The organism is Nonomuraea sp. NPDC050022 (assembly GCF_044460705.1).
Lineage (GTDB): Bacteria > Actinomycetota > Actinomycetes > Streptosporangiales > Streptosporangiaceae > Nonomuraea.
This window is the reverse complement of the sequence record NZ_JBITKE010000012.1, coordinates 171,416-341,717: the sequence shown is the minus strand read 5'-3', so window position 1 is coordinate 341,717 and position 170,302 is coordinate 171,416. Positions and strand designations below refer to the sequence as shown.

141 protein-coding genes and 1 pseudogene (1 of these 142 only partly in view) are annotated in these 170,302 nt (G+C 69.8%); 67 read left to right on the top strand and 75 right to left on the bottom strand.

What is annotated here, in order from left to right; genetic code table 11:
- From iscB to ACIBO2_RS44165, 3 genes are all read left to right on the top strand, one after another.
- On the top strand, nucleotides 1-1,014 hold a 1,014-nt coding region (gene iscB / locus ACIBO2_RS44175; protein ID WP_397304162.1), incomplete at its 5' end, for an RNA-guided endonuclease IscB.
- Nucleotides 1,015-1,101: 87 nt separating this feature from the next.
- Nucleotides 1,102-3,606: a DUF5682 family protein gene (locus ACIBO2_RS44170; protein WP_397304161.1), complete on the top strand. Its 2,505-nt coding sequence runs from the start codon at nucleotides 1,102-1,104 to the stop codon at nucleotides 3,604-3,606.
- An 81-nt stretch (nucleotides 3,607-3,687) separates the two neighbouring features.
- On the top strand, nucleotides 3,688-4,857 hold the full coding sequence (locus tag ACIBO2_RS44165; RefSeq protein ID WP_358556185.1) for a VWA domain-containing protein: 1,170 nt from the start codon (nucleotides 3,688-3,690) through the stop codon (nucleotides 4,855-4,857).
- 68 nt (nucleotides 4,858-4,925) lie between these two features.
- Here the strand turns inward: ACIBO2_RS44165 and ACIBO2_RS44160 are convergent, their stop codons facing one another.
- A complete protein-coding gene (locus ACIBO2_RS44160) occupies nucleotides 4,926-6,371 on the bottom strand; it encodes an MFS transporter (protein ID WP_358556183.1) in 1,446 nt (481 codons plus the stop codon).
- A gap of 100 nt (nucleotides 6,372-6,471) precedes the next feature.
- Here ACIBO2_RS44160 and ACIBO2_RS44155 point away from each other — a divergent pair, with 100 nt between their 5' ends.
- From ACIBO2_RS44155 to ACIBO2_RS44140, 4 genes are all read left to right on the top strand, one after another.
- Complete coding sequence (locus ACIBO2_RS44155) at nucleotides 6,472-7,194, top strand: TetR/AcrR family transcriptional regulator (RefSeq protein ID WP_358556181.1); 723 nt, start codon at nucleotides 6,472-6,474, stop codon at nucleotides 7,192-7,194.
- 112 nt (nucleotides 7,195-7,306) lie between these two features.
- Nucleotides 7,307-8,680, top strand: a complete 1,374-nt coding sequence (locus ACIBO2_RS44150) for an MFS transporter (RefSeq protein ID WP_358556179.1) — start codon at nucleotides 7,307-7,309, stop codon at nucleotides 8,678-8,680.
- A gap of 21 nt (nucleotides 8,681-8,701) precedes the next feature.
- Nucleotides 8,702-9,706, top strand: a complete 1,005-nt coding sequence (locus ACIBO2_RS44145; RefSeq protein WP_358556177.1) for an enolase C-terminal domain-like protein — start codon at nucleotides 8,702-8,704, stop codon at nucleotides 9,704-9,706.
- A 658-nt stretch (nucleotides 9,707-10,364) separates the two neighbouring features.
- Nucleotides 10,365-11,204, top strand: coding sequence for a prephenate dehydratase (locus ACIBO2_RS44140; protein WP_358556175.1), 840 nt, complete (start codon nucleotides 10,365-10,367; stop codon nucleotides 11,202-11,204).
- 173 nt (nucleotides 11,205-11,377) lie between these two features.
- On the opposite strand, the gene ACIBO2_RS44135 is transcribed toward ACIBO2_RS44140, so the two are convergent.
- Nucleotides 11,378-14,452: a CARDB domain-containing protein gene (locus ACIBO2_RS44135; RefSeq protein ID WP_397304160.1), complete on the bottom strand. Its 3,075-nt coding sequence runs from the start codon at nucleotides 14,450-14,452 to the stop codon at nucleotides 11,378-11,380.
- Between the two features lie 145 nt (nucleotides 14,453-14,597).
- On the opposite strand from ACIBO2_RS44135, the gene ACIBO2_RS44130 reads away from it, so the two are divergent.
- A complete protein-coding gene (locus ACIBO2_RS44130; protein WP_358556170.1) occupies nucleotides 14,598-14,849 on the top strand; it encodes an isochorismatase family protein in 252 nt (83 codons plus the stop codon).
- Nucleotides 14,850-14,932: 83 nt separating this feature from the next.
- Here ACIBO2_RS44130 and ACIBO2_RS44125 read toward each other — a convergent pair whose 3' ends face one another.
- The 4 genes from ACIBO2_RS44125 to ACIBO2_RS44110 all read right to left on the bottom strand — a co-directional run bounded on the left by ACIBO2_RS44125 (nucleotide 14,933) and on the right by ACIBO2_RS44110 (nucleotide 18,796).
- Entirely contained in the window at nucleotides 14,933-16,096 is a 1,164-nt protein-coding gene (locus ACIBO2_RS44125) for a hypothetical protein (protein WP_358556167.1), read from the bottom strand.
- On the bottom strand, nucleotides 16,093-16,623 hold the full coding sequence (locus ACIBO2_RS44120) for a SigE family RNA polymerase sigma factor (protein WP_358556164.1): 531 nt from the start codon (nucleotides 16,621-16,623) through the stop codon (nucleotides 16,093-16,095). Before ACIBO2_RS44120 ends, ACIBO2_RS44125 begins: the two co-directional genes overlap by 4 nt.
- An 84-nt stretch (nucleotides 16,624-16,707) precedes the next feature.
- Nucleotides 16,708-17,496 (bottom strand): hypothetical protein, encoded by a 789-nt coding sequence (locus ACIBO2_RS44115; RefSeq protein ID WP_397304159.1) that lies wholly within the window; start codon nucleotides 17,494-17,496, stop codon nucleotides 16,708-16,710.
- A gap of 163 nt (nucleotides 17,497-17,659) precedes the next feature.
- The gene (locus ACIBO2_RS44110) at nucleotides 17,660-18,796 is read right to left on the bottom strand and encodes an ROK family protein (RefSeq protein WP_397304158.1); all 1,137 of its coding nucleotides are present in this window, start codon (nucleotides 18,794-18,796) and stop codon (nucleotides 17,660-17,662) included.
- Between the two features lie 107 nt (nucleotides 18,797-18,903).
- Between ACIBO2_RS44110 and ACIBO2_RS44105 the strand changes: the two genes are divergently transcribed.
- From ACIBO2_RS44105 to ACIBO2_RS44090, 4 genes are read left to right on the top strand one after another with little or no spacing between them, the layout of a single operon-like run.
- The gene (locus ACIBO2_RS44105) at nucleotides 18,904-19,809 is read left to right on the top strand and encodes a glutamate ABC transporter substrate-binding protein (RefSeq protein WP_358556155.1); all 906 of its coding nucleotides are present in this window, start codon (nucleotides 18,904-18,906) and stop codon (nucleotides 19,807-19,809) included.
- Nucleotides 19,809-20,453 (top strand): amino acid ABC transporter permease, encoded by a 645-nt coding sequence (locus ACIBO2_RS44100; RefSeq protein ID WP_358556152.1) that lies wholly within the window; start codon nucleotides 19,809-19,811, stop codon nucleotides 20,451-20,453. The genes ACIBO2_RS44105 and ACIBO2_RS44100 overlap by 1 nt, the downstream gene beginning before the upstream one ends.
- A gap of 17 nt (nucleotides 20,454-20,470) precedes the next feature.
- Nucleotides 20,471-21,310, top strand: coding sequence for an amino acid ABC transporter permease (locus ACIBO2_RS44095; protein ID WP_358556150.1), 840 nt, complete (start codon nucleotides 20,471-20,473; stop codon nucleotides 21,308-21,310).
- Complete coding sequence (locus ACIBO2_RS44090; RefSeq protein WP_358556147.1) at nucleotides 21,303-22,259, top strand: asparaginase; 957 nt, start codon at nucleotides 21,303-21,305, stop codon at nucleotides 22,257-22,259. Before ACIBO2_RS44095 ends, ACIBO2_RS44090 begins: the two co-directional genes overlap by 8 nt.
- On the opposite strand, the gene ACIBO2_RS44085 is transcribed toward ACIBO2_RS44090, so the two are convergent.
- Nucleotides 22,234-23,661: an LCP family protein gene (locus tag ACIBO2_RS44085; protein WP_397304157.1), complete on the bottom strand. Its 1,428-nt coding sequence runs from the start codon at nucleotides 23,659-23,661 to the stop codon at nucleotides 22,234-22,236. The genes ACIBO2_RS44090 and ACIBO2_RS44085 overlap by 26 nt on opposite strands.
- A 141-nt stretch (nucleotides 23,662-23,802) precedes the next feature.
- Between ACIBO2_RS44085 and ACIBO2_RS44080 the strand changes: the two genes are divergently transcribed.
- On the top strand, nucleotides 23,803-24,669 hold the full coding sequence (locus ACIBO2_RS44080) for an enoyl-CoA hydratase-related protein (RefSeq protein ID WP_358556141.1): 867 nt from the start codon (nucleotides 23,803-23,805) through the stop codon (nucleotides 24,667-24,669).
- A gap of 1 nt (nucleotide 24,670) precedes the next feature.
- Complete coding sequence (locus ACIBO2_RS44075; protein WP_358556138.1) at nucleotides 24,671-25,585, top strand: alpha/beta hydrolase; 915 nt, start codon at nucleotides 24,671-24,673, stop codon at nucleotides 25,583-25,585.
- 39 nt (nucleotides 25,586-25,624) lie between these two features.
- Here the strand turns inward: ACIBO2_RS44075 and ACIBO2_RS44070 are convergent, their stop codons facing one another.
- Nucleotides 25,625-27,118, bottom strand: a complete 1,494-nt coding sequence (locus ACIBO2_RS44070) for an alpha/beta hydrolase family protein (RefSeq protein ID WP_397304156.1) — start codon at nucleotides 27,116-27,118, stop codon at nucleotides 25,625-25,627.
- 106 nt (nucleotides 27,119-27,224) lie between these two features.
- Between ACIBO2_RS44070 and ACIBO2_RS44065 the strand changes: the two genes are divergently transcribed.
- The 6 genes from ACIBO2_RS44065 (at nucleotide 27,225) to ACIBO2_RS44040 (ending at nucleotide 34,781) form a co-directional block, all read left to right on the top strand.
- On the top strand, nucleotides 27,225-28,352 hold the full coding sequence (locus tag ACIBO2_RS44065; protein WP_358556132.1) for an exonuclease SbcCD subunit D: 1,128 nt from the start codon (nucleotides 27,225-27,227) through the stop codon (nucleotides 28,350-28,352).
- Nucleotides 28,353-32,351 carry an AAA family ATPase gene (locus ACIBO2_RS44060; protein ID WP_397304155.1) on the top strand — a complete coding sequence of 1,333 codons (3,999 nt, stop codon included), beginning with the start codon at nucleotides 28,353-28,355 and terminating at the stop codon, nucleotides 32,349-32,351.
- Nucleotides 32,352-32,526: 175 nt separating this feature from the next.
- Complete coding sequence (locus tag ACIBO2_RS44055) at nucleotides 32,527-32,982, top strand: transposase (protein WP_358556127.1); 456 nt, start codon at nucleotides 32,527-32,529, stop codon at nucleotides 32,980-32,982.
- 72 nt (nucleotides 32,983-33,054) lie between these two features.
- Nucleotides 33,055-33,276: a Scr1 family TA system antitoxin-like transcriptional regulator gene (locus ACIBO2_RS44050; RefSeq protein WP_397304168.1), complete on the top strand. Its 222-nt coding sequence runs from the start codon at nucleotides 33,055-33,057 to the stop codon at nucleotides 33,274-33,276.
- 193 nt (nucleotides 33,277-33,469) lie between these two features.
- The gene (locus ACIBO2_RS44045; protein ID WP_397304154.1) at nucleotides 33,470-33,751 is read left to right on the top strand and encodes a hypothetical protein; all 282 of its coding nucleotides are present in this window, start codon (nucleotides 33,470-33,472) and stop codon (nucleotides 33,749-33,751) included.
- Between the two features lie 100 nt (nucleotides 33,752-33,851).
- Nucleotides 33,852-34,781, top strand: coding sequence for a dihydrodipicolinate synthase family protein (locus ACIBO2_RS44040; protein WP_397304153.1), 930 nt, complete (start codon nucleotides 33,852-33,854; stop codon nucleotides 34,779-34,781).
- 125 nt (nucleotides 34,782-34,906) lie between these two features.
- On the opposite strand, the gene ACIBO2_RS44035 is transcribed toward ACIBO2_RS44040, so the two are convergent.
- The 6 genes from ACIBO2_RS44035 to ACIBO2_RS44010 all read right to left on the bottom strand — a co-directional run bounded on the left by ACIBO2_RS44035 (nucleotide 34,907) and on the right by ACIBO2_RS44010 (nucleotide 40,553).
- Nucleotides 34,907-35,977, bottom strand: coding sequence for an ABC transporter substrate-binding protein (locus tag ACIBO2_RS44035; protein WP_358556118.1), 1,071 nt, complete (start codon nucleotides 35,975-35,977; stop codon nucleotides 34,907-34,909).
- Nucleotides 35,974-36,501 (bottom strand): SigE family RNA polymerase sigma factor, encoded by a 528-nt coding sequence (locus ACIBO2_RS44030; protein WP_358175735.1) that lies wholly within the window; start codon nucleotides 36,499-36,501, stop codon nucleotides 35,974-35,976. The genes ACIBO2_RS44035 and ACIBO2_RS44030 overlap by 4 nt, the downstream gene beginning before the upstream one ends.
- A 92-nt stretch (nucleotides 36,502-36,593) precedes the next feature.
- The gene (locus ACIBO2_RS44025; RefSeq protein ID WP_397304151.1) at nucleotides 36,594-37,469 is read right to left on the bottom strand and encodes a carbohydrate ABC transporter permease; all 876 of its coding nucleotides are present in this window, start codon (nucleotides 37,467-37,469) and stop codon (nucleotides 36,594-36,596) included.
- Nucleotides 37,466-38,350, bottom strand: a complete 885-nt coding sequence (locus ACIBO2_RS44020; RefSeq protein WP_397304150.1) for a carbohydrate ABC transporter permease — start codon at nucleotides 38,348-38,350, stop codon at nucleotides 37,466-37,468. The genes ACIBO2_RS44025 and ACIBO2_RS44020 overlap by 4 nt, the downstream gene beginning before the upstream one ends.
- A complete protein-coding gene (locus ACIBO2_RS44015; protein WP_358556109.1) occupies nucleotides 38,347-39,651 on the bottom strand; it encodes an extracellular solute-binding protein in 1,305 nt (434 codons plus the stop codon). The genes ACIBO2_RS44020 and ACIBO2_RS44015 overlap by 4 nt, the downstream gene beginning before the upstream one ends.
- Nucleotides 39,648-40,553 (bottom strand): PfkB family carbohydrate kinase, encoded by a 906-nt coding sequence (locus tag ACIBO2_RS44010; RefSeq protein WP_358556106.1) that lies wholly within the window; start codon nucleotides 40,551-40,553, stop codon nucleotides 39,648-39,650. The genes ACIBO2_RS44015 and ACIBO2_RS44010 overlap by 4 nt, the downstream gene beginning before the upstream one ends.
- 161 nt (nucleotides 40,554-40,714) lie before the next feature.
- On the opposite strand from ACIBO2_RS44010, the gene ACIBO2_RS44005 reads away from it, so the two are divergent.
- On the top strand, nucleotides 40,715-41,818 hold the full coding sequence (locus ACIBO2_RS44005) for a LacI family DNA-binding transcriptional regulator (RefSeq protein WP_358556103.1): 1,104 nt from the start codon (nucleotides 40,715-40,717) through the stop codon (nucleotides 41,816-41,818).
- Here ACIBO2_RS44005 and ACIBO2_RS44000 read toward each other — a convergent pair whose 3' ends face one another.
- Nucleotides 41,819-42,565 carry an SDR family oxidoreductase gene (locus ACIBO2_RS44000; RefSeq protein WP_358556100.1) on the bottom strand — a complete coding sequence of 249 codons (747 nt, stop codon included), beginning with the start codon at nucleotides 42,563-42,565 and terminating at the stop codon, nucleotides 41,819-41,821.
- Nucleotides 42,566-42,657: 92 nt separating this feature from the next.
- Between ACIBO2_RS44000 and ACIBO2_RS43995 the strand changes: the two genes are divergently transcribed.
- On the top strand, nucleotides 42,658-43,266 hold the full coding sequence (locus ACIBO2_RS43995; RefSeq protein ID WP_358556097.1) for a TetR/AcrR family transcriptional regulator: 609 nt from the start codon (nucleotides 42,658-42,660) through the stop codon (nucleotides 43,264-43,266).
- A gap of 72 nt (nucleotides 43,267-43,338) precedes the next feature.
- On the opposite strand, the gene ACIBO2_RS43990 is transcribed toward ACIBO2_RS43995, so the two are convergent.
- The 3 genes from ACIBO2_RS43990 to ACIBO2_RS43980 all read right to left on the bottom strand — a co-directional run bounded on the left by ACIBO2_RS43990 (nucleotide 43,339) and on the right by ACIBO2_RS43980 (nucleotide 46,282).
- Entirely contained in the window at nucleotides 43,339-44,772 is a 1,434-nt protein-coding gene (locus ACIBO2_RS43990) for a vanadium-dependent haloperoxidase (RefSeq protein WP_397304149.1), read from the bottom strand.
- 182 nt (nucleotides 44,773-44,954) lie between these two features.
- On the bottom strand, nucleotides 44,955-45,209 hold the full coding sequence (locus ACIBO2_RS43985) for a hypothetical protein (protein ID WP_397304148.1): 255 nt from the start codon (nucleotides 45,207-45,209) through the stop codon (nucleotides 44,955-44,957).
- 71 nt (nucleotides 45,210-45,280) lie between these two features.
- The gene (locus tag ACIBO2_RS43980) at nucleotides 45,281-46,282 is read right to left on the bottom strand and encodes an SIS domain-containing protein (protein ID WP_397304147.1); all 1,002 of its coding nucleotides are present in this window, start codon (nucleotides 46,280-46,282) and stop codon (nucleotides 45,281-45,283) included.
- A 144-nt stretch (nucleotides 46,283-46,426) separates the two neighbouring features.
- Here ACIBO2_RS43980 and ACIBO2_RS43975 point away from each other — a divergent pair, with 144 nt between their 5' ends.
- Nucleotides 46,427-47,716, top strand: a complete 1,290-nt coding sequence (locus tag ACIBO2_RS43975) for an MFS transporter (protein WP_358556088.1) — start codon at nucleotides 46,427-46,429, stop codon at nucleotides 47,714-47,716.
- Nucleotides 47,717-48,354: 638 nt separating this feature from the next.
- On the opposite strand, the gene ACIBO2_RS43970 is transcribed toward ACIBO2_RS43975, so the two are convergent.
- From ACIBO2_RS43970 to ACIBO2_RS43960, 3 genes are all read right to left on the bottom strand, one after another.
- Nucleotides 48,355-49,188, bottom strand: coding sequence for a TauD/TfdA family dioxygenase (locus tag ACIBO2_RS43970; protein ID WP_358556085.1), 834 nt, complete (start codon nucleotides 49,186-49,188; stop codon nucleotides 48,355-48,357).
- 82 nt (nucleotides 49,189-49,270) lie between these two features.
- Nucleotides 49,271-49,711, bottom strand: a complete 441-nt coding sequence (locus ACIBO2_RS43965; RefSeq protein WP_397304146.1) for a GNAT family N-acetyltransferase — start codon at nucleotides 49,709-49,711, stop codon at nucleotides 49,271-49,273.
- Between the two features lie 55 nt (nucleotides 49,712-49,766).
- The gene (locus tag ACIBO2_RS43960; protein ID WP_397304145.1) at nucleotides 49,767-50,981 is read right to left on the bottom strand and encodes a LeuA family protein; all 1,215 of its coding nucleotides are present in this window, start codon (nucleotides 50,979-50,981) and stop codon (nucleotides 49,767-49,769) included.
- 68 nt (nucleotides 50,982-51,049) lie between these two features.
- Between ACIBO2_RS43960 and ACIBO2_RS43955 the strand changes: the two genes are divergently transcribed.
- Complete coding sequence (locus ACIBO2_RS43955) at nucleotides 51,050-52,336, top strand: citrate synthase (protein WP_358556076.1); 1,287 nt, start codon at nucleotides 51,050-51,052, stop codon at nucleotides 52,334-52,336.
- A gap of 99 nt (nucleotides 52,337-52,435) precedes the next feature.
- Here the strand turns inward: ACIBO2_RS43955 and ACIBO2_RS43950 are convergent, their stop codons facing one another.
- The 3 genes from ACIBO2_RS43950 to ACIBO2_RS43940 all read right to left on the bottom strand — a co-directional run bounded on the left by ACIBO2_RS43950 (nucleotide 52,436) and on the right by ACIBO2_RS43940 (nucleotide 59,020).
- Entirely contained in the window at nucleotides 52,436-55,681 is a 3,246-nt protein-coding gene (locus ACIBO2_RS43950) for a chromosome partitioning protein ParA (protein WP_397304144.1), read from the bottom strand.
- Between the two features lie 331 nt (nucleotides 55,682-56,012).
- The gene (locus ACIBO2_RS43945; protein ID WP_397304143.1) at nucleotides 56,013-57,548 is read right to left on the bottom strand and encodes a hypothetical protein; all 1,536 of its coding nucleotides are present in this window, start codon (nucleotides 57,546-57,548) and stop codon (nucleotides 56,013-56,015) included.
- A 272-nt stretch (nucleotides 57,549-57,820) separates the two neighbouring features.
- Nucleotides 57,821-59,020 (bottom strand): hypothetical protein, encoded by a 1,200-nt coding sequence (locus tag ACIBO2_RS43940; protein WP_358556068.1) that lies wholly within the window; start codon nucleotides 59,018-59,020, stop codon nucleotides 57,821-57,823.
- A gap of 162 nt (nucleotides 59,021-59,182) precedes the next feature.
- Between ACIBO2_RS43940 and ACIBO2_RS43935 the strand changes: the two genes are divergently transcribed.
- From ACIBO2_RS43935 to ACIBO2_RS43920, 4 genes are read left to right on the top strand one after another with little or no spacing between them, the layout of a single operon-like run.
- On the top strand, nucleotides 59,183-61,342 hold the full coding sequence (locus tag ACIBO2_RS43935; RefSeq protein ID WP_397304142.1) for a hypothetical protein: 2,160 nt from the start codon (nucleotides 59,183-59,185) through the stop codon (nucleotides 61,340-61,342).
- 15 nt (nucleotides 61,343-61,357) lie between these two features.
- Nucleotides 61,358-62,335: a MoxR family ATPase gene (locus tag ACIBO2_RS43930; RefSeq protein WP_225289611.1), complete on the top strand. Its 978-nt coding sequence runs from the start codon at nucleotides 61,358-61,360 to the stop codon at nucleotides 62,333-62,335.
- Entirely contained in the window at nucleotides 62,336-63,412 is a 1,077-nt protein-coding gene (locus ACIBO2_RS43925) for a DUF58 domain-containing protein (protein ID WP_397304141.1), read from the top strand.
- The gene (locus ACIBO2_RS43920; RefSeq protein WP_397304140.1) at nucleotides 63,409-65,457 is read left to right on the top strand and encodes a DUF3488 and transglutaminase-like domain-containing protein; all 2,049 of its coding nucleotides are present in this window, start codon (nucleotides 63,409-63,411) and stop codon (nucleotides 65,455-65,457) included. The genes ACIBO2_RS43925 and ACIBO2_RS43920 overlap by 4 nt, the downstream gene beginning before the upstream one ends.
- Nucleotides 65,458-65,746: 289 nt before the next feature.
- Here the strand turns inward: ACIBO2_RS43920 and ACIBO2_RS43915 are convergent, their stop codons facing one another.
- From ACIBO2_RS43915 to ACIBO2_RS43900, 4 genes are all read right to left on the bottom strand, one after another.
- On the bottom strand, nucleotides 65,747-65,995 hold the full coding sequence (locus ACIBO2_RS43915) for a hypothetical protein (RefSeq protein ID WP_358556057.1): 249 nt from the start codon (nucleotides 65,993-65,995) through the stop codon (nucleotides 65,747-65,749).
- Nucleotides 65,996-66,009: 14 nt separating this feature from the next.
- Entirely contained in the window at nucleotides 66,010-67,239 is a 1,230-nt protein-coding gene (locus ACIBO2_RS43910) for an RNA-guided endonuclease InsQ/TnpB family protein (protein WP_397304139.1), read from the bottom strand.
- A gap of 304 nt (nucleotides 67,240-67,543) precedes the next feature.
- A complete protein-coding gene (locus ACIBO2_RS43905; protein ID WP_358551229.1) occupies nucleotides 67,544-69,442 on the bottom strand; it encodes a protein kinase in 1,899 nt (632 codons plus the stop codon).
- A 46-nt stretch (nucleotides 69,443-69,488) separates the two neighbouring features.
- On the bottom strand, nucleotides 69,489-70,187 hold the full coding sequence (locus tag ACIBO2_RS43900) for a M50 family metallopeptidase (protein ID WP_358551231.1): 699 nt from the start codon (nucleotides 70,185-70,187) through the stop codon (nucleotides 69,489-69,491).
- 241 nt (nucleotides 70,188-70,428) lie between these two features.
- Here ACIBO2_RS43900 and ACIBO2_RS43895 point away from each other — a divergent pair, with 241 nt between their 5' ends.
- Together ACIBO2_RS43895 and ACIBO2_RS43890 are read left to right on the top strand one after the other, a co-directional pair.
- Nucleotides 70,429-70,905 (top strand): nuclear transport factor 2 family protein, encoded by a 477-nt coding sequence (locus ACIBO2_RS43895; protein ID WP_358551233.1) that lies wholly within the window; start codon nucleotides 70,429-70,431, stop codon nucleotides 70,903-70,905.
- Nucleotides 70,906-70,926: 21 nt separating this feature from the next.
- A complete protein-coding gene (locus ACIBO2_RS43890) occupies nucleotides 70,927-72,048 on the top strand; it encodes a magnesium and cobalt transport protein CorA (protein ID WP_358551235.1) in 1,122 nt (373 codons plus the stop codon).
- Nucleotides 72,049-72,065: 17 nt separating this feature from the next.
- On the opposite strand, the gene gap is transcribed toward ACIBO2_RS43890, so the two are convergent.
- Entirely contained in the window at nucleotides 72,066-73,061 is a 996-nt protein-coding gene (gene gap / locus ACIBO2_RS43885) for a type I glyceraldehyde-3-phosphate dehydrogenase (RefSeq protein WP_397304138.1), read from the bottom strand.
- A 47-nt stretch (nucleotides 73,062-73,108) separates the two neighbouring features.
- On the opposite strand from gap, the gene ACIBO2_RS43880 reads away from it, so the two are divergent.
- Nucleotides 73,109-73,684 (top strand): MarR family winged helix-turn-helix transcriptional regulator, encoded by a 576-nt coding sequence (locus ACIBO2_RS43880; protein WP_397304137.1) that lies wholly within the window; start codon nucleotides 73,109-73,111, stop codon nucleotides 73,682-73,684.
- 154 nt (nucleotides 73,685-73,838) lie between these two features.
- On the opposite strand, the gene ACIBO2_RS43875 is transcribed toward ACIBO2_RS43880, so the two are convergent.
- Genes ACIBO2_RS43875 through ACIBO2_RS43860 form a run of 4 tightly spaced genes read right to left on the bottom strand, consistent with a single transcriptional unit; the run spans nucleotide 73,839 to nucleotide 76,464 of the window.
- The gene (locus tag ACIBO2_RS43875; protein ID WP_397304136.1) at nucleotides 73,839-74,108 is read right to left on the bottom strand and encodes a hypothetical protein; all 270 of its coding nucleotides are present in this window, start codon (nucleotides 74,106-74,108) and stop codon (nucleotides 73,839-73,841) included.
- Between the two features lie 37 nt (nucleotides 74,109-74,145).
- Nucleotides 74,146-74,610, bottom strand: a complete 465-nt coding sequence (locus ACIBO2_RS43870) for a nuclear transport factor 2 family protein (protein ID WP_358551241.1) — start codon at nucleotides 74,608-74,610, stop codon at nucleotides 74,146-74,148.
- A gap of 59 nt (nucleotides 74,611-74,669) precedes the next feature.
- Nucleotides 74,670-75,311: a response regulator transcription factor gene (locus ACIBO2_RS43865; protein WP_358551243.1), complete on the bottom strand. Its 642-nt coding sequence runs from the start codon at nucleotides 75,309-75,311 to the stop codon at nucleotides 74,670-74,672.
- Nucleotides 75,286-76,464, bottom strand: a complete 1,179-nt coding sequence (locus tag ACIBO2_RS43860) for a histidine kinase (protein ID WP_358551245.1) — start codon at nucleotides 76,462-76,464, stop codon at nucleotides 75,286-75,288. Before ACIBO2_RS43860 ends, ACIBO2_RS43865 begins: the two co-directional genes overlap by 26 nt.
- Nucleotides 76,465-76,594: 130 nt before the next feature.
- On the opposite strand from ACIBO2_RS43860, the gene ACIBO2_RS43855 reads away from it, so the two are divergent.
- From ACIBO2_RS43855 to ACIBO2_RS43845, 3 genes are read left to right on the top strand one after another with little or no spacing between them, the layout of a single operon-like run.
- Complete coding sequence (locus tag ACIBO2_RS43855; RefSeq protein ID WP_358551247.1) at nucleotides 76,595-77,308, top strand: ATP-binding cassette domain-containing protein; 714 nt, start codon at nucleotides 76,595-76,597, stop codon at nucleotides 77,306-77,308.
- Nucleotides 77,305-78,039, top strand: a complete 735-nt coding sequence (locus tag ACIBO2_RS43850) for an ABC transporter permease (RefSeq protein ID WP_358551249.1) — start codon at nucleotides 77,305-77,307, stop codon at nucleotides 78,037-78,039. The genes ACIBO2_RS43855 and ACIBO2_RS43850 overlap by 4 nt, the downstream gene beginning before the upstream one ends.
- Before the next feature lies 1 nt (nucleotide 78,040).
- A complete protein-coding gene (locus tag ACIBO2_RS43845) occupies nucleotides 78,041-79,288 on the top strand; it encodes an erythromycin esterase family protein (protein WP_358551250.1) in 1,248 nt (415 codons plus the stop codon).
- Here the strand turns inward: ACIBO2_RS43845 and ACIBO2_RS43840 are convergent, their stop codons facing one another.
- Nucleotides 79,289-80,041, bottom strand: coding sequence for an IclR family transcriptional regulator (locus tag ACIBO2_RS43840; RefSeq protein ID WP_397304135.1), 753 nt, complete (start codon nucleotides 80,039-80,041; stop codon nucleotides 79,289-79,291).
- 47 nt (nucleotides 80,042-80,088) lie between these two features.
- Between ACIBO2_RS43840 and ACIBO2_RS43835 the strand changes: the two genes are divergently transcribed.
- From ACIBO2_RS43835 to ACIBO2_RS43825, 3 genes are read left to right on the top strand one after another with little or no spacing between them, the layout of a single operon-like run.
- Nucleotides 80,089-81,129, top strand: coding sequence for a cupin domain-containing protein (locus ACIBO2_RS43835; protein WP_358551254.1), 1,041 nt, complete (start codon nucleotides 80,089-80,091; stop codon nucleotides 81,127-81,129).
- 40 nt (nucleotides 81,130-81,169) lie between these two features.
- On the top strand, nucleotides 81,170-81,991 hold the full coding sequence (locus ACIBO2_RS43830) for a fumarylacetoacetate hydrolase family protein (RefSeq protein WP_397304134.1): 822 nt from the start codon (nucleotides 81,170-81,172) through the stop codon (nucleotides 81,989-81,991).
- Entirely contained in the window at nucleotides 81,981-82,679 is a 699-nt protein-coding gene (locus tag ACIBO2_RS43825) for a maleylpyruvate isomerase family mycothiol-dependent enzyme (RefSeq protein ID WP_358551258.1), read from the top strand. The genes ACIBO2_RS43830 and ACIBO2_RS43825 overlap by 11 nt, the downstream gene beginning before the upstream one ends.
- Before the next feature lie 24 nt (nucleotides 82,680-82,703).
- On the opposite strand, the gene ACIBO2_RS43820 is transcribed toward ACIBO2_RS43825, so the two are convergent.
- From ACIBO2_RS43820 to ACIBO2_RS43805, 4 genes are all read right to left on the bottom strand, one after another.
- Nucleotides 82,704-84,275: a heparinase II/III family protein gene (locus ACIBO2_RS43820; protein WP_358551260.1), complete on the bottom strand. Its 1,572-nt coding sequence runs from the start codon at nucleotides 84,273-84,275 to the stop codon at nucleotides 82,704-82,706.
- 218 nt (nucleotides 84,276-84,493) lie between these two features.
- Entirely contained in the window at nucleotides 84,494-85,351 is an 858-nt protein-coding gene (locus tag ACIBO2_RS43815) for a hypothetical protein (protein ID WP_358551262.1), read from the bottom strand.
- A complete protein-coding gene (locus tag ACIBO2_RS43810; protein WP_358551264.1) occupies nucleotides 85,344-85,991 on the bottom strand; it encodes an RNA polymerase sigma factor in 648 nt (215 codons plus the stop codon). Before ACIBO2_RS43810 ends, ACIBO2_RS43815 begins: the two co-directional genes overlap by 8 nt.
- A 49-nt stretch (nucleotides 85,992-86,040) precedes the next feature.
- Nucleotides 86,041-87,072: a DUF5937 family protein gene (locus ACIBO2_RS43805; RefSeq protein WP_397304133.1), complete on the bottom strand. Its 1,032-nt coding sequence runs from the start codon at nucleotides 87,070-87,072 to the stop codon at nucleotides 86,041-86,043.
- A gap of 60 nt (nucleotides 87,073-87,132) precedes the next feature.
- On the opposite strand from ACIBO2_RS43805, the gene ACIBO2_RS43800 reads away from it, so the two are divergent.
- The 3 genes and pseudogenes from ACIBO2_RS43800 (at nucleotide 87,133) to ACIBO2_RS43790 (ending at nucleotide 90,139) form a co-directional block, all read left to right on the top strand.
- Entirely contained in the window at nucleotides 87,133-88,350 is a 1,218-nt protein-coding gene (locus tag ACIBO2_RS43800; RefSeq protein WP_397304132.1) for an MFS transporter, read from the top strand.
- 507 nt (nucleotides 88,351-88,857) lie between these two features.
- Nucleotides 88,858-89,436: pseudogene (locus ACIBO2_RS43795) on the top strand (LLM class flavin-dependent oxidoreductase); the annotation flags it as partial.
- A 406-nt stretch (nucleotides 89,437-89,842) separates the two neighbouring features.
- On the top strand, nucleotides 89,843-90,139 hold the full coding sequence (locus tag ACIBO2_RS43790) for an SCP2 sterol-binding domain-containing protein (RefSeq protein ID WP_358551270.1): 297 nt from the start codon (nucleotides 89,843-89,845) through the stop codon (nucleotides 90,137-90,139).
- Between the two features lie 41 nt (nucleotides 90,140-90,180).
- Here the strand turns inward: ACIBO2_RS43790 and ACIBO2_RS43785 are convergent, their stop codons facing one another.
- Nucleotides 90,181-92,400: a thiamine pyrophosphate-dependent enzyme gene (locus ACIBO2_RS43785; protein ID WP_358551272.1), complete on the bottom strand. Its 2,220-nt coding sequence runs from the start codon at nucleotides 92,398-92,400 to the stop codon at nucleotides 90,181-90,183.
- Between the two features lie 198 nt (nucleotides 92,401-92,598).
- Between ACIBO2_RS43785 and ACIBO2_RS43780 the strand changes: the two genes are divergently transcribed.
- Nucleotides 92,599-93,948, top strand: coding sequence for a hypothetical protein (locus ACIBO2_RS43780; protein WP_397304131.1), 1,350 nt, complete (start codon nucleotides 92,599-92,601; stop codon nucleotides 93,946-93,948).
- A 63-nt stretch (nucleotides 93,949-94,011) separates the two neighbouring features.
- On the opposite strand, the gene ACIBO2_RS43775 is transcribed toward ACIBO2_RS43780, so the two are convergent.
- From ACIBO2_RS43775 to ACIBO2_RS43755, 5 genes are all read right to left on the bottom strand, one after another.
- On the bottom strand, nucleotides 94,012-94,449 hold the full coding sequence (locus ACIBO2_RS43775) for a hypothetical protein (RefSeq protein WP_397304130.1): 438 nt from the start codon (nucleotides 94,447-94,449) through the stop codon (nucleotides 94,012-94,014).
- Nucleotides 94,450-94,616: 167 nt separating this feature from the next.
- The gene (locus ACIBO2_RS43770) at nucleotides 94,617-95,471 is read right to left on the bottom strand and encodes an ABC transporter permease (protein WP_358551278.1); all 855 of its coding nucleotides are present in this window, start codon (nucleotides 95,469-95,471) and stop codon (nucleotides 94,617-94,619) included.
- 55 nt (nucleotides 95,472-95,526) lie between these two features.
- Nucleotides 95,527-96,507, bottom strand: a complete 981-nt coding sequence (locus tag ACIBO2_RS43765; RefSeq protein WP_397304129.1) for an ATP-binding cassette domain-containing protein — start codon at nucleotides 96,505-96,507, stop codon at nucleotides 95,527-95,529.
- Between the two features lie 3 nt (nucleotides 96,508-96,510).
- Nucleotides 96,511-96,993 (bottom strand): PadR family transcriptional regulator, encoded by a 483-nt coding sequence (locus ACIBO2_RS43760; RefSeq protein ID WP_358551282.1) that lies wholly within the window; start codon nucleotides 96,991-96,993, stop codon nucleotides 96,511-96,513.
- A gap of 231 nt (nucleotides 96,994-97,224) precedes the next feature.
- On the bottom strand, nucleotides 97,225-97,809 hold the full coding sequence (locus ACIBO2_RS43755; RefSeq protein ID WP_225289634.1) for a TetR/AcrR family transcriptional regulator: 585 nt from the start codon (nucleotides 97,807-97,809) through the stop codon (nucleotides 97,225-97,227).
- A gap of 64 nt (nucleotides 97,810-97,873) precedes the next feature.
- On the opposite strand from ACIBO2_RS43755, the gene ACIBO2_RS43750 reads away from it, so the two are divergent.
- The 4 genes from ACIBO2_RS43750 to ACIBO2_RS43735 are packed head-to-tail and all read left to right on the top strand — an operon-like array spanning nucleotide 97,874 to nucleotide 103,532.
- Complete coding sequence (locus ACIBO2_RS43750) at nucleotides 97,874-99,442, top strand: carboxyl transferase domain-containing protein (protein WP_358551284.1); 1,569 nt, start codon at nucleotides 97,874-97,876, stop codon at nucleotides 99,440-99,442.
- Nucleotides 99,443-99,462: 20 nt separating this feature from the next.
- Entirely contained in the window at nucleotides 99,463-101,478 is a 2,016-nt protein-coding gene (locus ACIBO2_RS43745; RefSeq protein WP_397304167.1) for a biotin carboxylase N-terminal domain-containing protein, read from the top strand.
- Nucleotides 101,478-102,389 (top strand): hydroxymethylglutaryl-CoA lyase, encoded by a 912-nt coding sequence (locus ACIBO2_RS43740; protein WP_357642855.1) that lies wholly within the window; start codon nucleotides 101,478-101,480, stop codon nucleotides 102,387-102,389. The genes ACIBO2_RS43745 and ACIBO2_RS43740 overlap by 1 nt, the downstream gene beginning before the upstream one ends.
- Before the next feature lie 6 nt (nucleotides 102,390-102,395).
- On the top strand, nucleotides 102,396-103,532 hold the full coding sequence (locus ACIBO2_RS43735; RefSeq protein ID WP_397304128.1) for an acyl-CoA dehydrogenase family protein: 1,137 nt from the start codon (nucleotides 102,396-102,398) through the stop codon (nucleotides 103,530-103,532).
- A 5-nt stretch (nucleotides 103,533-103,537) separates the two neighbouring features.
- Here the strand turns inward: ACIBO2_RS43735 and ACIBO2_RS43730 are convergent, their stop codons facing one another.
- From ACIBO2_RS43730 to ACIBO2_RS43715, 4 genes are read right to left on the bottom strand one after another with little or no spacing between them, the layout of a single operon-like run.
- Nucleotides 103,538-104,302, bottom strand: coding sequence for a hypothetical protein (locus tag ACIBO2_RS43730; RefSeq protein ID WP_358551288.1), 765 nt, complete (start codon nucleotides 104,300-104,302; stop codon nucleotides 103,538-103,540).
- Nucleotides 104,299-105,867 (bottom strand): serine/threonine-protein kinase, encoded by a 1,569-nt coding sequence (locus ACIBO2_RS43725; protein ID WP_397304127.1) that lies wholly within the window; start codon nucleotides 105,865-105,867, stop codon nucleotides 104,299-104,301. The genes ACIBO2_RS43730 and ACIBO2_RS43725 overlap by 4 nt, the downstream gene beginning before the upstream one ends.
- Nucleotides 105,868-105,869: 2 nt before the next feature.
- Complete coding sequence (locus ACIBO2_RS43720; RefSeq protein ID WP_397304126.1) at nucleotides 105,870-107,471, bottom strand: serine/threonine-protein kinase; 1,602 nt, start codon at nucleotides 107,469-107,471, stop codon at nucleotides 105,870-105,872.
- A 4-nt stretch (nucleotides 107,472-107,475) separates the two neighbouring features.
- The gene (locus tag ACIBO2_RS43715; RefSeq protein WP_397304125.1) at nucleotides 107,476-109,056 is read right to left on the bottom strand and encodes a serine/threonine-protein kinase; all 1,581 of its coding nucleotides are present in this window, start codon (nucleotides 109,054-109,056) and stop codon (nucleotides 107,476-107,478) included.
- A 90-nt stretch (nucleotides 109,057-109,146) separates the two neighbouring features.
- Here ACIBO2_RS43715 and ACIBO2_RS43710 point away from each other — a divergent pair, with 90 nt between their 5' ends.
- The 4 genes from ACIBO2_RS43710 to ACIBO2_RS43695 all read left to right on the top strand — a co-directional run bounded on the left by ACIBO2_RS43710 (nucleotide 109,147) and on the right by ACIBO2_RS43695 (nucleotide 115,421).
- The gene (locus ACIBO2_RS43710) at nucleotides 109,147-110,058 is read left to right on the top strand and encodes a hypothetical protein (protein WP_358551296.1); all 912 of its coding nucleotides are present in this window, start codon (nucleotides 109,147-109,149) and stop codon (nucleotides 110,056-110,058) included.
- A 109-nt stretch (nucleotides 110,059-110,167) separates the two neighbouring features.
- Nucleotides 110,168-110,602: a GNAT family N-acetyltransferase gene (locus ACIBO2_RS43705; RefSeq protein WP_358551298.1), complete on the top strand. Its 435-nt coding sequence runs from the start codon at nucleotides 110,168-110,170 to the stop codon at nucleotides 110,600-110,602.
- A 206-nt stretch (nucleotides 110,603-110,808) separates the two neighbouring features.
- Nucleotides 110,809-112,419 carry a carboxylesterase/lipase family protein gene (locus ACIBO2_RS43700; protein ID WP_397304124.1) on the top strand — a complete coding sequence of 537 codons (1,611 nt, stop codon included), beginning with the start codon at nucleotides 110,809-110,811 and terminating at the stop codon, nucleotides 112,417-112,419.
- 68 nt (nucleotides 112,420-112,487) lie between these two features.
- A complete protein-coding gene (locus tag ACIBO2_RS43695) occupies nucleotides 112,488-115,421 on the top strand; it encodes an AAA family ATPase (RefSeq protein ID WP_397304123.1) in 2,934 nt (977 codons plus the stop codon).
- Between the two features lie 174 nt (nucleotides 115,422-115,595).
- Here ACIBO2_RS43695 and ACIBO2_RS43690 read toward each other — a convergent pair whose 3' ends face one another.
- The 4 genes from ACIBO2_RS43690 to ACIBO2_RS43675 all read right to left on the bottom strand — a co-directional run bounded on the left by ACIBO2_RS43690 (nucleotide 115,596) and on the right by ACIBO2_RS43675 (nucleotide 121,615).
- The gene (locus ACIBO2_RS43690; RefSeq protein ID WP_397304122.1) at nucleotides 115,596-118,565 is read right to left on the bottom strand and encodes a hypothetical protein; all 2,970 of its coding nucleotides are present in this window, start codon (nucleotides 118,563-118,565) and stop codon (nucleotides 115,596-115,598) included.
- Between the two features lie 83 nt (nucleotides 118,566-118,648).
- The gene (locus ACIBO2_RS43685) at nucleotides 118,649-119,578 is read right to left on the bottom strand and encodes a carbohydrate kinase family protein (RefSeq protein WP_397304121.1); all 930 of its coding nucleotides are present in this window, start codon (nucleotides 119,576-119,578) and stop codon (nucleotides 118,649-118,651) included.
- Complete coding sequence (locus ACIBO2_RS43680; protein WP_397304120.1) at nucleotides 119,575-120,501, bottom strand: pseudouridine-5'-phosphate glycosidase; 927 nt, start codon at nucleotides 120,499-120,501, stop codon at nucleotides 119,575-119,577. The genes ACIBO2_RS43685 and ACIBO2_RS43680 overlap by 4 nt, the downstream gene beginning before the upstream one ends.
- A 100-nt stretch (nucleotides 120,502-120,601) precedes the next feature.
- Nucleotides 120,602-121,615 (bottom strand): YeiH family protein, encoded by a 1,014-nt coding sequence (locus ACIBO2_RS43675; protein ID WP_397304119.1) that lies wholly within the window; start codon nucleotides 121,613-121,615, stop codon nucleotides 120,602-120,604.
- 70 nt (nucleotides 121,616-121,685) lie between these two features.
- Between ACIBO2_RS43675 and ACIBO2_RS43670 the strand changes: the two genes are divergently transcribed.
- From ACIBO2_RS43670 to ACIBO2_RS43655, 4 genes are all read left to right on the top strand, one after another.
- The gene (locus ACIBO2_RS43670) at nucleotides 121,686-122,576 is read left to right on the top strand and encodes a LysR substrate-binding domain-containing protein (RefSeq protein WP_397304118.1); all 891 of its coding nucleotides are present in this window, start codon (nucleotides 121,686-121,688) and stop codon (nucleotides 122,574-122,576) included.
- A 67-nt stretch (nucleotides 122,577-122,643) separates the two neighbouring features.
- Complete coding sequence (locus tag ACIBO2_RS43665) at nucleotides 122,644-123,549, top strand: NAD-dependent epimerase/dehydratase family protein (protein WP_397304117.1); 906 nt, start codon at nucleotides 122,644-122,646, stop codon at nucleotides 123,547-123,549.
- A gap of 35 nt (nucleotides 123,550-123,584) precedes the next feature.
- A complete protein-coding gene (locus ACIBO2_RS43660) occupies nucleotides 123,585-124,430 on the top strand; it encodes an SDR family oxidoreductase (RefSeq protein WP_358551316.1) in 846 nt (281 codons plus the stop codon).
- A 67-nt stretch (nucleotides 124,431-124,497) separates the two neighbouring features.
- A complete protein-coding gene (locus tag ACIBO2_RS43655) occupies nucleotides 124,498-126,000 on the top strand; it encodes a phytoene desaturase family protein (RefSeq protein ID WP_397304116.1) in 1,503 nt (500 codons plus the stop codon).
- On the opposite strand, the gene ACIBO2_RS43650 is transcribed toward ACIBO2_RS43655, so the two are convergent.
- Nucleotides 125,989-126,561, bottom strand: a complete 573-nt coding sequence (locus ACIBO2_RS43650; protein WP_358551320.1) for a helix-turn-helix domain-containing protein — start codon at nucleotides 126,559-126,561, stop codon at nucleotides 125,989-125,991. The two genes, ACIBO2_RS43655 and ACIBO2_RS43650, sit on opposite strands and share 12 nt — an antisense overlap.
- 90 nt (nucleotides 126,562-126,651) lie before the next feature.
- Between ACIBO2_RS43650 and ACIBO2_RS43645 the strand changes: the two genes are divergently transcribed.
- From ACIBO2_RS43645 to ACIBO2_RS43620, 6 genes are all read left to right on the top strand, one after another.
- Nucleotides 126,652-127,851, top strand: coding sequence for a cytochrome P450 (locus ACIBO2_RS43645; protein ID WP_358551322.1), 1,200 nt, complete (start codon nucleotides 126,652-126,654; stop codon nucleotides 127,849-127,851).
- A gap of 73 nt (nucleotides 127,852-127,924) precedes the next feature.
- The gene (locus tag ACIBO2_RS43640) at nucleotides 127,925-128,620 is read left to right on the top strand and encodes a response regulator transcription factor (protein ID WP_225289654.1); all 696 of its coding nucleotides are present in this window, start codon (nucleotides 127,925-127,927) and stop codon (nucleotides 128,618-128,620) included.
- Entirely contained in the window at nucleotides 128,617-129,954 is a 1,338-nt protein-coding gene (locus tag ACIBO2_RS43635) for a HAMP domain-containing sensor histidine kinase (protein WP_358551324.1), read from the top strand. The genes ACIBO2_RS43640 and ACIBO2_RS43635 overlap by 4 nt, the downstream gene beginning before the upstream one ends.
- Before the next feature lie 43 nt (nucleotides 129,955-129,997).
- Complete coding sequence (locus ACIBO2_RS43630; protein ID WP_358551326.1) at nucleotides 129,998-131,167, top strand: bifunctional glycosyltransferase family 2/GtrA family protein; 1,170 nt, start codon at nucleotides 129,998-130,000, stop codon at nucleotides 131,165-131,167.
- Nucleotides 131,168-131,244: 77 nt separating this feature from the next.
- A complete protein-coding gene (locus tag ACIBO2_RS43625) occupies nucleotides 131,245-133,512 on the top strand; it encodes a glycosyltransferase family 39 protein (protein WP_397304115.1) in 2,268 nt (755 codons plus the stop codon).
- Nucleotides 133,513-134,337: 825 nt separating this feature from the next.
- On the top strand, nucleotides 134,338-141,813 hold the full coding sequence (locus ACIBO2_RS43620; RefSeq protein WP_397304114.1) for an RHS repeat-associated core domain-containing protein: 7,476 nt from the start codon (nucleotides 134,338-134,340) through the stop codon (nucleotides 141,811-141,813).
- Between the two features lie 1,384 nt (nucleotides 141,814-143,197).
- Here ACIBO2_RS43620 and ACIBO2_RS43615 read toward each other — a convergent pair.
- Nucleotides 143,198-143,461, bottom strand: a complete 264-nt coding sequence (locus tag ACIBO2_RS43615; protein WP_397304113.1) for a hypothetical protein — start codon at nucleotides 143,459-143,461, stop codon at nucleotides 143,198-143,200.
- Between the two features lie 225 nt (nucleotides 143,462-143,686).
- Between ACIBO2_RS43615 and ACIBO2_RS43610 the strand changes: the two genes are divergently transcribed.
- The gene (locus tag ACIBO2_RS43610; RefSeq protein WP_397304112.1) at nucleotides 143,687-143,848 is read left to right on the top strand and encodes a hypothetical protein; all 162 of its coding nucleotides are present in this window, start codon (nucleotides 143,687-143,689) and stop codon (nucleotides 143,846-143,848) included.
- A gap of 210 nt (nucleotides 143,849-144,058) precedes the next feature.
- Here ACIBO2_RS43610 and ACIBO2_RS43605 read toward each other — a convergent pair whose 3' ends face one another.
- The gene (locus ACIBO2_RS43605) at nucleotides 144,059-144,298 is read right to left on the bottom strand and encodes a GntR family transcriptional regulator (RefSeq protein WP_397304111.1); all 240 of its coding nucleotides are present in this window, start codon (nucleotides 144,296-144,298) and stop codon (nucleotides 144,059-144,061) included.
- 169 nt (nucleotides 144,299-144,467) lie between these two features.
- Here ACIBO2_RS43605 and ACIBO2_RS43600 point away from each other — a divergent pair, with 169 nt between their 5' ends.
- Nucleotides 144,468-144,650, top strand: coding sequence for a hypothetical protein (locus tag ACIBO2_RS43600; protein WP_397304110.1), 183 nt, complete (start codon nucleotides 144,468-144,470; stop codon nucleotides 144,648-144,650).
- A gap of 1,015 nt (nucleotides 144,651-145,665) precedes the next feature.
- Here ACIBO2_RS43600 and ACIBO2_RS43595 read toward each other — a convergent pair.
- The 5 genes from ACIBO2_RS43595 to ACIBO2_RS43575 form a co-directional block, all read right to left on the bottom strand.
- Nucleotides 145,666-145,989 carry a hypothetical protein gene (locus tag ACIBO2_RS43595; protein ID WP_397304109.1) on the bottom strand — a complete coding sequence of 108 codons (324 nt, stop codon included), beginning with the start codon at nucleotides 145,987-145,989 and terminating at the stop codon, nucleotides 145,666-145,668.
- Nucleotides 145,986-146,258, bottom strand: coding sequence for a hypothetical protein (locus tag ACIBO2_RS43590; RefSeq protein WP_397304108.1), 273 nt, complete (start codon nucleotides 146,256-146,258; stop codon nucleotides 145,986-145,988). The genes ACIBO2_RS43595 and ACIBO2_RS43590 overlap by 4 nt, the downstream gene beginning before the upstream one ends.
- Nucleotides 146,259-146,394: 136 nt before the next feature.
- Entirely contained in the window at nucleotides 146,395-146,784 is a 390-nt protein-coding gene (locus ACIBO2_RS43585; RefSeq protein WP_397304107.1) for a hypothetical protein, read from the bottom strand.
- Nucleotides 146,781-148,103 (bottom strand): hypothetical protein, encoded by a 1,323-nt coding sequence (locus ACIBO2_RS43580; protein WP_397304106.1) that lies wholly within the window; start codon nucleotides 148,101-148,103, stop codon nucleotides 146,781-146,783. Before ACIBO2_RS43580 ends, ACIBO2_RS43585 begins: the two co-directional genes overlap by 4 nt.
- Nucleotides 148,100-149,257: a hypothetical protein gene (locus ACIBO2_RS43575; RefSeq protein ID WP_397304105.1), complete on the bottom strand. Its 1,158-nt coding sequence runs from the start codon at nucleotides 149,255-149,257 to the stop codon at nucleotides 148,100-148,102. Before ACIBO2_RS43575 ends, ACIBO2_RS43580 begins: the two co-directional genes overlap by 4 nt.
- Before the next feature lie 283 nt (nucleotides 149,258-149,540).
- Between ACIBO2_RS43575 and ACIBO2_RS43570 the strand changes: the two genes are divergently transcribed.
- Genes ACIBO2_RS43570 through ACIBO2_RS43555 form a run of 4 tightly spaced genes read left to right on the top strand, consistent with a single transcriptional unit; the run spans nucleotide 149,541 to nucleotide 152,990 of the window.
- Complete coding sequence (locus ACIBO2_RS43570; protein ID WP_397304166.1) at nucleotides 149,541-150,356, top strand: ATP-binding cassette domain-containing protein; 816 nt, start codon at nucleotides 149,541-149,543, stop codon at nucleotides 150,354-150,356.
- The gene (locus ACIBO2_RS43565) at nucleotides 150,353-151,336 is read left to right on the top strand and encodes an ABC transporter permease (RefSeq protein WP_397304104.1); all 984 of its coding nucleotides are present in this window, start codon (nucleotides 150,353-150,355) and stop codon (nucleotides 151,334-151,336) included. The genes ACIBO2_RS43570 and ACIBO2_RS43565 overlap by 4 nt, the downstream gene beginning before the upstream one ends.
- Before the next feature lie 43 nt (nucleotides 151,337-151,379).
- Nucleotides 151,380-152,342: an ABC transporter substrate-binding protein gene (locus ACIBO2_RS43560; protein WP_397304103.1), complete on the top strand. Its 963-nt coding sequence runs from the start codon at nucleotides 151,380-151,382 to the stop codon at nucleotides 152,340-152,342.
- A 30-nt stretch (nucleotides 152,343-152,372) separates the two neighbouring features.
- Nucleotides 152,373-152,990, top strand: a complete 618-nt coding sequence (locus ACIBO2_RS43555) for a TetR/AcrR family transcriptional regulator (RefSeq protein WP_358551358.1) — start codon at nucleotides 152,373-152,375, stop codon at nucleotides 152,988-152,990.
- Between the two features lie 34 nt (nucleotides 152,991-153,024).
- On the opposite strand, the gene ACIBO2_RS43550 is transcribed toward ACIBO2_RS43555, so the two are convergent.
- From ACIBO2_RS43550 to ACIBO2_RS43530, 5 genes are all read right to left on the bottom strand, one after another.
- The gene (locus tag ACIBO2_RS43550; RefSeq protein ID WP_358551360.1) at nucleotides 153,025-153,291 is read right to left on the bottom strand and encodes a hypothetical protein; all 267 of its coding nucleotides are present in this window, start codon (nucleotides 153,289-153,291) and stop codon (nucleotides 153,025-153,027) included.
- Between the two features lie 70 nt (nucleotides 153,292-153,361).
- Nucleotides 153,362-154,213: a helix-turn-helix domain-containing protein gene (locus tag ACIBO2_RS43545; RefSeq protein WP_397304102.1), complete on the bottom strand. Its 852-nt coding sequence runs from the start codon at nucleotides 154,211-154,213 to the stop codon at nucleotides 153,362-153,364.
- A gap of 56 nt (nucleotides 154,214-154,269) precedes the next feature.
- The gene (locus ACIBO2_RS43540; protein ID WP_357950999.1) at nucleotides 154,270-154,530 is read right to left on the bottom strand and encodes a hypothetical protein; all 261 of its coding nucleotides are present in this window, start codon (nucleotides 154,528-154,530) and stop codon (nucleotides 154,270-154,272) included.
- Nucleotides 154,531-154,618: 88 nt separating this feature from the next.
- Nucleotides 154,619-155,626: a phosphotransferase family protein gene (locus ACIBO2_RS43535; protein WP_397304101.1), complete on the bottom strand. Its 1,008-nt coding sequence runs from the start codon at nucleotides 155,624-155,626 to the stop codon at nucleotides 154,619-154,621.
- Nucleotides 155,627-155,682: 56 nt separating this feature from the next.
- A complete protein-coding gene (locus tag ACIBO2_RS43530; protein ID WP_397304100.1) occupies nucleotides 155,683-156,489 on the bottom strand; it encodes a GNAT family N-acetyltransferase in 807 nt (268 codons plus the stop codon).
- Between the two features lie 65 nt (nucleotides 156,490-156,554).
- Between ACIBO2_RS43530 and ACIBO2_RS43525 the strand changes: the two genes are divergently transcribed.
- A complete protein-coding gene (locus ACIBO2_RS43525; RefSeq protein ID WP_397304099.1) occupies nucleotides 156,555-157,439 on the top strand; it encodes an ROK family protein in 885 nt (294 codons plus the stop codon).
- Here ACIBO2_RS43525 and ACIBO2_RS43520 read toward each other — a convergent pair.
- The 9 genes from ACIBO2_RS43520 to ACIBO2_RS43480 all read right to left on the bottom strand — a co-directional run bounded on the left by ACIBO2_RS43520 (nucleotide 157,429) and on the right by ACIBO2_RS43480 (nucleotide 169,289).
- Nucleotides 157,429-158,559: a methyltransferase domain-containing protein gene (locus ACIBO2_RS43520; RefSeq protein WP_358551370.1), complete on the bottom strand. Its 1,131-nt coding sequence runs from the start codon at nucleotides 158,557-158,559 to the stop codon at nucleotides 157,429-157,431. The genes ACIBO2_RS43525 and ACIBO2_RS43520 overlap by 11 nt on opposite strands.
- Nucleotides 158,556-158,705 carry a hypothetical protein gene (locus ACIBO2_RS43515; RefSeq protein ID WP_357951012.1) on the bottom strand — a complete coding sequence of 50 codons (150 nt, stop codon included), beginning with the start codon at nucleotides 158,703-158,705 and terminating at the stop codon, nucleotides 158,556-158,558. The genes ACIBO2_RS43520 and ACIBO2_RS43515 overlap by 4 nt, the downstream gene beginning before the upstream one ends.
- 92 nt (nucleotides 158,706-158,797) lie before the next feature.
- Nucleotides 158,798-160,498 (bottom strand): acyclic terpene utilization AtuA family protein, encoded by a 1,701-nt coding sequence (locus ACIBO2_RS43510; protein ID WP_397304098.1) that lies wholly within the window; start codon nucleotides 160,496-160,498, stop codon nucleotides 158,798-158,800.
- Nucleotides 160,495-161,277: an enoyl-CoA hydratase-related protein gene (locus ACIBO2_RS43505; protein ID WP_397304097.1), complete on the bottom strand. Its 783-nt coding sequence runs from the start codon at nucleotides 161,275-161,277 to the stop codon at nucleotides 160,495-160,497. The genes ACIBO2_RS43510 and ACIBO2_RS43505 overlap by 4 nt, the downstream gene beginning before the upstream one ends.
- Nucleotides 161,274-163,142, bottom strand: a complete 1,869-nt coding sequence (locus ACIBO2_RS43500; protein WP_397304096.1) for an acetyl/propionyl/methylcrotonyl-CoA carboxylase subunit alpha — start codon at nucleotides 163,140-163,142, stop codon at nucleotides 161,274-161,276. Before ACIBO2_RS43500 ends, ACIBO2_RS43505 begins: the two co-directional genes overlap by 4 nt.
- Entirely contained in the window at nucleotides 163,139-164,671 is a 1,533-nt protein-coding gene (locus ACIBO2_RS43495) for a carboxyl transferase domain-containing protein (protein ID WP_358551468.1), read from the bottom strand. The genes ACIBO2_RS43500 and ACIBO2_RS43495 overlap by 4 nt, the downstream gene beginning before the upstream one ends.
- A gap of 53 nt (nucleotides 164,672-164,724) precedes the next feature.
- On the bottom strand, nucleotides 164,725-165,357 hold the full coding sequence (locus tag ACIBO2_RS43490) for a TetR/AcrR family transcriptional regulator (protein ID WP_358551378.1): 633 nt from the start codon (nucleotides 165,355-165,357) through the stop codon (nucleotides 164,725-164,727).
- Between the two features lie 88 nt (nucleotides 165,358-165,445).
- Nucleotides 165,446-167,755: a protein kinase gene (locus ACIBO2_RS43485; RefSeq protein ID WP_397304095.1), complete on the bottom strand. Its 2,310-nt coding sequence runs from the start codon at nucleotides 167,753-167,755 to the stop codon at nucleotides 165,446-165,448.
- Nucleotides 167,756-167,927: 172 nt separating this feature from the next.
- Entirely contained in the window at nucleotides 167,928-169,289 is a 1,362-nt protein-coding gene (locus ACIBO2_RS43480; protein WP_358551382.1) for an FAD-linked oxidase C-terminal domain-containing protein, read from the bottom strand.
- Nucleotides 169,290-169,401: 112 nt separating this feature from the next.
- On the opposite strand from ACIBO2_RS43480, the gene ACIBO2_RS43475 reads away from it, so the two are divergent.
- Nucleotides 169,402-169,923, top strand: coding sequence for a hypothetical protein (locus tag ACIBO2_RS43475; protein WP_358551384.1), 522 nt, complete (start codon nucleotides 169,402-169,404; stop codon nucleotides 169,921-169,923).
- A 160-nt stretch (nucleotides 169,924-170,083) separates the two neighbouring features.
- Here ACIBO2_RS43475 and ACIBO2_RS43470 read toward each other — a convergent pair whose 3' ends face one another.
- Nucleotides 170,084-170,302: the 3' end of an aminotransferase class I/II-fold pyridoxal phosphate-dependent enzyme gene (locus ACIBO2_RS43470; RefSeq protein ID WP_358551386.1), read on the bottom strand. Its footprint extends 987 nt past the window's final position; only the last 219 of its 1,206 coding nucleotides appear in the window; its start codon lies off the right edge, out of view; it ends in the stop codon at nucleotides 170,084-170,086.

Sequence of the window (170,302 nt, the reverse complement as noted above, 5' to 3'; positions counted from 1 at the left end):
TCCAACTACCGGCGCAGCAGAAGGTCGCGCAAGCTGCGCTACCGCGCGCCTCGATTCCGCAACCGCACCAGGCCCAAGGGCTGGCTCGCGCCGTCTCTGCGGCACCGCCTGGACACCACCATGTCGTGGCTGGCCCGGCTGAGGCGGTGGGCACCCGTGCGCGCCATCCACGTCGAACGCGTCGCCTTCGACACCCACGCCATCTCGGCGGGCAAGCCCCTGGAAGGCATCGAATACCAGCAGGGCACACTGGCCGGATACGAGGCCCGCCAATACCTGCTGGAGAAATGGGGCCGCACCTGCGCCTACTGCGGCATGGCGGGTACGCCGTTGCAGGTCGAGCACATCCACCCCAAAGCGCGCGGCGGCTCCGACCGGATCTCCAACCTGACGTTGGCGTGCCGGCCGTGCAACCAGGCCAAGAACACCACGCCCGTCGAAGAGTTCCTGCGCAGCAAGCCCGCGCTGCTGGCGCGCATCCTCAAGCAGGCCCAGGCCCCGCTCCGAGACGCCGCAGCGGTCAACGCCACCCGCTGGGCGCTGTGGCGGGCACTGACCGCGACGACTCTGCCCGTGGCCACCGGATCGGGCGGGCGCACCAAATGGAACCGCTCCCGTACGAACGCGCCGAAGTCCCACACCCTGGACGCCCTGCACGTCGGCGAACTCGCGCAGGTGACCGGATGGCCAGACCGCATCCTGGTCGTCAAGGCCACCGGACGCGGCACCTACGGCCGAACCCGCACCGACCGGTACGGGTTCCCCCGTCTGCGACTTCCCCGAATCAAGCACGTCCACGGGTTCGCCACCGGCGACCTCGTTCGCGCCACCCTCGCCAAAGGCAAGCACGCCGGAGTCCACACCGGACGCGTCGCCGTCCGCACCACAGGCTCCTTCAACATCACCACCGCGACCGGCACCCGCCAAGGCATCAACCACAAACACATCCGCCTGCTCCAAAGAGCCGACGGCTACGGCTACACCACGAGTCAGGAGAGCACCATTGAACGGTGAACCTCAGGGCACATTCAGGCCCTTGAGGGCCCTCCCGCTCCCGATTCCTCTCCGGCTCGAACGCCGGGGTATCCACGGGTGGTTCTGATGGCCGTCTCGATCCTGGGTGTCCGGCACCACGGCCCCGGCTCGGCGCGCGCCGTGCGGGCGGAGCTCGAACGCCTCCGTCCCGACCTGATCCTCATTGAGGGACCGCCGGAGGCCGACGCGCTGGTCGCGCTCGCGCCCGAGCTCGAACCGCCGGTCGCGCTGCTCGCACACGTGCCCGGCCAGGCGTCCAGCGCGGCCTTCTGGCCGTTCGCCGGGTTCTCGCCCGAATGGCAGGCCATCCTGTACGGCACGGCGGCCGGCATCCCGGTACGGTTCTGCGACCTCCCGGCCGCCCACAGCCTGGCCGATCCGCCCAGCGCCGAAACCCGCGACGCCGACCCTCCCGACGCTCACAGCCCCGACGCCATCGCTCCTGACACCCCCGGCGCCGTCACTCCCGGCACTTCCGAGGCCGACAGCCCCGACGCCCCTGACGCTGACAGCCCTGGCGCTCGGGCCGCCAACCCTGGGCCCGGCCCTGAAGCGGTCCCCAAGTCTGGGCCCGGCCCTGAAGCGGTCCCCAAGTCTGGGCCCGGCCCTGAAGTGGATCCCAAGCCTGGGCCCGGTTCCGACCCCGAGCGTCTGCGGGTCGATCCCATCGGCACCCTGGCCGCCGCAGCCGGTTACGACGATCCCGAGCGCTGGTGGGAGGACGTCGTCGAGCACCGGGGCGACACCCCGTTCGAGGTGATCGCCGAGGCCATGGCCGCCGTCCGTGAGGGCCACGAGCCCGACGAACGTGAGGCCCGGCGCGAGGCGTACATGCGCAAGACCCTCCGCACCGCCATCAGACAGGGCCACGACCGCATCGCGGTGATCTGCGGCGCCTGGCACGTCCCCGCCCTGACCGCCCCGCTGCCTCCGGCCAAGGCCGACGACGCTCTCCTGCGTGGCCTGCCCAAGGTGAAGGCGCAGCTGACGTGGGTGCCGTGGACGTATGGGCGGCTGGCCTCGTGGAGCGGCTACGGCGCGGGCATCTCCTCGCCCGGCTGGTACCACCACCTGTTCACCGCGCCCGACCGGCCCGTGGAGCGGTGGCTGGCCGGAGCGGCGGCGGTGCTCCGCGACGAAGGGCTCGCGGTGTCGTCCGCGCACGTCATCGAGTCCGTACGCCTCGCGCACAGCCTGGCCACCCTGCGCGGACGCCCGCTGGCCGGGCTCGGCGAAGTCACCGAGGCGGCCAGGGCGGTGCTGTGCGAGGGCGACGACCTGGCGGTGGAGCTGATCCAGCGGCGCCTGGTCGTCGGCGACCGGCTCGGCCATGTCTCCGACGGCACGCCCATGGTGCCGCTCCAGCGCGACCTGCGTGAGCAGCAGCGACGGCTCAAGCTGAAGCCCGAGGCGCTGGACCGCGAGTTCGGGCTCGACCTGCGCAAGCCGCTCGACCTCGACCGCAGCCACCTGCTGCACCGGCTGCGGCTGCTCGACGTGGAGTGGGGGGTGCTCGGGCAGGCCAGGGGCAAGGGGACGTTCAGGGAGACGTGGACGCTGCAGTGGCGGCCGGAGTTCGACCTGGCGCTCGTCGAGGCGGCGGCCCTCGGCATCACGGTCGCCTTCGCCGCTGCCCAGCGGGCCCGCGACCTCGCCTCGGCAGCGTCGGTGACACTGGCCGACCTGAGCGGGCTGGTCGAACGCTGCCTGCTGGCCGACCTGCCGGAGGCGCTGCCCGAGGTCCTGGCCGCCCTCTCGGCCAAGGCCGCGCTCGACACCGACGTCACTCATCTGATGGGCGCGCTGCCCGCGATGGTTCGCGCCCACCGCTACGGCGACGTACGCGGCACCTCGGCCGAGGGCCTGGCGGTGATCGTCCGGTCGATGCTCGACCGCATCTGCGTCGGCCTGCCCGTCGCGGTCACCGGCCTCGACGACGAGGCGGCAGCCGCACTGCTCAGCGGCGTCGACGCCGTACACACTGCCGTCGCACTGATGTCAGAGGAGCCGACCGGCTCACCGCCGGAGGACCCCATCGAGCAGGAGCCGACGGCGCCGACATCCCGTCAGGCGGCGTCGCCGCGTAGTCGGTGGCTGGTCACGTTGCGTGGGATGAGTGACCGCCCCGACCTGCACGGGCTGATCGAGGGACGACTGACCAGGATCCTGCTCGACGCCGGCGAGCTCGACGACGCCGACGATCGGATGTCGCGGGCGATGTCCCGGGGCCACGCGCCCACCAGGGCCGCCTCCTGGATCGAGGGCTTCCTGGGCGGCGGCGGGCTGCTGCTGGTGCACGACCCGAGGCTGCTCGGCCTGGTCGACGCCTGGCTGACCGGGCTGGACGGCGAGCAGTTCGTCGACGTGCTGCCGCTGCTCCGCCGGACGTTCGGGAGCTTCGCCGCACCCGAACGCCGGGCGATCGGCGAGCGTGTCCGATCGGCGGAGCGGTCGGAGGGGCCGGGGCGGGCGGGGGAGCAGGCCGTGGACGAACAGCGGGCGGCGGCGGCCGAGCGAACCGTGCTGGCGATCTTGGGGAGAGCGCGGATCGGCGGGGGGGAGCATGGCTGAGCGTGCCGGTGATCCTGCAGGAGAGAACATGCCCGAGGGCACTGGCGATCTTGAGGAGAGCGCGAATCGGCGGGAGAGAGCATGACTGAGCGTATGGACGAGCGGCTGCGCAGGTGGCGGCTGGTGCTGGGCGGTGGCGACGCCGACGGCATCTGCGCGGGCCGCCAAGCAGGCGCGGGCGGCGGCGGGCTCGAGGGCGCCGACGCGGACATGGATCGGGCCCTGGCCGCCGTGTACGACCGCGACGGCGGCCTAGGCGCCTCGGCGCCCCGGGTGGCGCGGTGGCTGGGCGACATCAGAACCTATTTCCCCTCGACCGTCGTCCAGGTCATGCAGAAGGACGCGATCCAGCGGCTCAACCTCACCAGGCTGCTGCTCGAACCCGAGATGCTGGAGGCCGTAGAGCCCGACGTGCACCTGGTCGGCACGCTGCTGGCGCTCAACCGGGTCATGCCCGACCAGGCGCGCGAGTCGGCCCGCGCGGTGGTGCGCAGGGTCGTGCAGGAGCTCGAACGCAGGCTCGCCCAGAAGACCAGGGCCGCCGTCACCGGCGCGCTCGACCGCTCGGCCAGGACCCACCGGCCCAAGCGGGTGTCCGACATCGACTGGGACCGGACGATCAGGGCGAACCTCAAGAACTACCTGCCCGAGAAGAACACGGTCGTCCCCTCGCGGCTCGTCGGCTACGCGCGCAGGCAGCGGTCCGTGCAGCGCGAGGTGGTGCTCGCGATCGACCAGAGCGGGTCGATGGCGGCCTCGGTGGTCTACTCGAGCGTGTTCGGCGCGGTGCTGGCCTCGATGCGGTCGCTCAAGACGTCGCTGGTGGTGTTCGACACGGCGGTGGTGGACTTGACGGATCAGCTGCATGATCCGGTCGAGCTGCTGTTCGGCACCCAACTGGGCGGCGGTACGGACATCAACCGGGCCATCGCCTACAGCCAGGGTCTCATCACACGGCCCGCCAACTCGATCTTCATCCTCATCAGCGACCTCTACGAGGGCGGCGTGCGGCAGGAGATGCTGCGCAGGGTCGCCGCGATGACCCAGGCGGGCGTCCAGGTGATCGTGCTGCTGGCGCTGTCCGACGAGGGCGCGCCCTTCTACGACCACGAGAACGCCGCCGCGCTGGCCGCGATGGGGGTGCCGGCCTTCGCGTGTACGCCCGACGCGTTCCCGGACCTGATGGCCGCCGCGATCGAACGCCGCGACATCGCCCAGTGGGCCGAACGACATATCGGCATGGGTTCCTGAAACGTGGTGAAAGGGCCGCGACACCAGGTCGCGGCCCTTTAGAGCAGGTGGGTTTCAGAAGCAGGCGGTCAGTGCCCGGGTTGCTCCACACTGGACTTGCGCGGCAGCAGGTACGCCAGCAGGAAGGTCAGCACCAGCAGCCCGATCTCGACCCAGATGGTGACCTGCATCGCCGAGCCGAAGCTCCACTGGCTCTTGAGCAGGTTGAAGAAGAGCGTGCCGAGCAGGGCACTGCCGAGCGCGCCGCCGAGCTGCTGGGTCGCGGTCAGCGTGCCCGACGCCGAGCCGGACTCGTGCGGCTCGACGCCCGAGAGCACGATGTCGAAGAACGGCGCCATGGTCAGGCCCATCCCGATGCCCACGAAGGCCAGGCCGGGGGACAGCTGCCAGGGGCTGACGTCGGTGCCGACCAGGTGGATGGTCAGGCCCAGCACGCCCGCGCCCACGGCCATGACCGCGGTGCCGATCTGCAGCAGGCCGCGGCCGAGCTTCTCCTGCAGGCCCGACATGGCCAGGCCGAAGCCGATCACGCCGCCGATGGCCTGCGGCAGACCGGTGAGGCCGGCCTTGAGCGGGCTGTAGCCGAGCCCGACCTGGGTGTAGAGGGTGAAGACGAGGCTGAGGCCGATCATGCCGGAGAAGAAGGCCAGCCCGGCCACCAGCCCGCCGGTGAAGGCGCGCTTGCGGAACAGGCTCGGCGTGACCAGCGGGTCCTTTCCGGAAGCGGCACGGCGGCTCTCGTACCGGCCGAAGACGGCGAACAACACGATCGAGGCGGCCATCGACACGAACGTCCAGACGGGCCAGTCCAGCTCGCGACCCTGGATGAGCGGGAAGATCAGCAGGAACGCGGCGGCCGAGACCAGCAGCATGCCGACCAGGTCGAGCCGGGTGGCGTTGGAGAGCCTGAACTCCGGCAGGAACCGCATCCCGGCCAGCGCGGCGGCCAGCCCGAGTGGCAGGTTGATCAGGAAGATCATGCGCCAGCCGGTGCCGAACAGGTCGGCGTCGATCAGCCAACCGGCCAGGATCGGGCCGCCCACGGACGAGATCGTCATGACCGGGCCGAACATGCCGAACGCCTTGCCCATCTCCCGCGGCGGGAACATCTCCTTGATCAGGCCGAGCCCCTGCGGCAGCATCACGGCGCCGAACAGGCCCTGCACAACTCGGCCGGCGATCAGCATCTCCGGGTTCGCGGCGATCCCGCACAGTAATGAGGCGGCGGTGAAGCCCAGGGCGCCGATCACGAACATGCGCTTGCGGCCGTAGAGGTCGCCGAGCCGGCCACCGGTGATCAGGCCGACCGCCATGGCCAGCGTGTAACCGGCCACCAGCCACTGCACCAGGCTCGACGAGCCGCCCAGATCCTTCTGGATGGTCGGTGCGGCGATGGAGGTGACCAGCGCGTCCAGCAGGTCCATGACCTCGGCGGCCAGGATGACGAACAGCGCGACCCAGCGCCAGCGGTAGGGCTGGACCTCCGAGTCCGCCTGGGGGGCGGTGACGGTCATGAGGACTCCTTGGTAGAACACCGTTTTTTACTACGAACACTGTTCGCTACGAACACTGTTTTAGTGGCGAACAGCGTTCGTGTCAAGTACAGTGTTCGTCATGGGAAGCAGCGAGAACGTCCCGACCCCGCCGTGGCGCAAGGCGCGTAAGCCGGTTCAGCTCAGGCGGCAGCTGAGCCAGGATCTGATCGTCGAGACGGGATTGCGGATCCTTGACGCCGAGGGCCTCGACGGGCTGAGCATGCGCCGCGTCGCGCAGGAGCTCGACACCGGCCCCGCCTCGCTCTACGCGCACGTCGCCAACAAGGAGGAGCTCCTGGAGCTCATCTATGACCGGGTGCTCGGCGAGATCCACCTGGCCGAACCCGATCCGGCCCGCTGGAAGGAGCAGTTGCGCGAGTACGCGATCGAGTGCCACCGGGTCCTGGGCAGCCACGCCGACGTGGCCAGGGCCGCGCTGGCCAGCATCCCCCTCGGCCCGAACGCGCTGCGGATCGCCGAATACGTCTTCGGCCTGCTGATTGACGCGGGCATGGCGCCGCGTGACGCCTCGCTCGCCGTCGACCGGATCTCCCTCTACATCACCGGCGACGCCTTCGAGGGCTCGCTGCACTTCGGCAGGATGCGGGTCACGGGTCTCGGCCTGGAGGAATACTTCAAGTCGTTCGTCGGCCACATCGAGAGCCACTACCGCGCCCTGCCCGCCGAGCGGTTCCCGCACATCGCCGTGCACGTCGACGATCTGATCGCCGACGACGGGCGGGCGCGCTTCGAGTACGGCCTCGATCTGATGATCGACGGTCTCGCGGCCCGGATGCCTTAGGTTCGCAGGCCCTAAGGTGCCTTAGGCCCGCGGGCCCCGGATTCCCTAAGCCCAAGGGCCTAGGGCTGGCGCCCGATGTGCTGAGCAGGGGGTTCGGCATAGTTTGCCGGACATGACCGCAACTCTTGAAGCACCTCCCGTCAGTGTGGTGTCGGCGAAGTACCGGGCGCTCAGCGTGGGGCTGGTGGCGCTCGTCATGTTGGTGGCGTTCGAGGCGATGGCGGTGGCGACGGCGATGCCCGTCGTGGCGCGCGAGCTCGGCGGCATGCACCTGTACAACCTGGCCTTCAGCGCCACCCTCGCGGCCAGCGTGATCGCCACCGTGCTCGGCGGCAGGTGGAGCGACGTGAAGGGCCCGCTGCCGCCGGTAGCCACTGGCGTGGCGGGCTTCGTGGCGGGGCTGCTGGTGGCCGGGTTCGCGCCGAACATGGAGGTGTTCGTCGCCGGGCGGTTCATCCAGGGGCTCGGCGCGGGCCTGATCCAGGTGGCCCTCTATGTGCTGGTGGCGAGGGTCTATCCGGGTGAGATGCATCCCAGGGTGTTCGCGCTGTTCTCGGCCGCCTGGGTGGTGCCGTCCATGGTCGGCCCGGCCATCGCCGGGTTCGTGGTGGAGAACGCCGACTGGCGGTGGATCTTCCTCGGCGTCTCCCTGATCGTCGTGCCCAGCGCGCTGCTTCTGTGGCGCGGCACCGCCGGCGCGGGCCTGCGCGGCGGCGAGGCCGAGCCCGCCCCCGGCCTTGGGCGCAAGCTGGTCTGGGCCACGCTGACCGCCGTCGCCGCCGCGCTGATCCAGTACGGCAGCGCGCTCCAGCTCCGCGGCCTGCCCCTGCTCGCGGCCGGGATCGTCCTGCTGGCCGTGTCCCTGCCCAGGCTGCTGCCCCGCGGCTCGCTCCGGGCCGCCCGCGGGCTGCCGAGCGCCCCCGTGCTGCGCGGCCTGGCCTACGGCTCGCTGGTGGCGGCCCAGGTTCTCATCCCGCTCATGCTGATCAGCGAGCGTGGCCTGACGCCCACCGGCGCCGGCATCGTCCTGACCGTCGGCGCGCTCGGCTGGTCCACCGGATCCTGGATCAAGGGCCGCGGCGCCATCAGCCACCTGGCCGCGCTGCGCGGTGGCGCCATCATGGTCGCCACCGGCATCGCGCTGATGTCGCTCCTGCTGATCGACTCCGTGCCGATCGCCCTCGCGTACGTGGCCATGGCCATCTCCGGGCTCGGCATCGGCGCGCTGCACCCCACGGTGTCCGTACTGGTGCTGGAGATGTCCGCGCCCGGAGAGGCGGGCCAGAACACCGCGGCCCTCGGCGTCGGCGAGTCCGTGTTCACCGTCGTCGCCGTCGCGATCACCGGAGCCCTGTTCACCGCCACCGGCGAGACCTATCTGGTGGGCCTCGCCTTCACCTTCACCCTCGCCGTACTGGCCGCCGTCATCGCCCCGCGTTTTGCCCAGCACACGAAGGCAGGCACACTGGAAGGAGTCGTTTCTTAGCTTCGTCGCAGAGGGGGGTACATGCCGCGAGTGCGGGAGCTAGAGGTCTTCCGGCTGGTCCTGCCGTATGGCAGGCGGTCGGAGAGCCTGCTCGTCAAGCTCACCGACTACGCCGGCATGACCGGCTGGGGTGAGGCGCTGGATCCCCAGCCCAAGACCTGGGCCCGGCTGGAGGAGTCGCTGGCCGCCCAGCTCATCGGCGTCGACTGGGAGCACCCCGACGCCGTCCTGAGCGGTGACCCGGCCGTCGACATGGCCTGCTGGGACCTGTGGACCAGGATGCGGGGCGTGCCGCTCGCCGAGGCGATCGGCGGCACCCGCACCTCCCTGGTGGCCACCGTCCGGCTCGAACCCGACCCATCACTCGAAAGCCTGGTCTCACGGGTCAACCAACAGGTCTGCGCGGGCTACGGCCACGTGACGCTGGACGTGCGGCCCGGCTGGGACGTCGAGCCGGTGCGGGCCGTACGCCTGGCCTATCCGGCTCTGACGCTGGCCGTCGACGGCGGCTGCGCCTACTCCGAGGGCGGGCAGCTCGCGGCGCTGGACTCGTACGGCATCGAGGTCATCGAACGGCCCTTCCCCGTCGGCGACGTCTACGCGCACGCCTCGCTGCAGGACGAGGTGGCGGCGTCGGTGGCGGTCGAGGTGCGCTCGTCGGCGGAGCTCGACGACTACCTGACCCTGCGGGCCGCGCGGGTGCTGATCCTGCGGCCCACCGCCTTCCCGTCGCTCAGCGAGGCCCGCCGGGCGCACGACCGGGCCGCCGCGGCCGGCTGGGACATCCAGTGCGCGGGCGGACAGGGCGCCGGACTGGCCCGGGCGGCCACGGTGGCGCTGGCCAGCCTGCCGGGATGCACGCTGCCGTGCGACGTGACGCAGCCGCCGCGCAACAACCAGATCGTGACACCGATCGTGGGGGCCAACGGCGGGGTGGTGGCGGTGCCGCTGACGCAGGCGGGGCTGGGGCACGTCATCGACGAGCCCCGGGTACGCCGGATGGCCAAGGACTCGTTTCTCGCGTGACGACTACGCGATCTAACCCCCCTACCTTTATCCCGAAATTTCGCGATAAAGGGGCTTGATGCGGGGGATGTACCGGCGTTAACCAGGTGCTACCTGCCTGATCGTCGGAGCGATGGCTTGGCGGCCTCGGCTCAGATGGAGACACCCACGCCTGCCTCTGGACGATCATCAGCGACTGCGTCGCGTCCTCGACCCGGCGTCTGAGGCGGCCGGCTGGCCTACATCCGGGGCTGGACGAGGATGACCTGCGCGCGCTGATCATCAGGGAGATGAATCTCGTCCCGTCGGCGTCCTGGCAGGTCCGTTGGCTCCTCCGTCTCAATTTCCTTGACCTCGATCGGGAGGCGGAGGGCAAACCGCTGCCACAAAGGGAATGGCTGCGTGTGCACGCCCACCGGATCCGCAGTGACCTCTGGTCGGCGACAGCCGAACTGGTGGGACGCGACGTTCTGGCCCGCGCCACGCGGAGCGTCGGGGCGGTGTTTCCCGGATGGTGTCCTCGCGTCAGTGGGTCTCTGACCGCCTGGGCCTTTCGCATTCAACCAGCTCAGCGCCACAACGAGAATCACGATTCTTCTCGCCGCCAACGACTGTTCCACCAGTATCGACCCCCGGGGAGGCCATGCAGCCGAGCCCGGCTGCATGGGACACTGCTGGGGTGACCGCACGACGTATCGCCTACCAGGGGGAGCCCGGCTCGAACTCCCACTTGGTGTGCAAGCAGCACTACCCCGACTGGCATACGGTGCCGTGCGCGTCCTTCGAGGATGTGTTCGCGGTGGTGGAGAACGGCGAGGCCGAGCTGGCGATGATCCCGATCGACAACTCGATCGCCGGCCGGGTCGCCGACATCCACCACTTCCTGCCGACCTCGGGCCTGCACATCATCGGCGAGCACTTCCTGCGCATCCAGTTCAACCTGATGGCGCCGCCGGGTGCGACCCTGGACACGATCAAGGCCGTGCACAGCCACGTGCATGCCCTCGGCCAGTGCCGCCGGATCATCCGCGAACACGACCTGGTGCCGATGATCGCCGGTGACACCGCCGGCGCCGCGCGCGAGGTGGCCGAGGCGGACGACCCGACCCAGGCGGCGATCGCGCCGCCACTCGCGGCGGAGATCTACGGCCTGCACATCCTCGCCCGCGACGTCGAGGACGAGGAGCACAACACCACCCGGTTCGTGGTGCTCAGCCCCGACTTCGTGCAAGCACCGCGCGGCGAGGGCCCGGTGGTCACCTCGTTCGTCTTCAACGTCCGCAACCTGCCGGCCGCGCTCTACAAGGCGCTCGGCGGGTTCGCGACCAACGGCATCAACATGACCAAGCTGGAGAGCTACATGGTCGGCGGCCACTTCGCGGCCACCCAGTTCCTCGCCGAGGTCGACGGGCACCCCGAGGATCCCGGCCTGAAGAACGCGCTGGAGGAGTTGGCGTTCTTCACCACGGACGTGAAGATCCTCGGGGTCTACCCGGCCGACCAGTTCCGCACCGACTGAGTCTCGAGACGGGCGCCAAGGCGCCACTGTTGGGTCACGGTACTTGCCACCAGGCGAGTACCACCAGATACCACACTCGCGTTGATCGCCAGGGCACTCTGGAGGCTGTTGCGGCCTTGGACGGCCAGCCAGCCGGCATGGCCCGGCCTCGCAGGCCGGGCCATGCCGGTGGATCAGTAGCGTTCGGCGATGCCGGAGTTGATCTCGACAAGCGCCAGCGTGGTGTCGGTGAAGGCGACCACGTTGCTCAGCGGTGGCAGCGGCAGTGTGGCTTGCGCGTGGCGGGCGGCGTCGCCCACGGTCCGCAGGCCCAGCCGCTCGATGGTCACGGTGTAGACGGCCGTCGCGGCGTTGATCCGGCGGTCGGCCAGGTTGAGGTAGGTGGCCAGGAGTTCGGCCTTGAGGGTTCCGGGCTGTAGCAGCGGCAGCCGGAAGGTGTCGTTGACCTCCTGCTGGGTCAGTCGGCCGTCGGCCGGGGAGGTGTCGAAGCGGGTGTCGGTGGCCTGCACCCTGGCCAGCAGTTCGGCCGTGCGCGTCGCCGGGAGGCTCGCCCAGATGGTGGAGATCTGCGGGTTACGGCTGGGTGCCGCCTCGGTGACCGTGGAGGTACTGGAGGCCGAGACCGGGTCGTAGGCGCAGCCGTTGGCGTTGCCGTAGGTGACCTTGGCCTGGCCGGTCAGCCGGGTGCCGCCCTCGGTGAGCAGGCTGGAGCGGGTGGTGAACTCCACGCTCTTGGCGGCGCCGGCGTCCGCCGTGCCCAGGTTCCAGGTCAGGATCCGGCCGTTGACGTTCGTCGGGCGCGGCCCGGTGCCCTGGTCGAGCGCGGTGCTGTAGTAGACGCCCTCGGGGAGCGTGTACTGCAGGGTGACGCCGGTGGCGGTGGCGCTGCCGGTGTTGGCGGCGGTGAGCTTGGTGGTCACCGCCTCGGCCGCGTTCGCCGTCGGGGTGGCGGTGGCCGTCAACGTCAGCTTCGGGGCCTTGATCCGGGTGGTCGCGGAGTCGCTGTTGTTGGCGGTGTCGGTCTCGGGCTCCTCGGCCAGGTTCTTTGCCGTGACGGTGGCCCGGTTGGTGAGGTCGGTCGCGTCGGCCGTGGTGCAGGGCACCAGGTAGGTGAAGGTCTCAGTGTGGGAGGCCTGCGCAGCCAGTTCCGGCAGCGCCCGGTTCACCGCGGTGCCGTCGGGCAGGGTGTCGGTGAGGCTTACCGCGGCGGCGCGGCCCTTGCCGATGTTGCTGGTCTTCACCTGGTAGGTGAGCGTGTCGCCGGGTAGCGCGGTCGCCTTGTCGACGGTTTTGGCGACCGTGACGTCGGGCTCGTAGAAGTTACGCCGCGCCAGCTCCGAGCTGACCACCTGCCGGAACGAGATCTCCGGCCCCGAACCGGTGATGGCCGCGCCCTTGAACTTCAGGCTGGCCCAGTCATCGTGCCCGGTCAGGACCGTCTCCCGCCCGCTGTCGCCGCCACTGGGCGTGGACTGGCAGGTGTTGTCCCCGCCCGCCAGGATGTCGTCGCCTGTCCGGACGTCGTTCGGGTTGACGGTGCTGTTGAGGCCGTTCGTGCCGCCCAGCACGCAGACGTCGTCGTCGGCGTTGATGTCCACGGCCAGGGGCGGTGTCGCCGGGTCGATGATGGGCTGGCCGGCGGTGTCGAAGTTCGCGTTCCAGTTCAGCGGCCCTCGTCCCGGCCCGAACCTCTCGTTGCGCATCGGGTCCAGCCAGCGGGTGAGGTCGGTGCCGTCCTGGATGCCCATCGACTCGTTGAGCGCGGTCCTGTCCAGGTCGGGCAGGTCCTCGCGCGAGTAGTCGAGGCGGCGGGCGGGGTCGCGGCCGGGGGCGATCGGGATGCCGCCCGGGTCGAAGGAGTAGTTCATGACGCTGAGGTAGTTGGGCTTGTGATTGGTGCGGATGCTGCCGCCGTGGGCGAGTCCGAGGGCGTGGCCCAGCTCGTGCATGATCGTGCCCGACTGGTCACGGACCGTGCCGACCCGGGCGTTGTCCCGGCCGGTGCCCGGAGGCAGGACCTGCTCGTCGTCGGGGCGGGGGACGAGGGTCGTGTCGACTTTGCTCTCGCAGTCGCCATTGGTGCCGACGTCGATCTCGTTGGTGCCGAGCAGCACGTCGTCGCCGCCGAGCTTGGTGTCGATGACGCCGTTCGTCCCGGGCGCGACGCACAGGGTGCGCCAGGAGCCGAGCGTGATCAGGAAGTCCTTGTCGTCGTCGCAGCAGACCCCGGACACGCCGGCCGCGTTGGGCTGGTCGTGAGCGGCAATCGCGTAGTGGGCGTAGGGACGCAGCAGCGGGCTGAGATTGGCTGTCCGGAACCTGCGGAAGTCGTTGTCGAGCCCGATTGTGGCCTGTTCGGCGATCGCGTTGCCCTCGATGTAGATGAAGTCCACGCCGACCGGGGTGGGCACCCCCGCGTACCGGCAGGGCCGCACGGGATCGACCGGCGCGTTCGCGAACGCGTTCCTGACCTCGGCGATCGCGGCGGATTTGGGTTTGTGGTTCTCGGCGGGCGAGGTCATGTAGTCGATGGTCACGATGACGCTCTTGCGGCAGGGGTTGATGCCCATCGCCGCCAGGTCGTAGCGCATCGTGCCGTCCGCCTCCCTGATGCCGAACCGCTCGACGACGTCGTAGATGCCGTCCCCGTCGGTGTCGGGAAGGGTGGCGGGATCCACCTTGATGTCGATGCCGATCGTGGCCGCGACGCCGTCGTTGACCTCGGGGAAGTTCGGGTCACCGTCACCGGTGATCCGGCCCTGGCTCGGCGTGATCCCGTCGGCGACGCCGCGCCAGGAGCGTGTGCCGAGGTCGAAGTCCAGGTTCAGCTCGTCGTCCTGGTTGCCGGGGCTGATGTCCATGAGATCGTCGCCGAAGTTGGTGCCGTCGTCGTAGTCCCACAGCCTGATGAGCACCGGCACGGTGAACTTGTCATCGGGTACGGAGATCGTCCTGGTGAAGATCCAGGGGTCGGGGAAGGTGCTGGGGTCGAAGATGTCGTCCTGCACGTACGGCTTGCGCAGGACGGGATCGCCCGGTCCGTCGCCGATGCGGATCTCGGGGAAGTAGTCGCCGTCCCCGCCGTCGTCGTCCGGGTTCTCGTGCTGCTGGACGTGGTTGATGGTCAGCGTGATGGTGACGTCCGTGGCGGCACTGGCCACCGAGACGATCGCCGTGTTGAGCGCGATGAGACAGAGCACGACCAGCGGGATGACAACCAATCGGCTGAAATGTGGTGGATGACGCATGCGCCCAACGATGAGGACCTTGCGGCGGTACAGCATGAGTAGTGGCTACTCAACCGTGCAGGCGGTCAAGAACCGCGGACTCACGGCAGACTAGGCAGGAGCAGAACAGCCTCTCGCCTGGCCGAGCGCATCCGTCGACGAAGTGTTGACAGCGGGCCTCGAGGTACTGCTCCGCGGCCTGGAGATCAAGCGGCTGCTCGTCGCCGGCATCCTGACCAACGTCTGTGTGGAGACCACGGTGCGCTCCGCCGACCAGCGCGGCTTCGACCCGTACGTGGCCAGCGACTGCACGACCGCCTACGGAGAGACGCGTGATGCGGCGCTGGCCGCGATGGACGTTGTGTTCGCCACGGTCGGCAAGTGGCATGAGTTGTTCGACCCGCTGAGCGAGGAGTAGCTCTTTACGGACGATTGCCGCCTGCGCCCGCCTGCCGCTGTACATGCTGGTGGACCTGGGGTTCACCGGCTGCGGGGAGTCGGTCAGAAGCCGGGGATCGACATGTCGCCTGCCCATGCACGATAGGTGTACCTGGCGAGTTCGCGGACCCGGCCGGTGGTGAGGTCGATGCCGTACGTGATGTCTCCCAGGGTGGGCACGTCTTCCGGCGCTTTGCCCCACGCCCCGCGCGCCCGGTCGGCGACGACCACTTCTGTGGTGCTGAGCCAGCCGCCGATTCGCATGGCAGAAAAGTCCTTCGGCGTGTCGCGCAACTCGACCTTGCCCGAGATCTCTCCCGACGGCAGGTAGATGGTGTGAAGGGTGATGTTCAGCCCTCCCGGGCCGCTATGGGCCGTGCCCGCGTCCAGGTAGGCCAGCGTCCGCCCGTCCGGGGACAGTTCGCTGACGTTGACTACCTTGGCATCGGTAGTGAGGGTCTTGACCTTGCCGTCGGCCAGTAAGCCGAGCTGGCGATCCTTCGTCACGACCACCGGGGTGCCGCCGTTGGGCACCCGCTGGATCTGCCAGCCTTGCGGAACTTCCGTCACCTTCCCGGTCTCCACGTCGAGGACCGAGTTCGACCCGCCTGGGCCGTTCATGCCGAGGAAGCGTCCGTCTGGTGAGATCTGCAGCACTCCGCCCGCCTTGACCATGGCCGCTCTGGTGATGGTCTGCGGCGAGAGCCAGATTTGGCCGCTGTCCAGGTCGCGGACCGCGAACCGCTGGTCCTTCTCGCTGTAGTAGGCGATCCGCCGCCCATCGGAGCTGATCTCCAGCGGGGCGGATGTGTTCATGTAGTTCTTGGCGCTCTGCTCGCTGTAGACGCTCACGGCCTCCGGCACCCTGAAACTCTGGCCGGTGCGGGTCACCAGCCGCCACTGGGCGCACGTTCTGTCGCCAAGGGCGGAGGTATTGCGTCCCGGCTCCCATTGCCGCCCGCAGAAGTCGTGGTAGGCGCGACTCGCCGGGGCCACGCCGGAAGCGGGCAGGACGTCCGTCACCTTGGTGCTGATGGTGCCGCCGCCCGGCGAGCCGCCCATCAGGACGGCGCCGGTCAGGGTCAGGGCGAGCAGTGCCGCCGCCGCGCTCGCCAGGGTGACCGTCCTCTGGCGCCGGGTGCCGCGCAGCACCTTTTCGGCCATGTCGGCCGGGCCGTCCGATGCCTGGTCGGCGATCAGCCGGAGCTCGTCGCTGAATCTCGTCATCGGACCGCCTCCTGAGGCTCGACGTCGTGGAGCAGGTAGGCCAGCTCGGGGGCCAGGACGCGCAACCGGCCGAGGGCGTGGCTGGTCTGGCTCTTGACCGTGCCCGCCGAGCAGCCGAGCAGGTCGGCGGTCTCCTCGACGCTGCGATCCTCGTAGAACCGCAGGACCAGGACGGCGCGCTGCCGCCGCGTCAGCCGCATGAGAGCTTCGTGGAGCGCGAGACGGTGCAGGCTCTCGTCGCTCGGATCGCGCCCCGGCCCGGCTTCCAGCGGGTCGGAGCGCGGAGTCTCCACGCGGCCACGAGTGCGCCGATACCAGGAGACGTGCTCGTTGTACAACGCCCTGCGCACGTATGCCTCGGGATTGGCATCGGCGGCCAGCTTGCGCCAGTGCCTGGCCGTCCGCATCAGCACGGTCTGTAATAAGTCCTCGGCCTGCGGGCTGTTGCCGGTGAGCAGGTACGCGGTGCGCATCAGCGCGGGCTGGCGCAGGCGTACGAACTCCCGAAAGCCCTCATATGGGTCCATGAAACTCCCTTCACCCGGTATCAAACGCGGGTGAAGCCGTTCGCGTTGGAACCCTGCCCAGGCCAGTGCGCGAGGAGTAGCGCGTCAGCAGCGGCGGGTCCAGTGCTTGCGGGCCCACACATTGCGGCACTTTCTTGACGGCGTACCGAGATAACCGTCGTCGGTCTTGGTGCAGACGCCGTTCGCCGTTTCTGTGCACTCATTGGTGGCGACGCACTCATTGTTGATGGTCGTGGTGCAGTATTCCTCCTCGTCACCGTCCTCCTCATCGGGCTCGGGCTCCGGGGCGTCCGGATCCTCGTAACCGATCGCTGCCTTGGCGGCGTCGCCGCCTTTGCTACGAGCTTTGTACGCCTCCGCGTACGGCTCACGGAAAGAACCGTCGTCGGCTTTCTTGCCCATCGCCGGAACGGTGCCGTCGATGCGAATGTAATACCAGCCGTATCCCTTCTCGCCGTCGTCGCACCTGATGTTCGCGAACCGGATCCGAGTCGCCTTTCGCACGCAGACCTTCACGCGGTCGTCGACGTCGGCGATCATCGCGTCCGAGCCGCTGCCGCCCTTGGCGGGAGCTCGGTACGAGTCGCCTCGTGGCTGTTTGAACGAGCCATGCTTGGCTTTGGAGCCGGTGGCGGGCACCCGGGCCTCCAGCGAGAAGAAATACCAGGCGGTGCCGGGCCGCGCGTCGTCGCACGGTCGATAGTTGATCCGCAGGCGCGTCTTCTTGTTGACGCAGATCTCGAAGAAGCCCGCGTCGTCGTCATCACTTTCTTCTGACGTCGAATTCTGCGGGACCGGTTGTTCGGCGACCGGATTAGTGGTTTCGGTTTCGGCCGGTGGCGAAGTGGTGGTGCATCCGGCGATCAGGAGCACGGAGGTGAAGAGGAAAACGAGTCGTAACGGGATGGGTGACAAAGGACCTCACATGGTGCGACGACTGGGACCCCGATTTATCAGAGGTACGTTAGCGTAAAAGCGCCCGCCACCGTGGTGACGGGCGTTTCGGGTGTGTCGCATCGCGAGCGAGAATGGCCGCCTAAACCAGCGCCGCCTCCAATAGGAGCGCTCCGGCGCCCAGGAGGGCGGCGTCCCGGCCGGCCCGCGCCGGGGCGATCTCCAGGTCGCGGGTCGCCAACGGCAGGCAGCGCTCGTACACCGCCGCCCTGATGGAGGTGATCAGCGGTTCGGCCGCCGACAGACTGCCGCCCACCGCGATCACGTCCGGGTTGAAGAAGTTGACCAGCACGGTGAGCACTTCGCCGATCCGCCGCCCCGCGCCCCGGACCAGGCTGGTGGCCTCGGGGATCGCGTCGTCCACCAGGCTCACGATGTCGGCGGGACGGGCCACGGTGATCCCGGCGTCCGCGAGGGCCGACATGAGGGCGGCCCCGCTGGCGTACGCCTCCAGGCAGTCGGGGTGGCCGCAGGCGCACAGGACGGACGAGTCGGAACGTACCCGTACGTGGCTGATGTCGCCCGCCGCGCCCCGCCCCCGGTGCAGGTGGCCGTTGACGATCACGCCGCAGCCGATGCCGGTCCCGGCCTTGAGGACCATGAGGTTGTCGCAGCCGGGCCAGTGCCTGGCCTCGCCGGCGGCCATCAGGTTGGCGTCGTTCTCGACGAGGATCGGCAGGTCGTAGCGCAGACCCAGATGCTCGGCGACGGGGAAGCCGTTCCAGCCGGGCATCCGCGAAGGCGTGACCACCCGGCTGGTGGCCGGGTCCACCGGGCCGGGGATGCCGGTCCCCACCCCGCGCAGCGGCACGTCATCCGGCACATGTACGGCCAGCAGCTCGTCGAAGGCGTCCGACAGGAGGTCCAGCGTGGCCTCCGGACCCCGGGCGATCTCGCAGGGCCGCTCCTCGATCACCAGCGGGGCGCCGCTGAGGTCGAGCAGCCCGAGCCGCGCGTGGTGCGCGCCGAGGTCGGCGACCGCCAGCACCCCCGCCGACGGCGACAGGCGCAGCCGCCTGGGTCGCCGCCCACCCCGTGAGGTGCCCGAGCCCTCCTCGCCGAGCAGGCCCAGCGAGATCAGCTCCTCGACCCGGAGCGAGACGCTGGAGGCGGCCAGCCCGGATAAGCGGGCGAGGTCGGCCCGCGACTCGGCCCGGCCGGTGGCCACGAGACGCAGCAGGTCCCCCTGTGCCCCGCTCACGGGCAGCCGCTGGTTCATGCTGAGAGGAATATCATGTCCTGACTTCCTGCGACAACGTATTGACTTCGTACGAAATCTGCCACTACGTTCCGCTTCATCTTCGATTTCGAAGGAAGTGGATGGTCATGAAGAGACTTGTCGCTGTCGTCGCCGTTTCCCTGTTAGGCCTGGCGGCCTGCGGCGAGACGAGCAGCCCCGCCGTGCCCGGAGGAGAGACCAAGAAGGACGACGTCCTCGCGCAGGCGCCGGTCGCGGCCGCCGCGGACATCCTGCCCGGCTCCACCATGGAGAAGATCAAGCAGCGCGGCGAGCTGATCGTCGGCGGCTCGCTGGACGCGCCGTTGCTCTCCCAGCAGAACCCGGCCACCGGCCAGGTCGAGGGCTTCGACGCCGATCTGGGCAAGGCGCTGGCCAAGTACATCATCGGCCAGCCCAAGGTGAAGATCGTCAACTCGGCCTCGGAGACCCGTGAGGCGCTGCTCGCCAACGGCACCGTGGACGTCGTCTTCCAGACGTACACGATCACGCCGGAACGGGCGAAGCAGGTGGCGTTCGCCGGGCCGTACTACACCTCCGGCCTGACCATCGCGGTGAAGAAGGGCGCGACGGGCATCGCCAAGCCCGAGGACCTGAACGGCAAGAAGGTCCTCGCCGGCGCCAACACGCCCGCCATCCCCGCGATCAAGAAGTTCGCGCCCCAGGCGGAGATCATCACGTTCGGCAGCGACCCGGAGTGCCTCCAGGCGCTCAAGCAGGACCGGGGCGTCGCCTACGTCCAGGACGAGACGCTGCTGATCGCCGACGCCAAGAAGGACCCGTCGATCCAGATCGTCACCAAGCCCTTCACCGTCGACCCGTACGGCATCGGGCTCAAGCACGGTGACGACCAGTTCAAGACGTTCACCAACGCCTGGCTGAAGAAGATGCAGGACGCCGGGGCCTGGCAGAAGATCTGGAAGAACTCCATCGGCACGGTCGTCGTGGGCGACGCTCCGCAGCCGCCCCAGATCGGGTCCGTGCCGGGGTCCTGATGTCCGTCCTCTTCGACCACCTGCCCGAGCTGTGGCAGGGGCTGCTCGTGACGTTCCAGCTGACCGCCGCGTCGTTCCTCGGCGCGGCGGTACTGGGCGTGCTGGTCACCGCCCTGCGGGTGAGCCCGGTACGGGTGCTGCGCGCCCTCGGCACCGCCTACGTGGAGACCTTCCAGAACCTGCCGCTGCTGGTGCTGCTCGTCCTGGCGTTCTTCGGCCTGCCGGAGATCGGGATCAAGGCCGACCTGCTGGTAACGGCCATCGCGGTGATCTCCGTATATGAGGCCGCCTACATCGGCGAGGCGCTGCGGTCCGGCGTGAACTCGGTGGCCAAGGGGCAGGGCGAGGCGGCCCGCGCGATCGGGCTGACGTTCGCCCAGTCGCTGCGGCACGTCATCCTGCCGCAGGCGCTGCGTACGGTGGTGCAGCCGATCGGCAACATCTTCATCGCGCTCACCATGAACACGGCGCTCGCGGCGGCCGTCGGCGTCGTCGACCTGACCGCGGCGGCCAACCGGGTGAACCTCCTTGAGGCCCAGCCCATCCCGATCTTCGTCGGCGCGGGCGCGGCGTACGCGCTGATCGCCGCGTGCGCGGGCTTCGTCACCGGCCGACTCGAACGACGGCTGGCGATCCTCCGATGAGCGCTGGGAGTAAGGCCATGAGCACCGCTCTGTTCGACGAGCCGGGCCCCCGGGCGCGGCGGCGCATCCGGATCGCGACCGTCGTCGGCGTACTCGCCGCCCTCGCGCTGCTCGTGCTGGCCGTCCGGCAGTTCGCCGCCAACGGGCAGCTGGACGCCGCGCGCTGGCAGCCGTACGCCACCTGGCCCATGTGGCGCTATCTCCTGACCGGGCTGTGGACCACCGCGCTGGCCGCGGTGGTCTCGGCCGCGCTGGCGATGGCGCTCGGGCTGGTGCTGGCCCTGGGCCGGCTGTCGCGCCACCGTTTCCTGCGCGTCCCCGCCGCCGTCTACGTCGAGGTGGTCAGGACCATCCCGACGCTGCTGCTGGTGTACGTGGTGCTGTTCGCGCTGCCGAAGTACGGGCTGGACCTGCCGCTGTTCTGGAAGCTCGTGGTGCCGCTGTCGGTGTCGAACGCGGCGGCGTTCGCCGAGATCTTCCGCGCCGGGATCCGCTCCATCGAGCGCGGCCAGGGCGAGGCGGGCCTGGCGGTCGGCCTCACCCACGGCCAGACCATGCGCCTGATCGTGCTGCCGCAGGCCGCCCGCCGGGTGCTGCCGTCGATCGTCAGCCAGTCGGTCGGGCTGCTCAAGGACACCGCGCTCGGATTCGTCGTCAGCTACGCCGAACTGCTCTACAGCGGCAAGGTCCTGGCCGCCTACAACGGCTACCTCATCCAGACCTACCTCGTCGTCGCGCTGGTCTACCTGGTGGTCAACGCGTCGCTGTCCAAACTGGCCCGTACGCTGGAGGCCCGCCGGCGCGCGGCCCCCGCCATCCCCAGAACCAGAATCAGAAGGAGATTCGCTCGTGCCTGAACTCGCCCTCCTCGCCGAGGTCGTGCGCTCCGGATTCGTCGAGAGCCTCCACTACGGCAGCGCCGTCGGCCTCGACCCGTCGGGCCGGGCCGTGGTCGAGCTCGGCCGGGTCGAGGCGCCGGTGCTGCCCCGCTCGTCGGCCAAGCCGTTCCAGGCGCTGGCCTGCCTGGTCGCGGGCGCCGCGCTGAGCGGGCCGCGCCTGGCGATCGCGGCGGGCAGCCACACGGGCGAGGACTTCCACGTACGGCTGGTCGGCGAGCTGCTGGCCGACTACGGGCTGGACTTCGGGGCGCTCGGCTGCCCGGCGACCTGGCCCGAGGACCAGGCCACCATGCACGCGCTGATCAGGCAGGACCAGGGCGTCTCCCGCGAGCGGATGAACTGCTCGGGCAAGCACGCCGCGATGCTGGCCGCCGCCGTGGCCAACGGCTGGGACGTGGACTCCTACCTGGCCGCCGAGCACCCGGTGCAGCTCCGGGTGCGCTCGGTCACCGAGGACCTGGCGGGGGAGAAGGCCGCCCACGTTGCCGTGGACGGCTGCGGGGCGCCCCTGTTCGGGCTGTCGCTGACCGGCCTGGCGCGGGCCGTACAGGGGCTCGTGCTGGCCGCGCCCGGCAGCGCGCCGCGCCAGGTGGCCGACGCGATGCGCGAGCACCCCGAGTACGTCGGCGGGACCGGCCACCAGAACACCGAGCTCATGCGCGCCCTGCCCGGCGCCCTGGCCAAGGGCGGCGCGGAAGGCGTGCTGGTCGTGGCGATGGAGTCCGGGCACTCGGTCGCGGTGAAGGTCATCGACGGCAGCCCGCGCGCCACCACGGTCATCGCCCTGTCCGTGCTCCGCGAGATGGGCTGCGAGGTGTCCTCGGCCGCCGCGTTCGAGAGCGTGGCCGTGCTCGGCGGCGGCGCGCCGGTCGGCCGGATCGTCACAGCGAGCCGCACCCCTCGGTAAGGGTCTTGGTGGGGTCGCTCTCCTTCTGCTTCTTGGACGAGGGCGATCTGGTGGACTTCGGCGCCGAAGAAGACTCCGGGGAAGCCGTGGCCGCGGTAGGCCGGTCGCCCGCCGAATCGCGGATGGCCTTCTCGGTGATGGAGCGGATCTTCGCCCAGTCCGGGGAGACGGTGCTGATCAGCGGCGGCACGAACTGGATGCTCGTCACCCTGGCGTTCTTGACCTGCAGCGCCAGCGGCACCAGGTGCTTGAGCATCGGCCGAGGGATGTCGGTCCTGATCAGCTCCTTGGTGGCCCCGGCGATCCGGTTGAACCTGGTCAGCACGGTCGCCGGGTCGGCCTGGTCGAGCAACGCGCCGATCACGCACCGCTGACGGCGCATCCGGGTGAAGTCATCGCTGAAGGTACGTGAGCGGGCGTACCACATCGCGTCGGCGCCCTTCAGCTTGCGCGTGCCCGCCTTGACCAGGCCCTCGTTGTAGCGGCCGAACACCACGTCCTGCTCGACCGTGAGCGTGACCCCGCCGATCGCGTCGATCAGCCGGGCGAACCCCCACATGTTGACCAGGGCGTACCAGTCGACCTTGAGCCCGAGGGTGTAGCCGATCGTGTCCATCAGCACCTTGGGGCCCTGGTGCTGCTTGCCGCCGAAGATCTCGGGGTGCGCGTCGGCGTACTCCCAGACGCTGTTGAGCAGGTCGCTGCGGCCGCCGCCCGGGTCGGGCGGCAGGCGGAACCCGTTGGGGAAGTGCTGGGCCATCGGCGTGCCCGGACGGAACCGCACGTTCTCCAGGTTGCGTGGCAGGCTGACCAGCACGGTGTTGCCGCTCTTCACGTCGACGGTGGCCACGTTCATGCTGTCGGTGCGTACGCCGATCCGGTTGTCGTCGGCGTCGCCGCCGATGAGCAGGATGTTCACCCTCGTACGGCCCGCCCACGGGTCCTCGGGGCGGGTCGTCGTCCCTTCGGCCTGCGGCTCGGGGGTGCCGTCGTTCACGAAGATGTCGTTGATCGCGTTCCGGGACGTCCAGACATAGCTCGAGACCATCCCGAACGGCAGCACGACCAGCACGGCGAGCAGCCCCGCGAACGTGCCCGCCAGGACCTGCCCGGCCTGCGGCAGACTGCCGGGCCGCAGCACGACGAACGAGTGGACGATCAGCGCGAACCACGCCACCCCGAGCACGACGGCGCCGGCGGTGATGCCCGTCAGCCAGCTGTCCTGGGTCAGATCGCCCAGCAGGTTGTCGGTGCTCAGCCTGACGGCGAGAAGCGCGAGCAGCCCCGCCGCGTAACAGCCGAGCAGGATCAGACCCGTCTTGCGCCATCCGGCCCGCAGATGCGCCGCCCCGGGCGCGAGCGCGGCCAGCACCAGCCAGCCGAGAACCGCCGCGGCGCTCACCGGTTTCCTTGCCTGCTTCACGCCATCCCCGTTTCCCCGCGAACCTCACCGTAGGCCGAATCGAGGCGGCAGCCTACGGACAGAATGCGAAATATGTCTTTAGGGGAGAGTGAACATTAGTAACCGAATAAGATTCGGCCTATGTCCTTCTCCCAGATCGACTACGGCGTGACCAGCCGGGTCGCCACGATCACATTGAAGCGCCCCGAGAGGCTGAACGCCTTCACCTTTGCCATGCGCGGAGAGTTGATAAAGGCGTTCGACCTCGCGGACGCCGATGACGACGTACGCGCCGTGGTGGTCACCGGCGCGGGCCGGGCGTTTTGCGCGGGGGCCGATCTGGTTGGTGGCGGCGACACCTTCGGCCACCGCGAGTCCGGCGAAGGCGAACTCGTCGACGGCGCGCCGCGCGACGGCGGCGGCACGGTCGCGCTGCGCATCGCCCGGTCGCTCAAGCCGGTCATCGGCGCCATCAACGGCCCCGCCGTCGGCGTGGGCGTCACGATGACGCTGCCGATGGACGTCCGGCTGGCCGCCGACACCGCGAAATTCGGCTTCGTCTTCGCCCGCCGAGGGATCGTCACCGAGGCCGCGTCGAGCTGGTTCCTGCCCAGGCTCGTCGGCATCGCGCAGGCCATGGAGTGGGTGGCCACCGGGCGTGTCTTCCCCGCCTCAGAGGCGCTGGAGGGCCGGCTGGTGTCCCGCGTACTGCCCGCCGAGGAGCTTTTGCCCGCCGCCTACGCGCTGGCCCGGGAGATCGCCGACAACACCTCCGCCGTGTCGGTCGCCGCGATCCGCAGACTGATGTGGTCAGGGCTGTCGGCCTCGTCGCCCTGGGAGGCGCACGCGGCCGACTCCCGGCTGATGGCCGAGCTCGGGTCCGCGCCGGACACCGTGGAGGGGGTGACGGCGTTCCTGGAGAAGCGGCCGGCCGAGTTCCCGATGAAGATCAGTGAGGACCTGCCGGGCGGTGTGCCGTCATGGCCGGTAAATCCTTATCGTGTCTAGCATGTACGACACCACCGTTCTGTCCATGCCGCCCGACTTCGAAGGCGACGTCGTAGCGACGCTGATCTCCCGCCGAGCCGGTTCCCGCAGGGCGGTGCTCTACCTTCACGGGTTCACCGACTACTTCTTCCAGGACCACCTCGCCGACCACTACCTCGGCCGCGGCATCGACTTCTACGCCCTCGACCTGCGCAAGTACGGCAGGTCGTTACTGCCGCACCAGACCAGGGGCCTGGTCAGGAGCGTCACGGAGTACTTCCCGGAGATCGACGAGGCCGTACGCGTCATCAGGCGCGACCACGACGAGCTGACGATCAACGCGCACTCGACCGGCGGCCTGGTCGCGCCGCTGTGGGCCGACCGCGTCCGCGGCCAGGGCCTGGTGCAGGGGCTCGTGCTCAACAGCCCGTTCTTCGACCTGAACGTGCCCGCTCCGCTCCGCCTGGCCGCCGACCTGCTCAAGACGCCGCTGTCGTACTCCAGCCGGGCGCTGCCGCTGGGCGTCAGCTTCGCGTACGGCCAGAGCCTGCACCGCACCGAACAGGGCGAATGGGACTACGACCTGGAGCTCAAGCCGCTCGGCGGCTTCTCCGTGCACGCCACCTGGCTGGCCGCCATCCGCCGGGCGCAGCGGCGGCTGCACGCCGGGCTGGCCGTGGACGTGCCGGTCCTCGTGCTCGCCTCGACCACGGGCCTGCGGGTACGCGACTTCGTCCCCGAAGCCCGCTCGGCCGACACCGTACTCGATCCCCGGCACATCGCCCGCTGGGCCACCTGCGTGGGCCCGCACGTCACCTGCGTACGCATCCCCGACGGCATGCACGACCTGGTGCTGTCGGCCGAGCCGGTGCGCAAGCAGGTGTTCGCCGAGATCGACCGGTGGCTGAACGCCTTCGTCTACCAGACCGGAGGCTGAGCACGTTCGTTTACCAGGTCGGTGGCTGAGCGCCTTCGTCTACCAGGGGAACGCGAACAACCCGTAGTAGGCCGCCGCCACCAGCAGCAGCCCCGTGCCGCCGAGCACGCCCGCGATCGCCACGTGCTGCCAGCGGCTCGGTCGCATGCCCTCCCGCAGCCCCGCCACGACCGCCGCCACCGCCGTGACCTCCTGCACCAGCATCAGTACGGCCAGCACCCGCACCACCAGCCAGCCGGCCAGCACGGCCGGCCAGGCCCCGGCCTGGTTCACCGAGAACAGCACCAGCACCGTGATGAACGCCAGCACCGAGACCAGCAGCCCCAGCCCCGTCCACGCCATCCGGCGCAGCCGCCGCCTGATCGGCGGCCAGAGCCTGGCGTTGGTGTCGGCCGGGGTCTGCCGGCGGCCGCGCAGGCGTACCACCATCGCCGCCACGGGGCCCGCCACGTAGCCGACGGCGGCCAGGCAGATCGTCAGCCCCAGCATCGTGCCGCCCGCGTACCACGGAGCGGCGGGGACGTCGCTGGCCTCGAAGCGCTGCACCGGCGTCGTGCCCGCCACGTGCAGCTGGGGCCGCGCCGTGCCGGGCAGGCCGAGGATCCAGTTCGCCAGCGTCTCCAGGTAGCCGTGCGCGAACGGGCCGCCGTTGATCCGCATGGCGTGGTCGGCCTTGTCCATGAAGCGGATCGTGTACTGGTCGTTGCCCGCCGCCTTGAGCGCGGTGATCAAGGACTGGGACGACTCCACGAACGGGATGGACGGGTCCATCGTCCCGTAGAACGCCAGCACCGGCTGCCTGATCTGGCGCAGCGCGGGCATCGCGTCGTAACGGAGGAAGTTGAAGCCCACCCCGCCCATCGCCCTGGTGAGCAGGTCGCGCACGCCGATCGGCGCGCGCAGGCGCAGCAACTGCTCGTTCAGCGCCCAGGCCACCTGCCGGAGCGGCGACACGTTCGGCGAGGACACCAGCACCGCGAACCCCACGTCGCGGCTCTTGGCCGCCGCGATGGGCACCACCCAGCCGCCCTCGCTGACCCCCCACAGCCCGGTGCGGTCGGGGTCCACGTCGGGACGCGTGCGCATGTACTCGATCATGCGCAGCGCGTCGTCCGCGAGCAGCCCGAAGTCGCGGTCGCGGAAGTTGTAGCCGACCGTCCGCTTGTCGAAGGCCAGCGTCACCACGCCCGCCTTGGCCAGGAACTCCGCCTGCGGCGTGAACTCCGTCCGCGAACCGTTGCCCGACCCCGACACGAACACCATCGCCGGATGCCGTCCCGGCGTCGTGGGGGCGCGGACCGTTCCGAACAGTGTCTGGCCCTCAGCCGGGAGCGAGATCTCCTCGCGGTGCACGGGAGTCGCCGCGACCACGGGCCGCAGCTCGTTCGCGGGCTGGGGCGGGAGCGCCTGCATCGTGTGATCGGCCTGGAGTGGCGGAGGGTTGAACGCGGGTGGCAGAACGTAGCCGACCGCGGCCAGGGCCACCAGCACCAAACCTGCGGCGACGCTCACGGTGCCACGGCCAGTGCGCATCGGCCTCCCCATGTGGGTTGAATTGCCCGCTGATCTTTCAGCCTACTCCTGAGACGTGTGACGCAGGGGACCGCATTTGTCGGTGAGACCTGTTAGCTTCCTGCGAATGCGGATCCTGCACACCTCCGACTGGCACCTGGGGCGATCGTTCCATCGCGAGAGCCTGCTCGAAGGTCAGGCCGCGTTCATCGACCACCTGATCGAGACGGTGCGTGCCGAGCGGGTCGACGTGGTGGTGGTGTCGGGCGACGTCTACGACCGCGCCCTGCCGCCGGTCGACGCGGTCGCGCTCTGCGGCGACGCGCTGCGCCGCCTGATGGGCACCGGCGCCCGCACCGTGCTGATCAGCGGCAACCACGACTCGGCGCGCCGGCTCGGGTTCGGCGCCGACCTGATCGACGCCGCCGGGGTCCACCTGCGCACCGACCCGTCCCGCGCCTGGGAGCCGGTGCTGGTGGACGACGTCGCCTTCTACGGCATCCCCTACCTGGAGCCCGAGCTGGTACGCGGCCCCTGGGAGCTGCCCGACCGCAGCCACACCGCCGCGCTGTCCCACGCCATGGCGCACATCCGCGCCGACGCCCCGCGACACCGCCACTCGGTGGTCCTGGCCCACGCCTTCGTCACCGGGGGAGAGGCCAGCGACAGCGAGCGCGACATCAGCGTGGGCGGGGTGGCGCACGTGCCGCTGTCGGCTTTCGAGGGGGTCGACTACGTCGCGCTCGGTCATCTGCACGGCCGCCAGCGGATGTCGGAGACGGTCCGCTACTCCGGCTCCCCCTTGGCCTACTCCTTCTCGGAGGTCAACCAGAAGAAGGGGTCGTGGCTGGTCACGCTCGGCTCTTCGGATGCCGACTCTTTGGAGATTGACTTCGTGCCCGCGCCGGTGCCCCGGCCGATCGGCCGCCTACGCGGTCCGCTGGAGGACCTGCTGACCTCCTCGGCCTATGACGACGTGGAAGACCACTGGCTGCAGGTCATACTGACCGACCCGATCCGCCCCAAATCAGCCATGGACCGGCTGCGCGCCCGCTTCCCCCACACGCTGGCGCTGTCCTTCGAGCCTTCAGGCGGCGCTCCCGTCTCCCAGCCCGCCCGCCTGAGCGGCCGGCCGGAGGCGGAGGTGGCGCTCGACTTCATTCGGGAAGTACGCGGCGAGCCTGCCGGACCTGACGAGGAAGACCTGCTAAGACAGGCGATCGAGGCGTCCAGGGTGAAGGAGACGATGGCGTAGATGCGGCCGCACCGGCTCTCGCTCACGGCTTTCGGGTCCTTCCCCGGTTCGGAGACGGTCGACTTCGACGCTCTGGCGGAGGCGGGCCTGTTCCTCGTCCACGGGCCGACGGGCGCGGGCAAGACCACGATCCTCGACGCCCTCTGCTTCGCCCTCTACGGCCAGGTCCCGGGCCAGCGCAACAGCGCCCGCGCGCTGCGCTGCGACCACGCCCCGCCCTCGGTCGGGCCCTCGGTCTCGCTCGAGGTGTCGCTGCGGGGCCGGTTACTGCGCATCCAGCGTTCTCCGGTGTGGCAGCGGCCCAAGTTGCGCGGGTCCGGGTTCACCGAGGAGAAGGCCAAGGTCATCGTCGAGGAACGGGTCGGGTCCGCCTGGCACGGCCTGACGACCCGCTCCGACGAGGCCGGTGACCTCGTGGGCGGGCTGCTCGGCATGAACGCCGACCAGTTCTGCCAGGTCGCGATGCTGCCACAGGGCGATTTCGCCAGGTTCCTGCGCGCCGATGGGGATGACCGGCGGCGGCTGCTGGAGCGGCTGTTCACCGTGAAGGTGTTCACCCAGACGGAGTCCTGGCTGGCCGAGCACCGCAAGGCGGCTTGGCGGGATCAGCAGGAGCTGCGGCAGCAGGTGGATTTCGCGATCCAACGCCTGGAGGAGGCGGCGGGCGACCTCTCGGTCGCGGGCGCCCTGCCCGGTGCCGATGCCGCCGCGTTCGGTGCCGACGTCGCCGTGCCCGACGTCACCGCGGCCGGTGCCGGCGCGCCCGGCGCCGACGTCACCATGCCCGGCGTCACCGTGACCAGTGCCGACGCGCCCGGTGCCGCTGTGCCCGGTGCGGACGCCGACCCGCCTGATCCGGACACCGACCCGCTGGGGTGGGCCGGTGCGCTGCTCGCCGCCGCCCGTGCTGTCGTCGTCCGGACCGCCGAGCAACACGCGGCGGCCGGGCACGCACTACGTTCGGCGCGTTCCCGCTTCGAGCAGGCGACGTCGCTGGCCGACCGCCAGCGCCGTCACGCCGAGGCCCTGACGCTGCGCCGCACCCTCGATGAGCGAGCCGAGGAACGCGCCGAACTCCAGGCCATCCTCGACGACGCCGCCCGCGCGGACCGCGTGCTTCCGCTCATCCGAGCCGCCCGTCAGCGCGCCGAAGCCGCCGCCAAGGCCCACTCCCTGGCCACGGACGCCGTCGCCCGCGCCTACCCGCTCCTGAAAGCCACCCCCACCGGACTTCCCGCTCCCACCGACGCGTCTGCGGCCTACCCCGCTGACTGGCCGCTTGCCGAGCCCTCCCACCACTTGTCCGACTTGTCCGACGACGGTGGCGGGTCCCGGCACGGCGGTGCGGCGGTTCGGGTGGGGAGTCTGGTCGGCTGGGTCGAGCCCGAGCGGCTGCACGCCATGGAGCGAGACCGGCAGGCAGAGATCGCCCGCCTGTCGGAGCTGCTCACCGAGGAGGCCAGACTGCTGGTCGTCCGCCGTGACCTCCAGCGCGTCGAGCAGGAGCTGACCGGGCTGGCCGCCGAGGACGAGACCGCCGCCACCCGGCTCGCCGCCCTGCCCGCGCTCGTCGAGGAGGCCGAACGCAAGCTGGCGCGGGCCCGCCTGGACGCCGCTGGGATCCCGGCGGCCGAGGCCGTACGGACCGCGGCGACCGAGCTGATCGCCGTCGACCGGGAGCTGGCCGGCCTGGCCGTGGAGCTGGACCGCCTCACCCAACGCGAGGCCGAGGTGGCCGCCGCCGACGCGGAGCTGCCCGGACGGCTGGCCGAGGTCCATGGCCGCCTCGCGGAGGTACGGGCCGAGACGGCCGTCATCCCCGCCGCCGTCGCGACACTCGACGCGGCCAGGGCCGTACGAGATGCCGCCCACCGGGCCGAGACGCTGGCCGCCGAGCTGGAGTCCGCCACCGCCGACCATCAATCGCTTGTGGACCGAGCCCAGGGCCTGCGCGAGCACTGGCTGGACGTACGTCAGGCACGCATCGACGGCATGGCCGCCGAGCTGGCACGCGACCTGTCCGACGGCAGCCCGTGCTCCGTGTGCGGCTCCGCCCACCACCCTCACCCGGCCTCGCCCGCCCCCAGCGCCCCGTCCGCCGATGACGAACTGGCGGCGGAGCAAGCCCACGAGGCGGCCCTCTCCGAACGTGAGGCGGCCGAACGCACACTCGCCTCCCTGGAATCCCGCCACGCCGACGCGGTGTCGGCGGCGGGCGGCCTCGACCACGGCACCGCGGAGACCACGGCGCTCCGGGCGCAGGAGGAGCTGACCCGCCTGGAGTCAATCGCCGAACGCGAGCCCGCACTGGCCGCCGAGCTGGACCGCATCGAGACGGAGCGCGACCGCGTCCGGGACCAGGCCCGCGAGCTCGGCGAACTACTCACGGCCCACCGCACCCACCACACCCACTACCAGGCCGAACGCGCTCGCCTCGTCACCCGCCTCCTCCAGAGCGGCCTCCTCGACACCCACACCCGCGTCTCGGGCCTCAACACCCGCCGTTTCAGCACCGACACCGGGCACCTCGACGCCCGCCGCCATACACGGTCCGCTCAGTCCGTGCCGACCGATCCCGAGGCTCAGTCCGTTCAGACCGATCCCGAGGCGCACGTCTGGGCTGAGGCTGAGGACGGGGCCGGAGCCGACGTGCGGCCGCTCGCTCAGACTGATCGGGCCGCGGCATCCGAGGGAGCGGCTCCAGCAGAGGCCGATGGAGCGACGATCGGTCCCGAGCTGGCGCCCTCCGTGCTGGCGGTGGCCGAGACAGAAGTGAAGCGGCTTCGGGAGTCGGCCCGGCGGGAGGCCGGGCTGGCGCGGGAGGCCGCCGGGCTCAGCCAGGAGCGGGTGGCGCTGGAAGAGCGGGCGCGCCGGGTCACCGCCCGCCTGGCCGCCTGCCGTACCAGGCAAGAGGAGCTCAGCGGTGACGCGGGGCGGCTCACCGCGCGGCTCGACAGCGCGCGCGGCGACGATCCCACGCTCACCGCCCGCCTGTCCAGGCTGAACGACGAGGCCGAACTACTACGGGAGGCCCTGGAAGCCACGCAGGCCGCCGTCGCCACCGAGGCTGAGCGGGCCAGCGCGGTGGAGGCGGCCCGACGGGCGGCTCTGGAGGCGGGATTCGGCGACGTGGCCGACGTGGAAGCCGCCGCCAGGAGCGAGTACGAGCGGGACGGCAAGGCCGAGCTGCTGCGGCGGCTCGACGCGCAGCACGCGGCCGTGACCAGTACGCTGGCCGATCCCGAGCTGGTGGCCGCCGCGCGGCAGGACGTACCCGATCTGGCCGCCGCCGAGGCGGCGCGCGACGAGGCCGAGCAGGCGCACACGGCACTGGCGTCGGCCAGGGACCGGGCCGCGCAGCGGGAGGAGCGGGTGGCCGAGCTGGGCGCGGAGCTGGCCGCGTGCATCGAGCGGTGGCAGCCCGCCGCCGACCGGCACCGGCTGGCCGAGCGGCTGGCGGCGCTGGCCAGTGGTACGTCGAGTGACAACCAGTGGAACATGAGCCTGTCGTCGTTCGTGCTCGGCGAACGGCTCCGGCAGGTGGTGGACGCCGCCAACGAGCGCCTCGACCACATGTCGGGAGGGCGCTACCTGCTGCGGCACGACCTGCGGAAGACGGCCGGAGCCAGAGGGCGTTCGGGCGGCGGGCTGGGGCTGCGCGTGGCCGACGGGTGGACGGGCGTCGACCGCGACCCGGCCACGCTGTCGGGTGGGGAGAGCTTCATCACCTCGCTGGCCCTCGCGCTCGGCCTGGCCGACGTGGTGACCGCCGAAGCGGGTGGTGCCGAGATCGGCACGCTGTTCGTGGACGAGGGCTTCGGCACGCTCGACGAGGACACGCTCGACGGCGTGCTCGACATCCTCGACGGGCTGCGCGACGGAGGGCGGGCGGTCGGCATCATCAGCCACGTCGCCGAGCTGCGTTCGAGGATCCCGGCCCAGCTCAGGGTCTCCAAGTCGCGCACCGGATCCACCCTGTCGGCGGTCGGAGTGGGCTGACGACCGGTCTGGGTCGGCGCCCGCTGGGAAACGACTGGTCTGGGCCGGCGCGCGCTGTCTCAGCGGGGAATCGGCAGCACGCGGTCGGGCCGGTCCTGGGCGCGACAGCCAAGCGCCGAGCCGTCGACTGGCAGCATCAGAACACGACCGACCTCGCACGGCGTTCAGCGCGATCGTGGTCGAAGACCTGACCATCGCCACCATGATGGCCTCGGCGTCCGGGACCGTGCAGCAGCCGGGGCGGGGCGTCGCTCAGAAGCGGGGCCTGAACCGCTCGATCGCGGGTCAGGCGTGGGGCCGGACGGTGGAGTTGCTGACCTACAAGGCCGCCGACCGTGGCGGCCTGGTCGCCACGGTCGACCCGCGCGGCACCAGCCAACAGTGCCACCGCTGTCACGCCATCACAAGAGGATCGCGCGAGACGCAGTCGCGGTTCGTGTGCAAGAACCTGGCGTGCGGATGGATCGGCAACGCCGATACCAACGCCGCCCGAAACCTGCTTCATCGGTACAACTCTGCCGCCGGATGGGCGGTCACAGGACGTGGAGACTCCGCGATAGCGGGGCCGGTGAAGCGTCAAGCATCCTGTCCCACGGACTCGCCCGCACCCGCGCTGCGAGCTGCTGCATAAGCAGCACAGGAACCCTCCACATCTATTTATGTGGAGGAGCACGTCAATCCTCCAAGCTGATCCCCGCGACAGATCGGCCCGTACATCGCGTCCGTGCTCACCGCGCTGATGCTGCGGCGTGGCCTCCCCAACGATGTGGAGGAGGCCGTTCAGGTACGCCTCGATAAGCAGCGCGTGATCCACGAGGGTGACCGCCGGTTCGCTGTGATCCTGGAGGAAAGCGTCTTACGCGCGGCCATCGCGGTGAAGGCGTGGACTCCCTGGAAGGTCGGCTGGTACGTCACACAACATTGAGGTGGACATGAGTATCCGGAAGGTGGCGCCCGCCATCGCGTCTCTGATTCTGGTCTGTGCGGTTGTGTCCTGCACGTCCGCGCCTCCGGCGGCACGATCCTCGCAACAAGGTGCCGTCTCGCCGGGCAACTCGTCCCAGGCCGAAGCGACCACGCCTCCGCCTAACAGGCCCGGTCCTCTGCGGCTGCCGGGCATGGACGCGGGAACCAAGTCCCTGCTCACCGCAGGACCGACCAAGGGTTCTCACATCATCGGCGCTGTTCCCGGCAAGGGTCACCTATGGGTGATGTTCGACTGCCAAGGGGCGGGAAGGGCAGAGATCATCTTGGCGCCTGCGGTGAATTTGCCATTCACCTGCCTGAAGGGAACGCTCACTCCGACCCTGAATCAGCTCAATCTCAACTCCAAGACAGGACTGACGGTCCGCGTTCAGGCGCCCGACTCGGTTGAATGGGCGCTGCGGGTCACTCGCTGAGGGCTCAGGGCCGCGTTAGGCGGTCCTGAGTCACGCGAACAGCGCCGCCGAGCCGCCGCGTCTACCCATGACGCACCGGTGTCTGATGATATTTCGGCCTATGACGACACTTCTTACGCGAAAGACCCTCGGTGGTACGTGGGGCACTGTCCTACTGCCGCTCCGCCCCGACGACTCCATCGACTTCGCCCGGCTGGCCGACGAGCTGGACCGGCTGGCGGTGGCGGGCCTGGACGGTGTGTACGCCCACGGCACGGCGGGGGAGTTCCACGCCATAACCGATGAGGAATACCAGCAGGTCAACGAGCTGCTCGCGGAGCGTTGCGCCGGTCTGCCGTACCAGATAGGCGCCAGTCACATGAGCGCCACCACCTGCCTGCAGCGGGTGGAGCTCGCCCGTGAGTTCCACCCCGGGGCCATTCAGGTGATCTTGCCGGACTGGGCGCCGCCGTCGTTGGACGAGGTGGTGGCCTTCCTTGAGCAGGTCGCCGAAGTCGCCGACCCCGTGCCGCTGGTCCTGTACAACCCGCCGCACGCCAAGACCCGCCTCACGCCCGCCGACTTCGGCATGCTGGCCGCACGGGTTCCCGCGCTGGTGGGGGTGAAGGTCGCGGGGGGCGATGCGGGTTGGTATCGCGAGATGGGGGAGGAGGCGGCCGATCTGCCGATGTTCGTGGCGGGGCACACCCTTGCCACCGGTACGGAACTGGGTGCGGCGGGGTCCTACTCCAACATCGCCGCGTTCAGCCCGACCGGCGCTATGGCCTGGCAGCATCTCATGCGCACCGACCAGGCGGCGGCGCGCGATGTGGAGCGCCGGATCGGGCTGTTCTTCGCCGAGCACGTCCAGCCGCTGGCCTCCGCCGGGTACGCCAATCCGGCGCTCGACAAGTTCCTCGCCCACGTCGGTGGCTGGGCGGACATCGGCACCCGGGTCCGCTGGCCGTACCGGTCGGTGGAGGAAGAGCACGCCGAGCGGCTCCGCCCGATCGCCAGTACGGCCCTGCCGGAGCTGTTCCCGGCGCCGTAGCAGCCGGAAGCCGGAAGGCGGGCGGAGGCCGAGCGCCGAGCGCCGGGAGCCGGGGGGGAGCCGGGCGGGAGCCGGGCGCCGAGAGTCGAAAGCCGACGCCGCCTGAGCCCGGCACCCAGCCGGGCTCAGCCGCCCTTCACGACGGTGTTCCTGACGTCTACCGGGTGTTTGATCAACTTGTAGGCGCGGGCCAGATCGGCGACCCGCTGGAGTTCTGTCAGGTCCAGCCGGGCGGGATAGGAGCCGAACGTAACGCCTGCCGCCAAATTCGGGGGGAGCCTGGAGAAATCGTCCAGGGCGTCGCGCGCCTGCTGGGGGTCGCTCGCGATCAGGCGCTGCGCCTTGGCCAGCGCGCGCTGAAAGGCCGCCAGCGTGCGAGGGTGTTCGCGAATCCACTCGTCGCCGGCCATCATGCCTGCGGTGTACAGGTTCGCGAACTCCTGAGTCATCGCGTCAGCCACAATCCGAGAGTGGCTGATCTGGAGGCTTGCAGTGATGAACGGTTCGGTCATCAGGAGAGCGTCAACCCGTCCCCTGGCCACCTCGGCGAGCATGTCGCGGGCGGGCACCACGGTCAGCACGACGTCGTTCATGGTCAGTCCGGCCCGCTTCAGCACGGCGGTCAGGGCCAACTTCCCGAGCCCCGCGAGGCTCGAGACCGCGATCCTCTTGCGTTTGAGGTCGGTCACCGCCTTGATCTTGGACTTGGGGTTCACGACGACCGCGAAGCTTCCTGGTGCGGCCTGGTAGAGGCTGGAGACGATCTTGAACTTCTTGCCCACCTCGTTCGCAAGGAAGACTGTGGCGTAGTCGGTCTGCGCCAGATCCAGCGCGCCGCTTTCGAACAGGGAGAACGCGGCCTCCGCGGCGGAGATGGTCCTCGGCTTCACCGTCAGCCCTTCCTCCTTGAAATAGCCCTTGTTGAGAGCCACGACCACGGGCACCGACTCCACGGTCGTCGTCACGCCGACCCTGATGATGGACTGCTCGGGCGGGGGAGCGGCGGCCCGCGGCTCCGCGGGCAGTGCCCGTACCGCGACGGTGGCGGCGAGCACGGTGGCCACGACCACCACGGCGGCGGTGAGCGCCATGAAGTTGCGCCGCCTGCGCTGATGGATCTCGATCGCCCTGGCGGCCAGATTACGGTCCGGCATGTCGTCCGCGATGCGGCCGAGTTGCTCTCCGAGCCAGGTCATCGGCGTGCCTCCGCACTGTGGTCGTCCAGAACGGGCAGTCTCGGCGCCAGCTCGGGTGCCAGCGCGCGCAGGCGGGCCAGAGCGTGGTGCGCCTGGCTCTTCACGGTGCCGACGGAGCAGCCCAGCAGGTCGGCGACGTCACGTTCGGTCCGATCCTCGTAGAAGCGCAGGACGAGTACCGCGCGCTGCTTGGGCGTCAGCCGCATGAGTGCCTGGCGCAGGACGATCCGCAGGACGGCGGAGTCCTCGGGCGAGTAGGCGCGGTCGGGCGGTTCCGCGCTCGGCACCTCGTCGGAGCCGCGGCGCCGCCGCCACGAGATGTACTGGTTCACCATGGTCTTGCGCGCGTACGCGTCGAGGTTGTCGATGTGGCCTAACTTCGCCCACCGCCCGATCATGCGGACCAGCACGCTCTGCACGAGGTCCTCCGCGAGGTGGACCTCTCCGGTGAGCAGGTAGGCCAGGCGCATCAACGGACGTTGGTGAGCGTCCACGAACGCCTGGAAACTGGCATCGCGATCCAACGTCTCTCCTCAAGTCGATAACCTCCAGACGCTGTGGGCGCGGCGAAAGGTTGGCACTCCTGAGGTGGGATGGAGACATCAGGGCCGCGCGGTCACTTGCCCACCCCTTCCGTGAGGCCGCGCAGGAACTGGCGCTGGCCGATCAGGAACAGCACGATCGTCGGCAGCGCGGCCATGGTGAGCCCCGCCATCATCACCGGCCAGTCCGTGAGCAGGCGGCTCTGCATGGCCATCAGCCCGACCGGCAGTGTCTTCAGCGCGTCGTCGCTGACGAAGACCAGCGCGAACGCGAACTCGTTCCACGCGAACAGCGCCTGCAGCAGCGCCGCCGACACCAGGATGGGCCGCGACATCGGCAGGATGATCCGCCAGAAGATCTGCGTGGTGGACGCACCGTCGATGGTGGCCGCCTCGTCCACGGAGCGCGGCAGCTCGATCATGTACGCCCGGATCAGGAAAATCGTGAAAGGCACCCGAAAAGCGGTATAAAGCACGATCAATGCCCAGTACGTGTCGAAGAGCCCGATCGACGTCAGCAGGCGGAAGAGCGGGATCAGCGCCACCGTCGGCGACAGCAGCAGCCCGCCCAGCACCAGCAGCGCCACCCCGTTCCCGAACGGCAGCCGCAACCGGCACATCCCGTAAGCCGCCCACGCGCTGATCAGCGTCGTGGCCACGATCGACGCCGAAGTGACGATCACGCTGTTGGTGAAGTAGCGGACGACACCCAGGTCCCAGGCCCGCGCCCAGTTGTCCCAGCGCAGCTCGCCGGGCAGCCCCCACGGCTGGTTGAAGATCTCCTGGTTGTCCTTGAACCCGCTGAGCACCATCCACAGCACCGGGTAGAGCACGGCGATCCCGAACCCGGCCAGCAGGCTCCATCCCAGCAGCCGCCCGACCACCGCCCGCAGCCGTATGGGGGCCTCCGCGCGGACCGCGGCCGGGCGGGTCAGGGTGGTCGAGATCACGAGTCGTACCTCCGGCGGCGGGACACGGCCAGTTGTACGGCCGCGATGGCGAACGTGATGACGAAGATCACCGTGGCGACGGTGGCGGCGTAGCCCATGTCGTCCTCCATGAACGCCTTGCGGTACAGCCACGTGCCGAGCACCTGGCTGGAGTTGTCAGGACCGCCGGCCGTCATCACCATGACCTCGTTGAACACCAGGAAGGCGCCCGAGATCGTGAGGATGACCACCAGCGTCGTCATCTCCCTGACCATTGGCAGCGTGATGGAGAAGAACGTACGCACCGGGCCGCCGCCGTCGACCTTGGCGGCCTCGTAGTACTCGCGGGGGATGCGCTGGATGGCCACCACGAACAGCACGGCGGTGTAGCCGACCGACTGCCACTGGCTCATCGCGATGACGCTCCAGATGGCCGAGCCCTCCTCGCCCAGCCAAGCCCTGGCCAGGTGGCCGAGACCGAGGCCGTTGAGCGCCTCGTTCAGCAGGCCGTACCGAGGGTTGTACAGGAAGGAGAACAGCACGCCCACCACCGTGATCGACATCGCGGCCGGGATGAAGTAGAGCGTGCGCAGCAGGCCGCGGGTCCGCCGCCCGACGAGCTCCTCCAGCAGCGCGGCCAGCACCAGCGACAGCCCACCCTGGAAGACCAGCGAGACCACGGCGTAGGCGGCGTTGTTGCCCAGCGCCCGCCAGAACACCGGGTCGCCGAACGCCTCGGCGTAGTTGTCCAGGCCCACGAACCGGGGCTCGGGCGAGAAGGCGTTCCAGGAGAACAGGCTCAGCCGCAGGTTGTCGGCGATCGGGTAGTAGACGAACACCAGCAGGAGGACGACGGCGGGCAGCACCCAGGCCCAGGCCCGCCACCGCCTCAGCACGGTCACCCGACTTCCTTCTTGGCCTTGGCCGCCGCCTTCTGGACGCCGGCCATGACCTGCTCGGGAGTGCGGGAGCCGGACAGCATGCCCTCGACCCCGGACAGGTACGCGCCGGCGACCTCGGCGTTGGTGATCGTGTCCAGCCAGATGGCGAAGCTGCCGGCCTTGCCGATGTCCTGCAGGGCATCGGTGAGCTGCGGGTAGGAGTTGGCGGAGGTGGCCGAGTCCTTGACCGGGCTGAGCCAGCCGATCTCCTTGGTCATCGTGGCCGCGTTCTCCTTGCTGGACAGGAACTTCAGGAAGTCAACGGCCAGGCCCGCGTTCTTGCTCTGGCCGTTGACCAGGAAGCCGTCGGGGGCGCCGGTCAGCGCGTTCGTGTCGCCGGGGGCGCTCGCCGGGGCGGGCAGGCGCAGGAAGCTCCAGTCGAGCTCCGACTTGTCGAGCACGTCGAACTCGACCGACTCCAGATAGTGCATGGCCGCCTTCCCGGACAGGAACTGCGCCTGCGCGGTCTCGTGCGACAGCCCGTTGGCGTCCTTGGTGCCGCAGCGGGACACCAGATCGCCGAACTGCTTGAGCGCCGTGACGTAGCCGGGATCGGTGAAGGCGCCCGTCGCCGGGGCGTAGTCGGTCTCCAGCGTCTTGGGGGCCACGTCGTAGGCGTTCAGCTGGGTGATGAAGTGGATGGCCGCCCAGCCGTACTGGTTGCCGAAGGCGATCGGCTGCACGCCCCCGGACTTGAGCGTGTCGCAGGCGGTCAGCAACTCCTCGAACGTCTTGGGCACCTGTACGCCCGCCTTGGTGAAGACCGCCTTGTTGTAGGCGAGGTACTTGCCGTCGAGGTCGACCGGCATGCCGTAGTACTTGCCGTTGTACTGGAACGCCTTCAGCGCGGCCGGCGCGAACGTCGAGCCCCACGGGGTGCCCGGACCGATGACACTGGTCAGGTCGGCGGCGAGCCCGGCCCGGACGAACTTGTTGGCGAAGTCGCCGGCCCAGGAGAAGTAGATGTCCGGCAGGTCCTTGGACGCCGTGAGCACCCGGATCTTGTCCTTGTACGGCTGGTCACCGACCTGTTCGAGCTTGATGTCGACCTTCGGATTGGCCGCCTTGTACGCCGCCACGACCTTCTCGAAGTAAGGCGCGTACTTCGGATCGGCGAACTTGGTGACCATCGTCAGCGTGCCCGACCTGTCCTTGGGCGTGGACAGATCGGCCTTGGCGGGCGCGCCGGCCGAGCCGCCGCCGCAACCGGCGGTGACCAGCGCCGTGCCCAGCAGTAGGGCGGTCCAGCGATGCGTGTTCATGGGCTCTCCTTGGTGCTTGGCAGGGGGGCTTCGTGTCCGAAGGCGCCGTAGGAGGTGCAGGCGTGGGAGGCGTAGGCGGTGGCCGCGACGGCCAGCGCGGGCAGGTCCTCGCCGCGGGCCAGGCCGACCAGCAGGCGGGCGATGAACGCGTCACCGGCGCCGAGCGTGTCCACCACGGCGACGGGCTCGGCGGCACCCCAGGCGACCATGTCCTCGGAGCCCTCTAAGGCTCCGGCGGCGCTGTCGCCGCCTGCGGCCCCGGGGCCCGCTAAAACTCCGGCGGCTCCCGAGACCAGGACGGCGCCGTGGGCGCCGAGGGTGACCGCCACCGTGGCCGGGCCCAGCGCCCGGACCCGCCGCGCCAGCGCGAGCGCCTCGTCTCGCGAGCCCGACGGGCTGGACAGGATCGCGATCCCGGCGTGCCGGGCATGCTCCTCGACGTAGTCCCACGGGCGTTCGGAGAAGTCGAACGACAGCCGCCTGGCGTGCGCGGCCAGCTGGTCGAGCTGGCCCTCCAGGAACGAGCACTCGCCGGTGTGCACGATGTCGGCCGCCGCCAGCCGTACCAGATCCGCGGGGGAGAGGCGGAAGCGCGAGACGCCCTCGCGCCCGCCGGTGAACTTGCGCTCGCCCGCGACGAGACGGACGGTGGCGAAGGCGTTCGGCCCGTCCACCGTCCGCAGCAGTGACAGGTCCACGCCCTCGGCGGCCAGCGCGTCGCGCACCACGCGCCCGGCCTCGTCGGTGCCGACCGCACCCAGGTAACCCGCCTCGGCGCCGGTACGGCGGGCGTGCACGGCGACGTTCACGGCGTTGCCGCCCGGATACATGACGCCGAGATCGGGATAGCGGTCGACGACGTTGTCTCCGACGGCCACCAGGCGAATCAAGCGTGGCTGCACACGTTCTCCTGAGAATGGGAAGGTTCTCACTCGCTTGAGTGAGAACGTTCTCAATCGCTGAGACGCATGTCAATAGCCCTCGGTAAATCCGCTACGGTGATCGCCTCCCGTCAGTGGGAGCATGATGGTGTGGACACGATCTAGCAGCACCGGGGGTGCGGATGAGCGGCAGCGCTCGGCGGAGCATGCCGTCGATCGAGGTCGTCGCCAAGGAGGCAGGGGTCTCCACCGCGACGGCCGGGCGGGCACTCGGCGGCTACGGCTCGGTGAGCGGCAAGAGCCGCGAGGCGGTGCTGGCCGCGGCCGAACGCCTCGGCTACCGGGCCAACAGTCTGGCGCGCAGCATGATCACCGGGCTGACCCACACGCTCGGCGTGCTCGTACCCGACATCGAGAACCCGTTCTTCTCCCGCGCCCTGCGCGGCATCGCGGACGTGGCGCACGAGCGCGGCTGGGAGGTGCTGCTGGTCAACACCGACGAGGACCTCTCGCTCGAACGCAAGGCGCTCGGCGTGCTCGCCGAGCGGCGCGTCGACGGCCTGGTCGTCGCGCCCACCGACACCGCCGACCGCGACGCCCTGAAGGACGTCATCGACGCCGGGATCCCCGTCGTCCTGCTCGACCGGCGGGTCCCGGGGCTCGAGGCCGACACGGTCGGCATCGACAACCGCGCCGCCGCCAAGGACGCCACCGAACGCCTGCTCGCGCTGGGCCACCGCAGCATCGCCTTACTGACCGGCGGCGATGAGAAGCTGCGGCCCCCGCTGGCCCGCCCGGGGCTGCGCGGCGTCGAACGCCTGGGCGCCACCACGGTCGGCGCCCGCGCGGCCGGATACCGCGACGCCCTGGTCGAAAGCGGCATCGAGCCCCGGCCCGAGCTGGTCAGTGCCGAAGGCTTCCGCAGGGAGGACGCCGCCGCGGCCACGACCCGCCTGCTCGGACTGCCCGACCCGCCGACCGCGATCCTCGCCCTCGACAGCCTGCTCGCGCTGGGGGTGCTCCAGGCGCTGCGGCGGCTGGGGCTGCGCTGTCCCGCCGACGTGTCGCTGGTGGGCTTCGACGACGCCGACTGGGCGGAGGCGATCTCCCCGCCGCTCAGCGTGGTGGCCCAGCCGGTGTACGAGCTGGGGGCGGAGGCGGGCCGCCTGCTCCTGGACCGCGTCCAGGGCACCGACCGCCGCCCCGTACACCGCCGCCTGCCCACCCGCTTCGTCGAGCGCGAGTCGGCCAGATCCGTTCGGACGCCCGCCGAGACGGCCCCATAGTCAGAACTGCTTCTCGCCGCCGTCGACGTACAGGGTCGTGCCGAGCATGAAGCTGCTGTCGGCGGAGGCGAGGAAGGCCACGGCGGCGGCGACCTCCTCCGGGCGTCCCATCCTGCCGATCGGAACTCCCGTCGCCAGGTCCGCCTTGACGGCGGCCGCGTTCTCCTCGCCGACGGCGGTGTCGATTCCGGGGGTGTCGATCGCGCCCGGCGAGACCGCGTTGACCCGGATACCCCTGCCTTTCAGCTCGTTGGCCCAGGTCCGCGTGAGGGACCGGATCGCGGCCTTCGACGCCGCGTACAGGCCGTAGTTCTCCCAGCCGTCGTCGGCGCGGACGGAGGTGTTCAAGACCACCGAGGCGCCGTCGTTGAGCAGCGGCAGCGCCTTCTGCACGGTGAGCAGCGTGCCCAGGACGTTGACGCCGAAGATCTGCTCGAACTGTTCCCGGGTGGCCTGCGCCAGCGGTGCGAACGTGGCCACGGCCGCGTTGGCGAACACCACGTCCAGGCCCCGGCCGCGGTCGCGGATCGCGTCGTAGAGCCGATCCAGGTCGGCCGGCTCCGCTATGTCGCCCGGCACCGCGGTGACCGCGGAACCGATCGACTCGACGGCCCTGTCGAGCGCGTCCTCGCGTCGGCCGGTGATGAAGACGTGAGCGCCCTCGGACGCCAGCCGCGCGGCGGTGGCCAGGCCGATTCCGGTGCCGCCGCCGGTAACGACGGCGGTCTTGCCTTCCAGCTGTCCCATGCTTTGAACTCCCGAAACTTAGCTACCGATCGGTGCAGAAAGGAACCATAGCACTTCTGCACCGATCGGTATCTAAGCTGTAGGATGAGGCCGTGGAGATCACCCGGAAAGCGCCGATCGGCCGGCCGAGAGGCTTCGACGCCGACGAGGCCCTGGATCAGGCGATGACGGTCTTCTGGGAGCAGGGTTACGAAGGCGCCAGCCTGACCGACCTGACCAGCGCCATGGGCATCACCCGCAAGAGCATGTACGCGGCCTTCGGCAACAAGGAGGAGTTATTCCGCAAGGCCCTGGAGCGCTACACCGAGGGCCCCGCCGCTTATGCGGACCGCGCGCTGCGGAAGCCGAGCGCCCGGGAGGTGGCCACGGCGTTCCTCACCGGCTCGGTCATGGCCACCACCCAGCCCGGCTGCCCTGCCGGATGCCTGGGTGTGCAGGGCTCGCTGGCCGCCGGCGACTCCGGACGGGCGGCCCAGGACGCCCTGATCGTCTGGCGCGACGACGGCCGTGCTCGCCTCCGCCACCGGTTCCAGCGGGCCGTCGACGAGGGCGATCTGCCCCCGGGCGCGGACCCGGAGCTGCTCGCCCGCTACATCATGACCGTGGCGAACGGCATCGCCGTCCAGGCCGCCGGTGGCGCCACCCGCCCCGAACTCCAGCGGGTGGCCGACGCGGCGCTGCGAAATTGGCCACCCATCTGACAGCCCGGCGATTCGCAGCTTTCCACCTCGTACGTGATGTGGCGTGCCACACCACGTACGACGTGGGCATTCTCAGCCGCGTCCCGACCAGTAGGCCGCCGCGCGCTGCCACGCCGCGACGCCCACCGCCCGGCCGAGGGTCCGACCCTGCAGGTCGCCGGCCCGGAAGTGGATGCCGCCATATCTCCGCGACATGCCGGCCTCGTCGGCGGCGTCGCTGAAGGTACGCCAGCGCAGCGTCAGGTCGTTGGCGGGGCTCACCCCCGGCTCCACCTGTGACGAACCCTTGGCGATCAGCGCCTCGCCGTCGAACGTGTCACCGCCGGTGAAGCGCCGCAGCACCTCGGCCGCCGCCGCGCTGAACGTGCTGTGGCCGGAGACGTACTCGGCGAACGGCGGCGTCGGGAACGTCGGCACCTGATAGGGCACCCAGGTCGCGCCGTCGATCACCCGGCCGCCCCAGGTCGCGATCTGCTGTCCCTGGTACAGGAAGCGGACCGCGGTGATCGGGCGTACGGAGTCGAAGACACGCTTGACCTCCCACGAGGCGATCCCGGCGTCCTGCACCGAGTTGGCCAGCGCGAAGAACATCTTCACGTCCTGGTCCAGGCCATGATGATCACGCGCCGACACCTGCTGGGCGAACAGGCACCAGTGGCCGGGCGGCGTCTCGCTGTTGGGGCCGTCGGCCCAGTATTCCGCGATCGCCTTCTGACGGTCGGTCAGCGCGGCGGTGCCCGACACGATCTCGGCGGCCTGTGCACGGTAGGCGGCCGTGCCGTACGTCGCCGGCGCGGGCACCTTGTCGGCCAGGTCGCGCGCGTGGCCGCTGAAGGAGGCGACCCCGCCCCAGTGCGGCGCGAGGAACGGCGGCGTGACCACCACGCCCGCCTTGTTGCGGAAGGTGAGCGGCTGCCAGCGGCTCGGGTCGTTGACCGTGGTCAGCGGATCGGCGACCACCATCGGAGCGTTGACCGGCGCGTAGCCGGTGGTGTCGGCGTAGCCGCCGAGCTGGTTGGAGCCGTCGGCGTGCCGGTATTCGAGCACGGCCGTGCAGGCGGCCAGGCCGGTTTGGGCCGGCTGGCTGGACTGGTCGGCCGGGTCATAGCCCAGCTCGGTCATCAACCCGTCGAACACCGCCCGCTGCGCCGGATAGAGGTCCACAGCCGCTTGGTGGGCCGCGTAGCTGATCGCCTGGGCCCGGTTGGCATCCGTGCGTTCGGCGGCGGGCCGCCGCAGCGTGCCGCCCAGCCGGGTGCCGACGGCGATCGGATCATAGGCGGCCCACGCGTCATAGGCACAGGTGTGCACGGTGGCCAGCGCCCTGGCCACCAGCGGCGGCCCCAGCGTGCCGCCGCGCACCGCCGCCAGCAGCGCCGTGTTCCACCTGACCACCACGTTGGGCTGCGCCGTCGCCGCCGGGTGGGCGGGTGTGACGGGTAAGACGAGCGCGGTGGCGGTCACCAAGGTGAGCGCTGCCGCGCGTAAGGACATCAGAACGGGCATGGCAAGTCTCCTCGCGTCGTGGGCCCCCGTGCGCCCGGGTATGGAGAGGCTTCCATGCTCGAACGCACTTTCGAGCTATCTCGCGGGTAAGAGCTGTCTTTCCCCTAGGTCCAGGTATCCCGATGCGCCTCCTGATTGCCGGGTCAGGAGGCGCACGTAGCGGCGGCCCGCCCTGTGCGGGTTCAGCGGGCGTATTCCTGGAGGCCTTCGGCCACGTGCGGTGGGTGGGGCCGGCCCATGCTTGCCGTAAAAAAGGGAGGTCTTAGGCAGGAAACGGAGAGCAGCGCTCGAACAGACGCACGCGCTAGGGGCAGCTTATCCGCTTCGTCGATCGACCACCCCAGCTCGCGCAGCGCCGCCGTGCCGACGCGTACCGAGATGCGCTCGCTGTCCACAAGCACCCCGTCACAGCCGAAAATGACGAGTTCGACCGGCAAACCCAGCTCCTTTCCCCGCGGTGCCGCCGGGCGGCGGGGTGCCGCCCGGCGACGCTCCTGGAACGGGTAGATCAGTAGTCCACCTGGAACATGTAGTTGCGCTTGTCGAGGTCGTGGCCGCGCACCGCCTCGTAGTGGCGGGCCAGCCGGTCCATGAGCACGGCGATCGCCAGCGGGGACACCTCGCCGCGCAACGCCTTGGGAATGCCGGGCAGAGTGAGGTCCGCCGTGTCGATGTGGAAGGTCTTCTTGGTCGCGTACGTGTCGAGGAAGCGCCTGGCCCGTTCGGCCATGGCCCGCGACGGGTCCTCGCCCAGCAGGTTGATCACCGCCACGTCGTCGTTGACCACCTCGAACGCGCCCTGGAAGAACTCGCCCGAGTTGAAGCCCGCCGCGTGCTTCCACTGCATCTCTTGCAGGAAGCACATGGCCAGCCCGTACGCCCACGCGTAGCTGGGACCCGAGCCGAGCACATACGTGATCGGCTCGTCCTTCAGCGTCTCGGCGATGACCCGCGCCCGCTCCTCACCCTCGTGCGCGGCGGCCACCAGGGCGTCCGGGAGCGCGTCGAGGGCCTGGTCGAGCAGCGCCCAGTCGCGTTCCACCCCGGCCCTGCGCAGCAGGGCATAGGCCGCCAGCTGCATGAACAGATCACTCTTGCCGGTGAAGGCCACGTCGGCCGCCTCGGCCAGCGGGCCGCCCTCCTGGGTCACCACGACCACGGTCGCGCCGGTGCTCCTGGCGTACTGCGCGGCGGCGACGGTCTCCTTGGTCTTGCCGGTGTACGAGGCCAGGAAGACCAGGGAACCCTCGCCCATGCGCCGGGGGCGGGCGGTGTTGAGCTCGTCGCTCTGCAGCTTGTAGACGGGCCAGGTGCCTTCGCGTTCGAGCAGGTAGTGGGCCGGGTAGGCGGCGATGAGCGAGCCGCCGGCGCCCACGAAGAACACATTGCGCAGACTCTTGTCGATGACGTCCGAGACGAGCTCCGCCAACTGGGGTCGCTGGTCGAGCGTCGCGCGGATCTTGTCGGCCAGGTCGGACTCGATCGGTTTGAGCGGCAGCAGGTCGGTCACAGAGGACTCCTTTGAGAACGTTCTCAGTAAGATGTTGATAACGTTCTCACTCGGAGCGAGAATGAGTCAAGAGGTCGCATGGCAGCCCAGCTGATAGCGTCTGCGTATCACTCCGCAAGACGCGAATTCGCATAGTGAGACGTAATGCCGCTTTCCCCCACAACCAGGACGACGCCCAGCCAGTCGAGGGTCGCGGCCGCCAGCCTCATCGGCACGGCCATCGAGTTCTACGATTTCTACATCTATGGCACCGCCGCCGCGCTGGTGCTCAACACCGCGTTCTTCCCCGGGATGGACCCAGTGGCGGGCAGTCTGGCCGCGTTCTCGACGTTCGCGGTGGCGTTCATCTCCCGTCCGCTCGGCTCGGCGGTGTTCGGCCACTGGGGGGACCGGATCGGGCGCAAGTCCATGCTCGTCGTCTCGCTCCTGGTCATGGGCCTGTCCACGGTCGCGATCGGGCTGCTGCCCGGCTACGCGACCATCGGTGTCGCCGCTCCGGTGCTACTCGTGCTGCTCCGTTTCACCCAGGGCATCGGCCTCGGCGGCGAGTGGGGCGGCGCCGCACTGCTCGCGACCGAGCACGCGCCGCCGGGCAAGCGCGGGCTGTACGCGATGTTCCCGCAGCTCGGGCCGTCGGTCGGGTTCATCGTGGCCAATGGGCTGTTCCTGCTGCTGGGGGAGGTGCTCAGCGATGGGCGGTTCGGCAACTGGGGCTGGCGCCTGCCGTTTGTGGCGAGCCTGCTGCTCGTGCTCATCGGCCTGTACGTACGGCTGAAGATCGCCGAAACCCCGGTCTTCCAGGCCGCCATGGACCAGCGCCGCATCGCCGAGGTGCCGTTCGCCGGCCTGATGCGGCAGCAGTGGCGCCGCGTGCTGCTCGGCGCCGGTGCGATGACGATCGCGTACACGCTCTTCTACACCGCGACCACCTACTGCCTGGCGTACGGCACGCAGACGCTGAAGATCCCGAAGACCACCATGCTCGCGCTAACCATGATCGGTGTCGTGTTCATGGCGGCGGGGACGGTGGCGTCGGCGATGGCGTCCGATCGCTTCGGCCGCCGCCGCACGCTGCTCACCGGGACCGGTGTGGCGGTGGTGTGGGGGCTGGTGATGTTCCCGCTGATGGAGACCCGGTCGGTGGTGCTCGTGGGGGTCGCCCTGGCCGGCGCGCTCGGCCTGATGGGGCTGGTGTTCGGGCCGATGGGGGCCTTCCTGCCGGAACTGTTCAGGACCGAATACCGCTACAGCGGCGCCTCGGTCGCCTACAGCCTCGGCGGGGTGCTGGGCGGCGCGGTGCCGCCGCTGGTGGCCACCGGCCTGCAGGCGAGCGGTGCCGGTGTGCTGGGCGTCGGGGGTTACGTGTCGGCGATGGCCGTACTGAGCCTGCTCTGTCTGCTCGGCCTGCCGGAAACGGGGGAGCAGAGCCTCTAGGGGATCAGTGGCGTCCCGGTGTCCTCCCGCTCAGGCCGCTGGCGGGCCTTGCCGCTCGGCGATCACGTGTCGCCGACCCCCCACCACGCTCAGAGCTATCAACGGCCGAACTCGCGAAATGGTCAGCGATCAGAGCTTCCAGCGGCCGAACTCGGAGTCGAGGCGGTCGGCGACGAGCCCGGCCTTGGGGTAGAAGCCCTTGCCGCACTCGAGGTCATCGAGCGCGGCCTCGATCTCCTTGGCGAGGTATCGATTCGCGGCCGCCTGCGACAGCCGTGGCTGTTGACGTGCTCCTCGCCCTTAAGAGGCGAGGATTCCCGTGCTGCTTACGCAGCAGTCCATGCCGCGTAAGCAGCACGAGCTGTGGAACAGGATGCTTGACGCTTCACTGACCCGCCTACTGGCAAGTCTCCACGTCCTGTCACCGCCCGTCCGTCGGCCTCGTCGTACCGATGAATCCATGAAGCGATCTCGCGGCCAGCTTGGTTGTCGCTTGCCAGTTCGATCACAGAGACCTTACCGTACGTGGTTGAGACGTCGCAAGCAGTTCCGATCACTGCACGCTCGCGCCCAGAGGGCACTCACGCGCGGGCCTACACCATCCCGCCTGAGGGCGGGAGCACCTGTCTTCAGGATGCTCAGTCCAGCCAGATCCGGGCCAGGCGGCGACGGGCGCGCAGGTCTTCGGTGAACGCCGTACGGCCGTGCAACACCACGTCATTGTTGACGAGCAGGAGATCGCACGGGCGCAGCGGGAAGCGCAGGACCATGTCCCCGTCGGCGAGGATCTCGTCGAAGGCATCCAGAGCGGCCACGGCGCCGGATGTCAGCGGCTTCCCGGCCGCTTCCTGACCGTGTTCGATCCAGTGGCGGTTGTACTGGACGCGAAGCCGCCCCGCCCGCCACTCGAAGACGGGGTAGACGCGGTCGAAGTTCGAGACCGTGCCCGCGCCGAAATGGAAGTTCTCATAGAGCTCGGCCAGCAGGTCGGGCCGCTCTTCCAGCAGCCGGTCGTGTACGGCGTGGCCGCTCACCAGCAGGGATTCCCCGCCGTGGACGGCCGCGCGCAGGCAGAGCAGGCCCAGCAGGTGCGGCGGCCCAGGCGGTCCGGCCCGGTCGGTGTGGAGGGCCAGCCCTTGGTCGTCCATGCCTCTGCGCGATTTCTCGCCGGTGGTCACCAGATCGGCCTTCTGGGTGCGCGGGGTGCCGAGGAGAGAGCCGAACGTGTAGCACAGAAGATCGATCTGCTCCTCGGGCCAGTCCGCGATCGGCAATCCCCGGATCACCACCAGGCCGGGACCCGCTTCGAGCGCGGCCTTGGCTCTCTCGGCCAGGAGCGTCAAGGCCGGGACGTGAAACTCGGGTCGGGTCCGGGTGAGTGGTTGGTCGATGTGGAGCAGCCAGTCCTGTTCGCGCAGAGTGGACCGGGTCCATGCGGTGGGCCCGCCTACCGGTGTCGCGTTGGTCCGCATCGTGGTCTCTCCCGGTGGTCGTGCCGCCTGCTTTACGGCCTACCCGCCCGGGGAGCGGGGTCCACGCGCTCGCCCGCGTCGTTCAGACCGAGCCCAGCTTCTTGCGGTAGCAGCGGGTCAGCGGCTGGTCCACGTACATCCCGTACGACTCGCCAAGCACATACCCGCTGCTCTCGTACAAAGCTATGGCCTCGGGCTGCTTGACTCCGGTCGCCAAGCGCACCGTCTCGTAGCCCATGTCCCGAGCCAGATCCTCCAAGGCCGCCAAGAGCCGCCTGGCGATCCCCTGACCTCGGAACGCGGGATCCACGTACATCCGCTTGAGCTCCCCCATATCCGGATCCACCGGCTGGATGGCACCACATCCGGCGGCGTGCTCCCCGGCGTAGGCGACGAGGTAGCGGGCCTGCGCCTTGACGACGGAACGCCCTTCGGGCCCGTAGCGCTTCACCAGCTCGTCGAAGGCGGCGGTGAGCAGGGCGGTCAGGTCGGCGTCGGCAACGGTCCGTTCCTCGATCTGCATGCGCTCATGCTATGAGCCGTCACTCCTGCCGGATCCGGGCGGGGCGCCCGGGGCCTCACTCGTACTCCGGGAACAGCAGTGCCAGCTCCCGTGGATACGCCGCGATCAGCCGCAGTTCGTCGTCCGTGAGCGGTCGGCCGGTCATCGCGTTGCAGAGCTGCACCAGCCGGAACGCCAGGTCCTCCTCCCGCACGTCCACGCCGAGCCCGTCCATGACGTGCCGGAATCCGGCCTTCCCGCCGTACTCGCCGGTCAGCACGACCCGTCCGCCGCGCGCGTGCCAGTCCTCGGGGAACGGCCCGAGCGTCGCCTCGTCGTACAGCTCGTAGTTGCCGTGATCCTTCAGCGCCCCGTCGGCGTGGATGCCCGACTCGTGCGCGAACGCGTTGCGTCCCACCCCCACCTGGTTGTACGGCAGGGGCTGCCCGAACGCGTAACTCGCCCACAGCCCGAACCTGCGCGCCCACGACAGGTCGATGGCGTCACCGATCTCCGCCTGGAGCCCGAAACCGTGCTCGAAGGCGAGGATCGTGGACAGCAGGTCGGCATTGCCGGAACGCTCGCCGATGCCGTTCACGCAGGTGTTGATCCACGCGTCCTGCCCGGCCTCCAGGTCGCCGAGCGCGCCCGAGATGGAGTTGGCCACCGCCAGGCCGAGGTCGTTGTGGCAGTGCGTCTCGACGGGCATCCCGACGGCCGAGGCCAGCTTGGCGAAGCGTTCGCGGATCCGGTCGGGGGTGTCGCCGCCGATCGTGTCGCAGTAGCGGACCCGGTCGGCGCCCGCCTCCTTGGCCGCCAGCGCGAACTCCAGCAAGAACCCGTCATCCGTCCGCGACCCGTCCTCCGCGTTGACGCCGACGGTCAGCGCGCCCGCCGCCTTGGCCGCCCGCACCGCCGCCGTCATCTCCCGCATGATCGCGCCGCGGTCGAGGCGGCCACGGAACTTGTTCTGGATCATGTAGTCCGAGGTGGAGATGGACAGGTTGTAGTGCTTCAGGCCGAGTGGCGCCGCCTTCTCCACGTCCTGCGGTACACCACGGCACCAGCCCGACAGCCGCAGCTCGCCGAACGCGCCCGCCTCGGCCAGCGCCGTCTGCGCCCGTACGTAGGGCACCTCGTGGAACAGGAAAGGGAAACCGATCTCGGACTGAGCCACCCCGAGCTTGGCCAGGTAGAAGTTGACCATGGTCTTGCCGAACTTCGACAGGCCGGTGCGCGCGGTCTGCACGCCGTCTCGGTTGGTCACGTCAAGGAAGTGAACTTTGGGCATGTGCACACGTTGACACGCTTGCTCAATGTGTATCAATATTGATTTGAATCAATATGGGAGGCTTTGGCGTGGAGTGGATCGACGCGGCGACGGCGGCCGAGCGGCTCGGCGTGAAGCCCGCCACTCTCTACGCGTACGTGAGCCGGGGCGTGCTCAAGCGACGTCACAGCGAGGACCGGCGCAGCCTGTTCGACGCGGCGGAGATCGAGCAGTTGGCCCGGCGCGGGCGGCCACGCGGCCAGCCGCCGGAGCTGGTCATCGAATCCGGCATCACCGCGCTCGGTCTGGACCGCCCGTACTACCGCGGCCGCGACGCCCTCACCCTGGCCCGAACCGCCGACTTCGAAACGGTGGCCGAGTGGCTGTGGACAGGCGACCCCGACGCCTTCGCCTCGGACCATGCGGCGCGGCGTCAGGTGCGTGATACCGAGACGGCGGGAGGTGGCGCGGCGGGGGGTCGGGTGCGTGATTCCGAGGCGTCAGATGGTGCGGCGCGGGGTTGGGCGCACGATCCGGAGATGGCGCAGGTCGCAATCGCGGCTCAGCGCGGTCTCCCCGGGGGTCTGCCGCTCCTGGACCGCCTCCAGGTGATCACCACGGTCCTCGGCGCCGCCGATTCCCTCCGCTACCAGCTCGATCCCATTTCCGTCGCCGCCACCGGTCGTCGCCTCATCTCCGGCCTCGTCGACGCCCTCCCAGCGCTCCAGGCCCCCGGCGGTAAGTCGATCGCCGAGCGGCTCTGGTCCCGTCTGTGCCCGCGGCCCGCCACCCCGGCTCTCCTGGCCGCACTGCGGGGCGCGCTCGTGCTGCTCGCCGACCACGAGCTGGCCGCCTCCACGCTGGCCGCCCGGGTCGCCGCCTCCGCTCGCGCCGACCCGTACGCCGTGGTGCTGACCGGCCTCGGCGTGCTCGGCGGCCCCCTGCACGGCGGCGCGTCCCACGCGGCCGAACGGCTGCTGGCCGAGGTGACCGAACCCGGCCAGGCCCCGCGCGTGATCACCGATCGGGTACGCCGGGGCGAGCGCATCCCCGGCTTCGGCCACAGCGTCTACAAGAACGGCGACGCGCGCGGCGGCCTCCTGCTCGACCTGGTGAAGCAGGCCGCGCCGGACCACGAACGCATCGCCGTGGTCCAGGCCGTACTGGCTGAAGTCCGTCGGCGACGCCTGCCCGAACAGAACGTCGACTTCGCGCTCGCCACCCTCGCCGGAGTCGCCGGGATGCTGCCCGGCTCCGGCGAGGCGATCTTCGCGGTGGCCAGGACCGCCGGGTGGCTGGCCCACGCGATGGAGGAATACGCCAAGGGTTCCCTCCTCCGCCTACGCGCCTCGTACGTCGGCCCGGTGATCAGATAACGGCCCGCGCATGGACGCGTCCGCTGATCAAGTACGGTCCCACACGCATGCGCGGTCCCATACGCATGCGCGGTTCGCACCCATGGGCAGCCCCGCCGATCAGGCGCTCCTGTCTACGTAGGCGGCCAATGCCCGCACGCGCTCCGCGTGCTCGTCGTGCCCGACGATCACCGGTGGCTCGTTGTACGGCATCGCATCCGACGATCGCCGGAGCTTGATGTACTGCCCGCAGGCGTCGATCGCGTACGGCTCCATATCGTCCTGGAGCGCCCCGATCACCGTGATCCCGTACGTCTCGCCGATTCGCCGGAACAGCGCCACCGCCTCACGCCGATGCTCCTTGCCCAGGTTGCGGCCCAGTTCGTCGAGCACCAGGCACAGATGCCCGCCCCCGGACGACGCGATCGCCGCCGCGCACACCAGCTTGACCGCCTTCTCGTCCATGAGCGCGGTGTTGGCCCGCCGGTTGTACGGGACGAAGCCTTGGCCCTCGCCGCGCCGCCACTTGGGCGTGACGCGCCATTGCCAGCGCTGTTCAGGATCCGCGGGCGCCGGTGGCACGGGGAACTCCAGCGTCGCCCCGTAACCTCCGTAAGACGTGTCGAGCTGCTCGAACTCCTCGGCGACCCGCGTGAGCCGGGACTTGATCGCCGCCGTCAGCGCCGCCCGGTGCACCGCCGTCGAACTGGCCGCCTCCTCCGCCCCCTTGTCGGCCGCGGCCAGGTCACGCTGCCTCGACACGACCTGCGCCTCGATCTGACGCCGCTGGTGCTTCTCATATTCTTCCTGCCCGCGCAAATAGGAGGCCAGCGAGCCGCACACCGCCGCGAACGTCGCCTGCTCCCGCGCCGTGCTCCCCCCACGCTCGGACAGCAGGAACCGCAGCTCCTCCGGGACCTCCGCGTCCTCCTCCGGGAACGTGTCGCGCAACGCCTGGTCGAAATGCCGTTCGGCGACGCGCCACCATTCCTCGGCGGTGCGCGCTCGTTCGCCCTCGGGCAGCGCCTTGAGCCACTCCCGCGCTCCCTCGGCGGTGCCGCCCCAGTCGGCGGCCAGCGCCTCGACCTTGAGCGCCTCCCGTTCGCCGCTCACCCTCGTCTCGTCCTGACGCGACCGGGCCCGCTCGCCCTCGTGCCGCTGCCGCCGCCCCTCCAGGCGTTCGATCTCCATGTCCTTCGTGCGGGCCCGGAAGTCGAGGGCGGCCGCCTGCCGCTCGGCCTCCGCCACCGCGGGCGCCAGCTCCTCCAGCGCCGTCGTCAGCTCGCCCAGCCGCGCCCGCCGCCCGGCCAGCTTCGTCTCCAGCTCGGCGAGCCGTACTCCCGCTTGCGCCCCCTCCAGCCGCCGCTGTCCCTCCGCGACACCTTCCTCCCCATCGCGTACGGTCTGCGCCGCGGTCTCCTGGGTGTCCTTGGCCCGATTGAGCCGGTGTTCGGCGGCCTTGATCCGCGCCTCCCGGCCGGTCGCCTCCCCGTCGAACGCCCCCACCACGCTCACCCCGGCGGCACTCACCAGGACAGAACCGGGCAGCTCGACCAAGGCCGTGGCGGCCGCTTCGAGCTGGCCGGCGTCGACGATCACGGCGTGCTCGTTCGGCCACCCCCGCAAGTCCTCCAACCCGAGCCCAGCCCCACCAGGCACCCCAGCGCCGACGTCCGTGGCTGCTCCATCGCCCGCTTGACCGGCGGACCTCGCGGCTGTCTCGGGGGATGGACGGCCAGTGGATCCGGCCCGGTCACCGTGGGCGTAGTCGCGGGCTTGTTCGGCCACGTCCAGTGCGTCCAGGAGACCCGTCGCCACGACGCCCGCCGCGGCCAGCGCGTTGAGCTGGGCAGCGGCCGGGCCGCCCTCGGCGTCGTCCAGCGCGGCCTGGGCAGAGGCCACCTCGCGATCGGCCACGCCCAGCGCCTTCAGCGCCTCGTTCAGCCGAAGCCGCGCCTCTCGCAGCTCCCGCTCGGCCGTGGGCACATCACGGCCGTCGGAGAACCGGCGCGTCTCCTCCAGCGCCGGGATCAGGCCGCGCAACTCGTCGGCGGAGTTCTCCGCCACGGCCCGGTCGGCGTCGAGCTTGGCGGCCCGCGCCTGCATCGCGGCCAGCTCCTTGCGCGCCTCCGCCACTCTCCGATCGAGCGTGTCGTCCTTGAGGGTGGTGATCTCGGCCTTCACCATGGAGAGCGCCTCGGCCGCCGTCTCGCCCGCGGTCCGGTGCCGTTCGAGCTCGGCGACCAGCAGTTCGTCCTTGGCCGCCGCGTCGTCCAGCTTGCGAGCCTGGCGCCCGCGCCAGCACCGCAGCGCGTCGGCCAGCCGGATCCGGGCCTGATCGCGCCGGTCGAACGTGGTCAGCAACGCCCGCGACTCCGCCTCGAACTCGGCCAGCCGATCGGCCGCCTGCGCCGCCCGTACGCGCTTGGAGTGTTCGTCCCTGCGAGCCTCGCGCTCCTGCTCGAGCTCGGCGTCGAGGCCGGTCAGGGCCGCGATGGCCTCGAACACGCGCTCCGGCGAGATCTCGTTGAGCGGCTGGGAGAGCAGGTTGGTGGCGACCTTGCTCCGGACCGAGGTCGACAGGAACGACACGCAGCGGATGCGGTCGCCGTAGAGCACCTTGGTCAGGTCACGGGCCACCACGTCGCGCCGCCCGGCGGACTTGGGCAGCGTCGCCCACATCTCGTCGGCACGCACCACGCGCTCGGCCTCGGACGCGGCGGAGGCCAGATGCACGCCCTCGCGCCAGCGGATCTCCAGGTGGGGGGCCTCCTGATTGACCTTGAGCCACACGGTGACGGCCCCGCCAGATGTGTCGGGCACGGAGAACAACTCACCGTCATCCGGCACGTCCGGCTCCACGCCCACGCTGATCTGCTCCGGTTCGGTGGCCTGGTCAGCCGTGGAGGTGCCATGCCTCGGTCCGGTGGCTTGGCCCGCAGTTGAGGTGCCATGCTCCGGTCCGACGGTCTCGTCTGAGGCGACGGCGCCGGGAACTGGAGCGGTGGCTCGTAGGGGCAGGTCGTAGGACGCGCCGGGCCGCCCGAACACGCCGACGATGTAGCCGTGGTCGGCGCTGGCCCACTGGCGGGCGCCCGCGCCACTGGCCAGCTCGGCGTTGAACAGCAGCTCCGACACCGCCTTCGCCCCCGAGGCGAAACGCCACTGCTCGTCACCCAGCAACGCCGTGATCGACGCGATGAACGACGACTTGCCCGCGCCGTTGGAGTCCTTGGGCCCGGCCCCCGCGACGACGATAAGCGTGCCGGGGACGGTCGGCACCGGATGGGTCGAGAGCCGTGAGATGTTGACCGCCTGCATGGCGATCAACACCCGGTCCCCGACGACGTTCTCCACCTGCGACACCTGTGACCCCCGTAGTCCTTCCGTTCCACCGCGTCGCCCCGTCTGGAGCTGACGCTTGCTGTCTGTTAACCGTGCCGCCCGGGTGAGGGCGGACGCTTGCTGCTTGTACACCGCGCCGACCCGGGCGGGGCTGACGCTTGCTGCTTCTTCACCGCACTGAGCCGAGCACGCTCGCTGTCTGTTTGCCGCGCCGCGTGGGCTGTTGCCGTCTCTTCGCCGCGCCGCCCGGTCAAGGACGCTTAGGTTCCGTTCCCCGCGCTACCCCGACCGCGTCTGACGCTTGGCGCCTGCCAGGCCCGGGTGGCAATCCGGGCCTGGCAGGTCCGGGTGGCTACCCTGTCGATCTCCGCGCGCGTACGGCCGCGGCCAGCGGGCTGTGTGGTCCGGCCGCCAGGATCAGCTCCTCCTGCAGCCGTCGCCGCGCCGCCGGGGTGAGCCGGTGGAACTGCGGTCCCGGCGCGTAACCGCCGGCCTCCTCGCCCGCCTTGACCTGGGTCAGCAGCCCGGCGTGCCGCAGCATCCGTAGCGCCGCCTCCAGCTCGCCGATCGGCAACTGGGTGTGGCGGCGCAGCTCGTCGACGGGAGTCGGGTGCGGCGAGAGCCAGGTGTCGTCGGGCAGCAGCCCCTCCGCCCTCGGAATCGCCACCGAATGCACCAGCACCAGCGTCAACACCGCCCGCTCACTCTCACCAAGCCCCGCCGCTGCCCCGGACCCGCCGGACCCCGACCCTGCCCCGCCAGACCCCAACCCTGCCCCGCCGGACCCGGCCCTGCCGGTCGCGGCCCCGGCGGTCGCGGGCGTCGGCTCGGCGCGGTAGGCGTCGTCGTAGCCCGAGGTCCATCGCTCGCGGTGCTGGATCAGCGTCCGGCCTCGTCGGGCGAGCATCTCGCCCAGCGTGTGGCGGAGCGCGGGATCGCGCAGACCGCCGAACCGGGCCTCCAGCACCGGCTCAGCGCCATGCTCCACCGCCATGAACGCCGCCACCAACTCGGCCCGCCGCCGCTCGTCATAGCCGCTCAGCAGCTCGTCGAACTCCGCCGCACCACCTTCAACCCGGCCCGCCACCGCCACTGTCGTCCTCGCTGTCGCGGTCGCCGCCACTGTCGTCGTCTCGGTCGCGGGATCCTGCGCCCGCACCCGCGCCTCTGATGGCTGCTGCACGATGGGTGGTTCTTGCACCTCGGGTGGTTGCTCTGAGGCGGGCGGTCCTTCCACGGCGCGGGACTGTTGTACGACCGGCGATCCTGGCCCAGCGGGGGATTGCTGAACCTCCAGCGGCCCTTGCGCAGCGGAAGGCTGTTCCACAGCGGGTGGTTCCTGCAGCCCGTGGGATTCCTGTGTGGCGGCCGCCACGATGTCGGCGTCCGCGACCACCGTGAGGTCCCGTTGCTCCGGTGCGGGAATGCGCCGGACCAGCTCCTTCAGCTGGGCGTGCGACTCGACCGGCCACAGGGCGCAGCGCGGGCCCAGCGAGACCACGCCGTCGGACATGACGATCCACGCCGAGTCGTGCAGTCGGCGCAGCGCCCCGATGGCCCAGTTGCGCATCAGGTCGTCGGCCCGGCCGATCAGTGCCCGGTAGGTGTCCAGGATCAGCTCGACCGGTGCCGGCGTGCCCGGCCACGGGTCGACGGACAGGTCGCTCCAGCAGCACTTGAGCGTCGCCGCGAGCACCCGCCGGGTCTCGCCCGAGCGTTCGACCGGGACCGGGGGCACCTGGTATTCGTCGAGCAGCGACGGGGTGGCCGCGTCGGGCCACACCGGCAGGGCCTGGCCGGTGGAGTCGGGGCGCGTGAGCCGTACCATCCCAGGTGGCGCCGCGACGCCGGCCCCCAGCCGCAGCGGCCCGCCCGACCGCGCCCGCACGTGAGCGACCGCGTCGTCCCCGAGCGCGCGCCGCGCACCGGCGCCTCCCGAAGAGCGACCCCCACCGGTACCCGCCGAAGAGCGACCCCCACCGACGCCCGCTGAAGTGCGACCCGCGGCGGACCCCTCCGAAGCGCGACCGGAACTGGCGCCTTCCGAAGTGCGACCGGCGCCTTCCGAAGTGCGATCCGCAGCGGAACCCCCTGAGGAGCCGCGCGTACCAGCGGGCTCCGAAGAGGGGTCCGGGCCAGCGGCCTCTGACGAGATTCGGGTCATGAGGAGCGCTCCAGGTAGCCGTGGGACAGCCAGGCCGGTTCGCCTCCTGGCGAGATCGTGAGGTCGTCGGCCCACACGAGCCGATAAGGCAGCTCAGGCCGCAGATCGACCGTCGTCAGGTCGGCCAGCAGCCGGCGGGCCGAGGGCCAGTCGGACCGGAGTATGTCGGCCAGCGCCACCCGCGACGACGCCCCCAGCAGCGACTCCGCCACCTCGGTCAGCCGCTCGATCGCCGCGTTGGGCGCGGAGTCGAGCGAGCCTTCGGGGCCCGCGTCGGCGAGGTTGGAGCGCGGGGGAGTGGGCTGGGCCGGAGCCGGGCGGGGCGCCTCGTCGACCGCGCGGGCGATCGCCGCCGGGTCGTGCCAGGGCGCCGGAGCGTCGAACACGAAGCCGTCGAGCACCGCCGCGAGCCGCTCACGCGAGGCGGTCTGCGAGAACGTGCGCCAGGTCTCGGTGGGCAGCAGCGTCAGGTTGCGAGTGGTGCCCGCCGAGTCGGCCAGGCGCCCCGCCGCCCGCCGGGAGGCGTCGCTGTAGGCGTAGATGGCCGCCCGCAGGTCGGTGCAGACCCGGTCGAGCGCCGGCCAGCGGGTCAGGATCGTGCCGTGCAGGCTCTGTGCCCGGCGCGCGATCTCCTCGGTGCCCCACAGCTTGGGCGCCTGCTCGCGCAGCTCCTCGATCGTGCCCATGGTGAGCGTGATCAGCTCCAGCGCCCACAGCCGGAACGCCCTGGCCAGGTTGGCGGCGCTCTGCCTGGCCTCCTCCATCGTGGTGCGCGGGTCGGCGACGTTGAGGTCTTCGAGCGCGAGCAGCCGGTGCATCTCCGACTGGCCGCCGTCGTCCATCATCCGCCTGATGAACATCAGCCCGACCACGCTGGTGAACGACGCCCGATAGCGCAGTTGGTTGGGTTTGGGGAACACCTCGCGGATCGCGCCCAGCCCCTTGAGCACGCGCAGTCGGTTGTCGAACTGGTCGCCGGGATAGGCGCGGCAGGCGAAGCGCATCTGCTCGTGCGTCAGCCACTCCTCGCCCGCCTCCGCGAACGCCGCGAACAGCGTCTCGGCGATGTCGACCAGGGCCGGGTCGTCGACGACCGCCCCGCTGTCGCGGGCCAGCGCCGCGAACATCCGGCGGTAGGTCGACAGCACCGCCTCCTCCGAGAGGGCGGCGTCGAGGGTCAAGGACTGTTCGGACACGGGCTCTAAGGTACGGCTTCGGACCGACAATCTCGGCCCGACCTGACGGGCTTACCTGCGAGTAGTGCCCGACGTGGCGTGCTTACCTGCGAGTAGTCACGCTGCACGCTAGGGTGATCCAGGGTAATACGGGGGCAAACGTTCAGTAATCGTACGTACGGGGTGAGTGACGCCTTGCGTATCCGCGTACTCCGCGGAGACCGTGCCACAGCCTTGATCGCCGGCGCGGTGGCCGTGATCCTGGTCGCCTTGGCGGCCGTCTTCGGCGTGGGCGTCTCCAGCGCCACGCCCAAACTGGCCGACGTCGGCGCCTGGTTATGGACCCAGGCCCGAGGCAAGATCGTGCACGTCAACGGCCTGTCCGGCGAGGTCGACGGCTACCTCGACAAGAAGTCGGCCCAGCGGCTGCGCATCGTCCAGGACGGCTCGAACGTCCTGCTCGTCGACGACGGCAGCGGCTACGTCAGCCGGATCGAGCCCGGCCAGCTCAGCGTCGCGCAGACCCGTAACTTCGGCACGGCCGGCCTGCAGATCGTCGTCTCGGGCGCCGCCGGCTACGCGGTGGACCCGGAGGGCAAGGTCCAGCAGATCGATCCCGCCACGCTCAACTCGGTCGGCGCGCCGCTGACGCTGCCGGGCCCGCTCGGCTCGGCCCGCATCGACGGTGGCGGGCGGCTCTGGGTGCCGGTGACGGCCAAAGGCGAGGTCGTACCCGTGACCAAGGGCGTCGCCGCGAGCGCCGTCAAGGTCGGCGAGCCGGGCGAGGAGCTGGCCGTCACGATCGCGGGCGGCCTGCCGATGATCGTCAACACCCGCGCCGCGACCGCCACGATCGTCGGCGCGGACGGCGGCGTGGGCGAGATCACGCTGCCCAAGGAGGTCGCCCAGGCCGCCAAGGGCGGCGTACTGGCGCCGGCATCCACCGAGGGCTCGCTGGTGCCGCTGCTCACGCCCGGCGACTCCGGGCTCCTCGTGGTGGTCGACACGGAGTCGAACTCGGTGCTCAACACCAAGTTCGCGGTGAAGGACCCGGCCGCGCTCGGCGTGCCGCAGATACTCGGCTCGAAGGTGTACGTCCCGGACCGCAGTACGGGCGGCTTGATCGTGTGGGACAGCGCGGCGGGCGGTCAGCCCACCAAGCTCCAGGTGGCGCAGGGGCCCGGCCCGGTCGACGTGTTCGTCAAGGACGGCCTGCTCTGGGCGAACGACGAGAACGGCGACAAGGCCGTCGTCGTCGACACCGAAGGCCGCAAGCACGACGTCGACAAGGACGACTCGGACGTACCGGGACCCACCAACACCCCCAAGCCCAAGCAGACACCACGGCCCGAGCCGACGAACACCGACCCCAGGCCCGACCCGACCAGGACGGACGACCCGGCGCCGACGCAGACGGACGCCCCGGAGCCGTCGCGCAAGCCCACCAAGACTCCGACGTCGACCCCGACTCCCTCCTCGGCCACCCGCAGCCCCACTCCCACGCCCACGCCCACGCCCAGCGCGCCCACCAAACCGGGCGCCGTCAGCGCCAAGTCGGGCCCCGGCCACGTCAGCGTGAACTTCAGCCCGTCCAGCGGCGGCAAGGTCGACCGCTACACGCTCAAGGTGTCCGGCGGCGACGGCAGGACCACGCCGCAGTCGGTGGACGCCGACGGGCCGTTCCAGTTCGAGTTCTCGGGCGGGAATTGCGGCGCCGAGTACACCTTCACGGTCGTCGCCCACTGGTCGGGCGGCCAGGTCGAGTCGGAGCCCAGCGCCGGGGTCAAGCCCTGCGTGGCCCCCGGCAAACCGGCCAACTTCGCGGCCAAGCCCAAGAACCGCGGCGCCGAGCTGACCTGGGACGCCCCGGAGAGCGGCGGCGAAGGCATCACGTACGTGCTCTCCGGCGCGGTGAGCAACGACAGCGTCAAGGGCACGTCGTTCACCGCCGAAGGGCTCAAGAACAACCAGAAGCACGAGTTCAAGCTCAAGGCCAAGAACGACGCGGGGGAGAGCCAGGACGCCGCCACGGCGGACGTGGACCTGGCCTACCCGCGGCAGCAGTACCAGAACGCCAGCAACAACGACACCAACACGCTCATCCGGCCGGGCCCGTCCGCCGATGGCGAGGCCGGAAAGATCCCACAGGGCCAGTACATCACGCTGACCGTGATCTGCCAGGTCAAGGGCTCGTCCTACACCGACAAGTCCACCGGCAAGTCCAGCGACATCTGGAACCGGATCGAGTCGTCGGCGGGCAACGGCTACCTCAACGACACGCTGGTGGCCACACCGGACGGGGGCGGCTTCCCGGAGGCTCCGCTCTTCGAGTGCACCGACTGAGATAGGGGACCTCAGTTGTACAACGAACAGACGCAGCAACCGCAGCAGCTCGCGGCACAGTTCGCCCAGCGCTTCCAGATGCTGGCCCAGAACATCGAGCGCATCATCCGCGGCAAGCACGAAGCCATCGAGCTGGCCCTGATCTGCCTGTTCTCCGAAGGACACCTGCTGATCGAGGACGTGCCCGGCACCGGCAAGACCACGCTGGCCAGGTCCATCGCCGCCAGTGTGGACGCCGAGTGGCGGCGCATCCAGTTCACGCCGGACCTGCTGCCCAGCGACATCACCGGCGTGTCGATCTTCAATCAGGCGCACCAGAAGTTCGAGTTCCACCAGGGGCCGGTGTTCGCCAACATCGTGCTGGCCGACGAGATCAACCGCGCCTCCCCGAAGACCCAGTCCGCGCTGCTGGAGGTCATGGAGGAGCGCCGGGTCACGGTCGACGCCGAGCCGCATCCCGTACCCAGGCCGTTCCTGGTGGTCGCCACGCAGAACCCCGTCGACATGGACGGCACCTACCCCCTGCCGGAGGCCCAGCTCGACCGCTTCCTCATGCGGATCTCCGTCGGCTACCCCGACCACGTCTCGGAGGTCGAGGTGCTCAAGGGCATGCCCACCGGGCCGCAGGTCGAGCGGCTGCCCGTCGTGGCGCGCGCGTCGGACGTGGCCGGGATGATCGAGTTCGCCACCCGTATCCACGTCGCCGACCCCGTCTACGACTACATCGTCGCCCTGTGCGGCGCCACGCGCACCAACCCGCACCTGCGGCTCGGCGCCTCCCCGCGCGGCAGCCTCGCGCTGCTGCGGGCCGCCCGCGTCAAAGCCGCCGCCGCCGGACGCCATTACGTCGTGCCGGAGGACGTCAAGGCCCTGGCCGTCCCGGTCATCGCGCACCGGCTGATCCTCACCCCGGAGGCCGAACTACGCGAGGTCACCGCGGCGCACGTGCTCGGCGAGCTCCTCGCCGGGATGCCGGTGCCGCAGGCGGCCTAGGTGCTGACACCGCTGGGGTGGGGCACACTCGCCGGCTCCGTGATCCTTTACGCGGCCGGGTTCGCGCTCGGTTACCCGGAGCCCGCCGTCCTGGCCACGGGCGGGGTGCTCGCGCTCGCCGCCGCCCTCGCCTGGACCGCCCCCAGACCGAGGCTGGAGGTGCACCGCGAGGTCACTCCGCTCAAGGTGCCGCGCGGGGACGCGGCCGTGTCGGTCCTTCACGTACGCAATCTCGGCCGCCAGGGCCTGTCAGGGCTGCGCGCGCGGGACCGCATCGGTACGGCCGAGCACACGGTGGACCTGCCCCGCCTGCCCCGGAACGCCACCAGAACGGTGTCGTACCCGCTGCCCACCGGCGTGCGCGGCGAGATCCCCGTCGGCCCGCTCCTGCTCGTCCGCGCCGACCCGTTCGGCCTGACCCGCAGGATCAGGCGGTACGGCCAGACGGCCACGCTCCTGGTCCGCCCCCGCACCGTCGCGCTGCCGGTGCCCGCGTCGGGCAAGGCCCATCACCTGGAGGGCCCCACCAGCGACAACGCCCCCAGCGGCACGGTCACCTTCCACACCCTGCGCGAATACGTCGTCGGCGACGACCTGCGCCACGTCCACTGGAAGTCCAGCGCGCGCACCGGCACGCTCATGGTGCGCCAGCTCATCGACGCCAGCCTGCCCACCACGACGGTCGTCCTCGACACCCGTCACCTCACCGAACTGGGCGTGGACGCCGCCGCCTCGGCCGCCGTCGCCGCCGCCCGGTCCGGCTTCCCCGTGCGGGTGCTCACGGGCGACGGGCCGCTCGCCGAGACCAAGACCGACCCCGAGCTGCTGCTGGATCGCCTCGCCCTGGTCGGATCCGGTACGTCCGGCGTCGGCGAGGCGGTGCGGCTGGCCCGCGGCGGTTCGCTCGTCGTCATCACCGGCGACCCCGCCGAGGCCGCCCGAGTGGCGGGGGCACGACGACGGTTCGACCGCATCATCTGCGTATATATAGGGACAGGTCCGCTCAGCGCGCCCGGCGTGACGGTCGTCCCCATCGCGGACCTGGCCGCGCTGCCGCTGGCCTGGGGCAGGCGATGAAGCAGCCTGTGTGGCGGTGGTCAGGGGGACTGGCGCTGGTGGCGGCCGTCACCGGGGCCGGTGGGTGGGGGTTCCATCGCGTCTTCCCCGGCACCGAGCTGCTCCTGGCCGTCGTGCCCGCCGCGACCGTCCCCGCCCTGGTGGCCGCGCTCTGCCGACGGCGGCCCCTCTGGCTGGCGCTGGTGCTCGACCTGGTCCTGTGGTTCGCCGGGACCGTGCCGCTGTACAAGGGCATCGCTCCCGGCCTGCTCGGCGACCTGGCCGACTCGTGGCGGGCGCTGCTCACCACCCTCCTGCCCGCCCAGCCGGAGCCGCGGCTGCTGGTCCTCGTGCACACGCTGGTCTGGGCCGCCGCCGTGGTCGGCGCCGAGACGCTGACCCGCACCAGGACCCGCGTGGCCGCCGCGGTGCCCGGACTGGTGGTGTACGGGCTGGCGCTGCTGTTCGGGGTGGACGGTGCGGGCTCGAACGTGCCCCTCGCCGCGGCCCTCGTGGTGCTCATCGCGGCCCTGGCCCTGCTCCGGGACGACCGGCCGGTGCTGTGGCTGCTCGCCGGCATCCCGGCCGCCGCCGTGCTGGCCGCCGTCGCCCTGGTCGCCGGGCCGCTGCTGCCCCTCGCCGCCGAGCCGTACAACCCGCGCGACGACGCCGAACTCCCACCTCCGGTACGCGTCGACAGCGTCAGCCCTCTCGACCGCGTGTCCGCCTGGCTGCAGATCCCCGACCGGGACCTGTTCACCGTCAAGGCGGCCAAGCCCCTCAACTGGCGGCTGGCCGTACTGGACCGCTATGACGGCGTCCGCTGGACGTCCGGCGCCCGCTTCCAGCCGACGGGCGGGCGGGTGCCCGGGGGGGACTGGACGGGCAAGGCGCAGACCGTACGCCAGACGATCACGTTCAGTGGCCTGCCCGGCACCTGGCTGCCCGGCGCCGAACGTCCCGTCGAGGTCGATGGCGTACGCGGCCTGGCCGTCGACCCCGGGAGCGGCGCGCTGCTGGCCGCGAGCCGGCCTGCCAAGGGGTTCACGTACGAGGTGACGTCGCGGGTGGCCGAGCCGTCGAAGGCCGACCTGCTCGCGGCCACGCCGGTCGACGATCCCGCGCTGACCGCGTTCCCGGCCGGGCCTCAGGAGGCGCTGTTCCACAAGCTCGCCCAGCAGGCCACCAAGGGCGCGGACGTGCCGATCAAGCAGGCGTACCGGCTGCAGAACTACCTGCGCACCAGCGCCACCTACGACGTCACCGCGCCGCCGGGGCACTCGCTCAAGGGGCTGGAGTTCTTCCTGGAGACCACGCACAGGGGGACGTCGGAGCAGTTCGCGTCGACGTTCGCGCTCATGGCCAGGACGCTCGGGCTGCCGTCGAGGGTCGTGGTGGGGTTCCGGCCAGGGCAGGCGTCCGACGGGATTTACCACGTTAAATCGGGCCATGTCATGGCGTGGGCGGAGATCAAGTTCGACAAGCTCGGCTGGCGGCCGTTCTACCCCACGCCCGGCCGTGGCGGCGCGAAGGACGACCACGACGTGGTGTCCTCCGCCCTCAAGGAGAGCGAGGAACTGGAGGGCGAGTTCACCCAGGGCACCGTGAACAAGCCGAAGGCCGGTCAGAAGCCCACTGCGGGCGGCGGCCGTGAGTCCTCGGCCGGGCCGCCGCTGTGGGTGATCATCCCGGCGGTGGGGGCGGGGATCCTGGTGGCGTACGCGGGAGCGGCGATGGTGCTGCCGTGGTGGCGCAGGCGGGTCCGCAGGAACGTGACGGGCGCGGAGCGGCGGGTGCTCGGCGCCTGGTCGCAGACCTGTGACGACCTCGGCCTGAAGGGGGAGCGGGCGCTGACCGCCGAGGACGTGGTGGCCCGGCACCCCGCCGACATATCCACCCACCTCCAACCACTCGCCGATATTTCCAACTTCGTCCGCTACGCCCCCGACGACGTCGCCCACGAGGCCGCCGACGCGGCCTGGCGCCACAGCGACGCCGTCCGCCAGGCCGTACGCGCCAGAACGCCCCTCAAAACCCGCCTTCGCAAGCGACTGCTCCTACGCTGACCCGCCGGAGCGAACCATGACGGGCTGATCGCCTGTGAGCTGACCGGACCCTCGGATGACCGCGCTCGGCGGTATCGCTAAGGCTTCTGGAGTTCACGGTCCTCAGGCTCTTGGGCAGCCCCGCGATGGCCGACACCAGTGGGCGGGCGGCCCGTTCGGCGTCGACGCGCTCCTCTAAGCGGGCGATGTCGTCGGCGTCCAGCGTGCGCCGTCCCCACACGCCCGTGGATGCGGGTGATACTCGATCCGGCCACAGGAGCGACGGCAGCACCCGTATCGGGAGGACGCCTCAGTTCACGTACGCCCACAGGTCGTAGGTGTAGAACATCGGGTTCTCAGGCTGGTGAGTGCTGCACCACCAGGTCTGCCAGCGTCCGGTCTCCTGGCCCGACCGGCCGAAGCTGATGCAGATGTCATAGGGCAGGTTGCTGTAGACGACTTGGAGCATGGACGAGGCGTGCGCTGGCGCGCTCGTGGCCAGGATGGGCGTTAGAGCGGTGACCGCGAGAAGCGACAAGGCGGTGATTCGGCGACGCACCAGTTCTCCCCTCATCAACTACCGCCGGCTGAAGTCGGTGGTTTGCTCTCTCGGTCCCGTCTGGGTGAAGGGAGGCCGGTAGCGTGTGGCTGGTTGATGGCAGCCCAGCCCGCGATGCCGCGTGTGGCGATGTTGCGGGCCGCGATGTGGTCGGCGTGCCCAGCGAGGCCACACCTGGTGCAGACGAACCGGTCCCGCGCCGGCCGATTCGCCCTGGTCACACACCCGCATTCCGGGCAAGTCTGCGAGGTGTAGGCGGGGTCGACCAGGACGAAGGCGATCCCGGCGCGGGTGGCCTTGTAGCGGGTGAAGGTGATCTGCTGGGCGAAGGCCCAGCTGTGCAGGGTGCGCCGCTGGAACCGGTGAGCCCTTACCCGGCCGCGGATACCCTGCAGATCTTCCAGGGCGACACCGCGGCCGGTGCGTTCGGCTTCGCGCACCACATGCTTGCTGATCTGGTGGTTGAGGTCGGTCATCATCCGGTGCTCACGCCCGGCAAGGCGGCGCAGCACCCGCCGCGCCGCCGACGTGCCCTTCTTCTGCAGCCGTCGGCGCTGGCGGTGCCGCCGCTCCCGCAGGGTGCGGACGTGGCCGTTACCGCCGATCGGCCCCGGCAGCGCCGGGCCGGGCAGCACCACACCATCAGAGGTGACCGCCAGGTTCGCCACCCCTTGATCCACCCCCACAAAGCCGCCGACCGGCTCACGCACCACCGGTTGGGGCAGGGTGAGAGAGACCTGGAGTAGCCACGCGCCGCGCCGGTAGATCAGGTCGGCCTCGCCGAGCGGCAGCGTATCGATGGCTTTGAGGTCGTCTGGCCGACCGGTGTAGGAGACGGTGACGCGGCCGGTGGGAGTCCACAGCGACACGGTCCGGGCGTCCCGGTTGAAGCTCATCAGCCGGGCGTCGTAGGGGACAGCACCGTACGGCCGGAAGATGTGCGCGCGTTTCTTACTGGCGCGCCGGTTGGCGTAGGCGTCGGCGACCCGGGCGATCGCCCGCACGGCCGCTTGCGCGCCCAGCCCGGCCACCTGCGCCCGCACCTCGTAGTAGGCCAGCCGATGCAACGCCACCACGGTGAAGGTGCGATGCTGCCAGGCCAGCCGGGAGACGACAGTGGCCGCCTGATTACACAACAGCACAGTCGCCGCCAGCGCCTCGGCCTGGGCCGGGGCGGGGGTGAGCCGCAGTTGCACGATCGTGGGCAGGCCGTTGCGTTTGGTGGCGGAGCGGCGGATCGCCATCGCGCACCTCCTGTCACAGGATCCTCACCCACCGCACATATTACCGAACGTGACCGACTCTTTCCATACTGTTTTCGAAAGGAGGGGTGGCGCTTCCTCTCGGCCCTGAAGGATCGGGTCTCCGCGTCACCATTCAGATGAAAAGCCGGAAATCGCGAAGAGCGATCACCGTGAATTGGACGACAAGGACCGCACCGCCGCAAGATCCGCCCCCGCCTGGCCCCGACGACCAGCGCGAACATCGCGGACGCCATGAAAGCTTCATCCCGGAGGCATCCGGCCCGCGTGTCGATCGGTACCCGATCTAGCCGTTCTTGGCGACCGCGCCCCTGACGCAGGTCGGTTTGGACCAGGCGACCTTGCTCGTCTTCGAGATCTGCAGCGGGACGCCCACCAGGAAGCAGTAGCCGGTGTCCGGGTCCAGGCCGGTCACGCGAGCCGAGGTGGTGCCGGGCTGGAGGGCGGTGATCGCCTGCTCGCCCTGCCTGGCCGGGGATCGCTGGACCACGACCGGGTAGCGGGCGGACTCCTTGGGCAGTGCCCACCGCAGCTCCACCAGCGTGCTGCGGTCGGCCACCACGCGTACCCGGCGCGGGGCGAGCGCGGCCAGGGCGTCCTTGCCGACGTTCTCGGACGGCTCGGCGGCGGTCGACGGCGGCTGGGACCGCTGCGGGTCGGCCACGGGGGCTTCGTTCTGCCTCGAGAGGTAGACGGCGAACCCGGCGCCCGCGAGCGCCACGATCGTTGCGGCGGCTCCGATCGCCATCACCCTGGTCCTCGAACTGCCAGACGTCCTCGTACGGCCAGACGGAAGCCCGCTCGACACGTGCGCGGGACCCTCCGGCTGGGGACCCTGCGATGCCGGATAGCCCTCCGCCGGTTGGCTCTGCGGGACAGGATAGGCGCTGGGTGGATAGGTCGGTTGTGACGGGAACGCGGCGCCGAATGAGGAGCCGGTCTGCGCTGGGTGCGCCGGTGGAACTGTGGCGGGAGTGCTCGACCCGTCCGTGCTGAGCTGGGAGCCGGTCGCTTGCGGCCCGCCGAACTGCGGGCCCGACCGTTGGAGCCCAGCGGGGTAGCCGGACTGCCGCGCACCGGACGGTTGCGGCGCGAAAGGGCTCTGACCAGGCTGCCGAGGTCCCGAAGGCGGGGGCGCGAAAGGGCTATAACCGGTCGGCTGCGGGCCGCCCGCCTGGCCCGCCGGGTTGGGCGCGTAGGCACCGGTCACCGGCCCGGCCAAGTGTGCGCCAGCTCCGGTAACGGGCAAGTGCGCGCCCGTCGAAGGGCCGGGCGCCGGGGGCTCGCCACTGTCCTCTCGCCGGGGAGCCGTCGAAGGCACCGGGCCGGGATCCTGCCCGACCAGGTCCGTCACCGATAGTCCCAGCTCCGCCTGCACCTGCCGCAGCCGCTGCGCGAGATCGCGCGCCGAGCCGTACCGTACCTCCGGCTGCTTCGCCATCGCCCGCAGCACCGTCTCGAACACCACCGGCGGCACGTCGGCGCGGTTGATCGGCGGCGGATCCGCGCTCAGCACCCGGTACATCAGCGGCGCGATCGATGGGTCCGTCGGGCTGTGGAAGGCGGGCTGCCCGGCCAGCAGGTGGTAGAGCGTCGAGCCGAGCGAGTAGATGTCGCTAGAGGCGGAGTGCGGCTGCCCCGTCAGCACCTCCGGTGCCGCGTGCAGTGGCGTGAACGCCTGCGCCGTGGCTGAGATCTCCGCCGAGTCGACGACCCTGGCCACGCCGAAGTCGGCCACGGCCGGCTCGCCGTACCGGGAGATGAGGATGTTCTGCGGTTTGATGTCGCCGTGCAGGACCCCCGCCTCGTGTACGGCGGCCAGTGCCCCGGCCAGCTTCACGCCGGTGCGCAGCACGTCGGGCACCTGCAGCGGCCCCTCTTTGCGGACCTTGTCGCGCAGCGAGCCGTTCTCGAAGAAGTCCATGGCGATGTACGGCTTGCCGGAGCGCGTCACACCGGTGTCGAACACGGTGACCACGTTCGGATGGCCGGTGAGCCGGCCGGTGAGCTGGAGTTCGCGCTGGAACCTGCGCATGGTCCGCTGGTCGACCCGGTCCACGGACAGGACTTTCAGCGCCACGATCCGATCGAGGCGCTCCTGGTAGGCGCGGTAGACGATGGCGAACCCGCCCTGGCCGGCCTGATCGAGTACCCGGTAGCCGGGCGCGTCCTCGACTGGCAGCACAGTACTCCCCCCCTGTCACGGGCGAGTTTAATGTGATTTTTCCTGACTAGAGCGGATTCATGAGATAGGCGCCGGCCACCACGGATGCGCCCGCCACGAGCAGGAAGAAGAACACATAGAAGCCGCCGGGCAGGATGGTCAGCCTGGCGAGCTGGTCGGCGTCGGAGTCGCGCGCCTGCCGCCTGCGCCGCTTGCGCTGCAACTCGATGATCGGCCGCACCCCGCCGAACAGCAGGAACCAGACCGCCACCAGGGCCACGACCTGCTGCACGTTGTCCGGCGCGTACATCGACAGGGCGAACACCGCGCCACCCGTCGCGAGCAGGATCAGCGCGCCGTACAGGTTGCGGATCAGCAGCAGCATGCAGACCAGGAACAGCAGCACGGTCCACATCAGCAACGTGATGCGTCCCTGCTCGGTCAGCAACGCGGCGGCCAGCCCGAGCAACGACGGCGCCAGATAGCCCGCCAGCGCGGTCAGCACCATGCCGGGGCCGGTGGGCCGGCCTCTGGTCAGCGTTACGCCGGAGGTGTCGGAATGCAAGCGAATGCCTTCGAGCTTCCGGCGGGTGACCAGCGCCATCAGCGCGTGGCCGCCTTCGTGGGCGATCGTGATCAGGCCCCTGGACAGTTGCCAGGACATGCCGAAACTGACGATCGCGAGCGCGACGAGTGCCGAGACCACCACGACCCAGGGGTCGGGGGCAGGCTGAACCTCGATCAGGTGAGCCCAGAGCTTGTCCATCGAGGTATGACCCTATCCAGGTAAAGACTCTCTCGTGCTCACAGAACAAGATTCTGACCCCACATGCTTTTCCCGACCGGTTGCCGCTTGATCTGGTTCCTGAGGGGAAGGTGGTGCTCGGCACAGATTTCCCGACAATTCCCCACTTGTACGCGCACCGGCCGGCCGCTCTTCACCTGTTCGACCTGCGAGACGACTGGCCAGGGGCCGTATGCTGGCATAACGGTACAACCATGATCTGATGGGCAAGGTGAACGACCAGCACGTGGCGCTGATCCGCGCCTTCTACGAGGCACTTGGCCGCACCGACTACGCGGCGATGGAGAGTTGCTACCACCCGGAGGTGAGCTTCGGCGACCCGGTCTTCCTGGAAGTGGAGGGGCGGCGGCGGGTGATGGCGATGTGGCGGCTGCAGCTGGGCGTGAGCGACGGGCTGAAGTCGGAGTTCAGGGACGTGACGGCCGACGACTTCACCGGCACGGCGCGCTGGACCTCCCGCTACACCTTCTCCCGTACAGGGCGCGAAGTGGTCAACGAGATCGACGCGCTGTTCAGGTTCGAGGACGGCCTGATCGTCAGGCACCACGACGACTTCGACTTCAAACGCTGGTCCCGGATGGCGCTGGGCAGGCCGCACGGGCTGCTGTTCGGCTGGACGCCCATGTGGCGCAAGTCGATCAGGGACCGGGCGACGCGGGCACTCGACGACCTCGAGTAGAGATTCTGGTAAGGGGCGGAAATGGCACGGATGAAGGGGTTCGGACGCGGCGGCGGCAGCGCCCGCGAGTCGGCGCCCGAGCACTCGATGGATCCGCGCGCCGGCGAAGAGGCCCCCTACCAGCCCACCGTCATCGACAACGCGATCTATCAGGACGGCAAGCGGGTCGACGATCCCGCCTCGCTGGCCGACGCCTTCGAACGCCTCAAGGAGCTGCCGGACAGCCTCGCCTGGATCGGCCTCTACCGGCCGAAGGACTGGGAGCTGGCCAAGCTGGCCGAGGAGTTCCAGCTGCACCCGCTGGCCATCGAGGACGCCATCGTGGGCTCCCAGCGGCCCAAGGCCGACCGCTACGGCGACATGCTGTTCGTCGTCCTGCGCGCCGCCCGCTACCTCGACGACGTCGAGGAGGTCGCGTTCGGCGAGCTGCACGTCTTCGTCGGGCCCAACTTCGTGATCACCGTACGGCACGCGGAGGCGCCTGATCTGCAGGCCGTACGCAAGCGCATGGAGTCGGACGCCGACCTGCTCCGCCAGGGCCCGCAGGCGGTGCTGTACGCCATCCTCGACGCCGTGGTCGACGGCTACGCCCCGGTGGTCGCCGGGCTGCAGAAGGACATCGAGGAGATCGAGGCCCAGGTGTTCGGCGGCGACCCGTCCGTCTCCCGGCGCGTCTACGAGCTGTCGGGCGAGGTCATCGAGTTCCAGCGGGCCACCACGCCGCTGGTACGGATGATCGACGGGTTCATCGCCGGGGCGACCAAGTACGGCGTCAACGAGGAGCTGCAGAGCTACCTGCGTGACGTGGCCGACCACGCCATCACGGTCAACGAACGCGTGGCCTCCTTCCGGCAGATGCTCCAGGACATCCTGCTGGTCAACTCGACGCTGGTCACCCAGGCGCAGAACGAGGAGATCGCCAGGATGACGGAGGCCAGCATCCGGCAGGGCGAGGAGGTCAAGAAGATCTCCGCGTGGGCGGCCATCCTGTTCGCCCCGACATTGGTCGGCACCATTTACGGGATGAACTTCGACTTCATGCCCGAGACGCACTGGGTGTTCGGCTACCCGTTCGCGATGCTGCTGATGGGCCTGGTCTGCCTGATCCTCTACACGGTCTTCAAGCGCCGCGACTGGCTTTAGAGGTCTCTTTCTGTTCGCTACAGCATGAGGGCCAGGTCGATGAGGCGGTTGGAGTATCCCCACTCGTTGTCGTACCAGCCGACGACCTTGACCTGCGAGCCCATCACGCGGGTCAGCTCGGCGTCGAAGACGCACGAGGCCGGGTCGCCGACGATGTCGCTGCTCACGATGGGCGCGTCGGTGTAGGTCAGCAGGCCCTTGTACGGACCGGCCGCGGCCTCGGCATAGGCCTCCTTCACCTCCTGCACGGTGGTGGCGCGGCTGGTGGTGACGGTCAGGTCGGTGACCGAGCCGTTGGACACGGGCACCCGCAGCGCGAACGCGTCCAGCCGGCCCCGCAACTCCGGCAGCACCAGGCCGATCGCCTTGGCCGCCCCGCTGGAGGTGGGCACGATGCTGAGCGCCGCCGCCCGGGCCCGCCGCAGGTCCTTGTGGGGTGCGTCCTGGAGGTTCTGGTCCTGCGTGTAAGCGTGGACGGTGGTCATCATGCCCGACTCGATGCCGACCGCGTCGTGCAGCACCTTGGCCAGCACACCCAGGCAGTTGGTGGTGCACGAGGCGTTGGAGATGATCGTGTGGCGCGCTGGGTCGTAGACGTCGTGGTTCACGCCGAGCACGATCGTGACATCCTCCCCGCTGGCCGGTGCGGCGATGATGACCTTCTTCGCGCCGCCGTCCACGTGCGCGCGGGCCTGCTCGGCCTTGGTGAAGATCCCGGTGGACTCGATCACCACGTCCACGCCCAGGTCATCCCACGGCAGGTCGGCGGGGTCACGCTCGGCCAGAACCTTGATGGTCGCGTCACCGGCCCGGATCGCGCCCGGCTCGGCGGCGACCTCGCCGGGGAAGCGGCCCATGATCGAGTCGTACGCCAGCAGATGCGCCATGGTCGCCACGTCGCCGAGGTCGTTGACCGCGACGATCTCGATGTCGGCGTCGGCGCGAGCGGCCACCGCGCGGAAGACGTTCCGGCCGATCCGCCCGAACCCGTTGATGCCCAAACGAAGTGTCATGCCAGACATCATAAGCAACTTAAATAAGTTTGCGATATATTTCCGGTGTGAACACCACGCCGGACCGGACGCCGGACCAGACATCGGGCGAGACGCTGGGCGACCGCGACTCGGACCGCGACCCCGCCCAGGGCGCTGACCGCGACGGCGACGGCGACCTGGACGCTGGCCGCGACGGCGACCTGGACGTGAATGCCTTCGCCACCGCGATCGAGAACTTCAACCGCTTCTACATCCGCCTCCCCATGCTGGAGAAGCTGTCGTTCACGACGCTGTCGGTGCTCGACACCCTCGCCACTCGCGGCGCCCCCATGCGCCTGACCGACCTCACCAAGACCGAGCAGGTCAGCCAGCCCGGCATCACCCAGCTCATCACCCGGCTGGAGCGCGACGGACTCGTGGAACGCCGCCCCGACCCCAGCGACCGGCGCGCCGTCCTGGTCCACATCACCGAGGCCGGACGCCAGATCGGGCGCTCCCGCCACGACGACCGCACCCGCCACCTGGTCCCGCTCATCGCCCAGCTGACCCCCGAGCAGCGCCAGGCGATCACCGACGCCCTCCCCGCCCTGACCCGCTTGGCCGAACTCGGACAGGCGAGCGCCGAATCAGTCGTCCGCTGAATCCGGAACTCCCGCCGGCTGGCGCGTCCAAACCGCAGAAGCGGGTCACTGGCCGGTCCGGGCGATTTCGGCGCCCTCGCGCGTCGTTGGTGCTCCTCTTGTAGCTGCGGTAGTCGGGAGAGGATGTGGACGGATAGCAGGCTTGGCGGTGCTCTCAGTCTGATTCGTTTTCGTCGAAGAGGTCTTGGAGGGTCTGGGTGGTGGCCGCGCGGGTGAGCCAGGTTCCGAGTCGGGTGAGGTCTGCGCAGGTGGTGATCTGGGCGCGAATGTCGTCGGGGGCGTTGAAGTCGCGGGCGGCCAGCACGAGCAGCACCGATCTGGCAGCCTCTTCCGCCCTGGCCTCCGCTCTGCCCTCGGCTTTGCCGCGGCCGAAGTGTTCGCGGGCGAAAGGGCTGTGGACCGGCCATTCGGCAGACGCGGACATGTTGACGAGGGTGTCATGTGGGGGAGACGACATGTTCTTAGCGGCTCGCTGATGCCGGAGTGCGCACCACGCTCTCCGTTGCCTGAGCGCTGAGGGCCCGTGCGACCGTGAGACTGTCCTCGTAAATGTGGTACCGGGTGATGAGTCCGTCCTCGACGGTGAGGTGCAGCGCGAACGGCGAGCTGTAAGCGGCGCCGCTGCTCCGTACCGTCTGCACGATCTCCCCGAGGACGACGGCGTCCGCCCCGTCGACCAGGATGCGCGCCACCGACGTGCCGTTCAGCTCGGGCACGTGATGAGCTTCCAGCGTACGGAAATGGTCGGCCACGTCGGCTCGGCTCGATCGCGGCCGGATCCACGGCACCGCCGGATGCCCCTCGGCGGGCCAGTCGAGCTGCCAGTCGATCGGTTCGGCGAACAACTCGGCGACACGGTCGTGATCGCCCTCGGCGATACGCCGCATCAGCGCTTCCACGATGTCACGGGTGGGGTCAGCAGTCATGCCGCAAGCTTTTCCGAGGGTGACGCGGCCTGTCGATTACCTCCCAGATAAGCGGATCCCTAGAGGAGGCCGGCGTCGCGTACCTTCATGGCGACCTGGACGCGGCTGTCGCTGCCCAGCTTCGCGAAGATCCGGGTGATGTTCGCCTTCACGGTCGCGACGCTCATGTGGAGATGTCCGGCGATTTCGGCGTTCGATCTGCCCCGGGCCACCTCGATCGCGACCTCTCGTTCGCGTTCGGTGAGTCTGGCCAGCTCCCGTGGTGCCTGCGGCGGCTCGCCTCCGGTGGTTGCCGCGGCGATCACCTGCCGGGCGACGCTCGGCGACAGTACCGGTTCACCCCTCGCCACGGTACGGACCGCCTCGATCATCTTCGGTGGGGGCGTGTCCTTCAGCAGAAAGCCGTCGGCGCCGAGCCGCAGAGCGCGTAGCACCATGTCGTCGGCGTCGAAGGTGGTGAGTACGAGGATCCGGGGCGGGTCCGGCTGGGCCAGCAGCAGTTCGGTGGTGGTCAGCCCGTCCTGGTTGGGCATCCGGATGTCCATGAGCACGACATCGGGCCGCAGGTCGCGGATCACGTCCATGGCCTGCCGGCCGTCCCCGGCCTCGCCGACCAGGTCCAGGTCGGGCTCGCCGCCGAGAATCAGGCGCAGGCCGGTACGTACCATCGGGTCGTCATCCACGATCACCAGTCGAGTCACGGCGTGCAGTCTCCCATGGCAACGTGGCGTCGAGGATGAAGCGTCCGTCACGTACGGCGTGGCTGAGAGTGCCGCCGGCCATCCGGATGCGTTCTGCCAAGCCGACCAGCCCCAGCCTGCTGCCGGGTCCCGGGGCCGTCGCGAACAGCGCCGGATTGCTCACCTTGATGCGCAGGCCGTCCCCCGGCCGCCCGCCGAGCTCGGCCATCACCCGGCTGCCCGGCGCATGCTTGCGCGCGTTGGTCAGGGCCTCCTGCACGATCCGGTACGCGTGCCGCCCGGTCGGCGTCGGCAGCAGTTCCCGGTCACCGATGGTGTCATCCACCTCGACCTGCTGACCGGCGGTGCGCACTTCGTCGAAGAGGGCATCCAGATGGGTCAGGTTCGGCTGCGGAGCTTCCAGGGATTCGTCGCGCCGGAGCGTGCCGAGCACGGTGCGCAGCTCGTTCAGTGACTGGTGCGCGTTCTCCTGGATGGCCAGTGCGGCCTCGCGGGTCTCCTCGGCGCTGAGGTCCTTCCGGTACGCCAGGCCGCCGGCGAGCATGGACAGCAGGGAGATCCGATGAGCCAGGACGTCGTGCATCTCGTGGGCGATCTTGAGCCGTTCCGCCAGCTTGGTCTGCTCGATCAGCTGCAGTTGCTGGCGTTCGGCGAGCAGGGCCGTCTCTTGCTGTGAGGCGGCCAGGTCCTGGCGCCCGCGGTAGTAGAGGCCGAAGAGAGTCAGTCCGCCGAGGATGGCGGTATTGGTAATGATGGACACATCGGTCGCCTCGGTGATGGCGGGCAAGGCGGCGAACGCCACCGCGCTCAGCCAGGAAACGACCGCGACGGGGACGATCTGACGCCACCGGCGATGCATGCACAAGGAGACATACGTGACGTATGCCGGGCCGCTCGCCGTGCTGGAGAACGCGTTCAGCAGGGCGATGACCAGGGCGATCTGCCATGGCCAGCGACGCCGCCAGCCCATCAGGACCAGAGCGATCACGCCGAGCCCCACATCGACCAGTGCTGACGGAAGCCGGTAAAGGTCGCGGGAAACGACCGCGACCAAGATGGCTCCATGGAACAGCATCGGCAGCAGGGCGCACACATAGCGCAATGTGATGCTCTGCGGGTCCAGGACCGCCCGGCTCTCCTGTAGGTCGTGCACGCCCTACAGCCTAGAGACAGCCCGGCCGATGGCTTAGCGACCCAGGTCCATATCCAGGTGGCCAAAGGTCTAGAACCGGACTCGACCTGGGTCCGATGACCGGCGGCGTCGCATCCGGTGAACTTGATCCATGATCGAGTTCGACCACGTCAGCAAGTTCTACAAGAACGTGAAGGCACTGGACGATGTGTCCTTCACCGTCGAAGCGGGCAGCGTCACCGGCTTCCTCGGGCCCAACGGCGCCGGAAAGTCCACGGCCATGCGCATCCTGGCCGGGCTGTCCCGGCCCACCTCGGGCTCGGCCACCGTGCTGGGCCGGCCGTACGCCGACTTGGGCTGCCCGGGTTCCCAGGTGGGTGTGCTTCTCGACGCGGGCGCCCAGCATCCCGGCCGGACCGGCCGGGAGGTCTTGACCCTGAGCGCGATGCTGCTCGGACTGCCGAAGTCGCGGGTCGGCGAGGTCCTCGACCTGGTCGGACTGTCCGCCGAGGAGAGCCGGCGGACGGTCGGTGGCTACTCACTCGGCATGCGGCAACGGCTCGGCATCGCTCACGCGCTCCTCGGCCGGCCCAAAGTGCTCATCCTGGACGAGCCCGCCAACGGTCTCGACCCCCAGGGCATCCAATGGATACGCGGGCTGCTGCGTAATCTCGCCGACTCGGGTCGTGCGGTGCTGCTCAGCTCGCACCTGCTGCACGAGGTGGAACGGGTCGCCGACTACATCGTGATGATCGGCCGCGGCCGCGTCCTCGCCCAGGGCACCGTCGACGAGCTCGGCCGGGGCCGGGACCTCGAACAGACCTTCCTCGAACTGACGGCGAACGCGGACCGGAGTGCGGCATGACCACATCGATTCCCTTCCACCGGTTGCTGTCGGTCGAGGCTCGCAAGCTCTTCGACACCCGCAGCGGCAAGATCATGACGGCGATCCTGATCCTTCTGACCCTGGCGTCCATTACGGCGCGCGGCATGGCCTCCGGTCCGCGGCTGGGCACCTTGATCGGGACCGCCGGAATCGGATTCAGCACCTTGCTCCCCGTCATCGGCATTCTCACGGTGGCCGGCGAATGGAGCCACCGCACCGCCCTGACCACCTTCTCGCTCGAACCTCGACGCCTGCGGGTGCTGGCGGCCAAGTGCCTGCCTCCGTTGATCACCGCCATGGTGGCCTCCCTGTTCGCGATGCTGGTCGCGGTGCCGGTGACGGCTGCCGTCGCCAGTGCCCACGACATCCCGGCCGACTGGGAGATCGCCCCTCTCACCCTGCTGGGCTGGACCGCGACCAACGTCTTGGTGGTCGCGATGGGACTGTCCGTCGGCATGCTGCTCCTGAACGCGCCGGCCGCGATCGTGATCTGCCTGGCGACCCCGATGCTGTGGGGCGTCGTCGCCCGGCTCGGTGCCACCGGCGCGGCCCTGACCGAGTGGCTCGACCTGGGCAGCGCCACCACCCCTCTGATGGTCGGCGACATGACCGGGGGCGAGGCCGCTCGGCTGGCCGCGTCTATGATCTTCTGGATCGTCGTCCCGATGACGCTCGGCGCAGTGCGCGTGCTCCGCAAGGAAGTGAACTGACATGAGACGCAAGCTCGTCCTGAGCGTCGCACTGATCGGCTTGGCGGCGGCCGGGTGCGCGGGTGTGGACACTTCGCGAGTGACGTCCGACGCCGTGGTCCCTCTCGACCAGGTCCCCCTCGCCGACGCCGCCGGCAAACGCGTGGTCGGGATCGGCGAGGCCACGCACGGCAACAAGGAATTCGTCCAGACCCGCGCGTTGATCATCCAGAAGTTGGTACGAGAGTACGGCTTCCGCACCGTCGCCCTGGAGGCCGACTTCGGCGGCACGGCCACGGCCGACGACTATGTCATGAAGGGCCAGGGCAGCGCGGAGGACGCCGCCAAGGCGCTCGGCTTCGACATCTACCGGACCCGCGAGATGGCGGATCTGCTCAAGTGGATCCATGACCACAACGCCGCCGTCCCCGACACGGACAAGGTGCGTCTGTACGGCTTCGACATGCAGCGTTACGACCGGAACAAGGAGCGGCTGCTGCGCTATCTCGCCACGGTCGACCCCGCTCGGGTCCGCCCGGTCCAGGAGTCGCTGGCCGCTCTCACCGATGCCACCAGGTCCGAACAGGACGAGGAGAAGGTCGCCGCCGCCACCACCGCCGCTGGGCGGCTCGTCGCGCAGATGACGGCGAATCGGGAGAAGTACGTCAGCCTCAGCTCCCAGGAGTCGTTCGCCCTCGCGGTGCACCACGCCGAGACGATTCAGCGCGGGGCGCGGTTACAGACTTCCGGCAATGACTACGGCAGCAAGCGGGACGCCTGGATGGCCGAGAACGTCAGGTGGATCGCCGACACGGAGGGCGCCCATGGACGGAAGAAGGTCATATTGGGCGGTCACAACGGCCACATCGACAAGAGCGGTGCGGCGTTCTCCTTTGAGTCGATGGGGCGACGCCTTGCCAAGGCGTACGGCAAGGACTACTTCGCGATCGGCACCGAGTTCGGCACGAGCACCTTCGTCAGCAGGGACGACGGCTCCGGGGAGCGCAAGCGGTTCACCGTGAGCCACACCTCGCCTTTGGCCAAGCTGTTCGGTGACCAGCCGCTGGGCTACGTGAACCTCGCGCAGGCCTCGTCGCAGCCCGGCAACCGTGAGGTGCTCACCTCGGAGGTCCCGATGGGCGCCGTCGGTGACGGCTTCCGGTCGATCTACAGCTCCCTGAGCTGGACGTACACGGTGAAGACGGTGCCCGCCCAGGCCTACGACGCCCTGGTGTACGTGCCGCGTGCCAGCCCGGTCACCCCACTGTGATCAGTCGGGAAAGTCGGCCAGGGCCTGCTCGACCTCGGTGACCGCGCGTCTCAGCTCCCCCGCGAACACCCCCACCTGATCCCCGCCGAACCGGGTGGAAGGCACCGCGATCGACAGCCCGGCCACGGCCGATCCCCGGCCGTCGCGCACGGCGGCGCCGATGGCCGAGACGCCCTGCTCGGTGTCGTCGATGTTCAGCGCGTAGCCGCGTACCCGGATCTCGTCGAGCTCGCGGGTCAACGCGGCCCGCTCCGCGTTCGGCAGGTCGGGGTAGAGCTCCCACAGCCGCTCACGCGTCAGCGCGGCCAGCAGCACCTTGCCGCCGGAGGCGCGGTGGGCGGGCAGGATCGTGCCCCGGCGGTCGCCCACGCGCAGGATCTGCGCGGACTCCGCGCTGGCGAGGAAGCGCACCTCCGTTCCGACCCGCACGGTGAGGTTGACGGTCTCCCGCACCCGCGCGCACAGCGCCTCCATCGCCGGCCTGGCCCTGGCCCGCAACTCGCGCAGCGCGGAGCCGCTCGCCACGCCCGGCGCGGAGGCGAGGAAGGGGCCCGGCAGGTACGTGTGGTGCTCGTCCTGGACGGCGAAGTCCCGATATACCAGCATCGCCAGCAGGCGGTGCGCGGTCGAGCGGGCGATGCCGAGCTCCCGCGCAACGTCGGTGACCTTGAGCCGGCCCTGGTCGCGCAGCATGTGCAGGAGCAGGAGAACGTTGTCGACCGAGCCCAGGGCGTACGGAGGCCGGTTCTTCATAGCAGAATGCTAATGCACTGTGCAGAATTGACTCCTAACGTGGACCCATGACCCCAGAGGAGAGGCTTTACGCCGACTTCACGGCAGAGCACCTGATTCCGCTCTGGACCCAGGTCGGCGATCTGATGCCGGCCCACCCCAAGCCGAAGGCCAGGCCCCACGTTTGGGCGTGGAAGACGCTGCATCCGCTGGCCGAGCGGGCGGGCGACCTCGTGCCCGTCGGCCGGGGCGGCGAGCGGCGGGCCATCGCGCTGGCCAACCCCGGCCTCAGCGGCCTGCCGTACGCGACGCCGACGCTGTGGGCGGCCATCCAGTACCTGGGCCCGCGCGAGGTCGCCCCCGAGCACCGGCACACCCAGAACGCCTTCCGCTTCGTCGTCGAGGGCGAAGGCGTGTGGACCGTGGTGAACGGCGACCCGGTGGCGATGCGGCGCGGCGACTTCCTCCTCACTCCCGGCTGGCACTTCCACGGCCACCACAACACCACTGACGCGCCCATGGCCTGGATCGACGGGCTGGACATCCCGTTCGTCCACCAGACCGACACCTCGTTCTTCGAGTTCGGCCCCGACCAGGTCACCGACAGCACCACCCCGCACCTCTCCCGCTCCGAACGTCTGTGGGCGCACCCGGGGCTGCGGCCGCTCTCAGCCCTGGGGGCCACGCCCAGCTCGCCGATCGCCGCCTACCGCTGGGAGCACACCGATCGCGCGCTCGACGAGCAACTGGCGCTGGAGGACGAAGGCCATCCCGGGCCGGTCGAGCCGGGCCACGCCGCCGTCCGCTACACCAACCCGACCACCGGGGGCGACGTCATGCCGACGATCAGGGCCGAGTTCCACCGGCTGCGTCCCGGCGCCGTCACCGCCGCGCGCAGGGAGGTGGGGTCGTCGGTCTACCAGGTGTTCGACGGCGAGGGCGCGGTCACGCTCGACGGCGTGGAGCGCCCGCTGACCCGGGGCGATCTCGTCGTGGTGCCGTCCTGGTGCGCGTGGTCGTTCCGCGCCGGCAGCCGCTTCGACCTGTTCCGCTTCGCCGACACGCCCATCTTCGAGGGCCTGCACCAGTATCGAGAAGAGCTTCTGTGAAGCTCCCTTCCATCAAGAACCCCCACCGAGAGGAAACCGCGTGAAGCTCGCGACCCTGCGGCTGCCCAGCCGTACCACCGCCGCCCGCGTCGACGGCGAGCACGCCGTGGAGATCGGGGCGCCCGACGTCGGGGCGCTGCTCGCCGAGCCCGGCTGGCGCGAACGGGCCGCCACCGCGGACGGCCCCAGGCACCCGCTCGCGGGCGCGGACCTCGCTCCCGTGGTGCCGCGGCCCGGGAAGATCATCTGTGTGGGGCTCAACTACCGCACCCACATCCTGGAGATGGGCCGCGAACTGCCCGCCTACCCCACGTTGTTCGCCAAGTTCGCCGAGGCGCTGATCGGGCCGTACGACGACATCGTGCTCCCCGCCGTCTCGCCGGCCATGGACTGGGAGGCCGAGCTCGCCGTCGTCATCGGCACGGAGGTGCGGCACGCCTCGCCCGAACAGGCGCGGGCCGCCATCGCGGGCTACTCGGTGTTCAACGACGTCACGGCACGCGACTACCAGAACCGTACGTTGCAGTGGCTCCAGGGCAAGACCTTCGAGTCCACGACCCCGTTCGGCCCGTACCTCGTCACCCCCGACGAACTCGACGGCCCCTTGACCATGCGGTGTGAGGTCGACGGGGAGGTGGTACAGCAGGCGGACCCGGCCGACCTGGTGTTCCCACCGGCCGAGCTGATCGCGTACGTGTCACAGATCCTCACCCTGCGGCCGGGCGACGTGATCGCGACCGGCACTCCCGGCGGGGTGGGGCACGCCCGCAAGCCGCCGCGTTACCTCGCCGACGGCCACAAGGTCGTGACCCGGATCGCGGGCGTCGGCGAGCTGGTCAACATGGCGCGCCATGATGGCTGACCTCACCTGGCTCGACTCCGGCACCGCGTACTTCGCCGCCCGCCTCGACGCCGCCGACCTCGACCGGCCCAGCCGCCTTCCCGGGTGGACCGGACGGCACCTGGTGGCCCACGTCGCCTGCAACGCCTCGGCGCTCGGCCGGCTCACCCATTGGGCGCGGACCGGCGAGGAGACGCCGATGTACGCCGGCGCGGAGGCGCGCAACGCCGAGATCGAAGAGGTGGCGCGGCTCTCGCCGGCCGAGCTCGTACGCCTGGCCGAGGAGAGCGCGGACCGGCTGCGGGTCTCGCTGGAGGAGCTGTCGGACTGGGACGCGCGGGTACGCACCGCGCAGGGCCGCATGGTGCCCGCCTCGGAGATCCCCTGGATGCGGGCCCGCGAGGTGTGGATACACGCGGTGGACCTGGGGACGGGCGGCCGGTTCGAGGACTTCCCGCCCGAGTTCGTGGACGCGCTGCTCACGGACGTGACGGAGACGTGGGAACGGCGGGGGCAGGGGCCCGCCGTGGTGCTCGCACCGACCGACAGGCAACGGGTCTGGCGAGTGACCGTGGAGCCGGAGGCAGGCGGGGCGGCCGCGCCGCACGTGGGCCGGGTGAGCGGGACGGCCGCTGAGCTGGCCGCCTGGATCACTGGGCGTGGTCCCGCCCCGGACAGTGACGCGCCCGCGCTCGGCCGCTGGCTGTAGCCGGTTTCGGCCAGGGACGACAGCTCATAGCCTCGACCCCCGGAACGTGACCGGCCCGTCAGGCGTGCCCACCGTGATCAGGTCACCCTCGGCTGAGACGGCCGGGTCCGCGCTGCCCGGCACGATCACGGTGAGCAGCCGGGAAGCCTCCGGGGACGTCACCGTCACGGTCTCCGCCGTCCGGAGGTACCCCGGTGAGACCGTGCCCGGCCGTACCGTCTGACCGCCCACCGGCCTGCCGTCGGCCGTGAGCTGCAGGAGCGTCACGCGGCGGGCGTCGTCGCCCAGCACCACGACGCCGTCGCGCTGGTCGACCAGCCGCAGCGACGGGTCGAAGTGCCACACGTCGCGCACCGCGTGCCCCTCCGGCACCGAGTCCAGCACGGCCATCAGATCCGGTCCGTGGCTGACCAGGATCTCGCGCGTACGGCGCACGCTATACGCCTTGTCGCTGAGCCGGTACGACTGCCGCGACGGGCCGATGTCCGACGCCTCCAGGCGCGTGGCCGTACCCGCTCGGAAGCCCGCGCCCACCACCGAGGGCACGTTGTGCGCGTCGGGCGACTTGGTCCACTCCACGTAGTCCGTCTTCTCGTAGGAGTGGAAACCGGCCTCGACCAGCACCGGGCGGCCCTGCGCGTAATAGGTGACGCCCAGATGGTCCTCGTGCCCGTGCAGCCGCCGCCCCGGCCCGAACCTGATCGAGTAGAACGCCGAGCCCGGATCGTCCCAGGTGGTCCGGCCGAAGACGTACCCGCCGTCGAAGACCCGCACCCTCGCCCCGTCGTGCGCGAACCCGGCCGCCCGCGTGTCCGCCGGGCTGTCCCCGAGGGGCGCCAGGAAGCCGTCGGGCTGCGCGGCATGGGCCACGTACGCTTCGAGGGCCGTCCGGCGCGCCGCCAGCCGGTTCGGAATCTCGGCTCCGCTCTCCTCGATCGCCCGTAGCGCCACCCCGAGCCGCCGGTGCACGTACAGCCCGTATCTCGGCGCCTGCTCGTGCAGGACGCCCTGCTCGTCGATGGCGAGTTCGGCCGAGGCGAGCATCCGGCGGATCGCCAGGTCACGCCACTCGTTCCGGCCCAGGCGGCAGCCCACCACCAGCAGCGCGATGTCCTGGTCCAGGCCGTGGTTGTGGCCCTGACGGTAGAGCATCGGGTCGGAGAGGATCTCGCCGTGCTCGGCGAGGCTGTCCAGCAGGCGGCGGCTGTCGACGTGGGCGCTCAGGCACACCAGCACGGGGGCGCGCAGCGCGACGGCGTGCTCGGCCCAGGCCCAGGGGCTGAGGTCGGCGTGGTCGCGCGGGTTCTCGCGGATCCAGTCGTCGGCCAGGATCTCGGCCCGGTCGAGGTAGGCCCCCTCGCCCGAACGCTCGTACTCGGCGACCAGGCCGCCCATCCAGCGCAGGGTGTGCAGGTTCAGCGCCCAGGAGCGGTTGCCATGCGGGTTCAGCCGCCAGTCGATGTCCTGGCCGAGGTCCACCGGGGGCAGGCCGACGAAGGTCACCCGCCCGGCCATCACCTCCGGCACCTTGATCTTGGGGAACTGGTGGGCCAGGCAGATGGCCCGGCCGGGCGTCGTACGGGCACGCCAGAACACGTGGTGACTCCTGATTTCGGGCGCGCGAAACCCACGCACGGCGCTAACGGCGACGCGCGAGCTTCACGAGCGGGGGAGGGCCGCGGCGCGCGAGAACCGAGCGCGGCGGTGCGAGCGTGGTGATGTCAGCGCGGCGCGGACGCCCGCGCGGCGCGGGGCCGAGCGGGGGAGCCGCGCGGCGGTGAGGTCAGGGCACCGACGTGTCCCGACTTATGGGGTTATGGACGGGTGCTTGCGGATTCCCCCGGACCCTTGTCGGTCCAACCGGCACCCAGGACCACCTCGGACGTCTGCGAGCTGCCCGTCCCCGAGGTGTTGGAGCTGGCCAGCACCTGCGAACTGGTCACATCGATGATCAGCGTCCGCTGAACCGGCGGATCACCGGCCAGGCTGAAGGTGAACGCGTCACCGGTGCGCCCCCGCTGATCCGTCTTCCTGCCCAGGTAATGGACGTTCGGCAGGTCACCGAGCAGCCGATAGGCCGCCGCCCGGACGGCAGGTGGCGACGGCTTGCTCCACAGCAGCCCGCTGAGCGCGTCCGCCAGGACATCGTCGCCGGACCCGGCGGGCAGCATCCCGATCACCCACTCCTTCAGCGCGGTCGGGTCGGACGGCAGCCGCTGGATCTGTTCGACCGTCAGATCCTTCCCCGCCATGCTGAACGGCGCTCGTCCCGAGACCGCGACGACCTTCGCGGGCCGGCCCGTCACCCGCTCGCCCCTCCACGCCTTCCCGTCGGAGGTCGCCCAGAGGTCGGTGACCTTCGTGCCGTTGTGGAGCTTCTCGATGTGCCAGTACGTCCCCTTGTCGGCGGGACCCGACGCCGCCGTGGTCGCCGCGGCCAGCAGGATCGACCGCCCGGAGACCACCGAGTCGGGCGTACGGGGCGAAGTGAGCGCCACCACGGCCGTCACGGCGACCGCCGCCGTGGCGAGGCTGCCCACGACCCCTCTCCAGGAGAGCCATGACGTACGCGAGGAGCGCTCGGCGTCCAGTCGCTCGCGGACCCTGGCCTTGAGCGCCGGGTCGGCCGGCGGCTGGCCGTACAGCTCGCGGATCGACGACAGCTCATCCATGGTCGGCCTCCTCGGGGGCGAGCAGCGGATTGGTGTCGCCCAGGGAGCCGCGCAGCTTCTTCCTGGCCCGGCTCAGCCGGGAGCCGACCGTGCCGTACGGGATGCCGAGCGCCGTGGCGATCTCCTCATGGCTCAGCCCGGCCAGCGCGACGAGCAGGATGACGTCGCGATCGCGCTGATCCAGCGCCGCCAGGGCGGAGGCCAGGTTCGGCTGCAGGCTCTGGGCGCTGACCCGCGCGGTCACCCGGTCCTCGTGTCCCGGCGCGTCGCGGTCGGGGCCGTACCGTCCCAGCGCGCGCAGCGTCCGCGCCTCCAGGCGGCGGTGCTTGCCGATGAGCTTCGTGGCGATGCCGAACAGCCAGGCCCGCACGGTCGCGCGCGCCGGGTCGTATTGTGCGCGCTTCCTGAAGGCGATGAGGAAGGTGTCGGAGACGACGTCCTCGGCATGGTCGGCCCCGAGGCGCTGGGCGACATAGCCGTGGATCTCGCCGAAACAGGCGTCGAACACCGCCCCGAACACCTCGGCGTCCACGAGCGACCCGGGCACGCCCTTGGCCCCGTCGACCGCCCCCGCGTCATCGACCGGACCCGGCACGGCGTCGGCGGAGTGGCCGGAGATCCAGGACAGTGCCGTCACCACGGCTGCCCCTTCACGATGCTTGCCCCGTCATGTGCCACCCTTCGAACGATCAGCGGATATCTCTTATCCCCCGATCCGCCCGATCGCTTTCACGCACGCTGTCGGCGGGCCTTGCGTCTCCGGCGAGGAGTGCCTCGGCGACAGCCGTACGGGCATAGAGCACGTATCTCCCCGTCCGGTGCGCACTGGCCAGTCCGGCCTTGCGGAGCGCGGTGAGATGCTGGTTCGCGCCCGGTTCTGACAGGTCGAGGCGGGTGGCCAGGTCCCTGGTCGAGGCGGGCTGGTCGAGTTCGGCCAACAGCCGGGCGCGGGTCCGGCCGAGCACGGCGGCCAGCGCCTGTGGCGGGTTGCTCTCGCGGTGCTCCCAGAGCGTCGCGACGCCCCGCGGCGGGTAGCGGATCGTGGGCTGCCAGGGCGGGGCCGTGATGGAGAAGACCCGCGGCCAGGTGAACACCGACGGCACGAGCAACAGCCCCAGCCCGCCCAGCGGACGCACTCCTTCGCAGACCGTCTTCGGCAGGCGCAGGGTCTCTCCCTCCCACGTCACGGCCGTGTCGAGGTCGCTGAGCATGTGCCGCAGCCCACCCTCGGCCAGTGACCTGGCGCGATAGAGCACGTCGCCGTCGAGCAGAGTGCTGATCCGGGGCCAGTAAGGCGCGATGGCCGCGTCCCAGTAGCCGCGGATCTCCTCGGCCAGCCGCTCGAGACCGCCCGCGGGGTCGGCATGGAGCGTCTGAAGTGCTCTGGTGGGTGGACCGTCCCAGATGTCGAGACCCTCCCGGACCAGGGGCGCCATCGCCACCATCGTGGCCAGCTCCACCTCCAGGTCGGGCACGGAGGTTGAGGGTGGCGGGCTGACGAAGCCGACGATCGAGGTCGTGGGCACCGGCACCAGGTCGGACAGCAACCGCCAGTCGACATCGGCCAGCCGCCGGCGTACCCGCTCGGCCCAGGGCTTGAGTACGGCGTGCGCGGCCGGGTTCTTCACCACCCGGACGCTGGCGACGACCTCCCACAGAGGAGAAACGGCGAAACGGACATGGGCCGCATCCTGCGCGGTGAATGTCAGTTCAAGCCCCATTCGATTCAGCCTCTGCTTAATCAATAGCGGTCAGATCCCCTATCCCATCATCTAGGGGGCATGACAGCTGTTGCCGAGACACCGCTCCTGCGTGATTCCTCCTTCAGAAACCTCTTCGTGGCGTCGGCGGTCAGCCAGTTCGGCACCCAGGTCGGCTATGTGGCGATGCCGCTGCTCGCGGTGACCGCTCTCGGCGCGGGGCCTGGCGAAGTGGGACTGCTCAGCGCCCTCACCACGATCACCGTGCTCGTGCTGGGCCTGCCCGCCGGGGCATGGGTGGACCGGGTCAGGTGCCGCCCGGTGATGATCGCGACGGACCTCGTTCGGGGTGCGCTCCTGATGTCGGTGCCGGTCGCGTGGTGGCTGGGCGCGCTCACGATGACTCAGTTGTACGGCGTCGCCATCGCGACGGGAGTCGGCACGCTCTTCTTCGACGTGGCCGCCCAGAGCACGGTGCCGCACCTGGTGGGCCGCGACCGGCTCACCGCCGCCAACTCGGTGCTCGTGGGCACGAACGCGGCGATGGACGTGGGTGGCAGGAGCACCGCCGGGGTGCTGGTGACCCTCGCGGGCGCGCCGGCGGCGATCCTGCTCGACGCGCTCACCTACGTGTGGTCGGCCGTGTGGCTGCGCCGGATCAGCAAACCTGAGCCCCCACCGGCCCCCGTCCCCGAGGAGCGGCTCGGGCGGCGGATCGGCGAGGGGGTGCGGTACCTGTTCGGCAACCGGGTCCTCGTCGCCATCGCGGTACAGGGCGGCATGTCGAACCTCGCCTTCCCGCTCTGCTCGACGCTGCTGCCCGTGCTCCTCGTCGACGAGCTCGGACGGCCCGCCTGGGAGCTCGGGGTCTACCTCGCCGTCGGCGGGCTCGGCGCACTGGCCGGTTCGGCCACGGCCCACCTGATCGGCCGTCGGTTTGGTCGCGGGCGTGCCGTGTGGGTCGTCGGTGTGGTCACCGCGCCGCTTGCGTTCCTGGTGCCGTTCGTCGGTTGGAGTGTCTGGGCCTCGGCGGCCGCGTGGAGCGTCCTGTGCTTCCGGACGGGGTTGAACAACGTGCTGCTCGTCAGCTTCCGGCAGCAGGTCACGCCCGACTCGATGCTCGGCCGGATGAACGCCACCATGCGCCTGATCCTGATGGGCGCGGTCGGTGTCGGCGGCCTGCTGGCGGGTCTCCTCGGCGAGGTCTGGGGTACGGGGGCGGCGATGTGGGCAGGCGCGTCGATCATGGCGGGCAGCTGGATACCGATCTGGCTCAGCCCACTGCGCCGCGAGATCTGACCCGGGACTCGGCGATGTCGCCGCCGTATGGTGGGAACCAGCGTCTCTGAGACCGGAGGGGACGAACTGTTGCTGGCGTTCGCTATGCGAGTCGGTGGTTACCGTTAGAACTGTTGTTGGATTTCTCTGACGTGATCGGGTGCGACGGATGGTAATCATGGGGTAATTTTCTGTCACAGCCGGGTGCCTGACTGGCGCTCGGTCCCCGCCCCTGTGGGTGTCCGCATCAACGGGACAGCGTCCGGCGGGGCGGTGGCCCAAGAGGCGCACTTCCTCCAGGAGTGCGCAGTCAGGCCCCGACAGCGCGGTTCTCAACCACGGTCCGCCCGGCTTGCCGGACGGACGCGGCTTCGGCTTCCACCGGATCGCTTCCCGGCCCCGGTTGGGTGCGACGAGACTACGCCGATGTCCGCTTTACCTAGGTAAACACAGGGAACCGAAGACGCTTGAGGTGCGGTTCGGAATCTTCTACGAGCATCAGCTGCCCCGCCCCTGGAAGACCGGACAGTGAGCAGCGCCTGTACGTCGACGCGCTGGAGCAGGTCGAGATCGCCGACCGGGTCGGGTTCGACTACGTGTGGGTGGCATTCGCCCTACCTGCGGATGCCGCCGCGCAACGTGATCCCGAAGACCGTGCAGAAGCCGCACCCGCCCCTGTGGGTGGCCTGCTCGCGGCGGGAGACGATCCATCTGGCGGCGCGGAACGGGATCGGGGCGCTGTCGTTCGCGTTCGTGCATCCGGAGGAAGCGGGGAAGTGGTCGCGGGACTACTACCGGCTGCTGGAGTCGGCGGAGTGCGTGCCCGCCGGGTTCGCGGTCAACGCCAACCTGGCGGTCGTGCTGCTGATGATGTGCCACGAGGATTCCGCCGAGGCTCGGCACCGGGGCGCTCAGGGGGCGGCGTTCTTCGCCTATGCGCTGGCGCATTATTACGGGCCGTCGAAACACACTCCCGGCCACAGCAGCATTTGGGGAAATTTCACGAAAGAGCAGCCAAAGGTGGGGGCGCAGGGGAGGGATCCCCTCGCGGGCGCATTGGGGAGTCCGCAGCAACTCATCGACCTCATCAGCCGGTACGAGGAGGCGGGCGTGGACCAAATGATCTTCGTACTCCAGGCCGGGCCGAATCGCCATGAGCACATTTGCGAAAGCCTTGAATTGTTCGGGAAAAAGGTTCTGCCCGCATTCACCGAAGGGCGCGACGAGCGCGAGCGCGCCAAGTCCGCCCGGCTGGCCCCGGCCATCGAAGCCGCCCTGTCCAGGCGTTCTCCGGCCAGGACGCTCTCCCAGCCGTACGCGATCGACGAGGACGCGGAGCTGTCCCGCGTCACCCACCGGCCGCCGCCCACCCCGGCAGACGTCCTCGCCGCGGCCCGCAAGCGAGCTCGCCTCACGGGCCAGCACCCTTCTGTCCCGCTTCGTCGCGGGCCGGTCCGACGAGGACCTGGCCCGCTGGCTGAGTCCCGGCCGTCAGCGGCTCCTGTTCGCCCTCATGGCCCGCTCCTTCAAACCGGACAAGGCCTTCGGCTTCCAGGGCGCCCTCGAATTCCGTCTCCAACCCCGTGCCACCTGGACCATCGTCGTCCGAGGCCCCCGGGCCCGCGCCTTCCCTGGCCCGGCTCGCGCCCCGTCCATAACGCTCACCCTCCCGGCCGCCGACCTGCTCCGCATCGTCGCGGGCACGGCGAACCCGGCCGCCCTGCTGATGTCGGGCCGCCTCCAGATAACGGGCGACGTGACGCTGGCCTCCCGGGTGGGAGAGATGTTCGGCGGCGCTTCGCCGTACTGAGTCGTCCTGAAAGCCGTAGTAAGCCGTACTGAAAGGAGACCTCAGCCCAGCAGCTTCCGCGCCGCCTGCTCGATCTCCTCCTCGGACATCAGCACGTGAGCGGCCGCCTCGCCCAGCGGGATGAAGCTGTCCGCCGACGTCACCCGCCCCACCTGCCCGGAGAACCCCGCGTCCATCAGCTCGGCCACGATCCCCTCCGACACCCCGCCCGTGTGGCGGGTCTCGTCGGCGATCAGCACCTTGCCCGTCAGCTCCGCCGCCCGCACCAGGTCCTCCACCGGCAGCGGCGCCAGCCAGCGCAGGTCCAGCACCCGGCAGCCGTAGCCCTCCTGCGTGAGGCGTACGGCGGCACGCAGGCTCATCCGCAGCCCGTTGCCGAAGGTGACGATCGTGAGGTCGCGCCCGTCTCCATAGGACCGCGCCCGCCCGATCGGGACGTGGGTCTCCGGCCAGCGCGAGGGCGGCGCGTAGGGCGCCAGCCAGCCCGCGTCGCCCTCCTCGAACAGGTCCTTTGTGTGATAGAGCGCGATCGGCTCCAGGAACACGCACACGGAACCCTCCGTGCGGGCCGCCGCCAGGCAGGTACGCAGCATGGCCGCCGCGTCGTCGGGCCGTGACGGCGAGGCGATGACCAGGCCGGGGATGTCGCGCAGGGCCCCGACCGCGTTGTCGTTGTGGAAGTGGCCGCCGAACCCCTTCTGGTAGGCGTAGCTGGCCACCCGCACCACCAGCGGATTGAGATAGGCGCCCTGCGAGAAGAACGACAGCGTCGACGCCTCGCCCCTGAGCTGGTCGAGCGCGTTGTGCAGGTACGCCAGATACTGGATCTCCGGCACCGGCAGCAGCTTCGACACCCCCGACCCGAGCGCGAGCCCCAGGATGGACTGCTCGTCGAGGTGCGTGTCGAACACCCGCCCGCCGCCGAACCGCTTCTGCAGCCCCCGGGTGACGCCATAGACGCCGCCCTTCTTGGCGACGTCCTCACCGAAGACCATCATCTCCGGGTAGACGGCGAGCGCGTCGGTCAGCGTGCGGTTGATGGCCTGGGAGAGCGTCAGCGGCTTCTCGGCCTCGGGCAGGGAGCCGGCGAAGGCGCGTTCTCTGACCGACGCCTCGGCCGCCACCGGGCTGATCCTGGCGATCATCTCGGGCCGGCGCGGCGCGAGCGGCTCCATGATCTCCTTGGCCGAGCCGAGGCGCGGGCTGCGGGTGGTCTCCAGAGCGATCCGCAGTATGTGCTCGCGTGACGACTCGTACTGCATGAGCAGCTCGTCGGGCGTGACCAGCCCCGCCTCGACCAGCAGCCGGGCGGTGACCAGGAGCGGGTCGCGCTCCATGTCGGCGCGGATCTCCCGCTGGGTGCGGTAGGCGGATTCGACGTCGGACCCGGCGTGGCCCATGAGCCGGACCGTGCTCAGGTGCAGGAACGCGGGGGAGCGGTTGGCGCGTACGTGCTGGACCGCCCGGACGGCCGTGTCGTAGGCGTCGGCCAGGTCACAGCCGTCGGCGGCGAAGTATTCGATGCCCGGACGCCGCGCGCTCGCCGCCACCCAGCCCTTGGGCGTGCGGACGCTGATGCCGATGCCGTTGTCCTCGCACACGAACAGGATCGGCAGCGCCTGCCCCTGGTGCGTGGCGTAGGCGGCGGTGTTGAACCCGGTCAGCGCCGTGGCGTGGTTGACCGAGGCGTCGCCGAAGCTACACACGGTGATCGCGTCGTCCGCCCACGGCGTGGGAACGCCCAGCGCGCGGCCCCGCTCGATGGCGAAGGCGACGCCCACCGCGCGCGGCAGGTGGCTGGCGATCGTCGAGGTCTGCGGGATGATCGCCAGGTCGGGATGGCCGAACACCTTGTGCCGGCCGCCCGCGATCGGCTCGTCGGCCGCGGCGGCCAGCCCCATGAGCACGTCGCGGATGCCCTGCTCGGGCAGCCGTCCGGCCTGCTCGGACCTGGTCAGGTAGAAGGCGCCGGAGCGGTAGTGCAGCAGCGCGGGGTCGCCGGGCCGCAGCGCGGCGGCGACCGCCGCGTTGCCCTCGTGCCCGGCCGAGCCGATCGTGTAGAAGGACTGCTCCTGCGCGCGCAGCCAGCGGGCCGCGATGTCGAGCAGGCGGCTGTCGAGCTGGCGCTGGAAGAGGGTGCGGCACTGCTCACCGGTCAGCGACGCGCCCTCGCGGACGGGCCGCCCGGGATCACGGGCCGCGCCCCCCTTCAGCGTCGCAATGGCTTGGGTGAAATGAGTCTCAACAGTGTCGCGCGCCACAAGGCGATTATGTCGCCCCGATCCCGGGTTCGTCTGCCCGTCGGGAGTGACATGTTGTGGACCGGTCCGATTGACCCTGATCTATAACAAGTTGTCAGATCCCGCAACTTTCTGGCCAACCTGAATGTCTACTGGGAAAGATAAGCGTGGCACCCTCAATGCCGCGTTGAGCACCAGGGGATCCAGAAAGGAACCCGTATGTTACAACGCATCCGTGTCGCCGCCGTCGCGCTCGCGACGGCCGCCGGGCTTCTCGCCCTGGCACCATCGGCGTCGGCCGCGGCCAAGGCCCCCGCCATCTCCGACGTGGACCTCAGTCCGGGCTCTCCGGCCGTGGTCTTCGACAAGCCGGTCACGGTGACGTTCACGTTCACCACCAAAGACGCCGGAAAGGCCGAACTCCAGCTCAAGCCGCCCGGCCTGAGCGTCGGCACGCCCATCGACCTCAAGTCGGCGCCGTTCGGCGTGTGGACGAAGTGGACCGGTACGAAGAGCTTCGAGGCGAAGGACGCCGGCAAGTGGAGCTTCCTCGCCATCGCCCACGGTGACGGCGACAAGTCGGCCAGCGGCACCTTCGACGTCCAGAAGGCCCTCGTCACCAAGATCGTGGACTTCGGCGCCAGCCCCGGCCAGGTGCACCGCGGTGACATGATCAAGGTCTCCGGCCGGCTCCTGGCCGACGGCAAGGGATACGCCGGGGTCGTGGCGATTACTTTCCGTGAGCGGAGCGCCGACGCCTACCGCCGGGTCGCCACGGTCACGAGCGGCCGCGACGGCTGGTTCAGCACCAGGGTGCGCGCCGATGCCACCGGCTGGTGGCGGGCCGAGTTCGGCGGGAACAAGGAAGCCAGGGCATCGGTCAGCGACAGCGACCGGGTCGACGTCCGGATCAGGCACAATTCCGACAGCAGGATCGTCGGCTTCGACGCCACCCCCGCGCCCGCCGACAAGGGCGCCCGGCTGAACTTCACCGGCTCCCTGCAGGTCGAGCGCTGGCAGGCCCTGCCCGGCCAGCGGGTCTCGATCTATTTCAGGCAGGACGGCTCGCGCCGCTGGGAGTACGTCACCAGCGACGTGACCAACCGTCACGGCCGCTTCTGGGCCACCGCGACCGCGCAGTCCTCGGGCTGGTGGCGGGCCGCGTTCGAGGGGACCAGAGGCGTCAAGGGCTCGGTCTCCGACGCCGCCTGGGTCAAGGTCGTCGAGCCCACCCCGCCGCCGACGGCGGACAAGTCGGCCAGCCGGGTGATCAAGTTCAACGCCTACCCGGAGCCGGTCAAGCGCGGCAGGTACCTGAAGGCCAGGGGCGTGCTGCAGATCGACGACAGCGGATCCTGGGAGGGGTACGCGGGCAAGGTCGCGCTGTACTTCAAGCCGGTCGGCTCGCACAAGTGGCAGTACGTGAAGACCACGCGGTCCGGTGACAGCGGCAAGCTGTACGTCCGGGTCAAGGCGTGGAAGTCGGGCTCGTGGAAGTTCGTGTTCGGCGGGGACGACGATTTCTACGGAGACGGCAGCCGTAGTGACTATGTCCGCGTGAAGCGGTAACCGGTTCGGAACGGCAGAGTTGAGGCCCGGGGGCGCGGTTGCCCCGGGCCTCAATTGTCGGTGCTACGACTCGGGGGCCTTCGCGCCGAGGCTGATGAGCATCGACTTGAGCTCACCGAACCCGGTCTTGAGCTCCCTGACATCGGTCTTGAGCTCCCTGACATCGGTCTTGAGCTCACCGACATCGGTCTTGAGTTCGGCTATGTCCTTGTCGACGGCCTCGAACCGACGGGCCATGGACAACTCGAGGTTGTCGAGCCTGGTGTTCTGCTGATCGAGGCGATGATTGACCTTTGCGATGTCTTGGTTGACCCGGTCGAAGCCATCCAATGTGTCGCTATTGAGCGTGTAGATCTTCTCGTCGAGCTGGTTCGCCCGGCTGTCGATCTTCTGGTTGAGCTCTTTGGTCCGCTTGTCGATCTTGTCGAGGATGTTCTTGCCCATGGCGTCTGCGCGCTCATGGTGGGTGTTGAACCGTTCGGCGACCGTCATGTCAGGCACACCGCTAACTGTACGTCTCTCGAGTACGGAGACCCGGCCCTCGAGCTCAATCACTGCCGCGTGCAAGTCCAACTCTGGCGCTCCTTTGAAGGGGGGATCGCGCTTGCATCGGAGAAGTTACCCTCCGTGACCAGAGCGTCGCAGGCAGATGCGAAAACCAGTGCGACCTACTCCGCCCGCCTGAACTGCGCGATCCCAACCCCAAGCAGAACGGCCCCCAGCAAGGCCACAACCCCGAGCTCCACCCCCACCGGCACCTGGAAGTCGAACCACCGGACCCCGGGATTGAGCACCGCGTTCACCTGCGCGGGCACGTCGAGGTGGGAGAACACCGCGTGCCGCATCGGGTCCACCGCGTACGTCATCGGGTTGATCACCGTCAGCAGGTGCAGCCACGACGGCAGGTTGGCCAGCGGGAACATGGCCCCCGAAAGGAACAGCATCGGCATGATCGCCATCTGCATGAGCCCGAAGAAGGTCTGCATGTTCCGCATCCGGGCGGCCAGCATCACCCCGAACGCCGTGATCGTGAACGCCGCGAGGAACATCTCCGCCAGCATCGTCATGATCAGGCCCGGCGAGTACGGTACGCCGACCAGCCCGGCCATCGCCAGGATGATGACGCCCTGCCCGGTGGCCACCACCGCCCCTCCCAGGCACTTGCCGACCACGATCGCCCCGCGTGAGACCGGCGCGACGAGCATCTCGCGCAGGAAGCCGAACTCGCGGTCCCACACGATGGACCCGGCCGAGAACATGCCGGTCATGATCACGGTCATCGAGATCATGCCGGGATACATGAAGGTGCGGTAGTCGATGCCCGGGATGGCGCCGCGCACCAGTGAGCCGAGCCCGGTGCCCATCACGAACAACCACAGCACCGGCTGCAGCAGCATCGACAGCATGCGGGTGCGGTCGTTGACGAACCGCAGCAGCTCCCGATGCAGGACTACCTTGACCGCCCGGAGGTCGTGCCCGGTGCCGCGCACCGGCACCCGGACGGCGATCGCCTCTGTCGCCATGTCTACCGCCCCGCCCTCGCGTTCATCCGCGCCATCGCGTTGATCCAGGCCATGACTACCGCCTCGCCATCGCTCTCATCCACGTCCGGCCGCCCGACTCGGCGCCTTCCTCGGCGTCGCGGATCGTGGAGCCCGTGTAGTTCATGAACACGTCGTCGAGTGAGGGCCGTGAGACGCTCACCGACCTGATCGGCATGCCCAGTTCGGCGAACAGCCGGGGCACGAACTCCTCGCCCGACGCCACGGCGAACGTCACCGCGCCCTCGTGCACGGCCGCCTCCAGGCCGAACTCCTCGCGCAGCGCCCGGATCGCGGCGTCGTCGTCGCCGGTCTGGATCTGTACCCGGTCCTTGCCGACGCTGGCCTTCAGCGCCTCCGGCGAGTCGATGACGACGACCTCGCCGTGGTCGATGATCGCGATCCGGTCGCAGTACTCGGCCTCGTCCATGTAGTGGGTGGTCATGAAGATGGTGATGTCCTCCAGGCGCCGGAGCTGGTTGATGTAGCCCCAGATGGCCGAGCGGGTCTGCGGGTCGAGGCCGACCGTGGGCTCGTCCAGGAACAGCACCCGCGGTGAGTGCAGGAGCCCGCGGGCGATCTCCAGCCGCCGCTTCATGCCGCCGGAGAACGTCATGACCTTGGCGTCCTTGCGGTCCCAGAGCGCGACCATCTCCATGACCTGCCGGATCCGGTCGCCGACGACGCTCTTCGGCACGCCGTACAGCTCGGCGTGGAAGCGCAGGTTCTGCTCGGCGCTCAGGTAGCCGTCGAGCGTCGGGTCCTGGAAGACCAGGCCGATGTTCCGGCGTAGCTCGTCGCGCTGGCGCACCACGTCGTACCCGGCGACCGTCGCGCTGCCGCCGGTCGGGTTGACGAGTGTGCAGAGCATGCTGATCGTGGTGGTCTTCCCGGCGCCGTTCGGGCCGAGGAAGCCGAAGACCTCGCCGGGGGCCACGTCGAAGTCGACGCCTTTGACGGCCTCGATCTTCCCGTAGTCCTTCCTTAAACCGTGTACGGCCACCGCCGCGTCTGTCATCGCTCAGTCCTCCGCGAGGATCTGGAAAACGGACTTGCGCGTCTGCCTGAGCAACTTCTTGGCCCGCGCGACCTGCTGGTCGTTGGCCGTCCGAGCCAGGTGGCTGAACGCCTCGTTGAGCTGCGCCCACAGCAGCCGCAGCTCGTGCCGGTCCTCGGGCACGGAGCGCGCCACCTCGTCCCAGGGCGGCTCGCCGTCGAGGTGGCGTACGGCCCGCTCACGGCCCTGCTCGGTCAGGCTGTAGAGCCGGGAGCCGCCGGTGTCGTCGCCGGTGACCAGGCCCTCGTCCTCCAGCTGCTGGAGTGCCGGATAGACCGAGCCGGGACTGGGCCGCCACACTCCGCGGCTGCGCTCCTCTATGTCCTGGATCATCTGGTAGCCGTTCTTCGGCCCTTCGGCGAGCAGGCTCAGCAGCGCGGCCCTGACGTCTCCCCGCCGTACCCGCGGAGCGCCGCCCTCCCAGCCCATCGGCGGCACATCGGGCATGCCGCCCATCCCCGGCGCGCCTCCCATTCCCGGCCCGCCGCCCGAAAAGCCCGGCGGACCAGGCGGGCCCGGGGGGTGCGGGGGGTGCGGGGGGTGCGGTGACGGTGGGGCGCCGGGCGGCCCCTCCCACATGTGTGGATCACGCATCACGCCTCCAACTATCGAGATAGCGTGACGATATATCTAGATAGTTGGCACGAATAGCCCCATTTTTGGTGTTGTGGCGCCGTGTTAGTGAGCGTTAACCGAGGCCGCGATGGCAGCCCGCGCCATCGCGTGCAGGAGGAGGCGCATGGCGCGCGCGGGCAGCTCGCCCGCGCTGTGCGGCGTGGAGTTGAGCAGCCCGAAGACGGCGTGTGTGGCGGCCCGCAGGCGCGGGGGCGGGCACGACGGGTGCAGTTCGGCCAGCACGGTGACCCATTCCTCGACGTACAGCCGCTGCAGCCGCCTGATCTGCCGCCGCTCCGGCTCGGGCACGTTGCCCAGCTCCCGGTCGTGCACGGTGATCAGCGCGGGCTGTTCGAGCGCGAAGGTGATCTGCACGTTCAGGAGCGCGTCGAGCGTCTCCTCGGGCCCGCCGGGCGAGGTGACCGCCGCGGCGGCCGACTCGCGCAGCCGCGAGCTGATGCCCAGCAGCATCTCGGCGAGCAGCGCCTCCTTGCCGCTGAAGTGGCGATAGAGCGCCGGGCCCGAGACGCCGACGGCGCCGCCGATGTCCTCGATCGAGACGCCGTGGAAGCCGCGCGCGGCGAACAGGTTCGCGGCCGCGCCGAGGATCTCCAGGCGCCGGCTGCCCCGGCTCCGCGTCGTCGTCACGTCTCACATGGTAGACGGTTACGTTAATGATGACTAACATCGGCCTCATAACGGAGGGGGATACATGAGCGACTGGCCGGTGCTGAACTCGGCCGCGGACCCCGGCAGCGAGGCGTACAAGCACAACGCCGAGCTCAACGAGCGGCTCGCCGCCGACCTGCTGGAGCGCCTCGCCGCAGCCGCCGCGGGCGGTCCCGAGCGGTCGCGGCAGCGCCACGTCGAACGTGGCAAGCTGCTGCCGCGCGACCGCGTCGACGGCCTGCTCGACCCCGGTTCCCGCTTCCTGGAGCTGTCGCCGCTGGCCGCCAACGGCCTCTACGACGACCAGGCGCCGGCCGCCGGGATCATCACCGGTGTCGGCCGGATCACCGGGCGCGAGTGCGTGGTCGTGGCCAACGACGCCACCGTGAAAGGCGGCACGTACTACCCGATCACCGTCAAGAAGCACCTGCGCGCGCAGGAGGTGGCGCTGCACAACCACCTGCCGTGCGTGTACCTGGTCGACTCGGGCGGCGCCTTCCTCCCCAAGCAGGACGAGGTCTTTCCCGACCGGGAGCACTTCGGTCGCATCTTCTACAACCAGGCCACGATGTCCGCGCGCGGCATCCCGCAGATCGCCGCCGTGCTGGGATCGTGTACGGCGGGCGGCGCGTACGTCCCGGCCATGAGCGACGAGGCCGTCATCGTCCGCGACCAGGGCACGATCTTCCTCGGCGGCCCGCCGCTGGTGAAGGCCGCCACCGGCGAGGAGGTCACGGCCGAGGAGCTGGGCGGCGGCGACCTGCACGCCCGCGTCAGCGGCGTCACCGACCACCTGGCCGACGACGACGCGCACGCGCTGGCCATCGTCCGCGACATCGTCTCCACGCTGGCCCCGAGAGCCGAGCGGCCCTGGGACCGGGTCGAGCCCGAGGAGCCCCGCCACGACCCGCGCGACCTCTACGGCATCGTGCCCGCCGACACCCGCCGGCCGTACGAGGTGCGGGAGATCATCGCGCGGCTCGTCGACGGCTCGCGGTTCCTGGAGTTCAAGGCCGAGTACGGCGCGACGCTGGTCACCGGCTTCGCCCACCTGCACGGGCACCCGGTCGGGATCATCGCCAACAACGGCATCCTGTTCAGCGAGTCCGCGCTGAAGGGGGCGCACTTCATCGAGTTGTGCGACCGCAGACGCATTCCGCTGGTGTTCCTGCAGAACATCAGCGGGTTCATGGTCGGCAAGGCGTACGAGGCGGGCGGCATCGCCAAGCACGGCGCCAAGATGGTCACCGCGGTCTCCTGCGCCAGGGTGCCGAAGTTCACCGTGGTGATCGGCGGGTCGTTCGGCGCGGGTAACTACGCGATGGCCGGGCGGGCGTACTCTCCCAGGTTCCTGTGGATGTGGCCGAACGCCCGCATCTCGGTCATGGGCGGCGAGCAGGCCGCGAACGTGCTCACCACCGTCGGCAACGCCGACCCGGAGGCCATCAGGGCGCAGTACGAGCACCAGGGCAATCCCTACTACTCCACGGCCCGGCTGTGGGACGACGGCGTGATCGACCCGCTCGACACCCGTACGGTCCTCGGCCTGGCACTCTCCGCGGCGGCCAACGCCCCGCTCGACCCCGTCGGCTACGGCGTCTTCCGGATGTGACCACGTTGACCACGCTGCCCATGTTCACCCGTGTTCTCGTCGCCAACCGGGGCGAGATCGCCGTCCGGGTCATCCGCACGCTGCGCGCGCTCGGCATCACGTCGGTGGCCGTCCACACGGCCTCGGACGCGTACGCCCGCCACGTCCGCGAGGCCGACACCGCCCTCCAGATCCCGAAATATCTGGACATGGGGGCGATGGTGGCGGCGGCCGAGGCGTCCGGGGCGCAGGCCGTACATCCCGGATACGGGTTCCTCGCGGAGAACGCCGAGTTCGCCCGCCGGTGCGCCGAGGCGGGGCTGGTCTTCGTCGGCCCGCCGCCCGCGGCCATCGACGCCATGGGGGACAAGATCCGCGCCAAGGCCACCGTCTCGGCCGCCGGGGTCCCCGTGGTGCCGGGCGGCGCCGAGCCCGGCGACTCGCTGCTGTCCTGGACGGACTTCCCCGCGCTGATCAAGCCGTCGGCGGGCGGGGGCGGCAAGGGCATGGTGCTGGTCCGTTCGGCGGCCGAGCTGCCCGACGCGCTGGAGTCGGCCCGCCGTACGGCCCGCTCGGCGTTCGGCGACGCGACCCTGCTGATCGAGCGCTACGTCGAGAACCCCCGCCACATCGAGATCCAGGTGCTGGCCGACACCCACGGCAACGTCGTCCACCTGGGCGAACGCGAGTGCAGCCTGCAACGCCGCCACCAGAAGATCATCGAGGAGGCGCCGTCCCCCTTCGTCGACGCCGCGATGCGCGAGCGGATGGGCGCCGCGGCGGTGGAGGCCGCCCGCGCGGTGGGCTATGTGAGCGCGGGCACGGTCGAGTTCATCGTCGACGGCACGACCGGCGAGTACCACTTCATGGAGATGAACACCCGCCTCCAGGTGGAGCACCCGGTCACCGAGCTGGTCACGGACCTCGACCTGGTGGAGCTCCAGCTCCGGGTCGCGGCGGGCGAGCCGCTGCCCTTCACCCAGGACGAGGTACGGCTTCGCGGCCACGCCGTCGAGGCCCGCGTCTACGCCGAGGACCCGTCGCGCGGCTTCTTGCCCACGGGCGGCCGGGTGCTGCGCCTTGCGGAGCCCGGCGGCGTGCGGGGCGGCTCGGGACTGGGAGACAGCGGCGTCCGGATCGGCTCGGGACTGGTCGAGGGTGGCATCCGGGTCGACTCGGGGCTCGTCGAGGGCGGTGTCGTGGGCAGCGAGTTCGACCCGATGCTGGCCAAGGTCATCGCGTGGGCGCCCACGCGGGAGGCGGCCTTCCGGCGGCTCGACCAGGCGCTCGCCGAGACGGTCGTGCTGGGCGTGATCACGAACGTGCCGTTCCTGCGGGCGCTCGCGGCGCACCCGGAGGTGCGGGCGGGCGAGCTCGACACCGGGCTGGTCGAGCGGGTCCTGCCCGCGCTGGTCCCGGCCGCCGGACCGCCGGACGAGGTGCTGGCGGCCGCCGCGCTGGTCTTCCACACCGTGCCTCAGGGCTCGGATCCGTGGGAGGTCGCGGACGGCTGGCGGGTCGGCGAGCGCGCGTGGACGACCTGGCGGCTGGAGTCACGGGACGGCGTCCACACGATCCAGGTACGCGGCCTGCCCGAAAAATCATCAGAAATCCGCATTGGGTGCGCAACCCAGGAGACCGGGGAGGCCGTTCCGGCCAGGCTCCTGATCGATAGCGCCAAGCTGACCGTCACCCTGGCCGGCCGTACCCAGCACTACACCCACGCCCGCCACGACGACACCCTCTGGCTGGGCTGGGACGGACAGTCCTGGGCCCTGACCCGCCACCGCATCGGCGACCCCGGCGACCGCCCCGGCACCGCGCACGCGGGCGACGGCGTGGTCAGAAGCCCCATGCCCGGCACCGTCCTGGTCGTCAAGGCCCAGCCGGGCGACCAGGTGAGCGCGGGCCAGCCGCTCCTCATCGTGGAGGCCATGAAGATGGAACACACCGTCACCGCCCCCTGCGACGGACGGGTCACCGAACTGCCCGTGCAGGCGGGCCAGCCGGTCGACATGGACGCCGTCCTGGCCGTGGTCACCGCCGGGGAGTCCTGATGCGCAGGCCGTACCCGATGGAGGGCCTTCCGCACCAGGTCACCGTCTACGAGGTGGGGCCGCGCGACGGCCTGCAGAACGAGTCCGCGATCGTCCCGGTCGAGGTGAAGGCCGAGTTCATCGACCGGCTCGCCGACGCGGGCCACCGGGTGATCGAGGCCACCAGCTTCGTCCACCCGACCTGGGTGCCCCAGCTGGCCGACGCGGAAGAGCTGCTCACCAGGCTCGACCGGCGGCCGGGCGTCCGCTACCCGGTGCTCGTCCCGAACGCGCGCGGCCTGGACCGGGCGCTGGCCCACGACGTCGAGGAGATCGCCGTCTTCGCCAGCGCCACCGAGACCTTCGCCGCCAAGAACCTGAACCGGAGCCTGGAGAGCCAGTTCGACATGTTCGAGCCGGTCGTGGCCAGGGCGATCGACAACGGCGTCAAGGTCCGCGCGTACGTCTCGATGTGCTTCGGCGACCCGTGGGAGGGCCCGACACCGATCGCCCAGGTCGTCGCGGTCGGCGAGCGGCTGCTCGGCCTGGGCTGCCACGAACTGTCGCTCGGCGACACGATCGGCGTCGGCACCCCGGGCCACGTGACCGCGCTGATCGAGTCGTTCCGCGATCCCGACCGGCTGGCCGTGCACTTCCACGACACCTACGGCCAGGCCCTGGCCAACACGCTGGCCGCGCTCCGGTCGGGCGTGACCGTCGTCGACGCCTCGACCGGCGGCATCGGCGGCTGCCCCTACGCCGAGTCGGCCACCGGCAACCTCGCCACCGAGGACCTCGTGTGGATGCTGCACGGACTCGGCATCGACACCGGTCTCGATCTCGACAAGCTCGTGTCCACGAGCACCTGGCTGGCCGAGCGGCTCGGCCGCCCCAGCCCGTCCCGCGTCGTCCAGGCCCTCGCGAAAGGCTGACCCACCATGCTGACCGACGAGTACGAAGAGCTGCGCAAGACCGTCGAGGCGTTCGCCCGCGACGTGGTGGCGCCGGTGATCGGCGACTACTACGAGCGGGAGGAGTTCCCGTACGACATCGTCCGCCGGATGGGCGCGATGGGCCTGTTCGGCCTGCCCTTCCCCGAGGAGTACGGCGGCATGGGCGGCGACTACTTCGCGCTCTGCCTGGCCCTGGAGGAGCTGGCACGCGCCGACTCCAGCGTGGCGATCACGCTGGAGGCCGCGGTGTCGCTGGGCGCCATGCCGATCTACCGATTCGGTACGCCCGAGCAGCGGACGACCTGGCTGCCGGAGATGGCGGCGGGCGAGACCCTCGGCGCGTTCGGCCTGACGGAGCCCGGCGGCGGCTCCGACGTGCCCGGCGGCATGCGCACCACGGCCACGCTCGACGGCGCCGAGTGGGTGATCAACGGCACCAAGGCGTTCATCACCAACTCGGGCACCGACCTCACCGGCGTGGTCGGCGTCGCCGCGCTGACCGGCGAGCGGGAGATCTCCACCATCCTCGTGCCGTCCGGGACGCCCGGCTTCACGGTCTCGAAGAAGTACTCCAAGGTCGGCTGGAACGCCTCCGACACCAGGGAGCTGTCCTTCTCCGACTGCCGCGTCCCCGCCGCGAACCTGCTCGGCGAGCGCGGCCGCGGCTACGCCCAGTTCCTGCAGACCCTCGACGAGGGCCGCATCGCCATCGCCGCCCTCGGCGTCGGCCTGGCCCAGGGCTGCGTGGACGAATGCCTGCGCTACGTCAGGGACAGACGCGCGTTCGGCCACCCGATCGGCCACTACCAGGCCATCCAGTTCAAGATCGCCGACATGGAGGCCCGCACCCACACCGCCCGCCTGGCCTACTACCACGCGGCCGAGAAGATGCTGGCCGGCGTGCCGTTCAAGAAGGAGGCGGCGATCGCCAAGCTCGTCTCCTCCAACGCCGCCATGGACAACTCCCGCGAAGCGACGCAGGTCTTCGGCGGCTACGGGTTCATGAACGAGTTCCCGGTGGGCCGCTTCTACCGCGACGCCAAGATCCTGGAGATCGGCGAGGGCACCAGCGAGGTCCAGCGCATGCTGATCGCCCGCCAGCTGGGGCTGGGCGACCTGTAAACCGATCAGTTCGACGTGCCGAGCTTCTCGGCGACCGATCTGGCCACGTCCAGGGCGCCCTTGGTGAGCCTGCCCGTCGGGTCCTCGGTGACGCGCCGCTGGTAGGCCACCTGGATCACCGCGTTGCTGACCCGGACGCCGACGGTCGCGGTGGTCGGTCCCTTACCCGTGTCGCCGGGCAGCGTGTAGAGGGTGGTCCAGGAGGCGTCGCCGACGGGCGGCACGGCGGGGGTGGAGGTCTTGGCCAGAAGTACGGCCTCCTGCCGCTGCGCGACGAACTGCTCGTGCGCCGCTGCCACGTCACCCGGGAAGACCTTCACGTACACCTGGAGCCGGAACTGCATGTTGCCCGGCATCCCCGACCCGGGCGCGAGCGTCGACCACTCGCACTCCTCGGCCTTGATCTGCGACTTGTCCGGGAACAACGTCAGCTTCTTGACCAGGTCCTCGTCCGTGACCGTGCATGGGTCGACGGTCTTGGTGAACATGGCGGCCCCGGTCGGCGCGGGCTCGCTCGTGGTGGCCTGCTCGCTGGGCGAAGGCTGGCTGACTGAGGGCTCGACCGCCCGCGTGGTCTTGACGGGTACGGCCACGGCCTCCGACTTGTCGGGCTGCCGGGTGAGCAGGAACAGGACGGTGAACAGCATGAGCACGACCACGGCCGCCGCCCCGCTCAGGATCGCCGGCGTCACCCGCAGCCCGGGGCGGGACTGCTGGGTGGGAGCGGTGCGCGGCACGGCCGCGGTTGGGAAGTCATTTTGCTGGTTCATCGTGCCTTCTGGAGGGTGTCGGCCACCGCGCGGGCGGTCTTGAGAGCGGTGTCCCGGAGTTGGGGGGTCACCTTCGTTCGCTTCGGATGGCTGGCCTCCACCTGGATGATCACGTTGCTGACCCGCATCCATATGGTGGTCGTCGAGGTGTGGGTGATGCCGGCCTCGTTGTCCTGGGCGGCCGCCTCGTCGCCCGCGCGCACCGTCCTGGTGCGCGAGATCGTCACCGTCTGCTGGCTGCCCGCCTTGGTGTCGCGGGACCGTACGGTCTGGGTGAAGGCACGTTCGGCGGCCTTGACCGTGCCGGAGTACTTGACCTTGAGGTTGATGGACGGGCGGTCGAGGAGCCCGACCATGCCGACCGACCAGTAGCATTCGCTCTCGTCGTAGAGGGCGGGCTGCTTGGAGTGGGAGCCGGGCAGGACGGTCCGCGCCTGGTCGTCGGTGAGCAGGGCGCACGCCTTCGGCGGCTGACCGAACTGGCCGTCGCCCCTGGCCGGTGCGGTCGGGGGCGCCGTGGTGGGAGAGGGCGCCGGGGTCGGGGGCGCCGTGGTCGAGGCGGGCTGGGCGACCTGGGTGGCCGGCGCCGTGGCGGTGGGAGAGCCTCCGGAGCTGTTGACGAGTACGACCGCCGTGACCGCTACGGCCGTACCCGCCGCCAGACCGCCCAGCACGAGCGGCGTACGGCGGCGCGGGTGAGCGCGGACCGGGATCGTGGCGGGCGCGGTCTCGCGCGGCCGGACGGGCAGCGGGACCGCCAGTGACTCCAGGTGCGCCCTGATGGCCCGGGGGTGCGGACGGGCGGCGGGGTCGCGGTCGAGCATCGCCAGAAGCAGGCCGGCCAGTGGGCCCGAGTTGACGGGTGGCGGTGGTGGCAGCGTGAGCACGGCCGCGACGATCGCCATCGCCGAGTCGCGCTCGAACGGCGCCCGGCCCTCCGCGGCCAGGTACAGGGTGGCGCCGAGCGACCACAGGTCGGCCATCGGGCCCGCGGGCTCGCCGCGCAGGTGCTCGGGCGCGATGTAGCCGGGGGAGCCCGCGACGTCACCGGCGTGCGCCGCGGCGGCGGCTGTACCCGCGCCGGGGGCGTCGCCGGTGTGCGCGGCGATGCCGAAGTCGGTCAGCACGACCTCGCCGACATCGGTGATCATCACGTTGCCGGGCTTGACGTCCCTGTGCAGGATGCCGCGGTGGTGGGCGGCCTCCAGCGCGTCGAGCACGCGCAGGCCGATCGTGGCGACGTGGCCGGGCGGCAGCGGGCCGCGCGTCTTGACCAGCTCGCCCAGCGAGGTGCCCGCGAGCAGGTCCATGATGATCCAGGGCTGGCCGCCCTCGGAGATCACGTCGTGCACGGTGATGATCGACGGGTGGTTCAGCGCCGCCGCCGCCCTTGCCTCGCGCAGCGTGTCGATCAGGGCCCGCTGCTGGTCCTGGCCGGGCGGCAGCCGTACCTCCTTGACCGCGACCTCGCGGTGCAGCAGCTCGTCACGCGCCCGCCACACCGTGCCCGCGCCACCCGCCCCGAGCGGGGCGAGCAACTGGTAGCGTCCGGCGATCACGCGCATGGTCAGGAGGCCTTGGCGTCGAGGTTCGCGGCCAGGAACTTAGCCGCCCGCGCGGCCTTGTCCCGCAGCGTGGCGTCCTTGGCCACGTCGTGCACGAAGCGGAACTCGCCCACCATGTTGCCGGTGCGGAAGAGCACGTGTACCTCGGCCTCCGCCTTGTCGTTGAACTTCACCCGGGAGATCTCGTACGCGATGGCCTCCTCACCCGCGCCGGGGATCTCGAAGACCTCGCCCTGCTTCTCGCCCGAGCCGCCCCTGCCCGCCTTGTCCTCGGCTTCCTTCCGCGCCCCGGCGATGTGCTCCTGCGCGAGCGTGGTCTCGTAGCCGTCGCCCTGCGGCGCGTAGAGCCAGAGCGTCAGGAAGACGCTCAGCTCCTTGCCCGCCGGAGGCAGGCCCGTGGTGGACCAGGCGCATCTGAACGTCGGGTCGGTCGAGGACGTGATGAACGCGCCGACGAGCTGGGTGGCCTGCGCCCTGGTGAGCAGCTGGCAGGGCCGGGGGACCTTGGAGAACTTGCCGGCCGGCAGCGTGACCGCGGGCGAGGGACTGGCGGATACCGAAGCCGTGGGCGCCGCGCTCGTCGGGGCGGCCTTGCTCGGCGCCGGTTTCGCGGTCCGTGCCGCCGCCGACGGCGTGGCCTGCGGCGGCGCGGCGGACGACCCCATGGTCAGGATGAGCGTGACCGCGACGACGAACGCCACGACCACGGCCGCCGCCGAGCCGTACGCGGCCGTGCGCGAGACCACCCACGCGGGCGCGGGCGTCCTGACGGTGGGCACCGCGTGGCCCGCCACCTGCTCCAGTCCCCGCCGCAGCGCGCGTAGGTCGGGCCGGTGGGCGGGGTCCTTGGCCAGCAGGCCGAGCAGGAGCGGGGTGAGCGCGCCGGCCCGCTGCGCCGGTCTGGGCGGCTCGGTCATCACCGCGCCGAGCGTGGCCAACGCGGTGTTGCGCTGGAACGGCGGTACGCCCTCCACCGCCGTGTAGATCGTCGCGCCGAGCGAGAACAGGTCGGACGGCGGTCCCGGCGCCACGCTCTCGGTGAGGCATTCGGGCGCGGTGAACCCCGCAGTCCCCACCGGCACGCCGCCCTGCTGGGGACCCGTTTGGGCCGCACCCGTCGGGGCGGCGATGCCGAAGTCGGACAGCAGGATGCGGCCGTCGTCGGCGAGCAGCACGTTGCCCGGCTTGACGTCGCGGTGGAGCAGGCCGCGCGTGTGCGCCGAGGCCAGCGCCGAGAGCACGAACAGCCCGATCGAGGCCGCCCACGGCGCCCCCATCGGCCCGCCGGCCTTGACGACCTGGTCGAGCGAGCGCCCGCGGACCAGCTCCATGATGATCCACAGCTGGCCGCCGTCGTCGATCACGTCGTGGATGCCGACCACGGCGGGGTGCCGGATCCCGGCCGCCGCGCGGGCCTCGTGCAGCGTACGGTGGCGCAGCGCGGCCTGGTCGGCGGGGGAGAGGTTCGGCGGGAGCAGTACCTGCTTCACCGCCACCTCGCGGCCGATCATGGTGTCCTGCGCGCGCCAGACGATGCCCATGCCGCCGCGGCCGAGCTGTTCGAGCAGCTGGTAGCGGCCGCCCACGAGTCGCGGTTGGTTCATTGCCTCACTCCTGGCGGTTCAATGCCTCGGCCAGCCATCGCGCGGCGTCGCGCGCCCCCTTGCGCAGGGCGGCGTTGTCGCCGATCTTGTTGACGTTGACGTAGCCGATCTGGACGTTCACGTTGCTGAGCCGGAAGACCACGGTGACGTTCTCGGCGTTGCCCTTGGGGCTGACGAGCTCGTAGCCGTACGCCTCATCGCCGATGCCGTCGATGTCCTCGACGTGGCGGCGCTGCTGTTTGATCCCCTTGGTGAGGCCGACCTCCGGCCAGGTCCACGTGATCTCCGCTCCCTCGTAGGCACCGTTGCGCCGGCCGATGTAGTCCTCCTCGGCGTCTTCCGGGACCGTGCTCCACCTCTCGGGCCCGCCGATGTTGGCCAGTACCTCGGCGGACAGTCCCTTGCCGCGGGTGGTCCACTCGCACATGTCGCCGTCGCGCTTGCCCTTGCCCGCGCCGGGCACGAGCTTGGCGACCTGCGCTGGGGTGAGCAGTGTGCACAGGTTCACGGCTGCGGTGAACTTGGGGGTCTTCGCCGGCTCGGGTTCCTCGCTGGGGGTGGGAGTGGGGGACGTGGTGTGCGGCTGCCGCGTCACGGTCTCCGCCACGGGTGTCGCGGGGGTGTCCGCGGGCCGCAGGGCCACGAACGCCACCGTACCCGCCACCACCGCCGCCGCGACCACCGCGCCGCCGACGATGAGCGGCAGCCGGCTCGCGCGCCCGGCCATCGGCTGCGTGACCGCCAGTGCCGGGCCGCCCTCCGCGACCCGCCGCAACAGCTGCTCGGCCGCCTGTGGGGCGGGTCTCTGGTACGGGTCGCGGGCCAGCATCATCATCAGCACCGGCCCGAGGTTCCCGGCGCGCTGGGGCGGCCGGGGCGGCAGGGTCAGGGCGTCACGCAGCACCGACATAGGGGAGGTGCCGACGTACGGAGCCTGACCCTCCACGGCCGCGTACAGCGTGGCGGCCAGCGACCACAGGTCCGACTCGGGCCCGCCGCGCTCGCCGCGCAGCCGCTCGGGGGCGATGAACCCGGGCGACCCGATCAGCAGCCCGGACTCGGTGATCGTCGCCTGGTCCTCCAGCCTGGCGATGCCGAAGTCGGTCAGCACCACCCGGCCGTCGTCGGTCAGGTACACGTTGGCGGGCTTGACGTCGCGATGTTGGATGCCGTGCGCGTGGGCGACGGACAGCGTCTCCAGCACCCGTAACCCGATCGCCGCCGTCCGCTCCGGCGACCACGGGCCCTCGGCGGCCACCGCGTCCTTGAGGTCACGGCCTCGGAGGAGTTCCATGACGATCCACGGCCGCCCGTCCTCGGACAGTACGTCGTGAATGGTGATGATGCCCGGATGCCGCAGCTGGGCGGCCGCCATCGCCTCGCGCATGGCCCGCTGAAGCGCCTCCGCCCGTTCGGCCGGGGCGAGGGACTGCGGGAGCAGTACTTCCTTGATGGCGACCTGGCGGTCGAGCAGCTCGTCGTGAGCCAGCCAGATGGTGCCCATGCCACCCTGACCGAGCGCCCGTAGCACCCGATAGCGGCCTGCGATTTTGGAATCCCCCAGACCAGGCACGTTGGAGACCATAGTGTGCAAGACTTTCGGTTCGCTATATTTCCATCCCGGACGCGTCAACAGCATCCCATTCGTAATGATCCGCCGCGATGAGGGGTGGCCATGATCCAGGGCCCGCAGGCACCGCAGGCGCCGCCCGTTCCGCCGGCCTCGTACTGGCCGGACGCCGGTGGCGAGCGGCCCGTCTCGTCGAAGGCGCCCGGCTGGGCCAAGGGTGTGCTGGCGGGGGCCGCGGCGGTGGCGGTGCTGGGCGGGGCGCTCATCGCGGTACGCAACGTCGGTCAGGAGGCGCCTCCGGTCGCGCTGCCGTCGCCCTCGTTCGACCTGCCGTCCACGCTGCCCTCGTCGCTGCCCTCGTCGTCCGGGCTGCCTTCGTCGTCCGGGCTGCCCTCGGAGGCGGCTTCGTCGGATCCGGCCGAGACGCCCGCGGCCACCTCCACCTTCCCGCCGCTGAAAGCGGTGCCGGAGGTGTGCGACCTGCTGCCCGCGAGCCTGACCACGCGGCTCGCGCCCAAGTCGCAGTCCGCGCCGGGCGTCCAGAAGGACGGCTACGGAGCGCTGCGCAAGGGCTGCGAGTGGACCCAGACGTCCAAGAACATCAAGAACGGCACCCTGGAATCGCGGACCATCCACCTGGCCGTCAACGTCTGGCCCAGCGTCGCGGCCGCGAGGGACGACGCCGAGTTCAACTTCCGCTCGATGAAGGACATGGCGGGCACCAAGGAGGAGAACCCCGGCCTGCGGTTTCTGAGCACGTACGGTGAGATGAAGAACTTCGACGGCGTCGGCGACGAGACCCACGCCATGTACACCCAGAACCTCAAAGGCACCACGAACGTCTGGGCCTACATCGTGATGGGCAACACGACGATCAACGTCCGCTACTTCGGCACCGACAACAAGAACGGTGACATCCTGGCCCAGGGCAAGGACACCCAGCCGGTCGCCGAGGACGTGCTTATGAAGGGCGCCCAGGAGGTCGCCGAACAGGCCGTCAAGGCGCTGACGAGCTGACCTGACCAGACCGGCCCGCTGTCCTGAGCGGGCTGACGAGGCGACATGACCGGGCTGACGGGCTGACCTGAGTGGACGGCGGCCACGCCACGACTTAAGGTCGTACGACATGACGTCAGACGATCTCCACATCAGGAGAGCGGAGAAGGCCGACGCGGACGAGCTGTTCGCCTTGGCGATGGAGTTCGGGCTGACCTTCAGGCCCGAGCGGGACGCCTTCGACGCGGCGCTGCCGCAGTTGCTGCGCGATGACGACGTCATGCTGATCGCGGCCGTGGTGGGCGGCCGGGTGCACGGTTATCTGCTGGGGTTCGTCCACCTGACGCTGTTCGCCAACGGGCCGGTCGCCTGGGTCGAGGAGGCGATGGTGCAGAGCGGGTCGCGCCGGCAGGGTATCGGGCGGGCGCTGCTGGTGGAGTTCGAGGCGTGGGCCCGTTCGCGGCAGGCCGGTTATGTGGCCATGGCCACGCGGCGGGCGCCCGAGTTCTACCACGCGCTGGGCTACGAGGCGTCGGCGACGATGTTCAGGAAGATCCTCCGCTAGCGCCGAGGGCGTCGCACCGTCCAGGGCGCTTCGGTAGGTGAATGGGTAACGTTACCCATATTTCGCGATGGACTATGAGGGCATCGACGCCTATGGTCGGGGGAAGCGTGGAAAACGTTACCCATTGACTGCAGGCTAGTCCTGCATGCGTGTGCGCTCTCCAAGAGAGGAGCCTGATGGCGGGCTCGGGAATGAACCGCAGGGCGATGATCGGCACGTCGTTATCCGTGGTCGCCGCCGTGATGGGTGAGGGCTCCCCGGCACTCGCGCGGGGAACTGGGCGAACGGACGAGGCGGCAACCCGTTACGGCAGGGTGCGCGGGAGACGCGAGGACGGCATCGTCAAGTTTCTCGGCGTGCCCTACGCCACGCCGCCGCTCGGCGAGCTCCGGTTCAAGGCCCCGAAGCCGCCCACGCGCTGGACCGGCGTGCGCGACGCGGTGGACTTTCCCAACCCGGCATTCCAGGCAGCGGACAACGAGATGGGCCCCAACGGCAACGGCCGGATGCCGGCACCCTCTGAAGACTGCCTCTATCTCAGTATCTGGACCCCGGCCGCCGACTGCGAGCGGCGGCCGGTGATGTTCTACAACCACGGCGGCGGCTACATGATCGGCTCCGGTTCCGCCACCGGGCAGGACGGCACCCATCTGGCGCAGCTCTATGACGTGGTGGTGGTCGAGTCCAACCACCGGCTGGGCCTGCTGGGCTATCTGTTCCTGGGCGATCTCGCCGGCGGCGACTACGCGGCCAACCAGGGGATGCTGGACATTCTCGCGGCGCTGCGCTGGACCAGGGAGAACATCGAGAATTTCGGCGGCGACCCCGACAACATCATGGTCTGGGGCGAGAGCGGCGGCGGCGCCAAGACCGCGGCCGTCTACACCATGCCGGACGCCGCGTCGCTGTTCCACAAGGCCTCGATCGAAAGCGCCGCACCGCTGCGCTTTCCCACCCGCGAAGGCGCCACCGCGCGGGCCGAGCGCACGCTGGAGCTCTTGGGACTGACCACGGCCGACATTCCCCAGCTGCACGACATTCCGGCCGGGAGGCTGCTCGAGATCCAGCAGTCCGAAGCCGCGAACGGCGTCGCGCCCTGGGGCGACCCCGGCCCGCTCCCCGGCTTCGGCGCCTTCGTCGATGGCGCCATCATTCCGCGGCATCCCTTCGCCGACGGCGTCGCGTCCTTCTCGGCCGGCAAGCCGCTGATGTGCGGCACATGCCGCGATGAAACGGTGTTCTTCAGTCTCTTCGGGCCGCCCGACATCTTCCGCATCGACGAGGCCGGCCTGCGCAGGGAGCTGAGCCGCACGTACCAGGGTGCCGAGCTCGACCAGATCATCAGGATCTTCCACGCGTCGCGGCCCGACGCGACGCCAGCGCAGCTCTACTTCGCGATCACGACCTCGCCCATCTGGCGCGACGCGATCAAGATCGCGGAGGCCAAGGTGGCGCAGCGCGCCGCGCCCGTGTTCATGTACCAGCTCGCCTACAAGAACCCGACCGTGGTGCCGGGCACCGATTTCCCCATCGGCTCGCCGCACGCGTCAGACATCAACCTCAAATTCGCCAACACCGACAAGAACCTCGACTTCTTCCTCTACGCCGATCAATCGCCGGGGCGGCTGGCGACCGCGCGGCACATGAGCGCACTGTGGGCGGGCTTCGCCCGTAAGGGCCGCCCCACGGCGACGGACGTGCCGAGATGGCCCGCCTACACGCTGAAAGACCGTGCCACGATGTGGCTCGACGCCGAGTGCGAGATCGTCACCGATCCGGACAAGGACGAGAGGTTGTTCTGGGAGAACCGCGCTTGAGGCGCATCACCTGTGCTAATGATCAGGCCGGGGCCGTTTCTGTCGCCGCCTGATGGCATTCTTGGGGCGTGAGCATCCACGCGGTGAGCCCGCTCTTCGTCGGCCGCGCCGGCGAGCTGAGCGCGCTCGAGCGCGCGCTGGCCGGCGCCCGGACCGGCGCGGCGTCCACCGTGCTGGTCGGCGGCGAGGCGGGTGTCGGCAAGACGCGCCTGGTCAGGGAGTTCGCCGACCGGGCGGGCGAGGCGATGGTGCTCGTCGGCGGCTGCATGGAGCTCGGCACCGAGGGCCTGCCGTTCGCCCCCTTCACCGCGGTGCTGCGCGGCCTGGTGCGCGAGCTCGGCCGCGACGGTGTCGCGGCGCTCGTGCCGGGCGGCACCACGCGCGGGCTGGCCCGGCTGCTGCCCGAGTTCGGCGAGCCCGACGGTGACGGCTCCGAGGCCCGCGCCCGGCTCTTCGAGCAACTGCTCGGCCTGCTGGAGCGGCTGGCGGAGGACCGGCCGGTCGTCCTGGTCGTCGAGGACGCCCACTGGGCCGACCGATCCACCCGCGACCTGCTCTCGTTCCTGGTCCGCTACCAGCGCGCAGGCGTACGGCTGCTGATCGTCGTCACCTACCGCGCCGACGAGCTGCACCGCACCCACCCGCTGCGCCCGCTGCTGGCCGAGCTGGGCCGCATCGACTGGGTGGCCAGGCTGGAGCTGCGCAGGCTCACCCGCAAGGAGGTCGTCGAGCAGGCGGCGAGCATCCTGGAGCGCGAGCCGTCCGGCTCCGACATGGACCTGATCTACGCGCGCAGCGAGGGCAACCCGCTGTTCGTCGAGGCGCTGCTCAGCGAGTCCGGCGTCGGGGAGGCGCTGCCCGAGTCGCTGCGCGACCTGCTGCTCGCCGGCGTCGAACGGCTGCCCGACGACACCCAGGAGCTGCTCCGCGTGGCCAGTGCGGGCGGCCAGCGCATCGAGCACGACCTGCTGTCCGCCGTCGCCGGTCGGGACGACGTGGCGCTGTCCAACGCGTTGCGGCCCGCAGTGGCCGGCAACGTGCTGGTCGTCGACGGCGAGGGCTACTCCTTCAGGCACGCGCTGATCCGCGAGGCGCTCCACGACGACCTGCTGCCGGGCGAGCACACCCGCCTGCACACGCGCTTCGCCGAGGCGCTGGAGCGCGACCTGTCGATCCTGCCCGTCCCGCGCGGGGCGATCGAGCTGGCCCACCACTGGCACGCCGCCCACGACACCACGTGGGCGTTGATCAGCGCCTGGCACGCCGCGGCCGCCGCCCGCCGCTCCGCCGCCTATGACGAGCAGCTCAGGATGCTGTCCCGGGTGCTGGAGCTGTGGGATCAGGTGCCCGACGCCGCGGAGCGCATCGGCACCGACCATGTCGACGTGCTCAGGCAGACGGCCACGGTCGCCCATCTGGCGGGCGAGTACGAACGTTCGATCGCCCTGGCCACCGCCGGGCTCGCCGAGATCGACGAGACGGCAGAGCCGGCCAGGGCCGCCAGGCTGCTGCGCCAGCGCGGTCTCACCGGTTACGACCTCAGCCGGCCCGGTCATGTCGACGACCTGCGCCGGGCGGCGTCGCTGGTGCCCGCCGACAAGCCCAGCAGGCTGCGGGCCCAAGTGCTGGAGAGCCTGGCGCGCATGCTCTACGACGACTGGCAGGAGAGGATCTCGACGGCCCAACTGGCCATGGAGCTCGGCCACGAGGTAGGCGACGCCAACACCGAGGCGCACGCGCTGATCAGCCTGACCTGGGCGCGCTGCCAGTTCTCCGACATCGACACCTATCTGGACGGGTTCGCCGAAGCGCGCCGCATCGCGGCCACGGCCGACGCCCACAACGCGATGCTGCGCGGTGCCATCTCCGAATCCGACGTGCTGGAGGGCGCCGGCCGCCACGAACGCGCCGCGCAGGTCGCCCGCGACGGCATCGCCGAGGCCGAACGCTATGGCGTGGCGCGCACGTCGGGCACGTTCCTGTCGATCAACCTGGCGGAGCCGCTGTGGTCGCTCGGGCGCTGGGACGAGGCGCTGAAGGTGATCGAGCACGCCCTGGAGCTCATGCCGCCGCCGCCCTACCGGGCCAGCCTGCAGGGGTTGGCCTCCGACATCGCGCTCGCGCGCGGACGGGTCGATCGGGCCGAGGAGCTGTTCGCGGCCTCACGCAGTGTGCTGGCGCGCGGGCGGTTCCGCGACCAGAGCGTGCTGCCGCACGCCTGCAGGGAGGTCGAGCTTCTGGTGGCGCGGGGGCGCCTGGACGAGGCGCGGGAGGCGGCGGCCCGGACACTGCGTGCGCAGGATCTGGTGGCCAGCCCGCGTTACGCCTGGCCGCTGCTGGTGGTGATCGCGCAGCTTGGCGGGGATCTTGTGGCGGAGTTGCGGTCGGTCGCGGGCCGGCTCGAGACTGAGGGAGACTGCCAGGAGGCGCACCGGCTCACGTTCATGGCTTTGACGGGGCTGTCCGAGTCCGAGCTGGAGTCCGGTTCTGGGTCCGGTGTCGGATCTGAGGCTGGTTCCGCGGCCGGTCTCGATGGTGCGTCCTGGCGGCTCAAGATGTGGGACGCGGCGGTGGCGGCTTGGGCGGGGCTGCGGGAGCCCTACTCCGAAGCTTGGACCCTGGAAGGTGCCGCCCGTGCGGCGCTGGAGGCCGGTGATCGGCAGGGGGCGGGGGCCAGACTGGCGAGAGCCCGGGAGCTGGCCGAGCAACTCGGTGCGGCGCCGTTGGTCGAGCGGCTGGACGCGTTCGCGCGGCGGGGCCGTGTCGCCGTGGCCGACGAGCCGGCGCCCGACGGGCTGCCGTTGGGGCTGACGGCGCGCGAGCTGGAGGTGCTGCGGCACGTGGCTGAGGGGCACAGCAATCGGGAGATCGCGGGGGAGCTGTTCATCTCCGTCAAGACCGTGAGCGTGCACGTCTCCAACATCCTGGCCAAACTGGGCGTCGCCTCCCGCGGCGAGGCATCCGCGGTGGCCCATCGGATCCGCCTCTTCGCCGACGACTGACCGGCCTCACGGTCCGGTGTCTACCGCCGAGAAGTGATCGGCTTCGCGGTCCGGTGCCTGTCGCCGACGAGTGCGTGACCCCGGCAGCAAGGCGCGGTCGCTGCTGACCTCCGGTGCCGAGGCACCAGACACCGCTTGGCCTCTGGGGTCAAGCGGCATCCCGGGCGGCTGTGGTCAGCCGGTGAGCTGGGCTTCCAGGCGGTAGCCGTCGACCGTGACGTACACCTGGTCGCCGGGGCGGGCGTTGAGGCGCATGAGGACCGGCTGGAGCGAATCGAAGACCGGCTGGTGACCCTGCCAGACCAGGACGATCGCGTTGTCGCCCGGACCGGTCACCGACAGGAGGGTGCCGGGGCGCATGCCGAGCTGCGTGGCGTACCCCTCGGGCACCGGGACCGGGCCGCCCCGGAGGTGCTCGTTGGTGACCTCGATGCGCTGCCAGCGGCGCGGGTCCGAGGAAGGGCTCGGCAGCGGCGGCGGTGGGGTGGCGGGAGTGCCCGCGAGCGTGGGGGGCAGCATGCCGGACCGGCCGCCCGAGAGGGCGGAGAGCGTGGCGAGGGCCGCCGACGGGTCGATGGAGTTGGTCTCGGCCGAAGGGATGGGCTGGCCGCCCCTGTGGTGGTGGCCGTTGGCTCCGGGAGTACGGCGGGGGAGCGGCTGGGCCGGTGAGGGGGCGGACGCGACGGGGTCCGACGGCTCCGGCAGCGCGTCGAACCACGCCTTGGCCGAGTGCGCGCGGATGCCCAGCTCGCTGAGCAGCTCCACCACGTCGGCGTCGGCGGGCTGACCGGCCAGCAGCTGCCTGGTACGGGCCTGCAGGCCATGGAGGTCGCCCACCACCAGCCAGCCGTCCTGGAGGCGGCGGTCGGGCATGAGCGTCACGAGTACCCGCCAGAGCGGAGTGCGCAGCGACGGCACCATCACCGGGTGCGCCGGGTCGGCGCCGATGAGCTGGTCCTGCGTGGCGGCCGCGCCGAGCCACTCCGTCAGCCGGAACATGTGCCCGGTGACCGGCGCCGACTCCGACGAACGCAGCCAGTGCAGCACGCGCTCCTCGGCCGTCCGCTGCGCCTGGGAGAGCGCGTCACGGTCGACGAGCATCTTGTGGGCGAGCGTACGCAGGCTGACGGGGTCTTCGGCGAACAGGCGGTGTACGGCCACCGCGAGCGCCAGCTTGTCCAGGCTGCGGAACAGGCTGTCAACGACCCGGACCATGGCGTGGTCGGTCTCGGAGGGCGCGGGCGTCGCCGCCGGTGCGGGCGTGTCGTACGCGCCGCCGAGGCCCGGAACGTTTGTCGCCGGCAGAGAGACGTCGCCGGTGTGGCCGGAGGGGTCGGCGTTCGGGGTGCGGGACGTGGTGCCCAGGTCGCCTGGGAAGGCGCCTCCGGGGCGCGATCCCGGGCCGGCTCCGGTGGATGATCCGTTGCCTGCGGGCGTTCCGTTGCCCGCGAGTGGCCCGACAGCGGGGAACGAGCCGGTGCCTGTGACGGACCCGACGGCCGGGAACGAGCCGGTGCCGCCGACGGACCCGACCGCTGGGAAGGAGCCGGTGCCGCTGCCGGACCCGTTGCCCGCGGGTGTTCCGGTGCCCGCGAGCGGCCCGGTGGCGGGGCGTGGTCCGGTGTGGGGCGTTCCGCCGGGGAGGCGGTCGGCGCCGGGGAGAGCACCCGGCTGGGCGCCCGGTTGGGCTGTCCCGCCAGGACGGTCGGCACCGGACCGGGGGTCGGTGTGCGGGCCGCCGCTGGGCGGCAGCTGGCCGCCGGTGGGCGACGTGCCGGCCTGAGGGCCGCTGGTGGGGTGCGAACCGGTATTCGGGCCGACGGTCGAGTGCGGACCGGTGGCAGTGGGGTGCGGGCCCGTGTGCGGGCCGGCGGTGGGATGGGGACCGGTGTGCGGGCCGGTGCGCTCGGGGTCCGCGTTGCCGGGGGCGTTGGCGCCCGAAAGCCCAGCGCCCGAAAGGCCGGGGCCCGAGGCGGACCCGACCGCTGAGAAGGAGCCGGTGCCTGGACCGTTGGCGGCCGGGAGGCCGGTGTTCGGGAACCCGCCGCTCTGCTGGCCAGTGCCCTGCTGGCCAGTGCCCGGGGCGTTGGTGCCGGGGAAGAGGCCGCCCTGCTGGGCGGTGCCGGGGGGATTGGCGCCGGGAGGATTGGCGATGGGAGGATTGGCGATGGGGGAGTTCGTGTCCTGGCGGGCGGCCTGGGGGTCGGACTGAGGTTGCGGAGCGGACAGCGGCTGCCGACCGGCCGTGGGCGCCGGAGTGCCCTCGTTCTGCGCCGGGAACGAGCCGGTCTGGCGGGCGGCCCCGCCGAGAGCGGCGAAGGAGCCGGTCTGCGGCCCACCTTGGTCAGGGAAGGAACCCGACTGCGGGGTCCCCTGGACGGGAAAGGAGCCGGTCTGGCGGGGAGAGCCGCCGTTGTTCTGGGCCACGGCGGGCAGCGGGCCGGTGTGCGCCGGGCTCTGCCCCGGGCCTCCGTCGCGCTGACCAGGACCTCCGTCACGCTGGCCGGGACCTCCGTCGCGCTGGCCAGGAACCGTGCCGCGCTGAAGCGGGCGGGTCACCTCTGGATGGCCCTGTCCCGGATGGGCGGTGGGCTGGCCCTGTCCGGGATGGGCGGGTTGGCCCGGCCGGTTCTGTGCCAGGTGGCCCTGCTGCGCGGGCTGTGCCGGGTGGCCCTGCTGTCCAGGCTGCGCGGGCTGGGTGACGGGCTGACCCGGTTCGCGTTGGACCGGGATGCGGCTGAGCACCTCACGGAACACCGAGCCGATCACCACTTCAGGCGTGGCCGACGGCGTTTTCAGGTCGCCGGGCGACAGCCGGCGCAACCGCTGCCAGCCTCCCAGACCGGTGATCGCCGTCCTGGTGGCCTCCGGCCAGCCGGGCAGCGCCGGGTCGATGGGGTGCACGGTCAGCGCGGGCAGCACGTCCGAGAGGGCGAGGTGGTCCCAGCGGGCCGAGGCCAGCAGGGCGAGCCGGTCGCAGATCCAGTCGAGTCCGGTCGTGCCGAGCGCCCTCGAAAGAGCTACGGACGACCACCACCCGGCCGGCAGGCGCGGATCGCCCAGCGCCTCCGCGACTTGCTGGGGACGGCTCCAGCGCAAGGCAGGGACCAGGTCGCTCAGGCAGATCGATGACTCGACTTCCATCGGCGGACCTTATCCTCCCCAGTGAGCCGCGTGATGCCACTCAATACGCATGTGGTTCTTGGTGCAGCCTACGCGGCAAGCTATCAATCGGTGTGAATAGGGTAAAGAAGGTTCAGCTCCAAACCGTACCGTGGCCGACCGCCCACCAGGGCCACGCACTCGGCTCCGGCCCGGCATCCGGCGTCCAAAGACTGCCCTTCACCGGCACCCTTCAACCTCGCTGTGAGATATCCCGCAGCGAACGCATCGCCCGCTCCCGTCGAGTCGACGACCTCGGCTGGAACCCCCGCTGCCGCCGCCGTCACAGTGCCCTCCGAGGCCGCCAGAGCTCCCTGGGGCCCCAACTTGACGATCGCGGTGCCGTACCTCTCGCTGAGGAGTTCGGCGGCCCGCTCGGGCGCCTGCGCGCCGGCGAGCAGGAGGGCCTCGTCCCGGTTGGGGATGATGAGGTGGGCGGGGGCGGATTCGCGCAGGAAACGAGAGACGCCGAACTCGCGCAGGAAGCCGGTCGAGGCGGGATCCATGCTGACGGTCACCCCGGCGGCGCGGGCCTCGGCCATGGCGAGCCTGGCCAGCGCCAGCCCCGCCTCCGCGAAGAGCGTGTAGCCGGACAGGTGCAGGCGGCCCACGCCGTCGAGCAGCGAGCCGTCCCAGTCCTCGGCGGAGATCTGACCGCCCGCGCCCCGGTTGGTGAGGAACGAGCGTTCGCCGGTCCGGTCCACCATGGCGATCACGATCGCCGTCGGATGGTGGGGATCGACGCGTACGTGCGGGCGTACCCCCGTTTTGCGCAGTTCGGCGGTGTGCCACTCGCTGCTGTCGTAGCCGAGCCGGGCCAGCAGCCGTACGTCGGCGCCCAGGTGGGCGGCCCAGGAGGCGGTGTTCGCGCCCGAGCCGCCGGGACGGAGCACGATGTCGGCGGCCGTGTCGGTGCCCGACATGACCGGAGTGGCGTGCAGGGCCACCACATCGGTGACGACGTCGCCGATGATGAGGAGGCCGCCGCCGCTCACGCTCGGGACCAGGCGAGCGCGATCTGGGCCGCGAGGGCGACGTTGCCGCGGACCGCGGCCAGGTTCGCCTCCAGGGAGGCGCCGCCGGTGCCGCGTACCAGGTAGTCGAGGAGGAACGGGGTGATCTTCTGCCCGGTCACGCCCTCGCGGTCGGCGGCGGCCAGCGCCTCGCCCAGCACGCGGTCGTGCAGCGCGGGATCGAGCTGCCGGTCCACCGGGATGGGGTTGGCGACGATCAGCGCGGTCTCCTGGCCGCCGAACCCGTCCTGTCCACGCATGATGGCCGCGGCCTCGTCGGGCGACTCGATCCGCCAGTCGATCGGCTCGCCGGAGGAGTGCAGGTAGAAGCCCGGGAAGGTGTCCGTACGGTATCCCGCCACGGTCACGCCGCGGGTCTCCAGGCGCTGGAGGGTGGAGGGCACGTCCAGGATCGACTTGACCCCGGCGCACACGACGGTGATGCGGGTACGCGCGAGCGTGTCGAGGTCGGCCGACTCGTCCTGCGCCTGGGTCCAGCCCCGGTGCACGCCGCCGAGCCCGCCGGTGGCGAAGATCCGGATGCCCGCGCGGGCGGCCAGGAACGACGTGGCCGACACGGTCGTCGCGCCGCTCGCCTTCAGCGCCGCCGCCACCGGCAGGTCGCGCTGGCCCAGCTTGCGCAGGCCCGACTCGGTGGCGACGCGTTCAAGCTCCACCTCGTTCAGGCCGACGCGGGCCACGCCGTCGAGCACCGCGATCGTGGCCGGTACGGCACCCGCCGCCCTGACGACGTCCTCCAGCTCCCGGGCGACCGCCAGATTGCGCGGCTGCGGCAGGCCGTGCGAGATGATCGTGGACTCCAGGGCCACGACCGGAGCGCCGGTGGCAAGGGCTTCGGCGACCTCGTCGGACGGCCGGAGGATGGGGTCGGCGGCGCTGCGCATGTGGGTTTCGTGCTCCTTCGTAGAACGGCTTGGTGGAACGGTCTATTTTACGAAGTTTGTTCCGGATAAGCACGTTACGGAGGAGGACGTCCGCCGGTGATCACACGAGAAGCATGACACCCGCGAGCGAGATGGTCCCGATCATGCCGGTGGCTATGGCACCGAGCAGCAGTGCGCGTCCGTCCTTGATCAGCGCGCGAGCGTCGATCCCCGTACCGAGGCCGAACAGGGCGGCGGCCATGAGCACGTTCGTGACCTGGGGGACCATGGTGGTCACGGCGGCGGGAACCAGGCCGCTGCTGCGGAGGGCGACCATCGCCAGGAAGCCGGCCACGAAGAGCGGGATGACCGGCGGGCGCTTGAGCCGGCCGGGGGAGTCAACGCGGTTCCGGTACGAGGTCAGGGCGACGATCGGGGCGAGCAGGATGACGCGGCCCAGCTTGACCGTGACGGCGGTGGCCAGCACGCCCGAGGCGGCACCGATCGCGGCCACCTGGGCCACCTCGTGCACCGCCGCCCCGGCCCACACCCCCAGCTGCGTCGCCGACAGCCCGAGCCAGGAGGCCGCCAGCGGCATCACGGCGATGGCCGCGGTGCCGTACAGGACCACCACGCTGAGCGCGCCGGCCGCGTCCTCGTCGGAGGAGCCGTCGGTACTTTCCCGCATGGCCGCGATCGCGGCGGCGCCGCAGATTGAGACGCCGGTGGCGACCAGCAGTGACGCGCCCGGCGTGAGGCCGAGGCGACGGCCGATCAGCGGAGTGAGCGTGAACGTGACGCCGGTCGCCATCACCACGACGGCCACCGTCCGCCAGCCCAGCGCCAGCACCTGCGGCACCGCGATCTGCAGGCCGAGCAGCACGATCGCGATACGCAGCACCCGCTTGGCGACGAACCGCAGACCGGGCTTGAGCCGCTCGCCGACACCCACCAGGTTCGCCAGCGCCGCGCCCGACACCACGGCGATGGCCGCGGGGCTGAGCACGGGCACGAACCGGTTCACGACCAGCGCGAACACCACCGCCAGCGCCGCCGCGCCGATGCCGGGCAGGCGATCGTCGCGCAGCCGATCACCAGGCGGACGATCGTGCGGCGCGCGGGTGGTGAAGTTCATGATCTCAGTGTTCTGAGCGCCGGGAGGGCTCGGTAGCCACGCGTTGGCTGGTAGGTCATAGCCTTGGGCTATGAGTACGCTGCCGGATCTCGACTCGCTCAAGCTCCTGGTCGACGTGGGCGAGCTGGGCAGCCTGGGGCAGGCGGCCAAGGTCGCGGGCATCGCCCAGCCGTCGGCCAGCAAGCGGATCGCCCACCTGGAGCGCCGCCTGGGCCTGCCGCTGCTGGAGCGTACGCCGCGCGGGTCCACGCTGACCGCCGAGGGAAAGATGGTGGCGGGCTGGGCCGCGCACGTGCTGGCCGCCGCCCAGGAGCTGATGCGCGCCGCCCAGGCGGTACGGCGCAGCGAGGCAGCTCATCTGCGGGTGGCGGCGAGCATGACGGTGGCCGAGTACCTGGTGCCGCGCTGGCTGGGTGAGCTGCAGAACCGGGAGCCGGACATCCAGGTCGGCCTCGACGTGGTGAACTCCGCCGACGTCGCCGCCCGGGTCCTGGCCGAAGAGGTGGAGCTGGGCTTCGTCGAGGGGCCGAGCGTGCCCGAGGGGCTGGCCAGCCGGGTGGTGGGCACCGACCGGCTGGTGGTCGTGGTGGCGCCGGGGCACGCCTGGGCGCGGCGTCGTACCGCGCTGATGGGGGCGGAGCTGGCCGCCACGCCGCTCGTCGTCCGCGAACCCGGCTCGGGCACCCGGGAGACGCTGGACGTGGCGTTCAGGAGCCTGCACCGGGCCAGCCCGCGCCTGGAGCTGGGCTCGAACTCGGCCGTCAAGGGCGCCGCCCAGGCCGGGGCGGCGCCCGCGGTGCTCAGTGGGTACGCCGTGGAGGCGGAGGTGGCCACGGGCCGGCTGGTGGAGGTGCCGCTGGCCGGGATCAACCTGGTCAGGAGTCTGCGCGCGGTGTGGCGCCGCGGCCGCTCACTCGCCGCCCCCGCCGCCACCCTGCTGGCGATCGCCAGCCGTCCGTGACCGAGGGTTTTGCCGCTTCGGCAAGGAAGCTTGCGCTTCCATTCAGCGCAAGCCGATCCTTTCCTCCATGCATGTCTTCGTCACCGGCGCGAGCGGCTACATCGGCGGTTCCGTCGCCGCCCGCCTCATACAGGCGGGCCACACCGTCACCGGCCTGATCCGCGACCAGGCCAAAGCCGAGGACCTCGCCCGGCTCGGCTGCCGGGCGGTGATAGGCACCCTTGACGACACGGCGGTGCTCACCGAGCAGGCCCACCGCGCCGACGGTGTCGTCAACGCCGCCAGCAGCGACCATCGCGGGGCCGTCGAAGCACTCATCGCCGCGCTGGCCGGGTCCGGCAAGCCGCTGATCCACACCAGCGGCTCCAGCATCGTGGGCGTCGGCGCCGATGGCGAGGCATCCGGGACGACCTTCGGCGAGGACATCCTCGATGCGGGCTCCGCCTGGGAGCCCGACCATCCCATCCGCAAAGCGCGCCTCGCCATCGACCGCTTGGTCCTGAGCGCCGCGGAGAAGGACGTACGGTCCGCCGTCCTGTGCAACAGCCTGATCTATGGGCCTGGACGGGGCCTGGGCCGCGACAGCGTCCTGATCGCGGCACTGGTCCACCAGGCGCGCTCCGGCGGTGTGGTCCGCCACGTCGGGAGCGGCGGCAACATCTGGTCCAACGTCCACATCGACGACATGGCCGACCTGTACCTTCTCGCCCTGGAGAAGACGCCCGCCGGCACGTTCTATTTCGTGGAGAACGGCGAGGAGTCCTTCGCCGCGATGACCGGCGCCATCGCCCGCTCCCTCGGCCTGCCCGGCCCGCGGCCCTGGGACCCCGACTCACCGGACAACGTCTGGGATCCCCAGTTCGCCCGCCACGCCCTGGGCTCCAACAGCCGCGTGCGCGGCACCCGTACCCGCGATCTCCTCGGCTGGCGCCCGCGGCACCGATCGATCACCGACTGGCTCACCGATCTTTGACACCATGGAGAGCCTTCGACAGGAAAGGCCCATCCATGATCAGCCAAGCGAGGATCGCCGTGACCGGCGCCACCGGCCGCCTCGGCGGGCGCGTCGTCCGCCGGCTCGCCGCCGCCGATATCCCGCAGACCATGGTGGTACGCGACCTGGACCGCGCCCCTCAGCTGGCCGGAGCCACCGCGGTCCGCGGCGGTTTCGGCGACCGTGACGCCGTCCTGCGGGCCCTCGACGGCGTCGATCGGGTCCTGATGGTGTCGGCCTCGGAGACCCCTGACCGCCTCCAGCAGCACCGCACCTTCGTCGACGCCGCCGCCGAGGCCGGAGTTGCCCACCTGGTGTACATCTCCTTCTACGGCGCCGCCCCCGATGCCACGTTCACGCTGGCGCGCGACCACTGGGCCACCGAACAGCACATCCGCGCCAGTGGCCTGGCCTTCACCTTCCTGCGCGACAACCTCTACGCCGACTTCACGCCGGCCTTGGTCGGCGACGACGGCGTCATCCGCGGTCCCGGCGGACAGGGGCGAGCCGCGGTCGTCGCGCAGGACGACATCGCCGACGCCGCCACCGGCGTACTGCTCCATGCCCCCGAGCACGCCGGAGCCACCTACGACCTGACCGGCCCGCAATCGCTCACCCTCGCCGAAATCGCCGCGATCCTGTCCCGGACCACGGGACGCGCCATCACCTACCACCCCGAGGACGTGGAAGAGGCCTACCGCTCCCGCGCCTCCTACGGCGCCCCGGACTGGCAGCTCGACGCCTGGGTCTCCACCTACACCGCCATCGCCAACGGCGAGATGGACGGGGTCAGCGACGCCATCCCTCGCCTGACCGGCCACCCCGCGACACCGCTGGCCGACGTTGTCTCGGATACCTAGAGCTTGCGCCTGGTGACGCAGGCCGTGTGCTCGCTCTTCGAGAGCGATCACTATGTATGGTGCCGGTATGGGGTCATATGACGTCGTTGTCGCGGGTGGCGGGCACAACGGGCTGGTGGCGGCCGCGTACCTGGCGCGGGCCGGGCGGCGGGTGCTGGTGCTGGAGCGGCTCGGGTACGTGGGCGGCCTGGCGATCTCCGCGCGCCCCTTTCCGGGCGTGGATGTACGGCTGTCGCGCTACTCCTACCTGGTCAGCCTCCTGCCCACGGAGATCGTCCGCGACCTGGGGCTCCGCCTGGACCTGCGCCGGCGCCGCTACTCCTCCTACACGCCCCACGGCGACACCGGCCTGCTCGTGGACGACGGCGACGAAAGCGCGACCGCCGCCTCGTTCAGAACCGTCACCGGAGGCGACGCCGACCACCGGGCATGGCGGGAGTTCTACGGGCTGACCGCCGAGGTGGCCCGGGTCCTGGCGCCCACATTGCTCGAACCCCTGCGTACCCCGGCCGAGATCGAGCGCTTGGTGGGCGCCGAGGCGTGGCGGGAGCTGTTCCAGCGGCCGATCGGGCAGACGGTGGACGAGCGGTTCGCTGACGACACCGTACGCGGCGTGGTGCTGACCGACGCGCTGATCGGGACGTTCGCCGACCCCGCAGCGGACCTGCTGGCCAACCGGTGCTTCCTCTACCACGTGATCGGCGACGGGACGGGCGACTGGAACGTGCCGGTCGGCGGGATGGGCGCGGTTTCAGGGGCGCTCGAAGCGGCCGCCAGACAGGCGGGGGCGGAGATCAGGACCGGTGCGGAGATCATCGGGATCTCCCCATCGGGTGAGGTGGCGTTCCGCGCGGACGACGGCGAGCACGCGGTCACCGGACGCCACGTGCTGGCCAACCTGCCGCCGGCGGTGCTCGACCGGCTGCTCGGCGCGACACCGGAGGTGCCCGAGGGCGCGCAGCTGAAGGTCAACATGGTGCTGAGCAGGCTGCCGCGGCTCAAGGACGACTCGGTGGACCCGCGCGCGGCCTTCAGCGGTACGTTCCACATCAACGAGAGCCGTGACCAGCTGGCCCGCGCCCACGCGCAGGCGGTGGCGGGGCGGATCCCCGACCTGCCGCCCGCCGAGGTCTACTGCCACTCGCTGACCGACCCGTCGATCCTCGGCCCCGAGCTGCGCGGCCGGGCGGAGACGCTGACGCTGTTCGGGCTGCACATGCCCGCCCGCCTGTTCCGCGACAATCCGGACAAGGCGCGGGACGAGGCGCTCAAGGCCACCCTGGCCTCCATCGACAGCGTGCTGGCCGAGCCCATCGAGAGCTGCCTCCTGCGCGCCCCCGACGGCACGCCTTGTGTCGAGGCCAAGTCGCCGGTGGACCTGGAGAACGAGGCGGGCCTGCCCGGCGGGCACATTTTCCACCGTGACCTGAGCTGGCCGTACGCGGAGGAAGGCGGCTGGGGGGTGGAGACCGGGCACGAGCGGATCCTGCTGTGCGGCGCCGGCGCCCGGCGGGGCGGCGGCGTCAGCGGCATCGGCGGCCACAACGCGGCGATGGCTCTATTGACCTGAGGACTCGTGGTCCGAGACCAGCCGGGTCGCCACGGTCATGGCGGCAGCGGCCAGCTCGGACGGCGGCAGGTCCATGCCGAACAGCTCCGGCACCCCGCCCAGGATCAGCGCGAACACCGCCAGCCGCGCCTCGAACTGCGCGATCGCGTCGGCCCCCGGCCTGCTCAGCACCGACACCAGCGTGACGATGCGCTCCTGCATCCGGTCGCCCACCGAAGACTGGGCGAAGGCCCCCTGGTTCATCTGCGCGAAGCGCATCAGCGGCCGCCACTTGTCCTCCAGCAACTCGGAGATGCGCCGCAGGATCTCCTGCCGGGCCTCGGGCGTGTCCGGCTGAGCGCGGGCCCACTCCGCGAGCTCGTCGAGCGAGGTGATGAACCCGTCGGCGATGCTGGCGAGAATCTCCTCTTTCGTCCGGAAGTGGTAGTACAGCGCCGGCCGGGTGATCTCCAGCCGCTCCGCGACCTCCTGCAACGTGGTCTTGTCGTAGCCCCGCTCGGCGAACAGCTCCATCGCGACCCGCTGGATCCGCTCACGTGTATCGGTCCGCCGCCCTGCCATTTCGCTCCGTTTCGCTTGACGGCCGGGCTCTCCATTGCTTACTTTCGCGTAAGTAAGCAATGCGATTCCGGCTTCGTAGGGAGCAAGACTATGACCACCTCCTTTCCTGTCCCGCGCACGTGTCCGTACGCGCCGCCGCCCGAGTACGAGCGGATGCGCGAGGAGGCGCCGCTCGTACGGACGTCGCTGCCCAACGGCGACGTCTGGCTGGTCACCAGGTACGCCGAAGCCAGGCAGGTGCTGAACGGCCAGGGCATCAGCACCAGCCCGGCCACCCCCGGCCATCCGAACAACGCCTTCACCACCGAGGAGCCCACCGAGGAACAGCGCGAGTTCATGGAACGGTTCAGGGTCGGCCAGTTCATCGACATGGACCCGCCCGAGCACGGCCGATTCAGGCGGCTGCTCATCCCCGAGTTCACCGTCAGACGGGTCAAGGAGATGCGGCCCGGCATCCAGCGGACCGCCGACCTGCTCATCGACGACATGCTCGCCAAGGGCCCGGAGGCCGAGCTGGTCGCCGACTTCGGGCTGGCGCTGCCGTCGCTGGTCATCTGCCAGCTGCTCGGCGTGCCGTACAGCGACCACGAGTTCTTCCAGTCGCGTACCCGCATGATGGTGTCGAGCGACGACCCGCAGGCGAGCATCGCGGCGATCATGGAGATCAAGGGATACCTCGACGGGCTTGTCACCGAGGCCGAGAAGCAGCCCAAGGACGACCTGCTCGGGCGGCTGATCGTGGCGGGACAGGTGAGCCACGACGAGATCGTCGGCATGATCTCGCTGCTGCTCATCGCCGGCCACGAGACCACCGCCAACATGATCCCGCTCGGCGTCCTGACCCTGCTGCGCCACCCCGACCAGCTGGCCAGGCTGCGCGAGGACCCGGGATTGTGGCCGATGGCGATCGAGGAGCTGCTGCGCTACCTGTCGATCGTCGACTGGGTGGCCTTCGACCGGGTGGCCATCGAGGACCAGGAGATCGGCGGGCAACTCGTCAAGAAGGGCGAGGGCATCTTCGTGCTCGGCGCCTCGGCGAACCGGGACGAGCGGGCCTTCGAGCGGCCGGACGAGTTCGACATCGACCGCGGCGCCCGCCACCACGTCGCCTTCGGCTACGGCGTGCACCAGTGCCTCGGCCAGAACCTGGCCAGGGCCGAGCTGGAGATCGCCTACCGGACGCTGTTCGAGCGGATCCCGTCGCTGCGTCTCGCGGTGGACGAGGAGGAGGTGTCATTCAAGTACAGTCAGGTCATCTTCGGGGCGAACGCCATGCCCGTCACGTGGTAGCTGCTTTAGCACTCATGAAACGGCCTCGGAACTGTTCATGGCGTTCTCATGATGGGGCCTTAGCGTAAAGATTATGAGTGAGCCCGCACGGTTGCTGGTGGTGGACGACGAGCCCGCGTTGCGCGAGGCGCTGCAGTCGAGCCTGGAGTTCGAGGGCTACAAGGTCGTCACCGCCAACGACGGGCAGGCGGCGCTGGACCAGGTGGCGCGCGAGACGTACGACGCGGTGCTGCTCGACGTCATGATGCCGCGCCTCGACGGGCTGACCGCCTGCCGCCGGCTCAGGGCCACGGGCAACCACATCCCCGTGCTCATGCTGACCGCGCGCGACGCCGTCGGCGACCGGGTCTCCGGGCTCGACGCGGGCGCCGACGACTACCTGGTCAAGCCGTTCGAGCTGGACGAATTGCTGGCCAGGGTCCGCGCCCTGCTGCGGCGGGGCGCGCTCAACTCGGCCGTCCCGGAGGTCACGCTGACCTACGGCGACCTGCGCATGGACCCCGACACCCGCGAGGTCACCAGGGGCGAGCGGCGGCTGGACCTGACCAGGACCGAATACCTGCTGATGGAGCTGTTCCTGACGCACCCGCGCCAGGTGCTGACCCGCGAGCAGATCCTGGGCGAGGTGTGGGGGTTCGACTTCGAGCCGACGTCGAACTCGCTCGACGTGTACGTGATGTACCTGCGGCGCAAGACCGAGGCCGGCGGCGAACCGCGGGTGATCCACACCGTCCGCGGCGTCGGCTACACCCTCCGGGCCGCGCCGTGAGGCGATATAGCCTGCGCTCCCGGCTCACCCTCCTCGTCACGGTCGCCGTGGCCTTGGCCATCGCGGCCTGTGCGGGGCTGTCGTGGTTCATCGTGCGCGAGCAGATGGTCCGCCAGCTTGACCAGACCATCATGGATCCCTCGGACAAAGAGGACAAGAGGTGGCTGAGGGACCATTGCTCGGTGGAGGGAACCCCCGCCGAATACGCCGCAGGCCTGGTGACGTTGCTGTCCGGGGACGGTAGTACCTGCTCGCTTGGCTCGCCGATCGTGGTGACTGAGGAGGACAAACCGGCCATCCCCCACCCCGGCAAGCCGATCTACCGCTACGGCGTCACCAAGGACGGCATGCCGGTGCGCGTAGTGACGGTGAACTTCTCGCCAGGCGTGGCCGTCCTGGAGGCCAGGCCGCTGTTCCACCTTCAGGACACGTTGCGCAACACCGCGTTCGCGCTGGCCGCCGTCGCCGCCCTTGGCGTGCTCGGTGCCGGATGGGCGGGCCTGGCCATCTCCCGTACGGCTCTGGCGCCCGTCGGCCGCCTCACCAAGGCCGTTGAGCACATCGCCCAGACCGAGGACCTCGACACCCCCATTCCCGTCAAGGGCGGCGACGAGATCGCCCGGCTGAGCCTGGCGTTCAACGGCATGATCACCGCTCTGGCCGGATCACGCGAGCGCCAGCAGCAACTCGTCGCCGACGCCGGGCACGAGCTGCGCACCCCGCTGACCACCCTGCGTACCAACATCGACCTGCTGCTGCGCAGCGAGCAGACCGGCCGCAGCCTCGACCCCGGTGCCAAGGAACGCCTGCTGATCAACGTGAAGGCCCAGTTCGCCGAGCTCACCGCGCTCGTCGGCGACCTGCTCCAGCTGGCCAGAGGCGACACCGACCACGAGCCGCACGTCGAGCTGGGCCTGCACCAGGTGGTCACCGCCGCCGTCGAACGGGCCAGGCTGCGCGGCGCCGACGTCACGCTCGACCTCCTGCCCTGGTACGTCGTCGGTAACGCCGCCTCCTTGGAACGTGCCGTGCTCAACCTCATCGACAACGCCGCCAAGTTCAGCCCGGACGGCGAGGTCGAGGTGACCCTGCGACAGGGCGAGCTGACCGTACGCGATCACGGACCCGGCATCCCCGAAGAGGACCTGCCGCACGTCTTCGAGCGCTTCTGGCGCTCCCCGGCCGCACGCGGCCTGCCCGGATCCGGTCTCGGCCTCGCGATCGTCGCGCAGGCCGTTGCCGAGGCGGGCGGAAAGGTACGCCTGGAGAACGCCTCTGGCGGCGGCGCGATTGCGATCGTCGAACTGCCTGGGAATCTCACCCCTCACTCATAATCGGCTAATTCCCGTTAAAGACCCCAGCGATGGGATCTGGGTCATGCACACAACAGTGAAGACCCGGCTGGTCGAGGTGGTCGTCCCGGTCTACAACGAGCAGCTGGCCCTGCGCGACAGCATCGGCCGGCTGCACGCCTACCTCTCGGGCACCTTCCCCTACGACTACCGCATCACGATCGCCGACAACGCCAGCACGGACGACACCTGGCGGCTGGCCATAGAGCTGGCCGCCGAACTGCCGCACGTACGGGCCGTACACCTGGACGGCAAGGGACGCGGGCGGGCGCTGCGCCAGGTGTGGTCGGACAGCGACGCGGACGTCGTCAGTTATATGGACGTCGACCTGTCCACCGACCTCGACGCGTTCCTTCCCCTGGTCGCCCCGCTGCTGTCGGGCCACAGCGACCTGGCCATCGGCACCCGGCTGGCCAGGTCGTCGCGGGTGGTGCGCGGGCCGAAGCGCGAGCTCATCTCCCGTTCGTACAACCTGCTGCTCCACTCGGTCATGGGCGCGAAGTTCTCCGACGCCCAGTGCGGCTTCAAGGCCGTACGCACCGAGATCGCGCAGGCGCTGCTGCCCGCCGTCGAGGACGAACAGTGGTTCTTCGACACCGAACTGCTGCTGCTGGCCGAGCGGCACGGGCTGCGCATCCACGAGGTGCCCGTCGACTGGGTGGACGACCCCGACAGCCGGGTGGACGTCTTTCAGACCGCCATGGACGACCTGCGCGGCCTGGTCAGGGTGGCACGCAAGACGCTGTCGGGCGCGGCCCGCATCCCGGTGCCCGCCCGTGTCTCGCAGGCGCGGCTGCCGCGCGGGATGGCGGCGCAGCTGCCTCGGTTCGCGGTCGTGGGGGTGGTGAGCACGCTGGCGTATCTGGTGCTGTTCTCGGGGTTGCGGCAGGCGATCCCGGTGCTGGCGGCCAACGCGATCGCGCTGCTGGTGACGGCCGTGGCCAACACCGCGGCCAACCGGCGCTTCACCTTTGGGGTGACGGGGTCGGCGGGGGCCATGCGGCACCAGTTCGAGGGGCTGATCGCGTTCCTCGTGGGGCTGGCGCTGACCAGCGGGGTGCTGGCGCTGCTGCCGGAGGGGGTCTCTCATGGGGTGGAGCTGGTGGCGGTCGTTGTGGCTAACGCGCTGGCTACGTTGGTCCGCTTTCTGTTGCTGCGCGTCTGGGTCTTCAACCCTCGCCGGAGCACGTCATGACCGATGCGCGTCGCGTTCTTCAACCCTCGCCGGAGGACCTCGTGACCATGACCCTCGACCGTCCGAGTCACCGTCGCATGTCCCGTCCGGCCCGGATCTGGCGCGGCGCCCCGGAGGACCCCCGCTGGTCCCGGCCCGCGCTCTGGGCCGTCCTGGCTGTCGCCCTCGTCCTCTACACCTGGGCACTGAGCGGCAACGCCAACGAGTACTACTCCGCCGCCATCCTGTCGGGCACCAAGAGCTGGAAGGCGTTCTTCTTCGGCGCGATCGACTCCAGCTCGTACATCACGGTCGACAAGCCGCCGCTGGCCCTGTGGGTGATGGGTCTGTCGGCGCGGATCTTCGGCTTCTCGACCTGGAGCATGCTGATCCCGCAGGCGCTGGCCGGTGTGGCCTCCGTCGGCCTGGTGTTCTCCGCCGTTCGACGGGCGTACCCGGTCGTCGTGTCTGCCCACTCGGAGGTACGGCAGGCACACGTGGCGGGCCTGATCGCGGCCGTGGTCATGACGCTCACCCCGATCACGGTGGCGATCAACCGCGACAACAACCCCGACACGATCCTGGTGCTGTTGCTAGTGCTGGCCGCCTGGTTCTGCCTGGAGTCGCTGCGCACCGGGCGGCTGGGGTCGCTGCTGGTGTGCTCGTTGTTCGTGGGGCTGGCGTTCAATGTCAAGATGCTCCAGGCGTACCTGGTGGTGCCCGCGCTCGCGCTGGCGTACCTGCTGTGTGCGCGGGTCTCGTGGGTGAAGCGTGTCGGGCATCTGATGGCGGCGGGCGCCGTGATGGTGGTGTCGAGCGCCTGGTGGATGGTGATCGTGGACCTGTGGCCCGCTGACTCCCGTCCGTATGTAGGCGGCTCGACCGACAACACTGTCTGGGACCTGGTCATCGGCTACAACGGCTTGGGCCGGATCTTCGGCCAGGGCGGCGGCGGTCCCGGGGGCGGCGGTGGGGGTGGCGCCTCGTTCGGCGGGGCAGCGGGGGCGGACCGGCTGTTCAACGAGACGATGGCAGGTCAGATCTCCTGGCTGCTGCCGTTCTGCGGGCTGGCCTTGGTGTTCGCGCTGTCCGCCCGATGGCGGCGCGCCAAGCTCACTGCCCTGCCTGGGGCCGGCACGGACACCAGCGCCGCCGCTAGGTCTGGGGGCGCTGCGGACGCGAGCGGCGTCGCCAAGCCTGAGACGACCACGCCTTGGGTCGGCCTGGTCACGCCCAAGGTTGGCGCCGCGTCCGAAGTTGGCACCGCGTCGGTGGTTGGCGCCGCGCCTAAGGGTGGTGCCGCGTCCGAGGTCAGTGCCTCGCCGATATTCGTCGGCGCTTCGGGGATTGCTGCTCAGCCCGGAGCGAGCCTTGCCGCGTGGCTGGTCTGGGGTGGGTGGCTCGTCGTTCACTTCATGGTGTTCAGCTTCGCCAGCGGCACCTTCCACCCGTACTACACGACCGCCATGGCACCCGCCGTCGCCGCCATCACCGCTTTCGGCGGACTGGCCATGTGGGACGCGTACCGGCACTCGCGGGTGTGGGCGTGGGTCCTGCCCCTAGGCATCGCCATCACGGGCGCCTGGTCGTTTATGGTGCTGCGCCGTACACCCGACTTCCTGCCGTGGCTGGCCTGGGTGGTGCTCGCCGCGACCGTTGTGGCGGTGGTGGGGCTGGTCCTGGCCAAGTTCCGTCGCAAGGTCGCGGTCCGTCTAGCTGCGATCGGGCTGGCGGCGGCAGTGATCGCCGGGCTCGCCGGACCGGCCGCGTACGCGGTGTCACCCTTGGGGTCGCAGGTCAACGGCTCGAACCCGACAGCGGGACCGTCCACGGGCGGGATGGGCTTCGGCCCTGGAGGCGGCTTCCGCGGCATGATGCGCCCCGGTCAGAACGGCCAGCCTCCCATGACCCCACCGAACGGCCAGGACGGACAGGGCCAGAACGGTCAGGATGCACAGGACAGCCGGGCTCAGGACAGGCAGGACGGACAGGACGCGGACGGCCGGTTCGGACGAATGGGCGGTTTCGGCGGTGGTGGCGTTAGCAGCTCGATGATCTCCTACCTGGAGGCCAACCAGGGCAACGCGGAGTGGCTCGTGGCCGTGAGCAGTGCCATGCAGGCGTCGTCGATCATCTTGTCCACGGGCAAGCCGGTCATGGCCATGGGCGGCTTCACTGGCAGCGACCCCGCCATGACCGTCACCCGCCTCAAGGAGCTCGTGGCATCCGGCAAGCTCCGCTACGTACTGGCCGGCGGCGAAGACCGAGGCGGCCCCGGCAGGGGCAACACTGAGGTCACCACCTGGGTCCAGGCCAACTGCAAGGCCGTGACAGGCCAGGACGGGCTCTACGACTGCTCTTCATGATCCAGCCAAGGGGCGCCGCGTTTTGCAGCGACGCGGCGCCCCAAAGCGGCCTTCAAGGGAGCAGAGAGAGCTTCAAGGGACCGATGCTCTGGCGTACTCGGGCGCGCGATCCGCGGGCCTACGAGATCGCGGCCTCGCCTACACAGCCAAGAACCGCAGGAGTTTCGTACGGGCCGGGGCGGACTTCATTCCGCATACCCTCATGGACTCCCAGGACGCGCATCATCAACCGCGGGGCCAGCGAATCCGCGCGTGGGGGGCGCGACCTTGCCGACGACGGCTGGGTAACCGTGGTCGAACGGGGAAGCGACGTGAAGGTCCTGCCCGCAGACAAGGTTGAGATCCGTGGCGCCACGAACTGAGTCAGAAGGACCGAGCGTCCAGTGGAGAGTATGCCCAGCATGCGGATCCTCATACTCCTGCATGTGTAACCCGTCACAGCAGAGCAATCCTCGGCTGGCACCCGAATGCGGTCCCGGGTAGCAACTCATCGGCCCGAACTTGCAATCGGCCTGTCCTGAACGCTCCTCTGTCCAGCGGCTGCACGATCTATCACTCACTGGCCCCTCCGTGAGCATATGTCGGTATGTGTTCCTGATCGTGCGGTAAGTCGCATTCCGTGACTGTTGATCACAAAAATCGATCTTGTGTCCTTTTTATGTGGAGCTTACGCTCGGTCCGTTTGGCAATCTTGCTCCGAACCGCACGGTCGGGGGCCTTCGGGTTCGTGCCGGGTGAGCTGGGGCTTCGTCTGGTGCCGTGAGGTGCCCCGCGTGGTTCGGAGTGTGACGGCGTATGCGCCGCTTGCTGTCATGGCCTTGTGCTGTGCTGGTTCTTGCCGCCCTGCTGCCCGGCCTGTTGTCGCTCGCCGCCTTCCCCGTGGCCGCGCAGGCGCGGGTGATCAATGAGACCGCCGATGCGCAAGCGAAGCTGGTCACACCGAAGCAGCTGATGGGCTCAGGCACTCACGTGCCGAAGTCCGTACGTACCTCTGCCGACCAGCTTCCTGGGGGAGGCGCTTCCGCCGAGCGGCGGGAGCGCGTGCGGGGTGCGCTGCCGTTGGAGGTGCGTCCTGCGGTGCGGCAGCAGGCGGCGAAGTCGGACCTTCCGGTCGGAGTGCAGCGTGCGGAGCTGGCGGATCAGCAGACGTCCGGTAACACCTTTCCGATGATCGATGACACCTATCCAGAGACCGGGGCACTGGTGAGCGCGACGCCGCTGCTGGTGCTGGAGTACTCGAAGATCGGTGAGGGGTCGGCCACCGACAAGGGTTTGAGCGTCTCGTTCAAGATCTGTGACATTCCGGAGGAGGATCCTGATCCGTTCCCGCCCGACCCGGTGCCGGTGTGTGTGGAGTCCGGTGAGCTGGGGTGGGTGTATTCCTGGCGGGTTCCGGCGGGCAAGCTTGAGTGGGGCAAGGAGTACAAGTGGTCGGCCCATGTGCGCGACCTGGACAGCGGCAGAACGGCCGACAGCGTCGAGATGCTGGTGACGACCGGGGCGCGGCAGCCGCTGACCAGCCCGCACCTGGGGGAACGCGCCAGCGAAGGCCAGGAGTTCGCGCCGATCGTGGGCAACTACACCTCCAGCTTCGTCGACGCGAAAGTGGCGGTGGCGGGGCCGCCGTTGTGGGTGGCGCGCACCTACAACAGCCTGGACGCGCGCACCGATGGGATCTTCGGGGCGGGCTGGTCGACGCAGTGGGACATGAAGGTTCTCGCGGAGCGGTCGGGTACGACGGTGACCGGGCTGCTGGTCACCTATCCGAACGGGCGCCGGGTCCGGTTCGCCAACCGGGGCAACGGCACCTACCAGCCGCCGCCGGGAATGCATGACGCGCTGGCCGACGTGACAGGTGGCGGCTGGCGGTTGATGGACACCTCGTCGAACACCTACACCTTCGACGCGGCGGGTCGGCTGTCGAAGATCGCTGATCGGCGGGGGCGCAGTCAGACGCTGACGTACGGCAGCGATGGCACCTTCAGCCAGATCACCGGTACCGGTGGGCGCGCGCTGCATTTCACCTGGAATGGGCCGCGGGTGGCGACGGTGTCCACCGATCCGGTCAACGGTCAGGCGTTGACGTGGTCATACACCTACGTTGGTGGCAATCTGTCCACGGTGTGCGCGCCGGTGGCGGCGCCGAACTGCACCGGCTACAGCTACACGGATGGGTCGCGCTACCGCGGCATCGTGCTGGATTCGGAGCCGGTGGGGTATTGGCGGCTGGGCGATGCCACCGATTCGGCGGCGGACAATCTGGGCAGCAGCGGCGGAAGCGGTATCTACAGTGGTGTGACGGTGGGGCAGCCGGGCGCGCTGGAGGGCAGCACGGACAAGGCGGTCGGGTTCACTACGTCCACGATGGAGCTGCCGTTCAACACGCTGTCGCGGGCACGTGATCAGGTGTCGGTCGAGGGTTGGTTCAAGACCTCGCAGAACGGCATCATCTTCTCCGCCGGCCAGTTCGGCTATCAGTACGGCGCCACCATGCCGGTGCTGTATGTGGGCGTGGACGGCAAGCTGCGCGGCCAACTGGGTGAGATCACGAACAGCTCCGGCGATTACGTGTACACGCCGATCACCTCGGCCGCGCCGGTCAACAACAACCAGTGGCATCACGCGGTGCTAACCGTGTCCGGCCAGCAGCAGAAACTGTACCTGGACGGCCAGGCCGTCGGCCAGGTGAGTGGACAGATGTATGAGGAGCATCGCGAGTTTGCCTATGTCGGCAGTGGCGATCGCGCCAATTCCTGGTCGGACATCCCCGGCGGGCAGACGGCTTCGGGCGCGTTCGCGTTCAAGGGCTCGATCGACGAGTTCGCCGTCTATGACAAGCCGCTGACCGACGCGGAGATCACTGCGCATTGGGCGGCCCGGACCAAGGTGGCCAACAAGCTGACGCAGACCACGTTGCCGTCGGGTCGGATCTGGGCTAAGAACACCTACGACCAGGGCACCGACCGGCTCAAGACACACATCGACCGTAACGGCGGCACCTGGCAGATCGGCGAGTCCGAGATCGACTGGCTGAAGGACGAAACCACGATCACGGTTACCGACCCGCGCAATGGCACATTGAAATACGGCTATGACGCTGGACGCGGTGATCGGTTGGTATTCGAGGAAGATCAACTCGGCACCAGGGCCAGCTACGAATACGACACCGGCGGCTTCCCCATGAAGACGACCGACCGCAACGGCAACGTGTTCCAGCTGTGGAACGACGAGCGCGGTAATCCGATCGAGGGCCAGAGCTGCCGTACGACAGTTTCCGATTGTCAAAACGCTTACGCCACGTACTACGTGAACAAGGATGACGAGTTCGATCCGCGCAACGACAAGATGCTCATCTACCGGGATGCCCGCTCGGCCGACGCTGACAGCAACACCTATGCCACCAAATGGGAGTTCAACCAGTACGGCGAACAGGTCAAGGAGACGTCCCCAATCACGCCGGACTTCCCCAACGGCCGTTCGGCCAGCGTCACCTACACCGACGGCAGCGAGTCAGCGATCGGCGGCGGCTCCACACCGGCCGGCCTGATCGCCTCGCAGACCGACGCGCGGGGGAACACCTGGACCTACCGCTACACCGCCGCTGGAGATCTGGCCGAGCAGAGCAATCCGGCCGGACTGCTGGTCAAGCTGAGTTACGACGCTCTGGGGCGGCTACGCGAGAACTCAGTGGTGTCACAGGCTCATCCGGACGGGGTGAAGACCGCTTTTACCTATGACGGTCTGGGTCGTCCGGCGACCCAGACCGAGCCCGGCGTGAAGAACGAGGTCTCCGGGGCTACGCACACAAAGCGCACTGCGTTCGCCTATGATCCGGACGGCAACAAGCTCAGCGATACCATCACCGACCTGACCGGCGGAGATGCCGAGCGTGCCATCGTCTACACCTACGACACCCACGGCAAGCCCGAAACGATCACCGACCCTGAGGGCGGCGTCGTCCGGCAGGCGTGGAACGCGATCGGCCAACTGGCCACCGTCACCGACGCCCGCGGCGCGGTAGTCGACTACGGCTACGACGAACGAGGCCTACTCACCTCGCGCACGTTGAAGGGCTGGACCGGCAGCCCGGTCGACCCCAAACCGGCCAAGGACGAGGTACTGGAGTCGTTCACCTATGACCCAGGCGGTCGCCTTGAGACGCAGACGGACGTGATGCTCCGCACGACCTCCTACAGCTACTTCAAGGACAACCTGCTGGAGAAGAAGAAGGCCGTAGGCGCTCTGCTGAACGACTCCATGACCACTACCGAGGATGTGGTGCTGGAGAATCACACCTACGACGCGGCAGGCAACCAAATCCAACTGGTCACCGGCGGGGATAAGTCGATCACCACCGACTCTGTCTATGACGCCGCCGGCCGACTGACCTCACAGACCTTCGATCCCGCCAACCTGGCCCGCAAGACGGCCTTCGTCTACGACGCCAACGGCAACGTGCTCAAGAGCACCCGCACCGGCGCCGGCTCCACACGCGCAGAGGTCACCGAGTACGCCTACAACAAGGTCAACCAGGTCACCAAGACCACCGTGGAGAACGGCGACCAGGACCTGGTCTCCACCACGACTTACGACGATCGTGGCCTGGCCGTCGCCAGCACCGACCCGCGCGGCAACGCCTCGGGCGCGAATGCGGCCGACTTCACCTCCACCATGCGCTACGACGCGCTTGGCCGGCTGATCGAGGTGAGCGGCCCGCAGGTGAAGGTGGACAAGGCCGGCACGTCCAGCGATGTGCACCCCACAGCCCACTTCGGCTTCGACACGCTGGGCGCCAAGACGCACGAGACCGACGCCGAGAGCCGTACGGTCACCTCGGTCTTCGACAAGGCCGGCCGACTGACCAGCCAGAGCGCCCCCCGCTACACCCCACCCGGCGGCACCGCCATCACGCCCACCACCGCATATGGCTACGACCTGGCCGGTCAGCTGATCACCACCACCGACCCGCGCGGCTACGTCACCACCTTCGAGTACGACAAGCTCGGCCGCCAGGTCCGCATCACCGACCCCGCCCCGGACGGCCAGACCCCAGGCCGGTCGATCATCGAGTACTACATGGACGGCTCGAAGTTTGCCACCGTCGATGCGACCGGCGCCCGCAGCGAAGCCACCTACGACGGCCTAGGCCGTCAGGTCACCCAGACCCAGATCGAACGCAAGCCAGCCGCAGCCGTCTATACCACCAACCTGTTCTACAACCAGGCCGGTTTCCTCATCAAGACGGTCGCCCCCGGCAACAAGACCATCGACTACTCGCCGAACGCGGCCGGCGAGGTGGAGACGCAGATCGCCGCGAAGGGCACGGCCACGGCGATCACCACCACGATGGCTTACGACCTGGCCGGCCGCCTGATCAAGACCGCCGACGGCCGAGGCAACTCCACCAGCGCCGAGTACGACCTGGCCGGCCGCCAAATCGGCACCAAGGACCTCGAAGGTACGACGGTTCGGCGCACCACCAGCGCTGGCTACGACCTGGTCGGCAATCAGACCAGCGTTACCTCCGGCGAAGGCCACACCAGCAGGCAGACCTTCGACGCGCTCAACCGCGCCACCTCACTGATCGAGCCAATCTCCACCACTGACTCGATGACCACCAGCTTCGGCTACGACGCCACCGGCGCCCGCACCCGGCTCACGGACGGCCGCGGAAACGCCACCTGGACCAGCTACAACAGCCTCGCCCTAGCCGAAACGGTGACCGAGCCGGCCACTACCGCCCACCCGGACCCGGCCGACCGTACCTGGACCACCGGCTATGACGCGGCCGGCAACCCCAATGTGGTCATCCAGCCCGGCGGGGTGCGTATCGACCGCACCTTCGACCACCTCGGACGGCTCACCAAGGAGAGCGGTGCGGGCGGCGGTGCCGCCACTGCGGAGCGCACGTTCGGCTACGACCTGGCCGACCGCCCCACCACCATCGGCGATCTGACCGTCGACTACAACGACCGCACCCTGCCCCTATCGATCAAGCGTGGCACGACCCAGCTGACCGGCTACGCCTACGACGGCCTGGGAAACCCCACCCAGCGCGTGGACGCTGCTGGTACCGCCACCTTCACCTGGGATGCCAACAACCGCGCCGAAACCGCCACCGATCCGGTCACCGGCCGCAAACTCACCTACGGCTACGACGCCGCCAACAACCTTGCTTCGCTGACGGCAAAGACCGGTACCACCACCGTCGACACCCAAATCTTCACCTACGACTACGCCGACCGGCTAGAAACCCAGACCCTGCGCAAGGGCACCGCCACCGGCACCCAACTCGCCAAGATCACCTACGGCTGGGATAAGGAAGACAACCTCACCACCAAGACCACCGCAGGATTGGCCGGAGCGGGCACCAACACCTACGGCTACGACCACGCCGGACGCTTAACGTCCTGGACCGCCCCCGGCGGCAGCGTTACCGCTTACGAGTGGGACAAGTCCGGCAACCGCACCAAGGCCGGAAGCAAAACTTTCACCTACGACGAACGCAGCCGCCTTACCTCAGGCGACGGCACCGACTACACCTACACCCCGCGCGGCACGCTGGCTACGGAAACCAAAGCCGGCGCCACCACCAACTACACCTTTGACGCCTTCGACCGCCTCATCGCCGACGGTGATTCGCTGTACAGCTACGACGCCCTCGACCGCGTCAGCTCGCGCATCAAGGGGGCGGTCAAGCAGAATTTCGCTTACGCCGGGCTCAGCAACGACCTGGCCGCCCTCACCGACAGCAGCGGCGCCATCCAGGCCAAATACGGCCGTGACGCAGGAGGCACGCTGCTCGGCCAGCAAGAGGGCACCAACCCCGCCCTGGCCACACTGACCGACCTGCACGGCGACCTGGTCGCCACCTACAGCACCACCGCGCTGGCCACCACCACCGCCTACGACCCGTTCGGCACCGTCACCGCCCAAACCGGCGTCAAGACCACCCTCGGCTACCAAGGCGAATACACCGACCCGGACACCGGCAAGGTCAACATGCACGCCCGCTGGTACCAGCCCGGCACCGGAGCCTTCGCCAGCCGCGACACCGCGACGCTGGATCCGAACCCGTCGGTGCAGGCCAACCGCTACACCTACGCCAACGCCTCCCCCCTCACCGGCACCGACCCCACCGGCCACTACACCACCCAGATGGACAGCTGGGGCAGCAACAACCCCGGCTACGACGACCAAACCGTCGCCGACACCTACGCCCAACACGGCATCGTTAGCGGAGACAGCGGCGGAAGCGGCGGCCAATGCATCGGAAGCTGCGGAATCGGCGGAGGCAGCGGCCCGATCGCCTGCGACATCTGGGGATGCGTCGCGGCCGACCTTTCCCGCACGGTGTCGGTCATGACCGAAGAACAAATGAAGTGGCAAAAGGTTCTGCCCAACGGAATGGCTGTGCCAAAAGGCTTTTGGAGCGCCGACAAGAAGACGCGTTCCATGATTATCAGTCTTGCATATATGGACCTGCCCGAGAATTATATTCTTGGGGTATGGCGCATGTCTAAAAAAGTGGCATCTGGTGGCGGCAGTGCTGGTGGTATGGAGCCCGACAATGACCCCACTTCTGAATATACGGCGTGTAGAAAGGTTGGCTCACACTCCTACTGTGTCAAGCGATTGGAGGATGAGCGGAAATGGCAGAAGGCCTACGTTAAAGCCGTACAGCAGGCAATTGATAAGCACGGCTTTGATCGCGTCGAGGCTGCGCTTACAAATCCGGATTTCTTTCAGCCGGAACCCTATCTTAATAGCATCGATAAATTCTTTTGTCAGAATGTTGGCGGAGACTGCACAGAGGCCTTCGCCTATATCACGCTGGCAACGTTCGGGGTGCTTCTCCATGTTAACAACGTGTCCGCGAACGATGCAAAGGCAAAGCAGTCTGCCGAAATGGTCAGGGACGCGGCCGAAAAAGTAATGGCCAAAGGTGATGCATATGTGCTTCGGACGCTGAAACGATCAGAGTTTCTAGAATATTCACGGCTTATCCGAGATGGAAAATATGGGGCGGCGCGTAGGTTCTTTGGTACGGCCTATCATCGAGCCACTGCATTAGAGTTGAATAGACTTCCGGCGACTAGGGGCAGGTTTACGTACACGCCGACGGGGGACGTTGACTTTTATGATAACGTGAATCGACGGCATGTTGAATTGACCACTTTTAGGGCCTATCAAGAGCATCTTGAAAGGTCAAATGTAAACTACCAGCGGTCGTCATATGTGCTTTATAGGGTCGGGACCTTACCTAGGGCATTTCGTGCGCGAGGGTTTCGCTGGAGATAGCTCAATGACGAGTTCGCCTACCGGTGGATGTGGCTACGGCGGAGGATCGTCAATGAGCCGAACGGTTCGGGCGGATGTGGTAAGCTGCGAGTAGTTGCTCCATATAAAGGAAGCATGTGCAGTCATTTGCTCTTTGGAGAAGAGGAGTAGTGGAAAGATTCGGCGGCGCAGGATCACCGCAAGATCCAAGTGTGGGTAATCGGCTCACACTGCTGGGAGTGAGTCTAGAAAGCCAGAATTATGGAGGGCGCAGGATTCTTGGCCCTACCATTGGAGACGGTAGCTCGTTTACTCGATGTTCGTTCCAGGGGACTCACCTTGAGAATGGGACTCTAGGTTCTGGCCCAACCTTCACGTCATACGTAGACTGTAATTTTGATCAAGCAACAATTCGAGACATCGATCCGGGCAGGGCTAGATTTGTCTCATGCACATTTCGTGACACGAAGATTTCGAACGTTCTCTTTCTAGAAGCCGAACTGGTCGACTGTATTTTCACCGGGAATCTGACGGGTGTAGTTTTCGACGGTGATACATGGTCGGAAATTCCAGATAAGGATCATTACGATTATCGCGGAAACGATTTCACGGGCTGCACTATGAGGGACGTCTCGTTCCGGGGTGGAATAGATCTGACTCTACAGCGTTTTCCCGCGGGCGAGGAATACCTTGTAATAACAGAAGCCGCTCGGCGGCTCACGATGGCGCGGATGATCTTGAGTCAATGGAATGAAGGAAGTTATCGTTCGGAAGTGGAGGATAGAATTTATGCCTTGGAGTATGATCTAGAGCGCAATCAGAGGGACCTGTTTGTTGAAAGGTCTTTTCTCACGGAAAATCTTCCTATCGATTTAGCGCGTAGGCTAGTTGACGTGCTTTCCGCTCCGAATGCGTGACGACTGCCTAGCGATCTTTAGTGGGGGCTTATGTAGGTCTTCTACGGGTTCACGACGCCAGGAAAAGGCGCGCTTGGGTTGCGTAGTCGTCGATGTGTCCCGTGATGGTCTTGAGCGCCGCTCGGAGTTTGGGCAGCGCTTGTGGTTGATCAGCGACCCGTGAGCGGAGCGGGAGACCGGTTGTAGATTTTGATGTAGGACATGGCGATGCGACAGCCCTAATGAGGGCTAGCCTTGGTGACTCGTGCGCCCAGCAGGGCAGGCGGCGAAGCCGTGACGTAGCGGTGGATCTTCCTGTTCGTAAGCTCTTCGTCGCTTGCCGGTGTGAGGCCGGCCCGGGTAGTCCCCAGGAGGCCGGTAGCAGACTGGCGGCGTCAGAGGAAACGCCTGGCCTCCAAGCCGAGTGCCGCATGCTGCAGGTCGCCTGCCCGGCCTGCCGTCGGGTGATTGGGGCGGCCGCCTCGCCGGGTCTGGCCAAAGTCGTGCTGTCACGGCCCCAACGTCCGCGCGGCGACCGCGCGTTTGGCCTGCGCCGGGCATATGAGCATCACCAGGGCCGCCGACGTAATGGGCGTGCTGCTCGACGCGCCGGTTTCCACCAGGTTCACCTCCTGCGATCGTTGCGCGGCATCGGCGAACTGGACGGCGACGGTAGTCGGGTGCAGCGCTGCTGGGCCGATCCGGTCATGAGCGCGCTGTACCGACGCCAAGGCCGCGGTCGCCAAGGCCCGCGCCGACGGCGCCACCCCCATGGATCCGGAGATCCTCCACGAGCTGCACGCCCGCTACGACGAGCCGGTGGCCTGGGGCATCGCCACCAACAGCCACCGCGACTGGCCGACATCCCGGCTACATCCTGGTGTCCGCGTACGACCTGGCCAGGCGGCTGCAGATCCGGGCCGTGCAGGTGTGGCGCTTCACCGTCGACTTCGCAGTGCCCTTCACCAACAACTCCTGCGAGCAGGGTCAAACTGCAGATGAAGACCGGCGGATGCTGGCGCAGCATACGCACCTTCGCCCGCTACTGCCTCATCTGCTCCTACCTCGCCACCGCCCGCAACCACGGCATCCACCCGGTCGACGCCCTGGCCGGAAACCCCGTGATGCCACCCAAAACGCCTGATCAATCACAGGCATGAATGGATAAACACCCGGGCCTGTGGAAACCCCGCCCCCTCGACGCGACAGTCGGGTCAGGTGGCTGACCTACCGCTGAAAACAGGAGGTAATCAAGCCACTACGAACCCGATCAGCCTCGTGAAAGATCGACGTTAGGTGGGCCGACGGTGCTTTCCGGAGCAGCGAGGCCACTCCCATCCGGTCCAGGCGGCCGCTCTCAATGCGTCCGCCTACTCCGCTGCGGGTGCCGCGACAAAAGAGCCGAGCCCGCGCACAGAGTAGGTGACGCCCTCCTCGCGAAGGCGTTCAAGGACCTTGCGTGCCGTACCCCGGGCTACCCCGAACTCCTGAACGATCTGGTGCTCGCTGGGCACGGGCGCATCCACCTGATACTGGCCACTGGCGATCCGTTCTTTGATGATGTTCGCCACCTGGAGCCACTTCGGCTGGTTGAGACGCCATTCGATCACAACTCAGAACGGTAGATCCCCGTACTGAACCGGCGATACCCAAGGGCAACCATAGTTCACCATGGTGAGGTATGGTGAAGTGAGCTACGATAGCGGAGGTGTTCACGGGTCCGCCCCAGCGAGGCAAGCGCCGGGTCGGGCCCTTGATCGGACATAGGAGGTCCGACCCATGGGCAATCCGAGCGCAGCCGCCCGCTTCACGCCGCAGTTCGTCGCCGACATCCAGCAGGTGCTGGAGAAGCACGGCTACCGCCTTCCCGGCCACAGTTCTCATATCCGGGAGCTGGTGCTCGCCCGCGTCGAATACGCCCTTCACGACGTGGTCGAACGCTTCGAGGGACGGCTCGCGTAACATGCGCGACCTTTACTCAGTCCACGGCCCGCACCCTGCACCTCGAAGGGGTAACTGCGAGCCGCTGACCTGGTATCCACCCCTGCCTCGAGCATCGCGGATCAGGGTCACCACCTACAGCTGCGAGTGCCTGTCCACGATCTTTGAGCTCTGTCACGCGGCCGGGCAGGCATTCGTTCGCCGGACCGTACGAGGGCCCGGCAGCCCAGTCGTCCACGAGAGCGTGTGGCTGGGCAGTGCCGCAGCGGAGCACCTATACCAGCGGATTCTGCTGGGCGAGGCGCGCTGAGACCGGCGCGGCCGGTGATGGGCGTCACCCCGATGTCTGTCGCGCCTTTCACCCCTTCTTCGGACAGGAACTGCTCGGAGGAGCCTTCACTGCTTAGAGTGACCGAGCCCGTACGGCAAGTGCGGACTCTTTGTCGCGTGGGCACGGACTCCGCATAGGCCGACGCTGCTGGTGCGTAATTCGCAGACCACCATGACCGGCGCGCTCGCCTGCCAACGGCGCGAGGACTCGCCAAGTTGGTCGTTCGTGTGGGCGAAATGGGGACGAGGTGATGCTTCTAGTCGAGGCAATCGAGAAGGCAGGCGACCGTACTGACCGAGGGCGGGGCTGGCGCGCCATGTAACAGATCACCGACCAGCGTCCGGTCCATCAACGGCTCGAAGAACGCATGCGCGCCCACGTCATCCACTGCTGATGCAGAGTGGCCCAGCGTCGACGCCCCATGGCTGAGTTGGGTGCTCGGGCGCGGGCCGAGCGGCGAAGCGCGCTCTACTCACCTACCCGGACCGGGCCCGCGTCGGGCAAGGCCAGGGGGCTGCGGGGCAGAATGGCGGGCAGGCAGGTATCTGTCCCTTCGCCGGAGCCAGCGTACGGCCCATTGGCCATGCCCGACCTGGGCGGGACGCCGGCCAAAGCCCCCTCCACCGTCCTCCGTGGTGCTGACCGTCTATGGCGGTCAGATGGTGAAGAGGCGGAGTTTGACGCCAATGGAGTTGGCGAGGTGGGTCAGGTCGTCGGGGTCGCTGGTGACCACGGAGGCTTGGTGCTGGACGGCGGTCGCGACGACGATCGCGTCGACGACGTCCCGCCAGCGGCGCGGCCGGTGCGCTGATCGCTGGGGAGGATGTCGCGGCCCTTGAGCACCCTGGAGATCTGGTGTTGCGGTCCGCCTCTCCAGGCTTGGGCGAGGACGACGACAGGCACGATGGGGCGGATGTGTGCGGCGGTGAGCTTGTCGTGCGGGGCGAGGAAGTCCGGGTTGCGGCGCTCGGCGGCCAGCAGGGTGCCGGTGTCATAGACGATCGTGCGCACTACCCGACCGCCGATCATGGCTCATTGTCCAGCAGCCCGGCCTTGATGATGAACTGGCGGACGCGCTGCCTCGACTCCTCGGGGAGTTTGCCGTGCTTGCTCTCGTACTCCGCTACCAGTTCACGCGCAGCGGCGCGGCCCTGCGCGTGCAGGCGAGCGATTTGTGCCTTCTCGACAGCAGCTTCTGCCAGCCAGGCGGAGACCGGTTTGCCTTCTTCGGCGGCCGCAGCCTTGATCGTTGCTTCGACCTCGGGCGGCACCGAGATCGACAGCTTCCGTGCGGTCATGCATCAACGGTAACTGCACGGTAGGAAGACGTTCCTACCGTTTTCGCGAGAGGGTTCGGGCGTGGGCCGTGCAAGCTGGTAGATCTGGACCGCCGTCTACCAGGATCTCGCGCCATGCTGACCGGTCACGCGCCGATCAGCCGGTGATCGGCGCGTTCACGGTCAACACCTCCTCGCCCGCAGGTCCGGTCAGCCGGATCGAGAGTTCCCAGACGCCGGTCATCGGAAAGAACTCCCCCTCGGCGACGAAGTGGCCCGGCTCCGGCTCCCGGGCGGTGATCTCCGGCATGGCGTGGCCCATGGTGGGCATCACCGCGGACAGGGCCGCGTCGTCCGCGTCACCTGAAGTCAGCCGCACGTCCACGACGACGCGTCCCGTGGTCGGTTGGTCGATCGAGACGGTGGCGGCATAGTGCGTTCCCCTGGCGGTCACCTGGAGCGGATCAGGGGTTGAGTTTCTTCCTACGATGAGGAACGTCACCACTGCCACCGCGAGGACGGCGACGGCCACCGCTGCGCGCTTCACTGCGCGGCTCCCGATGCCGTGACGTTGATAGTGAAAGGTGCGGTCACGATGTGGTCGCCGGTCGAGTACTGGGTCCACGCGAGATAGCGGCCAGCCGACGGGAAACTGAAGGTGAAGCGGAGCCGGGGGCCGGGGGTACCCATCTCGTGTACGTGGCCGAGGAAGGTGCCGTCCTGGCTGCGGACGATCAGGTGGCCGGTCATGCCCAACCAGGGGCGTGGAGTGCCGGACGTGTTGAGTTCGATCGTCGTTGGGCGGCCAGCGACCGGAGCGGCGGGCTGCAGGAGCGGCGTGACGGCCTCAACAGGTGTCTCCGCCCCAACAGAAGCGGCGTCACCGTTAACGCTGAACTCGCCGGTGATGAGTTGCCCGCCGGAGTCCTCGCGCTCCAGTTCGGCGTACGCCAGATACCGGCCCGGCCGGTCGGCTCGCATCTTGACCTCCAGCCGGCCCGGTGCCGTGCGCAGCGGATGTATGTGGCGGAAATAGCGCCCGTCCTCGCTTGTCACGATCACGTGGGCGAGGGCCTCGTGGTGCAGGACGAGGTCGTCCACGGGCCGGCCGGTGGAGCCGTCGACCAGGTCGAGCCGCAACGTGAACTCCTCTCCGGAGGCCGGGCGGGCCGGGAGCGTCGTCATCCGGCCCTGCGCGAACGGGCGCCCGCCGGTCTGCGCCCCCGACGCCGTCCCAGATGCCGCCCCCGCTCCCACCGTCGGCGCCACCGTGGGTGGGGCGCCGTCGGGTGGGGCGGCGGGGAGTAAAGGCTCGAAGATGACGACCATGGCGGCGACCGTCAAACCGATCGCGGCGCCGCCGGTCAGCAGCATCGCCTGATTGCGGCGGGCCAGTGCCCCGGTGAGCAGGCCGCCGATCATCAGCAGGGCCGCCGCGAGCAGGCCGCCGTAGATCAGCAGCTCTATCGCCGACCCGCGATCTACCAGGACGCGGAACGGCACCACGGCGGTCTCGTTCCCGGCCCGCAGCGTGAGTTCGTGCGGGCCGGTTCGGTCCACCTTGAGCTGCGTGTACTGAGGTTCGTACGCGGCTCGCGCTACGCCCGTCACCGTACGGCCGTCCGCGACCGAGCGCAGCTCCAGGGCGACCGGCAGGTCGGTCACCGGCTGGAAGGCGATGACACCGACCTGCAAAGGCCCGGGCACCCGCTTCGTCCCCTTGATCACGATGGTGAGCTCCGTGCCCGCGATCGTCTGGGCGATCCGCAGATCCGCTCCGACCGTGACATTGTGCGCGGCGGCCGGAGCGGCGCCCGCCAGCATGAGGACGGCGGCCAGACAGAGGACCCGGAGGACTCGGATCATGCCCGGTCGGCGTCGGCCGCGCTGGGCGGAACAGGCTCGGGGTTGACCGCGCTGGGCGGAACGGGCTCCGCGTCGGCCGCGCTGGGCCGAACACGCTCGGCAGTGACCGCATTGGGCAGGAACAGCGCCCCGAGCGCGAGCCCGACCAGTCCCGCCACGACCGGCGCGCCAGTCCACAGCTCGGTGACGGCAGGCAGCCCGCCGCCCGCCACCGACGCCGCCCCCATGTACAGCGACCAGGTGAGGAAGCCCGACAACCCAGCGAACGCCCAGTAAGCACCCCGCCGCTCGCCCGAGGGCTTCAGCCAGAGGATCAGCAGGTCACTCACGAGGCCCGCGGCCACAAACGTCAGAAGCACCGCCAGATTCCCGAACGCCGTCTGCGCGCCCGACATCAGGATGCCCACCGCGTGCAGGATGGTCACGCTGCCGAACGGCAGGCGCCAGCGGCGCGCCAGCAGCAGTACGGGGGCGAGCGTGACGACGTTGCTGATGACCATGCCGGCGGCCAGCCGGTCGGCGCCCTGGCCCTCCATGTCGGAGAAGGCCCTGACGATGCCCTGCGGGCTCCACTGCAGGGCATCGGCGTACCCCAGGAACAGCGACACCAGCGTGGTGGCGAACGCGAGCCCGATCAGTGCCGGGAGCATCCGGCCCAGCGAAGGGCTCGGGCCAAGGCCGGGGACGTTCCACAGGGAGCGGAGCGGTGTGGTGATGATGAGGAGCATCGTCACGATCAGCCCGAGATGCGAGGGGCTGAACAGGATGTTGAGGGTGGTCTCGATGCCGAGGAAGGTGTGCCACATCATGTCCGCGAGCCCGAAGACGGCGAACCCGGGAATCGCGAGCAGCCCGGCCAGGTAGCCCGTGGGCACCGCCGCGACCCCCTGGCGGCCGGTCTGGACGTTGCGCCACACCTGCCAGATGATCCAGCCGGAGACCACGGCGAACCCCGAATAGAACGCCGCGTGCCAAGGCGTGAAGAACGTCTCCAGCTGCGTCAGGTTCGAGTGCGCCCACGCGTCGATCATCAAGCCGATGCCGAACCAGACGCCCAGCAGCGCGGTGACCAGGTCCGTTCTGGGGGACACCCAGCCTCGTTGTTCTCCCGAGTCCGCGAGTAATCGCCGTATTCCGGTGTCGGTCACTGCCATGTCAAGACTTCCTCCTTCTAGATCGAATCGATCGGACAGCTCGCATCCTGGCAGACGGAGCTGGGAGATGAGCGCCCGGGTGATGATCTTCTCGAAGGACGATCATCATCGCCCCGCCCGGCCGCGTGCGGGAAAGGGACGTACGGTATGCGTCCGGGTTCTTCGTGACGCCAAGTCCCCAACAGCGTAAGCGTCCATGGGCTCAGGGAGCTTCGCACGGCCATACCAAGCCGTGTGAAGATGTGGGTTGACAACGATGTCATTAGCAGCACTTGATAGTTCTATGTCCGCACCGCTGCTGGAAGCCCGGGGGATCGTCAAGAGTTACGGCCACGTGGAGGCGCTGCGCGGCGCGGACTTCGCGCTGCTTCCCGGCGAGGTCGTCGCGTTGATCGGCGACAACGGGGCCGGGAAGTCGACGCTGGTCAACATCATTTCGGGCTCCGAAGGGCCGGACGCCGGTGAGATCGTCGTGGATGGCGAGACGGTGGAGTTCGGGTCGGTGGAGGACGCCAGGGAAGCCGGGATTGAGACGGTCTATCAGGATCTCGCGCTGTGTGCCGATCTGAGTCCGGCGGCCAACTTCTTTCTCGGCAGGGAACTGCTGCAAAAAGGTCTGCGCGGTCGGCTCGGGCTGCTCGACAACGCGGCCATGCGGGCCCGTACCAGAGAAGCCTGTGAAACGCTCGGAGTGCGGCTCAAGTCGCAGAGCGCGCCTGTTTCCACGTTGTCGGGCGGGCAGCGGCAGGGGGTCGCGGTCGCGCGGGCGGTGACGTGGGCGCGCAGGGTGGTGTTCATGGACGAGCCGACCGCCGCGCTCGGGGTCGTGCAGACGCAGAAGGTGCTCGATCTCATCCGCAGGGTGCGGGACACCGGGGTGGCGGTGGTGCTGGTCAGTCACAACATGCAGGACGTCAAGGCGGTGTCCGACAGGGTCGAGGTGCTGCGGTTGGGGCGGCGGGTGGCCAGGTTCGAGACGGCGCGGGTCTCGATGGAGGATCTGGTCGGCGCCATGACAGGCGCCATCGAACAAACCTCCGGTCAAACAATCGAGCCAGCCGAAGGCCAGGTCGCCGAGCAATCGGAGATTCCCAAGTGAGCGTCATTGAATCGCCGCCCGAAACGAGCGCCCCCGAGAAGACCCGCCTGCGCGACCGCCAAGTCGTCTGGATAGCCGCCGTCCTAGCCGCCCTCGTGATCCTCTTCTCGATCCTCCGCCCGACCAGCTTCGCCACCTCCTTCAACCTCCTCAACCTCGTCAGCGACGCCGCCATCCTGCTCCTCCTCGCCACCGGCATGACCTACGTGATCATCACCGCGGGCATTGACCTCTCCGTAGGCGGCGTGCTGGTGTTCAGCGCGGTCGCGGCCACCAAGCTCATGGACGCCACCGGCTCACTCCTGCTCGGCGCCGCCACCGCCGTACTGACCGGCCTGGCCTGGGGGCTGCTGAACGGCTTCCTGATCGCCAAGGGCCGCATCCCGGCGCTGATCGTGACGCTCGGCACCCTGGGCATGTCGCTCGGCGGCGCGCTGCTGCTGACCGGCGGCGTGGACCTGCGCGCGCCCGGCGACCTCAACCTCGGCCTGGGGCTGGCGCGCTGGCTCGGCGTGCCGGTGATCGCGTGGATCTGCGCCGCGATCACCATCGTGCTCGGCGTCACGCTGGCGCGCACCCGCTTCGGCCGCCACACGTACGCGATCGGCTCCAACGCCAAGGCGGCCCGCCGCGGCGGCGTGGCCGTGAACAAACATTTGATCAAGGTGTACGGCCTGGCGGGGCTGCTGGCGGGCCTGGCCGGGTACCTGTCGCTCGCCAAGTACGGGATCACCGGCGTCTCCGCCCACTCCACCGACAACCTGCAGGCCATCGCGGCTGTGGTGATCGGCGGCACCTCGCTGTTCGGCGGCGTGGGGACCGTGGTCGGGACCGTCATCGGGGTGTTCATCCCGGTGGTGCTGCAGAACGGGTTCCAGATTCTCGGGGTGCGGCCGTTCTGGCAGCAGGTGGTGGTGGGCGCCGTGCTCGTCGCCGCCGTCTATGTCGATCAGTGGCAGCGGGGCAGGCGCGATCAGTAAGACCAGTGGCAGCGCGGCAGGCGCGACCAGTAAGGAGACAACCATGCGCAAGGCTTTGGCACTCGCGACGCTGTTGCTCACCGTCGCCGCCTGTGGTGGTGGCGGTGGGACGACAACCCAGAGCGGGCCCACCAAGATAACGCTCATCCAGGGACTGGCCGGCGAGGAGTTCTACGAGACCATGGCCTGTGGCGCGAAGGCCAAGGCCAAGGAGTTGGGCGTGCAGCTCGACGTACAGGGGCCGCAGAAGTTCGATCCGACGCTGCAGACGCCGATCGTCAACTCGGTGATCGCGAGCAAGCCCAACGCCATGCTGATCGCGCCGACCGACGTGAAGGCGCTGATCGCGCCGCTCACCCAGGCCAAGCAGCAGGACATCAAGATCATCCTGGTGGACACGGTGGTCGAGGATCCGAGCATCGGCCTGTCCCGGATCAGTACCGACAACGTCAAGGGCGGCGCCGCCGCCGCGAAGGCGCTGGCCGAGCAGATCGGCGACAAGGGCAAGGCGCTGGTCATCTCCACAGACCCGGGCGTCAGCTCGGTGGACGCCCGGATCAAGGGGTTCGAGGAGGAGATCAAGGCGAGCCACCCGGGGATCTCCTATCTCGGCGTGCAGTACTCGCACAACGACGTCAGTGAAGCGTCCAAGATCGTCAACGCCGCGCTGGCCAAGGACCCGGACCTGGCCGGGATCTTCGCCACCAACCTCAACTCCGCCACCGGCGCGGGCTCCGCGCTCCAGCAGGCGGGCAAGCTGGACAAGGTGAAGATGGTCGGTTTCGACGCCGGTCCCGCACAGGTCAAGCAGCTCCAGGACGGTGTCGTGTCCGCCCTGATCGCCCAGCTGCCCGGCGAGATCGGCGCCAAGGGCGTAGAGCAGGCCGTCGCCGCGGTGAAGGGCCAGCCGGTCACCGCCTCGATCCCGACCGACGCCACGATCGTCACCAAGCAGAACCTGAACACCCCCGAGATCCAGAAGGTCCTCTACAAGTCAGGCTGCTAAGGGCCAGCTGAGGGCGGATAGGCTGACCCGGTGCGGAGTACGAACCGGGCCGAACAGGCAGACCAGCGCAGGGCCGAGCTCCTGGAGGCCACCCGCAAGGTGGTCCTGGAGCGCGGCCTGGCCCACACCCGGATCGCCGACATCGCCAAGTCGGTGAACGTCAGCGGCGGCCTCATCCACTATCACTTCGCCACCAAGGACGAGCTGATCACCGCCATGCTGCGGGCCACCCTCGACATCGAGGGCGCCCGCCTGGGGGAGCTGGCGGCCGGCCCCGGCACCGCGGTCGAGCGCCTGGACCGGGTTCTCCGCTATTACATCCCGGAGTCCCGTTCCGACCAGAGCTGGCTGCTGTGGATCGACGCCTGGAACACCGCCCTGCGCGAGTCGGCGGTCAGCGAGATCATGCTGGAGCTCGAGTCGGCGTGGCTGGGGGCCCTCACTCAGGTCCTCGCGGACGGTACGGAGTCGGGCGAGTTCAGCTGCGAAGACCCGGCGGCCTCCGCCGAACGCATCGACGCCATGCTGGACGGCCTGGTCATCCGCTACACGCTCCACCCGGCGGTCCTGACCCGCTCCCGCCTGCTGGATCACGCGCACACGGCGGCGGCCAGAGAGGCCGGGATCGAGCCTTCGTCGTTCGAGTAGGGAAGGCGCTTTCCCGACAGGCCTAAAAAAGGAGCTACGCGGGCAACGCGGCCAGGAGGAAGGCCAGCCGGGCGGCCGCGCCCTCGACGTCATCCGTCGTGCCGAGCCGATAGCCCCACGAGGTGAGGAAACTCCCACCCTCGGAAAGGGTGACGGTTTCGGCGAGGTTGGCGGAGAAGCGATTACGCACGGACACGTAAGCGGGGTCGCTGGAAAGCGCGAGGTTCAGAATCGCCAGGTCGGCGTGTCGTCTCGCGTACCAAGCAAACCGCTCGAGGCTGAGCGCGGTGTCAAGCATCATGCATCACCTCCGCAACGTTCTCGCGACAGAATTGCACGATCTTGTGGTGGGAGGCAAGCAATTGCGATGGTTAATGTGAGGATTGTTTGCGGTAGTCGTTAAGAATGCCGATGATGACGTCCCGGCCCGCCTCGTCGAACTCCGCGCACTTCGCGTAGTCCTCGAAGGCCCGCACGTAGAAGGCGATGTCGTCGGGGTCGCGCAGCACCAGGTCTTTCGTCATGGTGGCCAGGCCGATCATGGCCTCGTTGTAGATCCAGAACCCGTTGATCGGCGAGGAGGGGATCTCGGTGCTGAACGGGATGACCCCGAACTCAACGTTCGGCAGCGTGCTCACCGCCAGCAGCCGGTCGAGCTGGCCGTGCATGACGTCGAGCGGGGCGATCCGGGTGCGCAGGGCCGACTCCGTCACGACGAACCTGAACGTCCGGCTCCGGTCATAGAGGATCTCCTGGCGCTGCATCCGTACACGAACGGCCGCGTCGATCTGGTCGGCGGCGCTGTAGAGGCGCTTGACCTTGCGGAAGACGTGCCTGGCGTACTCGGAGGTCTGCAGCAGCCCGATGACGATCGCCGGCTCGAACACCCTGAAGAGCTTGGTGCGGGCCTCCAGGTCGCGGATGTCCTCCTGGAGCGCGGCCAGGCCGCTGCGGTGCCGCTGCTTCCAGTCGTCGTGCCGCTCCAGCAGCGCGATGGACTGCCGGATCAGGTCGTCGGCCGTCTCCGAAGACGCGTGTACGGCAGCCGCCCAGACGACCACGTCGTCCTCTGTGGCGGTCTGCCGGGCGTTCTCCAGGCGTGACACCTTCGACGGCTGCCACCGGAGCCTCTCGGCCAGATCTTTGCCCGAAAGGTGGGCGGCCTCGCGCAACTGGCGTAGCTGGCTGCCGAGGTCGACGCGCGCCTGCTGAAACGACGTCACCGCATGAGGCTAGACCGGTTTGCGTGGATCATGCCAGACCCGGTCTGCAATTGTGATCAATCGGTCGCGGGGGGTGTCCCGTCCCTGCTCGGGAAAGCGGTTACCGGAGTTTCGGCCAGGACTCGGCGGGCTATTTCGGTAATGAGCTCGCGGGGTACCTCCACTGCCGTCTCGCCATCGAGGATGTCACGAAGGTCCGCGAGTGCTTCTTTGTCGGTGAGTTCGAGGCCCTGAACGACGATCGTGCCCCGATCGGTCTCGTACAGGGTGGGGCAGGCGCCCGCCTCCGATGTGGAGCCGAGGAACCGCATCCGCATGTCTATCCTTCCCCGAGTATCAACTGCAATTGCGCGCAATTGTATGACTCGGGCGGACATAAATGATCGTTTTGGGAAAAATCGGTATTTAAGGGCTGGCCATGAACTCCTGGGCCCTCGCGAACAGGGCCAGCGTGGTGGCGTGCAGCCGATCCCCGATGTCCTTGGGCGCATGGCCGGCGCAGGCCCTGGCATGGGTGCCCTCCAGCACGATGCCCAGCTTGAAGCAGGCCAGCACGGCGTACCAGTCGATGGCCGACAGGTCGCGCTCCGACAGCGCCGCGTAGTAGGCGACGAGCTCTCCCGGCGGTGGCAGGCCCGGGACGTGTTCGTTGTTCGACGGCCAGGTGGCCAGCAGCCAGCCCAGGTCGAGCAGCGGGTCGCCGATGGTGCACATCTCCCAGTCGACGATCGCCGCCACCCGGGGGCCGTCGTGGGCGAACATCAGGTTCGCGAAGTGGTAGTCGCCGTGCATGACCCCCGGCGTGAACGTCGCGGGCCGGTGCCGCTCCAGCCACTCGGCCGTCTCGGCGAGACGCGGGATGTCGGGTCCGGGGTAGCCGTCGAGCCGGCCGTAGGAGTCGAGCTCCTTGAGCCAGCGCGGCACCTGCCGTTCGAGGAACCCCTCAGGCCGGCCGAAGCCGGGCAGCGCGGCGGGATCGACGCGTCCCAGCTCCGCCAGCGCGCCCGCCGCCTCCAGCCCCATCCGGTGCCGGATCGCCGGGTCGGAGGCGTGCGGCTCGGGCAGTCCGTTCGACGGGTTGACGCCGTCGACCGGCTCCATCAGGTAGTAGACCGGCTCGTCCGCCGTCTGCGCGGCCACCAGCCTCGGCGCGGGCACCGGGGTGTCGCGCAGCGCCGCGAGCACCCGCGCCTCCCGGCGCAGCACCTCGTTGCTCTGCTGCCGCGCGTGCAGGGGAGGTCTGCGCAGGATGTACGGGGTGCCGCCGCGTTCGAAGCGGACCATGACGTTCTGCGTGCCGCCGAGGACCGGGACGGCGTCGCCGATGGCGCCGCCGGGCAGACCCTGGGCGTCCATCCAGGCGCCGAGCGCGCCGAAGTCGATGGCGCCGACGTCGATGTGGGTGGAGGTCATCGCCGCCCTTTAGTAGAATGAAGTTCTAGTACCTTATGAGAGGCACGTTCAGCCGGTCAACCGAGCGCCTGCATGTACGGCAGGAACTGGCGAGCCCGATCGCCAGGAAGCTCGCCGCCCAGCACCATGAGCGAGACCGGCCACGGGTTGCCGATGCCATGCTCACCCGCCCACTTAACCAGGTCGTCCTTGGCCAGATCGAGGTCCAGTCGCACGACGCCGCCCACGTCCAGAGCCAGGTCGCCGATCAGCGCCTCGGCGGTCGCCTGGTCTCGCGCCACGACAGGGCCGATGACCACGTTGCCGTCGTTGCGCCACGCCTGCCCGAACCCGCCCTCGGCGACCCGCACCTGCTCCCCGAACCCGAACATGCGGCGCAGCAGCGCCGACCTGTCCGTGCCGAACACCTCCGCGTCCAGCGCCAGGATCGCGCCGAGATCCTCCTGCGTGGCGGGCCGGGTCCGGCCGGAACGCTCGCCCTGGAAGACACCGGTATGCGCGGCGACCCTGCCGACGGTACGGAAGCCGAGCCGCTCGTACAGCGGGCGCCCGTTCTCGGTCGCGTGCAGCCAGACGACGCGGTCTCCCGCCTGCCGCAGCACGTGCTCCATCAACTTGCCGGCCAATCCCTGCCTGCCGTATCGGGAAGCGGTGAGGACCATGCTGATCACGGCGTGGTCGTGGCCGTAGCGGGTCAGGATGTTCGTCGCGGCGAGGCCGTCGCCGTCGGGCGCGTCGATCCCGTACACCTCGCCGACCTCGAACAGCAGCCCCCACTTGTGCCGCTCGGGCGGCCACTCGCGGTCCCGGGCCAGCCGGGTGCAGGCGTCGAGGTCGGCTTCAGACAGCAGGCGCGGGTTCATGCCGCACAGCCTTCCCGGTCCCCGGCCGCTCGTTCAAACGATTTACTAGGCGTGTGGAATGCGTGGTGGCGGTCGATGTGGGTGGGACGACGCTGAAGGGCGGCCTCGTCGGCCGCGACGGGACTCCGCTGTACGTGGAGCGCCGGACCACGCCGCGCGCCGAGGGCCCCGAACGGGTGATCGCCGCCATCTCGGCCTTCGTCACAGACCTCTCCCGCCGCTGCACATCTGGCGGTCTGGAGCCCGTCGCCGTGGGGCTGGCCGTGCCGGGGCTGGTGACGGCGACGCACGCGGTGTTCTCCGCCGCGATCGGCTGGCGCGACGTGCCCGTCGAGGCGTTCACAGAGGTCGACCTGCCGGTCGCGCTCGGCCACGACGTCCGCTCGGCGGGGGAGGCCGAACTGGCGTACGGCGGCGGGTCGGGGGACGTGCTGTACCTCCCCATCGGCACCGGCATCGCGGGCGCGGTGGTCCTGTCCGGCAGCCTGTACGGCGGAGCCGCCGGCTGGGCCGGCCAGATCGGCCACATCCCCGTACGGCCCGACGGCCTCCCCTGTGCCTGTGGCCAGCGCGGCTGCCTGGCGGCGTACGCCTCGGCCTCGGCCATCGCGGCCCGCTGCGGCGAGGACTCCGCCGCCGACGTGGTCACCCGGGTGCTGAGGGGCGACGCCCAGGCCGTGGCGGTCTGGAACGAGGCGGTGGAGGCGCTGTCCCTGGCCCTGGCCACGTACACGCTGCTGCTCGACCCGGCCCTGGTCGTCATCGGCGGCGGCCTCTCGCTGGCGGGCGACACCCTGATCGCGCCCCTCCGCGACCGGCTGGCGGCCCTGCTCACCTTCCGCCGTCCACCGGCCCTGCGCGTTTCGGCCCTCGGCGTCCACGCGGGTCTCCTGGGCGCGGGCCTCCTGGGCTGGCGCGCCCAGGAGGCTCACGTACGACCTATCGGCTGATGACACGCTCCGGCGTGTCCAGCCAGATGTGCTGGCCCTCGGGGGTGACCGTCATGCCGAACCGGTCACGGTCGGGCTCGCCCCAGCTCACCCACCGGTAGTAGGCGTCCACGGCCTCCTGCCAGACGTCCCGGTCGCCGATCTGGAAGACCTCGTAGACGTCCCGCTTCGGCTCCCAGGTCGCCGCCGCCCACCGGTCGCTGTCGCCGATGACCCACATGCGATAGAAGTCAGCCTCGCGATAGGTGCGAGATTGCAGGCCGGTCAGCGTCGAGATCGCCAGGTCGGCTCCGGCCGGGGCGTAGGCGAGGGTGCGCGGGTCGATCCTGGTGGTGGACAGTTGCGCCTGGTCGGGGTCGAAGTCGCCGATGTCGGTGCTCCGCTGGGAGCGCATCATCATGTACGAGGCGAAGCCGGGGAAGCGGCCGATCGCCGTGCCGTCCGGCCTGACCACGAGCCGCAGCGCATTGTTGAGGCCGAAGCCGGGACAGTATGGGGCGACGATCACCGCGCCGGGCCGGGACTGTGCTATCCAGGCGTAGGGCACGGTGTGGATGCCGCACGTGACATGCACCCGATCGAAGGGGGCGTGGCCGGGGAAGCCGTACGCGCCATCGCCGACGAGAAGATGCGGTTGTACTCCGGCGGCGACGAGGTTCTTGGCCGCCTGCTCGGCGTTAGCCCTGTCGATCTCGATCGAGGTGACGTTGGTCGCGCCGGCCACGTGAGAGAGCAGAGCGGCGGTCCAGCCGGTGCCGGTGCCCACCTCGAGCACCCGATGGCCGGGTTCGGGGTCCAGCCATTGGAGCAGGTCGGCTACGGTGCTGGGCGCGGAATTGGACGAGGTGGAGCCTCTGGCGCCGAGCTGGATCTCGGTGGCACCGTCATCGATCTGGGTGACGAGCACACTGTCGGAGTAGACCACCTCCCACCAGGTATCGGGGTCGGCGTCGCGGTCGATGACGCTCTCACGCTCCTCCAGCCCGACGAACGCCTGCGCGATCGACGGGATGAACAGGTGACGGGGAACGGCTCGCAGCGCGCTGAGCACCCACTTGCTGCGTGGGGAAACGGCCATGATCTCGTCGAGCATCCGCTCGATTCGGCCGGGGGCGTTCACTTCTTGTCCCCGTTGTCTTTGTTGTCCTTGTTGTCGCCCTTTCCGCCGCTGTGCTTGCCGTTTCCGCCGCACAAGGTGTCTTCGTCCTTGGCCTTGGGGGCAATGTACGGCTTGTACTTCTTGGGGTCGCCTTCGTGCTTACCCATGACGATCTCCGTCGCCTAGTTAGCGACTCCGCATAGTCATCCCAGCGCAACCATATGGCTACGGAACGTGATGGGGCAAGTGGATTCCGCTCTCAGGGCAGCAACCTCGCGCACACGTCGACCGGCTGGGCGCGTAGCTGCTCGCCAAGGGCCTTGGCCTGGGGATCCATACGAGGACTGGCCGCCACGCCCCTGCCCAGCAGGCCGTGGACGATGAAGTTGAGCGCGTGGAGGTTCGGGAGCTCGTAGCGGGTGATCCGGTGGGCCGCCAGGTCGGGGAGCAGCTCCTTGAGGCGGTCCGTCGTCAGGTACGCCGCCAGCCAGTCGTACCGCTCCGCCGTGTCGACCCAGACCCCCAGGTTGGCGTTGCCGCCCTTGTCGCCCGAGCGGGCGCCCGCCAGGCGGCCCAGCGGGGTGCGGACCGTTGGCTGGGCGCCCGAAACCCGTGCCGGGGACTGCCGTGCGTCATCGGCCCGCCGTGGTCGCGGAGATGATGAGACGGTGGTTCCATCGCGGTCCGTGACTGTCGGCACCTCCTCGCCGTCCAGAAAGACCCGGGCCCGCACCTCCGTAGCCGGTACCAGCACCGGCCAGTACACCCCATACGGCGACGCGTTGCCTGGCGGGGCGAGACCGTAGAAGCCGGGGTAACTGGCCAGCCCCGTCTCCACCACAGCCGAGGAGAAGGCGCGGCCGGCCCGGCGCTGGTCGGCGTCCATGACCGTGATCCGCAGCAGCCCCCCGTCCGCGAGCGTGACGTCCACCTCGTCGAACGACTCCTTCGGCACCCTGGCCCAGATCGCCTCCTCCGCCGCGCGGGCCTTGGCCTCGATATCCAGGCCCGTCAGGACCAGCGTCATCGTGTTGCGGTATCCGGCCAGGTAGTTGACCGCGACCTTGAGCGTGCCGGGCGGCGGCTCGCCGCGTACGCCGGAGACGCGGACCCGGTCGGGGCCGTCGTCCGACAGCGTGATGGTGTCGAAGCGGGCCACCACGTCGGGCCCGAGGTAGCGGGGGCCGGCGATCTCGTAGACGAGTTGGCCGGTCACCGTGCCGATCGAGACCAGGCCGCCCGTCCCCGGGTGCTTGGTGATCGCGGAGGAGCCGTCGGCGTGCAGCTCGGCGATGGGGAAGCCGCAGTGCGCCAGATCCGGTACGTCCTGGAAGAACGCATAGTTGCCGCCCGTGGCCTGGCAGCCGCATTCGATGATGTGTCCCGCGACCACCGAGCCCGCCAGCGGGTCGAGGTCGTCGGGCTGCCAGCCGTACCGCCAGATGCCGGGGCCCGTCACCAGAGCGGCGTCCGTGACGCGGCCGGTCACCACGACGTCGGCGCCGGCCGACAGGGCCGCCGCGATCGGGCGGCCGCCCAGGTAGGCGTTGGCGGTCAGGGGCGTCGCGGCGAGCTGCTCGCCGGTGTCGGCGTTGGTCAGGTCCAGGTCGCGGCCGGTGAGGTCGTCGCCGGTGACGTGGGCGACCCTGGGGGAGAGGCCGAGGCGGGCGGCGAGTTCGTGTACGGCGGCGGCGCACCCGGCCGGGTCCAGCCCGCCGGCGTTGGTCACGATTTTTATGCCTTTGTCGAGGCAGGTGCCGAGGACCTCTTCGAGCTGCTTCAGGAACGTCGGCGCGTAGCCGGGGCGGCCCTTGAGGCGGTTGCCGGCCAGGATGAGCATCGTCAGCTCCGCCAGCCAGTCGCCCGTGAGCACGTCGATCGGCCCGCCCTCGACCATCTCCCGCGCGGCCGACAGCCGGTCACCGTAGAAGCCGCTGCAGTTCGCGATGCGCAGTGTCATGAAGAAGGAACCCATTTGGCGGGGCGCTTGCCCATGAAGGCCGCGATGCCTTCCTGACCCTCCTCGGAGGTGAAGCGCTGAGCGGACAGCGCGGTCATCTGCCGCAGCCCTTCCTCGAACGACACCTGCGGCAGCTCCCTGACCAGCCGTTTCGTGATGGCCAGCGCCTCGGGGCCGCCCTTGAGCAGCATCCCGGCGTAGTGCTGCACGGTAGCGTCGAGCTCCTCGGCGGGTACGGCCCGCGTCAGCAGCCCGATCTCCACCGCCCTGGCCGCGTCGAACACCTCGCCGGTCAGGAAGTACTCGGCCGCCGCCCGGGGATCGAGCCTGCGCAGGACCGGTACGGAGATCATCGCGGGCACGACGCCGAGCCGTACCTCCGTGAACGCGAAGGAGGCCGTCACCGGCGCGATCGCGAAGTCGCACGCGGCCACCAGGCCGAGCCCGCCCGCGCGGGCGGTGCCGTTCAGGCGGCAGATGACCGGCTTCGGGCTCTCCCAGATCAACGAGAGGATCTCCGGGAACGACGCCGTCACCGGCGCGTCGCCGACCCCGGAAGCGGGCTCGACGCGCTGCTCCTTGAGGTCGGCGCCCGAGCAGAACACCGGGCCCGCGCCGGTCAGCACGATCACCCGGACCTCCGGCTCGGTCAGCGCCCAGTTCAGCCGGCGTTCCAGGTCGCCGAGCAGCCGTACGGACAGCGCGTTCCTGTTGGCCGGCGAGTCCAGCGTGATCGTCGCGATTCCGCCGGCCAGCTCCTTGTGGACCAGGCTCGTCATGAGTCCCCTTCCCGGATGATCGCCAGCACGGCGCCCGCCTCGACCTGCTGTCCCTTTTCGACGTGTACGCCGGAGACGACGCCGTCGGCGGGCGCGGCGATCTGATGCTCCATCTTCATCGCCTCCAGCACCAGCACCGCCTGGCCCTTCGACACGCGGTCACCCGGCTCGACATCGACCCGCAGCACGCTACCCGGCATGGGAGCGAGGAGTGAGCCGGGCGCGACCTGCTCGACGGGTTCGGGCAGCCGGGGAGCGGGCGTCAGCTCGACGGAACCGCTGGGGGAGTCGACGCAGACCTTACCGTCGTAGTGGGCGATGTCGAAGGTGTGCCGTACGCCGCCGCGTTCCAGGACGATTCTGGACGGGTCCGCATGGACCAGCTCGATTCCGTCGCGAAGCGGCTCGTAGACGACCTCGGCCTCGTCGAAGACGGCGCGCGAGGGCTGCGACCGGACGTTGCGCCAGCCGGAGGGCAGGCTGCGCAGGACCGGCGCGGCGGCCCGGTTGGCGGCGGCCTGGGCCAGGGCGGCGGCCAGCACGGCCAGCTCATCGAGGTGTCTCAGACCGGGTTCGTGTCCGTCAAGGAACCCGGTGTGCGTGTCCCCGGCCCTGAAGTCACGATTTTTCAGGACGCTGAGCAGTAAATCCCTGTTCGTGGTGAGCCCGTGGATCTGAGCGTGTCGCAGCGCCGTCGTCAGCTTCCGTACCGCCTCGTCCCGGGACGAGCCATGAGCGACCACTTTGGCGAGCATCGCGTCGTAATGAGCGGAGACGACCGACCCGGCCTCCACCCCCGAATCAACCCGTACGTCCCCAGGCACCTCGAACCGTCGCAAGACCCCGGTCTGCGGAAGATAGTCCCCGTCCTCCGCGTACAGCCGCACTTCGACCGCATGCCCCTGAGGCGGCGGCGGGGAGCCCGGCAGCGCCAGCCCTTCGGCCACCTCGATCTGCAGCCGTACCAGGTCCACCCCGTAGACCAGCTCGGTGACCGGGTGCTCGACCTGGAGCCGGGTGTTCATCTCCAGGAAGGCCACCTGATCGCCCTTGACCAGAAACTCCACGGTCCCGGCCCCGACGTATCCGATGGCGTTGGCCGCCCTGACCGCCGCCTCGCAGAGCTCGTCCCTGACCCGCTGAGTGATGCCGGGGGAGGGGCATTCCTCCACGACCTTCTGGTGCCGCCGCTGGATGCTGCACTCCCGCTCGCCGAGCGCCCACACGGTGCCGTGCCGGTCGGCCAGGATCTGTACCTCTATGTGCCTGGCCCCTTCGAGCAGCGGCTCGACGAACACGGTCCCGTCGCCGAACGCCGCCTCGGACTCGCGCCGCGCCGACGCGATCTCCCGTTCCAGTTCGGCGGGGTCGCGCACCACCCGCATACCCCGCCCGCCACCACCGGCCGACGCTTTCACCAGCACGGGGAACGCTGTCACTGGGAACTCCGTCACGGCCGCCGTCAGTGACGGCAGCACCGGCACCCCGGCCTCGCCCATCAGCCGCTTGGCCTCGATCTTCGACCCCATGGCCGCGATCGACTGCGGCGACGGACCCACCCACATCAGCCCGGCATCCAGTACAGCCTGGGCGAAGTCCGCGTTCTCCGACAGGAACCCATATCCCGGGTGCACGGCGTCGGCGCCCGCCGCCTGGCAGGCCGCCACGATCCGCTCGATGTCCAGATAGGTCTCCGCGGGCTTGGCGCCGGGCAGCCGTACCGCGTAGTCGGCCTCGGCCACGTGCGGCGCCCCGGCGTCGGCGTCGGAGAAGACGGCCACGGTCTCGATGCCGAGCGAGCGGCAGGTACGGAAGACGCGCCGGGCGATCTCGCCCCGGTTCGCGACGAGCAGACGAGTGATCACGGCCGGAACACCCCGAATCCCGCCGCCTCGGGCACCGCGGCACTGTTGATCGCCGACAGGCACAGCCCCAGCACGGTCCTGGTGTCGCGCGGGTCGATCACCCCGTCGTCATAAAGCCGCCCCGACAGGAAGAACGGCAGTGACTCCGCCTCGATCTGCGCCTCCACCATCGCCCGCATGGCCGCGTCGCCCTCCTCGTCGTACACCTGACCGCGCGCCTCGGCCGAGGCCCGCCCGACGATCGACAGCACCCCGGCGAGCTGCGCGGGCCCCATCACCGCCGACTTCGCGCTCGGCCACGCGAACAGGAACCGCGGATCGTAGGCCCGGCCGCACATCCCGTAGTTTCCGGCGCCGTAGGAGGCGCCCATCACCACGGTGAGGTGCGGCACCGTCGAGTTGGACACCGCGTTGATCATCATCGCGCCGTGCTTGATGATGCCGCCCTGCTCGTAGTCCTTGCCGACCATGTAACCGGTCGTGTTCTGGAGGAACAGCAACGGAGTGCGCGACTGGTTCGCGAGCTGGATGAACTGGGTCGCCTTCTGCGATTCCTCACTGAACAGCACGCCACGCGCGTTGGCCAGGATCCCGACCGGATAGCCGTGCAGCCGCGCCCACCCCGTCACCAGCGAGGCCCCGTACAGCGGCTTGAACTCCTCGAACTCGCTGCCGTCCACGATCCGCGCGATCACCTCGCGCGGATCGAACGGCACCTTCAGGTCCTGCGGCACGATCCCGAGGAGCTCTTCGGCCGGATATCGGGGCTCTTGTACGGCCTGAGGCCGCGTGCCGAGCTTGCGCCAGTCGAGCGACCGGATGATCTGCCGCCCGATCCGCAGCGCGTCGTGCTCGTCGAGGGCCAGGTAGTCGGCCAGGCCGCTGGTGCGCGCGTGCATGTCGGCCCCGCCGAGGGACTCGTCGTCGGACTCCTCGCCGGTCGCCATCTTGACCAGCGGCGGCCCGCCGAGGAACACCTTGGCCCGCTCCTTCACCATCACCACGTAGTCGCTCATTCCGGGCACATAGGCGCCTCCGGCTGTGGAGTTGCCGAACACGAGCGCGATCGTCGGGATCCCCGCCGCCGACAGCCGCGTCAGGTCCCGAAATATCCGCCCACCCGGGATGAAGATCTCCTTCTGCGTCGGCAGGTCCGCGCCACCGCTCTCCACCAGATTGACGTACGGCAGGCGATTCTGGAGCGCGATGTCGGCGGATCTGAGCGACTTCTTGAGCGTCCACGGGTTCGATGCGCCGCCTCTGACCGTGGGATCGTTCGCGGTGATCACGCACTCGACGCCCTCGATCACCCCGATCCCGGTGACCATGCTGGCGCCCACCGGGAACTCGCTGCCCCACGCGGCCAGCGGCGACAGCTCCAGGAAGGGGGAGTCGGGATCGATGAGCAGCTCGATCCGCTCGCGGGCCAGCAGCTTGCCCCGTTTCCGGTGCCGCTCCACGTATTTGTCGCCGCCGCCCGCGACCGCCTTGGCCTGCTCGGCGTCGAGCTCTTCCAGCTTGCCCAGCATCGCCGCGCGCCGCTCCTGATGGTCGGCGCCGCTGGGATCGAGCCTGCTTCGGATCACACGCCCTCCTGTTGCCAACTTGACGCCGATGTCAACCCGATGGCCCTGGCCCAGAGCTTGGTGAGCAGCTCCACCGCCGTCCGCTCGTCGGCCCGCTCGCCCAGGTCAAGCCAGACGTGGGCGAAGTGCTCCACCATCCCGCCCAGCATGACGGCCGTCAGCCGCGGATCGAGGGCCGGGTCGGCCAGCCCCTGCTCCTGCAGCCGGCGCAGCCCCTCGGCACCGCGCCGGACGAACACCTCGCGCAGCTCCAGCAGCAGGCCACGCAGGCCCTCCTCGGCGGTGGCGGCCTGTTCGAGCATCCGGACCAGCCGCGAGTTGGCCGCCCAGGCCCGTAGGTAGAGCCGGTTGGCCGCCTCGATGCGCGCGTACGGGTCGCCGGGCACGCCGGGACCCACGACGCTCGCCGTGAACATCTCCCCGACCACCGCCGCCGCCACCTCGCGGAACAAGGCGTCCTTGGCGTCGAAGTAGGTGTAGAAGGTGCCGTGGGAGACTCCGGCGCGGGCGCACACGTCGTCGATGCGCACCGCCTCGTAGCCGTGCTCGTCGAACGCCTCCCGGCCCGCCCGAACGAGCGCGTCCCTCGTACGCCGTCCTCGGGCGGTCAGCTCGGACTTGACGATCACGTCAACTAGGGTAACCCGCTTGTCCGGCACGCGAAAAGCCCTCCACGACGATCCTTTCCGTCGCGGAGGGCTTGTGGGCCTCGCTATCTCAGGTGCAGTGGCTCCAGCCGGACTTCCAGGACGTGGTGCCCCACGAGCCGCCCCAGATCACGCACTTCTTGACGGCCGCCACTCGCACCGGGCCCGCATAGGCGGTGAACTTGCCCGGGTTGCTGCCGCTGCCGCCGTTCTGTACCTGGAGGGTGGCGTTCATCGAGACCTTGCCGGGATACACCAGCTTGGACATCGTCACGACGCAGTTCTTGCCGTTGCCGTACAGCAGGTAGATCGTCGCGAAGCTGCCCAGCCCGTGGCTGTCGATCACCTTGAAGCCGGAGCCGCACACCGCCGCGGCGCTGAAGGTGTTCGGCTTGGGCGCGACGGTCGGCTTCACCGTTGGCTTCACGGTCGGCTTCACGGTCGGCTTGGTCGTGGGCTTGGTGCTCGGCTGGGGGTTCGGGTCGTCCGTGTTGTCCTCAGTAGGCGAGGTCTTGGGATCGGGGTCCGGGTCCACCATGTCGGTGCGCTTGGTCTTGGTGGGCCTGGGATCCGACTCCGGCTTGTGCGTCTTAGGCTTCGACGTCTGCGGGACAGTGGGGACGGTGACCGGGACCTGGCTGCTCGGGTCCTGGATCACCTGCTCCTTGGTCTTGCTCTTGGTGGGTTCGGGCTCGCTCAGCGTCGGGACCGGCTGCGAGACGACCGGGCTGTCCTCCGTCAAGGGCGGCTCGACGGGCTGCCCGCCCCCGGAGCCGTCGGTGGGGGTGGCCTCGGAGGTGTTGCCGACGGCGACCACCTTCTGGATGCCGCCGCTGTTGGCCTGCACGATCACCGCGCCGCCCACGACCAGCAGGGCCGCCGCGGCGGCGCCGGTCAGAGCGAAGGTCAGGGTACGGCGCTGCTTCGCCGACCCGGCGTCAGCCGCCTGCGGCCCCTGCCCCGGCCCGCCCGCGTCGGGGCCGCGACCGCCAGGGCCGTGAGGGCTGTGAGGGCCGCCAGGGCCATATGCCGGGCTGCCAGGGCCTCCTGCGCCGAAGCCCGGAGCGCCGCTCTGTCCCGGTACGCCGCCCATGGGCTGTCCCGGTACGCCGCCCATGGGCTGGCCGGGAGCGCCTGCTCCCTGGGCCATTGGGTCCTGCCGCGTCGGACCGCCGGGTGCTCCCTGGCCGCCGACGGGCATCCCGGGGGCGGCCGGCGCGCTGCCGTGCGGCATGTTCTGGCCGCTCGGGGGGCTGCCCTGGGGCATGCCGGGTGAACCGGCCGAGGGACCTGCCGCCGCCATGGGAGCCGGGGCGCCGCCCTTGGTCGCGCCGGGAAGGCCGAAGTGACCGGTCTGACCGGTCTGACCGGTCTGGCCGGTCGGACCCGTCTGAGAGGCGGCGCCGGGCCGCATCCAGGGGCCGGGGTAGGAGTCCTGCGGGTTCGCGCCCGGCTGTGGCCCCGTACCTGCCGGGGCGCCCATGACGGCGCCCGTCTGAATGTCAGGCTGAGGGCCGGTGCCCTGGCGGTTCGGGCCCGTGGTCAGCGGGTCCACGGCCGCGGGCGGCGCCGGCTGTCCCGTGAGGTGCACGATCAGCTGGTCCGCGCTGGGCCGCTGCGACGGGTCCTTGGACAGGCACGCCGCCACCAGCTGCCCGAGCGCCCCCTCCATCTCGCCGAGCTCCGGCTCCTCGTTCAGGATCCGGTTCATCACCACGGGAATCGAGTCGGCGCCGAAGGCGGGCTTGCCCGTCGCCGCGAACACCATCGTGACGCCCCAGGCGAACACGTCCGCCGCCTCGGAGACGGCCGCCCCGCTGAGCTGCTCGGGCGCCAGGTACGACGGCGTCCCCATGGCCATGCCCGTGGCCGTCGCCCCGGGGGAGTCCAGCGCTCGGGCGATGCCGAAGTCGATCACGACGGGGCCCTCGGGCCCCATGAGGACGTTCGCGGGCTTGAAGTCGCGGTGCAGGATCCCGGCCCGGTGGATGGCCGCCAGCGCGGTCGCCGTACTGATCGCGAGCCGCTCCAGCGCCGCTCCCCGGCGCGGGCCCTCGTTGATCACCAACTGCCGGAGGGACGGCCCCGGTACGTACTCGCTCACGATGTACGGCCGGCTGCCCTCAAGGTCGGCGTGCAGCACCGGAGCCGTACAGAACCTGGCCACCCGCTGCGCCACCGCGACCTCGCGCAGGAATCTGCTCCTGGCGTCAGCGTCGGCCACCAGCGCGTTGTGCAGCAGCTTTACCGCCGCCTGCTCGCCGGTGTCACTCTGGCCGAGGTACACGACTCCCTGGCCGCCCTCACCAAGCCGGGCGACGAGGTCGTAGGCCCCCAGCCGCCGCGGGTCGTCCGCCGCCAGCGGCTGGTGCTGATTCACGCCGTACCCCCAAGACCACGTATAACAAATCGTCAGATGGTGCGAACGCTACCAGCGTGACCCTTGGGGCGTTGCCCGGACCTGTCAGATGTTTCGTCTTTTGACGCAGAATGTCAGTGTTTCGGGGCAGGTCGTGTCCACATTGGCCGGACTAGGTCACGGCTTGGTGAACTCAGATCGCTTTACCCGGATTGAGCAGGCCAAGCGGGTCGAAGACGGCCTTGATGCCCTGCTGCATCTCCTGCGCCACCGGTCCGAACTCCAGGCCGAGCCAGCGCCGCTTGAGGACGCCGACACCGTGCTCGCCGGTGAGCGTTCCCCCAAGCCGCAGAGCGTGCTTGAACACCTCGTCCGCCGCGGCCCACACCTCGGGCGGCGGCTCGGCCGTACCGTGCTCGAAGATGAAGACCGGGTGCAGGTTGCCGTCACCGGCGTGCGCGACTGTGGCGATTTTCACATCGTGCCGTACGGCGGCGGCCTCGATCGCCATGATCATGTCGGGCAGCACCGAACGCGGCACGCACACATCCTCGACCAGGCACGCGCCCATACGCTCCTTGGCGTCGTAGGCCATCCTGCGCAGCCCGATCAGCTCCTCGGTCTCCTGCGGGCTGGAGGAGACCGCCACGAACGACGCGCCGTTGTCGACGCACAGCTGCTCCATGCGCTTGACGACCGACTCGCTGTCCGACGCGTCGGACTGGCCGATCAGCATGGCGATCGTGCTCGTTTCCAGGCCGATGTTGCGATAGTCGTCGATGGCCTCCAGCGTCGCCCGGTCGAGCAGCTCCATCAGCGACGGCTGGCACCCGGCGGCCATGATCGCCGACACGGCCGCACCCGCCTCGCGCAGCGAGCCGAACTCCGCCGCGAACGTCGCCGGCGGCTTGTCCGGTGCCCTGCGCAGCCGTACCGTCGCCGAGGTGATCACGCCGAGCGTGCCTTCCGAGCCGACGAACAGGCCGGTCAGGTCGTACCCGGTGACGCCCTTCATCGTGCGCCGGCCCGTCTCGAGGATCCGGCCGTCGGCCAGCACCACCTCCAGGCCGAGCGCGGAGTCGCGGGTCACGCCGTACTTCACGCACCGCAGCCCGCCCGCGTTGGTGGCCAGGTTGCCGCCGATCGTGGAGATCTCGTACGACGACGGGTCGGGCGCGTACATCAGCCCGTGCTCCCTGGCCGCCCGGTCGAGGTCGGCGGTGATCACCCCGGGCTCGACCACGGCGATCTCGTCGGCGGGGGAGAGCTCCTTGATCGCCGTCATCCTGGCCACGGAGAGGATCACCGACCCGTCGCCGGCGGTGGCGGCGCCGGCCAGCCCCGTACCCCCGCCGCGCGGCACTACCGGGACCCGGTGCTCGGTCGCCCACCTGAGCGTCGTCACCACATCGTCACGCGACGTGGCGAGCACCGCGGCCAGCGGCTTGCCGGGCTCCAGGAACGTACGGTCGCGGGCATAGGAGTCGATGACGTCGGGGTCGGTCAGGACACGGCCCTCAGGCAGGGCGTTCACCAAGGCATCAATGGGTCTCACAAGGGAAACCTTACGGTTTGCGCCGACAGCGGCTAAAGGCCAGACTGCCCAGGTGGAAGTCACGTGTCCGGTATGCAGCCAGTCTGACCAGGTATCCGCAGTCCCTGGAGTGGTGGCGGCGGGCACCACGTACCGGATCGGCCGCGCCCGGATGGCCGCCACGCGCGACATCGTGGACCTGCCGACGGCGGCCTCGCTGGGCGCCTCGAAACACCTCATGAGCCGTACGCAGCTGGCGGTCTGGCTGTCGTTCCCCAGCCGCCACTACACGGCGTGGACCAGGAACCAGGGCTACATCCTGCTCGGCGTGGCCGCCCTGGTCCACCTGGTGACCGCGCTGGTGATCGCGATGGGCAAGGACGCGAACTGGACCGAGGTGCTGCTCGCGCCGTTCTGCCTGACCGGGTTGTTCTGGGGGTTCGGGCTGCTGTTCGTGCTGGGGTCGTACGGGGCCCGCAAGCGGGACACGGCGGAGGCGCCGGCCCGGGTGCAGGCGCTCACCGTGTGGGAGAGGTTGTGTTACTGCCCGCGGGACAACGTGGTGTTCGAGCCGGGCGTCGGGGTGTCGTTCCACCCGAGCGAGACCCGCGAGTACATCTTCGGCTTCCGCAAGACTCAGACCCGCACCATCTAGCCAGCCCCGCACTTCCGGTACGGCGGGCAGGCCGTACCGGAAGCCGCAGGTGTGTCAGGCGCGCGGGCCGAGTCGAAACGGCGGAATCAGACCCGCGAACCGTCGGACCAGGCGCGCGGGCTGAGTCGGAACCGTTGGATCAGGTGCACCCGTTGGCGGATCAGGCGCGCTCTTCGGCCACCGCGCGGACGCAGATGGCCAGACCGGCGATGGCCTGCTCCAGCTCCTCCAGATCGGGATAGGTAGGTGCGATCCGGATCGTCCGGTCGTCGGGGTCCTGACCGTAGGGGTGGGTGGCCCCGGCCGGGGTCAATGCGATCCCGGCCGCCTTGGCCCTGGCCACGACCTCACCGGCATGCGACACCTCGAGGCTGATGAA

Bases quoted from the DNA above. Each gene is read 5' to 3' on its own strand.
- ACIBO2_RS44170 (WP_397304161.1), top strand. From the start codon at position 1,102: ATGGCCGTCTCGATCCTGGGTGTCCGGCACCACGGCCCCGGCTCGGCG.
- ACIBO2_RS44165 (WP_358556185.1), top strand. From the start codon at position 3,688: ATGACTGAGCGTATGGACGAGCGGCTGCGCAGGTGGCGGCTGGTGCTG.
- ACIBO2_RS44160 (WP_358556183.1), bottom strand. From the start codon at position 6,371: ATGACCGTCACCGCCCCCCAGGCGGACTCGGAGGTCCAGCCCTACCGC.
- ACIBO2_RS44155 (WP_358556181.1), top strand. From the start codon at position 6,472: ATGGGAAGCAGCGAGAACGTCCCGACCCCGCCGTGGCGCAAGGCGCGT.
- ACIBO2_RS44150 (WP_358556179.1), top strand. From the start codon at position 7,307: ATGACCGCAACTCTTGAAGCACCTCCCGTCAGTGTGGTGTCGGCGAAG.
- ACIBO2_RS44145 (WP_358556177.1), top strand. From the start codon at position 8,702: ATGCCGCGAGTGCGGGAGCTAGAGGTCTTCCGGCTGGTCCTGCCGTAT.
- ACIBO2_RS44135 (WP_397304160.1), bottom strand. From the start codon at position 14,452: ATGCGTCATCCACCACATTTCAGCCGATTGGTTGTCATCCCGCTGGTC.
- ACIBO2_RS44125 (WP_358556167.1), bottom strand. From the start codon at position 16,096: ATGACGAGATTCAGCGACGAGCTCCGGCTGATCGCCGACCAGGCATCG.
- ACIBO2_RS44120 (WP_358556164.1), bottom strand. From the start codon at position 16,623: ATGGACCCATATGAGGGCTTTCGGGAGTTCGTACGCCTGCGCCAGCCC.
- ACIBO2_RS44110 (WP_397304158.1), bottom strand. From the start codon at position 18,796: ATGAACCAGCGGCTGCCCGTGAGCGGGGCACAGGGGGACCTGCTGCGT.
- ACIBO2_RS44105 (WP_358556155.1), top strand. From the start codon at position 18,904: ATGAAGAGACTTGTCGCTGTCGTCGCCGTTTCCCTGTTAGGCCTGGCG.
- ACIBO2_RS44100 (WP_358556152.1), top strand. From the start codon at position 19,809: ATGTCCGTCCTCTTCGACCACCTGCCCGAGCTGTGGCAGGGGCTGCTC.
- ACIBO2_RS44095 (WP_358556150.1), top strand. From the start codon at position 20,471: ATGAGCACCGCTCTGTTCGACGAGCCGGGCCCCCGGGCGCGGCGGCGC.
- ACIBO2_RS44080 (WP_358556141.1), top strand. From the start codon at position 23,803: ATGTCCTTCTCCCAGATCGACTACGGCGTGACCAGCCGGGTCGCCACG.
- ACIBO2_RS44075 (WP_358556138.1), top strand. From the start codon at position 24,671: ATGTACGACACCACCGTTCTGTCCATGCCGCCCGACTTCGAAGGCGAC.
- ACIBO2_RS44070 (WP_397304156.1), bottom strand. From the start codon at position 27,118: ATGCGCACTGGCCGTGGCACCGTGAGCGTCGCCGCAGGTTTGGTGCTG.
- ACIBO2_RS44065 (WP_358556132.1), top strand. From the start codon at position 27,225: ATGCGGATCCTGCACACCTCCGACTGGCACCTGGGGCGATCGTTCCAT.
- ACIBO2_RS44060 (WP_397304155.1), top strand. From the start codon at position 28,353: ATGCGGCCGCACCGGCTCTCGCTCACGGCTTTCGGGTCCTTCCCCGGT.
- ACIBO2_RS44045 (WP_397304154.1), top strand. From the start codon at position 33,470: ATGGACGCGGGAACCAAGTCCCTGCTCACCGCAGGACCGACCAAGGGT.
- ACIBO2_RS44040 (WP_397304153.1), top strand. From the start codon at position 33,852: ATGACGACACTTCTTACGCGAAAGACCCTCGGTGGTACGTGGGGCACT.
- ACIBO2_RS44035 (WP_358556118.1), bottom strand. From the start codon at position 35,977: ATGACCTGGCTCGGAGAGCAACTCGGCCGCATCGCGGACGACATGCCG.
- ACIBO2_RS44015 (WP_358556109.1), bottom strand. From the start codon at position 39,651: ATGAACACGCATCGCTGGACCGCCCTACTGCTGGGCACGGCGCTGGTC.
- ACIBO2_RS44005 (WP_358556103.1), top strand. From the start codon at position 40,715: ATGAGCGGCAGCGCTCGGCGGAGCATGCCGTCGATCGAGGTCGTCGCC.
- ACIBO2_RS44000 (WP_358556100.1), bottom strand. From the start codon at position 42,565: ATGGGACAGCTGGAAGGCAAGACCGCCGTCGTTACCGGCGGCGGCACC.
- ACIBO2_RS43990 (WP_397304149.1), bottom strand. From the start codon at position 44,772: ATGCCCGTTCTGATGTCCTTACGCGCGGCAGCGCTCACCTTGGTGACC.
- ACIBO2_RS43975 (WP_358556088.1), top strand. From the start codon at position 46,427: ATGCCGCTTTCCCCCACAACCAGGACGACGCCCAGCCAGTCGAGGGTC.
- ACIBO2_RS43970 (WP_358556085.1), bottom strand. From the start codon at position 49,188: ATGCGGACCAACGCGACACCGGTAGGCGGGCCCACCGCATGGACCCGG.
- ACIBO2_RS43965 (WP_397304146.1), bottom strand. From the start codon at position 49,711: ATGCAGATCGAGGAACGGACCGTTGCCGACGCCGACCTGACCGCCCTG.
- ACIBO2_RS43960 (WP_397304145.1), bottom strand. From the start codon at position 50,981: ATGCCCAAAGTTCACTTCCTTGACGTGACCAACCGAGACGGCGTGCAG.
- ACIBO2_RS43920 (WP_397304140.1), top strand. From the start codon at position 63,409: ATGAAGCAGCCTGTGTGGCGGTGGTCAGGGGGACTGGCGCTGGTGGCG.
- ACIBO2_RS43910 (WP_397304139.1), bottom strand. From the start codon at position 67,239: ATGGCGATCCGCCGCTCCGCCACCAAACGCAACGGCCTGCCCACGATC.
- ACIBO2_RS43900 (WP_358551231.1), bottom strand. From the start codon at position 70,187: ATGGACAAGCTCTGGGCTCACCTGATCGAGGTTCAGCCTGCCCCCGAC.
- ACIBO2_RS43895 (WP_358551233.1), top strand. From the start codon at position 70,429: ATGGGCAAGGTGAACGACCAGCACGTGGCGCTGATCCGCGCCTTCTAC.
- ACIBO2_RS43890 (WP_358551235.1), top strand. From the start codon at position 70,927: ATGGCACGGATGAAGGGGTTCGGACGCGGCGGCGGCAGCGCCCGCGAG.
- gap (WP_397304138.1), bottom strand. From the start codon at position 73,061: ATGACACTTCGTTTGGGCATCAACGGGTTCGGGCGGATCGGCCGGAAC.
- ACIBO2_RS43875 (WP_397304136.1), bottom strand. From the start codon at position 74,108: ATGTCCGCGTCTGCCGAATGGCCGGTCCACAGCCCTTTCGCCCGCGAA.
- ACIBO2_RS43870 (WP_358551241.1), bottom strand. From the start codon at position 74,610: ATGACTGCTGACCCCACCCGTGACATCGTGGAAGCGCTGATGCGGCGT.
- ACIBO2_RS43855 (WP_358551247.1), top strand. From the start codon at position 76,595: ATGATCGAGTTCGACCACGTCAGCAAGTTCTACAAGAACGTGAAGGCA.
- ACIBO2_RS43850 (WP_358551249.1), top strand. From the start codon at position 77,305: ATGACCACATCGATTCCCTTCCACCGGTTGCTGTCGGTCGAGGCTCGC.
- ACIBO2_RS43845 (WP_358551250.1), top strand. From the start codon at position 78,041: ATGAGACGCAAGCTCGTCCTGAGCGTCGCACTGATCGGCTTGGCGGCG.
- ACIBO2_RS43840 (WP_397304135.1), bottom strand. From the start codon at position 80,041: ATGAAGAACCGGCCTCCGTACGCCCTGGGCTCGGTCGACAACGTTCTC.
- ACIBO2_RS43835 (WP_358551254.1), top strand. From the start codon at position 80,089: ATGACCCCAGAGGAGAGGCTTTACGCCGACTTCACGGCAGAGCACCTG.
- ACIBO2_RS43825 (WP_358551258.1), top strand. From the start codon at position 81,981: ATGATGGCTGACCTCACCTGGCTCGACTCCGGCACCGCGTACTTCGCC.
- ACIBO2_RS43815 (WP_358551262.1), bottom strand. From the start codon at position 85,351: ATGGATGAGCTGTCGTCGATCCGCGAGCTGTACGGCCAGCCGCCGGCC.
- ACIBO2_RS43805 (WP_397304133.1), bottom strand. From the start codon at position 87,072: ATGGGGCTTGAACTGACATTCACCGCGCAGGATGCGGCCCATGTCCGT.
- ACIBO2_RS43800 (WP_397304132.1), top strand. From the start codon at position 87,133: ATGACAGCTGTTGCCGAGACACCGCTCCTGCGTGATTCCTCCTTCAGA.
- ACIBO2_RS43790 (WP_358551270.1), top strand. From the start codon at position 89,843: ATGGCCCGCTCCTTCAAACCGGACAAGGCCTTCGGCTTCCAGGGCGCC.
- ACIBO2_RS43780 (WP_397304131.1), top strand. From the start codon at position 92,599: ATGTTACAACGCATCCGTGTCGCCGCCGTCGCGCTCGCGACGGCCGCC.
- ACIBO2_RS43770 (WP_358551278.1), bottom strand. From the start codon at position 95,471: ATGGCGACAGAGGCGATCGCCGTCCGGGTGCCGGTGCGCGGCACCGGG.
- ACIBO2_RS43765 (WP_397304129.1), bottom strand. From the start codon at position 96,507: ATGACAGACGCGGCGGTGGCCGTACACGGTTTAAGGAAGGACTACGGG.
- ACIBO2_RS43760 (WP_358551282.1), bottom strand. From the start codon at position 96,993: ATGCCCGATGTGCCGCCGATGGGCTGGGAGGGCGGCGCTCCGCGGGTA.
- ACIBO2_RS43750 (WP_358551284.1), top strand. From the start codon at position 97,874: ATGAGCGACTGGCCGGTGCTGAACTCGGCCGCGGACCCCGGCAGCGAG.
- ACIBO2_RS43745 (WP_397304167.1), top strand. From the start codon at position 99,463: ATGTTCACCCGTGTTCTCGTCGCCAACCGGGGCGAGATCGCCGTCCGG.
- ACIBO2_RS43740 (WP_357642855.1), top strand. From the start codon at position 101,478: ATGCGCAGGCCGTACCCGATGGAGGGCCTTCCGCACCAGGTCACCGTC.
- ACIBO2_RS43735 (WP_397304128.1), top strand. From the start codon at position 102,396: ATGCTGACCGACGAGTACGAAGAGCTGCGCAAGACCGTCGAGGCGTTC.
- ACIBO2_RS43730 (WP_358551288.1), bottom strand. From the start codon at position 104,302: ATGAACCAGCAAAATGACTTCCCAACCGCGGCCGTGCCGCGCACCGCT.
- ACIBO2_RS43725 (WP_397304127.1), bottom strand. From the start codon at position 105,867: ATGCGCGTGATCGCCGGACGCTACCAGTTGCTCGCCCCGCTCGGGGCG.
- ACIBO2_RS43720 (WP_397304126.1), bottom strand. From the start codon at position 107,471: ATGAACCAACCGCGACTCGTGGGCGGCCGCTACCAGCTGCTCGAACAG.
- ACIBO2_RS43715 (WP_397304125.1), bottom strand. From the start codon at position 109,056: ATGGTCTCCAACGTGCCTGGTCTGGGGGATTCCAAAATCGCAGGCCGC.
- ACIBO2_RS43710 (WP_358551296.1), top strand. From the start codon at position 109,147: ATGATCCAGGGCCCGCAGGCACCGCAGGCGCCGCCCGTTCCGCCGGCC.
- ACIBO2_RS43705 (WP_358551298.1), top strand. From the start codon at position 110,168: ATGACGTCAGACGATCTCCACATCAGGAGAGCGGAGAAGGCCGACGCG.
- ACIBO2_RS43700 (WP_397304124.1), top strand. From the start codon at position 110,809: ATGATCGGCACGTCGTTATCCGTGGTCGCCGCCGTGATGGGTGAGGGC.
- ACIBO2_RS43690 (WP_397304122.1), bottom strand. From the start codon at position 118,565: ATGGAAGTCGAGTCATCGATCTGCCTGAGCGACCTGGTCCCTGCCTTG.
- ACIBO2_RS43680 (WP_397304120.1), bottom strand. From the start codon at position 120,501: ATGCGCAGCGCCGCCGACCCCATCCTCCGGCCGTCCGACGAGGTCGCC.
- ACIBO2_RS43675 (WP_397304119.1), bottom strand. From the start codon at position 121,615: ATGAACTTCACCACCCGCGCGCCGCACGATCGTCCGCCTGGTGATCGG.
- ACIBO2_RS43670 (WP_397304118.1), top strand. From the start codon at position 121,686: ATGAGTACGCTGCCGGATCTCGACTCGCTCAAGCTCCTGGTCGACGTG.
- ACIBO2_RS43665 (WP_397304117.1), top strand. From the start codon at position 122,644: ATGCATGTCTTCGTCACCGGCGCGAGCGGCTACATCGGCGGTTCCGTC.
- ACIBO2_RS43660 (WP_358551316.1), top strand. From the start codon at position 123,585: ATGATCAGCCAAGCGAGGATCGCCGTGACCGGCGCCACCGGCCGCCTC.
- ACIBO2_RS43655 (WP_397304116.1), top strand. From the start codon at position 124,498: ATGGGGTCATATGACGTCGTTGTCGCGGGTGGCGGGCACAACGGGCTG.
- ACIBO2_RS43650 (WP_358551320.1), bottom strand. From the start codon at position 126,561: ATGGCAGGGCGGCGGACCGATACACGTGAGCGGATCCAGCGGGTCGCG.
- ACIBO2_RS43645 (WP_358551322.1), top strand. From the start codon at position 126,652: ATGACCACCTCCTTTCCTGTCCCGCGCACGTGTCCGTACGCGCCGCCG.
- ACIBO2_RS43640 (WP_225289654.1), top strand. From the start codon at position 127,925: ATGAGTGAGCCCGCACGGTTGCTGGTGGTGGACGACGAGCCCGCGTTG.
- ACIBO2_RS43630 (WP_358551326.1), top strand. From the start codon at position 129,998: ATGCACACAACAGTGAAGACCCGGCTGGTCGAGGTGGTCGTCCCGGTC.
- ACIBO2_RS43625 (WP_397304115.1), top strand. From the start codon at position 131,245: ATGTCCCGTCCGGCCCGGATCTGGCGCGGCGCCCCGGAGGACCCCCGC.
- ACIBO2_RS43615 (WP_397304113.1), bottom strand. From the start codon at position 143,461: ATGGGGGTGGCGCCGTCGGCGCGGGCCTTGGCGACCGCGGCCTTGGCG.
- ACIBO2_RS43610 (WP_397304112.1), top strand. From the start codon at position 143,687: ATGAAGACCGGCGGATGCTGGCGCAGCATACGCACCTTCGCCCGCTAC.
- ACIBO2_RS43600 (WP_397304110.1), top strand. From the start codon at position 144,468: ATGGGCAATCCGAGCGCAGCCGCCCGCTTCACGCCGCAGTTCGTCGCC.
- ACIBO2_RS43595 (WP_397304109.1), bottom strand. From the start codon at position 145,989: ATGATCGGCGGTCGGGTAGTGCGCACGATCGTCTATGACACCGGCACC.
- ACIBO2_RS43590 (WP_397304108.1), bottom strand. From the start codon at position 146,258: ATGACCGCACGGAAGCTGTCGATCTCGGTGCCGCCCGAGGTCGAAGCA.
- ACIBO2_RS43580 (WP_397304106.1), bottom strand. From the start codon at position 148,103: ATGATCCGAGTCCTCCGGGTCCTCTGTCTGGCCGCCGTCCTCATGCTG.
- ACIBO2_RS43575 (WP_397304105.1), bottom strand. From the start codon at position 149,257: ATGGCAGTGACCGACACCGGAATACGGCGATTACTCGCGGACTCGGGA.
- ACIBO2_RS43570 (WP_397304166.1), top strand. From the start codon at position 149,541: ATGTCCGCACCGCTGCTGGAAGCCCGGGGGATCGTCAAGAGTTACGGC.
- ACIBO2_RS43560 (WP_397304103.1), top strand. From the start codon at position 151,380: ATGCGCAAGGCTTTGGCACTCGCGACGCTGTTGCTCACCGTCGCCGCC.
- ACIBO2_RS43550 (WP_358551360.1), bottom strand. From the start codon at position 153,291: ATGATGCTTGACACCGCGCTCAGCCTCGAGCGGTTTGCTTGGTACGCG.
- ACIBO2_RS43540 (WP_357950999.1), bottom strand. From the start codon at position 154,530: ATGCGGATGCGGTTCCTCGGCTCCACATCGGAGGCGGGCGCCTGCCCC.
- ACIBO2_RS43535 (WP_397304101.1), bottom strand. From the start codon at position 155,626: ATGACCTCCACCCACATCGACGTCGGCGCCATCGACTTCGGCGCGCTC.
- ACIBO2_RS43530 (WP_397304100.1), bottom strand. From the start codon at position 156,489: ATGAACCCGCGCCTGCTGTCTGAAGCCGACCTCGACGCCTGCACCCGG.
- ACIBO2_RS43515 (WP_357951012.1), bottom strand. From the start codon at position 158,705: ATGGGTAAGCACGAAGGCGACCCCAAGAAGTACAAGCCGTACATTGCC.
- ACIBO2_RS43510 (WP_397304098.1), bottom strand. From the start codon at position 160,498: ATGACACTGCGCATCGCGAACTGCAGCGGCTTCTACGGTGACCGGCTG.
- ACIBO2_RS43505 (WP_397304097.1), bottom strand. From the start codon at position 161,277: ATGACGAGCCTGGTCCACAAGGAGCTGGCCGGCGGAATCGCGACGATC.
- ACIBO2_RS43495 (WP_358551468.1), bottom strand. From the start codon at position 164,671: ATGCTGGGCAAGCTGGAAGAGCTCGACGCCGAGCAGGCCAAGGCGGTC.